This is a genomic window from Streptomyces sp. DSM 116793, from assembly GCF_057320905.1.
In genome coordinates this window covers 1,783,304-2,013,489 of sequence record NZ_CM170494.1, presented here as the reverse complement: position 1 = coordinate 2,013,489, position 230,186 = coordinate 1,783,304, and the positions used below count along the sequence as shown (strand labels likewise).

Here is a 230,186-nt window from a genome sequence, read left to right as displayed (position 1 = left end):
CGCGGCGTTTTCGACTCCCTCGGCCCAGCCTCGGCTGAGGCGTGAGACGTGCTTTGCGAAATGGATGGTGCCACACCGGACGCGTCCCTCGTCAGGAGTGGCTGGATGAGACAAGACTGGTGAGTGACCGGCGCAACGTTCGTCCGAACAGCCCACTCGCCGTGCGTGCCCGTGCCGGAGCGCCGGCATCTTCCTCTGGTCCGCCCGATCATCCACGAAAGCCCCTCAACGTCTGTCCGGGCGCTTCGGGCAGGTCATCAGAACCCTGTGAACGGTCCGTGGGTGTCGCTCGTGTACTTGACCAGGTGGCCACGCGGAACGGGGCCTCCCTGCGGATGACAAGAAATGGAATCATGAACCGTACGCGTTTTTGCGCCGTCGCTGCAGTGCTTGCTGCGGGGGCCCTCTCTCTGACCGCTTGTGGACCGGATGCCCAGCACGCTGCCTCCGCGAATGCGGGCAGCACGTCGCAGACCAGCAATCTGAGTATGCTGTCCTTTCGCACGGGAACGGCGCAGCAGAATCACGCGCCGGCCAATACAGGTGACTTCTTCAACGGCCCGCGAGACAACCCGCAGGCCAAGAAGTGGGTGGAGCTGAGCAAGGGTTCCTCGAATGGTCTCAGTCCGATCGTTCAGGACGCCCGGAAATTTACGCTCTACCGGTTCGACAGGGACTCGCCGAGCCCCTCGAAGTCGAACTGCGACGGCGACTGTGCCGTCACCTGGCCGCCGGTCCTGGTTCGCCCCGGGTCCAAGGTCTTCGTGAACGGCGTCCCGAAGAATCAGGTCGGCGTCGTGCGGCGTGATGACGGCCAGCTCCAGCTCACCATCGGTCACTGGCCGATCTACCGCTTCAGCGGGGACAAGGCTCCGGGCCAGACCAACGGTGAAGGCGTCCAGGGAACGTGGTTCGCTGTCTCTCCGACGGGCCAGAAGGTCCTGCCGCCCTCGAACGGCGGCGGGAAAGACGACGGGGGCGGCCGGCAGGGCGGCGCCACGGCCTCCCCGACGACCGGCGGCGACGTGGCACTGGGCACGGGCAGCGTGATCCTGGACAGCGGCAAGAACCTGCAGGAACCCAACGGCTCCGTGTCCGTGGGCGGTCCCGGATGCCAGAACCTCAGCAATCCCTTCCCCGCGCTGTCGGAGCAGTCGTTGGCCGACGGCCCCTTCAAACTCTGGAGCGGCAAGGACTGCACCGGCCAGTCCGTCACAGTGTCCGGCAACGTCAACGACCTCACCACGCTCGGATTCAACACGCCCGTCGCGTCGGTCCGCTTCGCCGACTGAGACCCGACGCCCGACGGCGTATCGGAGTGCGGGGGTGGCTGAGGCCCGCAGCTCAATGACGCTGAGTGAGCGGTCAGGAGGGCGACGTGGTCCTTCCCATCGGAAAGCGCGACGGCCAGGCGCCCAGCGTTGCCGGCATCCACCGCGCACTCGGCCGCGCTCCTGGCCGTTAGGACCGCCGGCCTTCCCCTCCGGGCCGAACGTCACTGGTCGCCGCAGCGGCGCGGTGCTGTCATGGGTAGGGAAGACGGCGGACGAGTCGGCTGGGCCGCGGCGGCCGGCGCTCCGCGCGTGGTCCGCCCGGGCGGTCCGACCGCGGCCGCCCGTGGCAGAGCGGAGGAGGCCGATGCCATGCTGCACCGCCGCACGGTCGGTGACGTGATGACCGAGGAGGTCGTCACCCTCCGCCCCAGCACACCGTTCCAGGAAGTCGCCGCCCTGCTGGACGCGCACGACATCGCCGCGGCCCCGGTCGTCGACGACGACGGCGCCCCGGTCGGCGTCGTGTCCGCGTCCGACGTGCTGCGGCACGAGACCGGCATGCCCGATCCGCAGGGGCAGGAGGGGGACGACGAGCGCGCCTGGACCAAGGCCCGGGCCCGGGCCGCGGGCGCGCTCATGAGCAGCCCTGTCTTCACCGCCCGCGCCGACTGGATGATCCCCCGGGCCGCGCGGGAACTCCGCAGGCGGCACGTCAAGCAGCTGCCGGTGGTCGGTGACGACGGGCTCCTCACCGGCATCGTCAGCCGCAGCGACCTGCTCGACGCCTTCATCCGCTCCGACGTCGAGATCCGCGGCGAGGTCGAGCAGGACGTCCTGGGGCGCATCCTCGGCTTGGCGGAGGGCACCGTCGCGGTCGAGGTCAGTGACGGGGACGTCACCCTTCGGGGTCAGGTCCCGGAGCCGCGTCTCGTACCGGTGGTCGTGGGCCTCTGCCAGGGCGTCGACGGTGTAGTCGCCGTGGACGCCCACCTCGCCGTCGCAGGCTAGTGCCGCGGCAGGCGACGTTTGCCCGTCAAGGAGCGGCGTCCGGTGCGTGCTCTCGGTGTGCCGGCCGGAAGTCCTCGTACTGGATGTACTTGGGCTTTCGGCCGGTGCGGCGAGAGGGCGTGCCGGGCGTCGCGACGGGGCGAACGTTGCCTGTTGCGGCACTAGGTGATCTGCCGCGGGAATCGGCCGCAGCGGCGGCAGGCCGGCCACCAGGTGCAGCCGGCAGATTCCCGGCCCGAGACCGTCGAGCCGACCTCAGCTCAGGACTGCCAGCGCCCCGACCAACCCGCACGCCCGCTCGAACACGGCGAGGATCACACCGAGTGCCGTCGCCGTGTTGCCGATCTTGTGCGCGGCCCGCGGTGCCAAGCGCGCCGCCCGGATCTTGTGCGGGATGGCAGCGTGCCGGATCACGAGCCCGTGGCGCGTCCTCGATGTGCCGGCTCATGCGACCACGTAGCTGAGGGCAGTCAGGCTCGACCTCGAGTCTGTAAGGGCGGCCAGGTCACGGCTGCGCGGGCACAAGCGCGGAACCGTGAACCGATGGGCGGCCAGCCCGGTGAGGGCCGGCCGCGACCGGGTGACGGCTGGTCTTCAGAGCCTGGTTCCCCGGTAGCCGACCGGTCCCTCACCCGGGAACTGGGCCGTGCCCTGGAAACTATTGCCGCCGTCGAAGAAGGTGATATTGCCGTTGCCCTGGTCACTGCTCCAGGTGACGGTGGTTCCCGTCGAGGGTGCGCCATCGGCTGGTACGGCCGAGCCGCGGTTGGTGATGCTGAGATTGAGGGGCTCGTCCTCCTGCCAGCCCCCACCGCCCGTGCTGATCTCTGTCTGGTACGTGGCCATTCCGTTCCCCTTCCCTGACCGTCAGCCGAGGCCGCGATCCCGTGATGACCAATCCTTGGTCGTGACGCATCCCCTACACTCGCCCTTCCATCGCCCGGCGGGCACAGTTTGTGCGATGAAACCACCCGCCAGGGCTGACCGGCGGCTGGTGAGTTGACTGTGGCCGTTACTTTGGCGATCCCAGAGTGTCGTGCGGACAATGCGCCAGGACAGCATCCTGTGGCGGGTTTCTGGAGTACCGGGGTCACGCCGCCATATCGGCGGTGACCGCGGAGCAGCGTCAACTGTGGCGGGCGCCGGTCGGCGGTATCGGCCGCGGTGAGGGCCCTCCACCACTTCCTGGCGAACGAGCGGGATCGCCTTTCTCCGGTCTGAACGGACCGGCTGGTTTCCGCCGGACGTCGGCAGCCACGTGGCGACTCTTGCGTTGGTCTTCTTGGCGGCACCCTGATGCGATCACCAAGGCGCATGGACCGTGCATGATGGGTTGTGACGGCGTGGGGGGAGGGAAGGCTTTCCGGTGGGTGACCGGTCCGCCGTGGAGCTTCGGGAACGGCAGAGTGGGGAGTCTCCCCAGGTGTTCGAGGCGTTCACTGTGTACCGCGATCTCGGCCCGGCGCGCAGTGTCACGAAGTGGCACGGGAGTTGGGTGAATCGCGCACGCTGCTGGGCCGGTGCGTGACCTGTCCCCGTCGGAGTCGCTGCGCCACATCCAGGTCGCGGCAGAGATCGAGCGGCGGGCGGCCGGCGAGACACCGGCGGCAGGGGCATCACTGTGGAACGAGTCCTGACCGACAACGGCTCCTGCTACAAGGCCCGCCTCTGGCGCGACATGCTCGCGGCAGCCGAGACCAGCCCCAAACGCACCCGTCCCTACCGACCACAGACGAACGGCAAAGTCGAACGCTTCAACCGCACCCTGCCGGACGAATGGTGCCTGTCCCGGCCCGGACCCTCGCACCGCAGGACAGCTGCGAAGGGCCGCACCCGACCGGGTACGGCCCTTCGTTCGGTTGATCAGCGGCCCACTGGGCCAGGGATCAGAACGCCCGATGCCGTTGGGTGTGCCGAGGCCGGTCGGTCCGTCCCAGCCGGTGCGGGCGTTGCACCACTGGGTGGTGGGGCAGCTGCCGTTGCTGCCGGTGGTGACGTCCCGGAGTGCGGAGGAGTGGGTGTACGGGTAGTTGTTGTCGATGGAGGCGGTGTTGCCGGCCAGTGCGTAGACGGAGCCGATGATCGGTGTGGACGCGCTGGTGCCGCCGAACACCATCCATCCGGACCTGCCCTGGTAGGCGGTGCTGTCGTAGACCGCCACCCCGGTGCTCGGGTCGGCCACCGCGGAGACGTCGGCCAGGGCCCGCCTGGCGCAGCCTGTGTCGAAGGAGGCGGCTGCGCTCAGTGCGGTGTTGCAGGCGGAGCAGCCGCTGCCCGCGCGGCTCCAGGCGGTCTCGCTCCAGCCGCGGGAGTTGGCGGCGGCCCCTGGGATGTTAAAGAATATTTTTATGTGACGAGTAGTTACAGATAGGGAAGGACGGATGGTTCGGTTATCTGCCCTTTTCGGCTGGTGCAGGGCACGGCCGGCGTGCGGTAGGCGTACGCCGTCCCCTTGCGGCAGCCCGCCCGCTGGGATCACCGAGTCGGCTCGGGAACGGGGCGAGAGGCAGCCCGCCGCGCACCGTGTGAGCCGCTTGAAGAACCCGCTCCGAGGGGTCCGTGGACTCGCTCCGACGGGTCCGTCACCCCGTCCTGACGGGTCCGTGGCACTCCGTCAGCGCAAGCGCAGGCGAAAGCGCGCCTCCCACGGGCGGATCCGGCGGCACCCGCCGCGGACTGGACCGCAGTTGCGGTGGGTGGGGTGCGAGGAACACGGGAACGTGGGACCTGAAACCCTCTCTACTGCCTCCACCAGGAGAAGCGGGAGCCCGCAGAGGTCTGCGGACTACGGCGAGCGGTCGGGTGTTCCCCCCGGGTCGTCGTGACCCTGACAAAATTCCGAAGAGGAGCATCCGGCTCCGGGCCCGTCGAGCGCAAGCCCCCGGAGGCGCCCGGATCGGCAAGACCGCAAACGGGACCCGCCACCGTCGGGCCATGGCGATGGCCAAGTGGCAACCGGCGACGCGCCCCGGTGTGTGAAGGAGCGGCCGGTGAGCGGCCGCCGACGCACTCCCGAGGGCAACTCGGAAGATGGCCGTGCCGGTACGGGTCGGACACCACCGACCGCTGCTCCGGGCAACTGACCGCTCCTGCGGGCAGCAGATACACCCGTACGGGTGGTTTGCCCTTGGGCCCGTCCCTCCCCGGCGAGTTGTCGGTGGGACGCTTGGGCGCCCTGTTCCCGAGCCCTTGAAGCGCCTTCACCGCGAGTTGCTGAAGAGCCTTCGTCGTGCGCCGTTCTGTCAAGGCTGGAGGTACGCGTCGTGCTCCGTGTGGGCCTGGCCGAGCGTCTGGGGCGGTGGGCGCAGAACGTCCGGCTGGTGACCGGCGCCGATGAGCGGCAGCGGCTGGCCGCCATGAGGCTGGACGTTCTCGCGACGCGCATGGTGCCGGGTTCCGGCGAGGCGGACCGGGAGTTGACCATGCAATGGGCTGCCTTCATCTGTCTCACCGACGACCGCTTCGACCGCCGGGACACGGGTGCCGCCCCTTTGGACGCCGACGGATTCTTCGCCCCGGTGTTGCGTGTGCTGGCGGGTGGGGCTCCGCCATCCGGCGGCACGGGCCCGGAGCGGGCCATGGCCGATCTGTGGAGTCGGACCGCGCCAGGGATGCCCGAGCACTGGCGGGAGCGGTTCATCGCCGACTACACCGACTACGCTCGCGCCACTCGCGAGGAAGGCGACAGCCGCGCCCGGCAGCGGCAGCTCCCGCTGCCGGAGTACGTGGCGTTACGGCGCCGCACGATCACCCTGCTCCCCATGGCCGACGTCGTGGAACGCACCTCAGGAGCCGCACCGCCGCACCCCTTGGACAGTGCCCCCGCTTTTCGGGAGTTACGGCGTGCCGCCGCGGACGCCGTCGGCTGGGCCAATGACCTGGCATCGGCGGGGGAGGACCGGCGGAGGGGCCACGGGAATCTGGTGACGGTGCTGGAGGACGAGCGGGGTTGTTCCTTCACCGCCGCGCAGGAGGAGGCACGGCGCATGCGGGACGCGCGCCTGCGGGAGTTCAGGGAGCTCGGGCGCCGTCTCATGCGGGGAGGCGGCGTGCCCGCGGTGCGGCGGGAATCCGTGCGGGCATATACGACCGCCTTCGGGAACCTGGTGGACGCCTCGTTGTTCTGGCTGGCCGAGACGGGACGGTTCGAGCGTCACGATGCTTCCGCCGCCGGGTCGGAGGGCCCGGTCGCAGCACCGGGCGGCCACACTGCGGACGCCGGCGCCCCATGAGATTCGTCGACCCGGGACAGCGGCTCCCGCACTGGCCACCGGGGCTGTTTCCCCCCGGGCTCGGTGCGTGCCGTGCGCGCCTGACGCGACGGCTCCTGGCGCAGGTCGGCCCCGACGGTGCCCTTCGTGATCCCTGCCGCAGCCGGGTTCTGGAGTCCGCGCTGACTCTGGCGCTGCTGGACCTGACCGGGCACGCCCGGCTCTTCGGCGCGGCGCATCACCGCCTCGTGTCCTTCCTGCGCTGCTCTCGCGGTCCCGTGAGCCCGTGGGACGAGACGTTCACCGCCCTTGTGCTGGGGGCGCAGCCGAGCACCGCCGGGCATCAGCGGATGGCCGACGAGTTCGCCGCCCGCGCCCCCGCCTTCACCGGCCGGCGCAAGCGGATCCTGCTGCACGGCATCCTCGCCATGCTCGGTGCTCCGGCCCCCGCCCGGGCCGAGGACGACCTGGCGGTGGCCCGGGTGCATCCATGGGCGGCGGTGCAGGTCACGGCCGCCAGAACCGTCCTCGCGCACAGCACCGGCCGGCGCGGCCCGGCCGGTCACGAGGACCAGGCCCTCCTGCTGTCCACGCAGCGCGGGGGAGAGGTGTGGGAGGGCAACGTACTCGTCCATCTCCTCGTCCTGCACGCGCTGGCTCGCCTCCCCGGCCATGCGGCAACCGTGCTCCAGGGCATCCGCACCGCTCTGCTGCACCAGCGCGACGACGGCGGAATCCCGTTCGTCACCGACACCGACACGTGGTCCACCGTGGTCGCGGGGCTCGCCATGCACACCTCCGGTGTACCGCCCCGCACCCTGCGGCCGCTGGCGGCGCACCTGCTGTCGCTCCAGCATCCGGACGGCGGTTGGTCGTACACCGATGGTGCGGCGCTGCCCGACACCGACTGCACCACAGTCGCCGTGGAACTCCTCCACCAGGTCGACCCCCACGCCCACCGTGCCGCGATCAGGCGGGCTCTCACCTACCTGCTCTCCGTGCGGAGCACGGACGGCGGCTTCCCCACCTATGGGGCCGGGACTCCCTCGGAGCCGTGCATGACCGCCGCCGTGATCAACGCGCTGACGACACAGGGCGGCCGCCATCAGCGCGTCGTCGACGACGCCGTTGCCTTCCTCGCCGCTCACCAGGGCGCGAACGGGGCCTTTTCCCAGGGCTGGAGCGGTAGTCGCCTGCACACGCTCTTCCGCGCCCATCTCGCCACTCGCCGCCTCACCGGCAGCGCCCGGGAGACGGCCGAGCGGATCGTCCGCCTGGTACGCGGGAGCCAGAACGACGACGGCGGCTGGGGCTGGCAGGACGGCGACGCCAGCGATGCGACCAGCACAGCCTACGGACTCATCGTGGCAACGGGACTGCCCGACCACCGGCCGGCCGTGCGGGCCGCCCGGTACCTGGCGTGCCGGCAGCGGCCGGACGGGGGCATCGAGGCGCCGCCCGACATGCTGGGGCCGCGCCCCATCCCGTACCACGTCCCCGTGCTCACCGACGCCTTCGCACTGCTCGCACTGGGGCACCTCGCCCGGCGCACCGCCCCGGAAAGCCACGGCGTCCCACGGCGACGCCACCCTCCGACACCCGTGGAAGGGACACCATGACACCGCAGGCGCACCGCAACCGCCTGACGGGGCCGGAGGTGTCCGCCCCCTCACCGGACGGCCCACCCAGCCCCGGGAAAGCCCACCCAGCCCCGGGAAAGCCCACCCAGCCCCGGGAAAGCCCACCCAGCCCCGGGAAAGCCCACCCAGCCCTGAGAAAGCAGCAGGTACCCACCTTGCGACGCCCGACCTCCATGGACCTGCTCATGCACGACATGGCCCAGACCCACCCCTCGATCGGTCAGACGTTCGGTGCGGTCCTGTACCTGCGCGGCACCCCTCCGCCTCTTGCGGAGCTCCACAGCCACGTCCGCTCCCACCTGGACCGCCTGCCCCGCCTCACGCACCACCTCCATGGACCGGGCCTGAAGGCCCGATGGCGCCACGACCCGGCACCCGACCTGCACAGCCGGGTCCGGCAGCACGCCGCCCCACCGGCGGGAGACGGCCTGGACGCCGTTGTCCGGGAGGTCCTCTCCCGCCCGCTTCCCGACCACGGTCCGCTGTGGGACATCTGGCTGATCACCGGATACGCTCCCGACCACTACGCCATCTGCCACCGTGCGCACCACAGCACCCAGGACGGCGTGGGCCTCCTCGACACCCTCCACACCCTCTTCGGGACCCCGCCCCGTACCGCCCCGTCTCCCGAGCCCCGTCCCGGCCCCCGCACCTACCTGCGTGCCACCCGCGACACCCTCGCCGCGGGCGCCGCCACCGGAACCTGGAACGATCCCGACCATCCGCTCACCGGCCACCGGCTCGGTGACTGGGTCCGGCTGCCCACCCAGCAGTTACGAGCCGCGGCCGTCGCGCGGGGCGGCGACACCAACGACGCCTTCCTGGCCGTCCTGAGCGGAGCCCTTCGCGCCTGGTGCGCCGAGTACTGGCCGCGGGGCACGGGCAAGCCGCTGCCGGCGACCACGATGGTCGACCTGCGCCGCCCCGAGGAACGCGACCAGCCGGGCAACCTGTTCACGTTCGCCCCCGCGCCACTGCCCTGCCACATACCGACCGCCGACGACCGGCTCGACCACCTCATCGCCACCATCCGGCCCACCAAGGATCCCGCCTGGCGAACCGCGATCCGTGGCCTGCTGAGGCTCACCCCGGCGCCCGTCTTCCGGGCACTCGCCACCCGGCTCACCACACCGGACCGGGCGGCCATCACCACCTCGCACGTGGCCGTCCACCGGCCGCTGGCGTACCGCGACGACCCGGTCACCCACATGCGGCCGTTCGACTGGCTGCCCCGCAACCAACCGGCCTGCGTCGTCGCGTGCAGCTACAACGGCACGACCAGCGTGTACTTCGTCACCGACGCGGCCCTGCCCGGGCTGGACCGGCTCCCGGCGCTGTTCCGCGCGGAAGCCGAACGGACCTGTCCCCGGCCCCGGGGCACGCACGACGCCGGACCCGGGCACGAGGGGAGTCCCGCCGCCCTTCCGGCCGAGCCGGAGCCAACGGCTGACGCGGGCACCCCGCCGGCGATCGACTTCGCCTTCGTCAAGGCCATCCTGGTCGACGAGGCAGCCCTCCCGCCCGGGCCCATCACCCCGGAGGCGACCCAGCATGCCGCCGGCATCGACTCCATGGCGCACACCCTGCTGTCCATGGCCCTCGAAGACCGACTCGGTCTCACCCTCCACGAACGCGAACTCGCCCAGCAGCCGACAGTCGCCGCGCTGGTCCGTCTCATCGCGCGACGCGCCGCGCCCGAACACCACTGAGCTCGTCCGGAGGATGACCGAACCCATGTCCCACGAACCCCCCGCCCCGCCCCCGTCAGCCGATCCGCCGGCCCCGCCACGGGCCGCCCGGCTCATCGGCCTGGCGGGCTGGCTGCCACCACGCCAGGTCACCAACGCCGAAGTCTGCGAGCGGCTGGACACCGATGACGAGTGGATCCGCACACGCATCGGCATCGTCACGCGCCACATCGCCGACCCCGCGAGCGCCACCAGCGACATGGCCGCCCACGCGGGCAGGCGCGCCATGGACTCGGCGGGCACCGACCACGTCGACGCCGTCATCGTGGCCACCTCGACCCCCGACCACCCCATACCCGCCACCGCACCGATCGTCGCCCACAGGCTCGGCCTGCCCCACGTGGCCGCCTTCGACGTCGGCGCCGGCTGCTCCGGCTTCCTCTACGCGACCACCGTCGCCGCCGGACTCATCCACGCGCGGACCGCGCGAACGGTCCTGGTCGTCGGCGCGGAGAAGCTGTCCGGCATCACCGACCCCACCGACCGGACCACGGCCCCCATCTTCGGAGACGGGGCGGGCGCCGTCGTGCTGGCCGCCGGGCGGGCGGACGACCTCGGCGTTCTCGGACCGGTGAGCTGGGGCAGCGACGGTGCGTACGCGGACGCACTCGCCGTCCACGACGGGGGCGCACGCCGCCCGGCCACGACCAACGCCGGCCTGGACCACTTCGTGCGCATGCGGGGCAACGAAGTCCTCCGCCAGGCGATCCGGCGCATGAGCCACACGGCGCAGGAGGCCGCCGCTGCCGCCGGGTGGCGCACCCACGAGGTGGACCGGCTCATCGTCCACCAGGCCAACGCGCGCATCGGCGCGGGCGTGGCCAACGCGCTGGCCATCCCCCCGGACCGGGTGCCCTCCAACATCGCCCGCGTCGCCAACACCTCCGCGGCCTCCATCCCCCTGCTGCTCACCGAGGCCGCGGTCAACCGACAGATCGCACCCGGCCACCGTGTCCTCATGGCCGCCTTCGGGGCCGGCTTCACCTGGGCGGCCACCACACTGCTGTGGCCCGACAGGCTCACGGCGCACATGGAGCCCTGACCTGCCACGGTGGCGTGCCGGCACGGACCCGTGCCCCACCGGCTCGAAGCGGGCGCCCGGTGATCTCTCCTCGGATTCCGTGGCGGACCATCCGCGGCCGTGATCCGCCCCGGGGCTCGGCATGCCGGAGGCTCTGACGGAGGGGGTCACCGCGCAGGGTGAGGCGGAGCGGCGCTCGCGGCGTGACCAGGCCCGCACGCCGCATGGGCCCGCGCCCGTATGCCTACCACCGGCAGGGACAGGCTGGCGGGCCCTCCACCGGGTGGTCCCGGCGGATACTGGAGGGCATGGCTGTCCACCCGGAACCCCGCACCGACCCGGCGGCCGTGTCGGGCCCCGGCCCCCGCCCGGACCCCGGCCCCGGCCGTCAGCCGCGCCTCGACCCGCGGGCGGAGCTGAGCGAGTTCCTGCGCACCCGCAGGGCCCGGCTGAAGCCCGCCGACGTGGGACTCCCGGCCCACGGCCGGCGGCGCCGCGTCCCGGGCCTGCGGCGGGAGGAGCTGGCGCAGCTCGCCGGGGTCTCCCCGGCCTACTACACACGCCTGGAGCAGGGCAACGGCCGCAATATCTCCGCCGAGGTGCTGGACGCGATCTCCCGCGCGCTCCGGCTCTCCGAGGCCGAGCACGCCCACCTGCTGCACCTGGCCAGGTCCCGGCAGCAGAAGCGGCGGCCGGCGCCACAGCGGCAGCAGGTGCGGCCCGCGCTGCTGGAGCTGCTGACGGCGCTGGAGGGCCTGCCCGCGTATGTGTGGGGCCGCCGCACCGACGTGCTGGCGTGGAACCGTACGGCCTCCGCCCTCTTCGGTGACTGGGCGGCACGTGCCCCGCGGGAGCGGAACTGGGCCAGGATCGCCTTCCTCGACCCGGACGCCCGGCGGCTCTTCGCCGACTGGGAGTCCAAGGCCTCCGACGTGGTGGGCCAGCTCAGGCTGGACGCCGGCCTGCACGCGGACGATCCCCTGCTCGCGGAGCTGATAGGCGAGCTCTCCATGAAGAGCGAGGACTTCCGGACGCTGTGGGCGGTCCACGACGTCAGGAAGAAGGCGGACGGCAGCATGCGGATGATGCACCCCCTGGTGGGAGAGGTGACGCTCCGCTACGAGACCTTCACGGTCCCCGGTGATCAGGAGCAGTCGCTGTCGACCTACCACGCCGAACCCGGTTCGGCGTCCGAGGAGGCACTGCGCCTGCTGGCGAGCTGGGGTGCGGACGCCACCCAGGGCTGGCCGGCCGCGCAGGACTGAGCCCGCCCCCGGCGTACCGCGGGGCCGACAGCCCGCCCCCGGCGAACCGCGGCGGCCGACAGCCCGCCGGGGCCGTTGTCGTGCTCCCGGTGCCCCGGCACGCCGGGACCGGCGGCGGCCACCACGCTGGTGACGAGGACCGGCCGCACGTCGCCCGCGAGCAGCCCGGATCCGCGGTCGGCGCCTCCAGGGACCCGGTGCTTGCCCAGCGCACCAGGGGACCCGGGCGCTCAGCGCACCCCGGAACCTGCTCAGGACGGCGGCGTGGGAGCGTGCGTCCCGGCGGCCGACGGGTGCAGGCTTGGGGCGGACGACCGAGACTGCGGAGATCACCATGGCCCCTTCCGCTTCGGACTGCTATCCCAGCGGTCCCACCCCCCGCACCAAGGTCAGGCGGTTCGCCCGCAACGCCCGCTACGACCGCCGGACCGTGCAGCAGATCCTCGACGAGGGCTTCGTGTGCCACCTCGCCTTCGTCAGCGACGGAGCCCCTGTCACCCTGCCCACCCTGTACGGGCGGTCCGGCGACCGGCTCTACCTGCACGGGGCGCCGGAGGCCCGGATGCACGACCTCGTGGCCCGCTCCGGCACCGGGGGCCTGCCCGTGTGCCTGACCGTCACTCTCATCGACGGTCTGGTACTGGGCCGCTCCGGCTTCCAGCACACCGTCAACTACCGTTCGGTCGCCGTGCACGGCAACCTGCACGCGGTCACCGACCCCAAGGACCGGTACGCGGCCCTGTCCTGCCTGGTCGACCACGTCATCCCGGGCCGCTGGAACGACAGCCGACCGCCGAACGACGACGAGCTGTCCTTCACCGGCGTCCTGTCCCTGGACCTCAACGAAGCGTCCGCGAAGGTGCGCCGCGGGGGTCCGAGGGACGAGAGCCCGGACGACATCGCCCTGCCGTACTGGGCCGGCGTCCTGCCCGTCAAGCAGACCTACGGCCCACCGATCCCCGCGGACGACCTCGACGACGGCATCTGCGTGCCCCGCTACATCGAGCACTACGCTCGCCCGTGACGGCGCGCCCCGGGCCCGGGGAGGACCTTCAGGACGGGGTGCTGCGAAGGCGGCGTGCGGGGTGGCCGCGCCGGTGCGTCCCGTCGCTCGGGGGTCGCTCACCGGGCGCGCCCGTGGTGCTTGCCCGGGCCCGGTTCGCCTCCCTCTGCGCGGAGGCGCGCTCGCTCATTCGGTGGGTATTCTCCGTCTCCATCTACCTATGAACGCATATGCGGCTGCTTACTTATTGTTACCGAAAGCGGGCTGCCGCTCAGTGTCCGGAAGGCGGTCGACTCTGACCGGGCGGCCACCGCTGTGCGGAAAGGGAGCGTGCCCGCGTCCACCGTGAACCCTGAACAGGGGGATCCCATGGCCGACTCGACCACCACACGCACGTCAAGCCCCCGTCCCGCGCTCCCCGGCGAGAGCCTGACGCTCACCGCCCGGGTGACCGCCGTACCACCCCAGGCCGGCACTCCGACAGGCTCGGTCACCATCACTGTCGGTGACGGCGCCCCCATGGTCGGCGTCCTCGACGGCACCGGCCGCACCCGGGTCGAGGTGCGTGGCCCGGGCCCCGGGTCGCACACGGCCACGGCCGTCTACGGCGGTGACGCCACCTTCCCCTCGTCCACCGGCACCACCCTGGTCGAGGTCGTGGAGCCGCCGGTCGTCACGGACGTCACCGTGGACGACGACACCCCCGCCCACGGCGAGCCCGTACGGATCTGTGCGACGGTCTCGGGACAGCCGCCGGGGGAGGGGCCGCCGCCGACGGGGGTGGTGCTCTTCACCGGGCCCGGCGGCCTCCACGAGAGCGTCCCGGTGGACGGGGACGGGAGGGCGCGCACGACCGTCACCGGGCTCGAACCCGGTGAGCACACCGTCACCGCTACCTACCGGGGCGGGGACGGCGAGGGGTCGTACCGCTGCGGCGGCAGCGTGACGGTGCATGTCGGCAAGGTCTCCACCTGCACCATGGTGCACGTGCGGCCCGAACCGTCCTTCTGCGGCCGGGAGGTCACCGTCCGCGCCACGGTGCAGGCCCCCGGGCAGGAGGCTCGCGTCCCCACCGGAACCGTCACCTTCAGCGGACCCGACGGGGACGAGGACGTGGACCTCGACGCGTCCGGGCAGGCGTCCCTCCGTCTCACGGCGTCGCGGACGGGAACGCTCACCGTCACCGCCACCTACACCGGTGACGACCTCTGCCTGAGGTCCATGGCCCAGGGCGACGTCCAGGTCGACCAGGCGCGCACCACCACACATGCGCGTGCGTCACGCCCGTCGCACCGGGGACGGACACTCCCACGGGCACCGTCCGGTTCAGGGGCCCCGGCTTCGACGTGACGCCGCCGCCGGGCGAGTTCCACGTCACCGTCGTCCCTTCGGGGCCCGGCGACGTCACCGCCGAGTACCACGGTGACGACCGCTTCCTTGCGTCCTCGGCGACGACCACGGCCGTCGTCGACAAGGCGCAGACCACCACCGCGGTGGGTGCCGCACCGGGTTCCTCGGTGTGCGGCCAGCCCGGTACGCGTCCTCGCCACCGTCCGGGCGGGGGAACCGGCGTCCGGCACCCCCACCGGAACCGTCACGTTCTGCGGCCCCGGCCTGGCCGCGGCGGCGACGCTGGACGCGTCGGGCCGGGCCGGCGCCACCGTTCGCACCCTGGAGTCCGGCACGATCACCGCCACCTACCTGGGCGATGACGACCACGACTGCTTCCTCGGCAGTGAGGGCGCGACGGAGGTCACCGTCGGCAGGGCCCAGACCACCACCACGGTCACGGCCGATCCCACGTCGTCGGTCCACGGGCAGCACGTGACCCTCCGGGTGCGGGTCACACCGAAGCAGCCGGGGGCGGGTACGCCCACCGGAACCGTCGTCCTCGCCGGCCGCCACGGCGGCCGGACCGTCCGCCTCGTCGACGGCGTGGCCTGTTTCACCACCCGCTGCCTCACGACGGGGACCGTCACCGTCACCTACAACGGCGACGCCTGCTTCCAGGCCTCGTCCGGGACCACGTCCGTCATCGTCTCCGAGGCCCGGACGACCACCGAGGTCACCATCACCCCCGATCCTTCCGACTACGGGCGGTCCACCCGGATCACCGCGACCGTCAAACCGGTGCCGCCCGGCTCGGCCATGCCCGCCGGGACCGTCACCTTCACCGGCCCCGGCGGACTCTGTGCCACCGCCGACCTCGTGGGCGGCCGGGCGTCCGTCACCACGAAGACGCTGGAGTCCGGCACCGTCGTCGGGCGGTACAACGGCCAGCCGGGCCGCTTCGCCACCGGCAAGGGCAGGGCCATCGCGACCGTGCATCCCGCCAGGACCTCACTGACGGCCCGTCAGGCGACTCTGTGCCCGCGTCCGGAGGGGTTCTTACTCCAGACGATGAGCGCGGTGCTCAGGGACGCGGCGACCAACCGCCCCATCGCCGGACAGAAGATCCTCTTCGAGGCCGAGCGGCTCTGCGGTGGCATGATCACGCTCGGCACCGCGGAGACCGACGCCGACGGCGTGGCCACCCTCGCTCCGCCCGCGAAGGACATCGAAGCGACGGACATCGGCCCGGCCTACACCGCCACCCACACCGGAGACACCCACTACCGGAGCTCCTCGGACACGGCGAAGCTCTGCAGGCTCCAGGTCTGCCCGCCCCCTGACTGCCTGCCCGGCCACGCCGTCAGCCCGCCGGAGCACCGTCGTCCGCGGGCTCGGCGCTCTCCGTGGGCTCGGCTCCCTCGTGACGGGCGGCGTGTGCCGGCCGCGCCGGGGGCGCGTCGCCCACCCCTGCCGCCGCCCCGCGAGGGGCCCCGTCCTGGTCGGTTCACTCCGCGCTCCGGCGGGAAGCGGGGCGGGTTCGCGTCGGCGGTTCACCGCCCCTCCACGAGGTGCCCCTCCACGAGGTGCCCCTCCCTGAGGTGCCCCTCGACGAGGGCGAGTGCGGCCGCATGGGCGTCGGCCAGTGCGAAAGCAAGCGATTCGGCGGCGGCTTTCGCGGCGTCCAGCGAGCACTGCGCGTCGGCCAGGGCGCGCACCGCGCCCCCGTCGCGGGAGCCGGCGCGCCGGAGCGCGTCCGGCCCTCCGAGGTGCGCCCAGACCCGGTCCACCGTGGCGGGCAGATACCGGGCCAGCCGCGCCAGAGCAAGGATCACGTCGGAGGTCGCATCGGAGTGCTCCCAGCCTCCGGCGCCGCCGGGTGACTCGTTGAGCCGGGCCACGATGTCGCCCGTGGCGTGAACCAGGCAGAGAAGTGCTTTGGCGTCCGTCACCCGACCATGTTCGCGTTCGCACAGGATCGCTGTACTTCTATCATTCCGAGTCCATTCAGATGGGTGACGTCGCACACCGATCCGACGGCCCGTCGGCTCCCCGGCCGCGGTCGGCGTGCGCGGGCGACGGCACGACCGGGGCGCGCGCCCGACGTGCCGGGGCCGGCGAGGTGCCGGCGGTGTGTCACTCGGTCTGGAGGCCGTCGGGACGCACCAGCCGCAGGAGCGGTGGCATGGTGCACAGGGTGATCCCGAGGACGGCCAGGGCTCCGGTGGCAGCGAACGGGACGAAGGCGGACCACTGCTGTACGGGTTTCGCGACCACGCGCAGGACGAGGACCCCGAGGGCCAGGCCGCCGCCGGTGGCCAGGACGGTGCCGAGGACGACGGGGACCGCGGTCTGCCACAGGACCGACAGGGCCAGGGTCCGCCGGCGGGTGCCGAACGCCACGAGCGTCGACAGCATGCGCCTGCGTGCGCGGAGTTGTTCGATCTGCGAGACGAGCATGCTGGCGGCGATGACGGCGAGGGTGGTCGCGCTCCCGGCCAGGATGCCCGTCTTGACACTGGTGTACTGCTTGTCCCGCGTGGTCTGCATCAGGGCGACGACACTGATCCCGGGACTGGCGCGCGCCGCGGTGTTGCGGACGTACTCGGCGGCGTCGGCGACCCTGCCGTCCGTTCGGACGGCGACCGTCGTGGTGGCGTGCGGCAGCCGCTGCGGGCTCAGGGCTCCCGGAGTGGCCAGCACGCCGGGGTGGTACTCGCCCATCGGGTCGGGGCGGGCGGTCACCTGCGGGGTGGAGGCCGGCAGCCGCCACAGCCGGTGGCCCGCCGGCCCGGTCCCGTCCGCATCCAGATCCACCATGCCGCCGGGTACGGCCGTATCGGTGACCTGCCGGTCCTCCGGATGATGTCCCGGCGCCCGGGCCACGAAGGAGTCGCCGTCCCGGCAGGCGGGCAGGGTGGCGAGCTTCCGCAGGGTGGCGCAGTCCGCCACCGTCAGGGTGGTCAGGGCGGGGATGCCGCCGGTGTCGGCCGGCTTGCGGATGTACGTCTCCGTGACGGTCAGGACGTCTGTGACACCTTTCGTGTGTTCCAGACCGGTGGTGAGCCGCTCTGTGATCGGCCGGCTGCCGAACGGCAGGGAGAGCGTCATGTCTGCCTGCCTGGTGTTCGCTCCCGCCGACGTCCTGAGGTGGCGGAAATCCTCCTGCATCCCGCCCAGGGCCATCTGGAGCGCGATGGCGCCGGCCACGGCGACGGTGACGCCCGTGAGCGGGCGTGTCGCGAAGCCGCTCTCGAGTTGCAGCCGGCGGACGGCGAGCTGCCAGGAGACCGGGCCGGCGTGCAGACGGCCGACGACGACCTCGACCAGCCAGGGCAGGAGCCCGGTGAGGCCGATCAGAATGCACACCGCTCCCAGGGCGACGGGGACGGGGCTGGCCGACCCGCCCTCGGGGCTGACGGTGTGCACGGCCAGCAGCAGTACGACTCCGACGACCGGCATCACCAGCCGCCACCCCAGGCGACGGCCCCGGGGCCTGGCCAGCCGTGTGACGCTCAACGGCTCCATCGTCACCGACCGCAGGGCGATCTGGGTGGCGAAGACGGCGGCCGCGGGAACGGCCAGGAGCGTTGCCGCGGCGAGCGCCGGGACGGGGACCACGTCGGAGGGGAAGGCGCTCACGCCCCACAGGCGCACGGCGCCCGCGTACATCCGCACCACCGAGAAGAGGGCGGCGCCCACCGCCAGCCCGCAGACGGCGGCGAACAGCGACTCCCCGGACGCGATGCGCCGGACCGCCCGGGCGTCCATGCCCAGCAGCCGCAGGGTCGCCAGCCGCCGGTCCTGGCGTTCCCCGCCGAAGCGGACGGCGGTGCCGATGAAGATGATCACCGGCACCAGCAGGACCACGCACACGAGGGTGATCAGCACGAGGAGCATCGGGTTGAGCGGCTGCCGGGCCTCGGCGTGCCCGTAGCGGTCGGAGCGTATGGCGCCGCGGTCCGTGGACAGGGACGAGCTGCCGGCGTAGTAGAGCAGTTCGCCGGGCTGCACCAACCCGGCCTCGGCCACGGTGCCCACGTCCCGGTAGCCGATTCGGCCCCGGAGGAGGGCGCCCGCGTCCGAGTGCAGGAGGTCGCGCAGGGCCGGCGAGACGACCATCTCGCCGGGGGCCGGAATCCGCCGCACTCCGGGCGGGGGCGGTGTCCTGTCCCCGTCGGGCTGGATCAGCTCCCCGGTCACGGTGTCGCCGCGGAAGACGGTGGAGGTGTCCAGGCGCAGGAAGCTGTGGTCGCTGCGGCCCACGGACGCTTCGGACGTCGCGTTGGCGGTCTGGCGCGCCTCTTCGCGGGCCGTCCGGGCGTCGAGAAGGGAGGGGACCGACGCGGCGCAGAGCATCAGAAGGACGCCGAGCCCGGCTCCGACGGCGGTGAGCAGGGTGCGTGTCCACCCTTCGCGCCCGCCTGTGCAGGCGAAGCGGGCGCCCATGAGGAGGTCGCGCACCCATATGCGCGGCCGCCGGGCGGTCCTGAGGCGGCGTCGGCTGGGCATGGGGAACCCCGGCTTTCCTGGGACGGGCGACGGCGGACGATGACGGGGCGACGACCCCGCATCCCCACTATACACACAGTTCATAGTGGGGCCTCTGTGCCGGTTTCCATCGGCCTGCCCCCGGAACGCGCGGGTGCGCGGGAGCGGGCTCTTGGGTGCACCGGGTGGTCGGCGTGCCTGCCGGACAGGCCGACGCGGACCGCCCCCGACGCTGATCGCGGCGGGGGTGGGCGAGTGGTCGGGTGGGTCCACGGCCGGGTGGTCTGGTGCCGCGTCCGGGGTGGATGCACGGGCGGAGGGGGATTGTGTGCGGGTCATCCGGGCGGCGACGGGTTGCCGCACCGCACCCGCACGGAGCGTGTGTGTGCGTGCACGGCAGGTCGTGCCGGGCGGGTCGCCGGGATGGTCACGGGGTGTATCCGTGGTGTTCACCCGGCGGCCGTGGGCGCACACCCGTGCGGGGCCGGGTGTGCGGCCGCGCGGATCGGTAGAGGAATAGCGGCAAATGGGCGTATTCTTGGATACTTCCAGATGGTTTCCGGCTTGCGGTGACGGGGCTCCTGGGTGAGCCGGGGAACCGGTGGCCGGCCGGGAGCGCACCGTGGGGCCCGGCTCCGGTGCCGCCGCGGAGGCCCGGCCGGCGCGGGGCCGGACAGGAGGGCGGTCGGACGAGCGGGGCGGCGGTCCGCGAGGACGGTGCTGACGGAGGCGGTAGTCCGGTGTTCGGGTACGAGGAGAGCGCCACGACGCAGGAGGGCGCGACCGTCCTGGACCACGAGGTGCGCGAGCTGGCGCGCGCCGTCGGTGCCCACGTGGTCGCGGGGTACCTGGACGTCCCGCAGGACCGGCTCATCCGGATGACCGTCGTGACGGGGGTGCCCACCCGGATCGCCCGGCCCTGGTCCCGGGTGGCGCGCGCGGCACCGGTTCCGGTGGCGGAGGCCGTGCGCATCCGCCGGCCGGTCTGGCTCAGTGGCCAGCATGATCTGGCGCGCCGCTTTCCGCGCACGGCACTCTCGTTCCCGTACCCCGTCGCCATGTACGTGGCACCGCTGTCCGACGGCGGCGTCTGCTGGGGAGCCGTGCTGCTGCTGTGGCCCGGCACGCGGTCGCCCGAGCTCTCCGCCGACGAGGAACGCACGGTCGGCGACGCCTGCCGCCGCGTGGCACGCGGGCTGCGGCGGGCCGCCGAGGCGGGCGAGCCGGTGCTGCCGCGGCCCGAACCGCTCGCGCTGGAGCCACCGCCGCCGGGGCGCGACGACCTCGTCACCCAGGTCGTCGACCGCCTCCCCGGGGGAGTGTGCGGACTCGACAAGGAGGGGCGCCTGACGTTCCTCGACGACGACGCGTGCGAACTCCTCGGCAGCGGTCCCGGCGCGCTGGTGCACCAGCGCCCCTGGGAGGCCCTGTCCTGGCTGAACGACCCCGCCTACGAGAACGCCTACCTGTCCGCGCTCTTCAGCCGCCTTCCCGCGGGCTTCAGCGCCCGCCGTCCCAACGGCCAGTGGCTGTCGTTCGTGCTGTACGCCGACGACCGGGGGATCACCGTCCGCATCCGGCCCGTCGATCTTCCCGCCGGCGACGGGGAGGTCGTCCAGGTCTCGCCCACCGGCGCCCCGGTCCGTGCCGGCACGCTGTTCCACCTGCTGCACCTGGCCTCGGCGCTCACCGAGGCGGTCAGCACCAAGGAGGTCACCGAGTCGCTCACCGAGCAGATGATGCCCGTTCTCGACGCCCAGGGCTTCGCGCTGCTCACCGCGGAAGAGGGCCGGATGCGCGTCGTCAGCTCCCGGGGCTTCCCCGCCCGGATGGCCGAGTTCTTCGACGGCCTCCCGCTCACCACCCACACCGAGGGTGCGCGCACCATCGAGAGCGGCACCGCCTCGTTCCACTCCGACAGCACCGAACTCCAGCGCGCCTACCCGGGCATCGAACGGTACGGGGACATGGCGGCCTTCGCCTACCTGCCGTTGACCGTCTCGGGCCGGACGATCGGCTGCTGCGTCCTGGGCTACGACCGGCGCCGCCCCTTCGCTCCCGACGAGCGCGCCGAACTCACCTCGCTGGCCGGGGTGATCGCGCAGGCGCTGGAGCGGGCGCGGCTCTACGACAGCAACGCCAGGGCGGCGCGGGGCCTCCAGGCCGGACTGCTGCCGAGCGACCTGCCGCGCCTCACGGGCCTGCGCACCGCCGCCCGCTACCGGCCGGCCACCAGCGCCCTGGACGTCGGCGGTGACTTCTACGACCTGATCCGGCTCGACGACGCCACCGCGGCCGCCGTCATCGGCGACGTCGAGGGACACAGCGTGCAGGCGGCCGCCCTGATGGGCCAGGTCCGCACCGCCGTGCACACCCACGCGCAGGTCGGCGCCCCACCCGGCGAGGTCCTCGCACGCACCAACCGCCTCGTGGGCGACCTGAACACCGAACTGTTCATCAGCTGCCTCTACGCGCAGATCGACCTGCGGCACCGGCGTGCCCTCCTCGCCATGGCGGGGCACCCGCCACCGATCCTGCGGCGGCCGGACGGCCGTACCGAGGTTCTGGACCTGCCGCCCGGCCTCCTCCTCGGCATCGAGCCGGACACGGTGTTCCGCACCACCGAGATCCCCCTGCCGCCGGGCAGCCTCCTCGCGCTCTACACCGACGGCCTCATCGAACGGCCCGGCACCGACCTGAGCGACGGCGTCGGCGCACTCGCCGACCGCATCGCCCGGGCACCGGCGGGCCCCCTGGGCGTCCTGTGCGACGGGCTCGTCCGCAGCGTGGAGCGGGCGGTGACGGACGAGAACAGCGACGACATCGCCCTCCTCCTCCTTGAGACGGGTGACCCGGTACCACCCCACCGCGTGTGACGGCGCAAAAGCCCCGGTGGCTTCCCGACTGCTTCCGCCGGTCCGCCGGCCCGCATCCTGAGCCGGGTGTCCCACCTCACGCGCCCCTCGCGGGCCGCCCGCCTTCCCGGGTGGCCGGGTGATGGCCGGCGCGCTCACCGCCGGGGTCTGCGCCACGACCGCCGCCGCACGGCCCGCACCACCCAGGAGACGAGGAGGAGCACCGGCAGGGTGACCCCCACCAGCGCCGCGGCGCCCTCGGCCGCACGGGCCAGGAACGCGCCACCCTCGTGCGCCACACCGTGGTAGTAGGCGATGATCACGACCATCAGGAGCACATATCCGCCGACCGCGGTGCCCGCCACCTGGCGGATCAGGCCCGGCCACCCCCGCCGCACGGCGGCCGGCGTGAGGCGCCGGGACGGATGCCGGGGCTCGGACGGACGCCTGTACAGGATGTACAGGCCGAGGGCGAGGTATCCCATCGTCAGCAGATAGCCGATCAGCATGATCGCGACGTTCAGCGATACCGGAAGCACGGCAGGACCGCCCCGTCCCCGCCGCGGACTATCGCACGGGGTCCCTGAGCAGGAACTGCCAGCCGCTCACGAAGGTGTGCCAGCCGAACCAGAGCCACAGCGCGAAGAGGGTCCACCGGCCCGCGGGATAGCGCATGACGCCGGCCAGCGCGTCGCTGAGGGTGGGGTAACCGTCGCCGATGCGCATCAGGCTGATGCCTTCCCAGGCGAAGACGGCGCCGAACAGGACCGCCCAGACGAGGTACCCGATCACCGGGTGCTCTGCCACCGCGACCTCCCACAAGTGTGTGCGCGTGCGCACCGCCCGGCGCCTCCCGGGCGGGCGGTCCCTCGATCATCCGCCACGGTGCGCCGAAGACCCGGAAGCGACGCGGCACCGGCGGGCGGCCGTGCGCGCTCCGGCACGGGCCGGCCGGGCCTGAATCCGCTCACCCACACGTGTGCCGCCGGCCGCGCCCGGGGTGCCGCGCCCGATACTGGGGCGGTGTTCGCTTCCCTGCGGTTGGAGTACCGGGCGCCGCTCTGCCCGGACAATCTCTTCGGGCACCTCGTGGCCACCGCCACGCCGGGGGTGGAGGAGTGGCGTGCCGGCGCCTACCGGCGGACGCTGCGGCTGCCCGGTGGGTACGGGATCGTCTCGCTGCGCCCCATGGACGGGTATGTCGGCTGCGACCTCACCCTGACCGACCGGCGCGACCTGCCCGTCGCCGTGCGGCAGTGCCGCTGGATGCTCGACCTGGACGCCGACCCGGTGACCGTCGACGGGCACCTGCGCGCCGACCCGCTGCTCGCGCCGCTCGTCGCCCGCAGTCCGGGGCGCCGGGTGCCGCGGACGAGCGATCCGGCCGAGTTCGCCGTACGGGCCGTCCTCGGGCAGCAGGTCTCCACCGCCGCCGCACGCACCCTCGCGGGCCGGCTCGCCGCCGCGCACGGCGAGCCCGTCGACGACCCGCACGGCGGGCTCACCCGGCTGTTCCCCGAGCCGGCCGCGCTGCTGAAGCTCGACCCCGACGCCCTCGCCATGCCGCGGTCGCGCCGTGCCACCCTCGTCGCCCTCGTCTCCGCGCTCGCCTTCGAGGACGTCGCCCTCACACCGGGCGGCGACCCGGCGCGGGCACGGGCGGCGCTCGCCGCGCTGCCCGGGGTGGGGCCCTGGACGGTCGAGATGATCGCCATGCGGGCGCTGGGCGACCCGGACGCCTTCCTCGCCACCGACCTCGGCATCCGGCTGGCGGCCAAGGCGCTGGGGCTGCCCGGCACGCCCGCCGCGCTGACCCGCAGGGCGCGGGCCTGGCAGCCGTGGCGCGCCTACGCCGTGCAGTACCTCTGGGCGGTCGACGACCACCCCGTCAACCGTATGCCCGACGCCCCGTCCGGGCCGACGCCCGGCTGAAATCCTCGCCGGTACGGGGATACCGGCGACCGGCACTGCGAGAATGCCCACGCTCCGTCCGGGGCGTTCGAACGGCGCAGGAAGGGAAACCATGGAAATCGTCGACGATTTCGGTTTAACCGTGGCGGCCATCGAGCCCGAGGACCTGGACCGGGAAGTCGCCCCCTGGACCCGTCTCGACCGCCCGGTCCCGGTCGTCCGTATGATGAATCCACCACCCGCGACCTGGGACGAACTCGCCCGCCGCGGATTCGTCCGGAAACCCGCCACGCTCACCTGGCTGGCCCGGCTCGGAGCCGACGAGGAATCCTTTCTCGCCGGAATTCCGCACAAGAGCCGTCAGTACGTCCACCGGGCGCGCCGCCGCATGGCGGCGCAGGGCGTCCGGGAGGTCGTGGAGGACCGGGTGACCCCCGACAGCCTCCACAGGTTCCTGGACCTGTACGAGGCGCAGGTCGGCGCGATGCGGTACGGGGTGGCGTTCGCGCGCCGCTTCACCACGGCCATCCTGGAGGGCCCGGAGAAGTACTTCGGGGTGTTCCTGCGCCGCGACGGGGAACTGGTCGGCGGCTGCCTGGCGCTGGAGAGCCCGGACGAGAGCGCGATCCGCGTCCGCTGGTCCGCCGTCACCGAGGCCGCCAGGAAGGCGGGTTACCCGCGCGCCGTGTACTGCACCGCCATGCAGGTGGCCCGCGAGAAGGGGTACGCGTGGGCGACCCTGGGCGACGACCCGAACCTCTACGGGCACCTGGCCCAGCCGGGCCTGTTCACCTTCAAGAGCCGGATGGGCTTCACGGCCGTGGCCTCCCAGGACTTCGGCGACCCCCATGCCTGGGACGAGGCCGACCTGGTGCTGTCGCTGGACGCGCTCTCGGCTCCGGCGCTCATGCTCGAGTACGCGGACGGGACCGGGCTCGCGTCCGGGGCGTCCGGGGCGTCCGGCCCGCCCGGGGCCGGAGCGGGGACCGCCGCGGCTGCCGGGACCGCCGCCGCGGGCTCTGGCGCGGTGCGGGGCCGCCCGGCCCGGCACCCCCTGCGGGCCCGGCTCGTCATCGACGCACCGGTCGACGTCCGGCAGTTCTCCGCGCCGTTCCTGTCGGGAATGGTGGTGGAGCCGGCGGCCCGGGGCTGAGCCGGGTGCCAGGGCCTGCGCGGCGCGCCGTCATCCGTGCGGCACCGGGCAGCTGCGCGCCGGCGCCCGGGCGCCGACGCGCGGGTCCGGCTGCGGGGCGATGCCCTCGGCCCGCAGCCGGGCCGCCTCGTCGAGGTGGAAGTCGGGGCTGGGGCGCCCCTCGTCGTAGTAGCGGTGGAAGACGGGGGTGAGGGCGCCGGACATCGGCGGCACGATCCACGACCAGTCGGCCGGGCAGGACCGGCCCGCAAGCTCCTCCCTGGCCAGGTGCTTGAGGAACCGCTCGGACTCCGTGTGGTGGTCGGCGATGGTCACACCGGCGCTGTCGAAGGAGTGCAGGACGGCGCGGTTGACCTCCACCAGGGCCTGGTCGCGCCAGAGCGTGCGGTCGGCCGAGGTGTCCAGGCCGAGGCGGCGGCCCACCTCCGGCAGGATGTCGTAGCGGTCGGCGTCGCAGAGATTGCGGACGCCGATCTCCGTGCCCATGTACCAGCCGTTGAAGGGCGCCGCGGAGTAGGAGATGCCGCCGATGCGCAGCCGCATGTTGGAGATGGCGGGCACGGCGTACCAGCGCAGGCCGAGCTGGGCGAACCAGCCCAGGGAGGGGTGGGCGAGCGGGACCTCCAGGATGTCCTCGCGGGGGATCTCGAAGAGGCGCGGGCCCTCCTGTCCGGCCTCGATGACGAGGGGCAGCACGTCGAATGGACCGCCGGGGGGCCGCCAGCCGAGGCGGGTGGCGAGCTCGGTGAGGCCGTAGCCGCGCGGGTCGCCGGTGTAGCCGCCCTCGAACCTGAGGTGGCCGGCGTACCGGACGAGTTGCTCGTTCCAGATCCGTACGGGCGGCCCGGACGCGCCATTTGGACCGAAGACGGTGATGACCGGGCGGATCCGGCCGCCGTTGGTGGCGGTGCGCAGGTGGGCGATGCACTCGGCGGCCACGCCGGCGGCGTCCGTCACGTGCCTGCGGTCGCGCACCTGGAGGCTCTGCCAGTAGAGCCGGCCGATGCAGCGGGCGGAATTCCGCCATGCCACGCGTGCGCCGAAGGCGAGTTCCTCGGGCGTGTGCGTGTACGAGCCGGTTTCGGCGATCCGCCGGCGCACCTCGGCGAGGCGGGGGTACAACAGATCGGAGCGGTTGATTTCCCGGTGATACAAGCGGATGAACGCCTCCGCCTCACCGGGGTCGACCGCGAATTCCCCGGGGCGCATTCCGCCTCCCCCCTGACGGGCTGTCATCGGACTTCCTCACTGCGGCCTTTCGGCCGGCCGGTACGGCGGTGCGGGACATCCTGAGCGGGTTCTGGCCCTCGATCATTGTAATTTCCCCACCCCTTGCCGGCCATGCCGTACCGCGCTCCGGATCACCTGGTCCGATTCCCGCCAGACGCGGTAGGGGATTTGCGGTAAGAATGTCGGAGTGCTGGATTTCGACACCTGCTACCGGGCCATGGCCAGCAGGGACACCCGCTTCGACGGGACCTTCTACGTGGCGGTCACGACGACGGGCGTCTACTGCCGCCCGGTGTGCGGCTCGCGCACGCCGAAGCCGGAGAACGTCCGCTTCTTCCGGATCGCCGCGGCGGCCGAGGCGGCCGGGTTCCGGGCCTGCCGGCGCTGCCGCCCCGAGTCCCACCCCTCCTCCCCGGAGTGGAACGCCAGGGGCGACCTGGTCGCCCGGGCGCTGCGGCTCATCGCCGGCGGCGCGGTGGACGAGATAGGGGTGGCGGGGGTCGCGCGGCACCTCGCGGTGAGCGAGCGCCACCTGCACCGCCAACTCGTCGCGGAGGTCGGCGTCGGACCGCTCGCCCTCGCCCTGAACCGCCGCAACCAGGTGGCACGGCTGCTGATCGAGTCCAGCTCGCTGCCCCTGCTGGACGTCGCCTTCGCCGCCGGGTACTCCAGCATCCGCCAGTTCAACGACGGCTTCCGCGCCGCCTTCGGCTGCTCGCCGCGGGAGTTGCGCCGAGCCGGGGCGGGGCGCGGCGGCGCGCGGGCCGGGGCGCCCGGCCCACGCTCCTCGACGCCGGGCGCCGGCGCGGCCCCCGGCGCGACGGCCGGGCCGCTGACGCTCCGGCTGCGCTACCGCCCTCCGCTCGCGGCGGGCGCCCTGCTCGCCTGGTTCCGGGAGCGGGCGCTGCCCGCCGTGGAGGAGGTCGGGGACCTCCGGCTGTGCCGGACCCTGCGGCTGCCGCGTGGCAGCGGCCGCGCCGAGCTCGACCTCACCGGCTGCCGGCCGGACCGCGAGACGAAGCAGCACCAGGTGACGGTGCGCCTGTGGCTCTCCGACCTGCGGGACGTGACCGCCGCGGTCCGGCGCTGCCGCGACCTCCTCGACCTCGACTCCGACCCCGCCGCCGTGGCCGAGGCGCTGGGCCCCGCCCCCTGGCTGGGCCCGCTGGTCCGGGCCAGGCCGGGCCTGCGTGTGCCGGGCTGTGCGGACGGCTTCGAGACCGCGGTCCGGCTGCTCGCCGACCAGTACCTGCCCCGCGCCGGGGCCAGGGAGCTGTGCGGCTGGCTGGCGGCCCGCTACGGTGAGCCCCTCACCGCACCCGACGGCGCCCCCGCCACCGTTTTCCCGCCCGCCGGGGCGCTGGCCGAGACCGACATCGCGGCCGACCTGGCGGCCGGCCCGACCGCCGGGGGCGCCGACGCCGCGGCGGACGGCCACCCCGGGACCGGCGCCCCTGCTGCCGCGGACCTCCACGCCGCGTGCGCCGCCGTGCGCGCCCTCGCCGGTGCCGTGGCCGACGAGAAGCTGAGCCTGGAGCGGGACGCGGACCGTGCGGCGGCCGTCGCCGCGCTGCTCGCACTGCCCGGCGTCGAGCCCTGGACCGTCCAGCGGATCGCGATGCACGTCCTGGGCGACCCCGACGCGTTCGACCCGTCCGATCCGGTGGTGCGGGCGGCGGTCCGGACCCTGCCCGGACCGTACGGGTCGCCGCCGGACCCGGCCGGGGCGTCCGGCTCGCCGTCCGGGGCGTCCGGCGCCCCGCCCGACCCGGCCGGCCTCCGCCGCGCCCTGGAGGAGCAGGCCCACCGCTGGCGCCCCTGGCGCTCCTACGCCGTCATGCACCTGAACTCCGCCGTCCGGCCGCCCGCCGACCACCACTCCCACTGAGACCCGCCACCGCCCACCCTCTCCGCTGCCCCACCGCCCGTACCCTCCGCTGCCGACCACCGCCTCCGCTGCCCCCCGACCGCCCCTCCGCCGCCGTCCCGCACATCCGGCCCCGGCACATTCCCGGCCCCCGCACCTCCCGGCCCCCGCACACCCCGGCCCCCACGTCGCGGCTCCCGCGGGGCCCACGTCCCGCGGCCCAGGACCCGCACATCCCGGGCCCGGCGTCCCCACGCCCGGGGCGCCCGGTCACCGTTTTCTCCGCTCGAAAGGCACGCGCACGATGGACACCGCGACGGCGCCGACGCCGCTCGGCCCGTTCAGCATGATCACCCTGGCGGGCGGCATCGTCGCCGCCGGCTTCACCGACGACCCCCAGACGCTGCTGGCGGAGCTGCCACCGCCCCACCGGGGCGCCTCGCCGCGGCGCAGCGGCGCCCTGGAGCCGTATGTGGCGGCGGTGCGCGCCTACTTCGACGGTGCCGTGCGGGCGCTGGACGACCTGCCCGTCGTCCAGTTCGGCAATGACTTCCGGCTGGCCGCCTGGCGCGAGATGCGCCGCGTCGCGCCGGGCACGTCCGTCAGCTACCGGGAGCTGGCCGAGCGGGCCGGCCGGCCCGGCGCGGCCCGCGCGGCGGGCGCGGCCTGCGCCTGCAACCTGGTCCCGCTGATCGTCCCCTGCCACCGGGTCCGCCGCACGGACGGCACCCTCGGCGGCTACTACTACGGCCTGGACGTCAAACGGTGGCTGCTCGCCCACGAGCGGCGCGAACTGCTGCCGGCCGCACCGGCACCCACCGCCCTCGCCAGGCCGGCCGCTGCCGGGCAGGAGGTGCGGGGGCTGTGATGGCGTATCTGCGGCTGCTGGGCTCGGGGGACTTCGGCCGGGTCTGGTTCGGCGCCTCCGTGTCGCTGCTCGGCGACGGGATGACGCTGCTGGCGCTGACCTGGCTCGTCCTGGACGACGGCGGCACCGCGCGGCTCAGCCTGCTCGGGGTGTGCCTCACCGCTCCCGTGGTGCTGGGCGGGCTCGCCGTCGGGCCCCTGCTCGACCGGTTCGACAAGCGCACCGTGCTGATCGCCGACAGCGTCTTCCGCGCGGCGTGCGTCGCGTCGGTGCCCCTCGCCGCGGCCCTGGGGGACGTGCCGACGGTGCTGCCGTTCGCCGTCGCCGTCGTCTACGGGCTGCTGAAGATGGTGCCGCTCGCCGGGTTCCCCGCGGCGATCCCGCAGTTGGTCGAGGAGTCCGAGCTGGACACGGCGAACGCCCTGGAGTCGCTGAGCTTCAGTGTCTCCACCGTGGTGGGCCCGGCGCTGGCCGGTGTGCTCGTCGGCGTGCTGGGCGCGCCCAACGTGCTGCTCATCGACGCCGTCACCTACCTGCTCTTCGCGCTCGCCGTGGCGACCGTGTGCCGCCCGCTGGCACCCCCCGGGCGGCACACCGCCGACGGCACAGGCGCGCCCGGCGCGAAGACCTCGGTACGGGTGGTGGGCCGGGACAAGGTGATCATGGCCACCACGGCCGCGTTCATGGCGTTCAACGTCGCCGACGGCATGCTGCTGCTGGTCGTCGGCCCCTGGCTGGCCAAGAACGAGCTGGGCGGGGCCACCTCGCTGGGCGCGCTGACGGCGACGCTCGCCGCCGGCGAGCTGGTGGGCGCGACACTGGCCGGCGGCCGTGCGGGCCGCGGCTCCGTGCGCCGCATCGCGTTCTGCCAGATGGGCGCGGCGCTGGGGTTCCTCGCCGTGCTGGGCGCGCCGCGGGCCGTGCTGGTCGGGACCGGCTACTTCTGCGTGGGCCTGCTGAGCGCGCCGATGACGGTGTGGGCGCAGTCCCTTCGGATGCGCCGCATCCCGCCCGAGATGCACGGCCGGGCCTTCGCCGCGCTGCGCACCCTCATGCAGGGCACCTCGCCCGTGGGCTCGGCCATCGCCGCGCCGGTGCTGGTGCACGGCGGGCTCGGCTGGACCGCCGCGGTGATGGTCACGCTGGCCGGGCTGCCGGGGCTGTGGCTGCTGCGGTACGCGGATCAGGAGGAGACGCCCCGGGCCGGGGCGGCCTTCCCCGACGAGAGCACCGACGTCGCCTGAGCCGTCGCCCGCCGTGCGGCGGGGTGCCCGAGGAAGCCGCGCACCGCGAACTCCCAGCCGTACGCGCCCGCCATGGGGAAGACCACGGCGTCCCCGACCCGCAGCCGGTCCGCGGTGATCCCCCTGGCCAGGATGTCCTCCGGGGTGCACAGCGGTCCCGCCAGCGAGACGGGGGTGTCCCGCAGCTCCGGGCGCGGGCAGGGGTACGGCCACCGCTCGAGAGGCAGCACCGCCGCGTCCACGGCCACCTCCAGCAGGGCGGGCAGCATGAAGTGGTTGATACCGCCGGCCAGCACGGCGAACCACTCGCCGGCCACCCGCTTCAGGTCCGTCACCTGGGCCGCGTACCAGCCGCACTCCGCGACCAGCCAGCGGCCCGGCTCGCACACCACCCGCACCCCGCGCGGCGGCGGGGCGGCGGCCAGCAGCTCCGCGAACCGGTCCAGGTCGAACGGGGGCCCGCCGTGCGGCGGCACGCCGAGACCGCCGCCCACGTCGACCACGCGCAGCCCGATGCCGTGCTCCCGGGCCGCCCGGGCAGCCCAGCGCAGCCGGGAGACCACGTAGGCCGCGTGCCGGTCGGCGTCCAGGTTCCCGGACACCACATGGAAGTGGTAGCCGACCGGTTCGACGCCGGGCAGCCGCCGGGCGGTGGCGACGGCCGCCGGCAGCCGGTCCTCGCCGATGCCGAACTGGGTGGCCCGGCCGTCCATCCGCAGCGCCCCGTCGAGCGGCGACGTCGCGGAGTTCACCCGCAGCACCACCGGCATCCGCCGCCCGGCGCGCCGCGCGACCGCGTTCAGCCGGTGCAGTTCCAACTCGCTCTCGACGCTGACGAACTCGGCACCCGCCCGGACCGCCGCCGCCAGCAGCCGGTCCGACTTGCCGGGGCCCGTGACGATCAGCCGGGCGACACCACCGCCCGCCGCCAGCGCGGCGTCCGCCTCGCTCGACGACGCGACGTCGAAGCCGTCCACGACGGGGGCGAGGGCGGCGAGGACCGGCGGGAAGCAGTTAGCCTTCGCCGCGTAGTACACCTCCGCCCAGCCGGGCAGCCGCGCACGCAGCACGGCCGCCCGGCGGCGCGCCGCCTCCGGCTCGTAGACATAGGCGCACACCGGCTCGTCCGAAGCGGCCGCGAGCAGCGCGCGCACCCGGTCCGCCACCGCGTCCGGCACCGCCCGCGCGGGCAGCGCCGGACGCGGGGCGCCCGCCGACCACTGCTGCGCCGGCCAGGGCACCGGCAGCGGATCGCCCACCCGGTCCCCGGGCACCTGGGCCGCCATCAGAAGTACGACTCCAGGGTGCCCCTGCGCCGGATGTCCAGGGTGGCGCAGTGGAAGGAGCCGCCGAAGACCGTGTAATGCTCGAAGGAGCACGGCACGGGCTCGAAACCCCAGCTCTCGAACGCCTTCAGCAGCGGCGTCTGCGACCGCTCCACCACCACGTGCTCCGGGTCGAGCATGAGCACGTTCACACTGCTCCACCGGCTCATCAGGCCCTGCTCCATGACCGGCGTGACCACCGGCTCCGGCGGGATGAGCACGTCCCACGACCGGAGGACCTCCGGGAGCGAGTCCGGGTCCAGGAACTCCGGGTTGACCAGCACCCTGCCCGGCGCGAGCGGCAGCAGGGAGGTGTCGATGTGCATCGCCCTCGGATAGCGGGAGACGACCTCGTGGACCCGGTACTCCGGGCCGAGGTGCCGCCTGAGCCACTCGACGCCCAGCCGGTTGGTGACATGGCTGCGCTCGATGAACAGGTCCCGGCCGCAGCGCATGATGTCCGCCGCGTCGAAGACCGGCTCGGCCTCCGTCACGAGGAACGCCATGTCCTCGGACCAGGGCGGCACCTCGTAGCCCGGCCGGTACTGGTCGTCCGTCAGCCGCGGCTTGGGTGCCGCCGTCCAGCGGGCGCCGGCCCGGAAGTACTCGGTGAGGAGCCCCCGGTACGGCCACACCTCGAAGTACCGGTTGCGGTCGGCCATCGGCACCTCGATGAACTCGTCCCCGACGACCAGCAGCAGGTCCCGGGGGTTCGCCACCGACATGCCGTTCGCCACCGACCAGCCGGGCGTGGCGAACGGCCGGGAGAAGTCCGGCGGGTCCGGGCGGCGCACGGTGACATGCGCGTCCCGCAGGATCCCGAGGAACTCGTCCAGGCCCTCCTGGGCCTTCTCCACCACGTCCGGCGGCACCGGCGCGCCCCGCGTGCCGGGCGAGGCGGTCAGCCTCTCCCAGGAGGAGGGCGGCACGGTGATCCGGTCGAGCACGTCCCACGAGGACGTCATGGCGCCGTCGACCCGGCCGACGACGACCTCCTGCAGGGGATCCCATTCGTTGAACGTCGACACCACGCCGTTCACGGGCATCGCTCCTTCCTGTGGTCCCTGTGGTCTCTGCGGTCCCTACGGTGGCTGTGGTCCCTGCGGTCCCTGTGGTCGCGGCCCGGCGTCAACGCGTCATGCAGGTCTGCTCGTCGCCCTGGTAGACGATGTCCCCGCGCAGCACCTTGCGGTAGAAGCTCCAGTACGACGGCTCGACGACCTCCACCTTCTCCTCGATCGCGCCGTGCAGCCGGGGCACGTTCACCATGGGGACGCCCTGGTGGTAGTGGTGCGCCGTGTGCAGGTTGTTGTAGTTCGTGATCCACTGCGCGAACCACGAGGCCCTGATGGTCCGGGTGTTGGAGAGCACGTCGGGGTCCGTCTGGGTGTTCAGGCCGAAGTGCTCTGGCAGCTCGATCAGGAAGTGCACGGCCTCGCTGACCAGCAGGATCGGCAGCAGCCACGCCCACACGAAGAACCAGTCCCGGCTCAGGGCGCTCACCGCGGCCGCGCCCGCCACCAGGGCCAGCAGCACCCGGTACTCGTTCTGGATGGCCCGCGTCGCCCTCACCCGGTCCACGCCGGGCAGCGGCCGCCGCAGCAGACCGCGGCCGAGGTTGCGCACGACGTCCGCGTACCGGCCCGGGTGGAAGGCCGCGGCGGCGAAGCCGTGCACGCTGTCCAGACCGCGGAAGCGGTAGTTGAAGAACTCAAGGTTCTTCTCCGTGCCCAGGAACGCATGGTGCCTGAGGTGCTCGTACTTGTAGTGGGAGTACGAGCTGAACATGTACATCCCGCAGACGAAGCCCCACAGGCGGTTGGCCCACCGGGCGCGGAAGGCGTGCTCGTGCAGGCACTCGTGCTGGAGCTCCACCAGGTAGGCGTACATCACGCCGAGCACCGGGACGCAGACGGCGATCGTCACCGGACCGCGCAGTTCCAGCAGGGCGGTGTAGCAGACGACGATGACGCCGAGGGCGAGGGCGATCTTCGCCACGAACCGGCTGGGGCGGCGTTCGAAGTAGGTCATGGGCAGTCCGCGCCGGGTGTCGGCGCCGCGCACCGGCGCGAGCAGGACGTCGTGGAAGCCGTCGAGGTTGAGTGGCTCTTCGTCCCGTGCGGGGGTGGGTGACATGGCGGGTCCTCTCGTGGTTCGGGGTGTGTGTCCTGGTCCGGGGTGTGTGTTCGGTACGTGCATGCGGGTGGGGCGGGTGTGGTCCGGGCGGTCAGAGGGCGAGCGTCCGGCCCGCGGTCAGGGAGGTGCGGACGGTGGGGGCGAGCAGGTAGCGGGCCCGCCCGATGGGGTCGCGGCCGAGCCCCGGCCGCCGGGGCCCGCAGCGCGCCGCGGCCGCGGCCAGCAGTTCCGCCGGTGCGCCGCGCAGCCGCAGCGGCCCGGTGCCGCGCCCCGTTCCGGCGCCGTCGAGGACGCGGTAGGCGGCGGTCCAGTACAGGGCGCCGTCGGGCGAACGGGCCCCTGGGGCCAGGGAGTCGACGACCAGCGCGCGCGGCGGCAGCGCCGCGCGGGGCAGCCGGCCGGCGGCGACGCCCGGCACGTCGCCGGCGGCGAACTCGCCGAAGGTGCCGTGCGGCACCAGCCACAGGGCCGGGTCGCCGAGCAGTTCGGCGGCCGCCGCGAGGTCGGCGGGTGTCCGGCCGCCGGCCGCCTCGTGCGGCAGGACGAGGGTGGCCGGTGTGGTCAGCGTGGCCGGTGTGGACAGCGTGGCCGACGGATACAGCGGATACAGCGGATACGGCGGATACGGCGGAGGCGGCGGGGACAGCGGGAACAGCGGGGACAGGTCGTGGGGCGGATAGGGGGAGGGCGCCGGGGGCGCCGTCCAGTGCGGGGGAGTGCCGCCCCGGTCCTCCAGCACCGCGGCCGTCAGGGCCAGCACGGCGGACGGGCCGAGGACGACGGGGTCGGCGGCGCGGATCTCGTCCGGGTCCGCCGCCCGCACCCAGGGCAGGACGGCGTCCGGGGCGGCCGGGTCGCCTTCCGGAGGGGCCGTGCCGTCTTCGGGTGCGGTCGCATGGCCTCCCGGAGCGGTCGCGTCGTTACCCGGGGCGGCTGCCCCGTCCTCCGGGGCCGGGGCGCCCGACAGGTGCAGGACGTGGTCGCCGTCCCGTACCAGGAGGTAGCCGCGGCTGCGCCTGAGCACCGTGCGTCCGTCGTGGACGACCTCGGTGCCGGTGCGGCCCGCCTCGACGAGCAGCCCGTCCCCGCGCAGCACCGGGCGGGCCTTCTCGGCCAGCAGGCGCCAGGCGCTGCGCGCCCGCTCGGCCGGATCCACGCCGGCACCGCCCCGGGACACCGGCCGTGCAGCCGCCGCCTCGCCGGGCGCCGGTTCCGCGTCCCCGTCGTCCGGCGGGTGGGCGGCAAGCCGCCACCGGCCCGGCTCGGCGGACTCGGCCCGCAGCGCGAGATCGGTCCTCGTCTCGCGACCGTCGGGTGACACCCGTACGGCGGTGTGGCGCCGGATCACGCGGAGCGCGGTCATGGCGCGCACCGCAGCTCGGTGAGCCGGACCGCGGGCGCGCACGTCCCGACGTCGAACAGCATCTGGCGGTCCTTTCCGCACAGGGCGTTGTCGGCGAACTCGCTGCGGTCGCCCAGCTCGACGATCCGGGTCAGGACGTCGGCGCTCTCCCGGACACGGCCGGTCACGTACTCGCCGGTGCGGCGGCCGGAGCGGATCACCTCGCCGAGCACCAGCCGGGCCTCGACGGTGCCGCCGAACCGGATGCCGTCGGCGAGCCGGTGCACGAGCAGGCCGTGCCCGGCGTGCTCCACCAGCTCGTCCAGCGGGGCCGTGCCCGGCCGGCAGACCAGGTTGGACATCCGGGGCAGCGGGCGCTGGAGCACCGACGCGGCGCGGCCGTTGGCGGTGGGCATCGCGCCGGCACGCCGGGCGCTCGCGACGCTGTGCAACTGCCGGACGAGGACGCCGTCGACGACGATCCGCTGACGGCCCAGGCAGGCGATGCCGTCGTCGTCGCGCTCGTAGTGCGCGGGGCCGCCCTCGGCGAGCGGGTCGTCGTCGAGGCAGACCAGGTCGGCGGCGACCCGGCAGCGCAGCCGGTGCCCGAGCACCGGCGTGCCGTCCGGGGCGCCCTCGGCGAAGTGGCCCGCCGCCTCGTGCAGCAGCACACCGGCCGCCTGCGGCGCGAGCACGGCGGGCGCGGCGCCGGCCGTGACCGGCCGGGCCCGGTCCACGGCCGCCAGCAGCCGGTCCGTCGCGTCGAGCGCCGTGGGGTCGGCGAGCCGGCCGGCGCCCGGGCCGCGTCCGCTGCGGCCGACCGGGACGGTGCGGCCGGCGCGGGTGCGGAGGTCCCCGGTGAGCGACCAGACCCGGCGGTGCTGGGGCACCGGCTCGCCCGTGCCCGGCCCGGCGACGATCCGGACCGCGGACGTCTGCGTGTAGTGCAGGCGGGTGCCCGGGCCGAAGCGGGTGCGCAGGGCGGCCAGGGCGGCGGCGACCTCGCCGTGGTCGTCGAGCGGGGCGGGGTCCGGCAGCGGCAGCCGCCAGGGCGCGGGCGGCGGTCCCGAGAAGAGCCGGGCCTTCGCGCCGGGCAGCTCCAGGCGGCCGCCGTGGAACTCGGTGCGGTGGCGGCGCTCCGCACCGCCGCCGGTCGTCAGCACCGCGCCGAGGGCGCGTTCGACGCGGACCACCTCGGCGGTGGGCGGGCGGACCTCTGCGGCCGGCACGTCAGCGCGCCCCCGCCCTGCTCCGGCGGGAGCGCGGCCCTTTCGGCGGCTTGCCCTCGGCGGGGGGCGGGCCGTCGAGCGCGGTGCCGTTGGCCGGGGGCGGGCCTTCGAGGGCCTTGCCCTTGACGGGTGACGGGGTGCCGAGTGCCCTGCCCTTGGCCGGGGCCGGGCCGTCGAGGGTCTTGCCCTTGGCCGGGGACCCGGTGCCGAGTGCCCCGCCCTTGACGGGCGACGGGGCGTCGAGTGCCCTGCCCTTGGCCGGGGGCGGCCCCTCCAGCGCCGTGCCGGTGCCGGAGACCGGGCCGGTCCCCGGCGGGCCGTCCGCCGGGCCCGCCGGCGCGGGGCGGGTGGCCGGGGCCTGCGGCGGCCCCTCCAGCAGGAGCCCCATGCCCGCCAGGGACCGGACCAGACCGAGGCCGCGGTCCAGCGCCCGTTCCGCGTCGCTCCTGCCCGCGGACTCCGGGAAGACCTCGGCGATGAGTTCCCGGGCGGTGCGCCGGCCGTCGGCGCGCTCCAGGAGGGTGCGTGCCGCGCGGCCCAGCTGGATGGTCTCGATCTTGTCGGCGGCGCTCTTCCGCGTCACGACGTACGCGCCGCCGTCCGCGGCCTGCCGGACGGGCTCGCCGCGCAGCAGCTCCTGGAGGTCGTACGGGAACTCCGCGCCGAGGAAGTCCCCCGGCCGCAGCGCGGACTCGGGGCCCACCGTGGACGCGGCGGGGCGCGGCCCCGGGGCCGGGAGGCTCGCGGCGTCGAGGCGCATCATCTCGTAGCGCACCAGCGCGGCGACGGGGCTGTCCTCGATGCCGAGCCGTGCGATCTCCTCCTGGGCGAAGACCAGCAGGTCACGGGGCTCGCACTGGTGGCGGTAGCGGGTGCCGGGGGAGTGCCGGCCGTTGTAGCGCTCGATCCAGGCGACCCAGCGCTCGTACCAGGCGAGCGGGGAGTCGTAGTGGGCGAGCAGCCGGGGCCACAGCGAGGCGAGCACCACCACATGGCCGGAGAGCTCCTCGGCCGCGTCGACCAGGGCCTCGTCGACGTCCGGGCTGGCGAAGCGGTAGTCGGTGCAGAAGATGTCCTTGTGCTCGGCGCGGTACTGCTGGATCTGCGCCATCCGGGACTCGGTCACCGGCGCGTCGTAGTACTCGGCCGGGCGGCTCAGGGTGTTCTCGTACTGCCTGTACATCGGCGACTGGTGGAGCGGGACCAGGGTGAAGAGCTGGCTGCGGCCCTCGCCCTCCTGGAGGAACTGGAAGAACCGGGTCAGCGTCTCGTCGAAGGTCTCGCGGGTCTCGGTGGGGTAGCCGACGATGAAGCCGGTGACGGGGCGGATGCCCGCCTCCCTGGTGGCCCTGACGATCTCCAGGCAGTGGTCGAGATCGAGGTTCTTCTTGATCCACCGCTGCATCCGCGGCGAGCCGCTCTCGATGCCGTAGTAGATCTCCTCGCAGCCCGCGGCGCCCATCTTCTTCAGCAGCTCGGCGTCGATGACGTCGGTACGGGTGCTGCACCCCCAGGTGACGCCGGTGTCACGGGCGATCAGCTCGTCGCAGAAGCGGTGCGTCCAGTTCCGGTCGCAGGTGAAGATGTCATGCGAGAAGTTGACGCTGGTCCGGCCGAACTCGCTGCGGACGTACTCCATCTGCCGGACGATGTCGTCGATGGGGCGCATCCGGAACCGCCGCTCCCAGAACGGCGCGGTGGCGCAGAAGGAGCACTTGAAGGGGCAGCCGCGGCCGACGTCCAGGTAGAGGTTGGCGTCGGTGGTCATGTCGAAGGCGTAGTAGGCGGGCCAGGGCAGCTCGGCCATGTCCTTCACCAGCGGGCGTTCCGGGTTGACCACGGCCTCGCCGCCCCGGCGGTACGTCAGGCCGCGCACGTCGCCCGGATCGCCGCCCGCGTGCAGGGTCTCCAGGAGTTCGGTGAACGTCAGCTCGCCCTCGCCGCGCACGATGAAGTCGGCCCACGGGAAGCGCTCGACGAACTCCGCGCTGATGGGGGTGACGGCGGGACCGCCGAGGCAGATCGTCGTCCCGGGGGAGCGCCGCTTGACGGCCTGCCCGATGAGCACGGTGTGGGAGAGGGAGTCCGCGTCGGTCATCAGGCCGACCAGGTCGTCGCCCGCCGCGAGCACCGCGGCGGCGATGTCGTCGTAGAGGGCGTCGGTGTTGGGGATGGTGCCGTCCACGAGGAGGCGGTTGACCTCGACGACGCCGATGTCGGCGGGGGCGCCCGCGCTGTCCGCGGCGGCCTTGAGGGAGAGCAGGCCGACGGGCACGAAGGTCTGCATGGGCATGGGGTCGCCGGGTCCGGTGTGCAGCGACATGCCGCCGTGGTTGAGGTGCAGGCTGCTGATCAGGCCGACCTTCATCATGACGCCTGCCCGGGCTCGGCTGCGGTGATGTCCGCGACGGTGACGTCTGGGACGGTGACGTCTGCGGTGGCGATGTCCGTGGCGGTGATGTCCGTGGCGGTGACGTCCGCGGCGGGGCGGCGCAGTTCGACGAGCGGCTCGGACATGATGCGCTCGCGGAACAGCTCCTCGCGGCGCAGGATGCTCTGCCGCTGGAACTCGGTGGTGCCGCAGCCGTCGTAGCGGCCGTTGAGGATGCTGGACTGGCTGGGGCAGCGGCCCGTGCAGAAGTACTTGTCCTCGTTGATGGGGCAGCCGTCGCAGGTGTCCTTGTAGTTGTCCCAGGTGATCTTGCGGATGAGCCAGTCCTCGTCGTTCCAGATGTCGGCGAACGGCGTCATCTGCACATTGCCGCCGACGAGCACCTTGTTGCCGGCGCAGGTGCTGCACGGGAACACGTCACCGGACGAGTTGACGTAGCACACACCGCGGCCGCTCATGCAGCGGCGCGTGGCGAAGACCATGGTGTAGAGGAAGTCCAGGACCTTGCCCGCGCACAGGCCGAGGGTCTGGTCCTTCCGGCGCGCCCACTCCTCCTCCTCGATCCAGAAGCGGGCGGTGTTCTCCACGTCGTGGACGGTGCTGGCGAGGTCGCGGTGCAGGGCGCCGCGGCCCATCGGGATGAAGGGCACGCTGCGCAGGCTGATGTCGTTGTCCCGGGCCCAGTCCATGATGACCGGGAGGTCGTCCACGTTCTGGTGCGTGGTGGTGGTCATGATGCTGGTGTTGAAGCCGCGGTCGCGCAGTTCGGCCAGGCGGCGGGTGACGTAGGAGAACTCGCCCTCGTTGCGGTACTTCCCCTCGCCGTGCAGGCCGTCGATGCTCATGCTGACGATGACGTCGTCCTGCGGGAGCCGCTCGATGAGGCCCTCGGTCAGCGTGGTGCCGTTCGTGGGGATCCCGACGACGAACCCGAGGTCGTGGGCGCGCTGCACGATGGCGCTGAAGTCGGGGTGGATGGTGGGCTCGCCGCCGGTGACGATGAGGGAGAAGACGCCCATGGCGGCCCACTCGTCGAGCAGTTCCATGATCCGCTCGGTGCCGATCTCGGTGCTGCGCGCCTTTCCGCCCTCGACGAAGCAGTGCGGGCAGCGGAGATTGCAGGTGCGGGTGATCTCCAGCCAGACCATGGCGGGCGCGCGGAAGTGGAATCCCGTGTCGACGGAGAGGCGGTCGATGAGGTGGTCCGAGCAGCGTTCGGGGGGTTCTCCCGCGCGCAGCAGCGGTTCCACGCCGTCGTCGTACATGGCCATCGAGCCGTCCGGGAACGCGGCCAGCCAGCCGAAGTCCTCCCGGCGGTAACGGATGAGCGGGCGGGCTTTCGCCGGGAGCCGCCGGGCGTATTCGGGCGTGCAGGCCGCGATATTCTGCAACAACGTACCCCTCCAGGAGCCGGAATCCTTCAGAAACCTGAACGTGCCGTGGTGGACATACCGCTGGTGCGCCGGCGTGACAATGGGAGCGTGAATTCGGGGGCGCGGTGAGCGGTGCGTGGAATGCGCGGGCGCGTATGTGTGGATGGAATGCACGGGGGTGGACCCGAGGTGGTCGGAATGCGCGGTGAGACCGCCCCTTCGGCCGGTGCCGGCGTGACGGTTCGTCGTGGCCGGTCGCGCACTCCGCCCGCCCCTTACGGGCACATGGCCGCCGGCGGAGTCGGGGCGACGTGCGGCAGGTGCTGGGACCCGCCCGGGACGGGCCCCAGCGGTGCCGGCGTCACCGGCCTGGGTGCTACTTCGGAGTGCCGACGGTGCTGGCCGTGGTCGCCGTGCGCTCCTCGATGACCGCGATCTCCTCGAGCGCCCGCTCCGGCGTGTCGGGAACGGCCGGCGTCTCCTGCGGGGAGATGTGCAGGTGCGCGATGCGCAGCGCGCCACGGGAGTCGCGGGTCACCACGAGGGACTCCCGCAGGTAGTGCTGCTCGTCGCCGAGAGCCACCCGCGAGTGCAGGCTGACCAGGGCAGTGTCCCCCATGATCCGGATCTCGGGGGACAGGATCTGGCTGCGCCGGGTGGTGCCCGGCGTCAGCGCGAACACCCGCTGGAACTCCTCGCGGCTGTCGATGCGGTTCGGAACCGACAGGACGAAGAACGTCGCGTCGGCCGCGAACAGCTTGAAGTAGTCGGGGCTGCTGTTCTCGTAGGTGGACTGGTACTCGGCGAGAAGCTGCTCGACAGCTTCCCGGGTGATGGCCCCCGTACCCACGGATGCCATGAGGTCAACGGTCATTCGGAGAACTCCTTGTGACTCGTTCGGCTGGGACTGCACGCGAAGGACGAGCAGCCGAAGAGCCCGAATGGACGGTCCCGGTGGTGCCTGAATGAGGAGATGGCGAGCTGAACCGGACTCAGCGTGCCCGCCGTGACTGCATGACCATTGCAGAGCCCAGGAACCTTCCCCCCAGCAGATCGCAACGGTCCGATTTGAGCTCTTGTGCCTCCGATTGAAGAGCCGGTCACATCAGCCTGTCAACGCCTCGAAAGCGTGACGATAAACCGTCCGGTCCCGGTATTCCTTACCCGGCTCCCGTGACTGGCGGAATTCGGACGGAAGAGTAGCGGAATTCAGACCGCATACGCCGTCCGAATGTCACCGGCGCGGCCCACGGCGAGCACCCGTCCCGCCGCGCCGCCGCCAGCCCCCCGGCGCGGCGCCGGAACACCCGCCCGGCCAGGCGTACCGGCCCGCAGCGCGGAGGACCACCCGTCTCCGCACGTCCGGACCGGTTCCGCGCAGGGCCCCCGGCCGGCGGAAGCTCGGGGCAGTGCTTGCCGCCGTGATTCGGACATGGGCCCGTGTTGAACGATCCCTGTGCGGCCGGCCCGCGCGGCACCGTCCCGCCCTGCGCGGTTTTCTGACACCCACCCGCCGCACGGCTGACCGACCCCCCGCCGGCCGGCCTCCGGGAGGAGGCATGCGAGGCGACGGTCAAGTGCCCGGCGGGCAGATAGATCGGATCGATCAGGGCCTGATAGATCCGATCTATCAGGCCCTGATCGCCGTCTCGATGACCAATTGCCGTCAGAAGTCTGTCTAGTTATCGGATGACTATGTACCGTGTCGGTCTCGGGAGGCAATCATGCTGAGATCTGTCAGGCACGGCGCCCGGCGCGGCACCCTGGCCCTGCTGCTCGGGGGACTGGTCGCGTCGGCGCTGTTCGGTACCGTTCCTGCGGGCGCCGTGGCCGCGGTGTCCGCCGGGGCGGCGGTCTCCGCCGGCGGCACGGCGTCCGCGCCGGGCGCACAGTGGACCGTGCGGGGGCCCGGGCAAGCGGATCCCCGCGCCCGGCTCCGGCTGGACGCGGCGGCGGGGACGCTGTCCCTTCAGGTCGACGACGGCGGCAGGACGGTGATCGAGCCCTCGCCGGTGGGCATCGTCACCGAGCGGGCCGACCTGTCGCGGGGCCTGCGCTTCGCGGGCCGCAGCGACCGCGTCGTCTCCGAGCACTACCGGGCGACGGCCGGCAAGCAGCGCTCGCGCCGGGTGCTGATGACCGAGTCGCGCTTCAGGTTCACCGGCGCCGGCGGCGCGCGCCTCGACCTGCTGGTGCGCGCCTCGCACGACGGCGTGGCCTACCGCTACGCGCTGCCGTCCGGCAGCGGCGACGTGCTCGGCGAGACGTCCGCCTTCACGCTCCCCGCGGACGCCGAGGCCTGGCTCGGCGCCTACCGGCAGGACAACGAGAACCTCTTCAAGGAGTACCCGGCGGCCGCGGCGCCCGCCGGCGAGTACATGGACCAGGCGCTGTTCAGGACCGGCGACGCCTACGCGCTGATCGCCGAGTCGGACCTGACGGGACGCTACTCGGCGGCCCGCCTGGTGCACGACGCGGGCTCGCCGACGTACCGGATCGGCCTGTGGGACCAGCGGGTCGAGGTCACCGGCGCGCTGAGCACGCCCTGGCGGGCCATGATCGTGGGCGACCTGGCGACCGTCACCGAGTCGACGTTCACGGACGACCTCGCCCCGGCGTCCCGGATCGCCGACACCTCCTGGATCAAGCCGGGCCCCGCGCTGTGGACCTGGCTCGCGGGCGGCCGCACGGCCGGGCAGAGCCTCACCGCGCAGGAGGCCTACGTCGACTACGCCGCCCAGCGCGGCTGGCCGTACGAGGTCGTGGACGCCGGCTGGTACTACCCGCTCGGCCAGTGGGAGACCACCGACCCCGACTGGCAGACGGACAGCTGGATGCCGCAGCTCGTCGACTACGCGAAGCAGCGGGGCGTCGGCATCCTCGTATGGGTGCACTTCCGCGACCTCGACACCGCCGAGGAGCGCGAGCAGTGGCTCGGCACGTTGGAGAAGTGGGGCGTCAAGGGCATGAAGATCGACTTCATGGACTCCGAGTCCCAGGAGCGGATGCGCTGGTACGACGAGATCCTGCCCGAACTGGCCGCCCACCACATGCTCGTCGAGTTCCACGGCTCCACGATCCCCAAGGGCATCCAGCGCACGTGGCCGAACGTGCTGACGATGGAGGGTGTCAACGGCGAGGAGAAGAAGACCAACACCGCCCAGCACCTGACCATCCTGCCCTTCACCCGCAACGTCATCGGCTCGATGGACTACACGCCCGGTGCCTTCCAGCGCGCCGAGCGGCCCAACGCCGGCTCCGACGCGGGCGAGCTGGGCCTGTCGGTGCTGTACGAGTCCGGCGTGCAGAACCTCGCGGGCACACCTGAGTCGTACGACCAGCGGCCCGAGGCGCGCCGTTTCCTGGAGCAGATCCCGGCCGCCTGGGACCGCACCCGGCTGCTCGCCGGCCGGCCCGGCGAGAGCGCGGTGCTCGCCCGGCAGAGCGGCGCGCGGTGGTTCATCGGCGGAGCGTACGCCGGGCCCGCCCACACCGCCGAGGTGCCGCTGCGGCTCGACCCCGGCACCTGGCTGGTGGAGACCGTCCAGGACGGGCCGGACGGCCTGGTGCGCGTCCCGCACGTGATGCGCAGCGGTCAGACGCTCTCCGTGCCGGTCGTCGCCGACGGCGGTTTCGCGGCCCTGGCCTGCCGCTGGCACCGCGGCGTCACCACCTGCGAGACGTCACCGTCCTAGGACGTCACGGGACGTCGCCCCAACGGCCGCGGTCGCCGGGACGCGCGGTCCCGGCGACCGCGGCAGGACGGCCCGCCGCCCCGCAGGGCTCGCCCCGCCCGCGGGACGGTGGGCCGTCCGCCCAGTGCGGCGGTCCCCCGGTGGGCCGTCCGCCCAGCGGGGCGCTCCGCCGGGTGGGCCGTCCGCCGGGTGGGCCGTGACCACGCCGCCGACTGCGGCCGGAGCGCGTCCGTGACTCCACCGGGGCGTCTCCGGGACGCCGGCCGGTCCCGGTTGGGACCGGCCCCGACAGCAGTGACCAGCGACGAAGGAGACCGTCAATGACGATGGACCGCCGCTCCGTGCTCACCGCAGGCGGACTGCTCGCGGTGGCGGCCGCGGTGCCCGCCGCCACCGCGGCCCAGGCAGCGGACGCCCCCGGCGCCGCCCCCACGGCACCGGCCGGCCCGCCGGCCGCCGCCGACCGGGCCTGGGACCAGGTTCCGCGTATCCTCGCCCGGGTCAGGCCGCCGGCCTTCCCCGGCCGGCGCTTCGACATCACGCACTTCGGCGCGGTCGGCGACGGGCAGACCCTGAACACCGGCGCGTTCCGCGCCGCCGTCGAGGCGTGCGCGCGCTCCGGGGGCGGCCGGGTCGTCGTCCCGGCCGGCCGGTTCCTCACCGGCGCGGTCCACCTGCTCAGCGGGGTCGAGCTGCATGTCACCGCGGACGCCACCATCGCCTTCAGCCCGGATCCGCACGACTTCCTGCCCGCCGTGCTCACCCGCTTCGAGGGCACCGAGTGCTGGAACTACTCGCCGTTCGTCTACGCCCACGGGCAGCGGGACCTGGCCGTCACCGGCCCCGGCACCCTGGACGGGCAGGCCCGCCTCGGCCCCTGGGAGAGCTGGTACCGCACCAGCGGCCTGCAGGGCCCCGACCAGCAGCTGCTGCGCCGGATGGGCGCCACGGGCGTGCCGGTGGCGGAGCGCGTGTTCGGTGACGGGCACTACCTGCGGCCGCAGCTGATCCAGTTCAACCGCTGCCGCAACGTCCTGGTCGACGGCGTGAGTCTGGTGGACCCGCCGATGTGGACGGTGCACCCGGTGCTCTGCACCAATGTGACGGTGCGGAACGTCACCGTCGACAGCACGCTCTACAACACCGACGGCTGCGACCCCGAGGCCTGCTCCGACGTACACATCACGGGCTGCCGGTTCAACACCAACGACGACTGCGTCGCCGTGAAGTCGGGGCGCGACGAGGACGGCCGGCGGATCGGGGTGCCCAGCGAGAACGTCGTCATCCAGAACTGCGCGTTCTCCGGCCGGTGGGGCGGGGTGGCCGTGGGCAGCGAGGTGTCCGGCGGCGTGCGGAACGTCTTCGCCGAGGACTGCACCGTCAACCCGCCCGACTTCCCCGGCCGCTACCCGGTCAAGTACCCCCTGTACATCAAGACCAACAAGAGGCGCGGCAGCTTCGTGGACGGCGTCCACCTGCGCCGGATCACCGGCCGGGGCGTCGAGCGGCAGGCGGTCTTCATCACGTTGGACTACAACGGCGAGGCGGGCGACCAGCCGGTGGCCGTGCGGAACGTCCACGTGGACCGGATGGAGATCGACGGCGCCCAGGCGGTCCTGCAACTGGTGGGCCTGCCCACGGACCACATCGACGGCGTGCACCTGTCCCGCTCCGCGTTCACGGGCATCAGCGGGCAGGACAGTGTCGCGTACACCGACGACCTGACGTTCTCCCAGGTCTCGGTCAACGGCAGTCCGGTGTCCTGAGCACCGCCCCGCCGGGGCACCGGACGGCGGGCGGCCGGCGGGCGGGCGGGTGGCGGGTGGCACCCATCGGCCGCCCGCCGTGTCGCCCGCCGCGCCCCGCGAGCGGTCCTCTCCCGCGCACGGACCGGTGCCGGGCCCGTCGCGCGGCACGACGGGCCCGGGTGCGTCAGGACACCGGCCTGACCCGGATCAGCCGGGTCTCCCCGGGGCGCAGGGTCGCGCTGTAGGAGTCCGTGACCGTGCCGGTGCGCTTGCCCGACCACAGGTCGGTGACGTCGCCGTCCCCGAAGAAGCCGACCTGCTGCCACGAGACGCCGACCGTCCGGGAACCCGAGGTGGCGGTGTTGAAGAGCGCCACCACGTAGTCGCCGTTCGCCTCGCGCTTGCGCCACACCTGCGCGGTGCCGTCGTTCACGATCCGCTCCGCGGCCACGCCGTCCTGGTCGACGCCGATCAGCCGGTCGTTGGTGAGCATCGCCTTGTCGGTGGGGTCCAGGTGGGTCAGGTCGGTGCCCAGCAGCAGCGGGGAGGCCGCCATCGCCCAGAGGGTGAACACCGAGCGCCGCTGGTCGGCGGTGAGGCCCACCTGGTCACCGCCCCCGACCTCCAGGGAGTCCAGGTCGTTCCAGCCGCCCGGACCCGCGTACGGCTGCCAGGACGCGGCCGAGTTGAACCGCGATGAGACGTGTGACCAGTCGGTCAGCGGGTAGCCGCTGCCGTTGGGCCCCGGGCCGCAGTAGCACTCCACGTCGCCCTGGGTGCGCCAGCTGTTCGCGAGCTGCTTCCAGGTGGTGGCGCCGGCGATGGGGAGGTTGTTGGAGAGCGCGAAGTTGATGGGCCGCCCGGTGGCGCGCAGCGCCTTGTCCCAGGCCTGCACATCGGCCACGTCGTCGCTGCCCACCCCGTCGATCTTCAGGTAGTCCACGCCCCACGACGCGAACTGCCGTGCCCAGGAGTTCACGAACTCCTGGGCGCCCGGCTTGCCGTAGTCGAGGTAGTACATGTTCTTGCAGTTGTAGTTCTTCTCGGACTTCGAGGTGTCCGCGATGTCCTGGGCGTGGTAGGGGGTGCCCTCGACGGGCGTGTTCTTGGTGACCGCGTTCTTGGCGATGCCCGGCGTCACGTAGAAGCCGAACTTGAGCCCCTTGCCGTGCACGTAGTTGGCCAGGGCCCTGATGCCCGAGGGGAACTTGGCGGTGTCCACCGCCCAGCGCCCGTAGGAGTCCACGACGAAGCCGCCTGCGTCGCACTTCTGCCAGAAGTCGTCCAGGTTGATGTACACGAAGCCGTGGGAGGCCAGGCCGCTCTTCGCCATGGCGTCGGCCTGGGCTCTGATCGCGGCCTCCGAGGGGGTGCGCCGCACGAAGCTCCAGCTGCTCCAGCCCATGGCGGGGCGGATCGAGAGGCCGTTGTCGGAGGCGGACGCGGACGGCGCGGTGCCGAGCCCGGTGAGGGCCAGGGCGAGCGAGGAGACCGCCCCGAGCAGCGCGGTTGCCTTAGTTCTGGTCATGACATCCTTGGTGGTGGGTGTACGGCGGTCGGTCCCGGTCCTAGGAGCAGTCCTGCGTGGAGCCCGTGGCGCTCACCCGGAGCGCGCCGCCGGAGTCGTTGTCGCTGTCGGCGAGGCAGTAGCCGGTCACGCCCTGGAAGACGAAGTCGGCCGGGCTGTCGTCGCCGCGTCCGGCCGTGAAGCCGTCGAAGTCCAGCGCGCTGCCGGTGTTGGCGATGACCGCCGGACGGTCGTCGTTGTCGGCGAACCGTACTGAGCTGTCCCGGAACGTGATGTGGTCGGCGTTGTGGATGTACCAGCCGAAGGCCGGCCGGGTGCCGATGCTGTTCGGGTTGTAGTCGTTCGCGTCGTTGCTGGGCACCGCGGTCGACATGGTGCCGTTGCCGCCGGGCACGGTCAGGTTGACGTGGTCGAAGGTGACGTCGCTGATGTGGTTGCCGCCGGACTCGCCCCACAGCGTCGGGCTGAACGAGGGGGTGCTGCCCTTGGCGGTGATGTTGTCGTAGGTGATGTCGTGGATGTGGCCGACACCGGGATCATCGCCACACCGTTTTCTCGTCCCGATCTTCTGCATGATGGGCGAGTGGACGTCGGTCATGGTGATGTCCCGGTAGTGGACGTCCGAGATGTCGGCGCCGTCCATGGAGACCATGCCGAGGCCGGACTTGTCCGCGCCGGTGATGTCGATGTCCTGGAAGTTGTAGTCCGTGAAGTCACCGCAGGTCTCGGAGCCGAACATCAGGGCGTTGCAGCACTCGGCGGACAGATGGGAGTCCGATACCGTCACATGGCCGTTGGGCAGCTTGGCGCCGAGGGCGTAGTCGCTCTTGAAGACCAGGGCGTCGTCGTTGGCGGCGATGTCGGCGTTGGTGATGGTGACGTGCGTGGTGCTGATGATGTTCCAGCCGTCGCGGTCGCTCGCGGTGTCGATGTGCAGGTGGTCGGAGGTCACGTCGTCGCAGCCGTTGATGAGCGCCGCGAAGTGGCCGCCGCGCCGCAGCGTGATCCCGCTGAGCGTCAGGCCGGTGCACCGGGTCAGCGAGATGATCTTGTCGGCCTGGCCGTCGTCCGGGTTGCCGGTGGCCAGGTACCCGCCGCCGTCGATGGTGCCCGATCCGGTGAAGCCGATGTTCGTCAGCTTGTCGCCGTAGAACATCGCGTCATGGAAGTGGCTGTGCCCGAAGTCCTGGTAGTCGTCGTAAGGGTTGGACTCGGGGTCGTCGTAGACGTCCGAGCTCGACCCGAGGATGGTGGCCCCGGAGTCCAGTTGCAGGGTCACATCGCTCTTCAGGTGGACGGTGTTCTTGGACTTGTACTGCCCGGACGGGAATTCCACGATCCCGCCGCCCGCGCGGTTGGCCGCCGTGATGGCGTCCTCGATCGCGGGGCTGTCGTTGGCGTGCCCGTCGGCCGTGGCCCCGTAGTCCATGACGTCGAACACGGCGGCCTGGGTGTGGGCCTCGGTGGGGGCGGCGCGGGTGGCGCCGGCGGCGGCCTGGACTCCCGTCAGCCCGAACAGGGCGGCGAGCAGGAACGCCGTCAGGGCGGCGACTCTTTTCACCCTTCGCTCTCCTTCTGCTGTCAGTGGTCACACTCTTGATGAGAGATCCGAGGTGTGCGGCGTATCCACTCCAATGGGGCGGGCTTCTGCGGCGCCTGGAGAGGCTTTCTCAATGAAAAGATCGGATCTCTCGCTGAGTTCGGAATGTAACAGGGACATGACAACTGTCAATGGGTCGCGCCGCCGGGCGCCGGGAACCGGCCACCGTCGTGGGCCGGGACGCGCACGAGGGCCCTCGCGCGGTCGCGAGGGCCCTCGGGGGAGCGGGGTTCGGATCGGACGGGCGGGGAGCGCGGCCGGCGCCCGGGCGGGCGCGGCGCCGACGCCGGATCAGCGCTGCCAGACGTACGTGCCCCGGTCCGCTGGACGAACCTGGCGTACGGCGCGAAGAAGTTGTACTCGGGCAGCGCCCAGTACGTGTCGCGGTCGGAGGGGCTCTGCCCGGGGCCGGTGGGGTGCTCGCCCAGTTCCCCGGGCCCCTTTCGGGGCGGGAGTCCACTCGTGAAGGCGCCGTCGGGCCGGGCGTCGCCGGGCTCACAGGGGAGCGCGGAGCGCGCTGCGGCCGGCCCGCCAGTGGGTGAGGAGGTGTTCGGCCAGCAGCGCCTCCAGGTGGATGGTGGCGTGGATACCGAAGGCGATGTCCGGCGCCAGGCCGGGCTCTTCGGTGAGCAGCCCGCCCACCACGTCCCGCCGCACCACCTGCTCGTGCACGGCGTCGGCCTCCACGTGCTCGGCGTAGAAGTGCTCGGCCGCGGGGCCCGCCCCCGTGCGGCGCAGGGCCGCGGCCAGCCGGGCCGAGGCGGGCGACGACGTCACCTCGACCGCCGCGAAGTGCCCGACGAGGGCACCGCGGTGGGCGCGGTGCAGCCCCAGCAACGACATCAGGTTGACGGGCGCGAGGGCCGGCGCGGGCGCGTGGTCGAGATACCGGCCGTAGGCCGAGTCCAGGTCCAGGTCGGACATGAGCGCGGCGAACAGCTCGGCGTGCACCTCCTCGGGCCGCCCCGCGCCGAACTCGTCGTACTCCACCGCCACCATGGCGGCCTTGGCCCGGCCGCGCAGCCGCGGGACGACCCAGGCGTGCGGATCGGCCTCCTTGAGGTGGTACAGCGAACGCAGCGCGGCGTACTCGCGCAGTTGCCACAGCCGCCCCTCGCGGCGCAGGAAGCGGCTCACGTCGGTGTCGGCGTCCTCCGCGGTCCCGGTCAGCAGCGTGTCCAGGGCGGCCGTGACGTCCGCGACCGGCCCCGCGGCCGCCCGCAGCTCCGACTCGAACCGCCGTTCCAGAGCCCCGCGCAGCTCCAGCAGGCGCGGGTCCCACTCCCGGTCGGGGGCGACGTCCGCGAAGCCCCGGTAGTGCAGCTCGTAGAGCACGTACAGCGCGAGGTGCAGGTCGTCACCGTACGGGTCCGCGGCGCCGGCCTCCCGGGCGCCCGGCAGAGCGGCGCTCTCCGGCGCCGTCGAGGCCAGCGAGTCCAGCACGGCGCCGGACAGCCCACCGCGGGCCCGGGGCAGGCCGGGCCCGCCGGGCGGGCCCGCGGTGCGTGACACGTATCCGGGCGCGCGCACCGGCTTCCGCGGTGCGGCCCGTGCCGAAGCGGTCATGGTCCGTCTCCTTTCGTGCCCTGGGGTTGGCCGGGCCGTGTGCCCTGGGGTTGGCCGGGCCGTGTGTCCTCGGGTTGGCCGGGCCGTGTGTCCTCGGGGCGGGCGGGGCGTCTGCCCGCGGGGCGGGCGGGCTGTTCCGGGTCGGAGGACCGATGGGTGCCGGGCGCCGGGTGCCGCGGCGGCCCGCGGTGGCTGGTGTCGCACCACGGGGGCGTCGCGGTGCGGCGGCAGGTGCAGATGGCGACGGTGAAACGGTCGGAGAAGGCCACCGTTCCGTCGTCGAGGCACACCTCCACGGGGCCCGGCACCAGGAGCGGGCCCTCGGCGTCGAGCGTGACGCGGTAGGGGGCGTCCCCCGCGCGGTCGCGGTCAGGGGTGTTCGGCACGGATGACCACCAGCTCCTCGTCCTTGTCCCGCACGGTGAGCAGGCCCCGGGCGCGCAGCCAGGGCAGCCGGGCGCGCAGCACGGGACCGAAGGGGATCCGCCTGCGGTCGCGGACCGTGCCGCGCAGCCCCGCACGCGCCAGCCGCCGCAGGGTGTCGTCGACGCCGCAGAGCCCGGACTGCACCATGAGCAGGGCGCCCTGCGGCCGCAGCACCTCGGCGGCGCCGTCGCAGACCCGGTCCAGGACGTCCCGCCCGTCGGTCCCGGCCTCCCAGGCCAGCCGCCCGCCCCGCGGGCCCGCCGCCGGGGGCGTGGGCACATACGGCGGATTGCACACCACCAGGTCGAAGGAGCTGCCCAGGACCGGTGCGAACAGGTCCCCCCGGCGTACGGCGATCCGCCGGCACCGGCCCGCGCGCAGCGCGTTCAGGCGCGCCGCGAGCACGGCGCGGCGCCCGATGTCCACGGCGGTGACCCGTGCGCCCTGCCGCGCCGCGTGCACCGCGAGCACGCCGGTGCCGGTGCCCATGTCCAGCACCTCGGCGCCCACCGGCAGCCGCTCCCGCGTCAGCGCCTCGGCCAGCAGGAACGTGTCCGCCTGCGGCGCGTAGACGCCCGGCGGCACCAGCGGCGCCCCAAGGCCGCCCGGCCTGGCCGGAGGCGGTCCGGAAGCGGGCGTCATGGCAACCTCCGCGGTTCGGCTCCCGCCCGGACGCCGCGCCGTGCCCCGGGTACGGCCCGGGAGCGCGCGGCGGCACGAACAGGAGGGGACATTGGCCACGCGTACCCCGTACGGCGCTTTCACACAGGACCGCCGCCCCCTCCCCGCGCGCGCCCCGCCGTGTACGACCCGCCCTCCGCGGATACTCGCGTCCCGATGCCCGCGGCGCCGCGCGGCCGTGACCGGCGACGGAGAGGCATGCGGGAGCGGGCGAGGGCGGATGGGGACGACGGAAGGCGGGCCGGGGCTGCCGGGAGAGCACGGAAGACGGACCGGGGACGACGGAAGAGCACGGAAGACGGACCGGGGCTGCCGGGAGAGCACGGAAGGCGGGCCGGGGACGACGGAAGAGCACGGAAGACGGACCGAGGACGACGGAAGCGAGGACGCCATGACGAGTCCGCCGCGGCTGCCCGGTGCGCCGGTGTCGCACTGGATGGAACGGGAGCTCTCGGAGCACCACCCCCCGTTGCGCACCGGCACGGAGGCCGACGTGGTCGTGCTCGGCGGCGGGATGGCCGGGCTGTGCACCGCCTGGGAGATGGTCCGCACCGGCCACTCCGTCGTGCTCGTGGAGGCCGGCCGGCTGGCGGCGGGCGTGACGGGACACACCACCGCGAAGCTCTCCGCCCTCCAGGGACTGACCTACCACCGGCTGCGCACCGACTTCGGCGCCGAGGCGGCCCGGCGGTACGCCACCTCGCAGAGCCAGGCCGTGGCGCGGGTGGGCGAGGTGAGCGCGGACCTCGGCATCGACTGCCAGTGGGAGCGCCGTGACGCCTTCACCTACGCCACCCGTCCCGAGGCCGTGGACGAGTTGCGGGCCGAGGCGGAGGCGGCGCGGGAGGCCGGGCTCGACGCGGAGTTCGTGCCGGCGACGGTGCTGCCGTTCCCCGTCAGCGGCGCGGTACGGCTGCCGGACCAGGCGCAGTTCCACCCCCGGGCGTTCCTCGACGGCCTGGCCCGCGACGTGGTCGCGCACGGTGGCCGGATCTTCGAGGACACCCGGGCCACCGGACTGCACGAGGGCTCCCCGTGCCGGGTGACCACCGCCGAGGGCGCCGAGATCACCGCCCGGGACGTCGTGGTGGCCACCCACTACCCGATCTTCGACCGCGCCCTGCTCTTCGCGCGCATGGCGCCGCACCGCGAACTCGTCGTGGCCGGCCGCATCCCCCGCGACGACGATCCGCAGGGCATGTACCTGACGCCGGAGGCCGGCACACGATCGCTGCGCACCGCCCCGTACGACGACGGGCACCGGCTGCTCGTCGCCACCGGGGAGAAGTTCGTGCCGGGCACCGGCGGGGTGGTGGAGCGGTATGCGCGGCTCGCGTCCTGGCTGCTGGAGCACTTCCCGGCCGCCGAGATCGTCCGCCGCTGGGCGGCGCAGGACAACTGGACCACGGACGGCGTGCCGTTCATCGGCCGCCTGCACCCGGCGGCCCGCCATGTGTACGTCGCCACCGGCTTCGGCGGCTGGGGGCTGAGCGGCGGGATGCTGGCCGGGCGGCTGCTGCGGTCGCTCATGGAGGGCGACAGCCTGCCCTGGGCCGGCCTCTACGACCCCCGCCGGCTGCACCTGCCGCGGGAGGGCCGCGCCCTGGTGGAGCGGCAGGCGGACACGGCCCGGCACTTCGTGGGCGACCGGCTGCCGGGCCGCGACGAGCCCACGACGGACGACATCGCCCCCGGCGAGGGCGCGGTGGTGCGCAGCGGCGCCCGGCACATGGCGGTGTACCGGGACGAGGACGGCGGCGTGCACGCCCTGTCCGCGCGCTGCACGCATCTGGGCTGCCTGGTGCGGTTCAACGACGCGGAGCGCACGTGGGAGTGCCCCTGCCACGGCTCCCGCTACGACACGGACGGCCACGTGCTCCAGGGGCCCGCGGTGCGCCCCCTGAAACCCGCCGAGCCCGCGCAGCCGGCCCCGGCGACCGGCGCCCGCCGACACCGGCACGACGGCCCACACCCGTGAACCCGCGCCCCGGAAAGGGGCGCGGGGCACGGCGCGACCAGCCGCGACGTGCCCGTCAGGTCGTCACCGTCCGAAGCCGGCGGTCTCTGCCGCTTCCGGGCCACCGGCACGGCCTCACCGTCCCAAGGGGGCAGCCTCGGTCGTGTCCGGACCACCGGCCGGTCGTGGGGCGCGTCAGCCGACCGCGACCGGCTCCCACCGCTGGCCAGAGCCAGAGCCAGAGCCAGAGCCGGGGCCAGGACCAGAGTCAGAGGCGCCGGAAACCTCCGGCCTCAGCTGAACCGCCGCACCGTCCTCCTCGCCGCCCCCGGCAACGCTCAGCAGCAGCCCCGAGCCGGCGTTGACCACCGCGAACCGCCCGTCCTCGCCCCGCGGCTCGAACCGCCACCGCTGGGCGTCCGTGCGGGTGCACTCCCAGACCTGGACCGCGGCGCCGCTCTCCCTGCTGCCGCCGGCGACATCGAGGAACTTCTCGGTGTCCGGCCGGCGGACGGTGTACGCGCCGTGAGCCGGGTCGAACGCCACCGCCCACTGCTGGCCCAGGCTGCCCTGCGGGCCGAGCCGCTGCCATACCGACACCGGTGCGCCGTTGTCCCGGCCGCCGCCGGGCACGTCGAGCACCTTTCCGGAGGCGGTGTGCACCAGGACGTAGAGCCCGTCCGGGAGCGGTTTGTTCATGGGCATGCCCTCTTCCTGTCCCGGAAGCGAGGTCGACGAGTGGGGTGCCGGCACGGCACGAAGGCTCCGGGGGCCACGGCACAGGCCAAGGCGGTACACCGCAGGCCGGGCCGCGCCGTGCGGGTGCCGCCGGCAGATCGAACTGTACGCGACATCGACGGAACCGCACCCGTCAGGGCACGCCGTACCGGACACCCGCCACAAGCCCGGCCGCTGGCCGAATCCCGCCGCGCACGGCGAGCCGCGGCACCCTCACCCGTCGTGCCAAAGGTTTGGCCAAGGCCCTCCCGGGTCACCCGAATCCGCGAGGTGGCGCCATGCCTGACAGCAACCACCACGGCACAACCGAAGAGAACAACGACGTGACAGACGAGCAACCGCCCGAGAACGGTGCGAGGAAACGGCCGGGCCTGATGCGGATCCAGCACGGCGCCCGTGCCCAGCTCGCCGAGCTCACCGGCATGACCGTCGAGTCCGTGTCGTCCTTCCAGCGTTCCGACGACGGCTGGACGCTCCAGGTGGAGGTCCTGGAGCTGGCCAGGATCCCGGACACGATGAGCCTGCTGGGCAGCTACGAGGTCCAGGTGGACGAGGACGGCGAGCTCACCGGCTACCGGCGCGTCCGCCGTTACGAGCGGGGCCGGGCCGATCCGCAGCAGCGCGGCTGACCCGCGGCGCCGAGCACGCCAAGCACCGGCTCAGAGGCGCGACACACGAAACAACAGACCGGACGGACCGGACGACCGGGACGCACCCGCGCAAGCGGGCGAGCGCACGCGCAGGCGGCAGGCAGCCGGACACACGCCGGCGCGCGAAGCACGGGCGGCCGACCGCGACGCGGAAACCACGACGGAAAGACCGTGCCGCGACAACCGCTAGGCAAGACCGCACCGCGACAACCGCAAGGCAGGACCGCACCGCGACAACCGCAAGGCAGGACCGCACCGCGACAACCGCACCACGGCAACCCCGGCACAAGGCCGCACGCGGCACCCACGGGCGAACAGCCCCACCGCAGCCGCACCACGGCGACCACAGGCCGGCAACCACAAGAAACCGGCGACCACAAGCCGGCAACCACGACGCGAACCCCAAGGAGGAGCGGTCGCATGACCACCGCGATCCCCGCACAGCAGACACGAGGCTCAGGCAGCAGCGGACTGTACGACGTCCTGGAACTGGTACTCGACCGAGGACTGGTCATCGACGCCTTCGTCCGGGTCTCCCTGGTCGGCATCGAGATCCTCAAGATCGACGCGCGCGTCGTGGTGGCCAGCGTCGACACCTACCTCCGCTTCGCCGAGGCGTGCAACCGCCTGGACCTGGAGGCAGGCCCGCACAGCAGCCCGGGCCTGCCGGACATGGTGGGCCAGGTCACCGAGTCCGGTGCGCGCGGCAAGTCGAAGGGTGTGCTCTCCGGCGCGGCAGAAACGATTTCTCAGGCGTTCCAGCAGGGCCGGGACGAGGACGACGAGGAGCCGAGGCGCAGCCGCAAGGCGTCGCCGGCGCCCCGCAAGAAGGCCGCGAGTGGCGCCAGGTCCAGGACGCCGGGCTCGGACGACGAGGAGTGAGCGGACATGAGCACGTACGTCTACGGCATCGCAGACCGCTCCCACCCCGGCCTGCCGGACGGCATCACGGGCGTCGGTGAGCCCGCCCGCCCGGTGCGCACCGTCGCCGAGAACGGCCTCACCGCGGTCGTCAGCGACGCCCCCGAGGGACTGCGGCCCAAGCGCCGGGACCTGATGGCCCACCAGCGGGTGCTGTACCGGGCGGAGGCGGACGGCCCGGTGCTGCCGATGCGGTTCGGCAGCGTCGCCCCCGACGACGCGTCGGTGCGGGGCGTGCTGGCCGAGCGCGGCGAGCACTTCCACGAACGGCTCCGGTCGCTGGCCGGGAAGGTCGAGTACAACCTGAAGGCCGTCCACCGCGAGGAAGCGGTGCTGCGCCACGTGATGACGCGGCGGCAGGACATCAGGGACCTCAGCGACGCCAACAACGCGGCCGGCGGTGGCAACTACCGGCAGCGGCTGCGACTGGGCGAGCTGGTGGTGGCCGCCGTCAAGGCGCAGGAGGCGGAGGACGCCGGGGAGCTGTACCGGGCACTGGAGCCGGTGGCCGCGTCGGTGGCCGCGGGCCCCGACTCGGCGTCCTGGGTGGCGAACGTCTCCTTCCTGGTGGACAGGGCGAAGACGGAGGACTTCACCTCCGCCGTCGACCGGCTGCGCGCCGACCGTCCGCACCTGGAGCTGCGCCTGAACGGCCCGCTGCCCCCGTACAGCTTCGTCGAGCCGGGACCCGCCAGGCCCGCGGTGCCGGGCGCCTCCCAGAGCCTGCCCGCGGAGTGACGCCATGGGACTGCTCGGCGAGGTTCTCCTGCTTCCGCTCGCGCCGGTGCGCGGCAGCGCCTGGGTGATGCGGCAGGTGCTGGCCGAGGCCGAGCGCCAGTACGGCGACCCGGCGGCCGTCGTCGCCGAGCTCGGCCGGCTGGAGGAGCGGCTGGCGGCCGGTGAGATCGACGAGGAGGAGTTCGACCGTCTGGAGGACGAGCTTCTGGACCGGCTGGAGCAGTCCCGCGGCGCCGCCGGCGCACCGTGGGGCGGCGACACCGGCGCCTGGACCCGATCGACGGCTTCACCACAGGTGGAGGCGGCCCCACGACAGGTGGAAGGCGGATGAGAACGATGAAGCGGACGACCACGGGCCTCGCTGTAGGGGCCGGATACCTGCTCGGGCGGACGAAGAAGATGAAGCTGGCGCTCGTGCTGGGGGCGATGGCGGCCGGCCGGCGGCTGCCGATGAGCCCGGCAGCACTCAAGGGCGTCGTCGCCGACCAGATGCGGAGCAATCCACAGCTCAAGGAGCTCGGCGACCAGGTCCGCGGCGAGCTGAAGGGCGTCGGGCAGGCCGCCACGGGCGCCCTGATCGAGCGGCGCATCGAGGGTCTGGCCGACCGGTTGCAGTCCCGTACCGCGGGGGTGCGGGAACGGATGGCGGGCGGCGGACCCGAGCCCGGCGGGGGTGAGGAAGAGGCGCCGGAGACCGGCGAGGGCGAGGCCGGGCCGGAGGAGGGCGAGGAGGCTCCGGAGACCGGCGAGGCCGAGGCCGAGGACACGGGCGAGGAGCCACCGGCCGAGGAGGCCCGTGAATCACGGCCGACCGGGAGGGCACCCGTCAAGAAGGCCCCTGCCAAGAGGCCGGCCGCGAAGCGGCCACCCGCCGGAAAGGCGCCCGCCAAGAAGGCGGCGAAGAAGGCCCCGGCGGGCAGGGCACCCACTGGGAAGACCCCGGACAGGCGGGCCGCGGGGCACTCACGCGGGCATGTGCCGCCCGCGAAGAAGGCGGCGCCGGCCCGCACCGCACGGCGCTCGCCCGCACGTGGTGAAGGGAGGCGGTGACCGTGGCTGACACCCGGTCCAAGACGCAGCAGGCCACATCAGGCCTCGGCTCGATCGCTGCGAGCCCGGCGGTCGACCGTCTCAAGTCGGAGGCCAGGGACTACCTGGGCGCACAGGCCGAACGCATGCTCACCGGCGTCGGGCACAAGCTCGGCAAGAGCACCGCCCGGCTGACCGACATGGCCGAGGGCAACGGCCCCGGCCTCGGCAAGCTCGCCATGGAGGGCGGCAAGAAGCTCGTCGGCGGCAAGGGCCCGCTGGGCGCCGTCACCGGTCTCGGCGGCGGCCTCAAGGACACCGTCAAGGGCGTGCTCCCGGGCGGCGGCAAGGACGGCGAGGGCGGCAAGAAGGAGCGGAAGGCCAAGGGCAAGCCGACGGTGATCCTGGAGTCCCTGGATGTGGGCGTGCCGCTGCGCACGGCGTACGACCAGTGGACGCAGTACCAGGAGTTCAGCGGCTTCGCCAAGGGCGTCCAGGACGTGAACGTCTCGGAGGACGTCGAGTCCGACTGGCAGTTCAAGATCTTCCTCTCCCACCGCTCCTACAAGGCCACGACCACCGAGCAGCGTCCGGACGAGCGGATCGCCTGGACCTCGGAGGCCAAGCAGGGCATCACCAAGGGCGTGATCACCTTCCATGAGCTGGGGCCCAACCTGACCAGGCTCCTGCTGATCATGGAGTACTACCCGGTCGGCTTCGTCGAGAAGACCGGCAACCTCTGGCGCGCCCAGGGCCGCAGGGCCCGGCTCGACTTCAAGAACTTCGCCCGGTTCATCAGCATGAACGGCGAGGCGAGCGGCGCCTGGCGCGGCGAGATCAGCGACGGCGAGGTGGTGCGCAGCCACGAGGACGCCCTCGCGGAGGAGGAGGAAGGGTCCTCCGAGGAGGGCCGGGAGTCCGAGGAGGGCCGGGAGTCCGCGGAGGGCCGGGAGTCCGCGGAGGCCGCCGAGGAGCAGCCGGCCGAGGAGTACGAGGACGAGACGGACTACGGCTACGAGCAGCAGGAGCCGGAGGACGCCGAGGCGGCCGACGACGAGGAGGAGCCGTACGAGGACGAGGAGAGCGGCGCGGGCGAGGAGGCCGACGAGTACGAGGAGGCCGGGGCGGACGAGGACGAGCGTGCCGGGTCCCGCCGTGCTCCCGCCGCACAGGGCCGGGGCCGCCGATGACCATGGCGCAGACGCTTCCCGAACCGTACGGAGCCGGTGCGGGCTCCAACCTCGCCGACATCCTGGAACGGGTGCTCGACACCGGGATCGTGATCGCGGGCGACATCCGGATCAACCTGCTCGACATCGAACTGCTCACCATCAAGCTGCGGCTGGTGGTCGCCTCCGTCGACAAGGCGAAGGAGATGGGCATCGACTGGTGGGAGCACGATCCGGCCCTGTCGTCCCGCGCCCGCGACGGTGACCGCGACCGGCACCGGGACGGGGTCGGGGACCGGGACCTGGCCGCGGAGAACGCCGAGCTGAGGGCCCGCATCGACGAACTGGAACACCACGCGGGCGCCCTCCGGTCCGCCGGTGCCGCCCCCGGGGACACGGACGGCGGCCGGGACCGGGGGGCCGTGGAGAACGCGGGCGTCGGCCCGGCCGCGCAGGCCGTGCGGGGCCGGGGCCCGGGCCGGGAGAGCGGCACGGCGGCGAAGGAGGGGAGGCGATGAGCGGCCTGTGGTACGCGTACGCCGTCTGCCGTCCGTTCGGCGCCCCGCTGGATGCCGGGCTCACCGGGGTCGCCGGGGCGCCGCCGCGTCCGGTGCAGCACGGGGACCTCGTCGCGGTGGCCTCGGAGGTGCCCGAGGACGACTTCTCCGAGGCGGGCCTGCGGACCCGTCTGGAGGACCTGGACTGGCTCGCCGCCACCGCCCGCGGCCACGACCGCGTGGTCGCCGCGCTCACCCGCGTGACCAGCCCGCTGCCGCTCAGGCTTGCCACCGTCTTCCACGGCGAGCAGGGGGTGCGCGAGATGCTCCGCACCCGGTACGACGACCTGAGGGAGCTGCTGGAGGTGCTCGAAGGACGGGTGGAGTGGGGCGTGAAGGTGTACACCGAGCCGGCGGCGGACGACGGCCCCGCGGACGGTACCGGTGCTCAGGGCGGTGGTGCGGGCCGGGCTGCGAGCGGCCGTGACTACCTGCGCAGGCGGCGCAACGAGCAGGCCGGCCGGGAGCGGTCGTGGCAGCGCGCGGAGGAGTTCGCCGCCCGCCTGCGGGGGGCCCTCGCGCCGTGTGCCGCCGCCGAGCGGCTGCACCGGCCACAGCGTGCCGAGCTGTCCGGGGCGCCGGGGCGCAACGTCCTCAACGCCGCCTATCTCGTCGACCGGGACCGCGCCGAGGAGTTCGCCGCGGCCGTGCGGCGCGCCGGGGACGGCGCGCCGGGTCTGCGGGTCGAGCTGACGGGGCCGTGGGCGGCGTACTCGTTCAGCGGCACGGACGCCGGTGCGGCGGGCGGTGCCGTGGGCGGTGGTGCCGTGGGCGGTGCGGCGGGCGGTGCCGTGGGCGGTGCGGCGGGCGGTGCCGACGGTGCCGGAGTGCCCGGACCGCGCGCGGCCCGGGTCGGGACGGAGCGGCGATGACGGAGCCGGAACCCCGGTACCGCGAGGTGGCCCTCGTCGACCTGCTCGACCGGCTGCTGGCCGGCGGCGTCGTCGTCACCGGCAATCTCACCCTGCGGATCGCCGACGTCGACCTCGTGCGGATCGACCTCAACGCACTGATCAGCGCGGTACGGGCGCAGGTCCCCGCGCCCTGGCCCGAGCAGGGGCAGCCCGAGCAGGGTGCGCCGGGTCGGGAGCCGCATGATCGGCAGGCGGTGATCTCGTGACGGAGCCCGTGCCCGGCCGGGAGCCGGCGGATCCTGTCGGGGAACCCGCGGGCTCCGGACGGGAACCCGCGGCTCGCGGCCGGAACAGGATCTCGCTCGATCCCGACACCGTGGAGCGCGACCTGGTCAAGCTGGTGCTGACCGTCGTCGAGCTGCTCCGCCAGCTGATGGAGCGGCAGGCGCTGCGCCGTGTGGACGCCGGGGACCTCACCGAGGACCAGGAGGAGCGGATCGGGCTGACGCTGATGCTGCTCGACGAGCGGATGGGGGAGCTGCGGGAGCGGTACGGTCTGCGGCCCGAGGACCTCAACCTGGATCTCGGTCCGCTCGGGCCGTTGCTGCCGCGGCGGTGAGAGGCCGGCCGGTGGCCGGCGGCGGCACGGGCTGCCTGCCGGCGCGGTGGCCGTGTGCGGGTCCGATGTGCGGGTCTGCGGGTCCGTCGTCGTTGTCCGCGCGGTTCACCGGCCTCATCATCGGGCGCGGTGCCTCCTTGGGACGTGGGTGGCGTGCCGGCCTGTTGCGGCCGGTCCGGCCCACGCGGTGGAGCGGCGTGTCAGTACGGCCCCGCGCCGCTTCCGTGGCCGTCGCCCCGGGTCCCTTCCGTGGCCGTCCTCCTGCGCCCTCCGGGGCGGCCCCCGAGGCGGGCCGGTGTGAAAGTACCGGGTCGGGGAACCCGGCCGGATCCCTGGAGACCCGTCGCCGACCCGCTCCCCGATCCGTCCTCAACCCCTCCCTCAGTCCGTCCCCCAACCCCTCCCCTGGAGCCATGAACGCACTCGACCACAGTCGCGCGCCCGTCCTGGAAGCCCTGGTCGCTTACCGCCGGTCCGGTGAGGTGTCCTTCGCGCCGCCGGGGCACAAGCAGGCCAGAGGGGCCGACCCCCGGGTGCGCGAGGTGCTGGGCGACGCGGTGTTCCAGAACGACGTGCTGGCGATCGGGGGCCTCGACGACCGGCGGGAGCGCGGCCGGGTGCTGGAGCGCGCCGAGGACCTGATGGCGGACGCCGTACACGCCGAGCACACCTTCTTCTCCACCTGCGGCAGCTCGCTGTCGGTGAAGGCCGCCATGCTGGCCGTCGCGGCCTCTGGCGAGGAACTGCTGATCGGCAGGGACGCCCACAAGTCGGTCGCCGCCGGACTCATCCTGTCCGGCATCCGGCCGGTGTGGGTGGAACCCCAGTGGGACGCCGGGCGCCGGCTCGCCCACCCGCCGTCGGCGGAGGCCTTCGAGGAGGCCTTCGCCCGGCACCCGGACGCCAAGGGCGCACTGGTCACCAGCCCCACCCCGTACGGCACCTGCGCCGACCTCACGGCCATCGCCGACATCTGCCACCGCCGCGGCCGCCCCCTGATCGTGGACGAGGCGTGGGGCGCCCACCTGCCCTTCCACCCCGACCTGCCGAGCTGGGCCATGGACGCCGGCGCCGACGTCTGCGTCACCAGCATCCACAAGATGGGCAGCGGCCTGGAGCAGGGCTCCGTCTTCCACCTGCGCGGCGACCTCATCGGCGCCGGCACGCTGAAGGCCCGTGCCGACCTGCTGGGCACCACCAGCCCCTCCGTGCTGCTCTTCGCCGGGCTCGACGGCTGGCGGCGCCAGATGGTGCAGCACGGGCACGCCCTGCTCAGCCGGGCGCTCGACCTGGCCGACACGGTACGGGCCGCCATCGAGGACATCGACGGCCTGCACGTGCACGGCAGGGCGGACTTCTGCGGCCCCGGGCTCGCCCACGACCTCGACCCGCTGCCCGTGGTGATCGACGTCGCCGACCTCGGCGTGACCGGGTACCAGGCGGCCGACTGGCTGCGTGAGCGGCACCACGTCGACGTGCACATCTCGGACCACCGCAGGATCAACACCCAGCTCACCCACGCCGACGACGAGCGGACCGGCCAGACACTGCTGTCCGCGCTGAAGGACCTGGCGCGGGCGGCCGACGGCTTCGACCCGCCGGTCCGGGTGGCGGTGCCCGAGCCCCACGAGCTCCGGCTCGACCAGAGCTGCCCGCCGCGCGAGGCGTACTTCGGCCGCACCGAGGACGTGCCGGTGGCCGAGGCGGCCGGCCGGATCGCCGCGGAGATGATCACACCGTACCCGCCGGGTATCCCCGTCGTCCTGCCCGGCGAACGCCTGACCGAACCCGTCCTGCGGTATCTGCGCACCGGCGTCAGGGCCGGCATGAACCTCCCGGACCCACAGGACCCCCGGCTGGACACCGTCCGGGTCCGGGCCGAGTGAACGGGGCTTTGACCGGAGGAGGCGGGGGTACTCGGCGCCGCATCCGTCCGCCCCGGCGGACGCGCGCCGCCCGGGCGGCCCCTTGAGGGCCGTCCGCAGTCCCGCGGCCCACCCGGAGCCGCCTCGCCGCCCCGCCCACCCCCCCGTTCCGCGGGACGCGCCCAGCTACGGAGGAGCGATGAACGACAGCAAGGACCCCAAGAAGGCCGCCTCCGGCGACGAGATCCCCGGCAAGCCGAGCCCCCTCACCCCGCCGGTCGCCGAGCCCACCACGCCCCGCGAGCCGCTGCCGCCCAAACACGACCAGAGCGGGCCCGACGTCTACAGCCCCACCGGACAGCCCACCGGCGTGGACCAGGGCCGCATCGCCCAGTCGAACGCGTACCTCACCACCGCCCAGGGCAACCGGCTGTACGACACCGACCACTCGCTCAAGGCGGGCCGGCGGGGCCCCGTGCTGCTCCAGGACCACCACCTGCGGGAGAAGATCACCCACTTCGACCACGAGCGCATCCCCGAGCGGGTGGTGCACGCCCGCGGCGCCGCGGCGCACGGCGTCTTCCGCGGCTACGGCACCGCCGAGGGGATCAGCAGGGCCGCGTTCCTCGGCACGGACGTGGAGACCCCCGTCTTCGTCCGGTTCTCCACGGTGCTCGGCTCGCGCGGCTCCGCGGACACCGTGCGGGACACCCGCGGCTTCGCCACGAAGTTCTACACCAGCGAGGGCGTCTTCGACCTGGTCGGCAACAACATCCCGGTGTTCTTCATCCAGGACGCCATCAAGTTCCCCGACGTCATCCACGCCGGCAAGCCGCACCCCGACCGGGAGATACCGCAGGCCCAGAGCGCCCACGACACCTTCTGGGACTTCGTCACCCTGCACACCGAGGCCACCCACCACACCCTCTGGAACATGTCGGACCGCGGCATCGCCCGCTCCTTCCGGATGATGGAGGGCTTCGGCGTGCACACCTTCCGGATGGTGAACGCGCGGGACGAGACCACCCTGGTGAAGTTCCACTGGAAGCCGGCGCTCGGCGTGCACTCCCTGGTGTGGGAGGAGGCGCAGATCATAGGCGGCATGGACCCCGACTTCCACCGGCGTGACCTGGCCGACGCCATCGAGGCCGGCGCCTTCCCGGAGTGGGAGCTGGGGGTGCAGACCTTCCCCGACAACGAGGAACAGGTCTTCGAGGGCATCGACCTGCTCGACCCCACCAACATCGTCCCCGAGGAGCTGGCCCCCGTGCAGCCGATCGGGCGGCTCACCCTGAACGCCAACCCGTCGAACTTCTTCGACGAGACGGAGCAGGTCGCCTTCCACCCCGGCCACCTCGTGCCCGGCATCGACATCACCGACGACCCGCTGCTCGCCGGACGGCTCTTCTCGTACATCGACACCCAGATCACCCGGCTGGGCGGCCCGAACTTCGCCCAGATCCCGATCAACCGCCCGCACGCCCCCGTCAACGACATGCTGCGGGACGGCATGCACCAGACCGCCGTGCACCGCGGGGTGGCGCCGTACCGGCCGAACTCGCTGGACGGCGGGTGCCCGTTCCTCGCGGGCCGCGACGAGGCCGCGTACATCGAGGTGCCCCTCGACCTGCCCGCCGCGAAGAAGGTACGCGAGGCGCCGGCCTCCTTCGACGACCACTTCAGCCAGCCGCGCCGGTTCTGGCTCAGCCTGACGCCGGTCGAGCGCGAGCACACCATCGCCGCGTACACCTTCGAGCTGAACAAGTGCTACGAGACGGCGATCAAGCAGCGTGCCCTCCAGGTGCTGGCCAACATCGACCCGCAGCTCTGCCAGGGCGTGGCGCGCGGCCTCGGGCTCGCCGCGCCGGACCCCGACCGGCCGCTGGCCGACGTGCAGCCCAGCCCGGCGCTCTCGCAGCTGCGCGGCGAGTGGCCGGTCGACGGGCGGGTCATCGGCATCGTCGCCGACGAGGGCTGCGACCTGGACGCGGTACGGTCGGTGCGGCGTGCGGCGCTGGACGCGAAGACGGTGCCGCTGGTGATCGCGCCGGCCGGCGGGACGCTCCAGGACGGCAGCACGGAGCCGGTCGCCGTGCAGCGCACCTTCGCCACGGCGCGGTCGGTCGAGTTCGACGCGGTGCTGCTGGCCGGGGTCACCGGGCCCGGTGCGGACGCCTACGGGCAGCGGGACGTCAAGGCCGCGGACCCGACCACGCCGGCCGGCGCGGCGAGCGATCCGCGTGTGCTGCTGCTGCTCGGTGAGGTGTACCGGCACCAGAAGGCGATCGGTGCGTTCGGCGGGGCCGAGCGGGTCCTCCGGGAGGCGGGTGTCTCCGCGGAGGCCCCCGGTGTGGTGGCCGGCGACGACCCCGGGGAGGTCTTCGACCGCCTCACCACCCTCCTCGCCACCCACCGCGCCTGGGACCGCTTCCCCGCAGGCATCTGACACGCCGCGCCCCGGCAGGGGCCGCGCCCCGGCAGGGCGCGGGACACGCGCCCGTTGGAAGCACGCGCGCCCGTTGGAAGCCGGGGCTTGCGCACGACGAGGCCGCGGCTGACTCCGGGTTCGGAGCCCCGGAGTCAGGTGGAGCGGATGTAGTGTTCCGCGGCCAGTACCGCCTCATGGGCCGTCCGCCGGCCCATGAGTATGCACAGCGTGTACGCCGTGTCCTCGAACCGCCTGCGCACCACCGGATCGGACGGCACATCGACCAGCCGCCGCTCCCAGACGTGGTAGCGGTGCAGTGTGCGGACCACCTTGGGCTTGTCGGGCAGAAGCATCACGGGCCCTCCAGACGACTGCTGAGCCCGGCGAGCCCGGACTGCACGGCCCCGATTCCTGACATGGGCCACGCGCCGCGCGCACTCGCACGCACCCCGCGGCACCCGCATCCCCCTCCAGCCATCTTCACGCCGGGACCCGCAACTTTCCTGTTGTCCCTTCAACCACCAAAAGGGGGAACGCGGGGCCGGATGGGCCAACGCACGTTTGCGTCCCGTCCGGCGCGGCTAAGGACATGCGGCATCGGCGTGCCGCGGGAGGTGGGATGACGCAGCTCGACCAGGAGGAGGTGCGCCCGGTCCCACCGCCGCGTGCCGACCTCGGCACCAGGACCGGGACCCGGCTGCTGGGCTATCTCGTCACCACCGACCACAAGGTCATCGGCAACATGTACATGGTGACCGCGTTCGGCTTCTTCCTGCTGGCCGGGGTGCTCGCCATGCTGATGCGGGCGGAGCTGGCCCGCCCCGGCATGCAGGTGGTGAGCGCGGACGGGTACAACCAGCTCTTCACCGTCCACGGCACCATCATGATGCTGCTGTTCGCCACGCCCATGTTCGCCGGCTTCGCCAACGCCGTGATGCCGCTGCAGATCGGCGCGCCCGACGTGGCGTTCCCCCGGCTGAACGCGCTCACGTACTGGCTCTTCCTGTTCGGCGCGGTGATCGTGGTCTCGGGCTTCGTGGTGCCGGGCGGCGCGGCGTCCTTCGGGTGGTTCGCCTACGCACCGCTCAACAGCGCCGTCCGCGAGCCGGGCCAGGGCGGCGACCTGTGGGCGATGGGGCTGGTGCTCGCGGGCCTGAGCACCACCCTGGGGTCCGTGAACTTCATCGCCACCATCGTGTGCCTGCGGGCGCCCGGCATGACGATGTTCCGGATGCCGATCTTCACCTGGAACATCCTCTTCACGGCCATCCTCGCCCTGCTGGCCTTCCCGGTGCTGACCGCGGCGCTGCTGGCGCTGGAGGCGGACCGCAAGTTCGGCGCGCAGATCTTCGAGGCGCCGAGCGGCGGGGCGGTGCTGTGGCAGCACCTGTTCTGGTTCTTCGGCCACCCGGAGGTCTACATCGTCGCGCTGCCGTTCTTCGGGGTGATCACGGAGATCATCCCGGTCTTCAGCCGCAAGCCGATCTTCGGCTATGTGGGCATGGTCGGCGCCACCATCGCCATCACCATGCTCTCCGCCAGCGTCTGGGCGCACCACATGTTCGCCACGGGCGCCGTCCTGCTGCCGTTCTTCTCGCTGCTGTCGTTCCTGATCGCGGTGCCGACCGGGGTGAAGTTCTTCAACTGGGTCGGCACCATGTGGCGGGGCAGCGTGTCGTTCGAGACGCCGATGCTGTGGGCGGTGGGCTTCCTCGTGACCTTCCTGCTCGGTGGCCTCAGCGGCGTCCTGATCGCCTCCCCGCCGCTGGACTTCCACGTCACCGACTCGTACTTCATCGTGGCCCACCTGCACTACGTGCTGTTCGGCACGGTGGTCTTCGCGATGTTCGGCGGCTTCTACTTCTGGTGGCCCAAGTGGACGGGGCGGATGCTCGACGAACGGCTCGGGAAGATCCACTTCTGGACGCTGTTCACCGGCTTCCAGACCACCTTCCTCGTCCAGCACTGGCTCGGCGGGGAGGGCATGCCGCGGCGCTACGCGGACTACCTCGCGGCGGACCACTTCACCGTCCTGAACACGGTCTCGTCCGTCGGCTCCTTCGTGCTCGGCCTGTCCACCCTGCCGTTCGTCTACAACGTGCTGCGCACGGCCAGGTCGCCGAAGGTGGCGGTGGACGACCCGTGGGGCTACGGCCGGTCGCTGGAGTGGGCGACGTCCTGCCCGCCGCCCCGGCACAACTTCCACGCGCTGCCGCCGATCCGCTCCGACTCGCCCGCGTTCGACCTCCGCCACCCGGAGGTCGGCGCCGTCCTGGTGACCCGTACCCCGGGGCGGCCCACGCCCGACACCGAACGGTGGCGGGGGATGTGGCACGGTGAACGGGGAGGTCTCGGCGAGTGAAGGCCGAGGCGTACCTCTTCAGCGGCGTGGCGGGCTTCTTCCTCGTCACCGGCGCCATCTACGCGGGGTGGTCCAGGGAGCCCGCCGGCATCGCGGCGCTCATCGTCTCGTTCCTGATGGCCTCGCTGGTGGCGTTCTTCTTCGCACGCACCCACCAGCGGCTGGGCAGCAGGCCGGAGGACTCCAAGGAGTCCGAGATCGCGGACCGCGCGGGCCCGATCGACTTCTTCCCGCCGCAGAGCGCCTACCCGCTGCTGACCGCCATCGGCGCGGGCCTCGCCGCGCTCGGCGTGGTCCACGGCCTGTGGCTCTTCCTGATCGGCATGGGGGTGCTGGTGGCCGGGGTGCTGGGGCTGGTCTTCCAGTACGTGCACCGCTTCGAGTGAGCCGGCGTGCGCGTGCCGCCCCGGCGGGCCGCCGTCACGGCTTCTGCTCGCCGACCGGCCCGGCCAGCGCGTCGTCCACGTGCCTGCGCTGCTCCGGCGTGGCGGGCAGCTCCACCCGGTCGCGGTAGTACCAGGTGCTCAGGGCGGCCCGCAGCCGGCGGCGGCGCGGGGCCGCAGCGCCGGGCGGGGGCAGCGGCCGGGGCAGCTCGCGCACCATGAAGCGGTACAGCAGCGCCCCGGCCGGCGGCCGGTGGTCCTCGCTGATGCCGCCGGACACGTTCTGGCGCACGTACCCGGTCTCGACGCCCTCCGACAGCACCCGCCGCTCATGGGCCTGGAGCGCCAGGCAGAGCCGCTTGGTGACGGCGAAGGCGACGACCGGCGCCACGACGACGCTGATCCGGAAGATCCAGGTCAGCGCGTTGACGGAGATCCTGAACGAGTACGCGATGACGTCGTTGCCGCCCGCCATGAGCAGGACGGCGTAGAAGACGACCCCCGCCACGCCGAAGGCGGTGCGCACCGGACGGTCCCGGGGGCGGTCGCACAGGTGGTGCTCCAGGCCGTCGCCGGTGACCCACTTCTCGAACACCGGGTAGGCGAACAGCACCGTGAAGAGCAGCCCCGGCAGCAGCACCGCGGGAATGAAGACGTTCCACATCAGGGTGTGCCCGGCGAACGTGTTCTCCCAGGGCGGCATCAGCCGCAGCGCGCCCTCCAGGAAGCCGACGTACCAGTCCGGCTGGGCCCCGGTGGCGATCTGGTCGGCGACGTAGGGGCCGTAGGCCCACACCGGGTTGATCTGGGCCACCGCGGCCAGCAGCGTGAGCACCCCGAACACCATCATGAAGAGCCCCGTGGACCTGGTCATGAACTGCGGGAACATCGGCATCCCCACCACGTTCCTGTTGGTCCTGCCGCGGGACGCCCACTGCGTGTGCTTCAGGTACACCACCAGGATCAGGTGCACGGTGATCAGCGCGACCAGCAGCGCGGGCACCAGCAGCACATGGGTGATGTACAGGCGCGGGATGATGATGTGGCCGGGGAACTCGCCGCCCCAGGCCAGGAAGCCCAGGTAGGTACCCACCACCGGGATCGAGGTGACGATCGTGTACGCGGTGCGCAGGCCGGTCCCGGAGAGCAGGTCGTCGGGGAGCGAGTAGCCGCAGAAGCCCTCCAGCAGGGCGAGCAGGAACAGCCCCACGCCGACGGTCCAGTTGCCCTCCCTGGGCCTGCGGAAGGCGCCCGTGAAGAAGATCCGCAGCATGTGGACGCCGATCGCGGCGAGGAACACCAGCGCGGCCCAGTGGTGGATCTGGCGGATCAGCAGTCCGCCGCGGATGTCGAAGGAGATGTGCAGCGTCGTCGTGTACGCCTGCGTCACGAGCTGGCCGCGGAGCGGGAGGTAGCTGCCGCGGTAGACGGTCTCGTGCATGCTCGGGTCGAAGAACAGCGTGAGGTAGATGCCGGTCAGGATCAGGACGGCGAAGCTGTAGAGGGCGAGTTCGCCGAGGAGGAAGCTCCAGTGGTCCGGGAAGGCCTTCCGCAGGAGGCCGCCGGCCTCCGCCGCGGGGAGTCTGCGGTCCAGGACCTCGAAGCCGGTGACCGCGGCGTTCCTGGCCCGGGTATGGGCCCGGGACCCGGCCTGGGTCCGGGGCCCGGCCTGGGTCCGGGTGCGGGCCTCGGTCAGGGTGCGGGTGTGGGCCCGGGGGCTCTTTCCGTGCCGCCGCACCAGCATGTGCCGTCCTCCGTCCCGTTCGCCCCTCGCCTGCTCTTGCGGCTCCGTCGCGTGGTCATGGGTAACCCCTGCGTGGTTCTGCCAACCAGGCGGTTAGGCAGAACAGCTCACAGTCCCCCACGCGCGGCCCTTCCCGGGCGGCCCGGGTGCCTCGGGATCGGGGCGCCCCTTCGGAGCGTCGCGGACCGCGGGTCCGGCGGTGGCCGGTCGCGCAGTTCCCCGCGCCCCTTGTCCGCCGCCCCTGAGGACGATCGTCGACCGCGGGTCGCGTCGTGGTCTTGCGCAGTTCCCCGCGCCCCTTGTCAAGCGGGCCCTGAGGACGGTCATCGCCTGCCCGTCATCGTCGTGGCCGGTCGCGCAGTTCCCCGCGCCCCTGGCGGGGGCTGCCGGGAGTGTTCGTTTCTTCTTGGTCTGGGTGGGCACCCGGGGCGGGAATGATCAACGGTGCATTGGGAAGGAACAGCGATCCATGAGCGAGGACAGCCGCGGCACCGGCCACACCCCTCACTCCCTGCCGCTCGCCGACTACGACGAGCTGCCCCTCCCGGCTCTGGAGAGCCGCATTCGCCCGCTCAGCTCCGCACAGGTCCAGGAGCTGCTCGACTACGAGACCCGGCACGGGCGGCGTGTGCATGCGATGGAGGTGCTCAGGGCGCGGCTCGGCCAGCTGGAGAGCGGCGGCACGCCGTCGCCGGGCGACCCGTCCGCGCCCCACCCCGAGGTCCACCACCACAGGACCGGCTCCCCGGTCACCCCCACCACGTCCCCCCAGCCCACCAGCCCACCCCCACACGGCACCCCCGACCAACCGGGCCACCCCAAGGGCAACCGCCCCTAGGCAGTTTCGTTTGGATCAGTGAGTCGTTGGTCCGTGTGTGCCGTTGACTGATGCGCAGTGGGCGCGGATCGAGCCGTTACTTCCGGATCGGAGGCCTCAGCGGGGTGGCCGGTGGCGTGATCACCGTGAGGTGCTCGACGCGATCGCTTACAGGTTCCAGACTGGAACGCAGTGGGTCCACCTGCCCGAGAGGTACGGCAACTGGCGAGGCGTCTACAACCGCCTGCGCATGTGGGCCGTCGATGGGACCTGGGAGCGGGTGTTCATCGCCCTGATGGCCCAAGCCGACGCAGACGAGGACTTGAAGTGGGCCGTCTCGGTCGACTCCACGATCGTGCGGGCTCACCAGCACGCAGCCGGGGCCCGCAAAAGGGGGCCCCGGCCGGCGAGCCGCACGACCATGCCATCGGACGGTCCCGCGGCGGGCTGACCACGAAGATCCACCTCGCCGCCGACGGCAACTGTCGACCGTTGGCCTTCGTCCTCACCGCCGGGCAGGCCGGTGACGCCCCCGCATTCATGGATGTGATGGCCCGCCTGCGCGTACCCCGGCGCCGTGGACGGCCGCGCACCAAGCCGGACGTGGTCCTGGCGGACAAGGCGTACTCCTCCCGCGCGATCCGCCATCACCTTCGTCACCGTGGCATCCGGGCAGTGATTCCCATCCCGGCGGACCAGCAACGACATCGGCTACGTCGAGGCAACCGGGGCGGCAGGCCACCGGCCTTCGACCGGCAGACATACAAGCAGCGCAACACCGTCGAGCGGTGCATCAACCGCCTCAAGCAGTGGCGGGGCATCGCCACCCGCTACGAGAAGACCGCGACCATCTACCTGGCCGGACTCCACATCGCAGGCATCTTCCTGTGGTCCGCCCGATGATCCAAACGAAACGCCCTAGCCCGTCGCGGATTGTGAGGGGACACCTGATAAGAGGGGGCACCTGATGAGGGGCGCGGGGAACTGCGCGAAAGCCCACGGCGAGACCCGCAGCCGATGACCGTCCTGAGGGGGCACCCGCCAAAGGGGCGCGGGGAACTGCGCGAAAGCCCACGGCGAGACCCGCAGCCGACGACTGTCCTGAGGGGGCACCCGCCAAAGGGGCGCGGGGAACTGCGCGAAAGCCCACGGCGAGACCCGCAGCCGACGACTGTCCTGAGGGGGCACCCGCCAAAGGGGCGCGGGGAACTGCGCGAAGAACCACGACGAAACCCGCAGTCGACGACCGTCATCAAGCGGCACCCGCCAAGGGGCGCGGGGAACTGCGCAAAAAGCCAGGCCATCGCACCGCCCCAGGGGCACCCCCTGCCGAAAGGGGCCCCCGGGGGCACTCCCGGGCGCCGCACGCCGCGCGTCTAACCCGCCAGCGGGTCGAGAACCATCGGCTGGATCTTCCCCTCCACCAACGCCCCGAGCCCCAACACCGCACACACATCCGGCCGCTCGGCAATCCGCACCGGCATCCCCGTCGCATCCCGCAACGTCTGGTCGAGACCGGGAAGCAACGCGCTGCCCCCCACCAGCATCACCCCCTGATCGGCGAGATCGGCCACCAGATCCGGCGGGCAGTCCCGCAGCACCCTCCCGATCCCGTCGAGCACCGCGACCAGCGGCGTGTGGATCGCATCGCGCACCGCCGCCGTGTCCACCTGCACCGACCGCGGCAACCCGGTGGTCACGTCCCGCCCCTGGATCTCCGCCCACTGGGGCCCCACCGCCGTCAGCCCGTTCCCGGACAGCGCAAGATGCAGCGGCCGCACCGACTGCGACGCGAGCACCAACTCGTGCCGCTGCCGCAGATGCTGCACGATCGCATGGTCGATGGCGTCGCCCCCGACCGGCACCCGCTCCGCGGTGACCACCGCACCCAGCGAGAGCACCGCGATCTGCGTGGTGGTCGCACCGCACGCGAGGATCATGGTCGCCTCCGCGCGCTCCACCGGCAGCCCGCAGCCCACCGCCGCCGCGATCAGCGTGTCCACCAGCTCGACCCGGCGGGCGCCGAGGCCCAGCAGCGTCTCCGTCGCCGCCCGCCGCGCCAGCGGATCCGCGTCGTGCGGGACGCACACGGCGGCCCGCAGCCGCGGCTTGCGGCGCAGCGCCCGCCGCACCTTGTCGCCCAGCAGCGCCCGCAGCATCCGCCGGCCCACCTCGATGTCGACCACGGTGCCGCCGGAGACCGGCCGGACCACACGGATGTAGCCGGGGGTACGCCCGGTCATCTGCTCCGCCAGCTCGCCGACCGCGATCAGCGCCCCCGTCCTGGTGTTGACCGCGGCGGCGCTCGGCTGGTCGACGACGAGCCCGGCGCCCTTCACATAGACACGGGTCCTGGTGGCCCCGAGATCGACGGCTACATGGCAGCGGCGGAGCTGCTCCAGGCCGGCACTGATGGTCATGGCGAATCCTCCCGAGAGCGCAAGACCGTGGCGGGCCAACGGACGGTGGCCCCGTCTTCGCATGGTGCGGGTAAAGGGCAAAAGTCGCACTATGGGATGAGCCGGGTGGGGCGCCCCCGCACGGGTGATCTTCGCCGCAAGGCCCCCGGACGGCCCTCGGACGGCCATCGGACGGCTCCCGGACGGTCCCCCGACGGCCCTCGGACGGCTCCCGGACGGTCCCCGAACCGCCCCTGACCGGCCCCGGACGGCCCCGGCCTCGGAAACGGCACGCGGCGGCGGCTCCCCGGGCCGGCGGGGGGCCCCGCAACCCCACCATGCCCACCATGCCCACCGCGCCCCGCGCCCCGCGCACGGCACGCGCACAGCACGCGCCGCCGCGCCCGCACCAAGGGCACCGCGCCCGCCGCCCGGCACCGCGCGACGGACCCCTCCGGGGCTCCGTTGTTAGCATCCCCTGTGACCAGCACAGCCCCGAAGGAAGAAAACGGCGGCGCCGAGCGCGACGCCGGTCCGATACCCGGCCCCCCGCCCGCCGCCGTACCCGCGGACACCACGCCCCCCGAGCCGCCCCCGGTAAGGGCCCGGCGCCGGGTCCTCGCCGACCTCACCCCGCTGCGCACCTCGCCCGACTACCGGCGGCTGTGGATGGGGGACACCGTCTCCCGGCTGGGCCAGGCGATGACGGCCCTCGCGATCTCGCTCCAGGTCTACGACATCACCCACTCCAGCTTCTCGGTCGGCCTGGTGGGCCTCTTCACCCTGGTGCCGCTCGTCGTCTTCGGGCTCTACGGCGGCGCGATCGCGGACACCGTCGACCGCCGCAAGCTCGGCCTCTACTCGTCCTGCGGCCTGTGGGCGCTGTCGTTCATCCTCGCGGCGGGCGCCCTCGCCGGCTTCCACCACGTGTGGTTCCTGTACACGATCGTGGCGCTGCAGGCCGTCTGCGCGGCGCTGAACGCTCCGGCCCGGGCGGCGATGGTGCCCCGCCTGCTGCCGGCCGGGCAACTGCCCGCCGCGAACGCCCTCGGCTCCATGACCATGACGGCGGGCACCATGTTCGGGCCCATGCTCGGCGGCGTCGTGGTCGGACTCTGGGGCTACCAGGCCGCGTACATCATCGACGCGGTGGCGTTCACCGCCTCGCTCTACGCGATGTGGCGGCTGCCCTCGATGCGGCCGGACGGCGCGGACGGCAGGCGGCGCCGGGCCTCCGTCATCGACGGGCTGCGCTTCCTGGCCACCCGGCCCAACATCCGCATGAACTTCTTCTCCGACATGTGCGCGATGGTGCTCGCCAGCCCCAAGGCCCTCTTCCCCGCGGTCGCCGTCCTCTGGTACGGCGGGGACGCCGGCACCACGGGCCTGCTGGTGGCCGCTCCCGCGGTGGGCGCGCTGGCCGGCTCGGTGTTCTCCGGCTGGCTGGGCCGGATGCGCAGGCACGGGCTGGTGATCCTGCTCTCGGTGGCCGGCTGGGGCGTGGCCGTCGCCGCCTTCGGCCTGAGCCGGAGCCTGCCGCTCGGCCTGTTCTTCCTGGCCCTCGCCGGCTGCTCGGACACCTTCTCCATGGTGCTCAGGAACACCATGATGCAGGCGGCCAGCCCGGACGAGATGCGCGGCCGGCTGCAGGGCGTCTTCGTCATCGTGGTCGCGGGCGGCCCCCGGCTCGGTGACTTCCTCGCCGGCACGGTGGGCGACCTCGCCTCGCCCACCGTGGCGATCACCGGCGGCGGCCTGCTGTGCGTCGCCGCGGTGACGGTCCTCGGCCTTACCTGGCGGGGCTTCGTCCGCTACGACGCGCGGTCGCCGGAGGCGTGAGGAGCGCCCCGAAGGGGCGCGGGTAACCGCGCGCCCGGCCGGGACGGTGCCGCGGGTTGCCACCGTCCCGGTGCGGACCGAGACCCTGGCCGCTTCGGCCTCGGCCGCGTCACAGGTGCTGTCGTCTTCCGGCCGCGGGCCGGTGGCGGTCGTTCGCGCAGTTGCCCGCGCCCCTTGGCGGGTGGCTCTTCGCGTCAGGGTGCCGCAGGAGGGCGCGGGGCCGTGCCCTGGGGTACCTGGTGGGGGCACCACTCCGGTGGTGTCGTTCCCTGCCGCGGGCCGGCGGAGCTCAGTGCGGCAGGGCCCGTTTCATGATCTTGCCCATGTCGTTGCGAGGCAGGGCATCGAGGTAGCGCACGGCGCGAGGCCGCTTGTGCGGGGCGAGGCGCCGGCTGACGTGATCGGCCAGCTCACCTTCCGCCGGCGGGGCGGCGGGGTCCTCGGGCACCACCCAGGCGACCACGCGCTCCCCGAGGTCGTCGTCCGGCTCGCCGGTCACCGCCGCCTCGCGGACCCCGGGGTGCTCCAGGAGCGCGTTCTCGATCTCGCCCGCGCCGATCTTGAAGCCGCCGCTCTTGATGAGGTCGGTGGCCTTGCGGCCCACGATCCGCACCGCGCCGTCCGGGTCGAGCACCGCCATGTCGCCGGTGCGGAACCAGCCGTCCTCGGTGAAGGCGGCGGCGGTCGCGTCGGGCCGGTTGAGGTAGCCGGTGAAGAGGTTGGGGCCGCGCACCTGGATCTCGCCGACCTCCTCGACGCCCGTGCCGCCGTCCGGTCCCGCGCCGCGGTCCGCGCCCGCACCGCCGCGCGCGCCCGGGCCGCTGTCCGTGCCCGCGGTACCGCCCGCGCCCGGGCCGCTGCCCGCGCCGGGATCACCGTTCACACTCGGACCGCCGTCCGCACTCGGACCGCCGTCCGCGCCGAGGGCGCCGTCCGATCCCGGGGCGCCCGCCCCGCCGAGCACCTCGCCCGCCTCGTCCACGAGGCGCAGTTCCACGCCCGGCAGCGGTACGCCGACGGTGCCGGGGCGGGGCTCGCCGCCCGGCAGCACGCTGGTGTTCATCAGCGTCTCCGTCATGCCGTACCGCTCGACGACCACGCGCCCCGTGGCGGCCGTGATCCGCTCGTGGTCGTGCACCGGAAGCGCCGCGGAGCCCGACACCAGCAGCCGCGCGCCGGCCAGCGCCGCCGCGAGTGCGGGGTCGCCGGGCAGTGCCTCGGCGATGCGGTGGTACATGGTGGGCACCCCGAACAGCATGGTCGCCCCGTCCGCCAGCTCCCGCGCCACGCCCTCGGTGCTGAACCTGCCGAGGTGCCGCACCGCCCCGCCGCGCCGCAGCGGCCCAAGGACGCCGAGGATCAGGCCGTGCACGTGGAACAGCGGGAGCCCGTGCACCAGCACGTCGTCCGCGGTCCACTGCCAGGCCTCGGCGAGCGCGTCCAGCGTCGCAGCGACCGCGCGGTGCGGGATGAGCACGCCCTTCGGGGGCCCGGTGGTGCCGGAGGTGTAGACGATGAACGCCGGGGCCTCGGCGTCCGGTTCGGGCAGCGGCACCGCGGGGGCGGTCGTCGCCACGGCCACGTCGACGTCCGTGCGGGGCAGGGCGGCGAGCGCGTCGGGAAGCGGTTCGCCCGGGGCGGCCAGCAGCAGCGCCGGTGCGCTGTCGGACACGATGTGGGTCAGCTCGCCGGCCCCCGACCTCGGGTTCAGCGGCACCACGGAGGCCCCGGCGAACAGCGCGCCCACGACGGCCACCGCGGTCTCCAGGGTGGGCGTGGCCCACACGGCGACGCGCTCCTTGCCGGCGATCCGGGCGGCCAGGCCGGTCGCGGTGGCGCGCAGGGCGGCGTAGCTGAGGGTCCGTGGGCCGAAGCCGAGGGCGGGGCGGTCGGCACCGGCCGCCACGGCCGGGAGGAGAGGGCTCACGCGGTGCTCCTTGTCGTCGTGCGATGTGCCGGCGTGCGGGTGCGGGCGGGCGGGGTGTGCCGGGTGCGCGGCCGGTACGCGCCCCGGCGCGCGGTGCGGGCGCCCCGCCGTGCTCCGACGTCACCGTACGGGGTACGGTCCCGGCGCAGCAGGGGGACGTGGGGAGTCCCGGTCGCCCCGGCCCCCTGCCCCCGGTCTCCGCCCGGCCCGGTCTCTGCCCCGCACTGATTCCTACGGGCTCCGGTCTCTGTGGCGCCCGGTCCTTGCTGACCTTGGTTTCTGCCGAGCCCTGGTCTCTGTGGCGTCCGGTCCTTGCCGTCCCGTTCCTGCCGACCCCGGTCCCTGCCGCGCCCGGTCCTGTCACCCCCAACCCCTGCCGCTCCCGGTCCCCGCCGCATCGCCGGCGCAGCCATGCCACCAGCCGGGCCCGCGCCAGCTGGCCGGGCGCGTAGTAGCGGTAACCGGTAAGCGGGTCGACGCGGGCGGGGCGCAGCAGCCCCAGCTCGTCGTAGAGCCGCAGGGCCCTCGGCGAGAGCCGGGCCGCCTTCGCGAAGGCGCCGATCGTCAGCACGGCTCCGGCCGTCTGGTCGCCGTGCGGTCCGCCCGGGGGCGCGTGGCCCGTGTGCCCCGTGGCCACCCGCTCCCTGTGCCCGCGTGCGCTCACCGGCTCCCCCTCCTGGTGTCCTCGCTCGTCACCGGGCCCGCGGCCCGGCACCGCCGATGCTGCGGCTTCCCCTTCGGGGAAGGTCAAGCGCGGCTTCGCGGTTCCGTCTGCGGTCTGCGGTCTGCGGTCTGCGGTCTGCGGTCTGCGGCCCCCATGCCGGAGCGGGCGGGGCGGCCGGGGCGGCCGGGTGGCAGGAGGCCGGGCCTCGGCGGTTGTTACATTGCGGGCAGTGTCGGAACCCGCTGGCAGGAGGACGCCGTGACACCCGCCCCTCGCAGGATCGCGCTGGTCACCTGCCGGCCGCAGCCGGGGATACCGCTCGACCCCGACCTCCCCGGGCTGTACCGGGCGGTGAGCGCGGCGGGGGCCGCGGCGGACGCCGTGTGCTGGGACGATCCCGCCGTCGACTGGGCCTCGTACGACCTCGCGGTGATCCGCTCCACCTGGGACTACACCCTGCACACCGAGGCGTACACGGCCTGGGCCGAGCGGTGCGCGACGCTCACCAGGCTCGCCAACCCCGCCCCGGTGATCCGCTGGAACACCGACAAGCGGTACCTGGGCGACCTGGCCGCGGCCGGCGTGCCGGTCGTGCCGACCCGGTTCCTGGCGCCGGGCGACGCCGCCGGGCTCCCGGACGACCTGGGCGGCGCGGACGGCCCCGAGTACGTCATCAAGCCGACGGCCGGCGCGGGCGCGCGGCTCGCCGCCCGGTACCGCGCCGGCGACCCGGATGCCGCCGGGGCCGCCCGCCGGCACCTCGGCCGGCTGCACGCGGCGGGGCTGACCGCGATCGTGCAGCCGTACATGCGGCGGATCGACACCACGGGCGAGCGCGCGCTGCTGTTCTTCGGCGGGCGCCTGCTGCACGCCATCCGCAAGGGCGCGGTGCTCGCGCCCGGCACCGCCTACGACGCGGCGAGGACCGCCCACCCCGACGCCCGCCCGTGGCAGCCCACCCCGGCCGAACTGGCCGTCGCCGAACGGGCCCTGGCCGCCGTCCCGGGCGCGCCCGAGCTGCTGTACGCGCGCGTGGACCTCGTCGACGGCGACGACGGTCAGCCGTGCGTGATGGAGCTGGAACTGGTCGAGCCGAACCTCTTCCTCTCCCTGCACCCCGACTCCGTCCCGTCGGTGGTGGACGGCATCCTGAAGGCGGCGGAGCACGGAGAACGGTGACCGCGGTGCCGGGGCGCGTGGCGCCAGCGCCCGGGTGCCGCCGCCCGCCGCCAGGCGTTCCCCGGCGGGCGCCGGAGGTGCTGCCTGCCGGCGCCGGGACGCAAGTGGAGCAGGGCCGGGGCGAGGCCGTCCGCCACACGGTGCGGCGGCCGCAGGGGCGCGGGACCGGACGGCGCCTCACCCGGTCTCGGTCACCCGCTGGAGCAGTCCCCAGGTGAACTCCGCGACCCAGCGCCGCCGTTGCCCGGCCGCGTTCCCGGTGCCGGCCGTTGCGTCCCCGGGCGGGGCCGCGAACGAGAGCCGCCAGCGGGTGGGTGCGGTGCCCTCCATCGGGCGGGCCGGCGGGAAGGCGCGGGCGACCTCGTCGACCGTGCAGGACCAGGGGCGCAGGTCGGCCACCGAGCGGAGCACCGGCGCCGGGGCGCCGGGGGCGCGTACCAGCCACTCGTTCCAGACGGCGCCGTTCGGGGCGAGCAGGATCTCGAAGCGGAGTGTGGGCCACAGCGGCACCGGCCACAGCAGGGCCTCGCACTCCAGGTCCCCGATCTGCCGCCGCTCGCGGAGCTCGGGGGCGCCCAGCACCGAGCTGTAGCGGCCGGCGGCGCTGCGGGCGCGGGGCGAGCGGACCATGGCCTGCCAGCGGCGGTTGGCCTCGCGCATCTCGGTCTGCGAGACGCCCAGTTCGCGGCGGGCGTCCTCGACGAGGCGCGGATGGTGGTCGGCCATCCGGCGCAGCAGCACCAGCTGGAAGTGCAACGGTGTGAAGGGTGTGCCGGCCATCCCCCCATCATCCCCCTGTCCCTCCGGGCCCACGGCCACCCGGCCCGGTCTCGCGCAGACGGCCGAGGAGGGAGCTGACGATGATGACGAGGACTAGGGCGCTCGTCGCGCCGGCCGCCGGCCGCAGCGCGAGCCACCCGGCGGTGCCGTGTGTGCCGGGCATGGCGGCCAGGCTGCCGGCCGGCACGATCAGGGGTCGGGTGCCTGCCCACGGTGCCCGGGCATTGCCCGGCGGCCGTGTGCGGCCTACGCTGGCGGGCGATTGTTCGTGATTACGATCGCCCGTTGAAATCTCGAACGTTGGTCCGGCGACCTCGCACCGCCGGATCCGTCGAACCGGGCAGGGAGGGGGCCGGCGGCCGATGGGACGCCTCGTACCCGCAGTCACCCGGGCTCTGGACATCCTGGAGCTCTTCCTCGACGGCGACGGCACCCTGTCCGCGCCGGAGATCGTCCGTAAGCTCCAGTTGCCCCGCACCACCGTGCACGAGCTGGTCACCACGCTCGTCGCACGCTCCTATCTCACGCCGCTCCCGGACACCCCGGGCCGCTACCGCCTCGGCGTCCGCCCCTACCAGCTCGGCAGCAGGTACGCCGAGCAGCTCGACCTGGCGGCCGAGGGGCAGCAGGTGGCCAGGACCGTCGCGGAGACCTGCGACGAGACCGTGCACGTCGCCATCCTGGAGGACACCGACGTGATCTACATAGCCAAGGTCGACTCGACGCACGCGGTGCGGATGGTCTCCGCCGCCGGCCGCCGGCTCCCCGCCCACTGCACCTCCGTCGGCAAGATGCTGCTGGCCTCCCTCCCGGAGCCCGAGCTCACCGCGCGCATCCCCGACGGCACCCGCCTCACCGCGATGACCCCGAACAGCATCACGGACCCGGCCGCCCTGCGTGCCGAGCTGGCCGGGATCCGCGCCCGGGGCACCGCCGTCGAGAGCCGGGAGTCCAACCCGGACGTGAGCTGTGTGGCCGCCCCGGTCCGCGACCGCTCGGGCCGGGTCGTGGCGGCCCTGTCGATCTCCGTCCCGATGAGCCGCTGGAGCGACGAGCGCCGCGCGGAGCTGGCGGGTCTCGCCGCCAAGGGCGCCGCGGACCTCTCCGAGCGCCTCGGGCACCGGGGGGTGTGACGGTCATGGGCAGCACCTTCGACGTCGCCGTGCGCACCGAGGCCGTGCTGGGCGAGGGCCCGACCTGGGACCCGGCCGCCCGCAGGCTGATCTGGGTGGACATCCTCGGCGCCCGGATCCACGGCTGGGACCCCGCGTCGGGCCACCGCACCGTCCTGGCCACCGAGCAGCACGTGGGCGCCGCCAAGCCCCGCGCGGGCGGCGGCCTGGTCGTCAACCTCCGCGACGGCGTCGGCGTCTACGACCCCGTGGGCCCCGGCGCCGAGGGCCCGCCGGGCGCCTTCCGCTGGCTGCACCACGCCCCGGTGCCGGGGCTCCGCGGCAACGACGCGGCCGTCGCACCGGACGGCGCCCTGTGGGCCGGCACCATGGACTACGACGAGGCGCCCGGCCGCGGCGGCCTCACCCGGATCGCCCCGGACGGCACGGCCACTCCCGTCCTGGACGAGGTCACCGTCAGCAACGGCACCGGCTGGAGCCCCGACGGGCGGCTGATGTACTACGTGGACACGCCCACCCGGCGCATCGACGTCTTCGATGTCGAGGGCGGCGGCGAACGGGTCCGCGGGCGGCGGGAGTTCGCCGCCGTGGAGAAGGGCGCGGGCTTCCCGGACGGCCTCACCGTGGACGCCGACGGCTGTGTGTGGGTGGCGCTGTGGGACGGCGCCGCGGTGCGCCGCTACACGCCCTCGGGGACGCTGGACCGGGTCGTGGAGCTGCCGGTGCGGCGGCCCACCGCGGCCGCGTTCGGCGGGGCCGGCCTCACCGACCTCTACATCACCACCGCCCGCACCGGGCTCGACGCCCCGCACCCGCTCTCCGGATCGCTGCTGGTGGTCCCGGATGCGGGTGCCGGCCTGGCGCAACCGCCCTTCGGCGGCTGACCGGGACCGTCCGGCTGGCCGGGACCGTCCGGCTGACCGGAGCCGCCCGCCTGACCGGGACCGTCCCGGACGGGCGGCCCCGCACCCGCCCGCAACGGACGGGCGGCCCGTACGCACGGAGACGGCCCGCACCCACCCCCTGGTGCGGGCCGCCGGCCGTGGTGGCCCGGCGTGCCGGGCCCGGTGCCGCGTCCGTGCAGGTGCCGTGCCGTACCGTGCGTCAGGCCAGCCGGATCATGTTCCAGGACAGCGGTTCAAGCACCGTACGCAGCGAACCGTCCGTGAGCACGGTCCGGTTCACCGGATGGGGTGTCACCCGATCGGGTTCATCTAGGGTGTTGCGGGCATCCGGGTCCGGGTCCGCGAGGGCGCTGTGCTCGACGACCTCGCTGAGCCCGAGGCCGTGCAGGGTGATGTCGAGCGGCAGCTCCCGGTGCTGGTCGCGGTTGACGGCGAAGACGGTGACGGCACCCGTGCCGGGGTCCCGTACCGCCGTCGCGTGCAGCAGCGGCACCTCGCCGTACTTCGCTGTCCGGTGCGCCGGCGCCGTCACCCGGACGTCGAGCACCTGGCCGCGCCCGTACCGGGAGGCCTGTGCGAACGGGTGGAACGTGGTCTGCCGCCAGGCCGGGCCGCCGGGCTCCGTCAGGATCGGCGCGATCACGTTGACGAGCTGCGCGAGGCACGCGACCCGCACCCGGTCGGCGTGCCGCAGCAGCGCGATCAGCAGCGAGCCGAAGACGACCGCGTCGGTGACGGAGTAGTTGTCCTCCAGCAGCCGCGGTGCCTCCGGCCAGTCGTCCGAGGGCTCCGCGGTGGCCGCGTGGTGCCGGCTCATGTACCAGACGTTCCACTCGTCGAAGGAGAGGTCGATCCTCCGGTCCGACTTCAGCCTGGCGCCCACGTGGTCGCAGGTGGCGACGACGCTCTCGATGAACGACTCCATGTCCGCCGCCGACGCCAGGAACGAGTCGCGGTCGCCGTCCACCTCCTCGTAGTAGGCGTGCAGGGAGACGTAGTCGACCAGCTCGTAGGCCTCCTCGAGGACGGTGGCCTCCCAGGCCGCGAACGTCGGCATCGACCGGTTGGAGCTGCCGCACGCGACGAGCCGCACGCCGGGGTCCATCTGGCGCATGGCGCGCGCCGTCTCGGCGGCCAGCCTGCCGTACTCCCGCGCGGTCTTGGCGCCGGTCTGCCAGGGCCCGTCCATCTCGTTGCCCAGGCACCACAGCCGGACCCCGTACGGGTCCTCGTCGCCGTGCGCCCTGCGCAGGTCCGACAGCTCGGTGCCGCCGGGGTGGTTGGCGTACTCCTGGAGCCGGAGGGCGTCCGCGATGCCGCGAGTGCCGAGGTTGACGGCGAGCATGGGCTCCGCCTGCGGGCCGAGGCGCCGGACGAAGGCGATGAACTCGCTCAGCCCGAACCGGTTGGTCTCGGTGGAGTGCCAGGCCAGGTCGAGACGGCGCGGCCGCTCCCCGGCGGGGCCGACCGAGTCCTCCCAGCGGTAGCCGGAGACGAAGTTGCCCCCCGGATAGCGCACGGTGGTCACGCCCAGCTCCCGGATCAGCTCCAGGACGTCCGTGCGCAGGCCCGCCTCGTCGGCCGCCGGGTGGCCCGGCTCGAAGACGCCCGAGTACACGCAGCGTCCCAGGTGCTCCACGAACGAGCCGAAGAGGCGGGGGTCGACCTCGCCGACCGTGAAGGCCGGATGGAGGGTGAAGCGGGCGCCCGGCGCCGCGCCCGGTGCGGCGTCGGTCGCAGAGCCGGGCGCGGCCGTGGTGTCGGTGTCAGGCATCGAAGAGGTACTCCGTGGTGGATCGGTAGGTCTCGCCGGGCCGCAGCACCGTGGAGGGGAACGACGGCTGGTTCGGCGAGTCGGGGAAGTGCTGTGTCTCCAGGGCGAGCCCGTCGCCCTGCCGGTACCGGCGGCCCGACGTGCCGAGCAGCGAGCCGTCGTTGTCTATGGAGTTGCCCGAGTAGAACTGCACCCCCGGCTCCGTGGTGGCGATCCGCACCGTCCGCCCCGAGCCCGGGTCGCGCAGCCGGGCGACGAGCCGGGGCTCGGCGGTGATGCCCTTGTCGAAGACCCAGTTGTGGTCGTAGCCGCGCGCCTTGCCGAGCTGGTCGTGGCCGTCGCGGATGTCGCGGCCCACCGGCTTGCCGGACCTGAAGTCGAACGGGGTGCCCCTGACCGCCGCGAGCTCCCCGGTGGGGATGAGGGTGGCGTCGACGGGGGTGTAGCGGGAGGCGTCCAGGGTCAGCTCGTGGCCGTAGATGTCCCCGCTGCCCTCGCCGGCGAGGTTGAAGTAGGTGTGGTTGGTGAGGTTGACGACGGTCGGCTTGTCGGTGGTCGCCTCGTAGTCGATGCGCCAGCTCGCGTCCGCGCCGAGGGTGTAGGTGACGCGCACGGTGAGGGTGCCGGGGTAGCCCATCTCGCCGTCCGCGCTGACGTAGCCGAGCACAAGGCCGACGCCGCGCTTGTCCGCGAACGGGGTGATGTCCCAGACCCGCTTGTCGAAGCCCTTGGTGCCGCCGTGCAGGCTGTTCTCGCCGTCGTTCTGCGGCAGCTGGTACTCGGTGCCGTCCAGGGTGAAGCGGCCCTGTGCGATGCGGTTGCCGTAGCGGCCGATGAGGGCGCCGAAGTAGGTGGTGGACGCGAGGTAGCCGTCCAGCGTGTCGAAGCCCAGCGAGACGTTGGCGTAGCGGCCTCTGCGGTCGGGCAGTTCCAGGGACTGGACGGTGCCGCCGTAGCTGAGCACCTTCATGCGGATCCCGCCGTTCTCCAGGGTCCAGCGGTCCACGGCGGTGCCGTCGGGGAGGGTGCCGAAGGGTTCCTTCGTGGGCGTTCGGCCCACACCCTCCGGCCTGCCGGCCGGGGCGGCGGCGGCCTGGGCGGTACCGCCCGCCACGGCCGTCGCGGCGACGGCTCCCGCGGCGCCTGCGGCGCCGGCCAGCACGGTGCGCCTGCTCGTGATCATGTTCAGCTCCTGCTTTCGTCGATGACCCGTTCATGCATGATCGAGACTGCCCCTTCGGGCCGGTGACGACCTGCCGGTCTCGTCGGGGCCGATCGCGCAGGTCCCCGCGCCCTGATCGGGGCGCGGCTCCGCCGTGAAGGGGCGCGGGGACCTGCGCGGCAAGCCACCACGAAACGGGCAGGTGGTCACCGGCGCGAAGGGGGCCGGACCGGGGCGGCCGGAGGCCGCGAAGGGAGCCCTAACGGCCTGCTCGGCGTTTGTTCCAGACGTCGAAGCCGACCGCGGTCAGCAGTACCAGACCCTTGATGACCTGCTGATAGTCCGTGCCGACGCCCACCAGCGACATGCCGTTGTTGAGGACGCCCAGGACCAGGCCGCCGATCACCGCGCCCAGGACCGAGCCGACGCCGCCGCTCATCGACGCGCCGCCGATGAACGCCGCCGCGATCGCCTCCAGCTCGAAGTTCAGGCCCGCGTTCGGCGTCGCCGCGTTCAGCCGGGCCGCGTACACACAGCCCGCGAGCGCCGCGAGCACGCCCATGGTGACGAAGACCAGGAACGTGACCCGCTTGTCCTTCACGCCGGAGAGCGTCGCGGCGGCCTTGTTGCCGCCGAGCGCGTAGACATGGCGGCCGACCACCGCGTTGCGCATCACATAGCCGAGGCCGATGAGCAGCGCACACATGATCAGCAGCACGACGGGGACCCCGTGGAAGCTCGCCAGCGTCAGCGTGAACGCCACCACCGCGGCCGTGATCGCGCCGCACTTCAGCGCCCACAGCCCGGCCGGCACCACCTCCAGCTCGTACCTGAGCTGCCGCCGCCGGTCCCGCCACTGCTGCACCAGCAGCCAGACCACCACGACCAGGCCGATCACCAGCGTCGGGTTGTGGTACTGCGTGTACGGGCCCATCTCCGGGATGAAGCCCTGCGCGATGTCCTGGAAACCGCCCGGGAACGGCGCGATCGACTGCCCCTGGAGGATGATCTGCGTCAGGCCGCGGAACAGCAGCATCCCGGCCAGCGTCACGATGAACGACGGGATGCCCAGGAAGGCGATGAAGTAGCCCTGCCAGGCTCCCGCCACCGCGCCGATCAGCAGCGACAGCACCAGCGCCAGGCCCCAGGGCATATCGTTCTTGATCATCAGTACGGCCGAGAACGCGCCCACGAACGCCACCAGCGACCCCACGGACAGGTCGATGTGGCCCGCGATGATCACGATCATCATGCCCATGGCAAGAATCAGGATGTAGCTGTTCTGCTGGACCAGGTTGGAGACGTTGTTCGGCAGCAGCAGCGTGCCGTCCGTCCAGATCTCGAAGAGCACGATGATGAACGCCAGCGCGATCAGCATCCCGTACTGGCGCATGTTGGTGCGCAGGCTGTGCAGCAGGGCGGTCCCCGTGGACGGGATGACCGCCTGCGGGACGGGCGGGTCGCTGGGCGGTGTGGTCGTGGTGCTCATGAGCTGCCTCGGCTTCCATCCATGGTCATCTGACGCATCAGCACTTCCTGGGTGGCCTCCGCACGGCTGACCTCGCCGGTCAGCCGGCCCGCGGCCATGGTGTAGATCCGGTCGCACATGCCCAGCAGCTCCGGCAGCTCCGAGGAGATGAAGAGCACCGCCTTGCCCTGCGCCGCCAGCCGGTCCACGACCGTGTAGATCTCGTACTTGGCGCCGACGTCGATCCCACGCGTCGGCTCGTCGAGGATCAGCACCTCGGGCCCGGCGTGGATCCACTTGCTCAGCACGACCTTCTGCTGGTTGCCGCCGGAGAGCCTGCCCACCTCCTCGAAGACGGTGGGCGTCTTGATGTTCATCGACGTCCGGTACCGCTCCGCGACCCGCCGCTCCTCGTGCTCGTTGACGATGCCGTGCCGCGCGAGCCCCGGCAGCGACGCCAGCGACACGTTGCGGTTCACCGTGTCGATGAGGTTCAGGCCGTAGCGCTTGCGGTCCTCGGTGACGTACGCGATGCCGGCCGCCACCGCCGCGGGCACCGTGCGGGTGTCCACCGGCCGCCCGTCCACCTCCACCGAGCCGGTCACGTACTGCCCGTAGGACCGGCCGAACACCGACATCGCCAGCTCGGTGCGGCCCGCGCCCATCAGCCCGGCCACGCCGACGATCTCCCCGCGCCGCACCGTCAGCGACACGTCGTCGACGACCGTGCGCTGGTGGTCCACCGGGTGCCGGACCGTCCAGCCCGTCACCCGCAGCGCCACGGTGCCGGCGTCCTCGCCCGTGTAGGGGGTGCGGTCCGGGAAGCGGTGGTCCAGGTCGCGGCCGACCATGCCCCGGATGATCCGGTCCTCCGAGACCTCCGGCTCCGCGTCCGGGGTGGTGCGCACCGGCAGCGTCTCGATGGTGCGGCCGTCGCGCAGGATGGTCACCGTGTCCGCGACCCGGCGGATCTCGTTCAGCTTGTGCGAGATGAGGATGCAGGCGATGCCCTGCTCGCGCAGCTCCAGGATGAGCCCGAGCAGTGCCCGGCTGTCCTCGTCGTTGAGCGCCGCCGTCGGCTCGTCCAGGATCAGCAGCCGTACCTTCTTCGACAGCGCCTTGGCGATCTCCACCAGCTGCTGCTTGCCGACGCCGAGGTCCGCCACCGGGGTGGCCGGCTTCTCGTGCAGCCCGACCCGGGCCAGCAGGCGTGCCGCGCTGCGGTGCGTCTCGTTCCAGTCGATGACGCCGCGGCGGGTCTGCTCGTTGCCGAGGAAGATGTTCTCCGCGATCGACAGGTACGGCACCAGCGCCAGCTCCTGGTGGATGATCACGATGCCGCGCTGCTCGCTGGCCCGGATGTCCCTGAACGCCACCGGCTCGCCGTCGAAGAGGATCTCGCCGTCATAGGTGCCGTGCGGGTGCACCCCGCTGAGCACCTTCATCAGCGTCGACTTGCCGGCGCCGTTCTCGCCGCAGATCGCGTGGATCTCGCCGGGCCGCACGGTCAGCCGGACGTCCTTGAGGGCCGTCACACCCGGGAACGTCTTGGTGATGCCGCGCATCTCCAGCAGCGGCCGCTCGCCGGGGCCCGTCCCGGAGGAGCCCGCCGCGGCGCCGTTCGGGCCGGCGCCCGCCCGGGGCCCGCTCATGACAGCTGCTTCTTCGTGTAGTAGCCCTCGTCGACCAGGAGCTGCGTGTTCGACTTGTCGATGGAGACCGGGTCGAGCAGGTACGCGGGCACGGTCCGCTTGCCGTTGTTGTAGTCGGTGGTGTTGTTGACCTTCGGCTTCTTGCCGTTGAGGACCGCGTTGCCCATCTGCACGGCCTGCGCGGCGAGCTTGCGGGTGTCCTTGAAGACGGTCTGCGTCTGCTCGCCGCGGATGATCGACTTCACGGAGGCCAGCTCCGCGTCCTGCCCGGTCACCACCGGCAGCGGGTGGTCCTTCGTGCCGTACCCCGCGCTCTTCAGCGCCGAGAGCACCCCGATCGAGATCCCGTCGTACGGGGAGAGCACCGCGTCCACGTCCTCGGTGCCGTAGTTCTTCGTCAGCAGGTCGTCCATGCGCTTCTGCGCGGTGCCGCCGTCCCAGCGGAGCGTGAAGGCCTGGCTCATCCGGGTCTGGTGGCTGCGCACCACGAGCTGGCCGGAGTCGAAGTACGGCTTCAGCACCTTCATGGCGCCGTTCCAGAAGTACTTGGTGTTGTTGTCGTCGGACGAGCCCGCGAACAGCTCGATGTTGTACGACCTCCCGCCCTTCTCGGGCTCCTTCAACCCGAGCTTGTCCAGGATGTACTGGCCCTGGAGCCGGCCGACCCGCTCGTTGTCGAACGACGCGTAGTAGTCCACGTACGGCGTGCCGAGGATCAGCCGGTCGTAGGAGATGACGCGGATGCCCTGGTCGTGCGCGCGTTTGAGCACGTCGGTGAGCGCGCGCCCGTCGATGGCGGCGATCACCAGCAGCCGGTCGCCCTTGGTGATCATGTTCTCGATCTGGGAGACCTGGTTCTCCACCTGGTCGTCGCCGTACTGGAGGTCGGTCTTGTAGCCGGCCTTCTGGAACTGCTTCGCCATGTTCTGTCCGTCGGCTATCCACCGCTCGGAGGACTTGGTGGGCATGGCGATGCCGATGGTGCTGCCCTTGGCGCTGTCCGGGTGGTAGCGGCTGCCGCCCTTGGCCTCCTGGCCGCAGGCGGTGACCGAGGCCGCGAGCAGTACCCCGAGCGCGGCGACCGCGGCGGGCCGCAGGACGCCGCGGCGCGGCCTGGGGACGTGTGACGTGCGCTGCGGCCTCGGTTCGAACACCGCGGGGCGCGGCCGCGGGGTGCGGGACGTGCGGGTGCGCATGGTCAGTTCCCTTCGGGTGGCTGGGGGAAGCGCTGGAGTTCGCCCGGCAGCCGGGCGCCGAGCGGCGACATCCCGCCGTCGGCACCGTGCCGGGCCAGCAGATCGAGGACGAGACGACCGCGGCGCACCCGCTCACGCGCGGTGTCCAGCGTGACGTCCCGCAGGTGGGCCCCGTACGGATAGATCCCGGGGGCCTTGGAGAGGCCGAACTTCAGGTAGACGGGCGCCCCGCGCCGGATCAGCTCCGCCGCGTCGTACATCCGGACGTAGCCGCCGAGGTCGTCCGGCGCCTCCACATAGAGGTCCATGGGGGCGCGGGCGGCCCGCCGGATCTCCGTGAAGTGCTGGAGGGAGAGGTCCGAGGGGATGTTCACGGAGTCGGCGCCGAGGCCTTCCCAGACCGCGAACGCCGCCGGGTTCACCGGACCGACCAGCGCGGACACCTTGAACGTGGTGTCCGCGGGCAGCGCGCCCGTCTCCCGCATCCGGTGCAGCGTCCACAGCACGCCCTCGTCGGCGACCAGCACGCACTTGACGCCGAGTGAGGTGGCGCGCAGCGCGTCCTCCACACAGCCGGCCAGCGCGTCGTGGCCGCGGGCCCTGAGGCCCCCGCCGCGGGAGTCGGTGCGGGTGGAGGCGCCGGTGTCCCAGGTGCCGCGCGGCCCGGTGAACAGGCACAGCTCGACGTTCCGTTCGGCGCAGGCGGCCACCATCTCGGAGATCTCGGCGTCGGTGAGCATCCACACGCCGCTGCCCTGGCTGATGCGGTGCACCGGCACGTCGAGCCGTTCCGCCTCCTTCAGCACCGTGGCCAGTGCCTCCGGGCCCTCCACGGAGGGGATCTCGGTGCGCCAGGTGCCGCCGTCGGGGAAGGCGCGCGGGGAGGCGTCGGCGTCCTGCAGCGGGGGCCCGGCGAGTCCGAGCGCGTCGAGCGCCGCCTCTCCCGGGCGTCGGGGTGCCGCGTGGGGCTTGTCGTTCACGGGCTGTCCTTCATGTTCGTGGGGATGGTTCGGGTGGACGGTGGGGGTCCGGTGGGGCGGGCTGGTTGAGGCTCGGGGGCCGGTCGGCGAGGCTCTGGGCGGGTTGGCGGGTGCTGAGGGCTGATCGGCGGGGTCCTGGCAGCGGGCCGGCGGGGCCTGGTGGGGGAGGGGCCCCAGGCCCGGTGAGGGGGCGGGCCCGGGAGCTTGTTCGGCGGGACGGGAGGGGGACGGCGTCTCGGTGGGCGTGTCCCCGGTGGGGCGGGGACGGCGTCGGCGGGTCGGGGCGTCCCGGTGGGGCGGCGGCGGGACCGGACGGCGGCCGGGCGGCGGAGCCCGGGCCCCGGGGGCCGGAAGCCCGGCCCCGTCAGGGCCTGAGCAGTACCTTCCCCGTCTCCGGGGCCGCCGCCTCGACCAGGTCGATCGCGCGGCCGAAGTCGCTCAGCGGCAGCTCGTGGCTGATCAGCGGCGCGGGCGTGAGGAGCCCGGCGGCGAAGGCGCGCACGGCGTGCGCCCAGGCCGCCGGCGGCGCCCCGAACACCGTCAGCACCGTGATCTGCCGCACCACCAGGTCCGTGGGGTCGAGCCCCGCGGCACCGGGGCCGGGGATCCCGGTGAGCACGAGGCGCCCGCCGCGGCGCAGCAGCCCGGCCGCCTCCCGGGCGGCGGCCGCCGACCCCGCGGTCTCCACGACGACGTCGAAGCCGCCCGGCGCGTCGGTGCCGCCGGAGGGGCCCGGTGTGCCGGAGCCGGAGGGGCCCGGTGTGCCGGAGCCGGAGGGGCCCGGTGTGCCGGAGCCGCCGAGGCCGCCCGCCGCGTCCGCGCCGTGGAAGCCGCCCGCCGCGTCCGCGCCGTGCGAGCCGCGCGGCGTGTCCGGCCCGCCGGAGCCCGGTGCGTCCGCGCCGCCCCGGACATGGAAGTCGCTCGCGCCGAGCCGGAGCGCCAGGGCCTTCCGGTGGTCGTGGACACCGACCGCGAGCAACCGCGCGGGGGAGGAGGCCGCGAGGAACTGCACCGCCAGCATCCCGAGCGTGCCGGTGCCCACCACCGCCGCCCGCTCGCCCGGCCGGACGTCCGCCTTGAGCGCGGCGGCGGCGACACACGCGGCGGGCTCCAGCAGGGCCGCCGCGGAGAGGTCGGCGTCGTCGGGCAGCGGGTGCAGGAGCCGGGCGGGCAGGGTGAGCGTGCTCGCCATGGCGCCCGGCAGGGTGAAGCCGGTCTCCTCGTACCCGGCGGTGCACAGCGTCGTCTCGCCGGTGCGGCACCGCGCGCACACCTGGCAGTTGCGGAACCCCTCGCCCACGGTCTTCCGCCCCACCAGCCCCCCGGGTACGCCCGCGCCGACCGCCTCGACGGTCCCGGACCACTCGTGCCCCGGCACCAGCGGATAGCGCACGTACCCCGCGGGCCGCCGGCCCTGTACGACCTCGCGGTCGCTGCCGCAGATCCCGCACGCGTGCACCCGCACCAGCGCCTCGCCCGGCCCGGGCGGCACCGGCTCGTGCCTCACGAGGCGGTGGGTGCCCGGCGCCTCCACCAGCACCGCCTCGCCGCCGCTCCCGGGCGCCCTGGCCGTGGTCACCGAGGAGTCCGTGCGCACCGTGGAGTCCGTGCTCACCGCGCGCCCTCGGCACCGCGCCCGGTGCCCTTGGGGTTCCGTTTCTCCCAGCCCTCCGCCCACAGGTCGAACCGTGCCTGCTGCTGGGGGAACTCGGCCGCCGCGTCGGTGTCCAGCTCCACGCCGAGCCCGGGCGCCGTGGGCAGCGTGAAGCAGCCGGTCTCGGGGTCGACGGCCGGCGCGCCCTTCACCACCTTCTTGATCTCCGCGTCCGCGAAGTCGTTGAAGTGCTCCAGGATCTTGAAGTTGGGGGTGCAGCCGGCGACGTGCAGCGAGGCGGCGGTGAGCACCGGGCCGCCGACGTTGTGCGGGGCGACCATCATGTAGTGGGTCTCCGCGGTGGCCGCCAGCTTCCTGGTCTCCAGGATGCCGCCGATGTGGCCGACGTCGGGCTGGATGATGTCCGCGGCCTGCGCCTCGAACAGCTCGCGGAACTCGATGCGGTCGTGGATCCGCTCCCCGGTCGCGACCGGCAGGTCCACCTTCTGCGCCACCTTCGCGAGGGCCTTGAGGTTCTCCGGCGGCACCGGCTCCTCCAGCCAGGCCGGGCGGAACGGCGCCATCTCATGGGCCAGCCGGACCGCGGTGGCGGGCGAGAACCGGCCGTGCATCTCCAGCATCAGCTCGGCCTCCGGCCCGATCGCGTCCCGGACCGCCTCGATCAGGGAGACCGCGTACCGGGTCTGAGCGTGGTCCAGCTCGAAGTGGCCGGTGCCGAACGGGTCGATCTTCAGCGCCCGGTAGCCGCGCTCTACCACGGCGCGCGCCGCCTTGTGGTACGCCTCCGGGGTGCGCTCCGTGGTGTACCAGCCGTTCGCGTACGCCTTCACCCGGTCGGTGACCCTGCCGCCGAGGAGTTGCCAGACCGGCACCCCGAGCGCCTTGCCCTTGATGTCCCAGCAGGCCATCTCGACGACCGCGATGCCGGACATCACGATCTCGCCGGCCCGCCCGAAGTCGCCGTACTTCATCCGGCGCACCAGGTCCTCCACCGCGAACGGGTCGGAGCCCGCGATGTGGTTCACCTCCGCCTCGCGCAGATAACCGAGCAGCGCATCGGTGTGGCCCAGCATCCGGGTCTCGCCCACCCCGGTCAGGCCCTCGTCGGTGTGCACCTGTACGTAGGTGAGGTTCCGCCAGGGCGTTCCCACCACATGTGTGCTGATTCCCGTGATGCGCACGGTAGCTCCCCAGTACTGCTCTCTGACGGCGCGTTGGCCGGCGGGCATGTTCGATATTTCGTCATTCGTTCGAAATGCTGGCGTGACAGTAGAGACGCAGTCCCCAGGGTGTCAATGGGTCGAACACCACCTGCAATGACACGGTGATGTGCGCCCGGCAGGGACATATCGCGATGTGAGGGACCTGTCACCGTGGTCCCGGGCCGCGACGCACCGGACGGCCGTCCCCCTGCACACAACTTTCACAGCCGTGGCTTTCTTCACGACACGCCCGGCCCCTAGCCTTCGACCGTCATGGACTACTGCCACCCGTGCCGCAGGCACCTCAACGGCGCCTATGCGTGCCCTGGGTGTGGGACGCCTGCCGAGGACTGCCGCGCCTACGCGGAGGCCCGCGCCGCCGAGGAGGCCGCGGAAGCCCCCTACGAGGAGGGGGAGGACGATCCGGAGACCCTCGACGAGGGCCGCCGGTCCCGCGCCGGCCGCAGGGCGGCGCACCGCCGCAAGCGCCGCAGGGTCCTCCTCGCCGGCGCTGGCCTGGTGCTCGCCCTGGGGGCGCTGAGCCTGGCCGAGGTCCATATCGAGACCCCGTTCAGGAGCGCCGACGACGCCTCGGCGCGGGACCGCTCCGACGCCACGCCCGGCACCACACCCGGCGACGGCACCTCCGGCACCTCCGGCACCTCGTCCACCGCCGCCGACCCGGTGGCCGGAGCGCCCTCCGCCACCTCGTCCGCGTCCGGGGCCGCGGCGGACGACGAGCGGGGCGGGGACGGCGGGGACGGCAAGGCCGGCCGGGCCGCCGAGGACGGGGACGGCGAGCAGAAGAAGGACGGCGGGGACGACGGCGGCCACCACCCGGCGCCCGGCGGCCCGACCTCCGCCCCCGGCACCCCCGGTGGCGGCTCCCACGACCCCTCGCCCGCCACGCCCCCGCGCCCCCCGTCCCAGCCCCAGCCGAGCCCGTCGGAGTCGTGCAGCTGGTTCATCGTCTACATCTGCGGCTAGGGACCGTCGGGCGCTGCCCGCCGGACGTCCCGGGCCCGGCGCCCAGTGCCGGACACGCTCCGGGACCGGCCGGGGGAGCGGATCCTGCCGGGCGTCGTCTGTCTCGACGTGGCTCATCTGCCGCGTGCCGTCTGGGTGTAGACGTCATTGACGATCTTCTGCGCGTCCGCCTTGTGCGCCTGCTCCGTGGCCGCCTGCATGGTGACCACGTAGACCCGCGAGCCCGCCGTGAAGGCCGTCACCATCCAGAGCTGGTACACATCGCCGACGGCGTGCCGGCGCGGCAGGGGCGTGCCCTTCCGGATGCGCTCCATGAAGAGCGTCCATCTGTCGTGCCGCCGGAGGCCCTTGTGGGGGCCCGGCATCGCGGACGCGATCCTCGTCAGCCGCTCGCCGGTGCAGTCCCCGGGACAGAGGCGCACATTGATCTCCACGCCCAGGTACGGGACCCGGGCCCCCTCGGGGGCGTTGTCGACGCACGTCCACCGGGCCCAGGCCACGCCGCCCGGAACGCATCCGATGTAGTTCGCCGTCGTGAAGTCGAACGGCAGGTCCTCGAACTCCCGCACCGCGAGCTGGGCGCGCTCCGCGTCCGTCCGGGTGGCTCCGGCCACGGACCGCTGACGGGCGTCCCCGTCGTAGGCCAGCCGGTACTCGGCCGGCAAATCGGAGCGGTGGATCGAGGCGAGCAGCCGGGTGTCCGTGAGCGGCTTGCCGTCCGGGCCCTTGGGCGCGGGCGCCAGCCGTGCGCGGTGCAGGGCGATGCGCATCAGGGCCTTGGCCACCGCCGAGGTGCGGGAGTCGTCGAAGCTGCTCCGCTCCTTGAACCAGAGCCGCAGGACGACGTTGTCGACACGCGTGTACAGGAAGGCGGTGGCGGCGGTCGCCGCCAGGCCCGATTCGTCGCCGAGCCCGGCGACCGGTCGCTGGTCCGGGGCGCGTACCTTCTCCCTGACGAACCGTCCGGCGTACCGCACGGCGCTCTCGCCGGGCCCGGCGGGCGCGGCGTCCGCGACCAGCGTCACGGTGGCGTCCGACAGCAGCGCCGACCGCTCCTCGAGGTCGCACCGCCGCCTCTCCTCGGACTTGGCGACGGGCTGCGCGAACACCGGCCGTAACGAGCCGACGGGCAGCAGCGTGCAGGCGGCGGGCACGGACCGGTACGGCCCCGCGGGGCCGGGCGCGTGCACCACGGCCGGCAGGCTCGCCAGCATGATCCCCAGGCCGGCCGCACTCGCGATCGTCCCACCGGCGTAGACGCGTGCCACGCCGCCCAGCCGCCGGGCCCGGTGCCGCCAGGCGGGGACGGCCCCCGGCTCCGCCCGGGCCGGCGCGAGCCTGTCGCGCAGCTCGATGTGCCGGAACCGGTACTGGCCGCCGGTCTGCCGCAGGACGCCGCGGTGGTGGGCGTCGCGCAGGAACGCCATCAGGCGCCAGGGCAGCCGCCCCCTCGCCGCGAGCCAGATCCGGGCCACCGCGAAGCGGCCCCATGCGGAGAGCGACAGGTGGCCCAGCAGCCAGACGGCCATCATGGCCAGGGTGCACAGCACGAGATCGGTGGCGTCCGTGACGTCCGCACCCCCGGCCAGACCCCACACCACGAGCATCACGGCCGGCGCGACCAGCGCCGCCTCGCAGGCGTCCAGGTACTTCTGCCGGGGCATCTCGACGGCGCCGAGCACGAGCGCCGCGCGGCGGTCCTGGCGCAGCATCTCCAGGGGCTCGGACGCCGCCGTGGGGTCGGCGGGCAGCCGGGCCACCCTCGCGAACCGGGTCGTCGTCAGGGCCACGCCGGCCTCCGCGAGAGACATCGCGCACCAGGCGAACGCGTGCGCGTGCCCGGCACGGAGAGGCCAGATGACGAGCAGCGCGGGGGCGCCCAGCCCGAGCCCCCACAGCAGTGTCGTCCGCCACGCCCCGCGCCGGGCCTCCCGCACCGGCCACACCAGGCGCGACGGAGGCGGGAACCGGCCCTCGGTCCGCCTGATCCGGGCCCAGTCGCCGACCAGCGCCAGCAGCGCGAGGGCCGCGTAGAGGAGCCACAGCGACCGGCCGAAACCGAGCTGCCGCACCACGAGCGTGGCGGCCGCCAGGGGCACCGCGGTGCCCACCGCGCGGACGGCGCGGGGCACCAGCTCGTCCAGCTGCCACCAGGCCAGGTCCTGCACCCGCCCCCTGCGCAGCGCGCCGGCCAGGAAGCCCAGCCAGGCCAGCGCCTTGTCCTCGGTCCAGCCGCGCGCCTGCCGTCCGCCGTCCGGGCCGGCCCGCCGGTAGACGGCCGACAGGAACCGGTCCAGCAGATGGCGCTCGATCGCCGAGCGGGAGGCGAACCTCTCCTCGTCCAGCAGGTCCCGCGGATCGGCGGGCGTGTCGCTGTACGCGGTCCGGGCCAGGCCCACCATGAGCGGGGTGCCGAGCACCTCGCGCAGCCGCCGCGCCGCGGCGTCGGCACCGGGGGAGCGCATCCGGTCCAGGACAGGGTCCCACTTGGTGACGCCCCTGCCTGATCCGTCGAGGGATCTGGCACGGGCGGTGCGCGGCAGGTAGGCGGCGACGGACGCGAACGTGAGCGGCTTCAGCTCCACCACCGTGGTGCCGGGCAGCACACCGTCGATCTCCTCGACGGCGGCGGCGTACGCGGCGGTCCTGCTGGTCAGCACCAGCCGTGCCGCCGGCCTGAGGCTCTCCCGCAGCTCGCGCAGCGCGCCGGCCTGCCGGCCCGCAGGCAGCTCGTCGAAGCCGTCCAGCACGGGCAGCAGCCGCCCCGAGCGGAGGAGTTCCAGGACGACGGCCCTGCGGTGGCCGGCCGAGGCGCCGATGGCGGGGTGCTCTTCGGCGACCCGGTCCGCGGTCCACGCCCACAGGCCGTCCCGCTGCGCGGCCCAGGAGGCGAGCGGCAGCAGGACGGGGACGGGCGCCCCGGGATCGGCCGTGCGCCGTTCGAGCAGGCCGCGGGCGAGACGGAGGGCGATGACGGACTTGCCCGCGCCGGGCCCGCCCAGCACGACCAGGCGCTGCCTCGGCAGCCCCGTGAAGAAGTCCGCCACGTCCTCGAACTCGCCCTCCGCAGCCCTCCCGTGCTCACTGGTGAGCCGGGCACGCGCGGCGGTCCAGCGGACCGGCAGCGGCAGTGGGTCGGTCGCCCGGGACGCCAGTTCCTCGCTCTCGTACCGCCTGCCGAGGGCGTGGCCGAGCCGGGCCGCGGCGCGGTCCAGCTCCTCGCCGGACAGCTCGGCGGGCCGCCGGCGGAGCGCCTCGAACCGCTCGGCCAGCGCCAGGTACAGCCCCAGAAGCACGGCGGCGACCGCGCCCAGCCGCAGCACGGCACGGTCACCCGGCGGCTGCCCCTGGGCGAGCACCGGCAGCACCACGGCGGCCGCCACGAGGGCGGCGACCAGCCCGTACACGAGCAGCGGGTGGCGGCGCCGACCGGCCTCGGGAGCCTCCGGGGGAGGGGAGATGTAGACCGTATGGGCCTGCACCACCGTGCCCTGCGTGCCCCCGCTGACCGTGTTGTGGACGGTGTCCGTCCGGCTCTCGTGCCCCACCGTACGTGCCCCCTCACGCATCGGCGATCCCCCGTGGCCCTATTGTGCCGTGGAGGTCCGGCAGACGTCAGCTCGGAAAGCGTCCGCGACGCCCGCGCTCAGGCTCCGGGGCCGACCCTCGCCGCCCGCGGGGCGTGCACGCCGTTCGACGTACCCGGCGCGATGCCCGACGCCCCCGGGCCGGGCGCGGTGCCCGACGGCGGCTCCTCTGCGGCGGACTCGCCCAGCATCCGCCGCAGCAGCCCGCGCAGCAGCATCCGCTCCTGCCGGGACAGGCCGGCCAGCGGCTCACGGGCGAAGTCGAGCGAGTCCCGCAGGCTCTGGGCGGTCCGCGCACCTTCACACGTGGGCGCGGCCAGCTTCACCCGGCGGTCCGCGGGGTCGGGGCGCCGCTCGACCAGGCCCCGCGACTCCAGGCGGTCGATGATGCCCGTCACGTTCGACGGCTCGCACTTCACGGCCCGCGCGATGCGCCGCATCGGCAGCGGCTCCGCCGCCAGCAGGCTCAGTATGCGGGCCTGCGCGCCCGTCAGCGCGTGGCGGGCCGCCGCCTGCTCGTACTCCTCGTCGCAGCGGGCCACCACACTGCCGATGAGGTCGACGACCTCCAGGGTCAGCGCGTCGGTCCGTGCGGGACGTGTCGGGCTGCTCATACCGGCAGGCTACCCAGTTACTTGAGATCATGAAATATCGCCGAGCATGGTGTTTCACGAACTGAAGCGTGTCGCCGGTGCGCCTGTGCCGCTCCGGACACCCGTTCACCATCGGAAAGCCGGTGCCGGCCGGTGAGTCCGCGCGCAGGGCCCGGGATACTCGGGGACACCCGAGGCAACCACGTCGTACAGGAGGCCGCCGACCATGTCCGGCACCACCCAGAACCCCGAGCAGCTCCCCGCCACCGGCCGTGCCTGGTACCTGGTGCGCCGCCCGAACGGCTGGCCCGTCCCCGAGGACTTCGCGCTCCGCGAGGTCCCGGTGACCGCCCCCACCGAGGGCCGGATACTCGTGCGCAACCTGCACTTCTCGGTCGACCCGTACATGCGCGGCCGGATGGACGACGTGAAGTCCTATGTGCCCCCGTACCGGCTCGACGCCCCCATGGACGGCGCCGCGGCCGGCGAGGTCATCGCCTCGGCCGCGGACGGCTTCGTCCCCGGCGACCTGGTGCTGCACGGCCGCGGCTGGCGGGAGTACGCCGATCTGGACGCCCGGGCCGCCACGAAGGCGGACACCTCGCTGGCGCCCCTCCCCGCCTACCTCGGCGTCCTCGGGATGACCGGCCTCACCGCCTACGCCGGCCTGACGGAGATCGCCTCGTTGCGGCCGGGTGACGTGGTCTTCGTCTCCGGCGCGGCCGGGGCGGTGGGCAGCGTGGCCGGGCAGATCGCCCGGCTCAAGGGCGCCTCCCGGGTGATCGGCTCGGCCGGCTCGGACGCCAAGGTCAAGCTGCTGCGCGAGGAGTACGGCTTCCACGCCGCGTTCAACTACAAGGACGGGTCCGTCGCCGAGCAGCTCAAGGAGGCGGCTCCGGGCGGCATCGACGTCTACTTCGACAACGTCGGCGGCGAGCACCTGGAGGCCGCCATCGGCCGGATGAACGTGCACGGCCGCATCACGCTCTGCGGCATGATCGCCCAGTACAACTCCACGGCCGCGACGGCCGCGCCGCGAAACCTCGCGCTCGCCGTCGGCAAGCGGCTCCGTCTCCAGGGCATGATCGTCACCGACCACGAGGCACTGCGGCCCCGTTTCGTGGCGGAGGTCTCCGGCTGGCTCCGTTCGGGCGAGCTGCGTCACCACGAGACGTTCGCCGAGGGCATCGAGAACGGCGTGGAGGCGTTTTTCGGCATGCTGCGCGGCGAGAACACGGGCAAGATGATCGTCAGCCTGGGCGGCTGAGGCCCGCCTCCGCGGCGCGCGGCACCTGACGGTGCGGGCTTTGTGGTCGTGCACCTGGCGGTGCGGGGCACCTGGCGGTGCGGGGGATCTGACGGTGCGGGGCACCTGGCGGTGCGGGCTTTGTGGTCGTGCACCCGGCGGTGTGGTGCGCCTGGCGGTGCGCCTCCGCTGTGGTGCGCCCGGCGGTGTGGTGCGCTTGGCGGTGCGCCCCTGCTGTGGTGTGCGCCTGGCGGTGCGGGCTCTGTGCGGTGTGCCTGGCGGTGCGGTGCGGGCGGTGTGGTGCGCCTGGCGGTGTGGTGCGCTTGGCGGTGCGCCCCTGCTGTGGTGTGCGCCTGGCGGTGCGGGCTCTGTGCGGTGCGCCTGGCGGTGCGGGTGTCGGGCGCGCGGGGATCGGTCGTGTCCGGCCGGTTCAGCACCGTCGGGCTGCTTTCGAAGTGGTTGCCCGCCGTCGTGGCGGAGTGCAGGGGCCGGGTTGCTTCGGCGCGGGGAAGGGGGGCGGGTCGTGGGCCGTTCCGCGTTGCGACATCTCGGCACGTTCTCCTCTGATGCCGTGCCGGCTCCCCACCGGCGACGGGGACGACGTCGTGGGCATTCCCGGTAGGGTGCCCGGCATGCGTGATCTCGGGGCGGGCTTCGGTTTCCTGGTGAAGGGGCAGCGGTGGGTTGCCGGGCACGGCAGGCAGTACGGCTTCGGCCTGCTGCCGGGGCTGATCACCCTGGTGCTCTACCTCGGGGTACTGGTCTGCCTCGCCGTCCGGGGCGACGACCTGGTCACCTGGGCCACGCCCTTCGCCGACGACTGGTCCTCGCCCTGGGCGGGCCTCTTCCGCGGCTTCCTCACCGCGGTGCTGTTCGCGCTGGCGCTGCTGCTCGCGGTGCTCACCTTCACCGCGGTGACCCTGCTGGTGGGCCAGCCCTTCTACGAGGCGCTGTCGGAACGCGTCGACCGGTCCGTCTCGCCGGACGGCACCGCGGCCGAGTCGCGGCTGCCGCTCTGGCGTGAGCTGTGGATCTCGGGCCGTGACAGTGTCCGCGTCCTGGTGCGGGCCACGCTGTGGGGGGTGCTGCTCTTCGCCCTGGGGTTCCTGCCGGTGGTGGGGCAGACCGTCGTGCCGGTGATCGGGTTCTTCGTGACGGGGTTCTTCCTCGTGGAGGAGCTGACGGCGGTGGCGCTGCAACGGCGCGGTGTCGAACTGCCCGACCGCCTCGCGCTGCTGCGCGCCCGCAAAGGCCTGGCGTGGGGCTTCGGCGCGCCGCTCGCCGCGGCGTTCACGGTGCCGCTGGTGTCGGTCTTCCTGATGCCCGGCGCGGTCGCGGGCGCCACGCTGATGGCCCGCGAGCTGCTGGGGGAGGAGACGGTGCCGGAGGGCGGGCGCGCCCGCGCGGACGCCCTCGACGCCCCGCCCGCCCCGCCGAAGGCCCCGCCTGCCGGCTGAGCTCGCAACCGAGTCCGCAACTCGCGGGGAGGCATCCCCGTAAGGGTGCACCACTCAGGGGCGCGGGGAACCGCGCGCCCAGCCACGACGAAACCGTCAGATCGCCACCGTCCTGGCGGGACGGCTTCTTCCGCTCCGCGCCCCCCGCCGGCAGGTGAACCGTGCCCGCGGGCCGGGGACGGAGGCCGCGGAGCCGGCGCATAGGGCCGGGCCCAGGGCCGGGGGCCGCCACACGCGAAGGAGGGCGCCCCTCCGCGCCCCTCAGCCGTCCACCGGAAGACTGAAGCCGAGCGCCCGGGCGGCGGTGTGCGGAGTGGGCTGCGCCCACCGTTCGGCGAGGGCCTCCTGGGTGGTGAGCGAGCGCAGCTCCGCGCGGTCGAGGTAGAGCGTGCCGTCGAGGTGGTCCGTCTCGTGCTGCACGATGCGCGCGGGCCACCCCGCGTACTCCTCGTCCACCTGCCGCCCCTGCTCGTCCTCGGCCCGCAGCCTGATCCGGGCGTGCCGGGCCACCACGGCCTGCCACCCGGGCACGCTCAGGCAGCCCTCGAAGAACGCGGCGCGCTCGGCGCCGGCCGGGCGGTACGACGGGTTCACCAGGACCCGGAACGGCAGCGGGACGCGCCCCCTGGCGTCCCGGACCTCCTCGCCGACCTCCGCCGGGTCCTCCAGGACCGCGATCCGCAGCGGAATCCCCACCTGCGGTGCGGCCAGGCCCACGCCCGGTGCGGCGTGCATGGTCGTGCGCATCGCCTCGATCAGCCGGTTCAGCAGGGGGGTGGCGAGCTGGCCCTCGTACGGGACGGCGGGACGGCGCAGTACGGGGTCGCCCGCGGCGACGATGGGGAGGGGGCCGGGGGTGCCCAGCAGTTCCTCGACGTACGCGTCGAGCGGCGGAAGCGCAGATGACATCCCGCCAGGATGCCATCCCCCGGCCCACCCCGCCCGAAGGTTCCCCTCCCACTCCACCACCACGGCACCGCGCCCGCGGCCACCGAATCGACGGCTGCGTCGGCACCCGGTTCGGCACCGGCGTCGAGGCGGTGACGGGGGAGTCGGGGCGGCTGCGGGTGACGCTCACCGACGGGACGGTGCTGCCCGCGGCCACCGTCGTCGTCGGCATCGGCGCGGTGCCCAACGACCGCTGGCTGGCCGGCTCGGGACTCCTCGTGGACGACGGCGTGGTCTGCGACGCGTACTGCCGCGCGGTGGACGTGCCCGGCGTGTTCGCGGCCGGGGACGTCGCCCGCTGGTACCACCCCGGCCACGGCACCCACCTGCGCGCAGAGCACTGGACCAACGCCGTGGAGCAGGCCGCCCGCGTGGCCCACACCATCGCCCACCCCGACGACCCCAGGCCCTACGCCCCCGTCCCCTATGTGTGGAGCGACCAGTGCGACTGGCGCATCCAGATCGCCGGCACCCCCGCGGGCGCCACCCGGCACACCCTCGTCGGGGACCTCTCCGGCCCCACGGCCCGCGCCGCCGCCCTCTACGCCGACGACACCGGCCGCCTGTGTGCCGCGGTCACCGTCAATTGGCCCCGGGCCCTGGCCGAATCCCGCCGCCTCCTCGCGACAGCCACCCCGCACACCGCAGCCGTCCACCACATCGGACAACTCGCGCCCGGAAAGGGCCGTGGGGGACTGCCCGCTCATCCCCGATGAGGCGGTCAGGCCGCCACCGTCCCCCGGGGCTGTTCCGGTCGTGTCCGGACCACCGGCCGGTGGGGCCGGTCGCGCAGCTCCCCGCGTCCCTGTCGGGGCGCGAAGCGCCGTCAAAGGGGCGCGGGGAACTGCGCGAGCGGCCACGACGAGACGGACGGGTCGCCACCGTCCCAAGGGGGGCATCGGGGCCGTGGCCGGGCCACCGGCCAGTGGAAGGGGCCCCTGCTTGCCCCACGCACCGCACCGTCCTAGCGTCAGCACCATGGACAAGATCGCATTTCTCGGACTGGGCCACATGGGCGCAGCCATGGCCCGTCAGCTCCTGGACACCGACCACCCGCTGACGGTCTGGAACCGCACCGCCGCCAAGACCGAGCCGTTCACCGCCAGGGGCGCGACGGCCGCGTCGAGCCCCGCCGACGCGGTCCGCGACGCCGACGTCGTCGTCACCATGCTCGCCGACGCGCCGGCCGTGAGCGCCGTCGCCGACGAGATCGTGCCCGTGCTGCGCCCCGGCGTGCGCTGGGCCGAGATGTCCACCATCGGCCCCGAGGCGGTGCGCGAGCTGGCCGGCCGGCTGCCCGAGGGCGTGACCCTGGTGGACGCCCCGGTGGTGGGCAGCACCGACAAGGCGGAGGCGGGTCAGCTCGGCATCCTCGCGGGCGGCGACGTGTCGTCCGTCGAGCCGGTGCTGTCCCGCTTCGGCACCCTCACCCGCACCGGCCCGCTCGGCTCGGGCGCCGCGCTGAAGCTCGTCGTGAACGCCTCGCTGCTGGGCGGTGTGGCGCTGGTCGCCGAGGCGCTGGCGCTCGGGGACGCCCTCGGCCTGCCCGAGGACACGGTCCGCCGCACGCTGGAGTCGGGCGCGCTCGGCGGCGCCGTGCCCCGCGCGTTCGCCGAGGGCCTGCACTTCGACATGGCCCTGGCCCGCAAGGACGCCGAACTGGCCACCGGAGCGGCGGAGCTCCCGCTCATGGAGGCCATCAGGCGGCACTACGCCTCGGCCGCCGAGCAGCCCGGCGCGGCCCACGAGGACATCGTCAGGATCGTCCCGCACATCCGCGACCGGAAATCCTGAGCCCCGCCCCGGGGCAGCGCCACGCGTGGTGCCGGGACGGGGGCGGAGGCCGCAGCCTCAGCCCCCGTCCCCGGGCCTGCCCAGCAGGGCCAGGAAGTCACGGAACGCCCCGGGCATGTCCACCGCCTCGGGGTCGAGCAGCCACTGGTACTGCAGCCCGTCCATCACCGCCACCAGCAGCGGCACCGCACGCTCCGGCGTCAGCCCGCCGGGCAGCTCGTCCCCGCACTCCGCGCGCAGCATCTGGGCCATGCTGGCGCGCAGCCGCGCATAGCGCTGGGTGAAGAACGCGCGCGCCGGGTGCTCCTCGGTGACGCTCTCGCCGAGCAGCGCGGAGAACGCCTGCACGATGCCGGGGCGCATGGTGTTGTACTCCACCAGCGAGGCCAGCAGGTCGAGCCGCCACTTCCCCTCCGGCACCGCGTCCCACTCGTCCCGCTTCTCCAGGACGGCGACCAGCAGCGCCTCCTTCGTCGGGAAGTAGTGCAGCAGGCCCTGCTGGGTGAGCCCGACCCGCTCGGCCACCGCGCCCAGCGTCGCCCCCCGGTAGCCCCGCTCGGCGATCACCTCGAAGGCGGCGCGCAGGATCTCCGCGCGCCGCTCGTCCCCCCTCGCCGACCTGCTCACCCTGGCCGCCATGCCGCCGACGCCTGCCCTTCGCGTACTGCCCCGTCGCTCCTGTGGCGCGCGCCCGGTGCGGTGGTCCGCCGCTCTGCCCGGGGCACGCGCCGCCCGTCGGACCGACCGTACGGCATCTTGTGATAACAGCAGGATAACGAAACCTACCGATCTACAGGTAGTGCGGGCAGGATGGGGAGGGAACGGGAAGGACCGGAGAGGGAACGGTCAGCGCCCGGACACCGAGGCCGGGCGCCCGGACGCCGGCGAGGGCGATCCGGACGGCACGTCAGCGGATGCGACCCACAGGAGGCACCTCCATGGCCCAGACCCCGGCCGACCAGGCGCGCGAGGCGGTCGTCGAAGCCGCCCTCGGCAGGCTCGACCTCGACAGCAAGGCCCGGCTGCTGGCCGGCCGGACCATGTGGTCGCTGCCCGCCCTGCCCGGGATCGGCCTCGGCTCGCTGGTGATGTCGGACGGCCCCGTCGGCGTGCGCGGGGTGCGCTGGACCGCCGCCGACCCCTCCATCGCGCTGCCCTCGCCGACCGCGCTCGCCGCCTCCTGGGACCAGGACCTGGCGCGCCGGGCCGGCCGGCTGCTCGCCCAGGAGGCGCGCCGCAAGGGCGTGCACGTGCTGCTCGCGCCCACCGTCAACCTCCACCGCTCACCACTCGGCGGCCGCCACTTCGAGGCCTACAGCGAGGACCCGTACCTCACCGGCGTGATCGGCACCGGTTATGTGCAGGGCGTGCAGTCCGGCGGCGTCGGCACCACCGTCAAGCACTTCGTCGCCAACGACGCCGAGACCGACCGCTTCACCGTGAACAACGTCGTCTCCGAGCGGGCCCTGCGCGAGCTGTACCTGGCCCCGTTCGAGGCCATCGTCAGGGACGCCCGGCCCTGGGGGCTGATGACGGCCTACAACACCGTCAACGGCACCACGATGACCGAGCACCGCCCGCTGGTGGAAGGCGTGCTCCGCGGCGAGTGGGGCTTCGACGGCGTCAACGTCTCCGACTGGACCGCGGCCCGCTCCACCGCCGGCACCATCAACGGCGGGCTCGACCTCGCCATGCCGGGACCCGACACCGTCTTCGGCGAGGCGCTCGCCGCCGCCGTGCGCGCCGGCGAGGTCGAGGAGGCGACCGTCGACGCGGCCGTGCGCCGGGTGCTCAGGCTGGCCGCCCGGGTCGGCATCCTGGCGGGCGCCGAGCCCGCCGTGCCCGAGGACGCCCTGCCGCCCGCCGTGGACGGCGAGGCCCTCGCCCGCGAGATCGCCCGCAGCGGCTTCGTCCTCGTTCGCAACGCACCCGTGCCGGCCGGACCGGAACGCGGCGCACCGGACTCTCCCGCGGGGCAGGAGGGGGCCCCGCGGGAGCCCACCGCCCGGGCGCTGCCGCTCGACCCCGCCCGGCTGCGCAGCGTCGCCCTGATCGGCGCCGCGGCACGCGACGCCCGGGTGCTCGGCGGCGGCTCCGCCACCGTCTTCCCCGACCACGTCGTCTCCCCGCTGGACGGCCTGAGGGCCGCGCTGCCCCAGGGCGCCGTCAGCTGGTCCCCGGGCGCCGACCTCAGCGAGGAACCGGCCCCCGCCGACAAGGGCTTCGAGCTGCGCGCCGTCTGCCGCGACGCCCGGGGCACCGTGCTCGGCAGCGCCCCGATGCCCACCGGGCAGCTCCAGTGGATCGGCGACGACCTCCCCGACGGCGTCACGTACGAGGCCCTGCACAGCATCGAGATCACCGGCACCTTCACACCGCGCGAGAGCGGCGAGCACCTGCTCGGCACCCGCGGCCTCGGTGCCTTCACGCTCAGGGTCGGGGGCGAGGTGGTGTACGAGGGCGCCCAGGAGCCGGGGGAGGTCTCCGACCCGTTCGAGGCGTTCTTCGGGGTGCCGCTGGAGCGCGCCCGGGTGCCCCTGACCGCGGGCGAGCCCGTCGAGGTCTCCCTGCGCAACACGCTCGACAAGAAGTACGCGCCGCCGCTGCCCGGCGTCGTCTTCTCACTGGTGCACCTGCCGCCGCGGCGGGACGCGGACGAGCTGATCGCCGAGGCCGCCGAGGCGGCCCGCGGCGCGGACGCCGCCGTGGTGGTCGTCGCGACCACGGAGCGGGTGGAGTCGGAGGGCTTCGACCGCGCCGACCTCGCCCTCCCCGGCCGCCAGGACGACCTGGTCCGCGCGGTCGCCGCGGCCAACCCGCGCACGGTCGTGGTGGTCAACGCCGGCTCGCCCGTGGAGCTGCCGTGGCGGGACGAGGTCGCCGCGGTGCTGCTGAGCTGGTTCCCCGGCCAGGAGGGCGGCGCGGCCCTCGCCGACGTACTGCTCGGCGCCGCGGAGCCGGGCGGCCGGCTGCCCACCACGTGGGGTCCGCTGCGGGACGCTCCGGTGACCCAGGTCACACCCGTGGACGGCGAGCTGCCGTACCGGGAGGGCGTCTTCATCGGCTACCGCGCCTGGCAGCGCTCCGGCCGCACCCCCGTCTACCCCTTCGGGCACGGCCTCGGCTACACGGACTGGACGTACGAGTCGATCGACGTCACGGACGGCACGGCCACCGTCCGGCTGCGCAACACCGGTGAACGGACCGGGCGCGAAGTCGTCCAGGTCTACGCCGGGCCCGTCGACCCCGGCGAAGGGGAGGCCGAGCGGCCCGCCCGGGTGCTGGCCGGCTTCGCCGCGGTGACCGCGGAGGCGGGCGAGCGCACCGAGGTGAGCGTGGCGCTGCACCCGCGTGCCTTCCAGATCTGGGACGAGCGGGCCGGCGGCTGGGCGGTGGTGCCGGGCGCGTACACCGTCGAGGCGGGCCGCTCCGTGGGCGACCTGCGCGTGGCCACGACCCTGAGGCGCTGACCGCCCTCACACCCGGCGGCCCACCGGCCGCCCCCGGAACCCGGGCCCCGGAACGGCACCTGACGGCCGCTCCGGGGCCCGCGGCTCACGGCCGCCCCCGCCCCCACGGGACATCGTTCGATATGCGGCTCCGCCACGCGGGCGCGACCAGCCCCCACCGGCCGGTGGTCACCAGACGACCGCAAGGCGCTCGGCCGGGTGGCACGCCACGGGCGCACCGTGGTTGCTCGCGCAGTTCCCCGCGCCGCTTGTCGGCCGTGGTCGAGGCCGTCACTCAGGCGCACCACGGCGCCCCCGGCGCCATCACCGGGACCGGCCGCGAAACGCCCACGGCACTCCTCGGGGGCGCGGGGAACTGCGCGCTCAGGTCCCGCCGGCCGGTGGACGGGAGACGACCGCAAGGGGCCGGGCCAGGAGCCCGGCACGGCAGCGTCGGGGGCCGTGGCTGATCTACGGCTCCGCCGCGTGGGCGCGTGCGGCCGCGACGCTGCCGCAGCGGACCCCGCCGCACCTCTACCGGACCGAGAAGCCGTACACCGTCCGGGAGCGGAAGACGGTCCCGGGCCGTAGCACGGTGCCGGGGAAGGCGGGGCGGTTGGGGGCGTCGGGGAAGTGCTGGGTCTCCAGGGCCGTGCCCGCACAGGGGCCGAAGGGCCCATGGCCGATGTGGTCGCCGGTGTAGAGCTGGAGCCCGGGCTCGGTCGTGGCCACCGTCAGCACACGCCCCGACGCGGGGTCGTACAGCTCGGCCACCGGCTCCGGACGGTCGGTGACGCCCTTGTCCAGGACGAAGTTGTGGTCGTACCCACTCCCGGTCTTGCGCGGCTCGCGGAAGTCGAAACGCGAGCCGTCGACCGGCGCCAGCTCCCCCGTGGGGATGTTCTCCGCGTCCACCGGGGTGAACCGCGACGCGGCGATCCGCAGCTCGTGACCGCTCGCGGTGCCGGAGTCGGCACCCGCCAGGTTCCAGTACGCGTGGTTGGTGAGGTTGAGTACCGTCGGCGCGTCCGTCACCCCCGTGTAGGCGATGCTGAGCGCGCCCGCCTCGTCGAGCGTGTAGGTCGCCGTGACCTCCAGCCGGCCGGGGAAGCCCTCCTCGCCGTCCGGGCTGACCCGGCTCAGGCGCACCCCGTGCGGCACTTCTGCGGCGTCCCAGACGCGCTTGTCGAAGCCGCCGGCGCCGCCGTGCAGGACGTTCCGGCCCTCGTTCGCCGGCAGCCGGTACACCCGGCCGTCGAGCGGGAAGCGGGCCCGCCCGATGCGGTTGGCGTACCGCCCCACCAGCGCGCCGAAGTACGGCGCGGGGTGCTCCAGGTAGCCGTCCAGGTCCCCGAAGCCGAGCACCACCTCCGCGCCCTGCCCCGCACGGTCCGGGACGCGCACCGACTGCACGATGCCGCCGTAGGTGAGGACGCGCACCCGCACCCCGGCCCGCTCCAGGGTCCAGCGGTGCACGGGCGTGCCGTCGGGCAGCGCCCCGAAAGGTTCCGTAGCCATGATCGAGACAGTACGCGGCTTCGCCGTGGCTCAGGAGACCGCCTCCTCGGCGGTCACCTGGCGGTAGGCGAGCTCCGCGAGCCGGCTCTGGCCGTCCCGGCTGGGGTGGAACCAGTCCCAGTGGCTCAACTGGGCCGTGGTGAAGCGGTAGTCGAAGACCGCCCCGCCGTCGTAACGGCAGCGCACGTCTTCGGCGCAGACCTCCTTCAGCACTTTGTTGTACGCCACGACCCGCTCCTGCACCTTGGCGCGCCGCTTGGTGGCCGCGGCGTCCTGCGCGTCGGCGTCCGCGAGCATCGAGGGGCAGATGCCCAGCTTCCAGATCTGCTTGCCCAGCGGGTTGGTGCGCCCCTGGGACCACAGCCGTTTCAGGTTCGGCACGCTCGCCACGTACACCTGTGTTCTGGGCAGCCTCGCCCGCAGCGCCCGCAGGGCCTTCTCGAAGTCCGCGCGGAACTCGTCGACCGGCGTCATGGCGCGCGTGGAGTTCCGGCAGGCGTCGTTCGCCCCCGCCATCACCGTCACCAGCTCGGGGTGGCGTGCCGCGGCCCGCTTCATCTGCCCGGGCACATCCGCCATACGGGCGCCGGACACGGCGTAGTTCCAGCTGTGCGCGGCGGCGCGCCGGCCCAGCAGCCGCACCGCGAGGCTGCGCACCGCCGGGTCCGAACCGGTCGCCCATGACACCCGGGGGCAGTCCGCGAGCGCCGAGCAGGCGTCGAAGCCACGCGTTATGGAGTCGCCCACGGCCGCCACCGAACCGGGACTGCGGTCCCAGACCACGGCCGGCTTCGGCGCCTGCTCGCCGGGCGCCGAGGTGCCCCGGGCGGCGGCGGAGTCGCCCGTCCCGCCGCAGGCGGTGAGCGTCACGGCGCCCAGCACGGCCGCCGCCGCGGCGACGGCGGCCGGCGAGCGGTGGCCTGATCTGCGCATTCCCGGACGCCTTTCTGTGCGGTGTCTTCCCTCACGCCCGTGCCGTCGGTCACGTCCCTCGCGTCGGCTATGCCCGTCCAGCCCGTCCAGCCCGTCCAGCCCGTCCCGTCCGTCCAGCCCGTCCAGCCCGTCCAGCCCGTCCCGTCCGTCCAGCCCGTCCCGTCCGTCCAGCCCGTCCAGTCCGCCGCGTCCGGCGCCGCCCGGACCGTGGCGATCGGCGGGCTCACGCCGCCGGCGGCCGACCGTGGCCCGTTCATCATGGCGAGGAGTCTGCCGTGGATCCGTCATCGTCCTGTCCGGGTCTCGTACGCGTCTCTTCCGGGTGTCATCCTGGGGGCCCGTCGACCTCTTTCGGGTGTCGCGGGGCCGCGGTGTGCGCTCTGTGGTCCGCTCTGCGTGGGCATGCCGTCCCTGCGAGTGAAAGGTCCGTGTTTCCGCACCGCGGGACGGACAGTACGTCACACTCCTTGCCCCGCCGCACGGTAGCCTCGGCCCCGTGATGGCCTGACCATCGCCGGGCGACGGCGACAGGGCCGCCGGCCGGGCCCGTGGCAATCCGCTGTTACGGTTCCGCTAAATTACATCACGTCACATCTGTCCCATTTGGGGAAAATTGCTCGGCAGGGGCGCGAGGCCGCCGGCGAAGGCGCGCCTCGTCCCACACTGGAGGTCCCGGTGACGACTCGTGGAGTTCTGTACGTGCACTCGGCGCCGCGCGCGCTGTGCCCGCACGTGGAATGGGCGGTCGCGGGCGTGCTCGGTACGCGCGTCAACCTCGACTGGATCAGACAGCCCGCCGCCCCCGGCACCTGGAGATCGGAGTTCTCCTGGCAGGGCCAGGCGGGTACGGCGTCCAAGCTCGCCTCCGCGCTCCGCGGTTGGCAGCTGCTGCGCTTCGAGGTGACCGCGGAGCCCTGCGCCACGGCCGAGGGCGAGCGCTACTCCGCCACGCCCGACCTGGGTATCTTCCATGCCGTCACCGGCATCCACGGTGACATCCTGATCCCCGAGGACCGGCTGCGCGCGGCGCTGGCACGCGCCCAGCGCGAGGGCGCCGACCTCCAGGCCGAGGTGGCGCGGCTGCTCGGCAAGCCCTGGGACGACGAGCTCGAGCCGTTCCGGTACGCCGGCGAGGGCGCGCCCGTCCGCTGGCTCCACCAGGTGGTGTGATCCGCCGGTCCCGTGCACGCCCGGCCACCGGGGCCGCCCCGCGGGCCGGGCGCGCACGGGACCGGCGGGCCCGGGTCGCCGGGGCCGGCCTGGCGGGACGGCCGCTCAGCTTCCCGCGCCGCCGTACACGCGCTCCACGGGCACCCGGACGACGAGCCGGCGGTCCCCGACCATGGCGCGGCGGTAGTCGTCCCAGTCCGGGTGCTCCCCGGCCAGGGCCCGGTAGTACCGGATCAGCTCCTCCACCGTGGCGTCCGAGGGGTCCTCGGCCACGGGCGTCAGCTCGGCCGTCCCCTCGGCCACCGCGTAGCGGCGGAAGTCGGGCGTGGTGACGTGGAGGCTCGCGCGGGGATCGCGGCGGAGGTTGGCCGTCTTGGCGCGGTCGGCGGTGACGGACACCCTGATCAGCCGGGTGGCCGGATCGTAGACGTAGACGACGTTGGAGAGCTGGGGACGGCCGTCCGACTTGATGGTCGTCAGCACGCCCTGCTTCGAGCGGGCGATCAGCTCTTCGAGGGCCTCGGTGGTCACGGGGTCCGCCTTCCTGTCGGGATACGGCTCCCGGCCCTGGCGGCACCGGGTGCGGCTGCGGCCGGCCGGCGCCCGTGGGCGGTCCGGCCGGCCGGTGGCGTGCGCTGCTCGGCCCCTGCCCCGCTCAGCCGGGCAGCCGGAAGGCGAGGACCACGTTGTGGCCGCCGAAGCCGAACGAATCGTTGAGCGCCGTGATGGAGCCGCCCGGCAGCTCACGCGGCGTGTCGCGGATGATGTCCGCGACACCCTCGGCCTCCGGGTCGAGCGTGACGACGTTGATGGTGGGCGGGGCGAGCCGGTTCTTCAGCGCCAGGATCGTGGCCACCGACTCCACGCCCCCGGCGCCGCCCAGCAGATGGCCCGTCATGGACTTGGTGCTGGCCACCGCGATGTGGTCGGCGTCGTCGCCGAAGACCTTGCGCAGCGCCTTCAGCTCCGCGATGTCCCCGGCGGGCGTCGAGGTGGCATGGGCGTTGACGTGCACGATCTCGGACGGCCGCACATCGGTGTTCTGCAGGAGGTTCGCCAGGGCGTGCGCGATGCCGTTGCCCTCCGGCTCGGGCTGCACGATGTCATGGCCGTCGGCGGAGATGCCCTGCCCGACCGCCTCCACGTAGATCGTGGCACCCCGCGCGCGGGCGTGCTCCTCGGACTCCAGCACGACCACGCCGGCGCCCTCGCCGAGCACGAAGCCGTTGCGGTCGACGTCGAAGGGGCGGGAGGCGCCCTGCGGGTCGTCGTTGTTCTTGGACATCGCCATCATGTTGCCGAACGCGGCGATCGGCAGCGGGTGGATGGCGGCCTCGGTGCCGCCCGCCACGACCACGTCCGCGCGGCCGGTGCGGATCATCTCGATGCCGTAACCGATGGCCTCGGCGCCCGACGCACAGGCGGACACCGGCGTGTGCACCCCGGCCCGGGCGTTCACATAGAGGCCGACGTTGGCGGAGGGGCCGTTCGGCATCAGCATCGGCACGGTGTGCGGGGATACCCGGCGTACGCCCTTCTCCCTGAGCACGTCGTACTGGTCGAGCAGGGTGGTCACACCGCCGATGCCGGAGGCGATGACCGCGCCGACCCGGTCCGGGTCGACCGAGCCGTCCTGCCCGGCCTTGGCGGTGAAACCGGCGTCCTTCCAGGCCTGCTGGGTCGCGATCAGCGCGAACTGCGCCGACCGGTCGAGCCGGCGGGCCTGCGGCCGGGGGATGACCTCGCCCGGCTCCACGGCGATCTGTGCGGCGATGCGGACCGGCATCTGAGCCGCCCAGTCCTGCTCCAGGGGGGCGACGCCGGACCGGCCGGCGACGAGGCCTTCCCAGGTGGAGGCCACGTCGCCACCCAGCGGTGTGGTTGCGCCGATACCGGTGACGACCACGGTGCGATTGGTCGAGCTCACAGGAATTCCTTCTCCACGGTTACGAGGGATTCAGCGGCGCCACCGCCGGGTGGCGGCAGGCACAAGCGTCAGGCCCGGGTCAGGACTGGTGCTTGAGGATGTAGTCGGTCGCGTCGCCGACGGTCTTGAGGTTCTTCACGTCGTCGTCCGGGATCTTGACGTCGAAGCGCTCCTCGGCGGCGACGACGACCTCGACCATGGACAACGAGTCGACATCCAGGTCATCGGTGAAGGACTTGTCCAGCTGGACGTCCTCGACCGGGATGCCGGCGATCTCGTTCACGATCTCCGCGAGACCGGCGACGATCTCTTCCTGAGTGGCGGCCATCTTGGCGCTCCTTCTGTGTATCCATAAAGGGGGTGGGGCGGCTTCCGCCCGGAGTCTGACCGGACGGATGTGCAAACGCTCCCGCGGCGAGGCGCCGCGGAAGATCCACACGGTGCCTAGGGGAGGGTAACGACCGTGGCGGCGTACGCGAGACCCGCCCCGAAGCCGATGACGAGCGCGGTGTCGCCGCTCTTCGCCTCGCCGGTCGCCAACAGCCGCTCCATGGCGAGCGGAATCGAGGCGGCCGAGGTGTTGCCGGTGGTCTCCACGTCACGGGCGACCGTGACCGACTCCGGCAGCTTCAGCGTCTTCACCATCGAGTCGATGATCCGCATGTTGGCCTGGTGCGGGATGAAGACGTCCAGTTCGGCGGCGGTGATGCCGGCGGCGTCCAGTGCCTGCTGGGCGACCTTGGCCATCTCGAACACCGCCCAGCGGAAGACCGCCTGGCCCTCCTGCGTGATCGCGGGGAACTTCTCGGGCCGGTTCGGCGATCCCTCGCGGTAGTCGGTCCACGGCACCGTCTGCTTGATGGTCTCCGACTTGTCGCCCTCGGAGCCCCAGACCGTCGGGCCGATCGCGGGCTCCTTGGAGGGACCCACCACGACGGCGCCCGCGCCGTCGCCGAACAGGAAGGCGGTCTTGCGGTCATGCATGTCCGTCAGGTCCGACAGCCGCTCCACCCCGATGACCAGGACGTACTCGGCGGAACCCTCGACGATCATGCCCTTGGCCAGGGTGAGCCCGTAGCCGAACCCCGCGCAGCCCGCCGAGATGTCGAACGCGGCCGCCTTGTCGGTGCCCAACTGGTCCGCGATCTCGGTGGCCACCGCCGGCGTCTGCTTGAAGTGCGAGACGGTGGAGACCACCACGGCGCCGATCTGCTCCGGGGTGATGCCCGCGTCCGCGATCGCCTTCCCGGACGCCTCCAGCGACATCGCGCCGACCGTCTCCTCGTCGTTCGCCCAGTGCCGGGTGGCGATGCCCGAACGGGAGCGGATCCACTCGTCGGACGAGTCGATCGTCTCCAGGATCACTTCGTTGGGCACCACCCGGGTCGGCCGGTACCCGCCCACACCCAGGATGCGCGCATACGGGGCGCCCTTGCTCGGCTTGATCTTCGACATGCTCTCGGGGCTCCTTCTCAGGCCGTGGTGTCGGTGGCCGGGTTCGTGGCCGACGAGCCGCCGGCCGGGCTCGCGGCCGACGGCCCGGCGACCGGGGAGTCGGCGGGACCCGCGGCGGGCGCGCCGTCGGGGCCGGGCGCCGGCGCGGCCATCTCACGCGCCAGCGCGCGGACCGCATCGAGGTCGGCGGGCGTCTTCAGCGCCAGCGTCCGCACGCCGCGCAGTGCCCGCTTGGCGAGACCGGTCAGCGTGCCGCCCGGGCACACCTCCACCAGCGCGGTCGCGCCCAGGTCCCGGAACGTCTCCATGCACAGGTCCCAGCGCACCGGGTTGGCGACCTGGCCCACCAGGCGCTCGACGATCTCGGCACCGCTGCCGACCGTCCGCCCGTCCTTGTTGGAGACGTACGGGATGGCGGGGTCGGCGGGCTTCAGGCCCTCGACGGCCGCCGTGAGCCGCGCCACCGCCGGCGCCATGTGCCGGGTGTGGAAGGCCCCCGCGACCTTCAGCGGCACCACACGGCGCACACCCTCCGGCTTGTCGGCCTCCAGCGCGGCGAGCTCCGCCGCGGTGCCGGCGGCCACGATCTGCCCGGCGCCGTTCACGTTCGCGGCGGTGAGCCCCAGCTTCTCCAGCGCGGGCAGCACGACCTCCGGTTCACCGCCGAGCAGGGCGGCCATCCCGGTCTCGGTGACCGCGGCCGCCTCGGCCATCGCGAGCCCCCGCTCGCGCACCAGGCGCAGCGCCTCGGTGGCATCGAGCGCGCCGCTGAACACGGCGGCGGTGATCTCGCCCACGCTGTGACCCGCGACGGCGCCGGGCGCCACCCGGCCGGACGCCCCGGCGCCGGGGGCGTCCCGCCCCAGGGCGAGGACGTCGCCGAGCGCGCCGGCCGACAGCAGGCCGGCGGCCACCAGCAGCGGCTGGGCCACCGCGGTGTCGCGGATCGCGTCCTCATCCGCCCGCGTCCCGTAGTGGACGAGGTCGAGGCCGATGGCGTCCGACCATGCGGCGAGAGAATCCGTGGCACCGGGAAGATCGAGCCAGGGAGTCAGGAAACCAGGCGTCTGAGCGCCTTGACCGGGAGCGACGAGTACGAGCACTCTCCCACTCTCTCTTGTCGATGGCGCTGCCCGCCCGTGGGGACAGGGACGAAGAACCCGAGGGGGAATTGTAGGCCCCCGACAAAACCCTAGAACTGCATGTCTGCGTCGGCCAGGCGCCCCAGGATCAGCGCGATCCGCAGTGTGAACGCGGAGCGTACATCGGAGGGCGACCAGCCGGTGACGTCAGTCACACGTCGGAGCCGGTAGCGCACGGTGTTCGGATGTACGAAGAGCATGCGGGCAGCGCCTTCCAGGCTGCTCGCCTGCTCCAGATAGACACTCAGCGTCTCCAGGAGTGCCGAGCCTGCCTCCTCCAGTGGTCTGTAGATCTCCTCCACCAACTGTTCCCGGGCGGAGGGGTCGCCCGCGATCGCGCGCTCCGGAAGGAGATCATCCGCCAACACCGGCCGCGGGGCGTCCTGCCACGCCGAGCAGGCCCTGAGCCCGGCGGCCGCCGCGCGCGCGGAGCGGGTGGCCGCCATCAGGTCGGGTACCACGGGGCCGGCGACCACGGGGCCGGGCGCGAACGGCCCGATCAGGCCCCTGGCCACGGCGAGCGGGTTGTCGCTGCCGCCCGCGATGACGACGAGCCGGTCGCCCAGCACCCCGGTCAGCACCTGGAGCTTCGCGTGCCGCCCGGCGCGCCGGATGGCCTCCACGGTCAGCTCGCTGTCGCCGGTCGGCGCCGTGCCCAGCACCACGCACACGTGTTCGGGGGAGTTCCAGCCCAGCGCGGCGGCCCGGGACACGGCGCCCTCGTCGGCCTCGCCGGACAGCACCGCGTTCACCACCAGCGACTCCAGGCGGGCGTCCCACGCGCCGCGCGCCTCGGCGGCCTGCGCGTACACCTGCGCGGTGGCGAAGGCGATCTCCCGCGCGTAGACGAGCAGCGCCTCGCGCAGCGCGGACTCGTCGCCGGGAGCGGCGACCTCGCCGATCGCGGACTCCATCACCTCGATCGTGGTGCGCACCATCTCCACGGTCTGCCGCAGGGTGATCGCCCTGGTCAGCTCGCGCGGCGCGGTCCCGAAGACGTCCGTGGAGATGGCCTGCGGGGCGTCCGGGTGCCGGAACCACTCGGTGAAGGCGGCGATGCCCGCCTGGGCGACCAGGCCGATCCAGGAGCGGTTCTCCGGCGGCATCGCCCGGTACCAGGGCAGCGTCTCGTCCATGCGCGCGATCGCCTGCGCCGCGAGGTTGCCGGACGACTTCTCGAGGCGCTTCAGCGTGGCCGCGTGCGCATGGGCCGGCTGCTCGGCCGCACGCGCGCCCGGCAGGCCGCCGGGGGGCCGCGCGTCGGGTGGGGCGGGTTCGCTCTTGCTGGCTTCGCGTTCTGGCACGGGCACAAGACTGCCTTATCGGTACAGCCCTGTCCGGTGCCGGGTCTACCGTGGACGCGTGATGGATGTGAGGCGCGCCGGCACACGGCACCGTGGCGGGGATCGCGCCACCGGAATCGAATCCCTGCACGCCTTCTCCTTCGGGCCGCACTACGACCCCGAGAACCTCCGGTTCGGCGCGGTCATCGCCTGCAACGAGGAGCGCCTTGCGCCGGGCGCGGGCTTCGACGAGCACCCGCACAGCCATACGGAGATCGTGACCTGGGTCGTCGAGGGCGAACTGACGCACCGCGACTCCGCGGGGCACGCCTGTGTGATACGCCCCGGGGACGTCCAGCACCTGAGCGCGGGGGCCGGCATCCGGCACGTGGAGCGCAACGCGGGACCCGGGCCGCTGGTCTTCGTCCAGATGTGGCTGGCCCCGCTGAAGCCCGGCGGCGAGCCCGGCTACGAGGTGGTGCGCGGCATCGCCGACGCGACCCCCTACGCGCTCCCCGCCGCGGGCGCCATGCTCCACGTCCGCCGCCTCCACCCCGGCGAACGCACCGCGGTCCCCGACGCCGCCCACGTCTACGTCCATGTGGTGCACGGCACGGTACGCGTCGACGGGACGGACCTCGGCCCCGGCGACGCGGCCCGGATCACCGCGGCGCGGCAACTGGCGGCGGAGGCGGCGGGGGAGGGGCCTGCGGAGGTGCTGATGTGGGAGATGGCGTAGGGCACGCCGACGCCCGGGCCGCACCCCGGCAGGGGCGCGGGGAACTGCGAGCTCAGGCGCCACCGGCCGGCGCGGGGGGACGAGGCCTCAAGGGGCGGCGCTCTTCAAGGGGCGCGGGGAACTGCGCGAACAAGCCCCACCGGCCGGATGCCGGGACCGAGACCGCAAGGGGCTCGGCCCGGTGGCCCGCCGCAGGCGCGTCGTGGTTGCGCGTGCCCATGCGATGGTCGCGCGTGCCCATGCGATGGTCGCGCCCACCCATGCGGCGGAGCCGCACAAGGTCGCAGCCCCGCGCCTCCTTCGGGGCGCGGCCCCACCGCCCGGCGGCAGGGACGTGTCCTAGGCCGGCCCGGCGGCACCGCCCAGTTCCCCCAGCACCGCGTCCGTGAAGGCGGGCCACACCTCCACCGCCCACGGCCCGAAGTCCCGGTCGGTCAGTACGGCGCAGCCGAGCCCCGCCTCCGGGTCGACCCAGAGAAATGTTCCGGACTGCCCGAAATGCCCGAACGTCCGGGGGGAGGACGACGCCCCGGTCCAGTGCGGCGCCTTGTGGTCCCGGATCTCGAAGCCGAGCCCCCAGTCGTTGGGGCTCTGGTGCCCGTACCCGGGCAGCACTCCCTTCGTCCCCGGGTACTGCACCGTCATCGCCTCCGCCACCGTCCGCGGATCGAGCAGCCGGGGCGCCTGCAACTCCGCGGCGAACGCGACCAGGTCGGCCACGCACGACACCCCGTCCCTGGCGGGCGATCCCTCGCCCTCCAGCGCGGTGCCCCCCATCCCGAGCGGTTCGAGCACCGCCTGGCGCAGGTACTCGGCGAACGGGATGCCGGTGGCCTTGGCCACATGGTCGCCCAGCACCTCGAAGCCCGCGTTCGAGTACAGCCGGCGGGTGCCCGGCGCGGACGTGACGCGGTGCTCGTCGAAGGCGAGTCCGCTGGTGTGCGCGAGCAGATGCCGCACCGTCGAGCCCTCCGGCCCCGCCGGCTCGTCCAGTTCGACGGCGCCCTCCTCGTAGGCGACCAGGACGGCGTAGGCGGCCAGCGGCTTGGTGACGGACGCCAGTGGGAAGCGGCGCTCGACCGGGCCGTGCGCGCCGGAGAGGGTGCCGTCCGCCCGGACGACGGCCGCGGCGGCGGCCGGGACCGGCCAGTTCTCGATCAGTGCCAGGCTCTGCATGCCCCCGAGCGTAGCGAGCGGCCGGTGCGCGGAGGGCGGCCGGGGCATCCGGCCGCCCGGCCCACGGGGGGTTCCGGCAACTCCGCCCGCGGGACCTAGTAGCTCAGCCGCATCGGCCCACCAGGGGTTCCGGCAGCTCCACCCGCGGGGCCTACTAGTAGCTCAGCCGCATCGCGGGCGCGTCATGGCGTGTGAAGCCCAGCGACGTGTACAGCGGCTCGCCCTCCACCGAGGCGTGCAGGTCTATCCGGCGCACGCCGCGCTCGCGGTACCAGCCCAGCAGCGCGGTCATACAGGCCCGCGAGTACCCCCGGCGGCGCATGCCGGGCTCGGTGGCGACGTTGAAGACGTGCCCGGACAGGCCGAGTGGGTTCCCGGGACCGGCGAGCCGGCGCTCCACCGTGCCCGCCGCGCAGGCCGCGAGCGCGGGGGCGGCGCCGGTGCGCGCGCCGTCCGGCCGGTCCACGACGAAGACCGCGAGGTCGCCGCCCGGATCCGCCAGACGGGAGCGCAGGTCGGCCACCGCGAAGGGCTGCCACTCGACGTCGTCGCTGGGCTTCAGCGCGTCGAGCATGATCTTCCGCAGCCGGACCACCTCCTCCGCGTCCCCGGGAGTGGCGCGGCGCACCGGAGCGGCGTGGCGCACCATGCCGGGGTGGTTCGTGACAGTGCTCGGGTCGTTCATGGCGGGCACGCTACCCAGCGCCGCCGCACGGCGTCCGCCCGATTTCCGCGCAGCCGTCCCCCCGATTTCCGCGCCGGTCGCGCCAGGCCAGGCCGGGACGTCCGTCCGTCCCGACCGCCCGGCCCCTTGCGGACGTCGCCCGGCCGCTCCACGGTGGTGGGGCCGGCCGCTCCCCACTGCCGGCCGGCGTGAGAGGTGCCCCCGGTTCGTCGCGCCCCTCGGGGGGCGCGTGGGCGCCCGGCGCATGCTCCCCCGGAGCGCTGAGCCCCCCCTTGCTTTGAGTGCACTCGAAGGTCATAGCGTGTGGGTCATGACGGTGATGGAGACCACGCACACACCGACCAGGCCTGCCGCCCGGCGCCCGGTGGACATCTGCGCCACCCCGGCCGACGTCCACCCGCGTCCCGACGGGCAGGACCAGTACACGATCAGCGAGGTCGTCACGCTCACCGGACTGTCGGCCCACACGCTGCGCTGGTACGAACGGATCGGGCTGATGCCGCACGTCGACCGCTCGCACACCGGCCAGCGCCGCTACACCAACGGCGACCTGGACTGGCTCAGCCTGGTCGCCAAGCTCAGGCTGACCGGGATGCCGGTCGCCGACATGGTCCGCTACGCGGAGCTGGTGCGGCAGGGCGACGGCACCTATGCCGAACGCCGGGAGCTGCTGGAGGCGACCCGGCGGGACGTGCTGGCCCGGATAGCCGAGCTCCAGGACACCCTGGCGGTACTCGACTACAAGATCGACTTTTACGCGGACGCCGGACGGGCGTTCGGAGAGGGTGTGAGCGGCGCATGACCGCGATGGCAACGGCACGGCTGGGCACCGACGGACCCGAGGTGGGCGTCCAGGGACTCGGCTGCATGGGCATGAGCTGGGCCTACGGCCCGACCGACGCCGACGAGGCGCGGGCCACCCTGGAGCGCGCCCTCGAACTCGGTGTGACGCTCTACGACACGGCCGACGCCTACGGCCTGGGGGAGAACGAGAAGTTCATCGCGCCCTTCGTGGCGGCCCACCGCGACGAGGTGGTGGTCGCCACCAAGTTCGCGATCAGCAGCGACCCGTCCGACCCGTTCAAAAGGGTGATCAGGAACGACCCCGCGTACATCCGGGCCTGCGTCGACGCCAGTCTGAAGCGCCTGGGCGTCGACGTGATCGACCTCTACTACATGCACCGCCGGGATGTGAACGTGCCGCTGGAGGACTCCGTCGGCACGATGGCCGAGCTGGTGCGGGCCGGCAAGGTCAGGCAGCTCGGCCTCAGCGAGGTGACGGGGGCCGAGCTGCGCGAGGCCCACGCGATCCACCCGATCGCCGCGGTGCAGTCGGAGTGGTCCCTGTTCAGCCGCGACATCGAGGCCGGCGTGGTGCCCGCCGCCGCGGAGCTGGGCGTGACCCTGGTGCCGTACTCGCCGCTCGGCCGAGGCTTCCTCACCGGCGCGTTCGTCAACGCCGACAAGGAGCTGGGCGAGGACGACTTCCGCCGCCAGCAGCCCCGCTTCACCGGCGACAACGCCGCGGTCAACGCCACACTGCTGGCCCCGGTGCGCACCGTCGCCGAGGCGCACGGGGCGACGCTCGGCCAGATCGCGCTGGCCTGGGTGCAGCAGCGTGCCGCGGTGCACGGGCTGCCCGTGGTCCCGATCCCCGGCACCCGCAGGCGGACCCGCGTCGAGGAGAACACCGCGGCCACCCGGATCGTGCTCACCGACGAGGAACTGTCCCTGCTGGAGCCGATCGCCGCGCAGGTCGCGGGCGACCGCTACGCCGACATGAACTTCACGTCTGCCGGTCGCGAGTAGCGCCTCTGTCGGGGCGCGAAGCGCCGACTGGGGGCCGCCCGGAACTGGGCGGTCTCCCTCCACCGGTGGCCGGGCACGGGACCGTAGGGGCTCGGCCCGGCGGCCCGCCGCAGGCGCGTGGTGGGTGCTCGCGCGGTTCCCCGCGCCCCCTGGGGTGGGCCGGGGCGCGGCCGTGAGGGGCTGGACTCTCGCGGTCCGCGGCAGGCGCGTGGTGGGTGCTCGCGCAGTTCCCCGCGCCCCTGTCGGGGTGCGAAGCCGCCGTCGAAGGGGCGCGGGGAACTGCGCGACCGGCCACAGCCCGCAGTATGCCGACGACGAGACCCGAGGGACGCAGGGAGCCGCCGCGCGCCGCCAGGCGCAGGACGCGCGCCGCCAGGCGCGGGAGCCGCCGCGCCTGGCCTCAAAGCTCCGCGAGGAGCTGTGCCTTCTTCGTGGTGAACTCCTCATCCGTGACGAGCCCCGCCTCGTGCAGCTCCCCCAGGTGCCGGATGCGGTCGGCGATGTCCGCCGGGTCACGCCGACCGGGCGCACCGGCCTGCCGTGGCAGGCCGCCCGCCGGGGCCACCGCGGGAGAGGGCGCGGACCGCAGCGCGCCCAGCACCGCCGCGGCGAACGGCAGCGACTCGTGGACCGGCCCGTACCCCAGGCCGAAGACGACCGCGGCCGGGTCCTGGTCGGCCTGCGGACGGACCGCGCCGGGCGGGTCGCGGCGCAGCAGCCGCAGATGACCCTCGAAGAGCTCGGGGGAACGCCACTCGACCCCGGCCAGGTCGGACACCAGGAAGCTCTGGTCGCCCGCCTTCCACTTCGCGGACGACGCGCCCGTCCAGAACCACCGGAACGACACGGTCTTGCCGTCGAACGCGGCCTTGCCGTCGTACGCCTTGAACTGCATCGGGGCCTCCGGCGCGGCCACCAGATAGCGCTCGGGGGCCTCTTCCCGGTCGCCGGAGATCAGGGGGCGCAGCTCGTCGGCGTAGTAGTCGGCGAGCGTCTCGCGCTCGGCGGGCAGCACCAGGCGGTAGGGGTCGCTGCTCTCCTTGAGCTGGCCCGCGGCAGCGTCCATCAACGGGTCGGCACCCGCTCTCGGCACGGCGTGCAGCACCACCGTGCCGCGCTTGCCCGGTGCCACCGTCACCGCCGCGATCGCCTCATGGGGGATGCGGCGCTCGCCGAGCGCCTGGAACAGCTTCGGCGTGCGTATCCCCCGTTCGAAGCGGATGAGCACGGAGTCCGACTCGAACTCCCAGGCGGCGTGAAATCCGGCCAGTACATCACCCATGCGACTCATCGTATGCGGCAGAGGCTTCTACGTCCCCTCCCTCGGCGCGCCTGTGTTTCTCTCCTTCTACGCGCGTCAGGCCGGCGCCGTGCCAGGCAAACCGCTCCGGCAGGTCACAACCTCATGGGCACAGCGCACCGCGCGATATGCGCCAACGCCGATCTCGGCGAAGTTCTGCAGGCTCTCGGTGCCGGGCTCGAAGTAGCCCGCATGCCCCTGCGCGCCGTCCGCCGAAAGCACCCGGGCCCCGAAGCCCGAGGAGACCGGATCGGCGCCGTGCCCGAGCCCGCCCACCTCCAGATTGGGCACGTCCCTGATCCAGTCGTCGCCGTCCCGCATGGCCCAGATCCGGGCGTGGGTGCCGAGCTGCGACGCGTGCGACGCCCGCATGCCGGGGCTGCCCGAGACGGCGATGTCGGTGACCCGCGCCGGCAGCCGACGGGCCGCGACCCCGCACACCACGGACCCGTAGCTGTGGCAGTACAGGGCCACGGACGAGCGTCCCGGCAGGGCTCTGAGCAGGGCGTTGAGCCGGACCGCGCCGCCCTCGGCGCTTCCGGCGGTGGCCGCGTCCACCCCGAGGCCGCTGGGCGCGGTGTAGTCGGCCCAGGCGATCACGGCGGTACGGGTGCGGGGACCGGTGTCCCGCTCGGCGTTGTAGAGGGCGCTGGCCATCCCGAGGGGCGCGGTCCATCTGTGGTCGGTGCGCTGGAAGGTGAGGACGTCCGTGTCGACGCCCGGCACCACGACCGACACCCGCTGGGCGGTGGAGAGGTCTCCCTTCACCTCGGCGATGCGCCCCGAGCCCGTCGGGTCGAACGCGAGCACCTGCCGGCCCGGCAGCAGCAGCGACTCGTACCGGTGCATCCGCCGTCCGGCGTCGTGCTGTCCGTCCGGGGAGAGGCGGCTGTCGTGCATACGGCGCTGCTCCACCCTGCGCGCGGCCCGGAGGGCGTTGCGGTTGGCGGTGTAGCGGAGGGTCACGGGCGCGCCGTTCATGTTGCCGACGGCGAACGGGTAGCGGGCGGCGAGCCAGTCGCGCTGGTGCTCGGTGAGCGAGGCGAAGAAGCGCGCGAGACCGGCGGGCGGCCCGGTGGGATCGGGCAGGTGGTGTCCCGCGATCCACCCCCGGCTCCAGGCGGTCCGGTCGGCGTCGACCGGCGAGGCGGCCGCCCGGTGCTGGTGCACCGCGGTCCATCCGGTGGTGGCCAGCATGATGAACACGACGGCCAGCGCGAGGAGTGCGCGCCACGCGTTGAGTTGGGGGGAGGAGTCGAAGGAAGTCACTGCGGGACACCCTAGGAGACCGGAGCGGAAAGCCGTGCAACGGGTGAGGGACTTCACGTTTTCGGTGTGGTAATTAGTCCAAAAGCGGACACAAGTGCCACGATGTGCTCACGGTGTGTAGGGCTTTCCGCCCCGCCCCGCCCGGGCGTGGGGGCCGGGGTGTCCCGTGCCCGTGCGGCCGTGTGCGCGTGCCGGTACGGTCGCGTGTCCGCGTGTCCGCGTGTCCGCGTGTCCGCGCGGCCGTAGGGGCGCGTGTCCGCGTGGCCCGGAACCGTCAGGTGCGCCAGGCGCCGGCCAGGGCCGGCCCCACGTGATCGAGGTACGACTCCAGGAGCGCGCGGATGGAACCGACGCTGGTGTCCTCGCCCGCTCCCCACAGGCGGCCGGTGACCCGCATCACCCCGCTGAACACCGCGACCGCGACACGCGGGCGCGGATCGGCGTCCACGTCGAGGCCCTCGCGGTCCGCGATCAACCGCGCGAGCTGCTCCTCCAGGTGGGTGGTGCGGCGCAGGTGGGCGGCGAGCAGGGCGGGCGTCGACTCGATCAACTGGTACGTGCGCATGTGCAGTTCCACCGGGACGGTGGCCTCGATGGCCTCGCCGAGGGTGTCCCACGAGTCCAGCACGGCGCGCCGCATCGCCTCCAGCGGCGGCTCGTGCGCGGGCCGCTCGCGCAGCGCGGCGACGAAGTGCGCGTCGACCATGTCCTGTACGGCGAACGCGGCCTCCTCCTTGCCCGCGAAGTACCGGAAGAAGGTGCGCTGTGAGACGTCGACGGCGTCGGCGATCTCGTCGACGGTCGTGTGCTCGTACCCCTGGGAGACGAAGAGTTCGAGCGCGGCGCGCAGCAGGGCCTCGCGGGTGCGTTGCTTCTTGCGTTCGCGCAGTCCTGGGTGGGGCGCCGTCACGCCATGAGCCTCTTTCATGTGGTGCTTCGTCTAGTGGAACTTACGGTTCCGGATGCCTGGCGTCCAGCCGGCCGGCCTGTCTGTGAGCTACGTGACAGTTACCGACTTGTGAATCGGTTTGTCAATTGTCAGCGTCTGACATTAGCCTCCGAACATGACTAGTCAGACCACCGTCGAGACGACGGGCCCTGCCGAGAAGGCGCCGGCCGCGTCCGTGGCGCCCCGGCCCAGGGGGCTGCGCGGCCACCCCTGGCTGACCCTGATCTCCGTCGCGATCGGCGTCATGATGGTGGCCCTGGACGGCACCATCGTGGCCATCGCCAACCCCGCGATCCAGGACGACCTCGACGCCTCGCTCGCCGACGTCCAGTGGATCACCAACGGCTACCTCCTCGCCCTCGCCGTCGCCCTCATCACGGCGGGCAAGTTGGGTGACCGCTTCGGCCACCGCCAGACCTTCCTGATAGGCGTGGCCGGGTTCGCGGCCGCATCCGGGGCCATCGGCCTGTCCGGCAGCGTCGGCCTGGTGGTCGTCTTCCGTGTGCTGCAGGGCCTGTTCGGCGCGCTGCTGATGCCCGCCGCGCTCGGCCTGCTGCGCGCCACCTTCCCGGCCGAGAAGCTCAACATGGCGATCGGCATCTGGGGCATGGTCATCGGCGCCTCGACCGCCGGCGGTCCCATCCTCGGCGGCGTGCTCGTCGAGCACGTGAGCTGGCAGTCCGTCTTCTTCATCAACGTCCCGGTGGGCGCCCTCGCCCTCGTGCTGGGCCTGGTCATCCTCAGGGACCACCGCGCGCAGAACGCCCCGCGCTCCTTCGACGTGCCCGGCATCGTGCTGCTGTCGGCCGCGATGTTCTCGCTCATCTGGGCGCTCATCAAGGCCGGTGACACCTGGGGCTGGGGCAGCGGGAAGACGCTGGGGTTCCTGGCCGCCGCCGTGGTCCTCTTCGCGCTCTTCGCCGTCTGGGAGACCCGGGTGGCCGAGCCCCTCATCCCGCTGGGCATGTTCCGCTCCATCCCGCTCTCCGCGGGCACGATCCTCATGGTGCTGATGGCCTTCGCCTTCATGGGCGGCCTGTTCTTCGTCACCTTCTACCTGCAGAACGTGCACGGCATGAGCCCGGTGGACAGCGGCACGCACCTGCTGCCGCTGACGGGCATGATGATCGTGTCGTCGCCGCTCGCCGGCTTCCTCATCACCAAGCTCGGGCCCCGGGTACCGCTGGTCGGCGGCATGGTCCTCACGGCCGTCGCCATGTTCGGCATGACCACCCTGTCCACCGGCACGGGCGCGCCCGCCATGTCCCTCTGGTTCGCCCTGCTGGGCCTCGGCCTCGCGCCGGTGATGGTGGGTGCCACCGAGGTCATCGTCGGCAACGCTCCGCTGGAGCTGTCCGGCGTCGCGGGCGGGCTGCAGCAGGCGGCGATGCAGGTCGGCGGCAGCCTGGGCACCGCCGTCCTCGGCGCCGTGATGTCGAACAAGGTCAGCGGGGACCTCGCGGGCAACTGGAAGTCCGCCGGCCTCCCCGCCGCCCCGCCCCCCGGCCTGGACAAGGCCGCCACGGTCGGCATCGTGCCCAAGCAGGTGGCCGCCGCGAAGGGCATGACCCCGGAGGTCCTGACCAGGATCACCGGCGTGATCCACGACACCTTCATCTCGGGCATGGGGCTCGCCTTCACGGTCGCCGGCGTCGTCGCCGTGGTCGCCGCCCTCGTCGCCCTGTTCACCAAGCGCGGCAGCAACGCGGAGGCGGGCATGGGCGCGGGCCACATCTGAGCGGGCCCGCCGGGGAGCCCGGGCCCGCACCGGCCCCCGGAACGGCCCGCTCCGCGCCGGGCACAGGCCGAGGATTTCGCCTATCAGGGTGGCGTGTGCCCCGATCCCCTTCCGCCGGGCACCGGTTGCCGGTCAGGGTGCCGGGAGTGAATCGGTACGGCACGGGGGAGTGCGGATGAACGAGAAAAGGAACGGGACGCGGGGGAGCGGGCGGACCGCTGCGCCCGGGGCGCCGTCGCGCAGGCGGGCCGTGGCGGCATCGCACCGGCGGGCCGTGGTGGCCGTCGCGGCCGGTGCGTCCGCGCTGGCCGCCGCGGCGCTGCCCGCGCTCGCCGGTCCGGCCACGGCCGCCGGCGGGCCGACGAGCGGTCAGTGCGCCACGGGCCAGCTCTGCTTGTGGAGGGAGCCGCAGTTCGAGGGCGCCCGGAAGGTGTACGAACTGTCCGGGGTCCCCATCGAGAGTTGCGTCCCTCTCGCCAAGGGATTCACCGCCCAGTCCCTGGCCAACCGCACCGGACGGCCCGTCACCGCCTACCAGTCCGAGGAGTGCGCGGAGACCGGGGAGTTCGAGACGTACCCGGGGGAGGGGACGTGGACTCCGCAGTCTCCTTATCTCATCCGGGCCTTCAAGGTCTGGGAGCGCTGAGACGGGGTACGCGGATGTGCAACCCCGGGCCGGGCGGAGCGCCGGCGCCGACCGCCTGCAGACGCCGGCGCCCGTCCGCCGGGGAGCGAGGAAGTGATGACGGGCGGAGCACCGCGTGCTGACACCCCCGTTCATGTGACCGGACGAGGTGACGGAGCGGGCCGGATCACGCGGCGCCCGTGATCACCAAGCCACCCCGACACCGGGGCGGCGACCACCCAGAAGCGCTGAATCCCCGCGCCCGGCCAGGGGCGCGGGGAACTGCGCGCCCAGTCCCCACGATCCGTACCCCGCGACGCTCCTGAAGGGGCACTTTCCACCCGCGCTGGACCACGGCCCCGGCGAGCAGGGACAGGGGCGGACCCCGCCAGGGGCGCGGGGAACTGCGCGCCCAGCCCCCACGATCCCGCACTCCGCCACCGCCCCCAACGGGCACCCTCTGCCGCACCGGCCCACCGGGCCGGCAGCCCGGAAAGACCAGCCGAAGGACCACAAGCGGCCCAGCCCCCCGCAGGGACAAGCGGCCCAGCCCCCCGCAGGGACAAGCGGCCCAGCCCCCCTGCAGGCACAAGCGGCCCAGCCCCCCTGCAGGCACAAGCGGCCCAGCCCCCCGCAGGGGAACCGCAGGGGAACCGCCGGGGGAACCCCGGCTACGCGTCACCCCCCGCAACCCCCGGATCCGCAGCAGCCGCATCCATCAACTGATAGCGATCAATCGCTTTCTTCAGCACGGACCGATCCACCTTCCCCTCCGCCGCCAACTCGGAGAGCACCGCCACCACGATCGACTGGGCGTCGATGTGGAAGAACCGGCGAGCCGCCCCCCGGGTGTCGGCGAAGCCGAACCCGTCCGCACCCAGCGACTGGTAGCGCCCCGGCACCCAGCGGGCGATCTGGTCGGGCACCGACCGCATCCAGTCGGACACCGCCACGAACGGCCCCTGCGCATCCCTGAGCTTCCGTGTGACATACGGCACACGCTGCTCCTCCTCCGGGTGCAGCAGATTGTGCCGCTCCACCTCGACGGCCTCCCGGCGCAGCTCGTTCCAGGACGTCGCCGACCAGACGTCCGCCCTGACGTCCCAGTCCGCGGCGAGGATCTGCTGGGCCTGAAGGGCCCACGGCATCGCCACGCCGGACGCCATGATCTGCGCCGGAACGCTGCCCGCGTCGCCCGCCCTGAGCCGGTGGATGCCCTTGAGGATGCCCTCCACGTCGACGCCCTCGGGCTCCGCGGGGTGCTGGATCGGCTCGTTGTACACGGTCAGGTAGTAGAAGACGTCCTCGCCGTGCGGGTGCTCCTCGGACCCGCCGTACATCCGCCGCAGGCCGTCCTGGACGATGTGCGCGATCTCGTAGCCGTACGCCGGGTCGTAGGCGACGCAGGCCGGGTTGGTGGAGGCCAGCAACTGCGAGTGCCCGTCGGCGTGCTGCAGCCCCTCGCCGGTCAGAGTCGTACGCCCGGCGGTCGCACCCAGGACGAAACCCCTGGCCATCTGGTCGGCCATCTGCCAGAACTGGTCGCCGGTGCGCTGGAAGCCGAACATCGAGTAGAAGACGTACACCGGGATCAGCGGCTCGCCGTGCGTGGCGTACGCCGAGCCCGCGGCGATCAGCGAGGCCGTGCAGCCCGCCTCCGAGATCCCGTCGTGCAGCATCTGGCCCGTCGGGGACTCCTTGTAGGCGAGCAGCAGCTCACGGTCCACCGACTCGTACTGCTGCCCCTGCGGGTTGTAGATCTTCGCACTCGGGAAGAAGGAGTCCATGCCGAAGGTGCGGTACTCGTCCGGCGCGATCAGGACGAAGCGCCTGCCGATCTCCTTGTCCCGCATCAGATCCTTGAGCAGCCGGACAAAGGCCATGGTGGTGGCGATGGCCTGGTGCCCCGAGCCCTTCTTCACGGTCGCGTAGGCCTTGTCGTCCGGCAGCCTGAGCGGCTTGGAGCGCACGATCCGGGTCGGCACATAGCCGCCCAGCGCCTTGCGGCGGTCGTGCATGTACTGGATCTCCTCGGAGTCGCGACCCGGGTGGTAGTACGGCGGCGGGCCCTCCTGGAGCCGCTGGTCGCTGATCGGCAGGTGCAGCCGGTCACGGAACCGCTTCAGGTCGTCGACCGTCAGCTTCTTCATCTGGTGGGTGGCGTTGCGCCCCTCGAAGTTCGGGCCGAGCGTCCAGCCCTTGACGGTCTGCGCCAGGATCACCGTCGGCTGGCCCTTGTGCGCCTTGGCCGCCGAGAACGCCGCGTAGATCTTCCGGTGGTCGTGGCCGCCGCGGCCGAGGTGGAGGATCTGGTCGTCGGTCATGTTCTCGACCATGGCGCGCAGCCGCTGGTCGTCCCCGAAGAAGTGCTCGCGGATGTAGGCGCCGGTCTCCGTCGCGTACGTCTGGAACTGGCCGTCGGGGGTGTTGTTCAGCTTGTTGACGAGGATGCCGTCGCGGTCCTGGGCCAGCAGCGGGTCCCAGGAGCGGTCCCAGACGAGCTTGATCACGTTCCAGCCGGCGCCCCGGAACTGCGACTCCAGCTCCTGGATGATCTTCCCGTTGCCGCGCACCGGGCCGTCCAGGCGCTGGAGGTTGCAGTTCACGACGAAGGTCAGGTTGTCCAGGCCCTCCCGCGCCGCGATCGACAGCTGGCCCAGCGACTCCGGCTCGTCCATCTCGCCGTCGCCGAGGAAGGCCCATACGTGGGAGTCGGAGGTGTCGGCGATGCCGCGGGCGTGCATATAGCGGTTCATCCGGGCCTGGAAGATCGCGCCGAGCGGGCCGAGGCCCATGGAGACGGTCGGGAACTCCCAGAAGTCCGGCATCAGCCGCGGGTGCGGATAGCTGGAGAGGCCGTTCGGGGCCTTCGACTTCTCCTGGCGGAAGCCGTCGAGCTGGTCCTCGGTGAGCCGGTCCAGCAGGTAGGCGCGCGCGTAGATGCCCGGCGAGGCGTGCCCCTGGAAGAAGACCTGGTCACCACCCTTGCCGTCGTCCTTCCCACGGAAGAAGTGGTTGAAGCCCACGTCGTAGAGCGACGCGGAGGACGCGAAGGTGGCGATGTGCCCGCCGACCCCGATACCGGGGCGCTGGGCGCGCGAGACCATCACGGCCGCGTTCCAGCGGGTCGCGTTGAGGATCTTGCGTTCGATCTCCTCGTTGCCGGGGAAGAACGGCTCGTCCTTGGTCGCGATCGTGTTCACGTAGTCCGAGCTGCGCATCTCGGGCACGGCGACATGCCGCTCGCGCGCCCGCTCCATCAGGCGCAGCATGAGGTAGCGGGCGCGCTCACGGCCCCGCGCGTCGACGGCGGCGTCCAGGGAGTCGAGCCACTCCTGGGTCTCCTCGGGGTCGAAGTCCGGGACCTGGCTGGGCAGACCGCCAATGATGATCGGTTTACGATCGGATCCGGAAGCCACGCTGTTCCTTCGCTTTCGAGACGCTGTTCGGTTCAGGGCATCGGCCGGGCGGGCGCCGCGTCGGTCCGGGGCGCCCGCCGGGCTGTCTGTGCTGGTACTCCGCTGGTATTCCGCGGGTGTGCGCCGCAGTCCATCGTGTACCTAGGGGGGCGGCCCGTCATCTCTACCGACGGGTAACCCATGGTTCCCGCACCCCGCCGGAGCCGTGCTGTCCGGCGCTCGTGCCGCGGGCGGGCGATCCCGCTCCGTCAAGGCCTGCCGCGGCTCCTGTCCGAAGCCTGTCGCCCGGCGCCCGGCGCGCGAGGGGCCGGCCGCCTCGCGGGCAGGGGTGGCCGTGTCCGCCTCATCGCAACGATACGCCCGCGCGCCCCGCCCCCTTCGTAAAACCGTTCGACAGATGATGTCTCCCGGAGCGGACCAGGACCGGCATATCGGGTGTATCGATGGGGCGCTTCCAGCGACTACCGTGGTGACGTGCGTGGAGATGCGATGAGGCGCCCCGGAACGTCACCGTTTCGGCGGTCTCCGCGGCCGGGTACTTGCGCGATCGGTCCCGCCCGTGTGGACTACGGCCAACGCTTCGCGTGCGCGCGTGGCTGAAATACCGGAATAGGCTTCGTACACTGTCCGAACATGATCAGGAGGCAACCCGTGAGCGCGACCGCGGACCACGCGGAGGAGCGGACGAACCCTGCCGCGAGGCTGGGTTTCCAGCCCGAGCAGGTGGTCCAGGAGATCGGCTACGACGACGACGTCGACCAGGAGCTCCGCGAGGCCATCGAGGAGCTCATCGGCAGCGAGCTCGTCGACGAGGACTACGACGACGTCGCCGATGCCGTGGTGCTGTGGTTCCGCGAGGACGACGGCGACCTGACGGACGCGCTGGTCGACGCCACCACGCTGATCGACGAGGGTTCCCCGGTCTGGCTGATGACCCCCAAGACCGGCCGCACGGGCTACGTCGAGCCGAGCGACATCAACGAGGCCGCGCAGACCGCCGGCCTCTCCCAGACGAAGACCATCGCCGCCGGCAAGGACTGGAGCGGCAGCCGTCTGGTGACGCCGAAGGCGGCGGCCAAGAAGCGGTAGCCGGGCGCGGCGCGCCGGGGCGCCCGGGAGCAGCGGGTCCACGCCGGTCCGCGCCGGTCCGCGCGGGTCCGCCCGGGTGCGGGCCACCCGGGCGCGCCGCTCCGCCCCGGCGGCATAGGGTCCGGCGGGACCGGTGCCGCGGGACGGCACCCGGACCCGGGGAACCGGCGCCGCACGGCCGTACTCCCTGCGTAGGGTGGGCTCACCCCCAACCGCTCCAGGGAAGGACACCGTGACCATGGCGATCGAGGTCGGCACCGAGGCCCCGGACTTCGCACTGAAGAGCCAGCACGGAGAGACCGTGCGGCTCTCCGACTTCCGCGGCGAGAAGAACGTGGTGCTGCTCTTCTACCCGTTCGCGTTCAGCGGCGTGTGCACCGGCGAGCTGTGCGCCCTCCGCGACGAGCTGCCGACGTTCGTCAACGACGACGTCCAGCTGCTCGCCGTCTCCGTCGACTCCTTCTTCAGCCAGCGCGTCTTCGCCGAGCAGCAGGGCCTGACCTACCCGCTGCTCTCCGACTTCTGGCCGCACGGCGCGGCCGCCCGCGCGTACGGCGTCTTCGACGAGGAGAAGGGCTGCGCCGTCCGCGGCACCTTCATCATCGACAAGGCGGGCGTGGTCCGCTGGTCGGTGGTGAACGCCCTGCCGGACGCCCGCGACCTCACCGCGTACGCCAAGGTGCTCGACACACTCTGATTTCTTCGCCGTCAAGGCCTGCGGGGGCCGGGAACCCGTCACTAGGATCCATTCGTTGATCCGATGCCAGAGCACGTACGGGGCTCCCCGCCCCTGAAACCAATGGGAGGACTCGTGGGAGTCAGCCTCAGCAAGGGCGGCAACGTATCGCTGACCAAGGAGGCACCGGGCCTGACCGCCGTCACGGTCGGGCTGGGCTGGGACGTGCGTACCACCACGGGTACGGACTTCGACCTGGACGCCAGCGCCATCCTGACGAACGCGGAGGGCAAAGTCGGCAACGACCAGAACTTCGTCTTCTTCAACAACCTCAAGAGCCCGGACGGCTCCGTGGAGCACACCGGCGACAACCTCACGGGCGAGGGCGAAGGCGACGACGAGCAGATCAAGGTGAACCTCGCCGCGGTCCCCGCAGACGTCGAGAAGATCGTCTTCCCGGTCTCGATCTACGACGCCGACAACCGCCAGCAGTCCTTCGGCCAGGTGCGCAACGCCTTCATCCGCGTGGTCAACCAGGCCAACCAGCAGGAGATCGCGCGCTACGACCTCTCCGAGGACGCCTCGACCGAGACCGCCATGGTCTTCGGCGAGCTCTACCGGCACGGCGCCGAGTGGAAGTTCCGCGCCATCGGCCAGGGCTACGCGTCGGGCCTGCGCGGCATCGCACAGGACTTCGGCGTCAACGTCTGACGGGACCGGCGCCCCGGCCGGGGCGTTTGGCGGCGAAGGCGCCCGGAAACACCAGACGTCAGTTCGTCCGTCCGGCGCCGCACCATCACGGGTGGCGCCGGACGCGCGGGGGTCGCAACCACACCAGGGGAGGACCACGATCATGGGCGTCACGCTCGCCAAGGGAGGCAATGTCTCCCTCTCCAAGGCCGCACCCAACCTCACACAAGTGATGGTCGGGCTCGGCTGGGACGCGCGCTCCACCACCGGAGCCCCCTTCGACCTGGACGCCAGCGCCCTGCTCTGCAGCGGCGGCCGGGTCCTCGGCGACGAGTGGTTCGTCTTCTACAACAACCTCAAGAGCCCCGACGGCTCGGTGGAGCACACCGGCGACAACCTCACCGGTGAGGGTGACGGCGACGACGAGTCCATCCTCGTCGACCTCTCCAGGGTCCCGGTCACCTGCGACAAGATCGTGTTCCCGGTCTCCATCCACGAGGCGGACAACCGAGGCCAGACCTTCGGCCAGGTCAGCAACGCCTTCATCCGCGTGGTCAACCAGTCCGACGGCCAGGAACTCGCCCGCTACGACCTCTCCGAGGACGCCTCATCCGAGACCGCGATGATTTTCGGCGAGGTGTACCGCTACCAGGGCGAGTGGAAATTCCGTGCGGTGGGCCAGGGGTATGCGTCCGGCTTGCGGGGCATCGCTCTAGACTTCGGGGTCAATGTTTCGTAAAGCCGGCCACGGCGCGGGGGAGACCGTCCCCCAGACTCCGTCCGGGGGGATCCTCACGATTGGGTAGCAAGTGATTCTGAAAACCTTCGGCTGGTCCTTCGGGATCACGGTGCTCGGCCTGGCTGTGGCCGTGCTCTACGGAGGCTGGACAGCCTTCGGGATCGTGGCGATCCTTTCCGTCCTGGAGATCTCGCTGTCGTTCGACAACGCGGTGGTCAACGCCGGGGTCCTGAAGAAGATGAACGCCTTCTGGCAGAAGATCTTCCTCACCATCGGGGTGCTGATCGCGGTCTTCGGGATGCGGCTGATCTTCCCCGTCGTGATCGTCGCCTTCACCGCCAAGCTCAGCCCGGTCGACGCGGTGAATCTCGCCTTCACCGACAAGAGCCGCTACCAGCAGCTGGTGACCGACGCCCATCCGGCGATCGCCGCCTTCGGCGGCATGTTCCTGCTGATGATCTTCCTCGACTTCATATTCGAGGACCGGGACATCCAGTGGCTGCGCTGGATCGAGCGGCCCCTGGCGAAGCTCGGCAAGGTCGACATGCTCGCGGTCTGCATCTCCCTCGTGGTGCTCCTGATCGCCTCGATGACCTTCGCCGTCCACGCCCACCAGCACGGCGGCGCGCACGTCGACAAGGGCGAGACCGTGATGCTCGCCGGCGTCGCAGGCCTGATCACGTACATGATCGTCGGTGGTCTCTCCGGCCACTTCGAGAACCAGCTGGAGGAAGAGGAGGAACGCGAGGCGGAGGCCGAGGAAGAGGCCAGACGGACAGGCCGCAACGGAAGCGCCGTACGGCTGGGCGGAAAGGCCGCCTTCTTCATGTTCCTCTACCTGGAGGTCCTCGACGCCTCGTTCTCCTTCGACGGCGTCATCGGCGCCTTCGCCATCACCAACGACATCGTCCTGATGGCGCTGGGCCTCGGCATCGGTGCCCTGTACGTACGGTCGCTGACCGTGTACCTGGTCCGCCAGGGCACCCTCGACGACTACGTCTACCTGGAGCACGGCGCGCACTACGCGATCGGCGCCCTGGCCGTGATCCTCCTCGTGACCATCCAGTACCAGATCAACGAGGTCATCACGGGCCTGGTCGGCGTCATCCTCATCGGCTGGTCGTTCTGGTCCTCCGTCCGACGCAACCGCGCCATCGCGGCCGACGAGGGAAAAGGTGAGACCTCGGACGACAAGGCCGAAGTGTCGTCCGGGGTCTGAACCGACCGGTTCCGGCTCCGGCGACGGACTCGGCCCGCTCCGGCGGTGTGACGGCGCCCGGAGCGAGGAACGTTCACTGCGAGGCGGCCATGAGGCGCAGGTCTCATGGCCGCCCAGTCAGGTTTCCCGCATGGATCACACAGGGCATTGGGGGCGGCATGTCCTTCTGGGACGGTCTCTGGCGCGGACGCGCGACACAGTTCGAGTCGGGCAGCGCGGCGACCAACTCCATCGAACTCACCAAGCGCCACTCGACCGTGTCGCTCACCAAACAGGGCGCGGCCACCGGCAACCTCCGCGTCAACCTCTCCTGGCGCATGCGCACCTCCGACTTCGGCGCACCCGAGCGCGGAGGCCTGCTGCGCAACCCGTCCAAGCTCTTCAAGCCGGATGTGGTGCAGGCGCACACCCAGAGCATGGTCAACGTGGACCTGGACCTGGGCTGCCTCTATGAACTCAGCGACGGCACCAAGGGAGTCGTCCAGCCCCTCGGTGACTTCTTCGGGGAACTGAACGCCCCGCCCTACATCAAGCTCAGCGGCGACGACCGGTTCGGCTCCGGCTCCGGCGAGACCATCTTCATCAACCTCGACCACCGCGAGGAGATCAAACGGCTCCTGGTCTTCGTCTACATATACGACCAGACGCCGGCCTTCGACCGCACCCATGCCGTGGTGACGCTCTACCCGAGCAGCGGCCCACGCATCGAGATCGGCCTCGACGAACGGGCGCCGCAGGCCCGCTCGTGCGCGGTCTTCTCCATCGACAACGTCAAGGGCGAGTTGACCGTCCGCCGTGAGGTGAAATTCGTGTACGGCTTCCAGGCCGAGCTGGACCGGCTCTACGGCTGGGGACTCCAGTGGGGCCGCGGATACAAGTCCAAGACCGGCCGCTGAGCCCGTCGCAGCCGGGTGCCCCCGCTGCGGCGCCCGGGACGCGCACCTGCTCCGTGCCGGGCCCCCGGCCCGGCTTGTGGCGGGGGCGCCCCGCTGCCCGGGGGCTCCGCCCTGCGCGGAGTGCCTCGTCAGCGGGGCATGAACTGCGGGCCCTGCGGCGGCAGCGTGAACTCCCCCGCACGCCCGGGCGACGGCTGCGGCGCGCCCACCGGCTGCGGATAGCCGTACGCCGGCCGGGGCCCGGGCGGCACGGCCTGCGTCGGCGCCACGGTGGGCGGCGGTCCCGGGTAGCCGTACGCGGGCGCCGCGGGCTGGGTCGCGGCGGCGGCCGGCGGATAACCGTACGCCGGCGCGGGCGCCTGGGTCGCGGCGGCCGGCGGGTAGCCGTACCCCGGCTGCGGCTGCGGCTGCGGTTGGGACGGGAACGGGGGCTGGGACTGGGACGGGGGCTGGTACGGGGACTGGGACGGGGGCTGTGGCGGTGCGACGGCCGGCTCGGGCGCGGGCGGCGCCCCCGCCCCCTGCGCCTCCTCCGGCTCGGTCGGGACGTCCGAGTCGTCCACGGAGATCCCGAAATCGGTCGCCAGCCCGATCAGGCCGTCGGTGTACCCCTCGCCCAGCGCCCGGAACTTCCACCCTTCCCCGCGCCGATACAGTTCCCCGCAGATCAGTGCCGTCTCCGAGCCGGTCTCCGGCCGCACGTCGAAGTGCGCAAGCGGCTCGCCGGCGGGGGAGGCGGCGTCGTACAGGACTATCCGCAGGGTCTGCACCCGGTCGAAGGCGACGTCGTCCGTGGACGCCACCAGCAGCACCCGGCTCACCTCGGGCGCCACACCGGTCAGGTCGGTCTGAATGGTGTCGGTCAGCCCCTCGGCATCCCGCTTCTTGCCCAGCCGCCACACCGCGCCCGAAGGGTGCCGGGGCTGGTTGTAGAAGACGAAGTCCTCGTCGGAGGCGACCCGGCCGTCCGAACCCAGCAACAATGCGGAGGCGTCGACATCCGGAACATTCCGCCCCGGCGTCCAGCGCAGCACGGCACGCACCGCCGAGGCCTCCAGCGGGACGTTCGACCCCTTCAGCATTGCCTGTGTCATACGGTCATCCTGCCTGCTCGGTTCCGGTGACGACAACGTGGGTCCGGCAGACGTCAGGACGCCGCCGGGGCCCACCGGGACGGAACCCCCGATGGACGGGGTGATACGGCAGGGTTACCTGATTTTCATGCGATGTGGGAACCCTTGACAGGTCCCCCTACGTACTATTACCGGCCACATTTACGTTGACACGCCTTGGCGATACGGGGAACAGCTATGCGTCACTTCGGGCACCTTGCCCCGGAGGTGCGAGAGCATCTCTTCCACCGGCAACCGTGCCACTTCACCGCCGACGCCCCGGCCCCCCTTCTGGCCATGGCTCTGGGCGCCACCCTCTACAGCCCCGCCACCCGCCCCCGGCTGGCCGACGACATCGTCAAGCAGACCAGGCGTGGCGTGATCTCGATGGTGCTCTGCCTGGAGGACTCCATCGACGACACCGAGGTGGACTCCGCCGAGGAGAACGTGATCCAGCAGCTCAGGGAGCTCTGGGGCGCCGGGCCGGCGGGTTCCGCCCGGGGTGCTCCGGACGCCGGCCTTCCGCTGCTGTTCATCCGGGTCCGCGTCGCCGACCAGATACCCGATCTCGTGCACCGCCTCGGCCCCGCCGTCCGGCTGCTCTCCGGATTCGTCCTGCCCAAGTTCACCGAGGAGACGGGCGTTCCCTTCCTGGAGGCGCTGGCCACCGCCGAGTCCGCAAGCGAGCGGCGGCTCTTCGCCATGCCCGTCCTGGAATCCCCCGAGCTGCTGCACCTGGAGACCCGCGCCGAGACCCTTGCGGGAATCGCGCGCACCGTCGACAAGTACCGTGACCGCGTGCTCGCCCTGCGGCTCGGCGTCACCGACTTCTGCTCCGCCTACGGGCTGCGCCGGCCACCCGACATGACCGCCTACGACGTCCAGATCGTGGCCGCGGTGATCGGCGACGTGGTCAACGTCCTGGGCCGTGCCGACGGCACCGGCTTCACCGTCACCGGGCCCGTCTGGGAGTACTTCCGGCTCCAGGAGCGCATGTTCAAGCCCCAGCTGCGCCAGAGCCCGTTCCTCGGTCGCGCCGAGCACCTGCGGACCGCCCTCATCGAGCACGACCTGGACGGTCTGCTCCGCGAGGTGGAACTCGACCGTGCCAACGGCCTGCTCGGCAAGACCTGCATCCACCCCTCGCACGTGCTGCCCGTCCACGCACTGTCCGTCGTCAGTCACGAGGAGTTCAGCGACGCCCAGGACATCCTGCGGTCCGGCCCGGAAGGCGGCGGCGTCCTGCGGTCCACATACACCAACAAGATGAACGAGGTGAAGCCGCACCGCGCCTGGGCCGAGCGCACCGTTCAGCGCGCCGAGGTCTTCGGCGTGGCCAGGGAGAACATCGGCTTCGTCGAACTGCTCGCCGCCGGTCTCGCCGGCTGAGGACAAGGACGGTGGACATCGTGGTGTGGACGGGGACGTGGGTCGCCGAACGCCTTGGGGTACGGCTGGTGGGCGTGGGCGGCGGAGCCGGATCCGGAGACGGCAGCCCCCCGGAGAGCGGGGGGCGAGGGGCGAGTGGACGGGCGGCCGGCGGGGGAGAGGGCGATGCCAACGCCACCGCCCGGCTGAGGGAGTTGCTCGGGCTCGCGGTGCGGCGCAACCCCAAACGGGCCCATCTGCTCGTCTCCCGGGTGCTGGGCAAGCACGTCCCGCAGGACCCCTCCGTGGTCTGGCGGCACGGCTACGACCTGGGCCTGCGCGTGCGTGCGCTGCTCGGCGACGACGAGTCCCGGCGGGCCGTCGTCCTCGGCTACGCGGAGACGGCGACCGGGCTCGGGCACTCCGTCGCCGACGGTGTGGCGCTCGCCCCGTACCTGCACTCGACACGCCGCCCCGTACCCGGCGTCGCCCGCGCGGCCGGGTTCGAAGAGGCGCACTCGCACGCCACGTCGCACCTGCTGCTGCCCGAGGACCCCCGCCTCCTGGCGGGCGACGGGCCCCTCGTCCTGGTCGACGACGAGTTCTCCACGGGCAACACCGTCCTCAACACCATCCGCACCCTCCACCGGCGTTTTCCCCGGCGCCGGTATGTGATCGTCGCCCTCGTCGACCTGCGCTCGCCGCGGGACCGGGACCAGCTCACCCGGTTCGCCACCGGCATCGGCGCGCGCGTGGACCTCGTCACCGCGGCCTCCGGCACCGTGCACCTCCCGGACGGCGTCCTGGAGGCGGGACGGGACCTGGTCGCCCGGTACGAGTCCACGCAGGACGCCGACTCCGTCCAGGACGCCGGCTCCGCCCAGGCCGCCGACCGGGTGGACGCGCGGTGCGGTCCGGCCGTGACCCGGGTCGATCTCGGGTGGCCCGTCGGCCTTCCGGACGGCGGCCGGCACGGCTTCACCCCGGCGCACCGGGCGGCCCTGGAGGCCGCCCTGCCGCGGATGGCGAGGCGCCTGGCCGAGGCCCTGGACGCGGCGCCGGGAGTCTCCGGGCCGGGGACGGCACGACCAGAAGGGAAACCGGACGACGACCGCGCCGTCCCGCCCCGGCCCCGCATCCTCGTCCTCGGCTTCGAGGAGCTGATGTACGCCCCGCTCAGGCTGGCCACCGCCCTCCAGGGGCACATCGACGCGGACGTCCGGTTCTCCACGACCACCCGTTCCCCGGTCCTCGCCGTCGACGACCCCGGCTACGCCATCCGCAGCCGCCTCGTCTTCCCCGCCCATGACGAACCGGAGGACGGGCCCGGCGAGCGGTACGCGTACAACGTGTCCGGTGGTGGTTTCGACGCCGTCGTGACCGTCGTGGACTCGGTCGCGGACACCCCGGCCCTGCATGCCGCCGGCGGACTGCTGGACCGGCTCACCGCCCACACCCCACGCGTTCTGCTGGCCATCGTGCCCTCCTACGCGCCCGCCGCGGCGGACCCCTCCTACGCCCCCGCCGCGGCGGACCCGCGCCCGGCCGGCGGGGCGCCCGCGTTGCCCGCGGGCGGGCCGTATGCGCCGCCCGAGCCGCTCCGCGGTCCCCGCTTCTCCTCGTACGCCCCGGACGAGGTGGGATGGCTCCTCCAGGACCTCTCGGACGTGGAGCTGGAGGCCCCGACGGAGGAGCGCGAGGAGGCCATTCAGAACGGCGGCGCCCACTACGCGGAGTCGCTGCCCGTCGAGTACCAGCCCAGTGCCGAGTACCAGCGGTTGTTCCACACGGCGCTCGCCGGGTCGGCCGCGCGCATCGCCGAGGCGGTCGGCACCGTCACCGAGACCGTGCTCGCGGAGCTGCCGCTCAGGGCCGGGGCCGGAAGGGGGCACCCGCGCCGCCCCGTGCTGGTGTCGCTGGCCCGCGCCGGCACCCCCGTCGGGATCCTGATGCGCCGCTGGGCCCGGCAGCGGCACGGCCTCGACCTGCCCCACTACGCCGTCTCCATCGTCCGCGGCCGCGGCATCGACACCAACGCGCTGCGCTGGCTCGCCGCCCACCACGACCCGTCCGAGGTGGTCTTCGTGGACGGGTGGACCGGCAAGGGGGCGATCACCCGCGAACTCGCCCGGGCGCTCGACGCGTTCGAGGCCACCGACGGGATCGCCTTCCACCCGGAGGTCGCGGTGCTCGCCGACCCCGGCTCCTGTGTGCGCACCTACGGCACGCGGGACGACTTCCTGATCCCCTCGGCCTGCCTGAACTCGACCGTCTCGGGGCTCGTCTCGCGCACCGTGCTCCGTGCCGACCTGGTGGGGCCCGGCGACTTCCACGGCGCCAAGTTCTACCGCGACCTGTCCTCGGCTGATGTGTCCGGCGACTTCCTGGACGCGGTCTCGGCACGCTTCGCCGAGGCCGGCGACGCGGTGGACGCGCACGTCGAACGGGTGCTGTCCGGCGAGCGCGCCCCCACCTGGGAGGGCTGGGCGGCCGTCGAGCGGATCAGCACGGCCTACGGAATCCATGATGTGAACCTCGTCAAACCCGGCGTCGGCGAGACGACCCGGGTACTTCTGCGCCGGGTGCCCTGGAAGGTCCTCGCCCGCCGGGGGGCCGGCGCCGACCTCCACCACATCAGGCTGCTCGCCGGGCAGCGGGGCGTCCCCGTCGAGGAGGTGGACGATCTCCCCTACAGCTGTGTCGGGCTGATCCACCCCCGTTTCACGCGCGGTGCCACCGGCGCCGACGGCCGGCGGGCGGCGGTCTCATGACCCCGGCCGCGCTGCCCGCCGAGCGCACCGTCCTGGTCGCCAGCGATCTGGACCGCACCCTCATCTACTCCGCCCCGGCTCTCGGCCTGCGCATGCCCGACGCCCAGGCGCCGCGGCTGCTCTGCGTCGAGACCTACGAGGGCAGGCCGCTCTCCTATATGACGGAGGCCGCGGCCGTGCTCCTCGAAGAGCTCAGCCGGACGGCGGTCTTCGTTCCCACCACCACCCGCAGCCGTGCGCAGTACGCCCGGATCCACCTGCCCGGGCCCGCCCCGGCGTTCGCGGTCTGCGCCAACGGCGGCCACCTGCTCGTCGACGGTGTCCCGGACCCCGCATGGCACCGGCAGGTCACCGCCCGGCTCGCCCGGGAGTCCGCGCCGCTGGCAGAGATCCGTGCGCACCTGACGGCCGGCGCCGACCGGGCCTGGGTGCTCAAGGAACGAGTCGCGGAAGACCTCTTCGCCTACCTGGTCGTCGAGCGCTCACTCCTGCCCGAGGGGTGGGTCAAGGAGCTGTCCGGCTGGGCCGAAGCCCGTGGCTGGACGGTCTCCCTGCAGGGACGCAAGGTGTACGCCGTGCCGAAGGCCCTGACGAAGAGCGCGGCCGTGCGTGAGGTCGCGCGCAGAACCGGCGCCGGTCTCGTCCTCGCCGCCGGCGACTCCCTGCTCGACGCGGACCTGCTGCTCGCCGCCGACCTGTCCTGGCGGCCCGGCCACGGCGAACTCGCGGAGGCCGGCTGGAGCGCCCCTCGGCTCACCGCCCTCGCGGAGAGCGGGGCCGAGGCGGGGGAGCAGATCCTCCGCCACCTCGTGGATGCCGCCCGCGGCACGCCCTGAGCGCCGCAGAGTGCTGCCGTAGGCGTGCCGGGACTGTCACAGTACGTGGGTCACCGTCCGTGGATGCACCGTCCGTGGATCGCTGCCCGCAGCCCGTGCACGTGCATCACCGCACGTCGAGAAGCACTCGCAACGCCAAGGAGGACACATGGCCCGAAACAACGGCACCCCGCTGACCGAAGAGCTGTACTCCTACATGCTCGGCCACAACCCACCGCTCGACCCGGTGCAGCGCATGCTCGTGGAGGTCACCCACACGGAGCTTCCCCTGGTGGCGGGCAAGCAGGTGGCCCAGGAGCAGGGACCGCTGCTCGCGTTCCTGGTGCGTCTGGTGGGAGCACGCAGAGTGGTCGAGGTGGGCACGTTCACGGGACTCTCCGCGCTCTCCATGGCGGCGGCGCTGCCGGCCGATGGCACCCTGCTGACCTGCGATATCTCAGAGGAGTGGACCCGGCACGCCCGGCAGGCCTGGGCGGAGGCGGGAGTGGCGGACCGTATCGAGCTGCGGATCGGCGACGCGCGGGAGACCCTGGAGAGCCTGCCGGACGAGCCCGTCTTCGACATGGCGTTCATCGACGCGGACAAGGTCGGCTACATCGCGTACTGGGAGGCGCTGGTCCCCCGGATGCGTCAGGGCGGGCTCCTCGTGGTGGACAACGTCTTCTTCCACGGCGGTGTCACCGACCCCGAGGCCACCGGGGACGCCGCGGCGATCAAGGACTTCAACGACCATGTGGACCGTGACCGGCGGGTGGACTCGGTGATGCTGGCGGTGGCCGACGGGATGACCCTCGCCCGTAAGAAGTAGCCGCGCGCGCAGGGCGGAGTCCCTGGCCGGTGGGAGGTGGCGTCCAGCAGGGCGGAGGTCCCCCGCCCCGCGCCGTGCGCGACGGGCGGAGGTCCCCTGCCCGTGGGACGGTGCGTCACCCGGCAGGAGAAGGCCCCGGACCCGGCAGGAGAAGTTCCCGGACCCGGCAGGAGAAGTTCCCGGACCCGGCAGGAGAAGTTCCCGGCTCAGCCGCCGCAGCAGCCTCCGCCGCAGCAGCCGCCTCCGCCGCCCCCGGCCCCGCCGCGCGTGGCGCTGGCCGTACCGCCGACGGCCACGGTCGACAGCAGCTTCACCGTGTCGTCGTGCCCGGCCGGGCAGGGGGCGGGGGCGGACGACTCGGCCATCGGGCGGTTCAGCTCGAAGGTGTCGCCGCAGCTACGGCAGCGGTACTCATAGCGAGGCATGAGCACAGGTTAACGGGCCGGGGCGGACCGGGGCAGAGCACATTGCGTAACCTGGCCGCCGGACGTGGGGTATCCGGCCGGTTTCACCGCACCGGGGGGCGCCGGCCGCGCCGGGCCCGCCGCTCTTCGCGCCGGGGTGCGCTGCCCGCGCCGCGGCTCGCTTCTCCCGCCGGGGCCCGCCGCCTCCCGCGGTGCCTTCACCGGACGACCGTGCCGGGGCCGCTGCCGAGGAGTCCCAGTTCCGACCGGGTCGGGGCGCCTTCCCAGTCGCCGGGTGAGGCGACGGCGAAGGCGCCCGTGGTGACGGCACGGTCGAGGCGTGCCGCGAGGTCCGCGCCGTCCAGGAGCGCGGAGAGGTAGCCCGCGACGAAGGCGTCGCCGGCGCCGACCGCGTCCACCGCCTGTACGGGGCGCGCGGGTCGGTGCAGTTCGCCCTGGGCGGTGTGGGCGAGGGCTCCTTCGGGGCCGAGCTTCACCACGACCTCGTCGACGCCCCTGGCGACGAGGAGCTTGGCCAGAGCCGAGGTGGTGGCCGTGGTGCCGGCCGTGCTGTCGGCAGGCTCGTCCCGCGGCGCTTCGTCCGGGGGCAGGCAGAGCGGCAGCTCGTCGTCGGAGGCGATGAGCATGTCGACATGGGGAACGCAGGCGCCGAGGAAGGCGGACGCGGCCTCGGCGCTCCACAGCCGGGCGCGGAAGTTGACGTCCAGGCAGACCAGGCTGCCGTGGGCGCGGGCCAGTTCCAGGGCACGCCGGGTCGCGGCGAGGGCGGAAGGGCTCAGGGACGGGGTGATCCCGGTCAGGTGCAGGACGCGGGGAGCGCGCGCGGCGAACGCCCGCTCGACGGTGGCCGGGTCGAGCCGGGAGCCGGCGGAGCCCGCACGGTAGTAGTGGACGCGGGTGACCTCGGGCAGCCGGGGTTCGAAGAGGATCAGGCCCGTGGGGGCGCCGGGATCGCGCTGCACGCCGGAGACGTCGACGCCTTCGGCGCGGAGGGTGCGCAGGACGAGTTCGCCCGCTTCGTCGTCGCCGACCGTGCCCACCCAGCGGACCGGGTGGCCGAGCCTGGCCAGGCCGATGGCGACGTTGGACTCGGCCCCGGCGACGGAGACCCGCATCGAGCCACCCAGCTTCAGAGGGCCGCTGCCGCGCAGGGCGACCATGGTCTCGCCGAAGGTGAGCACCTCGCCGCCGGGGGCGCCCGGGGCGGCCGGCCGCTGTGCCCGCGCCGCACTCACCCGCACACCGCCCGGAACTCCGCGGCCCGCCTGCGCAGCGCGGCCAGGTCACCGCCGTCCGCCGCATCGCCCACCAGCGGTGATCCCACACCGACCGCCGTGGCGCCCAGGGCGAGGTACTCCTCGGCCGCGGTGACGTCCACACCCCCGACGGGCACGAAGGGCACATCGGGGAACGGCCCTTGCAGGGCCTTGAGATACGAGGGGCCACCGACGGTGGACGCGGGGAAGATCTTCAGAGCGGTCGCGCGTGCGGCCCGTGCGGCGATCACCTCGGTGGGGGTCAGCACTCCCGCCAGGACGGGCAGCCCCCGGCGCAGCGACTCGTCCACACCGGGACCGAGCCCCGGGGTCACCACCAGGTTCGCGCCCGCCTCCACGGCACGGGCGGCGTCCTGGGAGGTGAGAACGGTGCCCGCGCCGAGCCAGGCCCCCGGGCCCAGTTCCGACCGTGCCCGTCGGATGACGTCCAGGGCGCCCGCGCCGCTGAGCGAGACCTCCACCAGCGTCACGCCCGACTCGGCCAGGGTCATCACCGTCCGGAACGACGCGTCCGCATCGGAGCCGCGGACGATGGTGACCAGCCGCTGCTGCCGCAGCTCAGTGGTGAAATCCATGTTCCTTCTTCTTCCCGGAGTGACGGTGTGCCGGTTTCTGGGGGAGCGCGGCCGGCGGGTGCGGGTGCGGGTGCGGGCGCGGGCGCGGGGGTGGGTACGGGCGCGGGAGCTGGTGCGGGGAGGGGAGCGCTCTGGAGGGTGAGCGCCGGGGGATGTCGGCCTGGCCGCTTCGGCGAGGTCCCGTCATGCCTACCACTCGGCGAACGACCCGTCGTCGTGCCGCCACACCGGATTCCGCCAGGCATGGCTCCGGCGGTCCGCCGCCCGGACCGCGGCCTCGTCCACGTCCACGCCGAGCCCCGGCCGGTCGGTGCGGAGCAGCGATCCGGACACGAACCGGAACGGTTCGGGGTCGGCCACGTAGTCCAGCAGCTCGGCGTCCTTGTTGTAGTGGATGCCGATCGACTGCTCCTGGATCAGGAAGTTCGGGGTGGTGAAGGCCACCTGGAGGCTGGCCGCCAGGGCCACCGGGCCCAGCGGGCAGTGGGGCGCGATCTGCGCTCCGTACACCTCAGCGAGCGCCGCGATGCGCCGGAGCTCGGAGATTCCACCGGCGTGCGAGATATCCGGTTGCACCACCGCGACCCCCGCCTGCAACGGAGCGAGGAACTCCTGCCGCGTGAAGAGGCGTTCACCGAGAGCAAGAGGGATGTTGGAGGCGTTCACCAGGTCCGACAGGGCGTGCATGTGCTCGGGGAGCACGGGCTCTTCGACGAAGAGGGGGGCGAAGTCGGTGAGCAGCGGCAGCAGGCGGCGCGCGTTGGCGGGAGAGACACGGCCGTGGAAGTCGAGGGCGAAGTCCCCGCTGTCGCCCAGCACCTCCCGGGCGGTCATGGCCCGCAGGACGCATGCGCGTACCTCGGCGCGCGTGGCGAGCGCGGTCATACGCCCACTGCCGTTCATCTTCACGGCGGTGAACCCGGCCTCGGCCTGAGCGGCGATCGCGTCACGGATCTCCGACGGCTCATCGCCGCCCACCCAGGCATAGGCGCGGATGCTGTCCCGGACGGGCCCGCCCAGCAACTGGTGCACCGGCTGTCCGTACGCCTTGCCCTTGATGTCCCACAACGCCTGATCCAGGCCGGCGACGGCGGACGACAGGACGGGGCCCCCTCGGTAGAAGCCGCCCTTGGTCATCACCTGCCAGTGATCCTCGATCCGCAGTGGATCCTGCCCGACCAAATACTCCGAGAGCGCCTGCACGGCCGCGCGCACCACCTCCGCGCGCCCCTCCACGACCGGCTCGCCCCAGCCGACGACCCCGTCGTCCGTCTCGACCCGGGCGAAAAGCCAGCGGGGCGGGGCCAGGAAGGTCTCGACACGAGTGATCTGCACTGAGGGATTCCTTCCCCAAGGATCTGGTGCCATCCGACGGCCTCGGACGGACCCCGGACCGCCTCCACTCGGACACGCACGAGACCGGGGGCGGACTACCCATCACGCTGTTCGCCCACAGGTTCGCACATGTTCTCGTTATTTAACAATTATTGATGGCGCTTTCAGGGCGTGCCAGGGGGTGCTAGGGGTGCTTTCGTGAACGAGACGCGCGAGGTGCACGAGGCGCGCGTGGTTGGCGAGGCGCACGAGGCGCGCGTGGTTGGCGAGGCGCAGGTGGTGCGCGAGGTGCAGGTGGCACACGTGCCGCGGGGGCACCCGCGGCACGTTCACGCCGGGTGCCGGGCGGAGCCTTACCGGGCGGTGCCCCGCTCCTCGCGGATCTGTGTGACCACGCGCGCCACCATCTGCCGCACCGTGTCGGTCTCCGTGAGGAAGTGCCAGTAGTCCGGGTGCACGCCCTCGAGCGCGGCCACCGCGCGGTCGAGCCGCGCCACCGAGTCGTCGAGCGGCCGCGCATGACGGGGGTCCGGGGTCTGGCGGTCCGCCATCGCCAGCCGTTGTGCGTCCCGGATGGCGAACCGCGTCCGCTCGATCTCCTGCTGCGGGTCCTTCGCCACCGCGTTCAGCCGCCGCAGCCGGTCCCCGGCGGCCGAGACCGCGTCGTCCGTGGAGTTCAGCAGCGCACGCGCGGTGGAGAGGTGCGCGATCGCGTCCGGCCAGCGCTGCGCGTCACGGGCGGCCTGGGCCTCCTTCAGCTTCTGCTCGGCCTGGCGCACACTCTCCACGGCGTGCTCCGGAACGTTCTGCAGGTCCTGCCAGCAGGCCACGGCAAAGCGCCTGCGCAGCTCGCTGAGGACCGGCTCCACCTGGCCCGCCCTGGTGGTCAGCGCCTGGGCGCGGGTACGCATCGACACCAGACGGTGATCGATCTCGGCCGCCTGCTCCGGCAGCCGCTCCGCCTGCACGCGTACGGCCTCGGCATCGCGGGCCACCCGCTCGGCCCGCTCCAGCGTCTCCGGAACGCCGTGGCGACCGGCGCCCTCATTGAGCTTGGTCAGCTCCGGGGCGAGCGCGGCAAGCCGCGCGGCCAGGTCGTCGGCCCGCAGACCGGACCCCCGGGCGGTGTCCAGCGCGTCGCTCGCCGCGCGCAGTGCCTGCCGGGCCCTCTCGACGCCCGGTGCGACCCGGGCCAGCTGGGTCTCCGCCTTGCCGAGCAGCGGCCCCAGTCCCTGGGCGAACCGGTCGAGGTCCTGCCTGGTCCGGGTCAGCTCGTCCCTGGCCCGGGTCAGCTCGGTCCTGGCGTGGGTCGCGGACGCGGCATCCAGGTCGTGGCGGTCCAGGTCATGGGCGTCGACGGCGGTGATGTACCGGTGGCTGACCTCGTCGATACGGCGCCCCAGCTCCGCGAAGTCCGAGACCACGCGCCGGGCGGCGGGCGAGTCGTCGACCGCGGTGATCGTCTCGATGGAGATCCGCAGATCGCGCTGAGCGGTGTCGAGCTCGTAGAACGCGGCAGCGGCGGCGTCCTTGGCGGCCTGGGCCTCGGCCCGCTGGCTCTCGGCCCGCCCCCCGAACCACCGTCTCGTGCCGCCGCCCGTGAAGGTCCCGGGCAGCGCGGCAGCCACGAGCAGCGGCAGGGGCAGCACCACGAGGGTCAGCAGGTCGCGGGCGGCGGTGCGGCAGCCGCCCAGCGGAGGGCTCCCCGCCGGGGAGGGCCCGGCCGCGGTCCGGAGGGCAGCTGTATCGGGGCGGGGAAGCGGCCGGTCACCGAGCGAGGGTGCGGAGTCCGTGGGCCTGCCCTCACGGGGCCGCCCGTTCCCGGGCGCGCGCCCGGCCCGGGGCCCGCCCAGGAGCCTGGCCCGGGGCCCGCCCAGGACGCGCTCAAGGCCGCGCAGGGCCGTGGTTCGGCCGCGACGGCGAGTGTGCAGTCCATCCGGCACATCCGGCGCGCACGGCTGCGTAGGTGTCGCCGTCACATCCCTCTCCCGTGCTGTCGCTCGCCCTGCCCGTGTCATTGTCCCACCGGTAGGGACGAACACACAGGGCCAGCGGTTCGTGCGTCACACGTGACGTTGCCGCCCCCGGCGTGCACGGACACTCCGCGCGGGCTGTGGACGTCACGGGGACACGGCGGACGCCGAGGCGGGACCCGCGGTCGCCGGCCGTGCCGGGCACCTGGTGTACGGCGGCGGACCCGGAGGGGCGGGAGCGGAGCCGGGACGACGCCGGTGGGGCCGGAGCCGGACAGGACGACGCCGGTGGGACCGTCCACGCTGCGGGTGATCCCGGCCGCTACCGGACCGGTTGCGGAGGTGACCCCCGGCCGAGGCGCTGTATGCGGGTTTGCGAGGCAGTGCCGCGAGCAGGGTAGGCTGTCGGATCAGTCCGGGCGCGTAGCTCAGCGGTAGAGCGCTGCCCTTACAAGGCAGATGTCGGCGGTTCGAAACCGTCCGCGCCCACCGTTCCATCAGCGGTGAAGCCCCAGCAGTGCCTGGTCAGGGCACTACTGGGGCTTTCTTCTCGCGGGCAGACGACACCCTGACTACGGTCTCACTACTGATCAGTGTGGTCGCGATACGCGAGGGCGTCTCCTAAATCTCCCCTAAGAGATGGGCCTATAACTGCAGGTCAGAGCTCAACCGGCGCGAGGCACCCTCTCTTGGAGAGAGGCGGATGTGCGCCGGGCTGCGGTGGCTTACGGCTGCAATGAGTGTGGTGTGTGTCACGTTCATGCTTCCGCGCGGGATGACGTGTGGGGCCGGGCGGGGGGTGCGTCAGGGGCTCTCGGGGCTGCCGTCAGGGCCAAGGCCAGGGCCCCGGTCAAGGTCGGGGGCAGAGTCTGCCGGCGGTTCTGCAACGCCGACGAAGTGCCGGGCCAGGGGGCGGATGTGGGCCGACCACCCCAGCGCGGTGAGGTCCTCCGTGAGCTTCCCTGGGTCGTGGAAGACCTTCACGATGCGGTACCGGCTGCCGTCATCGAGCCGGCGCAGCGCCGCGGGGGCGGGTTGATCCGACAGGACTTCCTCCTCGGCGGCCGCGGCGGGGCCGTCGTCGATGAAGACCGCTCTGCCGCCCGGCGCGAGCGCGGCGGAGACGGAGTTCCAGAAGCCGGGCAGCCGCGCAGGTGGAACATGGGAGAGCCAGAAGGCGAAGAACGCGGTGTCGTAGCGGCGGGGCGGCTGCCACTCGAAGACGTCGGCCTGAATGAACTGAACGCCGGGGGAGGCGGTGCGCGCACGAGCGTGGGCCAGTACCTCGGCTGCCGCGTCGACAGCCGTCACCGACTGCGCCCGCGAGGCGAGCAGCGGGGTCCACTGGCCCGTTCCGCAGGCCAACTCCAGCACGTCGCCGGCGATCGGGAGTTCATCGACGACGGTCAGCAGCTTCTGCAGGTCTTCGTGCTCCGCGTAGGGCCGGTCGTATTCGGCCGCTCCTGCCCTGTAGTAAGCCATCTGCTCTGCCAGGAGGGCGTCGTCATCCATGCAGGCTCCTCTGATCCGGCTTCGGTCGGAGCCGACCGCGGTCAGCTCGTCATCCTGATCGGCACGGACAGCGTCGGCCTTCACCCTCGGGCAAGGTCAAGAGTCATGAGGCCGGGGCCGGGCCGTCCTCGCCGACCGGCCTCCGCAGCCGCTCGCGCGCGAGGGCGGCGGGTGCCCCCGCCTGGCCCGCCTCGCGCGCCCTGCCTCGTGCGGCCCGCCTCGCGCGGCCTGCCGGTGGGGGAGAGGCCCAGGCCTCCGGTTCGGGTCCGGAGGCCTGGGCCGTGCTCCTTTCAGGCGAGGGAGCGTCAGATGGTGCCGTCCTGCCACCACCAGGCGCGGCCCAGGTCGGCTCGGCTGTCCACGTGCTGGTGGTCCTCGGTGTAGGTCTCCAGGCCGGAGAAGCCGCAGGTCTCGGCCTTCTGGTAGACGGTGCGGTTGGACACGCCGGGGACGTTCAGGTCGGCGGCGGTGCCGTAGAGGTGCATGCTGTCGCTGGCACCGCCGACCTCGGCGTTGTGCGCGATGCTGCGGAAGCCGGAGTTGACCGTGATGGGGACGTTGCCCAGCTTCTTCCGCAGCGCCTCCAGCTTGTACATCGCACGCCGGACGTTCTCCTTGGTGGCGGTGGCGCTCAGCTTGCCGCCGGAGAAGGTGCCGCTGACCCGGTCGGTGAACTCGCTGAAGTTGAAGTGCACCGTCGATCCGTCCGACTGTTCCAGGGCGTTGAGCTGCGTCTGCGTCGCGGGGCCCGCGCTGCCGTCGGCGGCGAGACCGTAGGCCGCCTGGAACCGGCGTACCGCGGCGGCGGTGGCGGGGCCGAAGTCTCCGTCGACGCTGACGAGGCTGTGGCTCGGGCTGTCCGCGGCCCAGCCCGCGATTCTGATCTGCAGTTCGGTCACGTCCGCGCCGGTAGCGCCCTCGTTGAGGGTGCGTGTCCAGGTGTAGGCCTGGGCGGCTCCCGACAGCAGCGTCGGGCCGAGCGCGACGCCGGCGCCGGCGGCCAGCGCGACGCGGAAGGCGGTGCGGCGGTCGAAGGAACGGGAAGAGATCATCTTCGTCCTCTCACGAGCGGGTCCGTCAGGCCCACGGGTTCGACATGGCTCACAGGTCGGTGGAGCTCGAACTGCGCCAGTGTCATGGGCATGAGGCTCCGGGCGGAAGGGCCCGTCGGGAAGAGGGTGCTGTTCGACGCCTGCCGTCTCCTCCGTCTACGCCCGCATTCCGTCCCGTCTTCTTCGCACCGGCTTTTCCGGGTGCCGCACAGGCTTTTCCGGGTGCCGCGCCGGCTCTTCCGGGTGCCGCCCTTCCGGGGGCCGCGCGGCGCACCGCCTCGGTCGCGCTTCGCGGCCTCCGCTCAGTTCTCCTCGGCGGGGGGCGGCGGGGTGTGCTTCAGGGTCATGCGGGCCTCGACGCGGTCGTCGGCGGGGAGTTCGGACCAGTAGCGGTGGCAGGTGACGAATACGGCCAGTTCGCGTTCGCGCTCGCGGAGCTTCTCCACCTGGGCCTGTTCGTCAGGCGTCCAGCCCGGAGACGCGGGGCGCTCTATCTTGCGCCAGCCGCCGTCATCGCTGAAGCCGTCCAGGGGTTCCACGGACCAGGGGAGCCGCTTCAGCAGGGCCAGAAGCTCGGCCCGTACCTGGTGCAGCTCCTCCTGACCGGCGAGGAGATCGCTCGGGAAGTCATGAGTCGCAGCCACGGCGCAATGCTACGCCTGTTCGATTTTGTGATGCGAGTTCCTTCCCGGGGTGGTCGGCGTGTCCCCGTGCGCGGGGGTGGCCGGTGCGCGCGGTCGCCGTCGAGTGGCATGCTGGCCGCGTGGAACTGCATGACCTGGTCCGGCTGCGCCGGGTCCGCGACCTGATGGACCGCGACTATGCCGCACCGCTCGACGTGCCGGCCCTGGCGCGCGCCGCGCTGATGTCGCCGGGGCACTTCTCCCGGAGTTTCCGGGCCGCGTTCGGCGAGTCGCCGTACAGCTATCTCATGACGCGCCGGATCGAGCGGGCCAAGGCGCTGTTGCGGCGGGGCGACCTGTCGGTGACGGAGGTCTGCTTCGCGGTGGGGTGCTCCTCGCTCGGGTCGTTCAGCTCCCGCTTCACCGAACTGGTGGGGGAGAGCCCGAGCGCGTACCGTGCGCGCGGCCACGCGGACGCTGCCGGCATCCCCGCCTGCGTGGCGAAGGCGCTGACGCGACCGGTCAGGGGTGCGCCGGGGACCGGACGAGCGCGGGCGGGGGCCCGACAGTAGCGTCGGGCCATGGACATCAGACTCTCCCAGTGCTTCATCGCCGTCGACGACCACGACCGGGCGCTCGCCTTCTACCGGGACGCCCTCGGCCTTGAGGTGCGCAACGACGTCGCCTTCGAGGGAATGCGCTGGGTGACCGTCGGCGCGCCGTCCCAGCCGGATGTGAGCATCGTCCTCGAACCGCCCGCGGTGAACCCGGACGCCTCGCCCGCCGACAAGCAGGCCATGGCGGAGCTGTTGGCGAAGGGCGTGCTACGTGGTGTGATCTTCCAGACCGACGACTGCGACGCCACGTTCGAACGGATCCGCGCCGCCGGTGGCGAGGTGGTGCAGGAGCCCCTCGACCAGCCCTACGGCGTCCGCGACTGTTCCTTCCGCGATCCCGCCGGCAATCTGCTGCGCTTCGCCCAGCCCGCGAAGAGGGGATGAGCGGGGCGGGCCGAGCGGGGCCGCCAGGGCAGGCGGCCCGGGGCGGCGGCCGGCGGGGCGCGGGCGGGCGGACGGGCGGCCGTGCGAGGGTGGCCGGTCACCCGGGCGGGTGAGGGACACTGTCCGTATGTGCCGAAGCATCAAGACGCTGCGTCCGCCCGCGCTGCCCGAAGAGGCCACCGAGGACGAGATCAGGGCGGCCGCACTGCAGTACGTACGCAAGGTCTCCGGCTTCCGTGCGCCGGCCGCCCACAACCGCGAGGTGTTCGACCGGGCCGTCGACGCCGTCGCCCGGGCCACGGCCGACCTCCTCGACGGCCTTGAGGTGCGCGGTCAGCGGACGGCGGGGGCCGCTCACCGGCCCGTGGGGGCCCCTTGACCGGACGCTCCGTAGCAGCCCCTTGACCGGTCCGCGGCCGCCCAGCCCCTGTTCGGCACACGTGTGCCGCTCCGGCGGGCGGGCGCCATCGCCCGGTCGGCGCCTGTTTCGCCGTCCTGCGCGCGGCCGCCGCCCCCGCAGTCCTGCCCGCGGGCGCTCCCGCCCTGCTTCGGCCCCCGGGGTGCCACTGTCCGGCCCTGCTTCGGCCCCCGGGGTGCCACTGTCCGGCCCGCGGGCGCTCCCGCCCCGCTCAGGCCCCGGGATGCCACCGTCCTGGCCCGCGGACCCGCTCCGCTTCCGCCAGGGGGAGCCACCACACCGTCCCGGCGCGCGGACGCCTCGTCCGTCCCCCGGACGCCGACACCCGGTCCGCAGGCGTCGCCGCGTGTCCCCCGCGGGTCAGCGACCGGGCCCCACGGTGGACCCCGCGCCTTCCCCCGGTACGACGGGCAGGGCGGGCACCGCGGTCCCCGCCGGTACCGTAGCCGTAGCCGTAGCCGTAGCCGTAGCCGTAGCCGTAGCCGTAGCCGTAGCCGTAGCCGTAGCCGTAGCCGCAGAGGCCGCCCGAGTCACCGCAGCCGCCGAGATCGCCCGAGCCACCGAAACCGCCGTACCCTCCCCCGTCACCCCGGCCGCCTCGCCCCCACCCCCGGGCCGCCGCATCACATACCCGGCGCCGGCGCCCGCCGCGAGCAGCGCGAGGATCGAGACCGCCGTGGCGACCCAGCTCGTGCCGAGCCACTGGCCGCCGAAGTAGCCGAGGCCGACGCTGTACCCGGCCCAGGCCACGCCCGCCAGGGCGGACCAGGGGAGGAACTCGCGCACCCTGCGGCGGGCCGCCCCCGCGCCCAGCGAGACGACCGAGCGGCCCGCGGGGGCGAACCGGGCGATCACCACGAGCACGCCGCCACCCCGGGAGAGCGCGGAGCCGAGCCGTTCCTGGGCCGCGGTCAGCCGCCGGGAACGGGCGAGCGCGCGGGTCAGGCGCTCGCCGCCCTGCCAGGCGAGCCCGTACGCGACCAGGTCGCCGAGCACCGAGGCCGTGGCGGCCGACAGGATCAGGAACAGGATGTCGGGCACATTGTGCGGCACCTGCCCCGTGGACGCCTCCGAACCGGCCGCCGCCGCGGTGGACGCGGCGATCACCAGGACGCCGCTGGGCAGCACGGGCAGGAAGACGTCGAAGAGCACGGAGACGGCCACCGCCGCATAGATCCATGGGCTGCCGGTCAGCGACCCGAGACTCTCCAGCACGCGAACTCCCCCGTACGCATGGCACGCCGCGAAGTCACGGAAAGCTGCACGGGGCGGCGCGTTGACAGCCATACAGCGTACGCGGCCATGGCGGTCACCAGGCCCATCGGGGCATGTGGTGATGGTCATGTCACCAGAACCCACACCGGAACCCCACGTTCACCCGTTTGCCGCATTCGATTCGGCGCGGGCCCCCGTGGTCGCGTCAACTACTCATACGACGCGACTGATCGCCCACGACAGAGTCGCGCCCTAGACGAGGAGCGGAACGGCGATGATGGCAGGCATGCTTGCCGGCGCCATGGCGACGGCCATACTGGCGGCCGCGGGTGGCGGGACGGCCGGTGGACCGGGCGGCGGGACGGCTGGAGGAGACTCCTTCGAACTGCGGACGGTGGCGCACTTCTCGCCACCGTCCGGGACGGTTTCGTCCCACGCCCTGACCTACGACAAGGACCTGGTGCCCCCGGGTGCCCGGATCGAGATCCAGCAGAACAGCGACAGACGGGGAACGACGGTCAGCCTGCACGTGTCCGGGGTCCGCCCGGGATACGCGTTCGGGGCGCACGTGCACACCAAGCCCTGCGCGGCCGACCCGGCGGCCTCGGGCGGCCACTACCAGCACCGAGTCGATCCGGTGCAGCCGTCGACCGACCCGGAGTACGTGAACCCGCAGAACGAGGTGTGGCTGGATTTCACCTCCGACGCACATGGTGCGGGTGAGGCGCGGGCCCACCACACCTGGGGATTCCGCAGCGGCCAGGCCCGTTCCGTCGTCCTGCATGACGAACCGGGTTCGAAAGGGGCCCGGGTCGCCTGTCTGACGGTGCCGTTCGGAGCGGTCGGCGGCGGCTGACCGGGGCACGTCCTGGTGCGGCGGTCACCGCGGCACCGGGGCGGGCCCTCGGGACGACGGCACCGTCGTGCCGGGGCGGGCGCTCGGGACGACGACGAGCACGGCGCCGGGGCATCCCGGCCCCGGTACGACCGTGATCACCTGACGGCATCCGTCGGTGGCTCCGGCGGTGCCTCCGGCGAAGGCGCCCACCCCGGACGGGTGGGCGCCTTCGCCCGCGAGCGGCCCGGGCGCCGGCGCCGGCCCCGGTCCCGGGCCGCGGCTCAGGCCGTGACCGGCTCGTGCTCGGTCGCCGGCCCGGCCTGCTCGTCGCGCCCGGCACGGTCACCCTGGCCCCCGCGCCCACCGCGTGACGCGAGCAGCCGGTCGAGCCCGAAGGCCCCGGAGCCGGTGAAGACCAGCAGGAGCATGGCCCAGCAGAACATGGCCGCGGGCTCGCCGCCGTTCTGGATCGGCAGCAGCGCATGGGGCTGGTGGACCTTGAAGTACGCGAAGGCCATCGACCCGGACGAGACGAACGCCGCGGGTCTGGTGTAGAGGCCGAACAGGACGAGGGCGCCGCCGGCGAGCTGGATCAGGGCGGCGTACCAGCCGGGCCAGGAGCCGGCGGGCTGGCTCTGCCCGCCGAAGGCGCCGAACAGCGAGCTGGCGCCGTGGCAGGCGAAGAGCAGGGCGACGACGATGCGGAACAGTCCGATCGCGTACGGGCGCGTGCTGTCGAGACGTCCGGACATGGGGTGGCGACTCCTTCGGTCTGGGGACGGCGGAACAGAGAAGGGACCGGTGCCTGACAAAGGAAGGCAGGGAAACCGATGGCGAATGGGTGAGCCATAGATTAGGTATGCCTAACTTATGCTTGCAAGTTCAACATTAGCCATATGTGGAAGACGCGCCCCGGCGTTTCCGCCGGGCCGTACGCCGACCACCGGCACCCACCGGCCGACTCCGGATGGCGACCGGAGCGGTGCGATGCGTGCACGACGGGTCATACGTGGGTGGGCCCGGGTGTGTTCAAAGGCGGATGCGCCAATCGTGGCGAACGCGCGCTTGCAGGTCCGTAGTTGGGCGAGGCGCGTGCGTGCGGGGGCCGGCGGGGCGGTCGGCCGGTGGGTGGAGGGGCGGTCGGCCAGTGGGTGGAGGGGTGGTCGGCCGGTGGGTGGAGGGGTGGGCACCACCAGCCCGTCCGGCGTTCGAGGGTGAGCCCGGAGGGCGACCCCGAATCCGGGCCGCGTGCAAGGGTGAGGCCGGCAGGCCTTGCGGGTCCGTCCGGTGCTTGAGGGCGCGCGCTGCGTTCGGCGCGCTCATGGCGGGGCCCATGCGCCGGGCGCCCGGGTGTGCGAAACGCACGAGCCGCCGGGGCCGCCGGACCCGGTTCCGCGACCGGTTCCGACGGCCCCGGCGGCGGGGCGACGGTGTGACGGGACGTTCAGCAGCCGGTGGGCGTGCGACGTCCGCGGAACGTCCGCGGAACGTCCGGCAGCGCGGTCCGCGGCACGGGGGCGGGCCCACCGTGCGGGCCCGTGTCGGCGCCGGGGGTGCGGGGGCGAGGCCGGCGGCCCCGTCCGCAGGACAACCGATTCAGCACTCGTTGTTGAGCACGGACTGCAGCGCGCTCTTCTCCGCGGAGTCGATCGTCAGCTTGTAGTAGTGCTTCACCTGGATCCACATCCGGGCGTACGTGCAGTGGTACGCGGCCCGCGGCGGCAGCCACTCGGCCGGGTCCTGGTCGCTCTTCGACTGGTTGACGTTGTCGGTGACGGCGATCAGCTGGGGGCGGGTCAGATCGTTGGCGAACGACTGCCGCTGGGCGGTGGTCCAGCCGCTGGCGCCCGAGGTCCAGGCCTCGGCGAGCGGCACGATGTGGTCGATGTCGACGTCGCTGGCCACGGTCCAGGTGGCGCCGTCGTACTCGGAGTACCAACTGCCCGAGGTGGGGTAGCAGTCGGAGCCCTGCTGGATGTTGGTGCCGTCGCGCTTCAGCACCACCTCGCGGGTGTCGCAGGTGCCGGACTGGGTGATCCAGTGCGGGAACTTGTCGCGGCTGTAGCCCGTCATGGAGCCCTCGGTCGCCACGGTCAGCTCGGAGAGGTAGGTGTGCGCGGTGGACACCGCGATCGGGGTGGGCGGGGAGGCCTGGGCGGGCGGGCCGCTCAGCAGCGCGCTGGCGGACACCGCGGCGACGAGCGCGCCGAGCGTGCTCAGGCGGCGGCGGAACACGCCGCGTCGACGCGCGTAGACATCGGACATGCGAAGCTCCCTGTGTGGGGGTCGGTGTCGGTGTGGCTCGGTCATGCTGGCGCCCCGGGGTTTCCGGAAGGCGGGCGTCAGGTAACAGAGTCGCGTCATGAGCACGTCACATCAAGACATCTGTCGCACTGATGTCTCCCCAACTGGTGTGCGAGTAGGGGGTATCGCGGTGTTTGTCGCCCCGGGGCGGTCGGTCGCCGTCCGGAGTCCGGCCGTCCGGAGTCCGGCCGTCCGGCGCCGTCCGCGGGGTGCCCCCCCGCCCGTCCGTCGAGGCGGGGCGCGGAACCCGTCACGGCCGTGCGCCGCGCGGGTCGCGTAGCATGGTCGGAGCAGAAGGGGAGTAGCTCTTCGCCGGACCGTCGACACACTGCTCAGCAGGGCTGAGCCGGCGCCCGGAGGCGGACCGTTCCAGCGGTCGGCCAGCGAGACCTTCGGCAAGCAGTGCCCCGTACACAGCCGTGTGCGGCCGAGTGCGCTGCCGTGCCGGGGTGTCGTACAGGAGCGCACACTCTCGGCGGGGCAGCCCCGACCGATTGAGGAACCTTGATCAGCATCAGCGTGATGGCGCTCGTCTTCGGCGTCATCTTCCTGGCCGAACTGCCCGACAAGACCGCGTTGGCCGGCCTTGTGCTCGGCACGCGGTACCGCGCCTCCTATGTCTTCGCCGGGGTGGCCGCCGCGTTCGCCGTGCACGTCGCGCTGGCCGTCGCGGCGGGCAGCGTGCTGACGCTGCTGCCCGGCCGTGTGGTGCACGCGGTGACCGGCGTGCTCTTCCTGGCCGGTGCCGCGATGCTGCTCCTGCAGAAGGGCGAGAAGGCCGAAGAGGAGATGCGGAGGCCGCGCGACCAGGGCTTCTGGCGGGTGGCCGGCGCCGGGTTCGGGCTCATCCTCGTCGCGGAGTTCGGCGATCTCACCCAGATCATGACAGCCAACCTCGCGGCCCGGTACGGCGATCCCGTGTCGGTCGCGATCGGAGCCGTCCTGGCGCTGTGGGCGGTCGCCGGGCTCGGCATCGTCGGCGGCAGGGCCCTGATGAAACGCGTGCCGCTGCGGTTGATCACCCGCGTGGCGGCGGGGGTGATGGCGGCGCTGGGGGTGTGGAGCGTGTACGAGGCGGTGGCGGCGTGAGGCTCCTGTGGGGCCGCGCCCCGGTCTCCCCCCGAGGCACGGGGTGGCGACATCGTGCGGCTCCGCCGCATGGGCGCGACCGGTCGCGGCGCGCCTGCGGCGGGTCACCGGGGCAAGCCCCTCGCGGTCTTGTCCTCGGCTGTCGGCTGCTGGGGGGCGCGCGGTTCCCCGCGCCCCTGTGGGGCGTTGCCCCTCGCGGTCTTGTCTTCGGCTGCCGGCCGGTGGGCGGTGGTCGCGCGGTGTCCCGCGCCCCTTGGGGGCACCGGGGTGTAGCCCAAGCGGCGTAGTCCCGTGCGGCGTAGTCCGTGTGGTGCAGTCCTGTGGTGCAGTCCTGTGGTGCAGTCCTGTGGTGCAGTCGTGTGGCGGCGCACAGCCTGTGCCCCCTGGCGAGGGCGGCCGTCGTTTTGTATCGTGAGGGAACAAAGTGGCCCGCCCGCTGCCTGACCGGCGGGCGGGTTCGCTTTGACCTTCGGGGCCCGCCCGTCCCGGAAGACCCTCGTGCAACGGAGCCCGCCGATGACGGCCACCCGCCCCACCCTGCTGACCGGACGTGCCCTCCTCCTCGACATGGACGGCACCCTCGTGAACTCGGACGCCGTCGTCGAGCGCTGCTGGCGCCGCTGGTCCGCGCGGCACGGCCTGGACGCCGAGGAGGTGCTGAAGGTCGTGCACGGCCGCCAGGGGCATGCGTCCATGGCGCTGCTGCTCCCGGACCGCCCGATGGCGGAGAACCTGGCGGACAACGCCCAGATGCTCGCGGAGGAGACCGCTGACACCGAGGGCGTCGTGCGGATACCGGGCGCCGGCGCCTTCCTAGCGTCCCTCGCCGGGCTGCCCCACGCGCTGGTGACCTCCGCGGACGAGGCGCTGGCCGCCGCCCGGATGGGGGCCACCGGGCTCGCGATGCCCGCCGTGCGGATCACCGCCGAGTCCGTCGGCGCCAGCAAGCCCGACCCGGAGGGCTTCCTCAAGGGCGCCGCCGAGCTGGGCGTCGACCCGGCCGACTGCATCGTCTTCGAGGACTCCGGCGCGGGCATCGCAGCCGCGCGTGCCGCCGGGATGCGGGTGGTGGGGGTCGGCCCGCGCGCCGGCGCGCACGCGCCCACCGCCCTGGTGCGGGACCTCACCGAGGTGCGGGTGGAGTCCGGGGACGGCGGGATCCGGCTGTACGTGGGCTGAGACGGGCGGGCCCGGGGGCGCCCGGAGCCGGAGCCGGGTCTCCCACCGTCCTGGAACCCTGTCCTACCGTCCTGGAACCCCGTCCCACCGACCTGGACCGCCGTCCCACCGCCAGGGGCCGGTCCTGCCCGGACCACGGGATCCGGGGGCGGTCGAGCCCGGCCACCGTCCCAGGCTCCGGTCGCCCGTGGACCTGGACCGCGGATCCGGCGGCCGGCGGCCGGGTGGTCCGTGGGCCTCGTACCCGGCCACACCCCGCCCTGTCCGTCCGCCACGCCCCCGGGCCACGTCCGGACTAGGGTTCCGAGGTCTCGGACTCCAGGCGCCGGCGGGTGGCCGGGCCGTAGACGCCGTGCTCGTCGCCGTCGATTCCGCGGACGTCCTGGTAGTGCCCCACCGCCTTCTCGACACCGGCGTCGTAGACGCCGTCCGGCTTGCCCAGGTACAGCAGGAGCTGGGTAAGGCGCCGTTGCAGCTCCTCGACCTCCGCGCCCTGGTCGCCGGGGCGCAGCACCGGCGGGCCCGGGTCCGCCGGGGGCGGCGACGGGTCCGCTGAGCCGGCGGGGCCAGACGGTGAGGCGGCGCCGGGGGGCGGGGGAGCGGCGGGGGCGTTCGCCTTGTCCGAGTGCGCTCGCGACCGCGGATGCGACGGGGCCGTCCCGGCCGGCGCAGGCCGTTGCCCTGACGCGGGCGGCGCGCCGCCCCAGGCGGAACCGGTGGTCGTCTCGGGAGCCGCCTCCGCGGTCTCGGGCGCGCTCGCCGTGCTGTGGGTGCCTCCCGGCAGGGCGTCGTCCTTGGACGGCTTCTCGTCGGAGAAGAGCCCGCTCGCGAGCAGCGCCGCGCACGCGACGGTCGCCGCGGCACCCACCGCGGCCGGCACGATCAGGCGACGGCGGCCGCGCGCGACGGGTTCGTCCCGGCGGGGGCCGGTCTCCGGGCCGCCGGAGCCGTCCGGGCTCTTCCGGCCGTGTGGGTCCGCCGGGCCGCTTCGACCGTCCGGGCGGCCGTCCGTGTCGCCGGTCATCCGGGCGACGCGTCCGGTGTCCGTGTCCGGGGCGACCGAGCCGGCCGCGGCAGCCGGGAGACGGGCGGTGCGCGGGCCGCCCGTGGCGCGCGGGACGGGGGAGCGGTGGGGGACTCGGCCGTTCGGGCCGCCCCGGCCGTCCGGGGAGCTCAGGGTGCCCGGGGTGCTCAGGGTGCCCGGGGCGCCGTGGGCGGGCCCGGGGTCCGCGCTGCTGCCGGCGCGCCCGGCCCCCGCGCCGTTCCGGGCGGGTGCGGTCGGCGGGGCGTCCCGGCCGGGGGCGGCCGCGTCCACCGTCCGTGCGGCGCTGAGCCCGTCGTGGGAACCGGTTGATCCGAGGGCGCCGGGACCGCCGTCCCCCAGGGCCGCGGCGCGCGGCGCGCCGATGCCGCTCCCGGGCTCGCCGGACCGCCGGGCGATCCCACCGGACGGACCCGGAGCACCCGGGCCGTCGCCGGCAGCGGGCCGGCCGGCCTTCGCGGCGCCCCCGGCGTCCGGGGTCGGAGACGTGGCAGTCGCAGACGCGGCGGGCGACCCGAAACGCCCCTCCCCGGCGGCGCCGCCCCGCTCCCCGGCCCAGGCATCGCCTGCCGTGTTCCCGGAGTCCTCGGCCTTGTCCTCGCTCGGCCCCCAGATGTCCTCGATGCTCCAGTCCAGCGGGCCGCCCGGGCCGAACAGGGGCTCGGCGTCCAGGGGGGCCGCCTCCGACTCGACCTCCGGGTCGAAGGCCGACTCCGGGGCAGCGTCGAAGGGCGAGTCGGAGGCGGCGTCGAAGGGCGGTGCGGCGGGTGACTCGGAGTGCGATCCGGAGTGCGACTCGGTGTTCCTCGGGGAGTCCCGCAGGGAGACATAGGGGCGCAGGTGCAGCGGATCGGGCCCGCCCGGGCCCGCATGGTGGCCGGCGGCGCCGGAACGGTCCTCCGCCCCTGCGGTGCCCGCCGAGCCGCCCGTCGCCGACCTCACGCACCTCCCGCCCAGGGAGTCACGGGCACCCGGGTGGCCGCCGGCCGGTCCGGCAGCCGGACCCGGGGCCCGGTCGCCGCATGCGCATGCCGATGTGCCCGTGGGCGTTCGCTCTGTACCGCAATCTGGACAACGCTGTCCGGTCACCGTGGGGGGCCCTCTCCTGAGACCAGCATCGAGAGATCGTGCGCACTGTATACGGCCCGTCCCGCGTGCCCCCAACGGCCTTCGAGGACTCAACGGCCCATAACGGGTTACTCCGGCACCGTGGCGGAGGAAAATCTGCCGCCGGGTTCGCGGGAGGTGCCCATGCCCCACAGTGCGAACGGCCCGTCCTGGCATACGGAGGGAGCACGGCGCGCGCGGGCCGACGGCTCGCACGACGCCGCGGCCACGGACGGCCCCGCATCCGGCACGGACGGTGACCGGCCCCCAACCGCGCCCCGCCCATCCATCCCGAACCGGGCCACCGGGGCCCGCCCGCCCACCGCAGGCCCCGCGGACGCCGCAGCTCCCGTAGTCCCCGCGGACGCCGCGGACGCCGCGGACGCCCCGGACGGCTCGGACGCCGCGGACCGCCCGAGTCCGGCAGACCACCCGGGGAACCCGGCCGATGCCGCGGACCCCGTAGGCCCCCCGGACCCGCCCGGCCCCTCGGACTCCGAAGACCGCTCGGACCTATCTGGTCCCCAGGACTCCGAAGACCGCTCGGTTCCGTCTGGTCCCCAGGACCCCGCAGACCCCTCGGGCCCCGCCGGCCCCGGAAACCCCGTCGGCCCCGGAAACCCGGCCGGCCCCGCCGATGGCACGGGCGTGGGTGACCGTGACCACGCGGCCGGTGAGCCCCGCCCCCGTGGCGTGCTGGTCTCCATCAGCGCGCTGCTGATGGGCCTGCTGCTCGCGGCCCTCGACCAGACCATCGTGGCGACCGCGCTGCCCACCATCGTCAGCGAGCTGGGCGGCCTGGAACACCTTTCCTGGGTGGTGACCGCGTATCTGCTCGCGTCCACCGCGGCCACCCCGCTCTGGGGCAAACTCGGCGACCAGTACGGCCGCAAACGGCTCTTCCAGACCGCGATCGTCATCTTCCTGATCGGCTCGGTCCTGTGCGGCGTGGCACAGAGCATGGCCCAACTGATCGTCTTCCGCGCCGTGCAGGGACTGGGCGGCGGAGGCCTGATCGTGCTGTCGATGGCGATCGTCGGCGACCTGGTCGCACCCCGGGAACGCGGCCGTTACCAGGGCCTCTTCGGCGCGGTCTTCGGCACGACCAGCGTGCTCGGGCCGCTGCTCGGCGGGGTCCTCACCCAGCATCTGAGCTGGCGCTGGGTCTTCTACGTGAACGTGCCCGTGGGCGTCGTCGCGCTCGTCGTCATCGCCACCACGCTGCACATCCCCGTGCACACCCGGCGGCACGCCATCGACTACGCCGGCACCGCGCTGATCGCCTCCGTCGCGACCTGTCTGGTGCTGGTCGCCTCGCTCGGCGGCACCACCTGGCCCTGGGACTCGGCCCAGATCATCGGGCTCGCCGTGCTCGGCGCCGTGCTGATCGTGGTCTTCGTGGCGGTGGAGCGCAGGGCGGCGGAGCCGGTGCTGCCGCCGAAGCTGTTCCGCATCCGCACCTTCAGCCTCGCCGCCGTGATCAGTTTCGTGGTGGGCTTCGCGATGTTCGGCGCGCTGACCTACCTGCCGACGTTCCTCCAGGTCGTCCACGGGATCTCGCCGACCCTGTCGGGCGTGCACATGCTGCCCATGGTGTTCGGGCTGATCCTGTCCTCCACCGTCTCCGGGCAGATCGTCAGCCGCACCGGGCGCTGGAAGGTGTTCCCCGTCGTCGGCACCGCCGTCACCACCTGCGGGCTGCTGCTCCTGCACCGGCTCGACGAGTTCAGCAGCACGGCCGTGCTGAGCCTCAGCTTCCTCGTGTTCGGCCTGGGCCTCGGCCTGGTCATGCAGGTGATGGTGCTGATCGTGCAGAACTCCGTCGGCTACGAGGACCTGGGCGTGGCCACCTCGGGCGCGACGTTCTTCCGGTCCATCGGGTCGTCGTTCGGCGTGGCCATCCTCGGTACCGCCTTCACGGGCCGGCTCGGTTCGCAGCTCGTCTCGGCGCTCGCCGGCCGCCCGCTGCCGCCCGGGCTGAGCATCGGCTCGCTGGAGGCGGACCCGCGCGGCATCGGACGGCTGCCCCCCGCGTTGCGACCCCCCGTGGTGCACGCCTACGCGACGGCGATCACCGATGTCTTCCTCTACGCGGCGCCGGTCGCGGGGCTCGCCTTCGTCCTGGCGTGCTTCCTGCGCGAGGACCGGCTCAGGGGGTCCGTGCGGGCGCCCGACGGGACCGAGACGGTGGCCAGCAACCCGGTCGAGCGCTCCTCGTACGACGAGGCGGCGCGGGCGCTGTCCCTGCTGGGCAGCCGGGAGGGGCGGCGGCAGATCTACGCCCGGATCACCGAGCTGGCCGGCTACGACCTGATGCCCGCCGCCGCGTGGCTGCTGCTGCGCATCCGGCGGTACGGGCCCACGGACCCGGCGGTGCTCGCCGCGCGCCGCACCGTTCCGATGCCCGTGCTCGCCGCCGCGGCGCGGCAGGTGGAGGGGCGCGGGCTGGCCATGCGCCAGGGGCTGCCGCTGGTGCTGACGCGGCACGGCCGGCAGGTCACCGAACGGCTTGAGGAGGCCCGCGAGGCGTGTCTCGCCGAGCTGCTGGGGGACTGGTGGCGCGCCGGCCGCTCGACGGACCTGGGCGAGCTGGTGCGGGAGCTGAGTGGTTCCGACCACGAGCGGCCGCGGGACGGGACGTCGCGGGAGGATCGGCGGGCCGTGTGCTGAGCGGGAGGTATGCCCTTCGGGCGGTTGTGGTTGTGGTTGTGGTTGCGGTGGCGGATGCGGTGTGGCTTCGTCGTGGTTGCTTGAGTGATTCCGCGTCCTTCCGGGCGCCTGGGGCACGACGGGTGGCCCCTATGGGGCCGGTGGTCGTCTGCGGGTTGTGCCGGGTTGGTCGCGCAGTTCCCCGCGCCCCTTTTGGCGCGCCTGCGGCGCGATCGGGGGGTCTGGGGTGCGGTGGTCGTCTGCCGGTTGTGCCGGGTTGGTCGCGCAGTTCCCCGCGCCCCTCCTGTTCGCGCGCCTGCGGTGCGATCAGCTCGCGTCTTCCGGTGCGCCTGCGGTGCGGTCAGTGAGCGGGCCCGGCTGCCGGGGCGGAGTCCGTGGGGTGGCGGGTGGTGGGGCGCAGGGTCAGGTGAACGGTGCCGGAGGCGCCGTTCACCTGGCTGGCGTCCCACTCGACGTGCTCGGCGCCGATCCGGTCGAAGAGCCGGATGCCGGAGCCGAGCAGGACGGGGACGACGTGCAGCCGCAGCTCGTCCAGCACGCCGGCCCTGATGGCCTGCTGGATGACGTTCGCGCCGCCCGCCAGGGAGACGTCCCGCAGGCCCGCCGCGTCCTTGGCGCGTGCGAGGGCGTTGAGCAGGCCGTCGGTGACGAACATGAACGTGGTGCCGCCGGCCCGCACGTCCGGCTCCCTCGGGGTGCGGGTGAGCACGAACACCGGCTTGCGGAACGGCGGCTGTGCCCCCCAGGACCTGCTGGCGGCCCGGTACATCCCGTGGCCCATCAGGACCGCGCCGGTCCGCTCGAAGGACTCCTCCAGGGCGTCGGACTCCGGGCCCGGGACGCCCCCGGACAGGCCGTGCAGCCGGCGCCAGCTCGCCAGCTCGTACAGCCACTGGTGCAGGCGCTCGCCGCCGATGCCCAGCGGGTGCTCGGGGCCCGCGTGCGGACCCGCGACGAATCCGTCGAGCGACATCGAGATGTCGGAGAACAGTCGTTCCATTGCTGCGCCTCTTCCTCGGCTGCGGACGGGCGTCCCGGCCGGCACCCGTCATCATGCCGGTGGACGGCCGCCGGGCCGGGCTCGTCGGGGAACGCGGCGGCGGTTCGCGTCGGTGCCCTGCGCGCGGTGGCGCGGTCGTCCGCCGGCGTACGGCCGCCGCTCGCCGGCCGCGCCTGTGTCCGGCCGCCCGTGTCCGTCCGGCCGGTGCCCGTGCGCGGTCGCCTGTCCTGGGCGTCCGTCCGGCCGGAGCCCGCCGGGGAACGGCGGTGGGTCCGCGACGGCCGGTGGCAGCGGTGCCGGGGCCGGTCGCCGGCCGCGCCGGGTCCGGAACAGGATGCCCGGCCGGGGTGCGGCGGTGCGCGGCGGGGTCAGCCGGAGTGCCGGGTGCGCCACTCGCGGACGACGGCCTCGACGTCGTACGGCTTCTTGCCGAGCGGCGGGCCGGGCAGCGGCTTCAGCATCGCTTCCCTGATCCGCTCGTTCACGGCGGTGATGATGCGCCGGGCGGCCGCTTCGGACGGGGCGTTGTGCGCGGCCTCCAGGGCGTCCTCCGCCTCCTTGCGCAGGGCCAGCGTGGGCGGCAGGACGGACAGGCCCTCCTGGGCCATCTTCCGCTTCACCCACCACAACTCGTCGTATGTGCTGTCCGCGCCGCCGGGCAGGGGCCGGCCCGCGCCCGTGAGGCCGGAGAACGCGCCGCGCTCCTCCGCCTCGCGGATCTGCTTGTCGACCCACGACTCGAAGCTGACGCCCGGTGGCTTGCGGTCCGTCATGCGTCCATTGTGGCAGAGGAACGCGGGCCCGGGGCCGACCGCATACGCCGGCCCCGTGGACCTCGCACCCCCGGCGCCCGGGCGCCCCGGCGGCGGCCCGGTGGCCCCCGGTACCGCGGGCGTCTCCCGCGTCCCTCCGCCCGGAGCCGGCCCCGTCCGCGCGCTCGCGGTTGGTTCGGCACCGCCGGGCGGGTTGTGCGTGGCTGAGGGCCGTGGCGGCGGGATCGGGGGGCCGCGCCCCGCCCCGTGGCGCTGTGCTCGCGGTTGGTTCGGCACCGCCGGGCCGGGCCGTGGGTGGCTGGCGCCGCTGCGGCGGGATTGAGGGGCGGTGTGGGTCCACCGCCCTCGCCCCGCGCCTTCGTGGCTGCCGGTGGTTGGTTCGGCAGCTGCGGAGCGGTGGGTGTGGCCTGTGTCACGGTCGTGGGGTGCGGGGGCTTTCGGCGCGCGCGGGGCGGCTGGGCCGACCTATCATGCGGCCGCGCGGTGCCGCGCCGACCAGCCCCCGAGGCATCCCCCGAGGCCGGCCGGGCGGGACCGGCTCACCCGGCGAACCGTAAGGAGCACACGTGCTGGAGCTCACGATGGCCTCGGTGTCGGAGGCTGAGGCAGGCGCGACGGCAGGCATGCTGATGGCCGACGCGCCGAGCGAACCCGGCGCCGTGCTGTACGTGGGCCGGGACCGGAACGTCTGCCGTCTGGCGCCGCCCGACGGCTGGCTCTTCGTCTCCCGTGTCCACCTGGAGTTCCGTTGCGGCCCCGACGGGCTCTGGACCGTCGCCTGGCTGCACGGCTCGCAGGCCGAGCCGTCGTCCGACGTCAGGGTGGTGGCGGACGGCGTCGAGCAGGCGCTGCCGTACGGGGGCTACTGGCGGATACCCGCGGGCGGCTCCGGCGAGGTGATCATCTACGACCGCCTCGGCGCACGCTCCGTGAACGTGGGCTACTTCCACGAACTGTGACCCCGGGCCGCCACGTCCCCCACACGGCCCGGGCGGGGGCGCACCTGCGCCCCTCGATCCCACCGCGGCGGCGCGGTACGGGGAACCCCGTACCGTCCCCCGGTTCCGCCGCAGCGGCGCTCGGCCACACACGGTCAGTCCGGCGGTGCCGAACCGACCGCGGGGCAGACAGGCGGGTCGGGGCGCCGGAGGAGCCCCCTCGGCCGGGCGGCCGGAGCCGACAGGAGCAGCGCCCGATTCCCGGGACCGCCCAGACACCCGGGCACCTCGGGCACCCCGCGTCGCCGGCCTATCCCGAACCGCCGGCCTGTCCCGAACCGCCGTGCCGCCGAGCCGCTACGCGGTCGCCCCGCGCCGGGCAGCCGCTCGCACCGGCTCCACCGCGGGCGGTGACCCCGGCAGCGCCCGCCCCGCGGACTCGGCCATCCGCCACACCGCCACCCCACCGACGACGGCCGCCGCCATCAGGTAGTACGCGGGCATCATCACGTTCCCGGTGATCCCGATGAGCGCCGTCACCGCCAGCGGTGTCGTACCGCCGAAGAGTGACACGGAGACGTTGAAGCCGATGGACAGCGAGCCGTAGCGGACCCGGGTGGGGAAGAGGGCCGGCAGCGCCGCGGGCATGGACGCCGTGAAGCAGACCAGCAGCAGCCCCAGAGCGCCCATGCCGAGCGCGAGCGGCAGCACCCCGCCGTGCCGGATCAGCAGCAGCGCCGGCACGGACAGGGCGAGGAACCCCGCACAGCCCGCGCCGATCACCGGCCGGCGGCCCACCCGGTCGGTGAGCGCCCCGGCGAACGGCTGGACGGCCATCATCAGCACCATCACGCCCAGCACCACCAGCAGCCCCTGCGTCTCGCCGTAGTGCAGCCGGCCGGTGAGGTAGCTCGGCATGTACGACAGCAGCAGATAGTCCGAGACGTTGTACACGAGCACGAGCGCCACGCACACCTGCAGCGCCCGCCACTGGCCGGTGACCATCTCGCGCAACCCCACCTTCGGCCGCCGCTGCGCGCCCGCCGCCTGCAGCTGGGCCGCGAAAGCGGGTGTCTCCTCCAGGCGCAGCCGCAGGTACAGGCCGACCAGCCCGATCGGCCCCGCGATCAGGAACGGCAGGCGCCAGCCCCAGCCGGTGAGGTCACCGGACGGCAGCAGCACCGTGAGCAGCGTCACCAGACCCGCGCCCGCGACATAGCCGGTCAGCGTGCCGAACTCCAGCCAGCTGCCGAGGAAGCCCCGCCTGCGGTCCGGCGCGTACTCGGCGATGAAGGTCGACGCGCCGGCGTACTCACCGCCCGTCGAGAAGCCCTGGACCAGCCGTGCCGCCAGCAGCAGCACCGGCGCGCCGGCCCCGAGCACCGCGTAGGACGGGATCAGACCGATCGCGAAGGTGCCCGCCGCCATCATGATCATGGTGATGGCCAGCACCTTCTGCCTGCCGATCCGGTCGCCGAGCGGTCCGAAGACCAGGCCGCCGAGCGGTCGGACGAGGAAGGCCGCCGCGAACGCCCCGAAGGTGGACAGCAACTGCGCGGTGGGGCTGCCGGACGGGAAGAAGACCTTGCCCAGCGTGACCGCGAGGTAGCTGTACACTCCGAAGTCGAACCACTCCATGGCGTTGCCGAGGGCCGCCGCCTTGACCGCGCGCCGGATCAGCGCGGGGTCGGTGACGGTGGCGCCGGGGCCTGGGGCGCGCGCCGGGGCGGGCACGGCCGGGAGTCGGGAGAGGACACGTGTGGCGAGCGGCAAGGCTCTGCTCACCTGCTTTCGGTCGGCGACAGGGACGACGGCGCGGACCCCGGACCCGCCCCGCGGGCGGCGGGGTCCCCGCGCCGTGGCGACGGCGGTGGGCCAAAGCGAGCGGGCTGCCCGTCCCGGACAGCCCGAGACCGACGATACGGGTGCCTCGGGGTATCGCGGGCGGTACACGCGGGGCGGCACTGCGGAGGTCGCGGGGGCCCTGTCCTGGGTGAACGGCGCGTGCGGCAGCCGCGGGGCCGGTGTGCGGCTGTGATCCATCTCGCGCGGTCCCGTCCGCAGGCGCCGGGTCACACCCCGTGGTGGCTGCTCGCCCTTACGGCGGGAGAACGGCGGCGTGCCGGCGGGGACCGGAGGAGAGCAGAGGGCGTCCCCTGGAAAACAGCGGCGGGAACGCGGCGGAAACAGAGAGGATACGTAGTCGTGCGGGGTGGGTACTCACACACACCGTGGGACTTCGTGGACATCGGGGCGCAGGGCTCGCAGGACGGGCGCGGTGAGAACCGAGTTCGACTGCCGGAAACGGGTTCGACTGTGAGAAGCGGGTCGATGGCGGACCGCGAAAACCGCGAAAACCGCGAAAACCGCGAAAACTGTGAGAGCTGCGAGACTGCGAGAACTGCGGCACGGAAGAGTCCTCGAGTTTCAACATCCGGTCAAATCCGACGCGGACACCCTCTGAAGGGGAGGTTGCCCGCGTCTCACCCACTGGCACCAGTACCGGGCTCATAGAGTCTGTACCACACCGGTGCGGTACAGGCACGAGCCGGGCACGAGGGATGAACAGGACGGGAGGGCCGACGGGGCGTGGCGAACGTGGAACGCGGCAGACCGGGACAGGTCTTGGGGCCGGGAGTCGGCAGCACCGCACAGACACGGCTCGGCGTGGTCCGGGCGGGTCTGTGGGTGGTCGCGGCGGCGTTGTTCGTACGGCAGGTGCTGGCCGTGGAGTTGCAGCCGCCCGGCGAGCGGCTCACCGACCTGGAGACCTGGATAGGGCCCGAGGGCGTGCTGCATGTGAAGGGCTCGCTGTACGACGCGGACCAGTTCACCGGCACCCCCTTCGCGGGCCTCGTCCTCAAACCGCTCACCGCCTCCGCGGAGAACGCGCTCGGCCTCGCCTGGACGTTCGGCACCCTGCTGCTGGTCGTGCTGCTGGGCACGATCGCGGCGCGGGCGCTGCCCGGGCCCGTCTCCCGCCGTACCTCGCTGCTGGCCGCCCCGGTCGCCATCTGCCTGCTGATGCTGTCCCTGCCGGTCCGCAACACCCTGTACCTGGGCCAGACCAGCATCATCCCCGTCCTGCTGGTCCTGCTCGGCTGCTTCACGGTGCGCGGGCAGCGCACCAGCGGACTGCTCGTCGGCCTCGCCGCCGCGCTCCAGCCCGCCCTGCTGCTCTTCGCGGTGCTGCTGTGGTGCACGGCGCGGCGCAGGGCCGCGCTCTCCACCGGCGCCGCCTTCGCCGCCTGCACCGCCCTGGCCTGGGCAGCGCTGCCCCGCGACTCGTTCACCTACTGGGTGCACCACCTCGCGGGTGTGGGCCTCGGGGCACGCCCGGACAGCCTCGGCAACCAGTCCCTGCACGGCGCGCTGCTGCGGTTCGGCGTCACGGGTCCGCTGGAGATCGGCCTGTTCCTGGCGCTGAGCGCCCTGGTCGTCTGCCTCGGCCTGCCGCGTGCCGTGCGGTACGCGAGGGACGGGCAGTTGCTCCTCGCGGTCGCCGTGACCGGCTGCGTCGCCATCGCCATGTCGCCGACTACCTGGCAGCACCAGCTGCTGTGGCTGCTGCTCGCCGTCGTCGGCCGGGTCGGCAGGCGCGCCGCGGACCGCTACCTGTGGCCCGTCGCCGTGGCTCTGGTGATGACGCTGCCGCCGCACATGCTGCTGCCGAACAAGGAGCTGCTGTACCCGCTGCGCGACAACGCCGTGCTGATCGCCGCGCTCGCCGCCGCCTGCGCGGTGCCGTTCCTCTCCCGCACCTCGCCCTGGTTCCAGACACCGATCCCGACCGAGTACGCGCCCCGGGCGGCCTCCCGGTGGCGGTATGTGCCGCTGCTGCCGTTCTGGCGCCGTGTCGTCACCCGCCCCAACCTCCTCCTGGAACTGCTGCTCATCCGGGTCTGCTACTCGGGGTACGACTACGTGCGCGAGGTCGCTCGGGGCGACCGTCCCGCGGCGGAGCGGCACGGCAGATGGGTGCACGCCACCGAGCACGCGCTCGGCATCGACATCGAGCACTGGGTCAACCACGCGGTCGTCGGCGTACCGTGGCTGCGCGGCTTCCTCGACTTCTACTACGAGTCGTTCCACTTCGGCGTGCCGCTCACCGTCCTCGGTGTGCTGTACGTCCGCCGCCCCGTCGACTTCCGCTGGGCCCGCACCAGCCTCGGGCTCGCCACGCTGCTCGCGCTGCTCGGCTTCTGGCTCTTCCCGCTGGCACCGCCGCGGCTGATGCCGACGCTCGGGTTCGTGGACACGGTGCACGGCGTGCAGGACTTCTCCAAGCCGGACTACGGCGTGCTGACCGCCGTGACCAACCAGTACGCCGCGATGCCCTCGCTGCACTTCGGCTGGGCGCTGTGGTGCGGGATCATCATCGCCCTGATGGCACCGAAGTGGTGGATGAAGGTGCTGGGCGCGCTGCACCCGCTGTTCACCGTCTCCTCGATCGTGTCCACCGGCAACCACTGGGTGCTGGACGCGGTGGGCGGCGCCGTGGTGGTCGGCGTCGGGTTCGGTCTGACGTACGTGCTGTCGGGGCCGCGCAGCGCGGTGGTCGAGGGCGCGGGCAGTGCGGGCAGCACGGACAGTGTGGGCAGCACGGACAGTGTGGGCACCGGCAGTCCGCCGTCGGCTCCGGTACCGGTATCGGGCCCCGGCCCGGCTCCGGCCTCGGCCTCGGCGTCGGCCTCAGCCCTGGCCTCGGCCGCGGTCCCGGCCTCGGATTCCGGCCCGGCCTCGGCTCCGGCTCCGGTCCGCCCGGCCTCCGCTTCGGCCCCGGAGAGCCTCACCACGACCGCCGAGGCGGTCCCGGACCCGGTCGCCCCCGGCGCCGCTCCGGACCCGGCCGTACGGAGCGCCGCTCCCGAGCCGGTCGCGCAGAGCGCCGCTCCCGAGCCGGTCGCGCAGAGCGCCGCTCCCGAGCCGGTCGCGCAGAGTGCCGTCCCCGTCGTGGATGTCGCGGACGTCGCGGGCTTGGCGGAAGCCGGACCCGGCACGGCGCCGCAGGCCGCCGCGGGGAGCGCCGGCCGGAGCGACGGGAGCGACAGGCGGGCCGACGGCGGCGTGGGCCGGTCGAAAGGAGGGACCACGGGGGCCGTCACACCCGCCCGGGCACCGTCGGCACCAGAATCCCGCTCATCGCGGCCGCGATGAGCAGCGGCAGCCACAGGTCGTGATGGAGCACCAGCCATCCGCCGAGCAGCGCCCCGGACAGCAGGGCGAGGACCGAGCCCAGCCGGCGCACCGGCCTGACGCTCCGGCCGCCTCCCAGCGGTGAGTCGGCCGCGAGCCCGGTGAGCGTCATCGTGAGCACGGTCGTCGTCATGTCGGCCACGCCCAGCCGGCGCACGGTCGCGTTGCGCACGCCCATCGCGAACGCGGTCACCGCGACGAGGGTGTACTCGGTGGCGGTCGCGGACCCGGGTGCCGTCGCGGCGAACGCGGCCGCGGCGCCGAGCAGCGCCGCCTCCGCGCTGAAGGCCGTCCGCAGCCAGGTGCGCCGGGCCCGCTCGGCGAAGAGCTGCCCGGCCCACCCGCCGGCCGCCGAGCCGGCCAGGAACGCCGCGAGCGAGACCAGCGCATGCGTCCCGGAGAACTCCGCCGAGCCGGCCGCGGCGAACCCGAGCACGGCCACGTTGCCCGTCATGTTGGCCGTGAAGACATGGCCGAGGCCCAGGTAGCTGACGCCGTCGATGACACCGCTGACGACGGTCAGCGCCAGCAGCAGCGGCAGCAGCCGGGGCCCTGGATCCGCCCGGTCGTGCGGCGCGGGCCCGCCCTGCCCGGGCCCCCGCGGGCCGTGCGGTTCGGGCTCCTCGTCCGGGGCGGGCTGGGGCATGACGGCACCCTCCGGGTCGGGGACTTCTCGCCCGTCATCGTGCCCCGTGCCGGCCGGCCTACCCCGTCCGAACGCGCCGTGGCCCGCGGGGCGCGGACCGGAGGCGGGTGCGTGCCGACCGCTACGGGGCGCCGGGACCGCCGCGACGGTCGCCGTCCGCCGGCTCCCGGAAGGCGACCGGGGCCTCGAAGGCCGCCCGCCGGGTGGCGCGCCGCAACGCCTTCAGGACCGCCCCGCCGAGCACCAGGGTGAGGACGACCGTGAGCACCGCGCGCCCCAGGTCCCAGCCGAGCGAGGTGGCCGCGCAGTAGGCGAGGAAACGGGCCAGGTTGCGGGGGAGCCCGGCGGCCGGGTCGAAGGCGACGCCGGACGCGAGGGCGCTCATGAACGGCCAGCCCGACAGGTTCATGATCGTCCCGTAGGCGAGGGCGGCGAGGAAGCCGTACGCCGCGAGCATCAGCAGCTCGCCGCGGCCCCGCAGCCGGTCGGGCGCCGGGAGCAGCCCCGCGCCCATCGTGAACCACCCCATCGACACCATCTGGAACGGCATCCAGGGCCCCACGCCACCCGTCAGCAGCGCGGACGCGAACATCGTCACGGACCCCAGCACGAATCCGAAACCGGGCCCCAGCACCCGGCCGCTGAGCACCATCAGGAAGAACATCGGCTCGATGCCCGCGGTGCCCGCGCCGAGCGGACGCAGCGCCGCGCCGGTCGCCGCGAGCACGCCGAGCATCGCGACCGCCTTCGCGCCGAGCCCGGTCTCCGAGACGGTCGCGGCGACCACCGCGACCAGCAGCACCAGGACCGCCGCGAACAGCCACGGGGCGTCCTGCGCATGGGCGTTGACCCGCGCCTCCGGGCCCGCCAGCAGCGGCCATCCGAACCCGGCCGCCCCGACCAGGCCCACCAGCACCAGCGCGGCCACCGAACGCGGCCCCAGCCGCACCACCCGCGGCCGCGGGGCCCCGCCCACGGGGCCGGGCCCGTCGTGCACCGGCGCGGGTCCGTCGTGCGGCGGACCGGTCTCCTCGTGCGCCGGTGCGGTGCCGTCCTGTGCCGGTGCGGTGCCGTCCTGTGCCGGACCGGTCTCGTCGTGCCCCGGTGCGGGCCCGTCCCCCGCGCGCGCCTCGTGGCGGTCCCCGGTCGCGCTCATGCGAGTGCGTCCGCGACCTGGGACACGGTCAGCCACGGCTGTGGGGCCAGCACCTTGGCGACCTGCGGGGCGAAGGAGGGGGAGGCCGTCACGACGTCGGCCGTGGGCCCGTCGGCCATCACCTCGCCGTCGGCGAGGATGACCACCCGGTCGGCGAGCTCGGCGGCGAGCTCCACGTCGTGGGTGGCCAGCACCACGGAGTGCGGTGGTGTGCCGCCGGCTGCCGCCCCGGCCCCGGGGGTCCGGCCGCCGCCGGTCAGCCGCCGCAGCATCCGGACCAGGCGGGCCTTCGCCGCGTAGTCCAGCCCCCGCGTGGGCTCGTCCAGGAGCAGCAGCGGCGGCCGGGAGGTGAGCACCACGGCCAGCGCGAGCGCGAGCCGCTGGCCCTCCGACAGGTCCCTGGGGTGGCTGCCGTCCGGGACGCCGGGCAGCAGGCCGGACAGCAGTGCCCGGCAACTGCCCTGCGCCGCACCGGCATCGCGGTCCGCGGCGGCGCACTCGGCGGCCACCGTGTCCGCGTAGAGCAGGTCGCGGGGCTCCTGGGGCACCAGGCCCGCGCGCCGGATCAGCTCGCGCGGCCCGGTGCGGTGCGGCGCGAGCCCGCTGAGCCGGACCGTGCCCGCCGCCGGCTCGACCAGTCCCACCAGCGCGGAGAGCAGGGTCGACTTGCCCGCCCCGTTGCGCCCCATCAGCGCCACGGTCTCGCCGGCCGCGACGGACAGGTCCACGCCGCGCAGTGCCTCCAGGCGGCCCCGGCGCACGACGAGTCCTTCGACGACGGCGACGTGGCGGGACGGCACGGCCGCACCGGAGGCGTCCCCGGTGTCCTCGGCGGCCCTCCCGGAGGCGGAGCCCCGGTCGGCGCGGGGGCGGCCGAACCGGGGCAGCCGGGGCGGGAAGCGGAACCCTGTCCGCCGCTCGGTACGTCCGCTGTGCCCGGCCTGCCCGGCCTGCCCGGCCTGCCCGGCCTGCCCGGCCTGCCCGGCCTGCCCGGCCTGCCCGGCCGCCTCGCCGCCTGCCCCGCCGGACCGCTGCCGAGCGCCGGCCCCGCTCGCCGCCCCGGCCCGGTCCGGCCCCGCGGCACCGCTCGTCGCCGCCCCGTCCCCCGGAGCCCCGGCGTCCCCCGGAGCCCCGGCGTCCCCCGGAGCCCCGGCGTCCCCCGGCGCGCCCAGCCGCGTGCGCAGGTCCGCCGCGCGCCGACGTGCGTCACGTACCGTCAGCGGCAGCGGGGACCAGCCGGCGAGCCGCCCGAGGCCGACGACCGGCGGGAACACCGGCGAGACCGCCATCACCTCGGCGGGGGAGCCCAGCACCGGGGCCGCGCCGGGCCCCGGCAGCAGCAGGATCCGGTCGGCGTACTGCACGACGCGTTCGAGCCGGTGCTCGGCCATCAGCACGGTGGTGCCGAGGTCGTGCACGAGGCGTTGCAGCACCGCGAGCACCTCCTCCGCGGCCGCCGGGTCGAGCGCGGACGTCGGCTCGTCCAGGACAAGCAGCGCGGGGTGCGGCGTCAGGACGGAGCCGATGGCGACCCGCTGCCGCTGCCCGCCGGAGAGCGTGGCGATGGGCCGGTCCCTCAGGGCCGCGAGGCCCAGCAGGTCGAGGATCTCCTCCACGCGCCGGCGCATCACGTCCGGCGGCAGGCCCAGCGACTCCATGCCGTACGCCAGCTCGTCCTCCACGGTGTCCGTCACGAAGTGGGCGAGCGGGTCCTGGCCGACGGTGCCGACCACGTCGGCGAGTTCGCGGGGCCTGTGGGTACGCGTGTCGCGCCCGGCCACGGTGAGGCGGCCGTACAGCGTGCCGCCCGTGAAGTGCGGCACGAGCCCGCTCACCGCGCCCAGCAGGGTCGACTTGCCGGCCCCCGAGGGGCCCACCAGCAGGACAAGTTCGCCCTCGGGCACGGTGAGGTCGACCCCGGCGAGCGCGGGCGCGCCGGCTCCGTCGTAGCGGACGGAGACGTCCTCGAAGCGGATCACGGGCTCTCCTGACGGCGGATCACGGGCGCTCCTCACGCGGGGACGGCACACCGGCGCCGCCCGGCCCCGGCCACGGCACCGGGGCGACGCCCGCCGGGAGCAGGCCGAGGAGGACGGCGGCGGCCGGCCAGAGCGGCAGCGCAGGCGCGGTCAGCGGCACCACACCGGGGCTGAGCGCGGCCGGGTCGAGCGCGGCGGCACGGATCGTCAGCGCCGCGACCGCCGCCCCGGAACCGGCGACCAGCCAGGCCCTGGCGCCCCACACGTCCGGCCGGTAGCGGGTGCGCACCGAGCGGCGGCCGCCCAGCCACAGCCCGCCGAGCGCCGCGCCGACCCCACAGAGCAGCACCGGAAGGCCGTACCCCGCGCCCGCGGCGGCCAGCAGTCCGTAGGTACCGGCGCAGATCCCCAGCAGCCCGCCGAGCGTCAGCGCGGCGGTGGCCCTGCGCACCGCCTTCGGGACCGCGGCGGTCCGTCCGTAGCCCCTGGCGTCCATCGCCGCCGCCAGCGCCACGGACCGCTCCAGCGCGCCCTCGAGCACCGGCAGCCCCACCTGGAGCAGCCCGCGGAGCCCGCTGTCGGGCCGTCCGCGCAGCCGCCGCGCGGACCGCAGCCGCTGCACGTCGGCGATCAGCTGGGGCGCGAACGTCATGGCCACGACCACCGCGACCCCCACCTCGTACAGCGCGCCCGGCAGCGACTTCAGCAGCCGCGCGGGGCCGGCGAGCGCGTTCGCGGCGCCCACGCAGACCAGCAGCGTGGCCAGCTTGAGGCCGTCGTACAGCGCGAACACCAGCCCCTCCGCGGTCACCGGCCCGCCGATCCGCACCCCCTGCGCCCAGCCCGGCAGCGGCACCTGCGGCAGCGTCACCAGCACGTGCGTGCCCGGGATCGGCGAGCCCAGGAACACGGCGAAGAACAGCCGGATCCCCAGCACCGCCAGCGCCACCTTCACGAACGCCCCGTACGAGCGGGCCCAGGGTGCCGCCGTGCGCCGGGCCGCGACCACGTATCCGGCGACGCACGCCAGCAGGCCCAACAGCAGCGGGTTCGTGGTGCGCGAGGCCGCCGTGCCGAGGCCGATGGCCCACAGCCACCAGGCGCCGGGGTGCAGGGCGTTGCCCCGGTGCGCCGCGGGCGGCCGCCATCCGGGGCGGCGCCCACGGGCCCGTGCGCCGAGGCGGTCTGCGGCGCGGGCGCCGCGGGCGCCGTGGTGGTCTGCGGCGCGGGTCCCGGGCCGCGCGCCGCGCGGCGCGGCGCGCAGGGCGGTGACCGCTCCCCGGGCCCGGGGCGTGCGCAGGGCCGGGACGGCGTGCAGCGCCCGGGACCCCCGCGGGGCCGGGATCGGGCGCAGGGCCGGGGCACGGCATGCGGAAGGGTTCATACGGGTCATGGTCGCGTCGTCGCCGGGTCAGCCACGCCGCCGGCGGGCCTGCCAGACGGCGGCCACGCCCAGCAGCGCCACGGCGACGACACCCACGACGACGCCGGCGGACGGGATGTGGTGGGCCGGTGACGAGGCCGACGGTGCCGCCGGGGAGTCCGCGGAGCCGGCCGCCAACGGATGTGCCCGCGAGCCGCCCGCCGGCACCCGTCCGGAGACCTGCTCGCCGCAGCCGGTCCCCGGGTAGCCGGCGATGGCGCACAGCAGCGCGTGGCTGTCGTACCGCAGCGGCCGTGCGACCGCCGCCAGGGCGTCCGCGCTCGTCGCGTCCGGGGCGAGCCGGGCGCAGGCGGTGCGGGGCTTCGGGGGCGTCTCGCCCGCGGGCGCGTCGGCCGCCGTTCCCGAGTCGATGACCAGCGCGACCCGCTTCGTGCCGGGCCTCGCCGGGGTCCCGTGGCAGATCGCGGCGAAGTCGTGGGTGCCGCGCGGCTGTGCGGCGTCCCGCGAGTCCTCGCTCACCGCGAACCGGAACCCCTGCACATCGCCGTCCCCGGGCCGTGCCGCCGACGGCCCCTGGGTGGCGTACACCCAGCTGCCGCCGGCCAGCTCCCAGAACGACCAGTACCGGTACCCGGCGGCCCGCGCCTGGCCCGACCCCGCGAGGACGCCCGCGGTGAGCGCGCCGAGCAGCGCGAGCACGAGGAGCAGGCGCCGACCGGTGCGGCGCACGGCGGCCGGCGGCGTCACGGTGTGCGCCTCGTGCGCGTGCTGAGCAGCAGCCCGCCCCCGATGCCCGCGACCAGGCAGGCGCCGACCAGCCACCAGGTCCCCGACGGGGAACCGCTCTTGCCGTTCCCGTTTTTGGCCCCGTGCTCTCCCCGGTCGCGGGAGTCCGCCGACGGGCCCGCGGCGGTTCCGGTGGCGCCGGCCGGTTCCGGCCCGGTGGCGTTCAGGGCGGCGACGAGGTCCGTGCCGCCGAAGTGCCGCGGGTCGGTGCCGGTGGCGTGCGCGGCGAGCACGAGCTGGGCCCAGGCGGCGGGGCCGTTCTGCTTCGCCCAGCCTGCGGCGTGCCCGGCCAGCCAGGTGGCCGCCCGGTCCGCCGTGCCGTGGCGGCCGGCCGCGGCGAGGGCCACCGCGGCGTCCGCGGTGTTGCCGTAGTCGGGTCGGTCGTCGGCGCCCGGCAGCGACGACACCAGGTACGGGGTGCGGGCGAGCAGGCCGGTCAAGTACGCGGCGCCGTTCAGGGCGGCCTGGTGCGCCGTCAGCCCGTGGCCGTCCCGGCACCCGGAGCCGTGCGCGGCCGTCCCCGACCCGTTCCCGCCGGAGCCCGAGTCGTTCCCGCCGGTGCCTGAGCCGGTCCCGGTGGCACCGGAGCCGTTCCCGCCCGTTTTGGAGCCGCTCCCCCCGGTCCCCGCGCCCGCCGGGCTCACCACGAGGCCCTTGCCCAGTGCGCCCAGCACACCGGCCGCCGTGGCGTCGGCGTTCGCCGCGAGCTTGCCCGACGTGGCGTCCCGCAGCCCGAACGCGCCGCCCTTCGCGCAGGGCAGCGCGAGCGCCGGCAACGCGTCGTACGGGGACTTGCCGCCCTCGGCGGACCGGACGGCGTCCGGCCGCTGTCCGGTGGCGGCCAGCGCGCCGGTCACGATGCCGGTGGAGTTGGCGTCGCTCGGCAGGCCCGGTGTGTAGCCCCAGCCGCCGTCGGCGTTCTGCACGGACCGCAGCCAGTGCACCGCCTTGTCCACGGTGTCCCGGTGCCCGCCGAGCGCGGCCAGGGCCTGTACGGCCGCCGCGGTGGAGTTGCTGTCCACCGGTGTCTTCGCGGTGCAGGCCCGGTCCGGCTCGCTCCGGTATGCGGCGAAGCCGCCGCCCGCGCACTGCTGCCCGGTCAGCCAGCCGACCGCACGCGCCGCGGGGCGCACCCCCGCCGTGTGCTGGGCCAGCAGCGCGTACGACTGCCGGAACACACCGTCGTACGCCGGGTCGGCGCTGCCGTACAGGCCCGGCGGCAGCGCGGGCGGGGCGGACGCGGCGCCGGACGGGCGGGCGCCGTCCGCGACGGCGGCCGGCGCCGCAGGCAGCGCGGCCATCACGGCGGCGGCCAGAACCGCCGCGCCACGGCGAACGTTCATGTCGGCGGGTGCCCCTCCCTGCGGGGAGCCGGGCGCTCGGGCGCGCGGCGGCACCCGGCGGCCCCGGCTCGGTGAACTGGACGGTGCCGGCCACCGGGGAAGCCGATGGCACGAGCCGGTCACGGCCGGGCGAGGCGATCCGGCGCACCGCCGCGGCGGCGCACGGAGCGCGGTCCTGCCCGCCCGGGGCGGGGCCGTGCGCTCGGGGAACGGTCGGCGTCGGAGGTGGACCGGCGCCCCTCACCCGGTGTGAGGACGACGCCTCACTCTACCGGCCGGGTCCTGCCGCCCAGCCGGGCGGCGCCCGCTCCCGGGCGGCGGGGGGCCGGTTCCGGGGGCACGGGGTCCGGTTCCGGGGGCACGGGGGTCCGGGGGTCCGGTTCCGGGGGCGCGGGGCCGATGCCGGGCCGGCGGGAGCCGGTCACGCCGGGTCCGCCCGTTCCGCCGGGCCACCCGGCCCCCTGGGTCCACCCCCGCCACCTCCGCCGCCCCCGACATCCCGTCCACCCGGTCCACCCGGTCCACCCGGTCCACCCGGTCCACCCCGTCCATCCCGTCCGCCCGGTCCGCCCGGTCCGCCCGGTTCCGTCGGGTGCAGCAGTCGGCAGACCGTCTCCAGGTCGGCGCGGACCTGGGCCGTCGCGGCACGGCCGGAGAGCCAGGCGATCAGGGCCGCGTGCCAGGTGTGCTCGATGACGCGGACCGCGGAGAGCTGGCCGGGCGCCGGATCCCGGTCGAGGGCCATCGCGTCCAGGATGATCGCGGTGGTCCTGCGGTAGACCTGGTCGACCTCGGCGTTCACGGAGCGGTCCGCGAAGGTGAGCGCGCGGACCATGGCGTCCGCGAGGTGCGGCTCGCGCCGGAGGGCACCGAAGGCGCGCATCAGGGTCTCCGCGACCCGCTCCGCGGGGGTCCCGCCGCCGGGCGGGCGCTTGCGGAGCGTGCGGTGCAACTGGTCGAGACGGTCCTGCATGGTCGCCACCAACAGGTGCACCTTGGACGGGAAGTAGCGGTAGAGGGTGCCCAGCGCCACCCCGGACTCCTCGGCGACCTCGCGCATCTGCACCGCGTCGAAGCCGCCGCGGCCGGCCAGCCGGGCGCTGGCGGCGAGGATGCGGCGGCGGCGGGCCGCCTGCCGCTCGGTCAGCGGCGGGAGTGCTGCCGTCGTGTGCGCGGCCGGTTGTGCCGCCGTTCCTGCCTCCGCTGTCATGTGTCCCGCTCCGTGCCGGTCCTGACGGTGGTCCGGGCTGCTCGGACCCGTGCTCCGTCAACGTATCCGCGGCTCGCGGGCCCGCGCTGCCCCCGGTTGCCCACGGGGGGCGCCCCCTCGCCCTCCGGCCGGTGGTCGGGCGGTCGGGGCCGCCCCTCTCCGCCGGTGGCGGGCTGCCGGCCCCGTCGTGGCTCGGCGCGCGGTTCCCCGCGCCCCCTTCGGGGCACCCCTGACGGGCCGTGACCGGGTTCGTGCCGTGGTGTGGATCACCGTCGGAGGGTCGGGACGGGTGAGGCTACTTGCCGGTAGATTTGGGGCGGACGATCAAGTCTGAAACTTGTTCTAGATTGTCGCCCACGCGTACTCTCGCCGTTGGAGTGCCATGAGAAGGGGGCCAGGAGTGACCGCTGAGGCCGACAGGGCGGGGCTTTCGGCGTCCGGTGGAGCCGAGGGCGTGCCCCGGCCGGGCCCCGCGGCCGACGGCGGGCGGTCGTTGCGCATCGCGCTCCTCACCTACAAGGGCAACCCCTACTGCGGCGGACAGGGCGTCTACGTGCGCCACCTGTCACGCGAACTCGCCCGCCTCGGCCACCGGGTGGAGGTCATCGGCGCCCAGCCCTACCCGGTGCTCGACGAGGTGGACGGCGCGCACGGGCCGACCCTCACCGAGCTGCCCAGCCTGGACCTGTACCGCCAGCCCGATCCGTTCCGCACCCCCGCCCGCGAGGAGTACCGGGACTGGATCGACACCCTGGAGGTCGCCACCATGAAGACCGGCGGCTTCCCCGAGCCGCTGACGTTCTCGCTGCGCGCGGGCCGCCACCTGCGCGCCCGCCGCGGCGACTTCGACGTCGTGCACGACAACCAGACGCTGGGCTACGGCCTGCTGGGCGACCTCGGTGCCCCGCTCGTCACCACCATCCACCACCCCATCACCGTCGACCGCCGCCTGGAGCTGGACGCCGCGGACAGCAGGCTGCGGCGCGCATCGGTGCGCCGCTGGTACGCGTTCACGCGGATGCAGGGCCGGGTCGCGCGGCGGCTGCCGTCCGTGCTGACCGTCTCGGGCTCATCCCGGCAGGAGATCGTGGAGCACCTGGGCGTGCGCCCGGAGCGCATCAGCGTGGTGCACATCGGTGCCGACACCGACCGTTTCTCGCCCGATCCCGCCGTGCCGCAGGTGCCCGGCCGGATCGTCACCACCTCCAGCGCGGACGTCCCGCTCAAGGGCCTGGTCCACCTCGTGGAGGCGCTCGCCGAGGTCCGCGCCGCGCACCCCGCGGCCCATCTGGTCGTGGTCGGCAAGCGCGCCGAGGACGGCCCGGTCGCCGGGGCCATCGAGCGGCTGGGCCTCACGGACGCCGTCAGCTTCGTCAAGGGCATCTCGGACGAGGAACTGGCCGGCCTGATCCGGGGCTCCCAGGTGGCCTGCGTGCCCTCCCTGTACGAGGGGTTCTCGCTGCCCGCCGCCGAGGCGATGGCGACCGGCACCCCCCTGGTGGCCACCACCGGTGGTGCCATACCGGAGGTGGCGGGACCGGACGGCGAGACGTGCCTCGCGGTGCCCCCCGGCGACGCCAAGGCGCTCGCCGCCGCGCTCAACCGCCTGCTCGCCGACGGCGACCTGCGGGCCAGGCTGGGCGCGGCGGGGCGTGCGCGGGTGCTGGCCCGGTTCACCTGGGCGCGCGCCGCGCAGGGCACCGTCGAGCGCTACCGGGAGGCCATCGACCGCGCCTCCGCCGGACGACCGGCCCGCCCCGCCCCGCGCCCCCGGGCGCAGGCCGGCCCCGCCCGGCGGCCGGCCCGCGCCCCGCAGCCGCCCGGCCCGGCACAGCACCCGGCCGCCCACCCGCCCGGCACCCGGCCCGCAGCCCCCGAGCAGGCCACCGCCGCGGCGGCGACCGCCGAGTCGCCTGCCGCGTCCGCCGTGGCGACCGCCGAGCCGGCCGCCGCGTCCGCAGGAGCGCGCCCCGCCGCCCGGCCGGCCCCCGCTCACCCCCACTCCGACCCCGGGCGCCCCGCGGCCACCGGGACCCCGACCGGGAGCAACCACTGATGCTGACCGTCGACTTCACCCGCTTCCCGCTCGCCGCGGGCGACCGCGTGCTCGACCTGGGCTGCGGCGCGGGGCGGCACGCCTTCGAGTGCTACCGGCGCGGTGGGCGCGTGGTGGCCCTCGACCGCAGTGCCGAGGAGGTCCGCGAGGTCGCCAAGTGGTTCGCGGCGATGCGGGAGGCGGGCGAGGCCCCGGCGGGCGCCACCGCCACCGCCATGCAGGGCGACGCGCTCGCGCTGCCGTTCCCCGACGAGTCCTTCGACGTGGTGATCGTCTCCGAGGTGATGGAGCACATCCCGGACGACAAGGGCGTGCTCGCGGAGATGGTGCGGGTGCTGCGGCCCGGCGGCCGGATCGCCGTCACCGTGCCCCGGTACGGGCCCGAGAAGGTCTGCTGGGCGCTCAGCGACGCCTACCACGAGGTGGAGGGCGGCCACATCCGCATCTACCGCGCCGACGAACTGCTCGGCAGGATCCGCGAGGCCGGCCTCAAGCCCTACGGCACCCACCACGCGCACGCGCTGCACTCCCCGTACTGGTGGCTGAAGTGCGCGTTCGGGGTGGACAACGACAAGGCGTTGCCGGTGCGCGCGTACCATAGGCTGCTCGTCTGGGACATCATGAAGAAGCCCCTGGCGACCCGGCTCGCCGAGCAGCTCCTCAACCCGGTCGTCGGCAAGAGCTTCGTCGCCTACGCCACCAAGCCGCACCTGCCCGGCACCGGGGCGTCCGCGGCGTGAGCCGGCCCGAGAGGACCGGGCGCCTGGCGCTCCCGGGGGTGCTCACCGGCGGGCAGGCCGCCGCCACCGTGCGGGCCATCCTCGGCATCCAGCGCCCGGACGGCGCCATACCGTGGTTCCGCGGCCACCACCTCGACCCCTGGGACCACACCGAGGCGGCCATGGCCCTGGACGCCGCGGGCGAGCACGAGGCCGCCGCCCGCGCCTACGACTGGCTCGCCCGGCACCAGAACGAGGACGGCTCCTGGTACGCCGCCTACGCCGACGGCGACGCGGCCGAGGTGACGGACCGCGGCAGGGAGACCAACTTCTGCGCCTATCCCGCCGTCGGTGTCTGGCACCACTACCTCGCCACCGGGGACGAACGCTTCCTGGACCGGATGTGGCCCATGGTGCGCGCCGCCGTCTCCTTCGTGCTGGGACTCCAGCAACCCGGCGGGCAGATCGGCTGGAAGCGGGAGCCGGACGGCACCCCCTGCACGGACGCGCTGCTCACCGGCTCCGCCTCCGTCCACCACGCCCTGCGCTGCGCCCTCGCCCTCGCCGGGCAGCGCGGCGAGCCGCAGCCCGACTGGGAGCTGGCGGTGGGCGCACTGCGGCACGCGGTCCGGTCGCACCCGGAACTGTTCCTGGACAAGGACCGCTACTCGATGGACTGGTACTACCCGGTCCTCGGCGGCGTCCTGACCGGCGCCGAGGCCAGGTCCCGCCTGGCGGCGGACTGGGACCGCTTCGTCGTGCCCGGCCTCGGCGTGCGCTGCGTGGTGCCCAACCCCTGGGTGACCGGGGGTGAGTCGGCGGAGCTGGCGCTCGCGCTGTGGGCGGCGGGCGAGCCGGAACGGGCCGTGGAGGTCCTGCGGTCCATCCAGCACCTGCGCGACCCGGCCTCCGGGCTGTACTGGACCGGCTACGTCTACGCGGACAAGGCGGTCTGGCCCGAGGAGCTGACCACCTGGACGGCCGGTGCCCTGCTGCTGGCCGTGGCCGCCCTGAGCGGCGACGAGCCGACCCGGGCGGTCTTCGGCGGCACCGACCTGCCCCGGGGGCTCGACCCGGAGTGCTGCACACAGGAGGTGTGAGGCGGGAGCGGCGCATGGGGCGTGGGAAGCGGAGTCGGCGCACGGGTCGCCGACGACGGCGGACCCGCCCGGGCATCCCTGGCGACGGCGGGGCGGCCGGGGTGCGGATCAGTGGCGGTGCAGGCGGTGGGCCACCGCGTGGCCGACGAAGAGGTAGACCACGGCCGCCAGGCCGTAGCCGGCGACGACGCGCGCCCAGGCCCTGTCGAAGGTGAACAGGTCGTGCGACCAGCCCGCGAGCCAGTTCGCCGCGTCACGGACGACCTGCACCAGGTCGTTGCCCGGGTTCGCGTCCAGCAGGTACATCAGGATCCACAGGCCGAGGATGAAGGCGAGGACGTCCGCGACGACCGCGACGACCGTGCCGGCCTGGTCCGAGCCGTTACGATATCGAGACATGTGCTTGAGAGTTGCCCGTGCCGCCCGGGCAAAACCTTGACGCCGTCCGGCGCGACGTCAAGCGGCACGGCGTCACGTGCCCCCGGCGCGCGGCGATCCGGGCAGCAGAACGGCCCCCGTTCCGGAGGGGAACGAGGGCCGACCGTGTCCGCGACGGGACGCGAGCGCCGACGGGAGCGATCCGTGGTGCGGTGGCCGAAGGCCGGGCCCCGGCTCAGCCGCGCTGGATGCCCGTGGTGTCCTGCAGCACGCCGCGGCGGCCGTCCTGCGTCTGCGCCACCAGGCCGGAGCCGCGCTGCTCGACCGCCAGGTACCAGGTACCGGGGGCGAGTTCGGCGATCGGGGTCGGCGAGCCGTCCTCCGCGTACAGCGGACGCTGCACCGGCACCGCGAACCAGAACGGCGAGAAGTCGCCGCCGGGCTGCGTGCCCTGCGCCTGCTGCTGCGGGGCGTGCCCCTGCTGCGGCATCGGCTGCGCGCCGTACGGACCCGGCTGGCCCGGACCGGGCTGGCCGCCGTACGACGGCTGCGGGGCGCCCACACCCGGGTAGCCGTACCCGCCCTGCTGCATGCCGTAGGGGGCGCTGACCGGGCGCGGCGCGCCGGTGAGCGGGGCCTGGAGGGCGGCGACGAGCGGGGTGGCGACCGCGGCGGCGGCGAGCACCAGGACGGCGATCAGGCCGAGGATCAGTCCCGCACCCGCGTCCGGGCCGTTGAGGTCGACGATGGTCCAGAACATCACCCACGCCGCCATGACGGTGAAGGAGATGCCGAGCTGACTCAGTTCGAGGCCCGCGACCTTCCGCGGCTGGGGCAGGGCGCGATTGACGACGATCAGCGCTGCGCCGATGACTCCGCCCATGTAGACACCGAGGCCGGCGCCGAGCGAGTCCCACGCGCTGGGAGCACTGCCGGGGTAGCCCGAGGGCACCGAGAAGTAGTCGAGGAACGAGGCGATGAACAGCAACACCGCTGCCGCGATCACCACGCCGTCGCCTCGCTTGAGGGAGCGGAAATTCACTTCAGGTCCTTCGTCAGTCGTCTCATCGGTCGCTGGTGGGCGTCGCTGTCGCTCGTCGCTCGCGGTGGCAGGTCACTGGGGACCGCGGTGGCCGCGGGGTGCGAAGCGCGGGGGTGGCCCCCCATCGTAGGGGCGACACTATCGTCATCCCGCGCGAGGTGTCTGCCCGGTCATGGGCTTGTGACCTCACTCGTGCAGGAAACCCGTGATTCCGTCGGCGATGCCCTGTGCGGCCTTCTGCCGCCACGCGCTGTCCGTCACGTCCGCGGCGTCCCGGGCGTCGCGCATGTTGCCGCACTCGATGAAGACCTTGGGCACCCGGGAGAGGTTGAGTCCGCCGAGGTCGTCCCGGACGTCGAGGCCGGTGCCGCCGCCGATGTAGTTGGCGGGCGCGCTGCCGGTGTCGTGCGCGAAACGGTCCGCGACCGACTTCCCGAGCTCCCGCGAGGGTCCGGCGATGGCGCGGGTGTCCGCGCGGCCCCGGTGCACCGCCGCGGGCAGGATGACGTGGAAGCCGCGGTCGCCCGCCGGGGCGCCGTCGGCGTGCACGGAGATCGCGGCGTCCGCGTGGGCGGCGTTGCCGATCCGGGCGCGCTCGTCGACGCAGGGCCCCCAGGAGCGGTCGCCGTCCTGCGTCAGCAGGACCTTGGCGCCCTGCCGCTCCAGCAGCGTCCGTATGCGGCGTGAGACGTCGAGGGTGAACCGGGCCTCCGGATATCCGGCGTTGGTGGCCGTGCCGGTGGTGTCGCACTCCTTCGCGTCCGTGCCGATGTCCACCTTGCGGTTGATCTCGGTGGGGTGCCGGTAGTTGTTCGGGTTGTGCCCGGGGTCGATCACGACGACCTTGCCCGCGAGCGGGCCGTGGGCCGCGTGCCCGGAGGCGCTTGGGGCGGGCGCCCCGCCAGGGCCCGGCGCGTTCCCGGGGGTTCCGCTGCCGCCCGCGGAGGCGCTGGGCGCGGCCTGCGTGGTCGAGGCGCCGGGACCCGCGGCGCCGCCGGTGCCCGCGCCGCCGTGTCCCGTCCCGCCCGCCGCCTGCCAGACGAGCCAGCCCACCAGGGCGGTCGGCACCAGCGCGGCCACCGTCACGGTCAGCGGCCCGCGCAGCGGGCGCCGCCGCGGACGGGGACCGTCGGGCGGCCCGTAGGGGGCGCGGCCGGAACTCATGTACGACACGCCCCGACTCTAGACCGCCGTCCGGGCGACCCGCTCGGGCACCGGTCCGGTTCTGCGCAGCACCCGCAGCGAGCGCACCGCCGCGATCTGGGTGAACTCGCCCGACTCCACCGCACGCCGGTGGATCCGGTACGGGGCCTGGCCGCCGTCCGCGGGATCCGGGAACACGTCGTGGATCACCAGCAGGCCGCCCTCCGCGACCTGCGGCGCCCAGCCCTCGTAGTCGCCCGTCGCGTGCTCGTCGGTGTGGCCGCCGTCGATGAAGACGAGCCCGAGGGGCTGCCGCCAGAGCCGGGCCACCTGCGGGGAGCGGCCGACGACCGCCACCACGTGCTCCTCCAGGCCGGCCTTGAACAGCGTCCGCCGGAAGGCGGGCAGGGTGTCCATCCGGCCCACCGCGGGATCGGGGTCGACCAGCTCCGGATCGTGGTACTCCCAGCCGGGCTGCTGCTCCTCGCTGCCGCGGTGGTGGTCGACCGTGACCGCGGTGACACCGGCGTCCCGGGCCGCCGCGGCGAGCAGCAGCGTCGAACGGCCGCAGTACGTGCCGACCTCCAGCAGCGGCAGCCCCAGCGCCGCGGCCGCACACGCCGCCGCGTACAGGGCGAGCCCCTCGTCGCGCGGCATGAACCCCTTGGCCGCCTCGAAGGCCGCGAGCACCTCGGGCGCGGGCACCTGCCCCTCGATCACCGGCGCGGGCTCGGCGGCCATGGGTTCCTCCAGCTCGGCGTGGGGCGCGGCACCGGGCGTGCGCCGGCTGCGCAGGCCCGGTGCCCATGCTGCCGTACGCCCCCGCCGCCGGGGGCGGCGGGGGCGTACGGCGCGGGGCGGCCACGGCGTGGCGGCCCCGGGCTCAGTTGTAGACCGTGGCCTGCCTGGCCGTCGCCCTGATGCCGTTGGCGCCGTTGAAGATCCGCTGGCCCCAGCCGGTCAGGGACTGGCCGTTGAAGTTGTTGACCATGTCCAGGTAGGCGACGTCACTGCTGTTGCCGCTCCACGACCAGCCCAGGTAGCCGATGCCGAGCTGCTGGGCGGTCGCCATGATGGTGTCCTCGTCGGGGTTGCCGTCGGTGTGCTGGTTGCCGAACTCGCCCACGGCGATCGGCAGGCCCGCGCGCACGAACGTGTTCAGATAGCTCGTGATCTCCGCCGCGGTGTCGTAGACCCCGTACATGTGCACGGAGAACAGGGTGTTGTGCCGGCTGTCCGCCGCCGCGACGGTCGCGGCGTTGTTCTTCATCGTGCCGTCCCAGTCCTGGCCCCAGCACGGCGCGTCGACCATCAGGGTCTGCTGGATGCCGGCGCCCCGCAGCTTCTGGATGGCGCCCTGGGTGGCGGCGGTCCAGCCCGAGGTGTTGTTGTTGCCCCAGGGCTCGTTGCCGATGTTGACGATGGTGTAGGCCTCCTGGCCCTGTAGCGCGCTCTTGATGCCGATCCAGTAGTCGGCCGCCTGGGAGAGGGTGATGGCACCGCCCTGCTCGCCGTAGCCGGTGGTGTCATGGGCTTCGAGGATGCAGACGAGCTTGTTCTGCTTGCACTGGGCGACGATGTTCGCGACGTCGCTCGCGCTGTTCTGCGTCCAGCGGGCGCCGGTGCTCAGCACGACGCGGACGCTGTTGGCGCCCAGGGCCTTGATGTCCTTGAGCGACTGGGCCGTCTTGTCGGGGTACCAGGCGTGCGCTGCGCTGACGCCCCGCAGGACGAAGGAGCTGCCGTTGCCCTCGACCAGCTTGCCGCCGCTGATGTGCAGGCCGGTCGCGGCGGGCGCGGCCGTGGCCGGCTGGGCGGGGCCGACTCCGGCCAGGGCGAGGCCGGTCAGGGCCGCGAGGGCCCCGAGGGCCGTGGAGAAGCGCCGGCGGGTGAACGTTCGCATGTGTACGACTCCAGGGATCGGGCGTCCCGGACGGGGGTGTGGGACGCGTACGGAAAGAGGGCGGCGCCACCGGTCGCGCCCGTTCGGGGCGCGTCCTGACGCCGGGCCGCGCCCGGCGGGGCCGCGGGGCCGCGGGGCCGCAGGCCCCAAGTCCCAGGCCGCAGGCCGCCGCCCGCCGACCGCCGACCGGTCGCGCGGGCAAGCGCAGCGCCCCCGCCGGGTGGGGACTCACCGAGCCCGGTCGGCGGGTGGGGCGGCGACGCCGGGACGAGTGAGCCCCGGGGTCAGGAACCTGCTCAGCGCCGGGTACCACCGCCCCGCGATCTTCACATTGCCCGCATCGTTGGGGTGCACGCCGTCGTAGGTGTCGGTGGCGGTGCTGAAGCCCGTCCACTGGTCGACGGCGACCACCGGCGACTGCGCGGTGCTGATGCCGGCGGCCCACTGCGGGATCCGCGCGTTCAGATCCCGGACCCGCTGCCCGCACTCGGGGCAGTTGGACGGTGCCATGGGCAGGATCTGCGCCACCAGCACCTTCATCGCCGGGTTCTCGGCGCGCATCTGGGTCACCAGCTTGGTGAACGCGGCGAGGACGGTGTCCGGGGACTTGTTGCTCCAGACGTCATTGGTCCCGAAATGCATGACAACGATGTCGGGATGGGTGGCGGCGAGCCATCCCGGCAACTGGTTCTGGTCCGCCGTGACGGTCGCCAGCGCGCCGCCGTGGCCTTCGTTGTCACCGTCGTACGGCACGCCGCAGCCCTGCGGGCCGAGGGTGCCGACGAAGTCGATCGAGGTGTAGCCGGCGCTCTGCAGCCGGTCCCAGAGCAGGGCGCGCCAGCAGCCGGGGGATCCGGTGATCGAGTCGCCCAGCGGCATGATGCGGACCGGGGCCGCGGCTGAGGCGGGATGCTGGGCGGCCCCGGTCCGGGCGGCGGTGCCGCCCTGTGTGGTCTGTGTGGTCTGTGCGGTGTGTGTGGTCTGTGTGGTCTGAACGGCCGGACCGGCCTCGGCCGAGGCCGCGGGTTCCGCGAGGGCCAGGGCGAAGGCCGGGGCCAGCAGGGCCGTGAGCGTTCGCCGGAGATGTCTGCCCCACATGGCCGAACCTCCTTGTGTGGACGGAGCGTTGCGCGGGCGGTGCCGCCGCGTGCGGGTGCCGGGCCGGCTCATCGGTGTGCGGATGCGCGCGGGGCGGCCGACCGGGCGGTGTGGCGGGTGGCGGCGGTTGGGGAGCGGTGTACGGGGTGGAAATGGGAGCGCTCCCATTGCCTCACATGACCTCATGTTGTCGTAAATGGGAGCGCTCCCATTGCCTCACATGACCTCATGTTGTCGTTGCCATGTCAAGAGTCGGGGTGTGATCGCGTGGGGCGGGCTCGGCGAGGGGCGGAGGTTCGGTGGAGGGCGGGCTCGGTGTGGGGCGGAGGGCGGGCTCGGTGTGCGGGCGCCGGGGCAGGGGCCGGACGTCCCGGCCCGCGGGGCAGCGTGGCTCAGGGGTGTGGTCCGAGCCTCGGATGCGATCATTCCGGTGCGGCCCTAGATTCCGGTGCGTCACCCGTGGGGTTGCCCGCTCACCGGCACCGCTGCCGTGCTCCATTCACACCATGTTCTGTTCCACCTGCACCATCGGGAGTGATCCATGGCCACCGCTGCCCTGCCCGTCCCCGTCCGGCGCGCCCTCGACGCGGCCAACAACGGCGACACCGAGGCGTTCCTCGACGTCTTCACGGAGGACGGCGCCGTGAACGACTGGGGGCGCGAGTTCCGCGGCCGCGATGCCATCCGGGGCTGGAGCGACGCGGAGTTCATCGGCAAGCAGGTCACCCTCGACGTGACCGGCACCCGGGCGGACGGCGACACCGTCACCGTCAGCGCCCAGGTCGGCGGCAGCGGATTCAACGGCCCGTCGGACTTCGCGTTCACGGTCGAGGGGGACCGGGTGAGCCTGATGCGGATCACGGGCTGAGCTTCCCGTCCCCGGCGGGGCGTCTTCGGCGGCCGGCGCGGGGCGGTCCCGGCGCGGGGCGGTCCCGGCGCGCCGGGACCGGACGGGCCCTCCGGCGGTGCGCCTGCCGTTCCCCGCGCCTCCGACGGGGCCCGCACGCATTCCGGTGTCCGGTGCGGGAGCAGGGGTACGACCACCACCTCCGCGGCTGCCGTGCCGCGAGCCGGGCGCCGTCGGCGGGTCCGCGGAACGGCGAGGGCCCCGGGCGCCGCTCGTCGAGCGGCGCCCGGGGCCCTCGGGCCGACGGGTCACGCCTCGGCGCGGGGCCGTTCGAAGGCGGGCGCGGGCGCGGGGGCGGGCTCGGTGCGCTGGGCGGGGACCAGGGCCGGGAGGGTGAGGGCGACCTCCACGGGGCGGCCGGAGACGGAGTACGTGGCCGCGGAGGCCCGGGGGGCGTGGCCGGCGGCCCGGGCGGCGAGCACATACGAACCGCCGGCGGGCACCGTGAGGGCGTAGCGTCCCTGCGCGTCCGTGAACGCGGCGCCGGCCTGCCGGCCGCGGCCGTCGATCAACGTCACCTTCGCGCGTGCCACGGGCGCACCGGAGGAGTCCAGCACCCGTCCGTGGAATCCGCCGCGGAGGGCCGCACCCGTGGCGGCAGCGGTGGCCGTCGGCTCGTGACCGGCGGCGACGGCGGCGACGGCGGCCATCGGCTGGGCGGCGACGCCGGCGGGCACCGGGTCGGCCGCGGCGACGGCCACCTGCTCCGCGGCGGGCGCCGCGCCCTCGTCCGCGGCCGTCGGCCGGTTCGGCTGCTGCGCACGCCCGGGCCGGCGCGACGGCAGGAACAGCGCGAGCACCACACCGCCGGCCACCGCGGCGGTGGCGATCATGAACGACACCCGGAAGCCGTGCATCGTCGGCACCACGAGCCCGTCGGGCGTCACGTCGGCCGTGCGGGCCAGCACCATGCCGATGACGGCGCTGGAGACGGACGTGCCGATGGAGCGCATCAGCGTGTTGAGGCCGTTGGCGGCGCCGGTCTCCGACGGGTCCACCGCGCCGATGATCAGGGCCGGCAGCGAGGAGTACGCGAGGCCGATGCCCGCGCCCACCACCATCGAGATGATGACGGTCTGCCAGGGCGCGCTCATCAGGCCGAGCCCTGCGCCGTAGCCGATGCCGATGACCACCATGCCCATCAGCAGCGAGATCTTGGGCCCGTAGACGGCGGACAGCTTGGCGTAGAGCGGGGCCGTGAGCATCATCGTCAGCCCGAGCGGGGCCACGCAGAGACCGGCCACCACCATGGACTGGCCCAGGCCGTAGCCGGTGGCCCTGGGCAGCTGGAGGAGCTGGGGGAGCACCAGCGAGATGGCGTAGAACGCGACGCCGACCATGATCGACGTGAGGTTGGTGAGCAGCACCTCGCGGCGGGCGGTGGTGCGCAGGTCCACCAGCGGGGCCGTGAACCGCAGTTCCATCAGGCCCCACAGCAGCAGGATCAGCACCGCGGCCCCGAACAGGCCGAGGGTCGTCGGCGAGCCCCAGCCCCAGTCGCTGCCCTTGGTGACCGGCAGCAGCAGGAGTATCAGGCCGATGGTCAGGCCCAGGGCACCGATCAGGTCGAACTTGCCCTCGGCGCGCACCGAGGACTCCGGCACCACGAACACCGTCAGCAGGATCGCCAGCACGCCGAGGCCGGCGGCCATGAAGAACAGCGCGTGCCAGTCCAGGTGCTGGGCGACCAGCGCGGCGCCCGGCAGCGCGAGGCCGCCGCCGACGCCGATCGAGGAGCTCATCAGCGCCATGGCGCCGGCCAGCCGCTCGCGCGGCAGCTCGTCGCGCATCAGGCCGATGCCGAGCGGGATCGCGCCCATGGCGAAGCCCTGGAGCGCACGGCCGACGATCATGACCAGGAGCTGGTCGGTGAAGCCGCAGACGAGGGAGCCGATCACCATGACGGCGAGGCTGGTGAGCAGCATGCGCCGCTTGCCGAAGAGGTCGCCGAGGCGGCCCATGATCGGGGTGGCCACGGCTCCGGCGAGGAGCGTGGAGGTCATGACCCAGGTGGCGTTGCTCGCGGAGGTGCTGAGCAGGGTCGGCAGATCCTTGATGACCGGCACGAGCAGCGTCTGCATCACGGCGACCGTGATGCCGGCGAAGGCGAGGACGGGGACGATGCCGCCGCTGCGGGCGCGGTGCTTCTCGGGGTCCTCGGGAAGCCCGGACACCGGAACGGCGGTCTCATGGGCCGCCGTTCTTGGGTGCTGGTCGGTCGTCTGGGTCATTCTGTGCGGCCTCCAGGGCGGAGTGAGAAGGGTTGCTTCGGGCGCTTCGGGCGAGCCGGCCGGTCCTGCGTGCCCGCGGGCCGGCATGGGCGGCCGGGGGCAGGGCCGTACGACAATACGTGGTACATGAACTCACCCGGAGCGGGCGGTATTCCGAGGGATATCGTACGAACACCAATCTTGACCTGTTCGTGACTCGCGCCGATTCCCCGGCCGGGTTTCGCGCTCCGGCTCCCCGCCCCCGTCCCCCCCGGGTGCACTCTTCCGCTCCCGCTCTCCTGGCCCCGGACGGGTCCTAGGCCCACCGGACCAGCTCCGGTGCTGCGAAATCCCGATGCACGAGGGGCCGGGCGCTGCGACCATGACCCCCATGCCGACAGCCGCCGAGGAACCCGCGACCACCGTCCGCCGCACCCCGGTGCCGACCTGGCTGGTCGTGCTCACCACCTGCGCGGGGCAGTTCCTCGTCGTGCTCGACGTCTCCGTGGTCAACGTGGCGCTGCCCTCGATGCGGACGGACCTCGGGCTGAGCGCGGCGGGGCTGCAGTGGGTCGTCAACGCCTACTCGATCGCCTTCGCCGGCTTCATGCTGCTCGGCGGCCGGGCCGGCGACGTCTTCGGGCGCAAACGCACCTTCGTCGTGGGCCTCGCCCTCTTCACGCTCGCCTCCCTCGCGGGCGGCGTCGCCCAGGAGGGCTGGCAGTTGCTCGCCGCCCGCGCCGTGCAGGGCCTGGGCGCCGCGGTGCTCGCCCCGGCCACGCTGACCATCCTCACCTCGGCCGTCCCGGAGGGCCCGGCACGCGCGCGTGCGATAGCCACCTGGAGCGCGGTGGGCGGCGGTGGCGGCGCCGCGGGCGGCCTGGTCGGCGGGGTGCTCACCGACGCGCTGTCCTGGCGGTGGGTGCTCCTGATCAACGTCCCGGTCGGCGCGCTGGTGCTGGCCGCGGCGGTCCGCTGGGTGACCGAGAGCAGGCGCGGCGGCATCCGCCGGCGGCTCGACCTGCCGGGCGCGGTGCTGGTCACCGCGGGCGCGGCCGTGCTCGCCTACGGCATCGTGGAGACCGAGGCGGCCGGCTGGACGGCTCCCGAGACGCTGGTCCCGCTGGTCGCGGGCCCGTTGCTGCTGGTCGTCTTCCTGCTGGTGGAGGCCCGCACCCGGGCGCCGCTGATGCCGTTGGAGCTGTTCAGGCTGCGGCCGGTCGCCGCCGCCAACGCCGCCATGTTCATCTGCGGCGCCGGCATGATGTGCATGTGGTTCCTGATGACCCTGTACGCCCAGAACGCCCTGGGGTACAGCCCCTTGGGGGCCGGGGTCGCGCTGGTGCCCAGCTCGGTGAGCATCATGGTCGGCTCCAAGGTCGCGCCCCGGCTGATGCCGGGCCTCGGCGCCAGGAACGTGGCGGTGCTCGGCGTACTGATCGCCATGGTGGGGTTCGCCTGGCAGTCGACCATGCGGGCGGACGGCGGCTATGTCACCTCGATCCTGCTGCCGGGTGTGGTGATGATGCTCGGGTCAGGCCTCGCGTCGACCCCGCTCGCCTCCCTCGCCACTTCGGGCGTCGAACCGGGGGACGCCGGCCTGGTCTCCGGCCTGATCAACACCTCCCGCACGCTCGGCGGCGCGCTCGGTCTCGCCGTGCTCTCCACGGTGGCCGCGTCCCGCACGGCCGGCGGCACCGGCCCCGCGGCCCTCACCGCGGGCTACGCCCTGGCGTTCCGCTGCGCGACCGCCATCCTGGCCGGCGCGGTCGTCGTCATGGTGCTGTGGATTCCCCGGCGGGCCCGCCGCCCGGCCCCCGCGCTCGGCGAGCCGGAGCCGGAGCAGGCGGCCCAGCGGCAGCACTGAACGGGCGGTGCGGCCGGTCGCGTGCGGTGCTCGCACGGCCCGCCGCCCGTCCGGTGCCGCGCGGCGCCGTACGGTGCGCGGCCGGCGGTGACCGGTGAGCGGGTGCCTCAGAGCCACCCCTGCTGCCGTGCCTCCCGGACCGCCTCCATGCGGTTGCGTGAGCCGGTCTTGCCGATGGCCGACGAGAGGTAGTTGCGTACCGTCGACTCCGACAGGTGCACCTTCGCGGCGATGTCCGCGACCGTCGCACCGTCCGCCGACGCGACCAGGACCTCGCGCTCGCGGGGCGTCAGAGGGTTGGGGCCCGCGCTGAGCGCCGCGGCGGCCAGTGCCGGATCGACGACGGTCTCGCCCGCGAGCACCCGCCGGATCGCGGCGGCCAGCTCCTCCACGGGGCCGTCCTTGACGAGGAAGCCCGCCGCGCCCGCGTCCATGGCCCGCCGCAGGTACCCGGGCCGCCCGAACGTCGTCAGGATCAGCACCCGGCACTCGGGGCACCGCCGGCGCAGCTCCGCCGCCGCGTCCAGGCCACTGCACCCGGGCAGTTCGATGTCCAGCAGTGCCACGTCGGGCCGGGTGCCGAGCGCCGTCGGCACGATCGCGTCCCCCGCGCTCACCTGCGCGACGACCTCCATGTCGTCCTCCAGGCCGAGCAGCAGGGCCAGCGCGCCGCGCATCATCCCCTGGTCCTCGGCGAGCAGGACCCTCGTACGTGTCTCCCCGGCGTCCCCGGACGGCTGCGCGGTCATGCGGAAGAGGGTACGGCCGGCCCCTCGTACGGTGCCGGGCTGGGCGGTCGCGGGGTGCGGCGCCGGGACGGGCGCGTGGTGGGGGACGGGTGTGTGTGGTGCGGGGGGCGGGGGGAGGGCATGCCGCGCGGGGACGGGTGTCTGGGCGTCGGGCATGCCGCGCGGGGACGGGTGTCTGGTGCCGGGCGGGTGCGGCGTGCCGGAACGGTGTGCGGTGCCGGAACGGGCGCGGCGTGCGGCCGGGCGGTCGCCGGGGCGGACGGTCGCGGCGAAGGGCGGACGGTCGCTGCGCGCGGCGTCCGCGGGGGTGACGGCTGCGGGGGTGACGGCCGCGGGGCGGCGTGGTGCTCGGGGCGCCGTCGCGTCATATATGTCCTATGCTCCCTATATCAGAAGAAATCGTTATACCAGAAGGAATCGCCCGTGCCGGTGCAGGCAGCCGGCTGCGGGCGGGCCGTGCGCGGAGGTTGCCCAGGGAGGTCGGCATGCCCGTCGCTGAGGTCCTGCACCGGGCCGGGCTGCGCCGGGTCCACCTCGAACTGGCCTCGCTGGGCTCGGTGGTGCTGTGCATCGGGTTCTGGACCCGCGCCAAGGGCTACGACCAGGACGAGCGCGGCAACGCCGAGCGCCGGGCGCTCTTCGTCGGCCTGTGGCCGCCCATGTTCTGGCTGATCGGCCAGTCCGTGGCGGAGTACGAGTAGCCGCCCGGCGGACCCGCCGTGGTGTGCGTGCGGCTCCTCGGGCCCGGGACGCCGGCGAGGGGGCGGCCGGATGCCGCGTGAACACCGTCTGTACCGCGCCGGTGCGGCGCGGGCCCTGGACGCCCTGGCCCGGCTCGACGTCACCTACACGCCCGTGCCCGGGTCCCCGCCGGCCTGGAACGCGGGCTGGAGCCTGGACGAGCTGCGCTGCACGGTGGCCCGGGAGCCGCCGGGCGCCCCCGTTCCCGGCGGCGCCTGGCAGATCGCCCGCCGCCTGGTGCGCGACTACCAGTTCGCCGATCCGCGTATCCTGCGCGCCCTGTACCGGCCCGGTGCCCCGCTGCCCGGCCGGGACATGCTGCTGGAGGGCCGCTTCCTCGGGCTCCGCTTCGACATGGGCGTCCGGGTCACGTCGGTGGTCGACGGTACCTTCGGCACCGGCACGGCGGCCCGGCGCGTCTGGGGCTGGCGGTACCGGACCCTCCGGGGCCACCTGGAGGAGGGCGAGCTCACCTGTCTGGTCGTCAAGCACCTGGCGACCGGCGAGGTCGAGTTCCGCATCACGGGCCGCTCACGCCGCGCCCCGATCCCGAACCCGCTCGTCAGGTTCGGCTTCCTGCTGTTCGGCAGGGCCACCCAGCACCGGTTCCTGCGCGCGGCGGGGCGCCGCCTCACCCGGCTGGTCGACGCCGAACTGCACGGTGCGCCGCCCGTCCCGGTGGAGACGGTGCCCGGCGACGAGAGCCTCGCCGTCGCCCCCGCCCTGCCGTTCAGCAGCCCGGCGTGGCGAGGCAGAGCGGCTCGGGGACGGCACGCGTGACGACGGTGACCCCGCCCCGGGTGCGGCCCCCGGAGAACCGGGCGACCCGCAGGCAGAAGTGCACCCACATGTTGAACTGGATCTCCTTGGCCATCCGCAGCCTGCTGTACAGCAGGTCCGCCCACCGGTCGCCGCCGCGCGCCCACGTCTCCACCTCGAAGAGCAGCGCCTCGCCGTCGCCGGCGGTGCGGAACTCGATCTGTCCGGCCTCCAGGTGCCCCTGGAGCGTCGCGAACCGCAGCGAGGTGGCGTCCCGGTGCACCACCCGCACCGGGCCGTCCCAGGGCCCCGGCATCTGTACCCGGTACTCGTCGGCGATCTCGGCGCTGCCGGGCACGCCCGCCGTCTTGTGGAAGACGGCGGCGGCCGAGGGCGCGGCGCGGTTCACGTCCACCGCCACGGCGGACATCAGCGACTCGGGCGTCATCCGGCTGCCCAGGATGCGCACCGAGAACCGCCGGTGGAACATCGGACCCGCGCCGTCGGCCAGCGGCTTGCTGCGCTCGTCCACCAGCGCCGGGGGCAGTGGCGGCGGCAGGTCGGTGCGGTCGCCCACGCACTCGGAGCGGTGCAGTGCCGTGACCCGCCAGACGTACCGCCAGGTGACCAGGGCGATGCCGGCCGGGAAGCGGAGCAGGACGCCGATCCGGCGCCCGGCCGACGGCTGCCCCGGCCGGCGCGGGCGCCGCGGCCGACGCGGCCGGAGCGGCCGGGAGGTGCGCGGTGCGCTCACGGCCTCAGGATGACACCGGCCCCCGGATCCCGCCCGGCGGCGACCCCGCCGCCGGTCGTGCTGGTCGCGTCGGTTGCGCCGTCGGTTGCGGCGGTCGCGCCGGCCCGCACCCCCCGTCACCCCTGTCACAGCCGTCATCCCTGTCACCCTCGTCACTCGTGTCAGCCGCGTCCGCCTGCTACGCCCCCGAGGCGGTCCGGGCGGCCGTGACGCCCGCGGCCGGGCCGACCTTGGGCGCCGTGTCCTCCGGCGCCGGCTCCACGGGGAGTTCGGCGGACACCAGGAACCCACCGCGCGGCCCCGGGCCCGCGGTCAGGGAGCCGCCCGCGGCGGCCAGCCGCTCGGTGAGCCCCTTCAGCCCGGTGCCGCCGACCGCCCGGCCGTCCACCACGTCCGCCGTGTCCACGGTGTCCACGGTGTCCCGCCCGGCGCCGGCCGCCCCGCCCCGGCCGTCGTCCAGGACCCGCAGACCCACCCGCTCCGCGCTGCCGGCCACGGTGATCTCGCAGCGGCCCGCACCGCTGTGCCTGACCACGTTCGTGACCGCCTCGCGGACCACCCAGCCGAGCAGCGCCTCCTGCTGGGCGGTGAGCGGCGGGCCCGACCGGCGCACCACCGCCTCGACGCCCGCCGCCGTCAGCGCGGAGCGCGCCCGGTCCAGCTCGGTGGTGAGGCTCCCCTCCCGGTAGCCGGTGACGGCCTCGCGGATCTCCGTGAGGGCCTGGCGGCCCACCGACTCGATGTCGGTGACCTGCGCGAGCGCCGCGTCGAGGTCGCGCGGTGCGAGTCGCCGCACGGCCTCCGCCTTGACCACCACCACCGAGAGCGTGTGGCCCAGCAGGTCGTGCAGGTCACGGGAGAACCGCAGCCGCTCGCGCTCCACCGCGCCGCGGGCCAGCTCCTCGCGGGTGGCCCGCAGTTCCTTGACGGTCTCGGAGAGCGCCAGGATCGCCGCGGTCACCATGCCGGAGATGAACGTTCCGTAGGCGAAGGCGACCGCGTCCCAGCCGCCGATCCTGGCGCCCGCGGTCAGGCCGGCGAGTGCGGTGGTGACGAACATCACGCGCCCCAGCGGTCGGCCCCGCAGCACCGCGCCGACGGCCAGCGCGAACAGCGGGCAGAACACCAGCCATGTGCCGCCGTAGGCCCCGGCGAGCCCGAAGGCGACCACGGCCATCGCGACCAACAGCCAGCGGGTGGACCGCGCCTCGCGCTTGGCCTGGTCGAAGGCACGGAAGACCACCGAGACGTAGAGCGAGTTGAAGATCAGCAGGCCCAGCCCGCCGATCCACGGCTCAGGGGTCTTGCCCTGGACCAGGTGGGACACCGAGCCCAGTCCCATCAGCAGCCACGGCAGCAGCGCGAACCCGTTCGGCGGGCCGATGTGCTCGGCCCGCCGCGCCCGGCGCCGCCGGCGCCGCGCCAGCCACCCGCCCTCGTCGGCCTCGTCCGTGACCGGGCAGGCGGAGGCGGTCAGGTCGTTCTCGGGGGACATGGGGCCTCCTGTGACGCCGCTGGGATCGGGCGCGTGCCCCGGGCAGGGGCAGGACGTGGTGAGCGCCGGTCGAGCCGGGTACGGCGTGGTGCCGGGCCGGGGCGGGACATGGTGCCGGGCAGGGCCCCCGGCGTCCGCCGCGCCGGTGGGGCGCTGCCGTCGGGGCGGGCCGCCCGGCCGGGCCCGGCGGTCACACCGTGCGGGCGGACTTGCGGTATGCGAACACAGCGTACGAGCCGAAGGCCAGCAGCCAGAGGGCCAGCACCGCGACCGTGCCGGCCGAGGGCGGGGTCCCGTCCGTCGCCGACACGCCGAGCGCCGCGAACCGGTTGGTCGGGGTGTACGACGACAGCGCGCGCAGCCAGCCGGGGAACAGGTCCACCGGGAACCACAGGCCGCCCACGATGGACAGGCCCAGGTTGCACGCCACGTTCACCACGCCGGTGGTCTGTGCGGTGAGCCGGTAGCCGTTGCCGATCCCGAGGAGGGTGAACGGGAACGCGCCCAGCCACAGCAGCACGGTGACCAGCACCCACTGCCAGGCCGCCAGGCGCACCCCGTTGACCAGGCCGCCCGCCAGCAGCACCGCGACGATCGCGGGCAGCACGATCACCGAGCCGGTCAGCGCCCGCCCGATCACCACGCTCCGCGGGCGCATCGGCGTGACCCGCAACTGCCGCAGCCACCCGATCGACTTGTCCTCGGCGACGCCGGTGCCGGTGCTCAGCGCGGAGCCCAGCGCTCCGTACGCCGCCATGCCCACCATCGAGGCCGTCTTGAAGGTGCCGTCGGCGCCGTCGCCGATGTTGGTGAAGAGCAGGTACATCAGGACCGGCATCCCGATGCCGAAGATCACGAAGCCGGTGTCGCGCAGCGTCCTGCGCACCTCGAGGACCAGGTAGTCGAGCATCACACCGTCTCCCTCGCCACAGCGTCCGCCGGTTGTCCGGTGGGCTGCTCCCCGGCCGTCCGGCCCGGACCCGGATCCTCCGCGTCCGCGCCGTCCCCGGCGTGGGCCCGCGTGTCACCGGACCCGGACGACGTCAGCGCCAGGAACGCGGTCTCCAGCGATGCGGCGGTGACCTCCAGGCCGCGTATCGCGCCGCGCTCGGCCAGCGCGATCACCGTGGCGTCCGAGTCCGTGGAGCGCAGGTGCGCCCGGTCCCCGCGGACCTCCACCGCGGTCACGCCCGGCAGCCCGGTCAGGCCCCGGGTGCCACGGCCCGCCAGGTCGAACGAGACGAGGTTGCCGCCCGCGGCCCGCTTCAGCTCGTCGCCGCTGCCGTCCGCGACGATCCGGCCGTGGTCGATGACCACGATCCGGTCGGCGTGCTCGTCGGCCTCCTGAAGGTAGTGCGTGGAGAAGAGCACGGTGTGGCCGCGCCGCGCGTAGGCCCGCATCGACGCCCAGAACGCCCGCCTCGCCGCCACGTCCAGCGCGGCCGTCGGCTCGTCGAGCACGATCAGCGCGGGATCGCCGACCAGCGCCACGGCGAACCGGACGCGCTGCGTCTGACCGCCCGACAGGCGGTCCACGCGGCGCCCGGCCAGCTCGGTGATGCCCGCGAGCTCCAGGGCCTCGGCGACCGGCATCGGCGCCGGGTACCGCCGGCCCACGAAGGTGACCAGCTCCCGCACGGTGACGCGGCGCACCGGCCGCCCCTCCTGCAGCATCGCCCCCACCATTCCGGACTGCACGGCACGCTCGGGCCGCTCGCCGAAGAGGCGCACGGTGCCGGCGTCCGGTTCGTTCAGGCCCAGCAGCAGCGAGATGGCGGTGGACTTGCCGGCGCCGTTGCGTCCGAGCAGTGCCACGCACTCCCCGCGTGCGATCTCCAGGTCGACGCCGTCGACGGCCCGTACGGCGCCGAAGGCCTTGACCGCCCCCGTGAAGGACACCGCCCACGCCACGCCCCCGGGGCCCGTGGCGGCGGTGCCAGATGTCATATCCATGGCCACGACCCTAGAAATCCCACACCCACGCCCACCAGAAGCGCACGTACCATTTCCCCCAGGACAAATGTCCCAACACCCCCGAGGCAAGGCCACACCCACCAGACCCACGGTGAACGGCGCGAGCAACCACGGACGGGCTGCTGGTGGGTCGATGGCGGGACTGCCCCCGGGGGGCGCCGTAGGCGCCGTTGGAAGGGGCGCGGGGAACTGCGCGAGCAACCACCCACGGGCCGCTGGTGGGTCGATGGCGGGACTGCCCCCGGGGGGCGCCGTAGGCGCCGTTGGAAGGGGCGCGGGGAACTGCGCGAGCAACCACCCACGGGCCGCTGGTGGGTCGATGGCGGGACTGCCCCCGGGGGGCGCCGTAGGCGCCGTTGGAAGGGGCGCGGGGAACTGCGCGAGCAACCACCCACCGGCCGCTGGTGGATCACGACGGGGACCGCCCCCGGACCGGGGCGCCGCAGGCGCGTGCGAAAGGGGCGCGGGGAACTGCGCGAGCAACCACCCACGGGCCGCTGGTGGGTCGATGGCGGGACTGCCCCCGGGGGGCGCCGTAGGCGCCGTTGGAAGGGGCGCGGGGAACTGCGCGAGCAACCACCCACCGGCCGCTGGTGGATCACGACGGGAACCGCCCCCGGACCGGGGCGCCGCAGGCGCGTGCGAAAGGGGCGCGGGGAACTGCGCGAAGAACCGGCCACCGGCGGTCAGCCGGTCCCCGACGGCCCCCACGGCGGGGGCGCCGAAACCCGGAGGCCCGGCACCAAACGCATGGTGCCGGGCCTCGCGCTGTGGACGGACGTCAGGCCGCGTGCGCCGCATCCGCCGATCCGGACGGTTTGCGATGACGGCCCCGAGGGGCCGTCTCCTCGTCGTGCGCGGACACCTGCCCACGATGCTTGCCCGGCCCGGTCGGCTGCTCGGCCTCGCGGGGCCAGGCCGTCGGCCGGGAAGTGGCGTCCGTACTGGCTTCGGTCATCGGAAGGTTCACCCCGTCAAACAAGATCCCTACGGTGTAGCCGGGTGAGTCTAACCGGCGGCCCTCCGACCGATGAGAGGGGCCTCCTGCAAAGGTGCGTTCTGCAAAGGCGCCTCCTGCAACGGAACGGGCCGGAAGACGCCCTGGGACACGGCACCCGCGGGTACGGCCCCGCCGGGCACGGGACCGCCCGCGAGCACGGGACCGCCCGTGGGCACCGGGACGGCCGCGGGCACCGGACCGGGCCCGCCCACCGCGGACGCGTGGCGGCCCTCCGACGACGCGGCGGCCACGGCCCGCACCCACGACGCCCCGGCCACGGCCCGAGCCCCCGTCCTCGTCCCGGCCGCCGTCCCGCGACCCGCACGGGCCGGCGGCCGGCCGGGGCCGGAGCCCTGCGGGGGCGCGGGCAGCCGGGCCAGCCCGCACGGCACGTTCCTCGTCGCGTACGGCAGGTGCAGCATGCCCTCGCGGGTCCACGCCCCACAGCCGGTCAGCCACCCCTCGGGCGCCGGGAGGTGGTGCAGGGTGCGCTCGGCAGGGCGCCACATGCCGAGCCAGGTGCCCGCGGCGCCGTCGATGCGCAGCGCCACGGCACACCGCTCCGGGGTCAGCGCCTGCCCCGGCTGGATCGCGAACGGCGTGATCGCGCAGTCCGGCAGCCGCAGGCACTCCGGGAAGCGCACCGGGAGCGTGCCGCCCAGCACGCCCCAGGCCAGCCGCTCGTGCCCCGGGGACGGCGCGTCCGAGCGGATCAGCAGCAGCCCGCTGTCGGGGTCGGCGAGCAGCAGCCGGTCGGTGCTGTCCTCGGTGATCTCCAGCAGCGGCGACACCGAGCCACCGCGGCCGAGGTCCACCGTCACCGTCTTCGTCCGCCCCTGGTGCTCCTGGTCGACGGCGAGCAGCCGGCCGGTGCGCTCCAGCCAGGCGCCGCCGGTGCAGCGGCCGGGCAGCTCGGCGACCGCCCGGGGCGACGAGAAGCCGCCCGCCACCAGCCAGACGGCGGTCGACCGGGCCCCGACGGCCAGGGCGTACGCGCGCCGCCCGCCGGGCGGCGGCGGCAGCAGCCGGACCGCCGGACAGTCCCGGTCCCCGGGGTCGTCCGGGGCGACCGGGCAGTCCATCGAGCCCAGCGGGATCTCGCGGGTGCCGGGGCTGGTGGGGTGCAGCAGGGCGAAGACGTGGCGGTGGCCGTGGGTGCGGTGGATGAGCACCCGGCCGTCGCCCATCGGCAGCACCTCGCTGCTCCGCTGCTCGGGGCGCCGGGCGGGCAGCGCCACCCGGTAGGGCTCGGGCCCGTCCAGCGTCCAGCGCTCCGGGAACCAGTACGGGCCGGCCTCCTCGCCGGCCGCGCCCCCGCCGGGCGCCCGCTCGTCCGGGGCGGTCGCGTCCCGCTCCGGTCCGCCGCGCGTGCATCCGTCCCGCGCGACCTCGATCCGCTGGAACCGGTCCCGCACGGGTCCGCCCCGTACGAGCCGCGCCGCATAGGTCCCGTCCGCGGAGAGCGTGCACTCCACGGACGGCCGGCGGAACGGTTTGTCGTCGCTCCCCGCCGAGGCCTCGATGGCACAGACAGTCATTGCTCGGTCACCTCCGGTGACAGAAGCTACGTTTTTCTGGCCCCCGCCGCCCTGGGCGCCCACCCCCCTTTCACACAGACGGGTGGCACTCGCCCCGTTCCCCCACGAACACCCCACCACCTGTGCTGCACCGGCCCATGGCCCGGGAGAAACCGCACACGGCACGCGGACGTGCGGGCCGCCCCGCAAGGGGCGCGGGGAACCGCGCGCCAAGCCCCCACCGGCGGGTGGCCGGGAAACGACCGCAGGGGGCTGGGCGAGTGGCCGGGCCGGGACCGTACGCGGCGCGCAGGCGTGCGGGCCGCCGCCACGAGGGGCGCGGGGACCTGCGCGCCAAGCCCCCACCGGCAGGTGGCCCGGGGACAGACCGGAAGGGGCTGGGCGGGCGGCCCGGCACAACGACGCCGGGGCCGCCCGCGGCAGCCCGGCCCAGCCCCGCCCCACCCCGCCCCCACGACCGGCCAGGTAGCCTGTGACCCGTGCCCCGTCTGTCTGAAGTCCTCACCGCACTCGACACGCTGTGGCCCACAGAGCACGCGGAGAAGTGGGACGCGGTCGGCACGGTCTGCGGCGACCCCGACGCACCCGTCTCCCGGGTCCTGTTCGCCGTCGACCCCGTCCAGGAGATCGCCGACGAGGCGGTACACCTCGGCGCCGACCTTCTCGTCACGCACCACCCGCTGTACCTGCGCGGCACGAGCACCGTCTACGCGGGCACCTTCAAGGGCCGCGTGGTGCACACCCTGATCAAGAACGACATCGCCCTGCACGTCGCCCACACCAACGCCGACCGCGCCGACCCGGGTGTCTCCGACGCCCTCGCCGGCGCCCTCGGCCTGCGGATCACCGGACCGCTGGTGCCCGACCCCACCGACCCGGGCGCCCGCCGGGGCCTCGGCCGGATCTGCGCGGTCGAGCCCGCGCTCACCGTGCGCGAGTTCGCCGCGCTGGCCGCGGCCAGACTGCCCGCCACCGCCCAGGGCATCCGCGTCTCCGGCGACCCGGACGCCCCGGTGCGCACGGTCGCGGTCAGCGGCGGCTCGGGTGACGGCCTCTTCGACGAGGTACGGGCCGCGGGCGTGGACGCCTTCCTCACCGCCGACCTGCGCCACCACCCGGTGTCCGAGGCCCGCGAGCAGGGCCCGCCCGCGCTGCTCGACGCCGCCCACTGGGCCACCGAGTGGCCCTGGTGCCAGGTGGCCGCCGCCCAGCTCGACACGGTCTCCGAGCAGCGCGGCTGGGGCCTGCGCACGCACGTCTCATCCACCGTCACGGACCCCTGGACCGCGCACGCCGCCCAGGCGCTCGCCCTGCCCGAGGAGTCCGTCCCTGTCCCCGGCGCGGCCGTCGCCGCCGCCGCTTCCGACGATGCATCTGGAGCCCCCAACTGAAAGCCGAGCCCGCCGACCAGATCCGACTCCTCGACGTCCAGGCACTCGACACGCGCCTCCAGCAGCTGGCGCACCGGAGGAAGTCGCTGCCCGAGCTCGCCGAGCTGGAGACGCTGCAGAAGGACCTCGCGCAGGTGCGCGACCTGCTGATCGCGGCGCAGACCGAGGAGAGCGACTGCGCCCGCGAGCAGACCAAGGCCGAGCAGGACGTCGACCAGGTGCGCCAGCGCGCCGCCCGCGACCAGCAGCGGATGGACTCCGGCGCCGTCACCTCCCCGAAGGACCTGGAGAACCTCCAGCACGAGATCGCGTCGCTCGCCAGGCGGCAGAGCGACCTGGAGGACGTCGTCCTGGACGTCATGGAGCGCCGTGAGTCCGCGCAGGCGCGGGTCGCGGAGCTGACCGAGCGCAGCGCCTCGGTGCAGGCGAGGATCGACGACGCCGCCGCCCGCCGCGACACCGCGCAGGAGCAGCTGGACACCGAGGCCGCGTCCGTCACCAAGGAGCGCGAGGTGGTCGCGGGGTCCGTCCCCACCGACCTGCTGGCGCTCTACGAGAAGCTGCGCGAGCAGCAGGGCGGCATCGGCGCGGCCAAGCTGTACCAGCGGCGCTGCGAGGGCTGCCGCCTGGAGCTGAACATCACCGAGCTGAACGAGGTCCGCGACGCCGCCCCTGACACGGTGCTGCGCTGCGAGAACTGCCGCCGCATCCTGGTCCGTACCGCCGAGTCCGGCCTCTGAGCGGCCCGGAGGTCTGATATGCGAGAGCTCATCGTCGAGGCCGACGGCGGCTCCCGGGGCAACCCGGGGCCCGCCGGGTACGGCGCCGTGGTCGCCGACGCCGTCACCGGGGACCTGCTGGCCGAGACCGCCGAGTACATCGGGGTGGCCACCAACAACGTCGCCGAGTACAAGGGCCTGCTGGCCGGGCTGCGGGCCGCGCACGCCATCGACCCCGCGGCGCGGGTGCACGTCCGGATGGACTCCAAGCTGGTCGTCGAGCAGATGTCCGGCCGTTGGAAGATCAAGCACCCCGACATGAAGCCGCTCGCGGCGCGGGCCGCCGCGGTGTTCCCGCCCGGACAGGTCACCTACGAGTGGGTGCCGCGGGAGCGGAACAAGCGCGCGGACCGGCTGGCCAACGAGGCGATGGACGCGGGCAAGCAGGGCAGGCCCTGGGCACCCAGGGCGGCGGCCCCGGCGCCGCCGGCGGCACCCGCGGCCCCGCCCGGCGACGCGGCGGCCGGCGCCGCCCGGGCCCGCGCCGCCATCTCGTCGTCCCGCTCCGCGACCCGCCGCGCGGAGCGCCCTACTGACGGTGCCTCGGCCCCCGGTGGCGGCACGCCCGGCACGCCGCCCGCCGCCGGGTTCGGCGGCGCGGCCGGTTCGGACCCGACCGCCGCGGCGGCCGAGACCGGCGGAGCGGACGCGAGGGCCGCCGACGAGCGTGCGGCGCGCAGCGTCGCGGAGCGTGGCCGGGAGACCGCGGGCCCCGCGGCGACGCCGTCCGTGGGGTGGGCGCCCGCGGACCTCGGCGCACCGGCCACCTTCGTCCTGCTGCGGCACGGCGAGACCCACCTGACGCCTCAGAAGCGCTTCTCCGGCAGCACCGGCACCGACCCCGCCCTGTCCCCGGCGGGCCGGGCGCAGGCCGAGCGTGCCGCCGAGGCGCTGGGGGCCCGCGGCACCGTCCAGGCCATCGTCAGCTCGCCCATGAGGCGGTGCCGCGAGACCGCCGCCGCCATCGCCGCCCGGCTCGACCTCCCGGTCACCGTCGAGGACGGCCTGCGCGAGACGGACTTCGCGGACTGGGAGGGCCTGACCTTCGCCGAGGTCCGCGAGCGGTACCCCGCCGACCTGGACGCCTGGCTGGCCTCGCCGGCCGCGGCCCCGACCGGCGGCGGCGAGAGCTTCGAGGACGTCGCCCACCGCGTGGCCGCGGCCCGGGACAAGCTGCTCGCCGCGTACGCGGGCCGCACGGTGCTGCTGGTCAGCCATGTGACCCCGGTCAAGACCCTGGTACGGCTCGCCCTGGGCGCCCCGTCCGAGGCCGTGTTCCGCATGGAACTCTCCGCGGCCTCCCTGACCGCTATCGCCTACTACGCGGACGGGAACAGCAGCCTGCGCCTGTTCAACGACACCTCGCACCTCCGCTAGGACCCGACGGGACGCCCGCCAGTGCCTGACCGCGCGTCCGCCAGGACCCGACCGGACGCCCGCCAGTACCTGACCGGGCGTCCGCCGGGGCCTGACGGGACGTCCGCCAGGCCTGACAGGTCTCAGTCGCCGGCGCCCAGCCCGTCCCCGTCATCCCCCACCGGCCCCGAACTGGCCCTGACGGTCAGCTCCGGGGCCAGCAGGGTGATCTCGTCCACGGGCTCGCCGGCCAGCTTGGCCACCACCAGCTCGACCGCCCGCCGGCCCATCTCCTGGGCGGGGATGGCGACCGAGGTGAGCCGGACCGACGCCTGCACCGCCACCTGCTCGGGGCAGACGGCCACCACCGACACGTCCTCGGGCACCGCACGGCCCCGCTGCCGCAGCAGGGTCAGCAGCGGCTCGACCGCGTACTCGTTCTGGACGATGAACCCGCTGGTGCCGGGCCGTTCGTCGAAGATCCGGGCCAGCGTGGCGGCCATGGCCGCGTACCCGGCCTCGCACGGCCGGTGCAGCACCCGCACGCCCAGCTCGCCGGCGCGGGCCCGGACCCCGTCCAGGGTCCGCACGGCGAAGCCGGTGTGCCGCTCGTACACCGCCGGCGCCTCGCCGATCACCGCGAGCTCCCGGTGGCCCAGGGCGGCCAGGTGGGTCACGCAGAGCGCGCCGGTCGCATGGAAGTCGAGGTCCACGCACGTCAGCCGTTCCGTGTCGGAGGGCAGCCCGATGAGCACCGCGGGCCGGCCGCTCTCCCGCAGCGAGGGCAGCCGCTCGTCCTGGAGTTCCACGTCCATCAGGACCATCGCGTCCGCCAGCGAGCTGCCCGTGATCCGCCGCACCGCCTCCGGGCCCTCCTCGCCGGTGAGGAAGAGCACGTCGTAGCCGTGCGCGCGGGCGGTGGTGGCGACCGCGATGGCGATCTCCATCATGACCGGCACATAGACGTCGGTACGGAGCGGCACCATCAGGGCGATGATGTTCGAACGGCTGCTGGCCAGCGCGCGCGCTCCCGCGTTCGGGTGATATCCGAGCTGCCGGATGCTGTGCTCCACCCTCGCGCGCGTGGCCGCCGAGATGGACCGTTTGCCACTGAGGACATAGCTCACCGTGCTCGCCGAGACCCCGGCATGCTGAGCGACCTCGGCGAGAGTGACCATGTGCGTCTCCAGTGCGGGCGGGGCGGTGGGACACCCGCAACGTACCCGGCGGGGCGGTGGCCGCCCCGACCGGGCTCGGACCTGGTGGCGGCGCCCCTGGTGCCTCGCGTCGGCCCGGCCCGGGGAGGCGCGACGGGGGCGACCCCGCTGTGCCGGTCGCGACGTGGCGGTTCCGTGGTGGTCGCGCGCGCCGTCCTCGGCGCCTGTGCGGGGCGCGGCCCCGGTGGGCGGGGCCCCGCCGGCGCGCGGCCCTGTGGAGTGCGCCTTGACCGTCATCCTGTCGTATTGCATGAACTGCAACGGTCTTTGCGGTGCCTGCGGGGTCGGGGGCAGGATGAGGCCATGACTTCTCTGCCGCCCTCCGTGCTCGATCTCGCCCCCGTCATCCCGGTCGTCGTCGTGGACCGCGTCGACGACGCCGTGCCGATGGCGCGGGCGCTGGTCGAGGGCGGTCTCACGGCGATCGAGGTGACGCTGCGCACGCCGGTCGCACTCCGGGCGATCAGGACCATCGCCGAGGAGGTGCCGGAGGCGGTGGTCGGCGCGGGCACAGTGGTCTCTCCCCGGCACGCGGACGAGGCGGTGGCGGCCGGGGCGCGCTTCCTGGTCAGCCCGGGCGTCACACCGGCGCTGCTGGACGCGATGGAGGCGTCGGGAGCGCCGTTCCTGCCGGGGGTCTCGACCGCCTCCGAGGTGATGGCGCTGCTGGACCGCGAGGTGCGGGACATGAAGTTCTTCCCGGCGGAGGCCGCGGGCGGCGCGCCCTTCCTGAAGTCCCTCGGCGGACCGCTGCCGTCGGCCCGGTTCTGCCCGACCGGCGGCATCACGCACGCGTCGGCGCCCGAGTACCTGGCGCTGCCGAACGTCCGCTGCGTGGGCGGTTCCTGGATGCTGCCCAAGGACGCGGTGGCCGCCGGGGACTGGCCGCGGGTCACCTCCCTCGCCAGGGACGCGGCGGCGCTCACCGCGGCCGGCACCGGCTGAGGCACGCCCGCCCGGGCCGGGGAGCCCGGAGCCGGGGCGCGGGCGGGACCGTTCCCCGCCGGTGCCGGCGGCGCCCGTCAGCGCGACGACACGCTGAACCGGTTCGTGGTGAAGGCGAGGCCGCCGGGCGACGAGGTGATCTCGTAGCCGAACTGCACGTCACCGATCGTCTCGCCGCGCCACCAGCCCTGCTGCTCGATCCACTTCAGGATCGGCAGGATGTCCACCGTGCCGGACGTGGAGTCCGAGGTGCGCAGGAATGAGAAGACCTGGTTGGAGCCGTTGTCGCCCTTGTAGACCGCCCACTGGCTGCCGCCCAGCGAGACCGTCGCCTGCTGGCTGCCGATCGGGCCCACGGCGCCGTTGTAGTTGACCCAGAGCATTATCTCGTAGTCGTAGTCGGTGTCCCAGATGTCGTACGAGGTGTTGTACGAGCCGCCGGACGGCACCGTGACGTTGTAGCTGCTGGTGAGCGAGGCGAGCGAGGACAGCGGCTTGTTGACGACCTTCTTGGCGTTCGGGTACGACTTCACCCCGCCGGTCGCCGGGTGGTCCGCCGTCACGCCCCAGGTGCTGGACGAGTCGGCCCAGATGGTCTGGGTGCCCGCGCCGGAGCCCCAGATGTTGTTGTAGAGGGTATAGCCGTCCGGGGTGGTCCAGGTGCCCCACTGGTCGGACGAGGTCCACGCGTGTGCCGCGGCGAGCGCGGGGGCGGCGTGGCCGGGGGCGGCCTGGACGGGGGTGACGGAGAGGCCGAGTAAGGCGGCCCCCGTGACGGCGGCGGCGAGCAGGAGCCCGCCCGGTGTGCGACGTGCCATGGTTGTCCCTTTCCATGGTGTGGGGGATGACGCGGGGAATCGATGCGCTTCGACGGGAAGGACGGGAAGGCGTGCGCCCGAGAGTCGGCTCTGTGGCCCCCTGATCGCGGTGGCGGTGCGGGAAGGGCGAGACAGCCGAGGTGACGGGCGTCCTCAACGGGCCTCAGGGAGCCGTTCGACGCGGGCGTTCGATCGAAGCGCTTCGACGACCGGCGACGAGGGTAGAGGACGGCGCGTGCGCGCACAAGGGAGCGGCGGGGGCCGGGAGTTGGGAACGGGCCCGGGGTCGGGGAGTCGGGAACGGGCCCCGGGAACGGGCCGCGGGTCGGGGCCGCCGTGCCCGGGTCAGTGGAGGTCCGTCACCACCACGTCCAGCGCCCACGGCCGGCCCGCCCCGCCGGTCGTGGCCACCTCCACGGTGAAGCCGAGGTCCCGCAGCGTCTCGACGAGGCCGGCCGGGGTCCCGGGCGCCGCGCCCGAGGCGAGCAGGCTCCGCACCAGACGCCCCTTGGTGGCCTTGTTGAAGTGGCTGACCACGGAGCGCCGTTCCACCCCGTCGACCATCTCGGACTGCAGCACCCGCACCGTCGCCGTGCGCTCCGCGACCTGCCCCTTCGGCCGCCAGGCCGCCGCGTACGCGGACGACCGCAGGTCGAGCACCAGGCCGCTGCCCGCGGCCTCGGGCAGCACCTCGGCCATCACCGGCCGCCAGTGGGCCCCGAGCGCACCGAGCCCCGGGAGCTTGACGTTCATGGCGCACCGGTAGGGCGGGATGCGGTCGGTCACCCGGACCGCGCCCCACAGCCCCGAGAACACCAGCAGCGAGCGCGCCGCCCGCCGCTTCGCCGCCGCGTCGAGCGACGCCAGGTCCAGCGCGTCGTAGAGGACGCCCGTGTACAGGGCGCCCGCGGGCCGCGTGCCCGCGGTCCGCAGCTCGGCGTTCTTGGCCACCTCGGCGCGCTGCCCCTCGCTCAGCCCGAGCACCTCCCGGGCCTTCTCCTCGTCCCCTGAGCAGAGCTCCACCAGCGCGTCCAGCACCTCACCGCGCGCGGCCCCCAGCCCCGGCAAGGACAGCCCCGCCACGTCCACGGGTGCCCCCCGCCCCGCGGAGGCCTTCCCTTCGGACGGCGGCAACAGCACGAGCACGATCGGGTCTCCTCGGTCGTTTCGGGGGCGGGTACGGGGCATGGCCCGGCACCAGATTACGGGGTGGTTCGTGGCGGGCGGATCCGTGCCGCCACGCGACGGATACGCAGGCCTTGCTCGCCGGTCCTGTGCCACGATCGAGGGAAGACCCCTCGATCCGGTGGACGGTTGATCAACGATGCCCGAGTCTGGCGAGCGACCAGGGAAGGAGCGCGACATGACGGCCATGCCGCACGAACCGCTCACGAAGGCGGAGGTCCTGCTGGACGGCTTCCTGGCGCTGGACACGCCAGAGGGCTTCCGGGCCGAGCTGATCGAGGGGGAGATCGTCGTGACACCGCCGCCGGACGGGGAGCGCGAGGAATACATCGGCCTGATCGTGGACGAGGTGGCCAGGCAGTCCCGGACCCGGATGCTGTCCGCCGGACATAAAGGGCTGGAGCTACCGAGCGCGAGCGGCTACCCCAGTGTGCACCTCATCCCGGACATCATCTTTGCCCCCCGCCATGAGCGGCCGTATCGCAATCACGAGTCGTGGATGCCACCCGACGGGCTCGCCATGGTCGTCGAAGTCACCTCCACGAAGCCGCGACGCGATCGGGAGGACAAGCGCCGCTGCTATGCCCGCGGCGCCATTCCGCTCTACCTCCTCGTGGACCGCGAGGCGACTTCTGTGACGCTGTTCAGCGAGCCCGAGGGGGCTGATTACCTCCAGCATTGCACCGTTCCGTTCGGCAAGGCGCTGGCCCTCCCCGAGCCCTTCGGCTTCCATCTGGAGACCGCCGACTTCCTCTGAACGGCCGGCCCGCGCCGACGTGGCCCTACGCGCGTCCTCCCCCCGCCGCCCCGGGCATGGCGGACCCCCGTCCAGGCGTTGCACCCTGGCGGCGGATGCGGCGAGCGGTGAGGTGAGCACGTGGGACGGGCGGGGGAGACGGCGCGGCGGGGCGGGCGGGAGCACGCCGTGTGGAGCAGGGCCGACCTCGGCGGAGACCAGGTGCTCGACCTGCTGACCGCGCGCTTCGACCGGCACCGCTACGCACCGCACAGCCACGCCGAGTTCACCGTCGGGGTCTGCGTCGGCGGCTTCGAGATCATCGACTACCGCGGTGGGAAACTGCACGTCGGGCCCGGCTCGATCGTGGTCCTCGGCCCCGGCGAGGCGCACACCGGACGCCCGGGGGCCGGCACCGGGTACGCGTACCGGGCCATGTACCCGGCGCTCCCGCTGCTCGCCGAGGGCACCCGGGGGCTCCCGCACTTCCGCGAGCCCGTCATCGACGATCCCGAGCTGGCGGCGGCACTGCGCGCGGCCCACACGGAGCTGAGTGACGGTCCCGGGGCGAGCCGCCCCGGTCGCGCCGGACCACCCGGACCCGCCGGGCTATCCGGACCCGCCGAACGCCCCGCACCCGCTGAGCCGGCCGAACGCCCCGGACCCGCCGAGCCGGCCGAACGCCCCGGGCCCGCCGGACGTGCCGAACCGGTGGTACCCGCCCCGCCCGCCGCCCGCCCCGAGCCGCTGGAGGCCGCGTGCCGGCTGCCGTGGCTGCTGACGGTCCTCGCCCGGCGGCACGGCACCGCGCGCCCCGCGAGCGACACGGTGCCCGGCGCCGGCCGGATCGCCCTCGCCGTCCGGGACCGGCTCGCCGACGAGTTCCTGGCGCCGCCCTCGCTCGCCGAGTTGGCCGCCTGCCTCGGCCTCTCCCGGTACCAGGTGCTGCGCGCCTTCCGGGACACCATGGGCATGCCGCCGTACGCATGGCTGGCCCAGTACCGCGTGGCACGCGCCCGGACGCTCCTCGACGCCGGGCACCGGCCCGCGGAGGCCGCCGGCCTCGCCGGCTTCGCCGACCAGGCCCACCTCACCCGCTGGTTCCGCCGCGTCCTCGGCATCACACCGGCGGCCTACCGCGCGACGGTCCTGCCGACGGCACCCGGCACCCACCGCTGACCCCCCACCGACCGCTCCCCTCGCCACTGCCGCCCCCTTGCCGCCGTCACCAACCCATCGGCCGTCCCCACCCCCTCCCGCCGCCGACCCTTCCCGCCGCCGGACCGGCGTCCACCGCCCGGCCGATGCCCATGGCCCGAGCGGCGCCCCCGCCCGAGCCGCTCCCACCCCGGGCGGGGCGGATTGTCATCCGGTCCGGCGGCCGGCTATGTTTGACAGCACTGTCAAACATAGCTGCGCAGAGTGACCGGAGGCAGGCATGGCGTACTCGAACTCGGCCGAGATCGTGGAGGCGTTCTGGAGGGACGTGTGGAACGCACACGACCCGGACAGGGTCGACGACTTCGTGGTGGAGGACTTCGTGATCACCAACGCCGGTGAGCGCATCGAGGGCCGGGAGAACTTCAAGGCCTGGATCAGAGCGTTCCTGAAGCAGGTCGACGACTTCCACCTGGAGGTGCTGGAGACCTTCCAGAACCACGACGGGAGCAGGGTCGCCTCGCGGTGGCGCATACACGGCAGGAACAACGGCATCCTGGGCACCGAGCCGGACCAGCGGCCGATCTCCTTCACAGGGACGGCGGTCTGGGCGGTGAGCGAGGACGGGAAGCTGCTGCACAATTGGGTGGAGCGCGCCTCCCATGAACTGTTCCGGCGCCTGAGCCGGCCCTCGCCCACGGCGGGCTGACGTCGGCCGCGCAGGCACGGAGCGCACGGAGCGCACGGGACGCGCGCGTGGGTGAGGTCGCCCCGGGCAGCACAGGGGCCAGGGGGCCGGTGGAGGGAGTCAGGTGGCCGGCGTACGCCGATTCGACGAGCGCGACGTGCTCAGCCGTGCTCTCCAGGTCTTCGGGACCCACGGGTACCGCGCGACGTCCATGCTGGACCTCGCCGCGGGCACCGGTGTCCAGCGCGGCTCCCTGTACCACGCCTACGGCGGCAAGGAGCAGATGTTCCTGCGGGTCTTCCGCGAGTACGCGGAGGAGTTCCTCGCAGCGGCCGCGCGGGCGCTGCGGCAGCCCGGCAGACGCGCGGCGCTGCTGGCCTTCTTCGACCACTGCGTCCGGACGTTCACCGCCGGCACGCCGTCGCGCGGCTGCCTCTCCACCAGGACGGTGGTCGACACCAGTGTGGAGGTCCCGGAGGTCGAGGCCGCGGTGCGCACCTTCCTGGACGACCTGGAGAAGGTCGTGCACGACGGCCTGGCCGCGCTCGGCGACGGCGACCTCACCGTCGACCTGCCGGCCGCGTCCCGCCTCGTGGTCACCACCACCCGCGGCCTCGCCGTGATGGAACGCGCCCACTACGAGCCCGACCAGCTCCGCGACATCGCCGCCACCCTCGTCACCGCACTGACCGGCGGGGCCACGGGGGAGTGACGGCCGCGGCCGCCGAAGCCCCGTGGCCCGGCACACCCCGGCACACGAAGAACGCGCCTACGACCCCGCGACGGGGCCGTAGGCGCGGGAGGTGCGGGGTGTCAGGACATCGCGACGGAGAAGACGTGGAGCACGCCGCCGTCGGTGGTGTCCGGCAGGGCCACGCTGGCGAGCCGGGCGCCGGCCTTGAGGGGGATGGGCACGGTCTGGAAGATCTCCGTGCCCACCGGGTCCCTGCCGCCGCCGGACGCGTCGCGGTACTCGGTGTGCAGGGCCACCGTGTTGCCGAACGACGGCTGCTGGGTGCCGCCGCCGAGCGTCCAGTCGCTGAACCCGAGCGTCGCCTGCTGCGTGGTGCCGTCGGTGTAGGTCAGCGTGATGGTGCCGCTCGCCCGGCCTTCCGCCGCGCTGCCGAGGAAGCTCAGCTCCGTGGCGCCGGCGGAGTCGGCCTGGACGTCCAGCACCTGTCCGCCCCCCACCACCTCGATGTTGTCCGGGTCGCCCAGGCGCACGTCGGGCCACGCGAAGTCGAACCCGCCGGACGACACCGTGCCGCCGGGCTTCGCACCGGCCGCCGCGAGCGCCGCCGCCGAGTAGCTCCAGCCCTCGCCGTCGAAGTTGGCGCGGGGGTCGGTGTCGTCGGCCGAGATGCCGGTGCTGTTGAGGTTCCACAGCATGCTGTTCTCCGGCGCGAGCGTCACCGCGAGGGACGTCTTCGGCAGTGCGGTCGAGCCCGACGTCAGGGACAGCGGCACGGTGAAGAAGCCGGGCTCCGTCCCGGCGGGCGCGGAGACCGACAGCGCCGCCGTCGCGGAGCCGCCCGCGGGCACCGCGATGTCACCCTCGGAGGGCGTCACCGTGATCCCTTCCGGCGGGTCGGCCGTCCAGTGGACGGTGGCCGCGGAGTCCTGAAGCGACTGCACCTTGACGGTGGCGTGCACCGCGGCGCCGCCCGGCTCGGCCTTGACCGTGCCCGGAGTCGTCCCCGTGAAGAACGGCACGCCGCCCTGCTGGAACGACGGTGGCGCGTCGTCCTTCGCGCTGCCCCAGGAGGTGTTCGGCTTGCTGCCGAGCGTGAAGTCGAGCGTGCCGCCGTGCGTGACGAACGACGCGGGCACCCAGGGCTTCTGGGACGGCCTGCCGTTCATCCGCAGTGACTGGATGTACGTGTTGTCCGCCGACGCCTCGGGCGCGTCGACGGTGATGGTCCTGCCGTGCCCGGTGTGCACCACCGCGTGCGGGAACAGCGGCGCGGAGAGCACCATGTCGGCGCGGCTCGGGATCTGCGGGTACATGCCGAGGGCCGAGAACACGTACCACGACGACATGGTTCCGGCGTCGTCGTTGCCGGGGATGCCGCCGGGTGTGTCGGTCCAGAGCTGGTCCATCTCGGCGCGGACCGTCTCCTGCGTCCGGTACGGCTTGCCGAGGTAGTCGTAGAGGTACGGGGCGTTGATGTCGGGCTCGTTGGTGGGGTCGTAGCGGGTGTCGTCCTTCGCCGAGAAGTCGAAGCTGCCGTCCGGGGTGCGGAAGAACGCGTCGAGACGCCCGGCCGCCGCGTCGTCGCCGCCCATGGCGCGGGCGAGCCCCGCCACGTCGGAGTAGACCATCCAGGTGTAACGGGCGCTGGTGCCCTCGACGAAGCCGCTGCCGGTGCCCGGCGTGAAGGTGCCGGCCCAGCTGCCGTCCGCGTTGCGGTCCCGGATGTAGCCGCCGTGCTCGGTCGCGTTCGGGTCGAAGACGTTCATCCAGTTGTTGGAGCGCTCCAGGAACGCCCCCGCCGTCTTCGTCCGGCCGCGCTGGGCGGCGAGTTCGGAGATGCCGAAGTCGGCCGCCGCGTCCTCCAGCGTCTCGGCCGCGCCGCCCCAGCAGTGGCAGCCGTCCGCGGGGACGTAGCCGAGCTTCAGGTACTGGTCGAGGGCCGGGCGCTGGCCGACGCACTCCACGTTGCAGCCCGCGCTGTCCGAGTCGTTGGCGGTGGGCACGGTGGCGGCCTTCACCAGCGAGTCGAGGGCGCCGTCCACGTCGAAGTCATGGCCGCCGAAGGCGTAGATACCGGCGAGCGCCGCGTCCGAGGGGTCGCCGGACATCACGCTCGTCTTGCCGTTCTCCAGCAGCCAGCGGTCCCACTCCCCACCGCGCTGCCGGGCATAGTTGTACAGCGACTGCGCGTAGTCGCTGCCCGTCCTGGGCGACAGCAGGGTCATCAGCTGGACCTGGGCACGGTACTGGTCCCAGCCGGAGAAGGTGCCGTACTGCGCCTGCTGGCCGCGGCCGATCCGGTGCGGTTTCCGGTCCGCGCCGAGATAGCGGCCGTCGACGTCGCTGGTGAGCGTGGGCTCCAGCATGGAGTGGTAGAGCGCGGTGTAGAACGTCGTGCGCGTCTCGTCGCTGCCGCCGCTCACCTGGATCTTGCCGAGCTGCCCGCGCCAGGCCCGCTCGGCCTGGGCCCGGGTGGCGGAGAAACTCTGCCGGGGCGGGTTCTCCGCCCTCAGGTTCGCCTCGGCGTTCGCCTCGCTGACGTAGGAGATCGCGACCTTCGCCTGCACGGTGCTGGTCCCGCCGGGGAACGTCACGTACGCGCCGGAGCCCTTGCCCGCCACCGGGTTTCCTGACGAGCTGTACCCGGTGCCGCCGGACGCCGACGCGGAGCCGGGGGCGAGGGTGCCGTCCTGCCAGGTGCCGAAGGCGGCGAACGGCGTGTCGAAGTGGGCCGTGAAGTAGAGGGTGTAGAGGTCGTGGCGGTTGTTCGGACTCTGCGGGCCGCAGAAGTTGCCCGCGGTCACGGAGCCGGTCACCGTGTGGGCCGCCGCGTCCACGTGGACGGTGGCGTCCGTGGACCCGCTCTCCGAGTTCGACGTCCTGAAGAGCATGCTGGCCGGCTTGTCCGCGGGGAAGCCGAACCGGCCGGTTCCGGTGCGCGGTGTGGCCGTCAGCTCGGCCGTCGCCCCGCTGGCCAGAGAGACCTTGTAGTAGCCGGCCGCGGCGGTCTCGTCGGCGTGCGAGAAGTCGGAGGCGTAGGTCTTGTCGGCGGTGTCCGCGGTGGGCGAGGAGTCGACCGTGCCGACGTACGGCATGATCGGGATGTCCCCGTTGGCGCCCGAACAGCCCACACCGTTGAGGTGGGTGAGGCTGAAGCCGCGGATCCTCGTGGCGTCGTACTGGTAACCGCCCGGGGCCGGCGTCGCCGCCTGGTTGCCCCGGGAGTTCTGCGGGCTCCAGGCGAGCATGCCGTACGGCTGGACGGCGCCGGGGTAGGTGTTGCCGGCGTTCGACGAACCGATGAGCGGATTGACGTACCTGACGGGGTCCTTGACGGCTGCCGGGCTGCCCGGCGCGGCCGACGCCGAGGCCGGCGCGGCCCCCGCGAGTGCGGCCCCGAGCGCCGTGACGGCCGCCACGGCGACCCCGGCGAGGGCTCTGCGCCGGGCGCGGGGCCGGTGCATGTGTGGGTTTGGCACGGTTCCTGCCTTCACATGACTTAGACAACGTTGTCAGCAAGTGATCAGGATCGTCCTCTGGGGGGTGGTGGGGTGTCAAGGTCCCGTCGCCGTGGAGGCATCGGGGTGTGGGGCTCCGGCGTGAACGCGCGTCCGGGGTGTGCGCGGCTTCGGCGGGAGGGGCGCCGGGGGGTTCCGGGCGGGTGCGTCCGCCCGGTGGGCGACCCAGTCGCACCGCGCCACGGGGGGCCCACCGCGGCACGCCCGATGGACGGGTCTGTGGCCCTGATCAGGGCGAGGGAGGGGCGATCGGGGCCACAACGAAGAGGAACGGCAGACGAGTCGGGCTGTACGCCGGGTTCTGTGGCCCCGCGGCCTCGCGGTCGTCGGGGCGACGGCCATCCATCTAGGGCCGGTGTTGCCACCGGCCTCAAGCGGTCTACCCGCGGACTCGGGCGGGCCGCCCTCGATCGTCCGCGCAGGAGCACCGGGGTGCTCCCTCTTGACCTTGCTCCAGGTGGGGTTTACCTAGCCGCCTGGGTCACCCCAGGCGCTGGTGGTCTCTTACACCACCGTTTCACCCTTACCGGGGACCGAGGCCCCCGGCGGTCTGTTTTCTGTGGCACTGTCCCGCGGGTCACCCCGGGTGGCCGTTAGCCACCACCCTGCCCTGTGGAGCCCGGACGTTCCTCGGGGAGCCGCCCCGTGAGGGGAGACTCCACGCGGCCGTCCGCCCGGCTCGTCTGCCGTGTCGTCCATGGTACCCGCCGTGCCCGGCCCGCCCCGCCGGCCCGCGGTGTCCGGACGCCCGCGGATGCCGTGCCCGGGGGCGGGCCGGCGGTGCGGGCCGAGGCGGTCGCCAGGAAGGAGCCCAGGAGGATGAGCGCGAAGGCCGCGAGGACGCCCGGAGTGAGCGGTTCACTAAGGAGGGTGACACCCGCCGCGACGGCCACGGCCGGGTTGACGTAGGTGAAGACCACCGCGCGGGTCGGCCCCGTCTCCCGTATCAGCTCGAGGAAGGCCACGAAGGCGAGCGCGGTGCAGAACACGCCCAGGCCCGCGAGCGAGGCCCACACCTCGGCTCGCGGCGCGGTGGACGGGCGGTCCACGAGTGCGGCCGGTGCGTACACGACGGCCGCCAGCGTCAGGCAGGGCGCGATCAGCTGGAGCGTCGGCACCGGCTTCAGATGGCGGGCGACGATCAGCGGGGCGATGGCGTAGCCGACGGCCGTGATCAGCACCTCGGCGAGGGAGCGGGCGTCGGCGCCGGTGAGGTGGGGCGCGGTCAGCACGGCGACGCCGGCCAGCCCGAGGCCGAGACCGGTGCGGCGGCGGGCGTCGAGGCGCTCGTGCTCGCCGAAGAGGCGGGCCAGGACGACGCCCAGGATCGGCACGGCGGCGATCAGCAGCCCGGCCGTGGAGCTGGAGAGCCGGCGTTCCGCGTCCGTCAGCGTCCACCAGGGGACGATGATCTCGGCACAGGCGAAGGCGGTCATGGGACGCCAGTGAGCGCGGACCACCCGGGGCAGGGCGCCCCGGCGGAGGGCGAACGGCAGCAGGAGCGCGGCGCCCAGGGCGCAGCGCGTGAAGACGACGGTCGAGGGGGAGATGTCCCCGACCGCCACTTTGATCATCAGGTAGGGGATTCCCCAGAGGACGCTCATCAGGGCGAAGAGGAACCAGCCGCGTGCAGTCATGGGAGCAGCTTGCGTGGGGGCGCGGGGGGTGTCTTGAACGGGGTTGCGCGGGCCGCGGCCGCGCGGCGAGCAGCTGGTCGCCGGGTGGTGTGGGGCGGGGTGCCCTTTGTGGGACGGGGGTGCCGCTACGGGAGGGGGTGCGCTGCCGGACGGGGGGTGCCCCTGCGGGAGGGGGGCGCCTCCGGGGCCGCGGTGATCCCGCGGTTCCGCGGGGGCGGTCGGGCACTTCCGCCGGCCGGCTTCGGGTCCGCGGCGGGGTTCGGCCGGATGCCGGCGTCCGGGGTTCTCCGCGGCGGGGGTGAAGGGGGCCGTCAGGGCAGGTGTAGTTCGCGTTGTGACCAGCGGTGGCGGAGCCAGCGGTCGTGGGTGGCGAGGACGATGGCGCCGGGGCCGGGGGTCAGGGCCTCCTCCAGTTCGTCGCAGAGGCGGGGGGAGAGGTGGTTGGTGTGGTGGGCTCGTCGAGCAGCAGGGCCGCCGGCCGCCGCACCAACAGCGCGGCCAGGGCGAGCCTGCCCCGCTGCCCGCCGGACAGCGAGGCGAGCGTCCGCCTGTGCGGGACGCCGCCGAGGCCGAGCCCGGCGAGGACGATCTCCGCCCGCCGGTCGGCGTCCCAGGCCTCCCGCGCCTGCGCGCGTTCCAGTCGTTCGCCGTAGGCGTCGAGCAGGGCTGGGTGGTCCGGCGAGTCCTGCGGGGTCCCGGCCAGCGCCAGCGAGAGCCGCTCCAGCTCCCCGAGGTCCTCGCGGGCCTCGCGCAGCGCGTCGTCGAGCACGTCCGCGAGCGTCGACGCGGGGTCGTGGGGCATCTCCTGGTGCGGGAAGCCCAGGTCGGCAGGGCGTGTCACGGTGCCGGAGTCCGGCTCGTCGACGCCCGCGAGCAGCCGGAGCAGGGTCGACTTGCCGGCGCCGTTCTCACCGACGAGGCCGATCCGGTGGCCGGGCGCGGCGGTGAGCGAGACGCCGTCGAGCACCCGGCGGGTGCCGAGGGTGCGGACGAGATCACGGGCGAGCAGAGCGGATTCCCGCCCCGGGGCGGCTTCGTGCGCCCGGGGGGGCAGGGGACGTACGGGTGACGTGGGACGTGCGGGGGCCGTGAGACATGGGGGAGACCTCGGGAGTCGGGCGGGCGCGGCCCCACGTACGCCGGTGCTCCGCCGGGAGGACGGGACGCGGCACCGGTGCGGCTGCACTCCGCCGGAAGGCGGATCAGGGGACGACGACATGGCCACGGCGGCGGCGCTCCTCGGCGCCCGCCGGTGGCCGATCACCTTCCGGGATCACCCGGAGATGTCGTCGTCACCCGCCATGTCGGCTCTCCTTCGTCCTGTGGTCGTCCCGCGCACGCCCACACTGGTGGTCCCGCGCACGCCCACACTGGTGGTCCCGCGCACGCACGCACCGGTCGCCCGGCTCGCCCAGGCACCGGTCGCCCGGCTCGCACGCCCACGGCCGTCCCATTCGTGCGCCCACGGCTGTTCGCGTGCTCACGCCGCCGTCCGTGTCCTCGCACGACCGTCCGCGTGCTCACACCGCCGTCCGCGTACGTACCGCGGCCGCCCGCGGGCGGCACACGTCGTCCCGCGCACTCGCCACGGGCCGGGGCAAGCCGAGCCGAGCCGGGCCGGGCGCGGGCGGGGTCTCAGGTGCGGGGGCGGTTCAGCAGGTCGTTCGCGTACGGCAGGGCGAGGGTCCTGCTCTTGATGGCGGCCGTCGCACGGTCCCCGAGGATGGCGCTGCCACGCCCCAGGATGGGGAAGAGGGTGGCTCCGGCCTCCGGGCCGAAGGGCACGGAGAACGCCCGCAGCGGGGCGGGCCTGTAGGCGCGGTACTCGCCGGCGTGCCGGCCGCCGCGGTCGAGGTAGGTGCGGATGTTGTGGGCCGCCGCCGAGCCCTGGGCCATGGCGGTGGGGGAGAGCTTGGCCTCGGACACGTCGTTGACGTCGCCCACGGCGAAGACGTCCTGCCGGCCGAGGACCCTCAGGTGGTCGTCCACCTTCACCCGGCCGTCGGCGTCCAGCCAGTCGCCGCGCCCGGCCAGGCGCAGCCACAGGGTGTTGGGGGTGGTGCCGGTGGTCCAGAAGACGACCTCGGCGTCGAACGGCGTCCCGTTCTGGTCCCGGAGGCTGCTGGAACCGCCGCCGGTGTAGGCGATCACGGTCCGCAGGTGGACCCGGACATCGTGCTTCTCGAGCCAGGAGAGCGCCCGGCGGCCGAGTCTGCGGCTCTGGGTTCTGGAGAGCAGGAAGGGGCCGGAGTGCGCGAGGGTCACCCGCGCCTCGGGCCGGACCCGGCGCAGCTCCGCGGCGAGCTCCACGCCGGAGGGGCCGCCGCCCACGATGAGGACGGTGCGGGCGCGGGCGGCGCGGAACTGGTGGGCGTGGAAGGCCTCCGCGGCCTGTGCCACCGTGGTCCCCGTGAACCGCGCGGGCTCCTGGTAGTCGGCACCGGTGGCGATGACCAGGACGTCGTAGGGGACCTGGTGCCCGCTCTGCAGCACCACGAGACGCTCGGCGGTCCGGATGCCCACGGCCTTGTTCAGCACCGTCCTGCCGTGCTGGAGCAGTGAGTTGTAGGGGATGAACGGCGCGGTCGTCCAGGACTCGTCGACGCTCGCCCGCAGGGAGGCGATCCGGTGGAAGAAGACCTCCTTGCCGTCGATCAGTGTGACGTCCGCGAAGTCGTCCAGTTCCCGGGCCACCTTGACCCCTGCGTATCCGCCGCCTATGACGACGACCCGGCGCTTGGCCGTGTCCATATTCCGATCCTCCATTGACGCTGCGCGCATGCCGCTCGGCCTGTGCACCGTGGACTTGCCACGTGCATCATCAATGGACGGCGCGGTTTTCTTCCCGGTTTCCGGTGCTCCGCGTGTCGTTGTACAAAGCCTTCACTCGGCTACCAAGTCTTCACGGAGCTGACCGAAATCCGTTCCTTGACGAGGGACCGGGGACGGAGATCACACGGTCGGCCGGACCTCAGGACGGATACGGGACCACGCCGAACGGGGAGAGACCGCTCGCGAGGGCCGCCCAGACGGTGTTCCCGCGCGTGAATGCGGAGGGCTCGACTCCCCACTCCTTGGCGATGTGCTCCACGAGCAGCAGGCCGCGTCCGTTTTCCTCGTCGAAGTCGGGACGGCACGGCAGCACGCTGCACGGCGTGCTGCCGTGGTCGTGCACCTCCAGGTGGACGAGGCGGTCCGTGGTGAGCCCGACACAGCACAGTATCCGGGCGCTTGGGGTGTGGCAGACCGCGTTGGTGACCAGCTCGGAGACGATCAGTATCGCGTCGTCGAGCACCCTCTCGGGCAGTCGCCACGCGCGCAGCTTGTCGCCGATCGTACGGCGGGCCTCACGGACTCCGGCCTGGACGGCCGGGAGTTCGAGCCAGTGGACCCGGTCCGTGCGGTCACCGCCCAGGAGCTGGGGGCAGGGGAGGGAGGTGAGAGGGGGCACGGTTGTCGCCTTCCGCCGGGGGACGGGTGGTGCGAGGGGGAGTGGGGGCCGAGCCATGGGAGCGGTGTCGGGGGCCGCGGCGGGGCTCGGGTGGCGCAGGAGCGGGCGGCCGACCTCGGTCGTGGGTGCGCGCCATGTTCCGCTTGCGGCAGGGCAGTTGCCGTTGACATGGCTCTCGAAGAGATCGGTCACATTGCCACTATGCTTGCTGCCGCAATCAACCTGCAAGCTCCCTCCTGATAATTTCAGCAAGCCCGTATCGGTCTGGTGTCATCAGCAAGTACCTGACAGACTCGAACGGGTGACAGCCACTCAGGAGTGACGGCTGTTGCCGAAGCCTGCACACGTGCCCGGGCACCCGTGCGTCCAGGGTGGCCGCACCCCGTCCCGGGCCTGCTCGGACCCACGCATACGCACGGGCGGTGCCGCCCGCCGCGTCCCGATGTCCCCGCTCACCCCGGCCAAGGAGAGCGAGGCCTTCTCGACCCGCATGCGCAAGGAGTACTCATGACGATCGACAAAGGCGGCATCTACAACGGCATGCCGGCCATGGACCTCGGCGAGCACGACTGGGAGTGCCCCTGGAGCGGCCCCACGGGCGGTCAGTGCGTGGAGACGAAGCGGCTCCCCGACGGCCGGGTGGCGATCCGGCAGTCGACCGACCCCGCCGGCCCCGCGCTGATCTACACGGTGGAGGAGATGACCGCGTTCGTCACCGGGGTCAAGAACGGGCTCGCCGATCACCTGACGGCCGGCTGACCCGCGCACCCACCGGGCGCGCCGCGGGCCTGCCGCGTCCTGCCGTGCCTGGCATGGCAGAGCATGGCACCCGCACGTCACGGCAGAGCACGGAGAGGGGACACCGATGGCCGACTCGCCGGCCGTGGGGGACATCGACACCGGCAGGCCGCACTCGGCCCGGATGTACGACTACTACCTGGGGGGCAGGAGCCACTTCGACGTCGACAGGGCGGCCGCGGAGGGGGTCGCCCAGGCCTGGACCGGGGTCTTCGTCTGCGTCCGGCACAACCGGGCGTTCATGCACCGGGCCACCCGCGTCCTCGCGCGTGAGCACGGGATCCGGCAGTGGCTCGACCTCGGCTCGGGCATCCCGACCGAGCCCAACCTCCACCAGGTCGCCCAGGGGGTCACCCCCGAGGCCAGGGTCGTCTACGCCGACCACGACCCCCTCGTGCTCAGCTACGCCGAGACCCTGCTGCGGGGCGCGCCCGAGGGCCGCACCGCCTACCTCCACGCGGACGTGTCCGACCCCGGCGCGCTCCTGAACGCCCCGGAGCTCTCCCGGGTGCTCGACCTCGCACAGCCCGTCGCACTCTCCCTGAACGCCCTGCTGCACTTCCTCCCCGACGACCGGGACCCGTACGGGATCGTCGGGCAACTGATGGACGCCCTGCCGTCGGGCAGCGCCCTGGCACTGACCCATGGCACCCCCGACTTCGACCCCGAGACCCTGGCGGAGGTCGAGCAGATCTACGTCACCGGCGGTACGCCCGTGCGGTTCCGCACCAGGAACGAGGTCCGGCGCTTCTTCGACGGCCTCGACCTGCTGGAGCCCGGCGTCGTGGTGTGCCATCGCTGGCGCCGTCCCCGTGGCACCGGGCGCCGGGCCGGCCGAGGAGCCCGCCGACGCGGAGATCAGCCTCTGGTCGGGCGTGGCCGTCAAGCCATGAACCCGGGGGCCGCGCGGTACCCGGCTCGCACCGGCCGGGTACCGCGCGGCACACGCCGTGTCAGCCGGAGCGGCGCCTCATCCGGCGGAGTAGCGGATCATCCGGCGGAGTAGCGGATCATCCAGTCGTTCTCCGGATTGCGGCCGAACTCCGGGTCGTGCGGCGCCTCCGCCGGGGTCTCCTCGACCATGTCGGACGGCTCGACACGGCGGGGCAGCTTTCCGAAACGCGCCGCCCTGATCGCGGCCGCCTCGTCGCGCGGCTCGGGGCCCCCGGGACGGGCCTGACGTTCATTGCGCGCTTCCATGGCTGCTCCCGCGGGTTCGGCGGTGATCCGATGCAGAAAAGCGTACTGCGGGGGTCTGCGCGGGATCAGGGTGCATTCCTTACGAATGTCTGACGCGGTTCCGTGCCTCGGCACGTGCCGGTGACGTGCGGCGGTGACGCCGGTGCGGCTCGTCGCCGCCGCGCCGGGGACCCTGTGCGGGCGGCACGGTGGTGCCCCGGCGGGAGGCCTGTGTGGGGCGGCACCAGGGCGCGCCCCACACGGCGCCGGAGCACCCGGCGCTACAGCGTGCGCTCCAGGCGGTCCGCCATGAGCTTGGTGAAGCGCGCCGGATCGGGTAGCTCACCCCCCTCGGCGAGCAGCGCCAGCGCGTACAGCAACTCGGCCGTCTCGCCCAGGGCGGGATCCTCGGCGCGCTCGGCGTGGGCCGTGCGCAGGCCGGTGACCAGGGCGTGCCCGGGGTTGAGCTCCAGGATGCGCTTGACGTGGGGCACGTCCTGGCCCATGGCCCGGTACATGCTCTGCAGCGCGGGCGTCACATCGTGGGTGTCGGAGACGATGCAGGCAGGGGAGACCGTGAGCCGGGAGGAGAGGCGGACCTCCTTCACCTCCTCGGACAGCTGCTTGGTCATCCACGACAGCAGCTCCGCGTACTCCTCGCGCTGCTTCTCGCGCTCCGCCTTGGCGTCGCCCTCCTCGTCCTCCGCACCGAGGTCGGCCTCGCCCTTGGCGATGGACCGCAACTGCTTGCCGTCGAACTCGGGCACGGCATCCACCCAGACCTCGTCCACCGGGTCCGTCAGCAGCAGGACCTCCAGGCCCCGGTCCCGGAAGGCCTCCATGTGCGGTGAGTTCTCGATGGCCGCGCGGGACTCGCCCGTCATGAAGTAGATGTGCTGCTGGCCCTCTTTCATACGGGAGACGTACTCCTGGAGGGTGGTCGGCTGCTCGGCGTCATGGGTCGTGGCGAACGAGGAGACCGCGAGGATCGCGTCCTTGTTCTCGAAGTCGCTGAGGAGCCCCTCCTTGAGGACCCGGCCGAACTCCCGCCAGAACGTCGCGTACTGCTCCGGGCGCGCGGACATCATGTCCTTGACGGTGGACAGCACCTTCTTCGCCAGCCGCCGGCGCATCAGCTCGATCTGGCGGTCCTGCTGGAGGATCTCCCGGGAGACGTTCAACGAGAGGTCCGCCGCGTCCACGACGCCCTTCACGAAGCGCAGGTACTCGGGCATCAGCGCCTCGCAGTCGTCCATGATGAAGACGCGCTTCACATAGAGCTGCACACCGCGCTTGTGGCCCCGTGTGAAGAGGTCACCCGGCGCCCGGGAGGGCAGGAAGAGCAGGGCCTGGTACTCGAAGGTGCCCTCCGCCTGCATGCGGATGGTCTCAAGCGGGTCGTTCCAGTCGTGGCTGATGTGCTTGTACAGCTCGTGGTACTCGTCGTCGCTCACCTCGTCACGGGAGCGGGCCCACAGGGCCTTCATGGAGTTGATCGTCTCGGGCTCCGGCGGCGCGCTCTCGCCGCCCTCCGTGCCCTCCTCGCCCTCCTTGGGCCCGGCGGGCTCCGCGGCCATCCTGATGGGCCAGGTGATGAAGTCCGAGTAGCGCTTGACGATCTCCCTGATCTTCCAGGGCGAGGTGTAGTCGAAGAGCTGGTCCTCGGCGTCCACCGGCTTGAGCGCGAGGGTGACGGACGTGCCCTGCGGGAGGTCGTCGACCCGCTCGATCGTGTAGGTGCCCTCGCCGCTGGACGACCAGCGCGTGCCGCTGCTCTCGCCGGCGCGGCGGGTCAGCAGGGTGACCTCGTCGGCCACCATGAAGCTGGCGTAGAAGCCGACACCGAACTGACCGATCAGGCCCTCCGCGGACGCGGCGTCCTTGGCCTCCCGCAGCTCCTTCAGGAAGGCGGCCGTGCCGGAGTTCGCGATGGTCCCGATGAGCTTGACCACCTCGTCGTACGACATGCCGATGCCGTTGTCCCGCACCGTCAGGGTGCGGGCCTCCTTGTCGGCCTCGATGGCGATGTGGAGGTCGGACACATCGGCGCCCGGCGTCTCGTCGCGGAGTGCTTCGAGGCGCAGCTTGTCCAGCGCGTCGGAGGCGTTGGAGATGAGCTCACGCAGGAAGACGTCCTTGTTCGAGTAGATCGAATGGATCATCATCTGCAGGAGCTGGCGCGCCTCTACTTGGAACTCGAACGTCTCCGGCGGCATAACCTCGATTCCTCTCGTGTCGCCCGCTGGCGGATGGCGCCCGCTGGCGGATGGCGGTCGTGGGCACTGTAGATCAACGGTCCGGCCCATAGGTCCGGTTCCCGTCCCCGCGTGCCATGTCCACCGCGCGCCCGCCATGTCTACCGCGCGCCCGCCACGTCCACCGCGCGCCCGCCACGCACGCCGTCCGCCCGCCACGCCCGCCGCCCGCCACGCACGCCGTCCCCGCGTCAGGCGCGCCGTCCGCGCCCCGAGCCGCCCCCAACCTGGTGTGAATGCGGGTGGAGAAAGTGTGAACGCCGCTCTATCCGGCGGGGTGGTCGGACTGTTAGCTTCACATGGGAGCGCTCCCAAGCCCCGCCTCCACTCTGCTGGGGCCGGGGGTGCCGTCCCGTGGGGCGTGCGCCAGAGCCCCTGTTCGCCCGCACCGACGCCGTGCCGCTGGGCGAGGGTGCGGTTGCTGCATCGATCCTTCTCCGGTCCGACCGGCCGGGCGAGAAAGGACACCACCATGCACTGGAAGAGACGTTGGCAGGCGCTGGCCCTGGGGTCGGCGTTATTCGTCGGCGCGGCGCTCACCGTGGCGTCGGGGCCGGCGAGCGCGGCGGAGCACGCCGCCGCGGCCCGCGTGGACAACCCGTACGCCGGCGCGAAGGCGTACGTGAATCCGGAGTGGTCGACCCACGCCGCCGCGGAGCCCGGCGGGAGCGCGGTCTCCAAGGAGCCGACCTACGTCTGGCTGGACCGCATCGCCGCGATCGAGGGCGTGAACGGCGGCATGGGCCTGCGCGACCACCTGGACGCCGCCCGGAGCCAGGGCGCCGACCTGGTGCAGCTCGTCGTCTACGACCTGCCGGGCCGGGACTGCGCCGCCCTCGCCTCCAACGGCGAGCTGGGCCCCGACGACCTGACCGCCTACGAGCACGACTACATCGACCCGATCGCCGACATCCTCTCCGACCCCGCGTACGCCAACCTGCGGATCGTGACGGTGATCGAGCCCGACTCGCTGCCGAACCTGGTCACCAACGCGAGCGGCCAGGCGGGCGCCACGGCCGCCTGCGCTCAGATGCTGCAGAACGGCAACTACGTCAACGGCGTCGGCTACGCGCTGGCCACCCTCGGCGACATCCCCAACGTCTACAACTACATCGACGCCGGGCACCACGGCTGGATCGGCTGGGACACCAACCTCGTGCCGTTCGCCCAGATGGCCCACAAGGCGGCCACCACCTCCGGCGCGACCCCGGCCGACGTCGCCGGGTTCGCCGTCAACACCGCCAACTACAGCGCCCTGAAGGAGCCGTACTTCACCGTGACCGACACGGTGGCGGGCGCGAGCGTGCGGCAGTCGAAGTGGGTGGACTGGAACCAGTACGTCGACGAGCAGTCGTTCGCGCAGGGCCTGCGCTCCGCCGCGGTGTCCGCGGGCTTCGACCCCGGCATCGGCATGCTGATCGACACCTCGCGCAACGGCTGGGGAGGCACCGCCCGCCCCGCCGGGCCCGGACCGTCCAGCAACGTCGACTCCTATGTGGACGGCGGCCGCATCGACCGCCGCACCCACCCCGGCAACTGGTGCAACCAGTCCGGTGCGGGCCTGGGGGAGCGGCCGACCGTGGCGCCGGCGGCGGGCATCGACGCCTATGTGTGGATCAAGCCGCCGGGTGAGTCCGACGGCGCGAGCGAGGCCATCGACAACGACGAGGGCAAGGGCTTCGACCAGATGTGCGACCCGACGTACGGGGGCAACGCACGCAACGGCAACAGCTCGACCGGTGCCCTCCCCGACTCGCCGCTGGCAGGGCACTGGTTCTCGGCGCAGTTCCGGCAACTCCTCGCCAACGCCTATCCGCCGGTGAACGGCGGCGGTGGCGGCGGTGGCACGGACACCCAGGCGCCCACCGCGCCGACCGGGCTGCGGGTCACCGGCACCACCGCCGCCAGCGCTTCGCTGTCGTGGACGGCGGCGAGCGACAACGTCGGCGTCGCGGGCTACCTCGTGTACCGGGGCGGCACCCAGGTGGGCACGTCCACCACGACCACGTTCACCGACACCGGCCTCACGGCGGCCACCGCCTACACGTACACCGTCAGGGCGCGGGACGCGGCCGGCAACACCTCCCCGGCCTCCGGCTCCGCCACCGCCACCACGGCCTCCCCGGGCGGCGGGGGCGGCGGCAGCGGCGCCTGCACGGCCGTCTACCACGTCGACAACGACTGGGGCGGCGGCTTCACCGCGACCGTCACCCTCACCAACACCTCCACCGCCTCGCTGCCGGCCTGGCAGGTGGCGTGGAGCTGGGCGGGCAGCCAGAAGGTCACCAACTCCTGGAACGCCACCGTCACGCAGTCCGGCCAGTCCGTGACCGCGCAGAACGCCGCCCACAACGGCAGCCTCGCGCCCGGCGCCAGCGCCTCGTTCGGCTTCCAGGGCAGCTACTCGGGAGGCAACACGGCTCCCATCCCCACCTGCACCGTCCGCTGACGAGCGCGCCGGGCCGGGCCCGCGCCGCCGGAGGCGGCCGGTGGCGGGCCCGGCGCGACCTCGCCCTCGCCCGGCCGCGGCCGTGATCCCCACCCGGCCGCGGCCGGTTCCGCCCCACCAGCGTCACCCGGCTTCCGAGGCCCGGCCCCGCTCCCCTGGTCCGGCCCCGCCCCGCGGCCCGGCCTCCCCTCGCCGGACGCCGCACGGTCGCGTTCCCCGCGGACGGTCCCGTCCCTCCGAGGACGGCCCGGCGCCCGAGGAACGGGCCCCTGCCGCACAGGTCCTGCCATCCGTCCGCCGCGGCGGGCAACCGCAGGCGGAAGGGCCGGGCCCTTGGCCCCGGTTCCCCCGTTCCCCCGTTCCGCCACGACGGCGAGCCGCCACGCCCAACGGGACCGGCGGTGCCGAACCCGGCGAACGCCCCTGGAGACACCCCGGATGAAGGCACCCGGGGTGCCGGGCCCGACGCCCCCTCACAGGTGTGCCGCGCACGGCAGGCGCCCGCCGGGGCAGGCGAGAGAGCCCCCACCGGGTCACGGGGGCACCGGGGCACGCCCCCTGGGGCGACGGGGCACGGGGGCCGCCCCCGCCGGGGCGATGGGGCGTCAGCCCAGGGGCACCAGACGCACCGGGCCCAGCAGACCCGACGGCGCCGGATCCCACCGATCCGGTGCCGCCCCGCTGCGCCAGCTCATGTAGAAGTCGGTGTGCAGCTCGCCCCGGCGGGCCAGGTCCCGGACGCGGTTGGCCGCCAGGTTGGTGACCTCCACCTCCAGCACGTTCTCCCCGTCCCGCAGCGCCCCGCCCACCGGAAGCCGGAACGGCAGCGCCCATGCCGTGCCGAGGTCGTGGCCGTTCAGCCGGACCCGGGCGCTCTCGCGCACGTCGCCGAGGTCCAGTGCCCACTGGGTTCCGCGCCCGGCCGCCCCCGGCCCGGTGAAGGCCAGGGTGTAGCGGGCGGTGCCGGAGAACGCCGCCTCCGCGTCGCCCAGCTCCGTCCACGACACCAGCTCCGTCAGCCGCCGGGTGGGTGGCAACGCGGGGCCGCCGTCGCGGAAGGCCAGCGTCCACGTACCGGACAGCGCCTGCCCGTCCCCGTCCGGGACCACCGGCCGGTACACCGGTCCGCGCAGCCGCTCCCGTTCGAAGGTCCGCAGGATCAGCGACTGCCCGGGGTCCAGCCGCA

177 protein-coding genes, 1 tRNA gene, 1 other RNA gene and 13 pseudogenes (1 of these 192 cut by a window edge) are annotated in these 230,186 nt (G+C 73.7%); 91 read left to right on the top strand and 101 right to left on the bottom strand.

Annotated features, from left to right (window positions below):
* The first annotated feature begins 353 nt into the window (after positions 1-353).
* Together ACSMXW_RS08405 and ACSMXW_RS08400 are read left to right on the top strand one after the other, a co-directional pair.
* A complete protein-coding gene (locus tag ACSMXW_RS08405; RefSeq protein ID WP_485804843.1) occupies positions 354-1,292 on the top strand; it encodes a hypothetical protein in 939 nt (312 codons plus the stop codon).
* A 351-nt stretch (positions 1,293-1,643) separates the two neighbouring features.
* Positions 1,644-2,282: a CBS domain-containing protein gene (locus ACSMXW_RS08400; RefSeq protein ID WP_485804842.1), complete on the top strand. Its 639-nt coding sequence runs from the start codon at positions 1,644-1,646 to the stop codon at positions 2,280-2,282.
* Between the two features lie 255 nt (positions 2,283-2,537).
* Here the strand turns inward: ACSMXW_RS08400 and ACSMXW_RS08395 are convergent, their stop codons facing one another.
* On the bottom strand, positions 2,538-2,696 hold the full coding sequence (locus tag ACSMXW_RS08395) for a hypothetical protein (RefSeq protein ID WP_485804841.1): 159 nt from the start codon (positions 2,694-2,696) through the stop codon (positions 2,538-2,540).
* 180 nt (positions 2,697-2,876) lie between these two features.
* Positions 2,877-3,128 (bottom strand): hypothetical protein, encoded by a 252-nt coding sequence (locus ACSMXW_RS08390; RefSeq protein WP_485804840.1) that lies wholly within the window; start codon positions 3,126-3,128, stop codon positions 2,877-2,879.
* A gap of 766 nt (positions 3,129-3,894) precedes the next feature.
* Here ACSMXW_RS08390 and ACSMXW_RS08385 point away from each other — a divergent pair.
* The 9 genes and pseudogenes from ACSMXW_RS08385 to ACSMXW_RS08345 form a co-directional block, all read left to right on the top strand.
* Positions 3,895-4,077 (top strand): annotated as a pseudogene (locus tag ACSMXW_RS08385) (integrase core domain-containing protein); the annotation flags it as partial.
* Between the two features lie 1,468 nt (positions 4,078-5,545).
* On the top strand, positions 5,546-6,514 hold the full coding sequence (locus tag ACSMXW_RS08380; protein WP_485804839.1) for a terpene synthase family protein: 969 nt from the start codon (positions 5,546-5,548) through the stop codon (positions 6,512-6,514).
* On the top strand, positions 6,511-8,112 hold the full coding sequence (locus ACSMXW_RS08375; protein ID WP_485804838.1) for a prenyltransferase/squalene oxidase repeat-containing protein: 1,602 nt from the start codon (positions 6,511-6,513) through the stop codon (positions 8,110-8,112). The genes ACSMXW_RS08380 and ACSMXW_RS08375 overlap by 4 nt, the downstream gene beginning before the upstream one ends.
* Before the next feature lie 176 nt (positions 8,113-8,288).
* Positions 8,289-9,842 (top strand): wax ester/triacylglycerol synthase domain-containing protein, encoded by a 1,554-nt coding sequence (locus tag ACSMXW_RS08370; protein WP_485804837.1) that lies wholly within the window; start codon positions 8,289-8,291, stop codon positions 9,840-9,842.
* A gap of 25 nt (positions 9,843-9,867) precedes the next feature.
* Entirely contained in the window at positions 9,868-10,923 is a 1,056-nt protein-coding gene (locus tag ACSMXW_RS08365) for a beta-ketoacyl-ACP synthase III (RefSeq protein ID WP_485804836.1), read from the top strand.
* A 287-nt stretch (positions 10,924-11,210) separates the two neighbouring features.
* Entirely contained in the window at positions 11,211-12,167 is a 957-nt protein-coding gene (locus ACSMXW_RS08360) for an MmyB family transcriptional regulator (protein ID WP_485804835.1), read from the top strand.
* Positions 12,168-12,501: 334 nt separating this feature from the next.
* Positions 12,502-13,191, top strand: a complete 690-nt coding sequence (locus ACSMXW_RS08355; protein ID WP_485804834.1) for a pyridoxamine 5'-phosphate oxidase family protein — start codon at positions 12,502-12,504, stop codon at positions 13,189-13,191.
* A gap of 348 nt (positions 13,192-13,539) precedes the next feature.
* Positions 13,540-14,520, top strand: coding sequence for an Ig-like domain-containing protein (locus ACSMXW_RS08350; protein ID WP_485804833.1), 981 nt, complete (start codon positions 13,540-13,542; stop codon positions 14,518-14,520).
* A 147-nt stretch (positions 14,521-14,667) separates the two neighbouring features.
* A complete protein-coding gene (locus ACSMXW_RS08345; protein WP_485804832.1) occupies positions 14,668-16,419 on the top strand; it encodes an Ig-like domain-containing protein in 1,752 nt (583 codons plus the stop codon).
* A gap of 216 nt (positions 16,420-16,635) precedes the next feature.
* Here the strand turns inward: ACSMXW_RS08345 and ACSMXW_RS08340 are convergent, their stop codons facing one another.
* On the bottom strand, positions 16,636-19,011 hold the full coding sequence (locus ACSMXW_RS08340) for an FtsX-like permease family protein (protein WP_485804831.1): 2,376 nt from the start codon (positions 19,009-19,011) through the stop codon (positions 16,636-16,638).
* A 719-nt stretch (positions 19,012-19,730) separates the two neighbouring features.
* Between ACSMXW_RS08340 and ACSMXW_RS08335 the strand changes: the two genes are divergently transcribed.
* On the top strand, positions 19,731-21,866 hold the full coding sequence (locus ACSMXW_RS08335) for a SpoIIE family protein phosphatase (RefSeq protein ID WP_485804830.1): 2,136 nt from the start codon (positions 19,731-19,733) through the stop codon (positions 21,864-21,866).
* A 134-nt stretch (positions 21,867-22,000) separates the two neighbouring features.
* Here ACSMXW_RS08335 and ACSMXW_RS08330 read toward each other — a convergent pair whose 3' ends face one another.
* Positions 22,001-22,354 carry a DUF6256 family protein gene (locus ACSMXW_RS08330; RefSeq protein ID WP_485804829.1) on the bottom strand — a complete coding sequence of 118 codons (354 nt, stop codon included), beginning with the start codon at positions 22,352-22,354 and terminating at the stop codon, positions 22,001-22,003.
* Positions 22,355-22,412: 58 nt separating this feature from the next.
* On the bottom strand, positions 22,413-22,652 hold the full coding sequence (locus ACSMXW_RS08325) for a DUF6186 family protein (RefSeq protein WP_485804828.1): 240 nt from the start codon (positions 22,650-22,652) through the stop codon (positions 22,413-22,415).
* Between the two features lie 222 nt (positions 22,653-22,874).
* Between ACSMXW_RS08325 and ACSMXW_RS08320 the strand changes: the two are divergent.
* Positions 22,875-23,777 (top strand): annotated as a pseudogene (locus ACSMXW_RS08320) (DNA-3-methyladenine glycosylase family protein); the annotation flags it as partial.
* Positions 23,778-23,868: 91 nt separating this feature from the next.
* A complete protein-coding gene (locus tag ACSMXW_RS08315; RefSeq protein WP_485804827.1) occupies positions 23,869-24,909 on the top strand; it encodes a GNAT family N-acetyltransferase in 1,041 nt (346 codons plus the stop codon).
* Between the two features lie 30 nt (positions 24,910-24,939).
* On the opposite strand, the gene ACSMXW_RS08310 is transcribed toward ACSMXW_RS08315, so the two are convergent.
* The gene (locus ACSMXW_RS08310; RefSeq protein WP_485804826.1) at positions 24,940-26,118 is read right to left on the bottom strand and encodes a nitric oxide synthase oxygenase; all 1,179 of its coding nucleotides are present in this window, start codon (positions 26,116-26,118) and stop codon (positions 24,940-24,942) included.
* 208 nt (positions 26,119-26,326) lie between these two features.
* On the opposite strand from ACSMXW_RS08310, the gene ACSMXW_RS08305 reads away from it, so the two are divergent.
* From ACSMXW_RS08305 to ACSMXW_RS08295, 3 genes are all read left to right on the top strand, one after another.
* Entirely contained in the window at positions 26,327-28,027 is a 1,701-nt protein-coding gene (locus ACSMXW_RS08305; RefSeq protein WP_485804825.1) for a DNA-3-methyladenine glycosylase 2 family protein, read from the top strand.
* Positions 28,028-28,310: 283 nt separating this feature from the next.
* A complete protein-coding gene (locus ACSMXW_RS08300) occupies positions 28,311-28,874 on the top strand; it encodes a methylated-DNA--[protein]-cysteine S-methyltransferase (protein WP_485804824.1) in 564 nt (187 codons plus the stop codon).
* Positions 28,874-30,118, top strand: a complete 1,245-nt coding sequence (locus ACSMXW_RS08295; RefSeq protein WP_485804823.1) for an MFS transporter — start codon at positions 28,874-28,876, stop codon at positions 30,116-30,118. The genes ACSMXW_RS08300 and ACSMXW_RS08295 overlap by 1 nt, the downstream gene beginning before the upstream one ends.
* Here ACSMXW_RS08295 and ACSMXW_RS08290 read toward each other — a convergent pair.
* From ACSMXW_RS08290 to ACSMXW_RS08255, 8 genes are all read right to left on the bottom strand, one after another.
* A complete protein-coding gene (locus tag ACSMXW_RS08290) occupies positions 30,058-31,404 on the bottom strand; it encodes an alanine racemase (protein ID WP_485804822.1) in 1,347 nt (448 codons plus the stop codon). The genes ACSMXW_RS08295 and ACSMXW_RS08290 overlap by 61 nt on opposite strands.
* Positions 31,404-32,489, bottom strand: a complete 1,086-nt coding sequence (locus ACSMXW_RS08285; protein ID WP_485804821.1) for an amidinotransferase — start codon at positions 32,487-32,489, stop codon at positions 31,404-31,406. The genes ACSMXW_RS08290 and ACSMXW_RS08285 overlap by 1 nt, the downstream gene beginning before the upstream one ends.
* Positions 32,490-32,571: 82 nt before the next feature.
* Positions 32,572-33,579 carry a fatty acid desaturase family protein gene (locus tag ACSMXW_RS08280; RefSeq protein ID WP_485804820.1) on the bottom strand — a complete coding sequence of 336 codons (1,008 nt, stop codon included), beginning with the start codon at positions 33,577-33,579 and terminating at the stop codon, positions 32,572-32,574.
* A 91-nt stretch (positions 33,580-33,670) separates the two neighbouring features.
* Positions 33,671-34,942, bottom strand: coding sequence for a hypothetical protein (locus tag ACSMXW_RS08275; RefSeq protein WP_485804819.1), 1,272 nt, complete (start codon positions 34,940-34,942; stop codon positions 33,671-33,673).
* The gene (locus ACSMXW_RS08270) at positions 34,939-36,150 is read right to left on the bottom strand and encodes a metallopeptidase TldD-related protein (RefSeq protein WP_485804818.1); all 1,212 of its coding nucleotides are present in this window, start codon (positions 36,148-36,150) and stop codon (positions 34,939-34,941) included. The genes ACSMXW_RS08275 and ACSMXW_RS08270 overlap by 4 nt, the downstream gene beginning before the upstream one ends.
* A gap of 1 nt (position 36,151) precedes the next feature.
* Complete coding sequence (locus ACSMXW_RS08265; protein WP_485804817.1) at positions 36,152-38,521, bottom strand: B12-binding domain-containing radical SAM protein; 2,370 nt, start codon at positions 38,519-38,521, stop codon at positions 36,152-36,154.
* Positions 38,518-39,936 carry a radical SAM protein gene (locus tag ACSMXW_RS08260; protein ID WP_485804816.1) on the bottom strand — a complete coding sequence of 473 codons (1,419 nt, stop codon included), beginning with the start codon at positions 39,934-39,936 and terminating at the stop codon, positions 38,518-38,520. The genes ACSMXW_RS08265 and ACSMXW_RS08260 overlap by 4 nt, the downstream gene beginning before the upstream one ends.
* A 355-nt stretch (positions 39,937-40,291) precedes the next feature.
* Positions 40,292-40,789: a nuclear transport factor 2 family protein gene (locus ACSMXW_RS08255; protein ID WP_485804815.1), complete on the bottom strand. Its 498-nt coding sequence runs from the start codon at positions 40,787-40,789 to the stop codon at positions 40,292-40,294.
* An 850-nt stretch (positions 40,790-41,639) separates the two neighbouring features.
* On the opposite strand from ACSMXW_RS08255, the gene ACSMXW_RS08250 reads away from it, so the two are divergent.
* Both ACSMXW_RS08250 and ACSMXW_RS08245 read left to right on the top strand, forming a co-directional pair.
* A complete protein-coding gene (locus tag ACSMXW_RS08250) occupies positions 41,640-43,610 on the top strand; it encodes a glycoside hydrolase family 97 protein (RefSeq protein ID WP_485804814.1) in 1,971 nt (656 codons plus the stop codon).
* 320 nt (positions 43,611-43,930) lie between these two features.
* Entirely contained in the window at positions 43,931-45,376 is a 1,446-nt protein-coding gene (locus ACSMXW_RS08245) for a glycoside hydrolase family 28 protein (protein WP_485804813.1), read from the top strand.
* 166 nt (positions 45,377-45,542) lie between these two features.
* On the opposite strand, the gene ACSMXW_RS08240 is transcribed toward ACSMXW_RS08245, so the two are convergent.
* The 5 genes from ACSMXW_RS08240 to ACSMXW_RS08220 form a co-directional block, all read right to left on the bottom strand.
* The gene (locus ACSMXW_RS08240; RefSeq protein WP_485804812.1) at positions 45,543-46,886 is read right to left on the bottom strand and encodes a glycoside hydrolase family 27 protein; all 1,344 of its coding nucleotides are present in this window, start codon (positions 46,884-46,886) and stop codon (positions 45,543-45,545) included.
* 40 nt (positions 46,887-46,926) lie between these two features.
* Complete coding sequence (locus ACSMXW_RS08235; protein WP_485804811.1) at positions 46,927-48,447, bottom strand: glycoside hydrolase family 28 protein; 1,521 nt, start codon at positions 48,445-48,447, stop codon at positions 46,927-46,929.
* Between the two features lie 534 nt (positions 48,448-48,981).
* Entirely contained in the window at positions 48,982-50,052 is a 1,071-nt protein-coding gene (locus ACSMXW_RS08230) for an iron-containing redox enzyme family protein (RefSeq protein WP_485804810.1), read from the bottom strand.
* Positions 50,049-50,438: a CDGSH iron-sulfur domain-containing protein gene (locus tag ACSMXW_RS08225; RefSeq protein ID WP_485804809.1), complete on the bottom strand. Its 390-nt coding sequence runs from the start codon at positions 50,436-50,438 to the stop codon at positions 50,049-50,051. The genes ACSMXW_RS08230 and ACSMXW_RS08225 overlap by 4 nt, the downstream gene beginning before the upstream one ends.
* On the bottom strand, positions 50,422-51,120 hold the full coding sequence (locus tag ACSMXW_RS08220; protein ID WP_485804808.1) for a HemK2/MTQ2 family protein methyltransferase: 699 nt from the start codon (positions 51,118-51,120) through the stop codon (positions 50,422-50,424). Before ACSMXW_RS08220 ends, ACSMXW_RS08225 begins: the two co-directional genes overlap by 17 nt.
* A 430-nt stretch (positions 51,121-51,550) precedes the next feature.
* Between ACSMXW_RS08220 and ACSMXW_RS08215 the strand changes: the two genes are divergently transcribed.
* Entirely contained in the window at positions 51,551-53,137 is a 1,587-nt protein-coding gene (locus ACSMXW_RS08215; protein ID WP_485804807.1) for an FAD-dependent oxidoreductase, read from the top strand.
* 174 nt (positions 53,138-53,311) lie between these two features.
* Here ACSMXW_RS08215 and ACSMXW_RS08210 read toward each other — a convergent pair whose 3' ends face one another.
* Entirely contained in the window at positions 53,312-53,821 is a 510-nt protein-coding gene (locus tag ACSMXW_RS08210) for an RICIN domain-containing protein (RefSeq protein WP_485804806.1), read from the bottom strand.
* Positions 53,822-54,132: 311 nt separating this feature from the next.
* Between ACSMXW_RS08210 and ACSMXW_RS08205 the strand changes: the two genes are divergently transcribed.
* From ACSMXW_RS08205 to ACSMXW_RS08150, 12 genes and pseudogenes are all read left to right on the top strand, one after another.
* On the top strand, positions 54,133-54,483 hold the full coding sequence (locus ACSMXW_RS08205; protein ID WP_485804805.1) for a gas vesicle protein GvpO: 351 nt from the start codon (positions 54,133-54,135) through the stop codon (positions 54,481-54,483).
* Positions 54,484-54,924: 441 nt separating this feature from the next.
* The gene (locus ACSMXW_RS08200; protein ID WP_485804804.1) at positions 54,925-55,386 is read left to right on the top strand and encodes a gas vesicle structural protein GvpA; all 462 of its coding nucleotides are present in this window, start codon (positions 54,925-54,927) and stop codon (positions 55,384-55,386) included.
* 6 nt (positions 55,387-55,392) lie between these two features.
* Positions 55,393-56,163, top strand: coding sequence for a GvpL/GvpF family gas vesicle protein (locus ACSMXW_RS08195; RefSeq protein WP_485804803.1), 771 nt, complete (start codon positions 55,393-55,395; stop codon positions 56,161-56,163).
* 4 nt (positions 56,164-56,167) lie between these two features.
* The gene (locus ACSMXW_RS08190; protein WP_485804802.1) at positions 56,168-56,494 is read left to right on the top strand and encodes a gas vesicle protein GvpG; all 327 of its coding nucleotides are present in this window, start codon (positions 56,168-56,170) and stop codon (positions 56,492-56,494) included.
* Entirely contained in the window at positions 56,491-57,213 is a 723-nt protein-coding gene (locus ACSMXW_RS08185) for a DNA primase (RefSeq protein WP_485804801.1), read from the top strand. Before ACSMXW_RS08190 ends, ACSMXW_RS08185 begins: the two co-directional genes overlap by 4 nt.
* 2 nt (positions 57,214-57,215) lie before the next feature.
* Positions 57,216-58,382, top strand: coding sequence for an SRPBCC family protein (locus ACSMXW_RS08180; protein ID WP_485804800.1), 1,167 nt, complete (start codon positions 57,216-57,218; stop codon positions 58,380-58,382).
* A pseudogene (gvpJ, locus tag ACSMXW_RS08175) lies at positions 58,379-58,711 on the top strand (gas vesicle protein GvpJ); the annotation flags it as partial. The gene ACSMXW_RS08180 and the pseudogene gvpJ, both read left to right, overlap by 4 nt.
* Positions 58,712-58,875: 164 nt before the next feature.
* Positions 58,876-59,790, top strand: a complete 915-nt coding sequence (locus tag ACSMXW_RS08170; RefSeq protein ID WP_485804799.1) for a GvpL/GvpF family gas vesicle protein — start codon at positions 58,876-58,878, stop codon at positions 59,788-59,790.
* Positions 59,787-60,038, top strand: coding sequence for a gas vesicle protein (locus ACSMXW_RS08165; protein ID WP_485804798.1), 252 nt, complete (start codon positions 59,787-59,789; stop codon positions 60,036-60,038). The genes ACSMXW_RS08170 and ACSMXW_RS08165 overlap by 4 nt, the downstream gene beginning before the upstream one ends.
* Before the next feature lie 89 nt (positions 60,039-60,127).
* Positions 60,128-60,391 (top strand): gas vesicle protein K, encoded by a 264-nt coding sequence (locus tag ACSMXW_RS08160; RefSeq protein WP_485807893.1) that lies wholly within the window; start codon positions 60,128-60,130, stop codon positions 60,389-60,391.
* Between the two features lie 413 nt (positions 60,392-60,804).
* Positions 60,805-62,277: an aminotransferase class I/II-fold pyridoxal phosphate-dependent enzyme gene (locus ACSMXW_RS08155; RefSeq protein WP_485804797.1), complete on the top strand. Its 1,473-nt coding sequence runs from the start codon at positions 60,805-60,807 to the stop codon at positions 62,275-62,277.
* Between the two features lie 178 nt (positions 62,278-62,455).
* Positions 62,456-64,702, top strand: a complete 2,247-nt coding sequence (locus tag ACSMXW_RS08150) for a catalase (RefSeq protein WP_485804796.1) — start codon at positions 62,456-62,458, stop codon at positions 64,700-64,702.
* 134 nt (positions 64,703-64,836) lie between these two features.
* Here the strand turns inward: ACSMXW_RS08150 and ACSMXW_RS08145 are convergent, their stop codons facing one another.
* Entirely contained in the window at positions 64,837-65,037 is a 201-nt protein-coding gene (locus ACSMXW_RS08145) for a DUF5133 domain-containing protein (RefSeq protein WP_485807892.1), read from the bottom strand.
* 266 nt (positions 65,038-65,303) lie between these two features.
* On the opposite strand from ACSMXW_RS08145, the gene ctaD reads away from it, so the two are divergent.
* Complete coding sequence (gene ctaD, locus ACSMXW_RS08140) at positions 65,304-67,046, top strand: aa3-type cytochrome oxidase subunit I (protein WP_485804795.1); 1,743 nt, start codon at positions 65,304-65,306, stop codon at positions 67,044-67,046.
* Entirely contained in the window at positions 67,043-67,432 is a 390-nt protein-coding gene (locus tag ACSMXW_RS08135) for a cytochrome c oxidase subunit 4 (protein ID WP_485804794.1), read from the top strand. The genes ctaD and ACSMXW_RS08135 overlap by 4 nt, the downstream gene beginning before the upstream one ends.
* A gap of 34 nt (positions 67,433-67,466) precedes the next feature.
* Here the strand turns inward: ACSMXW_RS08135 and qcrB are convergent, their stop codons facing one another.
* Positions 67,467-69,173 (bottom strand): cytochrome bc1 complex cytochrome b subunit, encoded by a 1,707-nt coding sequence (qcrB, locus tag ACSMXW_RS08130; protein WP_485804793.1) that lies wholly within the window; start codon positions 69,171-69,173, stop codon positions 67,467-67,469.
* 469 nt (positions 69,174-69,642) lie between these two features.
* Between qcrB and ACSMXW_RS08125 the strand changes: the two genes are divergently transcribed.
* Positions 69,643-70,011: a DUF8129 domain-containing protein gene (locus ACSMXW_RS08125; protein ID WP_485804792.1), complete on the top strand. Its 369-nt coding sequence runs from the start codon at positions 69,643-69,645 to the stop codon at positions 70,009-70,011.
* 37 nt (positions 70,012-70,048) lie between these two features.
* A pseudogene (locus ACSMXW_RS08120) lies at positions 70,049-70,893 on the top strand (IS5 family transposase).
* Between the two features lie 473 nt (positions 70,894-71,366).
* Here ACSMXW_RS08120 and ACSMXW_RS08115 read toward each other — a convergent pair.
* Positions 71,367-72,410 (bottom strand): rod shape-determining protein, encoded by a 1,044-nt coding sequence (locus ACSMXW_RS08115; protein ID WP_485804791.1) that lies wholly within the window; start codon positions 72,408-72,410, stop codon positions 71,367-71,369.
* Positions 72,411-72,869: 459 nt separating this feature from the next.
* On the opposite strand from ACSMXW_RS08115, the gene ACSMXW_RS08110 reads away from it, so the two are divergent.
* Entirely contained in the window at positions 72,870-74,228 is a 1,359-nt protein-coding gene (locus ACSMXW_RS08110; protein WP_485804790.1) for an MFS transporter, read from the top strand.
* 289 nt (positions 74,229-74,517) lie between these two features.
* Here ACSMXW_RS08110 and ACSMXW_RS08105 read toward each other — a convergent pair whose 3' ends face one another.
* Positions 74,518-76,155 (bottom strand): acyl-CoA synthetase, encoded by a 1,638-nt coding sequence (locus ACSMXW_RS08105; protein WP_485804789.1) that lies wholly within the window; start codon positions 76,153-76,155, stop codon positions 74,518-74,520.
* A 415-nt stretch (positions 76,156-76,570) separates the two neighbouring features.
* Positions 76,571-76,726, bottom strand: a pseudogene (locus ACSMXW_RS08100) (MerR family DNA-binding transcriptional regulator); the annotation flags it as partial.
* Positions 76,727-77,077: 351 nt separating this feature from the next.
* Between ACSMXW_RS08100 and ACSMXW_RS08095 the strand changes: the two are divergent.
* The gene (locus ACSMXW_RS08095; protein WP_485804788.1) at positions 77,078-77,998 is read left to right on the top strand and encodes an ATP-grasp domain-containing protein; all 921 of its coding nucleotides are present in this window, start codon (positions 77,078-77,080) and stop codon (positions 77,996-77,998) included.
* Positions 77,999-78,175: 177 nt separating this feature from the next.
* Here the strand turns inward: ACSMXW_RS08095 and ACSMXW_RS08090 are convergent, their stop codons facing one another.
* Entirely contained in the window at positions 78,176-78,778 is a 603-nt protein-coding gene (locus tag ACSMXW_RS08090; protein ID WP_485804787.1) for a hypothetical protein, read from the bottom strand.
* Between the two features lie 7 nt (positions 78,779-78,785).
* Positions 78,786-78,941: a hypothetical protein gene (locus ACSMXW_RS08085; protein ID WP_485804786.1), complete on the bottom strand. Its 156-nt coding sequence runs from the start codon at positions 78,939-78,941 to the stop codon at positions 78,786-78,788.
* A gap of 199 nt (positions 78,942-79,140) precedes the next feature.
* Here ACSMXW_RS08085 and ACSMXW_RS08080 point away from each other — a divergent pair, with 199 nt between their 5' ends.
* The gene (locus tag ACSMXW_RS08080) at positions 79,141-79,911 is read left to right on the top strand and encodes an IclR family transcriptional regulator (RefSeq protein ID WP_485804785.1); all 771 of its coding nucleotides are present in this window, start codon (positions 79,141-79,143) and stop codon (positions 79,909-79,911) included.
* Between the two features lie 5 nt (positions 79,912-79,916).
* Positions 79,917-80,795, top strand: coding sequence for an SMP-30/gluconolactonase/LRE family protein (locus ACSMXW_RS08075; RefSeq protein WP_485804784.1), 879 nt, complete (start codon positions 79,917-79,919; stop codon positions 80,793-80,795).
* 220 nt (positions 80,796-81,015) lie between these two features.
* On the opposite strand, the gene arfA is transcribed toward ACSMXW_RS08075, so the two are convergent.
* From arfA to ACSMXW_RS08035, 8 genes are all read right to left on the bottom strand, one after another.
* On the bottom strand, positions 81,016-82,590 hold the full coding sequence (gene arfA, locus ACSMXW_RS08070; RefSeq protein ID WP_485804783.1) for an arabinosylfuranosidase ArfA: 1,575 nt from the start codon (positions 82,588-82,590) through the stop codon (positions 81,016-81,018).
* Entirely contained in the window at positions 82,583-83,773 is a 1,191-nt protein-coding gene (locus ACSMXW_RS08065; protein ID WP_485804782.1) for an aldose epimerase family protein, read from the bottom strand. Before ACSMXW_RS08065 ends, arfA begins: the two co-directional genes overlap by 8 nt.
* Before the next feature lie 238 nt (positions 83,774-84,011).
* On the bottom strand, positions 84,012-85,241 hold the full coding sequence (gene mmsB, locus ACSMXW_RS08060) for a multiple monosaccharide ABC transporter permease (RefSeq protein ID WP_485804781.1): 1,230 nt from the start codon (positions 85,239-85,241) through the stop codon (positions 84,012-84,014).
* Positions 85,238-86,872, bottom strand: coding sequence for a multiple monosaccharide ABC transporter ATP-binding protein (mmsA, locus tag ACSMXW_RS08055; protein WP_485804780.1), 1,635 nt, complete (start codon positions 86,870-86,872; stop codon positions 85,238-85,240). Before mmsA ends, mmsB begins: the two co-directional genes overlap by 4 nt.
* A complete protein-coding gene (gene chvE / locus ACSMXW_RS08050) occupies positions 86,869-88,068 on the bottom strand; it encodes a multiple monosaccharide ABC transporter substrate-binding protein (protein WP_485804779.1) in 1,200 nt (399 codons plus the stop codon). Before chvE ends, mmsA begins: the two co-directional genes overlap by 4 nt.
* Positions 88,069-88,070: 2 nt before the next feature.
* A complete protein-coding gene (locus ACSMXW_RS08045; protein WP_485804778.1) occupies positions 88,071-89,048 on the bottom strand; it encodes a hypothetical protein in 978 nt (325 codons plus the stop codon).
* Positions 89,049-89,412: 364 nt separating this feature from the next.
* On the bottom strand, positions 89,413-90,627 hold the full coding sequence (locus ACSMXW_RS08040; protein WP_485807891.1) for a zinc-dependent alcohol dehydrogenase: 1,215 nt from the start codon (positions 90,625-90,627) through the stop codon (positions 89,413-89,415).
* 32 nt (positions 90,628-90,659) lie between these two features.
* Entirely contained in the window at positions 90,660-91,844 is a 1,185-nt protein-coding gene (locus tag ACSMXW_RS08035) for a mandelate racemase/muconate lactonizing enzyme family protein (protein WP_485804777.1), read from the bottom strand.
* Positions 91,845-92,138: 294 nt separating this feature from the next.
* Here ACSMXW_RS08035 and ACSMXW_RS08030 point away from each other — a divergent pair, with 294 nt between their 5' ends.
* A complete protein-coding gene (locus tag ACSMXW_RS08030) occupies positions 92,139-92,852 on the top strand; it encodes an SCO2400 family protein (RefSeq protein WP_485804776.1) in 714 nt (237 codons plus the stop codon).
* Between the two features lie 113 nt (positions 92,853-92,965).
* Here ACSMXW_RS08030 and ACSMXW_RS08025 read toward each other — a convergent pair whose 3' ends face one another.
* Positions 92,966-96,421, bottom strand: coding sequence for an NACHT domain-containing protein (locus tag ACSMXW_RS08025; RefSeq protein ID WP_485804775.1), 3,456 nt, complete (start codon positions 96,419-96,421; stop codon positions 92,966-92,968).
* 191 nt (positions 96,422-96,612) lie between these two features.
* Positions 96,613-97,053 (bottom strand): annotated as a pseudogene (locus ACSMXW_RS08020) (MarR family winged helix-turn-helix transcriptional regulator); the annotation flags it as partial.
* Positions 97,054-97,258: 205 nt separating this feature from the next.
* Between ACSMXW_RS08020 and ACSMXW_RS08015 the strand changes: the two are divergent.
* Both ACSMXW_RS08015 and ACSMXW_RS08010 read left to right on the top strand, forming a co-directional pair.
* The gene (locus tag ACSMXW_RS08015) at positions 97,259-98,299 is read left to right on the top strand and encodes an NADP-dependent oxidoreductase (protein ID WP_485804774.1); all 1,041 of its coding nucleotides are present in this window, start codon (positions 97,259-97,261) and stop codon (positions 98,297-98,299) included.
* Between the two features lie 611 nt (positions 98,300-98,910).
* Positions 98,911-99,735 carry an EI24 domain-containing protein gene (locus ACSMXW_RS08010; protein ID WP_485804773.1) on the top strand — a complete coding sequence of 275 codons (825 nt, stop codon included), beginning with the start codon at positions 98,911-98,913 and terminating at the stop codon, positions 99,733-99,735.
* Between the two features lie 261 nt (positions 99,736-99,996).
* On the opposite strand, the gene ACSMXW_RS08005 is transcribed toward ACSMXW_RS08010, so the two are convergent.
* Entirely contained in the window at positions 99,997-100,644 is a 648-nt protein-coding gene (locus ACSMXW_RS08005) for a peptide deformylase (RefSeq protein WP_485804772.1), read from the bottom strand.
* Here ACSMXW_RS08005 and ACSMXW_RS08000 point away from each other — a divergent pair.
* Together ACSMXW_RS08000 and ACSMXW_RS07995 are read left to right on the top strand one after the other, a co-directional pair.
* Complete coding sequence (locus ACSMXW_RS08000) at positions 100,638-101,399, top strand: FAD-dependent oxidoreductase (RefSeq protein WP_485804771.1); 762 nt, start codon at positions 100,638-100,640, stop codon at positions 101,397-101,399. The genes ACSMXW_RS08005 and ACSMXW_RS08000 overlap by 7 nt on opposite strands.
* Positions 101,400-101,661: 262 nt before the next feature.
* Positions 101,662-102,477 carry an NAD(P)-dependent oxidoreductase gene (locus tag ACSMXW_RS07995; protein ID WP_485804770.1) on the top strand — a complete coding sequence of 272 codons (816 nt, stop codon included), beginning with the start codon at positions 101,662-101,664 and terminating at the stop codon, positions 102,475-102,477.
* Between the two features lie 57 nt (positions 102,478-102,534).
* Here the strand turns inward: ACSMXW_RS07995 and ACSMXW_RS07990 are convergent, their stop codons facing one another.
* Positions 102,535-103,116, bottom strand: a complete 582-nt coding sequence (locus ACSMXW_RS07990; protein WP_485804769.1) for a TetR/AcrR family transcriptional regulator — start codon at positions 103,114-103,116, stop codon at positions 102,535-102,537.
* Between the two features lie 299 nt (positions 103,117-103,415).
* On the opposite strand from ACSMXW_RS07990, the gene ACSMXW_RS07985 reads away from it, so the two are divergent.
* Entirely contained in the window at positions 103,416-105,947 is a 2,532-nt protein-coding gene (locus ACSMXW_RS07985; RefSeq protein ID WP_485804768.1) for a beta-glucosidase, read from the top strand.
* A gap of 513 nt (positions 105,948-106,460) precedes the next feature.
* On the opposite strand, the gene ACSMXW_RS07980 is transcribed toward ACSMXW_RS07985, so the two are convergent.
* On the bottom strand, positions 106,461-107,444 hold the full coding sequence (locus ACSMXW_RS07980) for an aldose epimerase family protein (RefSeq protein ID WP_485804767.1): 984 nt from the start codon (positions 107,442-107,444) through the stop codon (positions 106,461-106,463).
* A gap of 30 nt (positions 107,445-107,474) precedes the next feature.
* The gene (locus tag ACSMXW_RS07975; protein WP_485804766.1) at positions 107,475-108,377 is read right to left on the bottom strand and encodes an SGNH/GDSL hydrolase family protein; all 903 of its coding nucleotides are present in this window, start codon (positions 108,375-108,377) and stop codon (positions 107,475-107,477) included.
* Positions 108,378-109,052: 675 nt separating this feature from the next.
* Here ACSMXW_RS07975 and ACSMXW_RS07970 point away from each other — a divergent pair.
* Positions 109,053-109,547, top strand: a complete 495-nt coding sequence (locus tag ACSMXW_RS07970) for a DUF3145 domain-containing protein (RefSeq protein WP_485804765.1) — start codon at positions 109,053-109,055, stop codon at positions 109,545-109,547.
* Between the two features lie 105 nt (positions 109,548-109,652).
* Here the strand turns inward: ACSMXW_RS07970 and ACSMXW_RS07965 are convergent, their stop codons facing one another.
* The 6 genes and pseudogenes from ACSMXW_RS07965 to ACSMXW_RS07940 form a co-directional block, all read right to left on the bottom strand.
* Positions 109,653-110,078: a PPOX class F420-dependent oxidoreductase gene (locus ACSMXW_RS07965; RefSeq protein WP_485804764.1), complete on the bottom strand. Its 426-nt coding sequence runs from the start codon at positions 110,076-110,078 to the stop codon at positions 109,653-109,655.
* A gap of 124 nt (positions 110,079-110,202) precedes the next feature.
* The gene (locus ACSMXW_RS07960) at positions 110,203-111,474 is read right to left on the bottom strand and encodes a beta-ketoacyl-[acyl-carrier-protein] synthase family protein (RefSeq protein WP_485804763.1); all 1,272 of its coding nucleotides are present in this window, start codon (positions 111,472-111,474) and stop codon (positions 110,203-110,205) included.
* 79 nt (positions 111,475-111,553) lie between these two features.
* Positions 111,554-111,802 (bottom strand): acyl carrier protein, encoded by a 249-nt coding sequence (locus ACSMXW_RS07955; RefSeq protein ID WP_212910420.1) that lies wholly within the window; start codon positions 111,800-111,802, stop codon positions 111,554-111,556.
* 116 nt (positions 111,803-111,918) lie between these two features.
* A complete protein-coding gene (locus tag ACSMXW_RS07950) occupies positions 111,919-112,929 on the bottom strand; it encodes a beta-ketoacyl-ACP synthase 3 (protein ID WP_485804762.1) in 1,011 nt (336 codons plus the stop codon).
* A 134-nt stretch (positions 112,930-113,063) separates the two neighbouring features.
* Positions 113,064-114,032: pseudogene (locus ACSMXW_RS07945) on the bottom strand (ACP S-malonyltransferase); the annotation flags it as partial.
* A gap of 89 nt (positions 114,033-114,121) precedes the next feature.
* Positions 114,122-115,375: a PucR family transcriptional regulator gene (locus tag ACSMXW_RS07940; protein WP_485804761.1), complete on the bottom strand. Its 1,254-nt coding sequence runs from the start codon at positions 115,373-115,375 to the stop codon at positions 114,122-114,124.
* A 61-nt stretch (positions 115,376-115,436) separates the two neighbouring features.
* Between ACSMXW_RS07940 and ACSMXW_RS07935 the strand changes: the two genes are divergently transcribed.
* Positions 115,437-116,093, top strand: a complete 657-nt coding sequence (locus tag ACSMXW_RS07935) for a pirin family protein (RefSeq protein WP_485807889.1) — start codon at positions 115,437-115,439, stop codon at positions 116,091-116,093.
* A gap of 339 nt (positions 116,094-116,432) precedes the next feature.
* Here ACSMXW_RS07935 and ACSMXW_RS07930 read toward each other — a convergent pair whose 3' ends face one another.
* Both ACSMXW_RS07930 and ACSMXW_RS07925 read right to left on the bottom strand, forming a co-directional pair.
* A complete protein-coding gene (locus ACSMXW_RS07930; RefSeq protein WP_485804760.1) occupies positions 116,433-117,269 on the bottom strand; it encodes a serine hydrolase domain-containing protein in 837 nt (278 codons plus the stop codon).
* Positions 117,270-117,423: 154 nt separating this feature from the next.
* On the bottom strand, positions 117,424-117,954 hold the full coding sequence (locus ACSMXW_RS07925; RefSeq protein ID WP_485804759.1) for a GNAT family N-acetyltransferase: 531 nt from the start codon (positions 117,952-117,954) through the stop codon (positions 117,424-117,426).
* A 310-nt stretch (positions 117,955-118,264) separates the two neighbouring features.
* Between ACSMXW_RS07925 and ACSMXW_RS07920 the strand changes: the two genes are divergently transcribed.
* Together ACSMXW_RS07920 and ACSMXW_RS07915 are read left to right on the top strand one after the other, a co-directional pair.
* Complete coding sequence (locus ACSMXW_RS07920) at positions 118,265-118,756, top strand: MerR family transcriptional regulator (protein WP_485804758.1); 492 nt, start codon at positions 118,265-118,267, stop codon at positions 118,754-118,756.
* Positions 118,753-119,763, top strand: coding sequence for an aldo/keto reductase (locus tag ACSMXW_RS07915; RefSeq protein WP_485804757.1), 1,011 nt, complete (start codon positions 118,753-118,755; stop codon positions 119,761-119,763). Before ACSMXW_RS07920 ends, ACSMXW_RS07915 begins: the two co-directional genes overlap by 4 nt.
* Positions 119,764-120,163: 400 nt before the next feature.
* Here the strand turns inward: ACSMXW_RS07915 and ACSMXW_RS07910 are convergent, their stop codons facing one another.
* The 3 genes from ACSMXW_RS07910 to ACSMXW_RS07900 form a co-directional block, all read right to left on the bottom strand.
* Positions 120,164-121,054 carry a DUF4429 domain-containing protein gene (locus ACSMXW_RS07910; RefSeq protein ID WP_485804756.1) on the bottom strand — a complete coding sequence of 297 codons (891 nt, stop codon included), beginning with the start codon at positions 121,052-121,054 and terminating at the stop codon, positions 120,164-120,166.
* Positions 121,055-121,120: 66 nt separating this feature from the next.
* Positions 121,121-122,332 carry an alpha/beta hydrolase gene (locus tag ACSMXW_RS07905; protein ID WP_485804755.1) on the bottom strand — a complete coding sequence of 404 codons (1,212 nt, stop codon included), beginning with the start codon at positions 122,330-122,332 and terminating at the stop codon, positions 121,121-121,123.
* Between the two features lie 274 nt (positions 122,333-122,606).
* Positions 122,607-123,260 (bottom strand): TetR/AcrR family transcriptional regulator, encoded by a 654-nt coding sequence (locus ACSMXW_RS07900; protein WP_485804754.1) that lies wholly within the window; start codon positions 123,258-123,260, stop codon positions 122,607-122,609.
* A 136-nt stretch (positions 123,261-123,396) separates the two neighbouring features.
* On the opposite strand from ACSMXW_RS07900, the gene ACSMXW_RS07895 reads away from it, so the two are divergent.
* Positions 123,397-125,019, top strand: a complete 1,623-nt coding sequence (locus tag ACSMXW_RS07895; protein WP_485804753.1) for an MFS transporter — start codon at positions 123,397-123,399, stop codon at positions 125,017-125,019.
* 250 nt (positions 125,020-125,269) lie between these two features.
* The gene (locus tag ACSMXW_RS07890) at positions 125,270-125,665 is read left to right on the top strand and encodes a peptidase inhibitor family I36 protein (RefSeq protein ID WP_485804752.1); all 396 of its coding nucleotides are present in this window, start codon (positions 125,270-125,272) and stop codon (positions 125,663-125,665) included.
* A 650-nt stretch (positions 125,666-126,315) separates the two neighbouring features.
* Here the strand turns inward: ACSMXW_RS07890 and aceE are convergent.
* On the bottom strand, positions 126,316-129,063 hold the full coding sequence (gene aceE / locus ACSMXW_RS07885) for a pyruvate dehydrogenase (acetyl-transferring), homodimeric type (protein ID WP_485804751.1): 2,748 nt from the start codon (positions 129,061-129,063) through the stop codon (positions 126,316-126,318).
* A gap of 651 nt (positions 129,064-129,714) precedes the next feature.
* Here aceE and ACSMXW_RS07880 point away from each other — a divergent pair.
* The 6 genes from ACSMXW_RS07880 (at position 129,715) to ACSMXW_RS07855 (ending at position 134,372) form a co-directional block, all read left to right on the top strand.
* Entirely contained in the window at positions 129,715-130,152 is a 438-nt protein-coding gene (locus ACSMXW_RS07880) for a DUF3052 domain-containing protein (RefSeq protein ID WP_485804750.1), read from the top strand.
* A 238-nt stretch (positions 130,153-130,390) separates the two neighbouring features.
* Positions 130,391-130,849, top strand: coding sequence for a peroxiredoxin (locus ACSMXW_RS07875; protein WP_485804749.1), 459 nt, complete (start codon positions 130,391-130,393; stop codon positions 130,847-130,849).
* Between the two features lie 114 nt (positions 130,850-130,963).
* Positions 130,964-131,539: a TerD family protein gene (locus tag ACSMXW_RS07870; protein ID WP_485804748.1), complete on the top strand. Its 576-nt coding sequence runs from the start codon at positions 130,964-130,966 to the stop codon at positions 131,537-131,539.
* Between the two features lie 142 nt (positions 131,540-131,681).
* Positions 131,682-132,257: a TerD family protein gene (locus ACSMXW_RS07865; RefSeq protein WP_485804747.1), complete on the top strand. Its 576-nt coding sequence runs from the start codon at positions 131,682-131,684 to the stop codon at positions 132,255-132,257.
* A gap of 70 nt (positions 132,258-132,327) precedes the next feature.
* The gene (locus ACSMXW_RS07860; RefSeq protein WP_485804746.1) at positions 132,328-133,476 is read left to right on the top strand and encodes a DUF475 domain-containing protein; all 1,149 of its coding nucleotides are present in this window, start codon (positions 132,328-132,330) and stop codon (positions 133,474-133,476) included.
* Positions 133,477-133,634: 158 nt separating this feature from the next.
* Positions 133,635-134,372 (top strand): TerD family protein, encoded by a 738-nt coding sequence (locus tag ACSMXW_RS07855; RefSeq protein ID WP_485804745.1) that lies wholly within the window; start codon positions 133,635-133,637, stop codon positions 134,370-134,372.
* A gap of 128 nt (positions 134,373-134,500) precedes the next feature.
* Here the strand turns inward: ACSMXW_RS07855 and ACSMXW_RS07850 are convergent, their stop codons facing one another.
* Positions 134,501-135,466 carry a TerD family protein gene (locus tag ACSMXW_RS07850; protein ID WP_485804744.1) on the bottom strand — a complete coding sequence of 322 codons (966 nt, stop codon included), beginning with the start codon at positions 135,464-135,466 and terminating at the stop codon, positions 134,501-134,503.
* A 216-nt stretch (positions 135,467-135,682) separates the two neighbouring features.
* On the opposite strand from ACSMXW_RS07850, the gene ACSMXW_RS07845 reads away from it, so the two are divergent.
* The 4 genes from ACSMXW_RS07845 (at position 135,683) to ACSMXW_RS07830 (ending at position 141,267) form a co-directional block, all read left to right on the top strand.
* A complete protein-coding gene (locus ACSMXW_RS07845) occupies positions 135,683-136,873 on the top strand; it encodes an HpcH/HpaI aldolase/citrate lyase family protein (protein WP_485804743.1) in 1,191 nt (396 codons plus the stop codon).
* Positions 136,874-137,058: 185 nt separating this feature from the next.
* The gene (locus ACSMXW_RS07840) at positions 137,059-139,623 is read left to right on the top strand and encodes a phosphoribosyltransferase (protein ID WP_485807888.1); all 2,565 of its coding nucleotides are present in this window, start codon (positions 137,059-137,061) and stop codon (positions 139,621-139,623) included.
* Positions 139,620-140,459: an HAD family hydrolase gene (locus tag ACSMXW_RS07835; RefSeq protein ID WP_485804742.1), complete on the top strand. Its 840-nt coding sequence runs from the start codon at positions 139,620-139,622 to the stop codon at positions 140,457-140,459. Before ACSMXW_RS07840 ends, ACSMXW_RS07835 begins: the two co-directional genes overlap by 4 nt.
* Positions 140,460-140,607: 148 nt before the next feature.
* On the top strand, positions 140,608-141,267 hold the full coding sequence (locus ACSMXW_RS07830) for an O-methyltransferase (RefSeq protein WP_485804741.1): 660 nt from the start codon (positions 140,608-140,610) through the stop codon (positions 141,265-141,267).
* A 206-nt stretch (positions 141,268-141,473) separates the two neighbouring features.
* Here ACSMXW_RS07830 and ACSMXW_RS07825 read toward each other — a convergent pair whose 3' ends face one another.
* The 5 genes from ACSMXW_RS07825 to ACSMXW_RS07805 form a co-directional block, all read right to left on the bottom strand.
* Positions 141,474-141,692, bottom strand: a complete 219-nt coding sequence (locus tag ACSMXW_RS07825) for an FmdB family zinc ribbon protein (RefSeq protein ID WP_485804740.1) — start codon at positions 141,690-141,692, stop codon at positions 141,474-141,476.
* A 197-nt stretch (positions 141,693-141,889) separates the two neighbouring features.
* Positions 141,890-142,927: a sugar kinase gene (locus tag ACSMXW_RS07820; protein ID WP_485804739.1), complete on the bottom strand. Its 1,038-nt coding sequence runs from the start codon at positions 142,925-142,927 to the stop codon at positions 141,890-141,892.
* Positions 142,924-143,544 (bottom strand): bifunctional 4-hydroxy-2-oxoglutarate aldolase/2-dehydro-3-deoxy-phosphogluconate aldolase, encoded by a 621-nt coding sequence (locus tag ACSMXW_RS07815; RefSeq protein WP_485804738.1) that lies wholly within the window; start codon positions 143,542-143,544, stop codon positions 142,924-142,926. The genes ACSMXW_RS07820 and ACSMXW_RS07815 overlap by 4 nt, the downstream gene beginning before the upstream one ends.
* A 189-nt stretch (positions 143,545-143,733) precedes the next feature.
* Positions 143,734-144,879, bottom strand: a complete 1,146-nt coding sequence (gene dgoD, locus ACSMXW_RS07810) for a galactonate dehydratase (RefSeq protein WP_485804737.1) — start codon at positions 144,877-144,879, stop codon at positions 143,734-143,736.
* A gap of 353 nt (positions 144,880-145,232) precedes the next feature.
* Entirely contained in the window at positions 145,233-146,573 is a 1,341-nt protein-coding gene (locus ACSMXW_RS07805; protein ID WP_485807886.1) for a hypothetical protein, read from the bottom strand.
* A gap of 696 nt (positions 146,574-147,269) precedes the next feature.
* Here ACSMXW_RS07805 and ACSMXW_RS07800 point away from each other — a divergent pair.
* Positions 147,270-147,341: transfer RNA gene (locus ACSMXW_RS07800), tRNA-Val, on the top strand.
* Positions 147,342-147,656: 315 nt separating this feature from the next.
* Here ACSMXW_RS07800 and ACSMXW_RS07795 read toward each other — a convergent pair.
* From ACSMXW_RS07795 to ACSMXW_RS07785, 3 genes are all read right to left on the bottom strand, one after another.
* The gene (locus ACSMXW_RS07795; protein ID WP_485804736.1) at positions 147,657-148,364 is read right to left on the bottom strand and encodes a class I SAM-dependent methyltransferase; all 708 of its coding nucleotides are present in this window, start codon (positions 148,362-148,364) and stop codon (positions 147,657-147,659) included.
* A 305-nt stretch (positions 148,365-148,669) separates the two neighbouring features.
* Positions 148,670-149,416 carry a D-Ala-D-Ala carboxypeptidase family metallohydrolase gene (locus ACSMXW_RS07790; RefSeq protein WP_485804735.1) on the bottom strand — a complete coding sequence of 249 codons (747 nt, stop codon included), beginning with the start codon at positions 149,414-149,416 and terminating at the stop codon, positions 148,670-148,672.
* Between the two features lie 302 nt (positions 149,417-149,718).
* A complete protein-coding gene (locus tag ACSMXW_RS07785; RefSeq protein ID WP_485804734.1) occupies positions 149,719-150,060 on the bottom strand; it encodes a hypothetical protein in 342 nt (113 codons plus the stop codon).
* A gap of 164 nt (positions 150,061-150,224) precedes the next feature.
* Here ACSMXW_RS07785 and ACSMXW_RS07780 point away from each other — a divergent pair, with 164 nt between their 5' ends.
* The 3 genes from ACSMXW_RS07780 (at position 150,225) to ACSMXW_RS07770 (ending at position 151,419) form a co-directional block, all read left to right on the top strand.
* Complete coding sequence (locus tag ACSMXW_RS07780) at positions 150,225-150,611, top strand: helix-turn-helix transcriptional regulator (protein WP_485807884.1); 387 nt, start codon at positions 150,225-150,227, stop codon at positions 150,609-150,611.
* Positions 150,612-150,620: 9 nt separating this feature from the next.
* Positions 150,621-151,040 carry a VOC family protein gene (locus tag ACSMXW_RS07775; protein WP_485804733.1) on the top strand — a complete coding sequence of 140 codons (420 nt, stop codon included), beginning with the start codon at positions 150,621-150,623 and terminating at the stop codon, positions 151,038-151,040.
* A gap of 127 nt (positions 151,041-151,167) precedes the next feature.
* The gene (locus ACSMXW_RS07770; protein WP_485804732.1) at positions 151,168-151,419 is read left to right on the top strand and encodes a DUF2277 domain-containing protein; all 252 of its coding nucleotides are present in this window, start codon (positions 151,168-151,170) and stop codon (positions 151,417-151,419) included.
* A 399-nt stretch (positions 151,420-151,818) separates the two neighbouring features.
* Here the strand turns inward: ACSMXW_RS07770 and ACSMXW_RS07765 are convergent, their stop codons facing one another.
* Positions 151,819-152,673 (bottom strand): DedA family protein, encoded by an 855-nt coding sequence (locus ACSMXW_RS07765; protein WP_485804731.1) that lies wholly within the window; start codon positions 152,671-152,673, stop codon positions 151,819-151,821.
* A gap of 274 nt (positions 152,674-152,947) precedes the next feature.
* On the opposite strand from ACSMXW_RS07765, the gene ACSMXW_RS07760 reads away from it, so the two are divergent.
* The gene (locus ACSMXW_RS07760) at positions 152,948-153,529 is read left to right on the top strand and encodes a superoxide dismutase family protein (protein WP_485804730.1); all 582 of its coding nucleotides are present in this window, start codon (positions 152,948-152,950) and stop codon (positions 153,527-153,529) included.
* 263 nt (positions 153,530-153,792) lie between these two features.
* On the opposite strand, the gene ACSMXW_RS07755 is transcribed toward ACSMXW_RS07760, so the two are convergent.
* On the bottom strand, positions 153,793-154,263 hold the full coding sequence (locus ACSMXW_RS07755) for a DoxX family protein (RefSeq protein WP_485804729.1): 471 nt from the start codon (positions 154,261-154,263) through the stop codon (positions 153,793-153,795).
* A gap of 844 nt (positions 154,264-155,107) precedes the next feature.
* Complete coding sequence (locus tag ACSMXW_RS07750) at positions 155,108-155,776, bottom strand: HNH endonuclease family protein (protein WP_485804728.1); 669 nt, start codon at positions 155,774-155,776, stop codon at positions 155,108-155,110.
* Positions 155,777-156,319: 543 nt separating this feature from the next.
* On the opposite strand from ACSMXW_RS07750, the gene ACSMXW_RS07745 reads away from it, so the two are divergent.
* Entirely contained in the window at positions 156,320-156,904 is a 585-nt protein-coding gene (locus ACSMXW_RS07745) for a TMEM165/GDT1 family protein (protein ID WP_485804727.1), read from the top strand.
* 516 nt (positions 156,905-157,420) lie between these two features.
* Positions 157,421-158,083: an HAD-IA family hydrolase gene (locus ACSMXW_RS07740; RefSeq protein ID WP_485804726.1), complete on the top strand. Its 663-nt coding sequence runs from the start codon at positions 157,421-157,423 to the stop codon at positions 158,081-158,083.
* A gap of 295 nt (positions 158,084-158,378) precedes the next feature.
* Here the strand turns inward: ACSMXW_RS07740 and ACSMXW_RS07735 are convergent, their stop codons facing one another.
* Positions 158,379-159,398: a peptidoglycan-binding domain-containing protein gene (locus ACSMXW_RS07735; RefSeq protein ID WP_485804725.1), complete on the bottom strand. Its 1,020-nt coding sequence runs from the start codon at positions 159,396-159,398 to the stop codon at positions 158,379-158,381.
* Between the two features lie 214 nt (positions 159,399-159,612).
* Between ACSMXW_RS07735 and ACSMXW_RS07730 the strand changes: the two genes are divergently transcribed.
* Together ACSMXW_RS07730 and ACSMXW_RS07725 are read left to right on the top strand one after the other, a co-directional pair.
* A complete protein-coding gene (locus ACSMXW_RS07730) occupies positions 159,613-159,957 on the top strand; it encodes a hypothetical protein (protein ID WP_485804724.1) in 345 nt (114 codons plus the stop codon).
* A 923-nt stretch (positions 159,958-160,880) separates the two neighbouring features.
* Positions 160,881-162,902, top strand: coding sequence for a DHA2 family efflux MFS transporter permease subunit (locus ACSMXW_RS07725; protein ID WP_485804723.1), 2,022 nt, complete (start codon positions 160,881-160,883; stop codon positions 162,900-162,902).
* A gap of 340 nt (positions 162,903-163,242) precedes the next feature.
* Here the strand turns inward: ACSMXW_RS07725 and ACSMXW_RS07720 are convergent, their stop codons facing one another.
* Together ACSMXW_RS07720 and ACSMXW_RS07715 are read right to left on the bottom strand one after the other, a co-directional pair.
* Positions 163,243-163,902, bottom strand: a complete 660-nt coding sequence (locus ACSMXW_RS07720; RefSeq protein ID WP_485804722.1) for a dihydrofolate reductase family protein — start codon at positions 163,900-163,902, stop codon at positions 163,243-163,245.
* Positions 163,903-164,270: 368 nt separating this feature from the next.
* Entirely contained in the window at positions 164,271-164,675 is a 405-nt protein-coding gene (locus ACSMXW_RS07715) for a DnaJ family domain-containing protein (protein WP_485804721.1), read from the bottom strand.
* Positions 164,676-165,241: 566 nt separating this feature from the next.
* Here ACSMXW_RS07715 and ACSMXW_RS07710 point away from each other — a divergent pair.
* Positions 165,242-165,634: a hypothetical protein gene (locus ACSMXW_RS07710; protein WP_485804720.1), complete on the top strand. Its 393-nt coding sequence runs from the start codon at positions 165,242-165,244 to the stop codon at positions 165,632-165,634.
* Positions 165,635-165,970: 336 nt separating this feature from the next.
* On the opposite strand, the gene ACSMXW_RS07705 is transcribed toward ACSMXW_RS07710, so the two are convergent.
* Complete coding sequence (locus ACSMXW_RS07705) at positions 165,971-167,347, bottom strand: MFS transporter (protein ID WP_485807883.1); 1,377 nt, start codon at positions 167,345-167,347, stop codon at positions 165,971-165,973.
* An 855-nt stretch (positions 167,348-168,202) separates the two neighbouring features.
* On the opposite strand from ACSMXW_RS07705, the pseudogene ACSMXW_RS07700 reads away from it, so the two are divergent.
* Positions 168,203-170,170: pseudogene (locus ACSMXW_RS07700) on the top strand (bifunctional glycosyltransferase 87/phosphatase PAP2 family protein); the annotation flags it as partial.
* Positions 170,171-170,714: 544 nt separating this feature from the next.
* Here ACSMXW_RS07700 and ACSMXW_RS07695 read toward each other — a convergent pair.
* The 7 genes and pseudogenes from ACSMXW_RS07695 to ACSMXW_RS07665 all read right to left on the bottom strand — a co-directional run.
* Positions 170,715-171,455: a YoaK family protein gene (locus tag ACSMXW_RS07695; protein WP_485804719.1), complete on the bottom strand. Its 741-nt coding sequence runs from the start codon at positions 171,453-171,455 to the stop codon at positions 170,715-170,717.
* Between the two features lie 121 nt (positions 171,456-171,576).
* Positions 171,577-172,611: an ECF transporter S component gene (locus ACSMXW_RS07690; RefSeq protein ID WP_485804718.1), complete on the bottom strand. Its 1,035-nt coding sequence runs from the start codon at positions 172,609-172,611 to the stop codon at positions 171,577-171,579.
* The gene (locus ACSMXW_RS07685) at positions 172,608-174,590 is read right to left on the bottom strand and encodes an ABC transporter ATP-binding protein (protein WP_485804717.1); all 1,983 of its coding nucleotides are present in this window, start codon (positions 174,588-174,590) and stop codon (positions 172,608-172,610) included. Before ACSMXW_RS07685 ends, ACSMXW_RS07690 begins: the two co-directional genes overlap by 4 nt.
* A 19-nt stretch (positions 174,591-174,609) precedes the next feature.
* A complete protein-coding gene (locus ACSMXW_RS07680) occupies positions 174,610-175,974 on the bottom strand; it encodes an energy-coupling factor transporter transmembrane component T (RefSeq protein WP_485804716.1) in 1,365 nt (454 codons plus the stop codon).
* 27 nt (positions 175,975-176,001) lie between these two features.
* Positions 176,002-176,721, bottom strand: a complete 720-nt coding sequence (locus ACSMXW_RS07675) for an SCO2322 family protein (protein WP_485804715.1) — start codon at positions 176,719-176,721, stop codon at positions 176,002-176,004.
* On the bottom strand, positions 176,718-178,103 hold the full coding sequence (locus ACSMXW_RS07670; RefSeq protein WP_485804714.1) for an SCO2321 family membrane protein: 1,386 nt from the start codon (positions 178,101-178,103) through the stop codon (positions 176,718-176,720). Before ACSMXW_RS07670 ends, ACSMXW_RS07675 begins: the two co-directional genes overlap by 4 nt.
* A gap of 568 nt (positions 178,104-178,671) precedes the next feature.
* Positions 178,672-179,313: pseudogene (locus ACSMXW_RS07665) on the bottom strand (TetR family transcriptional regulator); the annotation flags it as partial.
* Between the two features lie 400 nt (positions 179,314-179,713).
* Here ACSMXW_RS07665 and ACSMXW_RS07660 point away from each other — a divergent pair.
* From ACSMXW_RS07660 to ACSMXW_RS07650, 3 genes are read left to right on the top strand one after another with little or no spacing between them, the layout of a single operon-like run.
* Positions 179,714-181,369 (top strand): glycosyltransferase family 4 protein, encoded by a 1,656-nt coding sequence (locus ACSMXW_RS07660; RefSeq protein ID WP_485804713.1) that lies wholly within the window; start codon positions 179,714-179,716, stop codon positions 181,367-181,369.
* The gene (locus ACSMXW_RS07655; RefSeq protein ID WP_485804712.1) at positions 181,369-182,109 is read left to right on the top strand and encodes a class I SAM-dependent methyltransferase; all 741 of its coding nucleotides are present in this window, start codon (positions 181,369-181,371) and stop codon (positions 182,107-182,109) included. The genes ACSMXW_RS07660 and ACSMXW_RS07655 overlap by 1 nt, the downstream gene beginning before the upstream one ends.
* A complete protein-coding gene (locus ACSMXW_RS07650; RefSeq protein ID WP_485804711.1) occupies positions 182,106-183,188 on the top strand; it encodes a prenyltransferase/squalene oxidase repeat-containing protein in 1,083 nt (360 codons plus the stop codon). Before ACSMXW_RS07655 ends, ACSMXW_RS07650 begins: the two co-directional genes overlap by 4 nt.
* A gap of 108 nt (positions 183,189-183,296) precedes the next feature.
* On the opposite strand, the gene ACSMXW_RS07645 is transcribed toward ACSMXW_RS07650, so the two are convergent.
* From ACSMXW_RS07645 to ACSMXW_RS07620, 6 genes and pseudogenes are all read right to left on the bottom strand, one after another.
* Complete coding sequence (locus ACSMXW_RS07645) at positions 183,297-183,587, bottom strand: hypothetical protein (RefSeq protein WP_485804710.1); 291 nt, start codon at positions 183,585-183,587, stop codon at positions 183,297-183,299.
* 214 nt (positions 183,588-183,801) lie between these two features.
* Complete coding sequence (locus ACSMXW_RS07640; RefSeq protein WP_485804709.1) at positions 183,802-184,608, bottom strand: hypothetical protein; 807 nt, start codon at positions 184,606-184,608, stop codon at positions 183,802-183,804.
* A 186-nt stretch (positions 184,609-184,794) separates the two neighbouring features.
* Positions 184,795-185,772 (bottom strand): N-acetylmuramoyl-L-alanine amidase, encoded by a 978-nt coding sequence (locus tag ACSMXW_RS07635; protein ID WP_485807882.1) that lies wholly within the window; start codon positions 185,770-185,772, stop codon positions 184,795-184,797.
* Positions 185,773-185,790: 18 nt separating this feature from the next.
* Positions 185,791-186,492: a class I SAM-dependent methyltransferase gene (locus ACSMXW_RS07630; protein WP_485804708.1), complete on the bottom strand. Its 702-nt coding sequence runs from the start codon at positions 186,490-186,492 to the stop codon at positions 185,791-185,793.
* 142 nt (positions 186,493-186,634) lie between these two features.
* The gene (locus ACSMXW_RS07625) at positions 186,635-187,654 is read right to left on the bottom strand and encodes a glycoside hydrolase family 5 protein (protein ID WP_485804707.1); all 1,020 of its coding nucleotides are present in this window, start codon (positions 187,652-187,654) and stop codon (positions 186,635-186,637) included.
* A gap of 240 nt (positions 187,655-187,894) precedes the next feature.
* A pseudogene (locus ACSMXW_RS07620) lies at positions 187,895-188,533 on the bottom strand (SGNH/GDSL hydrolase family protein); the annotation flags it as partial.
* A gap of 760 nt (positions 188,534-189,293) precedes the next feature.
* On the opposite strand from ACSMXW_RS07620, the gene ACSMXW_RS07615 reads away from it, so the two are divergent.
* A complete protein-coding gene (locus ACSMXW_RS07615; protein ID WP_485804706.1) occupies positions 189,294-189,620 on the top strand; it encodes a nuclear transport factor 2 family protein in 327 nt (108 codons plus the stop codon).
* Positions 189,621-189,907: 287 nt separating this feature from the next.
* Here the strand turns inward: ACSMXW_RS07615 and ACSMXW_RS07610 are convergent, their stop codons facing one another.
* Positions 189,908-191,890, bottom strand: a complete 1,983-nt coding sequence (locus tag ACSMXW_RS07610; protein ID WP_485804705.1) for an MFS transporter — start codon at positions 191,888-191,890, stop codon at positions 189,908-189,910.
* Between the two features lie 361 nt (positions 191,891-192,251).
* Between ACSMXW_RS07610 and ACSMXW_RS07605 the strand changes: the two genes are divergently transcribed.
* Positions 192,252-193,736 (top strand): MFS transporter, encoded by a 1,485-nt coding sequence (locus ACSMXW_RS07605; protein WP_485804704.1) that lies wholly within the window; start codon positions 192,252-192,254, stop codon positions 193,734-193,736.
* Between the two features lie 107 nt (positions 193,737-193,843).
* On the opposite strand, the gene ACSMXW_RS07600 is transcribed toward ACSMXW_RS07605, so the two are convergent.
* Positions 193,844-194,485, bottom strand: a complete 642-nt coding sequence (locus ACSMXW_RS07600; protein WP_485804703.1) for a response regulator — start codon at positions 194,483-194,485, stop codon at positions 193,844-193,846.
* A 485-nt stretch (positions 194,486-194,970) separates the two neighbouring features.
* Between ACSMXW_RS07600 and ACSMXW_RS07595 the strand changes: the two genes are divergently transcribed.
* Both ACSMXW_RS07595 and ACSMXW_RS07590 read left to right on the top strand, forming a co-directional pair.
* Entirely contained in the window at positions 194,971-195,186 is a 216-nt protein-coding gene (locus tag ACSMXW_RS07595; RefSeq protein ID WP_485804702.1) for a hypothetical protein, read from the top strand.
* Between the two features lie 70 nt (positions 195,187-195,256).
* Entirely contained in the window at positions 195,257-196,006 is a 750-nt protein-coding gene (locus ACSMXW_RS07590) for a DUF1990 family protein (RefSeq protein WP_485804701.1), read from the top strand.
* On the opposite strand, the gene ACSMXW_RS07585 is transcribed toward ACSMXW_RS07590, so the two are convergent.
* From ACSMXW_RS07585 to ACSMXW_RS07565, 5 genes are all read right to left on the bottom strand, one after another.
* On the bottom strand, positions 195,957-196,739 hold the full coding sequence (locus ACSMXW_RS07585) for a DUF1990 family protein (RefSeq protein WP_485804700.1): 783 nt from the start codon (positions 196,737-196,739) through the stop codon (positions 195,957-195,959). The genes ACSMXW_RS07590 and ACSMXW_RS07585 overlap by 50 nt on opposite strands.
* Before the next feature lie 178 nt (positions 196,740-196,917).
* Complete coding sequence (locus tag ACSMXW_RS07580) at positions 196,918-198,234, bottom strand: sensor histidine kinase (protein WP_485804699.1); 1,317 nt, start codon at positions 198,232-198,234, stop codon at positions 196,918-196,920.
* Between the two features lie 190 nt (positions 198,235-198,424).
* Positions 198,425-199,144 carry an ABC transporter permease gene (locus ACSMXW_RS07575; RefSeq protein WP_485804698.1) on the bottom strand — a complete coding sequence of 240 codons (720 nt, stop codon included), beginning with the start codon at positions 199,142-199,144 and terminating at the stop codon, positions 198,425-198,427.
* The gene (locus ACSMXW_RS07570) at positions 199,144-200,187 is read right to left on the bottom strand and encodes an ABC transporter ATP-binding protein (protein ID WP_485804697.1); all 1,044 of its coding nucleotides are present in this window, start codon (positions 200,185-200,187) and stop codon (positions 199,144-199,146) included. Before ACSMXW_RS07570 ends, ACSMXW_RS07575 begins: the two co-directional genes overlap by 1 nt.
* A gap of 1,029 nt (positions 200,188-201,216) precedes the next feature.
* Positions 201,217-202,746 carry a hypothetical protein gene (locus ACSMXW_RS07565; protein ID WP_485804696.1) on the bottom strand — a complete coding sequence of 510 codons (1,530 nt, stop codon included), beginning with the start codon at positions 202,744-202,746 and terminating at the stop codon, positions 201,217-201,219.
* 479 nt (positions 202,747-203,225) lie between these two features.
* Between ACSMXW_RS07565 and ACSMXW_RS07560 the strand changes: the two genes are divergently transcribed.
* From ACSMXW_RS07560 to ACSMXW_RS07550, 3 genes are read left to right on the top strand one after another with little or no spacing between them, the layout of a single operon-like run.
* Positions 203,226-204,137, top strand: a complete 912-nt coding sequence (locus ACSMXW_RS07560) for a Nif3-like dinuclear metal center hexameric protein (RefSeq protein ID WP_485804695.1) — start codon at positions 203,226-203,228, stop codon at positions 204,135-204,137.
* On the top strand, positions 204,134-204,877 hold the full coding sequence (locus ACSMXW_RS07555) for a zinc ribbon domain-containing protein (RefSeq protein ID WP_485807880.1): 744 nt from the start codon (positions 204,134-204,136) through the stop codon (positions 204,875-204,877). Before ACSMXW_RS07560 ends, ACSMXW_RS07555 begins: the two co-directional genes overlap by 4 nt.
* An 18-nt stretch (positions 204,878-204,895) precedes the next feature.
* Positions 204,896-206,293: a bifunctional RNase H/acid phosphatase gene (locus ACSMXW_RS07550; protein WP_485804694.1), complete on the top strand. Its 1,398-nt coding sequence runs from the start codon at positions 204,896-204,898 to the stop codon at positions 206,291-206,293.
* A gap of 122 nt (positions 206,294-206,415) precedes the next feature.
* Here the strand turns inward: ACSMXW_RS07550 and ACSMXW_RS07545 are convergent, their stop codons facing one another.
* A complete protein-coding gene (locus tag ACSMXW_RS07545) occupies positions 206,416-207,450 on the bottom strand; it encodes a LacI family DNA-binding transcriptional regulator (protein ID WP_485804693.1) in 1,035 nt (344 codons plus the stop codon).
* Positions 207,451-207,792: 342 nt separating this feature from the next.
* On the opposite strand from ACSMXW_RS07545, the gene eda reads away from it, so the two are divergent.
* Positions 207,793-208,434, top strand: coding sequence for a bifunctional 4-hydroxy-2-oxoglutarate aldolase/2-dehydro-3-deoxy-phosphogluconate aldolase (eda, locus tag ACSMXW_RS07540; protein ID WP_485804692.1), 642 nt, complete (start codon positions 207,793-207,795; stop codon positions 208,432-208,434).
* Positions 208,435-208,511: 77 nt separating this feature from the next.
* On the opposite strand, the gene ACSMXW_RS07535 is transcribed toward eda, so the two are convergent.
* Both ACSMXW_RS07535 and yaaA read right to left on the bottom strand, forming a co-directional pair.
* Positions 208,512-209,252 carry a GH12 family glycosyl hydrolase domain-containing protein gene (locus tag ACSMXW_RS07535; RefSeq protein WP_485804691.1) on the bottom strand — a complete coding sequence of 247 codons (741 nt, stop codon included), beginning with the start codon at positions 209,250-209,252 and terminating at the stop codon, positions 208,512-208,514.
* Positions 209,253-209,597: 345 nt separating this feature from the next.
* The gene (gene yaaA, locus ACSMXW_RS07530; RefSeq protein ID WP_485804690.1) at positions 209,598-210,398 is read right to left on the bottom strand and encodes a peroxide stress protein YaaA; all 801 of its coding nucleotides are present in this window, start codon (positions 210,396-210,398) and stop codon (positions 209,598-209,600) included.
* A gap of 226 nt (positions 210,399-210,624) precedes the next feature.
* Here yaaA and ACSMXW_RS07525 point away from each other — a divergent pair, with 226 nt between their 5' ends.
* From ACSMXW_RS07525 to ACSMXW_RS07510, 4 genes are all read left to right on the top strand, one after another.
* Positions 210,625-211,194, top strand: a complete 570-nt coding sequence (locus ACSMXW_RS07525) for a Uma2 family endonuclease (protein ID WP_485807878.1) — start codon at positions 210,625-210,627, stop codon at positions 211,192-211,194.
* A gap of 201 nt (positions 211,195-211,395) precedes the next feature.
* Positions 211,396-212,352, top strand: coding sequence for an AraC family transcriptional regulator (locus tag ACSMXW_RS07520; RefSeq protein WP_485807877.1), 957 nt, complete (start codon positions 211,396-211,398; stop codon positions 212,350-212,352).
* A 259-nt stretch (positions 212,353-212,611) separates the two neighbouring features.
* Positions 212,612-213,040: an ester cyclase gene (locus tag ACSMXW_RS07515; protein ID WP_485804689.1), complete on the top strand. Its 429-nt coding sequence runs from the start codon at positions 212,612-212,614 to the stop codon at positions 213,038-213,040.
* 103 nt (positions 213,041-213,143) lie between these two features.
* The gene (locus ACSMXW_RS07510; protein ID WP_485804688.1) at positions 213,144-213,731 is read left to right on the top strand and encodes a TetR/AcrR family transcriptional regulator; all 588 of its coding nucleotides are present in this window, start codon (positions 213,144-213,146) and stop codon (positions 213,729-213,731) included.
* Positions 213,732-213,832: 101 nt separating this feature from the next.
* Here the strand turns inward: ACSMXW_RS07510 and ACSMXW_RS07505 are convergent, their stop codons facing one another.
* From ACSMXW_RS07505 to ACSMXW_RS07480, 6 genes and pseudogenes are all read right to left on the bottom strand, one after another.
* A complete protein-coding gene (locus ACSMXW_RS07505) occupies positions 213,833-217,177 on the bottom strand; it encodes a GH92 family glycosyl hydrolase (protein ID WP_485807875.1) in 3,345 nt (1,114 codons plus the stop codon).
* Positions 217,178-217,505: 328 nt separating this feature from the next.
* An RNA gene (gene rnpB / locus ACSMXW_RS07500) (RNase P RNA component class A) lies at positions 217,506-217,913 on the bottom strand.
* A gap of 175 nt (positions 217,914-218,088) precedes the next feature.
* Positions 218,089-218,805: pseudogene (locus ACSMXW_RS07495) on the bottom strand (DMT family transporter); the annotation flags it as partial.
* Positions 218,806-219,224: 419 nt separating this feature from the next.
* A pseudogene (locus ACSMXW_RS07490) lies at positions 219,225-219,922 on the bottom strand (ATP-binding cassette domain-containing protein); the annotation flags it as partial.
* 581 nt (positions 219,923-220,503) lie between these two features.
* Positions 220,504-221,619 carry an NAD(P)/FAD-dependent oxidoreductase gene (locus ACSMXW_RS07485; protein WP_485804687.1) on the bottom strand — a complete coding sequence of 372 codons (1,116 nt, stop codon included), beginning with the start codon at positions 221,617-221,619 and terminating at the stop codon, positions 220,504-220,506.
* Positions 221,620-221,839: 220 nt separating this feature from the next.
* A complete protein-coding gene (locus tag ACSMXW_RS07480; protein WP_485804686.1) occupies positions 221,840-222,319 on the bottom strand; it encodes an ATP-binding protein in 480 nt (159 codons plus the stop codon).
* Between the two features lie 507 nt (positions 222,320-222,826).
* Here ACSMXW_RS07480 and ACSMXW_RS07475 point away from each other — a divergent pair.
* Together ACSMXW_RS07475 and ACSMXW_RS07470 are read left to right on the top strand one after the other, a co-directional pair.
* Complete coding sequence (locus ACSMXW_RS07475; protein WP_485804685.1) at positions 222,827-223,078, top strand: DUF397 domain-containing protein; 252 nt, start codon at positions 222,827-222,829, stop codon at positions 223,076-223,078.
* Positions 223,079-223,184: 106 nt separating this feature from the next.
* A pseudogene (locus ACSMXW_RS07470) lies at positions 223,185-224,010 on the top strand (SAM-dependent methyltransferase).
* A 97-nt stretch (positions 224,011-224,107) separates the two neighbouring features.
* Here ACSMXW_RS07470 and ACSMXW_RS07465 read toward each other — a convergent pair.
* Together ACSMXW_RS07465 and htpG are read right to left on the bottom strand one after the other, a co-directional pair.
* A complete protein-coding gene (locus ACSMXW_RS07465; protein WP_485804684.1) occupies positions 224,108-224,317 on the bottom strand; it encodes a hypothetical protein in 210 nt (69 codons plus the stop codon).
* 260 nt (positions 224,318-224,577) lie between these two features.
* Entirely contained in the window at positions 224,578-226,512 is a 1,935-nt protein-coding gene (htpG, locus tag ACSMXW_RS07460) for a molecular chaperone HtpG (protein WP_485804683.1), read from the bottom strand.
* Between the two features lie 511 nt (positions 226,513-227,023).
* Between htpG and ACSMXW_RS07455 the strand changes: the two genes are divergently transcribed.
* Positions 227,024-229,000 (top strand): glycoside hydrolase family 6 protein, encoded by a 1,977-nt coding sequence (locus ACSMXW_RS07455; protein ID WP_485804682.1) that lies wholly within the window; start codon positions 227,024-227,026, stop codon positions 228,998-229,000.
* Positions 229,001-229,605: 605 nt separating this feature from the next.
* On the opposite strand, the gene ACSMXW_RS07450 is transcribed toward ACSMXW_RS07455, so the two are convergent.
* A protein-coding gene (locus ACSMXW_RS07450) for a glycosyl hydrolase (RefSeq protein ID WP_485804681.1) crosses the window boundary here: on the bottom strand, positions 229,606-230,186 show its 3' portion. The gene runs 2,326 nt beyond the window's last position; only the last 581 of its 2,907 coding nucleotides appear in the window; the start codon falls outside the window, past its right edge; it ends in the stop codon at positions 229,606-229,608.

Excerpts from the sequence above, each read along its gene's own strand:
- ACSMXW_RS08355 (WP_485804834.1), top strand. The coding sequence starts at position 12,502 with ATGGCCCCTTCCGCTTCGGACTGCTATCCCAGCGGTCCCACCCCCCGC.
- ACSMXW_RS08280 (WP_485804820.1), bottom strand. The coding sequence starts at position 33,579 with ATGTCACCCACCCCCGCACGGGACGAAGAGCCACTCAACCTCGACGGC.
- ACSMXW_RS08150 (WP_485804796.1), top strand. The coding sequence starts at position 62,456 with ATGAACGACAGCAAGGACCCCAAGAAGGCCGCCTCCGGCGACGAGATC.
- ACSMXW_RS07760 (WP_485804730.1), top strand. The coding sequence starts at position 152,948 with ATGATGGCAGGCATGCTTGCCGGCGCCATGGCGACGGCCATACTGGCG.
- ACSMXW_RS07475 (WP_485804685.1), top strand. The coding sequence starts at position 222,827 with ATGACGATCGACAAAGGCGGCATCTACAACGGCATGCCGGCCATGGAC.
- ACSMXW_RS07515 (WP_485804689.1), top strand. The coding sequence starts at position 212,612 with ATGGCGTACTCGAACTCGGCCGAGATCGTGGAGGCGTTCTGGAGGGAC.
- ACSMXW_RS07720 (WP_485804722.1), bottom strand. The coding sequence starts at position 163,902 with ATGGAACGACTGTTCTCCGACATCTCGATGTCGCTCGACGGATTCGTC.
- ACSMXW_RS08310 (WP_485804826.1), bottom strand. The coding sequence starts at position 26,118 with ATGCGCCCCGGGGAATTCGCGGTCGACCCCGGTGAGGCGGAGGCGTTC.
- ACSMXW_RS07795 (WP_485804736.1), bottom strand. The coding sequence starts at position 148,364 with ATGGATGACGACGCCCTCCTGGCAGAGCAGATGGCTTACTACAGGGCA.
- ACSMXW_RS08115 (WP_485804791.1), bottom strand. The coding sequence starts at position 72,410 with ATGACCATCAGTGCCGGCCTGGAGCAGCTCCGCCGCTGCCATGTAGCC.
- ACSMXW_RS07680 (WP_485804716.1), bottom strand. The coding sequence starts at position 175,974 with ATGAACCCTTCCGCATGCCGTGCCCCGGCCCTGCGCCCGATCCCGGCC.
- ACSMXW_RS07790 (WP_485804735.1), bottom strand. The coding sequence starts at position 149,416 with ATGATCTCTTCCCGTTCCTTCGACCGCCGCACCGCCTTCCGCGTCGCG.
- ACSMXW_RS08405 (WP_485804843.1), top strand. The coding sequence starts at position 354 with ATGAACCGTACGCGTTTTTGCGCCGTCGCTGCAGTGCTTGCTGCGGGG.
- htpG (WP_485804683.1), bottom strand. The coding sequence starts at position 226,512 with ATGCCGCCGGAGACGTTCGAGTTCCAAGTAGAGGCGCGCCAGCTCCTG.
- ACSMXW_RS07600 (WP_485804703.1), bottom strand. The coding sequence starts at position 194,485 with ATGACCGCGCAGCCGTCCGGGGACGCCGGGGAGACACGTACGAGGGTC.
- ACSMXW_RS08165 (WP_485804798.1), top strand. The coding sequence starts at position 59,787 with ATGACGGAGCCGGAACCCCGGTACCGCGAGGTGGCCCTCGTCGACCTG.
- ACSMXW_RS07985 (WP_485804768.1), top strand. The coding sequence starts at position 103,416 with ATGGCCCAGACCCCGGCCGACCAGGCGCGCGAGGCGGTCGTCGAAGCC.
- ACSMXW_RS07920 (WP_485804758.1), top strand. The coding sequence starts at position 118,265 with ATGACGGTGATGGAGACCACGCACACACCGACCAGGCCTGCCGCCCGG.
- ACSMXW_RS07925 (WP_485804759.1), bottom strand. The coding sequence starts at position 117,954 with ATGAACGACCCGAGCACTGTCACGAACCACCCCGGCATGGTGCGCCAC.
- ACSMXW_RS07535 (WP_485804691.1), bottom strand. The coding sequence starts at position 209,252 with ATGGCACGTCGCACACCGGGCGGGCTCCTGCTCGCCGCCGCCGTCACG.
- ACSMXW_RS08220 (WP_485804808.1), bottom strand. The coding sequence starts at position 51,120 with ATGACGCCCGCTTCCGGACCGCCTCCGGCCAGGCCGGGCGGCCTTGGG.
- ACSMXW_RS08255 (WP_485804815.1), bottom strand. The coding sequence starts at position 40,789 with ATGACCGTTGACCTCATGGCATCCGTGGGTACGGGGGCCATCACCCGG.
- ACSMXW_RS07830 (WP_485804741.1), top strand. The coding sequence starts at position 140,608 with ATGGCCCGAAACAACGGCACCCCGCTGACCGAAGAGCTGTACTCCTAC.
- ACSMXW_RS07975 (WP_485804766.1), bottom strand. The coding sequence starts at position 108,377 with ATGCGCAGATCAGGCCACCGCTCGCCGGCCGCCGTCGCCGCGGCGGCG.
- ACSMXW_RS08025 (WP_485804775.1), bottom strand. The coding sequence starts at position 96,421 with ATGCGTGAGGGGGCACGTACGGTGGGGCACGAGAGCCGGACGGACACC.
- ACSMXW_RS08075 (WP_485804784.1), top strand. The coding sequence starts at position 79,917 with ATGGGCAGCACCTTCGACGTCGCCGTGCGCACCGAGGCCGTGCTGGGC.
- ctaD (WP_485804795.1), top strand. The coding sequence starts at position 65,304 with ATGACGCAGCTCGACCAGGAGGAGGTGCGCCCGGTCCCACCGCCGCGT.
- ACSMXW_RS08210 (WP_485804806.1), bottom strand. The coding sequence starts at position 53,821 with ATGCCCATGAACAAACCGCTCCCGGACGGGCTCTACGTCCTGGTGCAC.
- ACSMXW_RS08245 (WP_485804813.1), top strand. The coding sequence starts at position 43,931 with ATGACGATGGACCGCCGCTCCGTGCTCACCGCAGGCGGACTGCTCGCG.
- ACSMXW_RS08340 (WP_485804831.1), bottom strand. The coding sequence starts at position 19,011 with ATGCCCAGCCGACGCCGCCTCAGGACCGCCCGGCGGCCGCGCATATGG.
- qcrB (WP_485804793.1), bottom strand. The coding sequence starts at position 69,173 with ATGCTGGTGCGGCGGCACGGAAAGAGCCCCCGGGCCCACACCCGCACC.
- ACSMXW_RS07690 (WP_485804718.1), bottom strand. The coding sequence starts at position 172,611 with ATGAGCGCGACCGGGGACCGCCACGAGGCGCGCGCGGGGGACGGGCCC.
- ACSMXW_RS08215 (WP_485804807.1), top strand. The coding sequence starts at position 51,551 with ATGACGAGTCCGCCGCGGCTGCCCGGTGCGCCGGTGTCGCACTGGATG.
- ACSMXW_RS08195 (WP_485804803.1), top strand. The coding sequence starts at position 55,393 with ATGAGCACGTACGTCTACGGCATCGCAGACCGCTCCCACCCCGGCCTG.
- ACSMXW_RS07900 (WP_485804754.1), bottom strand. The coding sequence starts at position 123,260 with ATGAAAGAGGCTCATGGCGTGACGGCGCCCCACCCAGGACTGCGCGAA.
- ACSMXW_RS08005 (WP_485804772.1), bottom strand. The coding sequence starts at position 100,644 with ATGTCATCTGCGCTTCCGCCGCTCGACGCGTACGTCGAGGAACTGCTG.
- ACSMXW_RS07930 (WP_485804760.1), bottom strand. The coding sequence starts at position 117,269 with ATGCAGAGCCTGGCACTGATCGAGAACTGGCCGGTCCCGGCCGCCGCC.
- ACSMXW_RS07610 (WP_485804705.1), bottom strand. The coding sequence starts at position 191,890 with ATGACCCAGACGACCGACCAGCACCCAAGAACGGCGGCCCATGAGACC.
- ACSMXW_RS08015 (WP_485804774.1), top strand. The coding sequence starts at position 97,259 with ATGTCCGGCACCACCCAGAACCCCGAGCAGCTCCCCGCCACCGGCCGT.
- ACSMXW_RS07545 (WP_485804693.1), bottom strand. The coding sequence starts at position 207,450 with ATGGTCACTCTCGCCGAGGTCGCTCAGCATGCCGGGGTCTCGGCGAGC.
- ACSMXW_RS08085 (WP_485804786.1), bottom strand. The coding sequence starts at position 78,941 with ATGCCCGGCACACACGGCACCGCCGGGTGGCTCGCGCTGCGGCCGGCG.
- ACSMXW_RS08065 (WP_485804782.1), bottom strand. The coding sequence starts at position 83,773 with ATGATCACGAGCAGGCGCACCGTGCTGGCCGGCGCCGCAGGCGCCGCG.
- ACSMXW_RS08300 (WP_485804824.1), top strand. The coding sequence starts at position 28,311 with ATGGACACCGCGACGGCGCCGACGCCGCTCGGCCCGTTCAGCATGATC.
- ACSMXW_RS07635 (WP_485807882.1), bottom strand. The coding sequence starts at position 185,772 with ATGAGTTCCGGCCGCGCCCCCTACGGGCCGCCCGACGGTCCCCGTCCG.
- ACSMXW_RS07485 (WP_485804687.1), bottom strand. The coding sequence starts at position 221,619 with ATGGACACGGCCAAGCGCCGGGTCGTCGTCATAGGCGGCGGATACGCA.
- ACSMXW_RS08010 (WP_485804773.1), top strand. The coding sequence starts at position 98,911 with ATGCGTGATCTCGGGGCGGGCTTCGGTTTCCTGGTGAAGGGGCAGCGG.
- ACSMXW_RS08365 (WP_485804836.1), top strand. The coding sequence starts at position 9,868 with ATGTCCCACGAACCCCCCGCCCCGCCCCCGTCAGCCGATCCGCCGGCC.
- ACSMXW_RS07770 (WP_485804732.1), top strand. The coding sequence starts at position 151,168 with ATGTGCCGAAGCATCAAGACGCTGCGTCCGCCCGCGCTGCCCGAAGAG.
- chvE (WP_485804779.1), bottom strand. The coding sequence starts at position 88,068 with ATGCGCACCCGCACGTCCCGCACCCCGCGGCCGCGCCCCGCGGTGTTC.
- ACSMXW_RS07855 (WP_485804745.1), top strand. The coding sequence starts at position 133,635 with ATGTCCTTCTGGGACGGTCTCTGGCGCGGACGCGCGACACAGTTCGAG.
- ACSMXW_RS07695 (WP_485804719.1), bottom strand. The coding sequence starts at position 171,455 with ATGCCCCAGCCCGCCCCGGACGAGGAGCCCGAACCGCACGGCCCGCGG.
- ACSMXW_RS08205 (WP_485804805.1), top strand. The coding sequence starts at position 54,133 with ATGCCTGACAGCAACCACCACGGCACAACCGAAGAGAACAACGACGTG.
- arfA (WP_485804783.1), bottom strand. The coding sequence starts at position 82,590 with ATGCCTGACACCGACACCACGGCCGCGCCCGGCTCTGCGACCGACGCC.
- ACSMXW_RS08155 (WP_485804797.1), top strand. The coding sequence starts at position 60,805 with ATGAACGCACTCGACCACAGTCGCGCGCCCGTCCTGGAAGCCCTGGTC.
- ACSMXW_RS08230 (WP_485804810.1), bottom strand. The coding sequence starts at position 50,052 with ATGACCGCTTCGGCACGGGCCGCACCGCGGAAGCCGGTGCGCGCGCCC.
- ACSMXW_RS08000 (WP_485804771.1), top strand. The coding sequence starts at position 100,638 with ATGACATCCCGCCAGGATGCCATCCCCCGGCCCACCCCGCCCGAAGGT.
- ACSMXW_RS07580 (WP_485804699.1), bottom strand. The coding sequence starts at position 198,234 with ATGTCCCCCGAGAACGACCTGACCGCCTCCGCCTGCCCGGTCACGGAC.
- ACSMXW_RS07525 (WP_485807878.1), top strand. The coding sequence starts at position 210,625 with ATGCCGCACGAACCGCTCACGAAGGCGGAGGTCCTGCTGGACGGCTTC.
- ACSMXW_RS08200 (WP_485804804.1), top strand. The coding sequence starts at position 54,925 with ATGACCACCGCGATCCCCGCACAGCAGACACGAGGCTCAGGCAGCAGC.
- ACSMXW_RS07995 (WP_485804770.1), top strand. The coding sequence starts at position 101,662 with ATGGACAAGATCGCATTTCTCGGACTGGGCCACATGGGCGCAGCCATG.
- ACSMXW_RS07565 (WP_485804696.1), bottom strand. The coding sequence starts at position 202,746 with ATGACTGTCTGTGCCATCGAGGCCTCGGCGGGGAGCGACGACAAACCG.
- ACSMXW_RS08185 (WP_485804801.1), top strand. The coding sequence starts at position 56,491 with ATGAGAACGATGAAGCGGACGACCACGGGCCTCGCTGTAGGGGCCGGA.
- ACSMXW_RS07630 (WP_485804708.1), bottom strand. The coding sequence starts at position 186,492 with ATGGCCGCCGAGCCCGCGCCGGTGATCGAGGGGCAGGTGCCCGCGCCC.
- ACSMXW_RS07615 (WP_485804706.1), top strand. The coding sequence starts at position 189,294 with ATGGCCACCGCTGCCCTGCCCGTCCCCGTCCGGCGCGCCCTCGACGCG.
- ACSMXW_RS07740 (WP_485804726.1), top strand. The coding sequence starts at position 157,421 with ATGACGGCCACCCGCCCCACCCTGCTGACCGGACGTGCCCTCCTCCTC.
- ACSMXW_RS07895 (WP_485804753.1), top strand. The coding sequence starts at position 123,397 with ATGACTAGTCAGACCACCGTCGAGACGACGGGCCCTGCCGAGAAGGCG.
- ACSMXW_RS07755 (WP_485804729.1), bottom strand. The coding sequence starts at position 154,263 with ATGTCCGGACGTCTCGACAGCACGCGCCCGTACGCGATCGGACTGTTC.
- ACSMXW_RS07550 (WP_485804694.1), top strand. The coding sequence starts at position 204,896 with ATGCGAGAGCTCATCGTCGAGGCCGACGGCGGCTCCCGGGGCAACCCG.
- ACSMXW_RS08170 (WP_485804799.1), top strand. The coding sequence starts at position 58,876 with ATGAGCGGCCTGTGGTACGCGTACGCCGTCTGCCGTCCGTTCGGCGCC.
- ACSMXW_RS07980 (WP_485804767.1), bottom strand. The coding sequence starts at position 107,444 with ATGGCTACGGAACCTTTCGGGGCGCTGCCCGACGGCACGCCCGTGCAC.
- ACSMXW_RS08190 (WP_485804802.1), top strand. The coding sequence starts at position 56,168 with ATGGGACTGCTCGGCGAGGTTCTCCTGCTTCCGCTCGCGCCGGTGCGC.
- ACSMXW_RS08375 (WP_485804838.1), top strand. The coding sequence starts at position 6,511 with ATGAGATTCGTCGACCCGGGACAGCGGCTCCCGCACTGGCCACCGGGG.
- ACSMXW_RS07605 (WP_485804704.1), top strand. The coding sequence starts at position 192,252 with ATGACCCCCATGCCGACAGCCGCCGAGGAACCCGCGACCACCGTCCGC.
- ACSMXW_RS07645 (WP_485804710.1), bottom strand. The coding sequence starts at position 183,587 with ATGTCTCGATATCGTAACGGCTCGGACCAGGCCGGCACGGTCGTCGCG.
- ACSMXW_RS08290 (WP_485804822.1), bottom strand. The coding sequence starts at position 31,404 with ATGGCGGCCCAGGTGCCCGGGGACCGGGTGGGCGATCCGCTGCCGGTG.
- ACSMXW_RS07875 (WP_485804749.1), top strand. The coding sequence starts at position 130,391 with ATGGCGATCGAGGTCGGCACCGAGGCCCCGGACTTCGCACTGAAGAGC.
- ACSMXW_RS07950 (WP_485804762.1), bottom strand. The coding sequence starts at position 112,929 with ATGTCGAAGATCAAGCCGAGCAAGGGCGCCCCGTATGCGCGCATCCTG.
- ACSMXW_RS07595 (WP_485804702.1), top strand. The coding sequence starts at position 194,971 with ATGCCCGTCGCTGAGGTCCTGCACCGGGCCGGGCTGCGCCGGGTCCAC.
- ACSMXW_RS07835 (WP_485804742.1), top strand. The coding sequence starts at position 139,620 with ATGACCCCGGCCGCGCTGCCCGCCGAGCGCACCGTCCTGGTCGCCAGC.
- ACSMXW_RS07935 (WP_485807889.1), top strand. The coding sequence starts at position 115,437 with ATGGATGTGAGGCGCGCCGGCACACGGCACCGTGGCGGGGATCGCGCC.
- ACSMXW_RS07750 (WP_485804728.1), bottom strand. The coding sequence starts at position 155,776 with ATGTCCGATGTCTACGCGCGTCGACGCGGCGTGTTCCGCCGCCGCCTG.
- ACSMXW_RS08295 (WP_485804823.1), top strand. The coding sequence starts at position 28,874 with ATGGCGTATCTGCGGCTGCTGGGCTCGGGGGACTTCGGCCGGGTCTGG.
- ACSMXW_RS07825 (WP_485804740.1), bottom strand. The coding sequence starts at position 141,692 with ATGCCTCGCTATGAGTACCGCTGCCGTAGCTGCGGCGACACCTTCGAG.
- ACSMXW_RS07910 (WP_485804756.1), bottom strand. The coding sequence starts at position 121,054 with ATGAGTCGCATGGGTGATGTACTGGCCGGATTTCACGCCGCCTGGGAG.
- ACSMXW_RS08330 (WP_485804829.1), bottom strand. The coding sequence starts at position 22,354 with ATGCTGATCGGCTATCTGCTGACGATGGGATACCTCGCCCTCGGCCTG.
- ACSMXW_RS07915 (WP_485804757.1), top strand. The coding sequence starts at position 118,753 with ATGACCGCGATGGCAACGGCACGGCTGGGCACCGACGGACCCGAGGTG.
- ACSMXW_RS07455 (WP_485804682.1), top strand. The coding sequence starts at position 227,024 with ATGCACTGGAAGAGACGTTGGCAGGCGCTGGCCCTGGGGTCGGCGTTA.
- ACSMXW_RS07465 (WP_485804684.1), bottom strand. The coding sequence starts at position 224,317 with ATGGAAGCGCGCAATGAACGTCAGGCCCGTCCCGGGGGCCCCGAGCCG.
- ACSMXW_RS07990 (WP_485804769.1), bottom strand. The coding sequence starts at position 103,116 with ATGGCGGCCAGGGTGAGCAGGTCGGCGAGGGGGGACGAGCGGCGCGCG.
- ACSMXW_RS07575 (WP_485804698.1), bottom strand. The coding sequence starts at position 199,144 with ATGCTCGACTACCTGGTCCTCGAGGTGCGCAGGACGCTGCGCGACACC.
- ACSMXW_RS08360 (WP_485804835.1), top strand. The coding sequence starts at position 11,211 with ATGGCTGTCCACCCGGAACCCCGCACCGACCCGGCGGCCGTGTCGGGC.
- mmsA (WP_485804780.1), bottom strand. The coding sequence starts at position 86,872 with ATGAGCGGGCCCCGGGCGGGCGCCGGCCCGAACGGCGCCGCGGCGGGC.
- ACSMXW_RS08080 (WP_485804785.1), top strand. The coding sequence starts at position 79,141 with ATGGGACGCCTCGTACCCGCAGTCACCCGGGCTCTGGACATCCTGGAG.
- ACSMXW_RS08090 (WP_485804787.1), bottom strand. The coding sequence starts at position 78,778 with ATGGCCGGCACACCCTTCACACCGTTGCACTTCCAGCTGGTGCTGCTG.
- ACSMXW_RS07775 (WP_485804733.1), top strand. The coding sequence starts at position 150,621 with ATGGACATCAGACTCTCCCAGTGCTTCATCGCCGTCGACGACCACGAC.
- ACSMXW_RS07590 (WP_485804701.1), top strand. The coding sequence starts at position 195,257 with ATGCCGCGTGAACACCGTCTGTACCGCGCCGGTGCGGCGCGGGCCCTG.
- ACSMXW_RS07570 (WP_485804697.1), bottom strand. The coding sequence starts at position 200,187 with ATGGATATGACATCTGGCACCGCCGCCACGGGCCCCGGGGGCGTGGCG.
- ACSMXW_RS08285 (WP_485804821.1), bottom strand. The coding sequence starts at position 32,489 with ATGCCCGTGAACGGCGTGGTGTCGACGTTCAACGAATGGGATCCCCTG.
- ACSMXW_RS08390 (WP_485804840.1), bottom strand. The coding sequence starts at position 3,128 with ATGGCCACGTACCAGACAGAGATCAGCACGGGCGGTGGGGGCTGGCAG.
- ACSMXW_RS07955 (WP_212910420.1), bottom strand. The coding sequence starts at position 111,802 with ATGGCCGCCACTCAGGAAGAGATCGTCGCCGGTCTCGCGGAGATCGTG.
- ACSMXW_RS08275 (WP_485804819.1), bottom strand. The coding sequence starts at position 34,942 with ATGACCGCGCTCCGCGTGATCCGGCGCCACACCGCCGTACGGGTGTCA.
- ACSMXW_RS08125 (WP_485804792.1), top strand. The coding sequence starts at position 69,643 with ATGAGCGAGGACAGCCGCGGCACCGGCCACACCCCTCACTCCCTGCCG.
- ACSMXW_RS08030 (WP_485804776.1), top strand. The coding sequence starts at position 92,139 with ATGGACTACTGCCACCCGTGCCGCAGGCACCTCAACGGCGCCTATGCG.
- ACSMXW_RS07670 (WP_485804714.1), bottom strand. The coding sequence starts at position 178,103 with ATGAACGTTCGCCGTGGCGCGGCGGTTCTGGCCGCCGCCGTGATGGCC.
- ACSMXW_RS08400 (WP_485804842.1), top strand. The coding sequence starts at position 1,644 with ATGCTGCACCGCCGCACGGTCGGTGACGTGATGACCGAGGAGGTCGTC.
- ACSMXW_RS07845 (WP_485804743.1), top strand. The coding sequence starts at position 135,683 with ATGCGTCACTTCGGGCACCTTGCCCCGGAGGTGCGAGAGCATCTCTTC.
- ACSMXW_RS08315 (WP_485804827.1), top strand. The coding sequence starts at position 23,869 with ATGGAAATCGTCGACGATTTCGGTTTAACCGTGGCGGCCATCGAGCCC.
- ACSMXW_RS07850 (WP_485804744.1), bottom strand. The coding sequence starts at position 135,466 with ATGACACAGGCAATGCTGAAGGGGTCGAACGTCCCGCTGGAGGCCTCG.
- eda (WP_485804692.1), top strand. The coding sequence starts at position 207,793 with ATGACTTCTCTGCCGCCCTCCGTGCTCGATCTCGCCCCCGTCATCCCG.
- ACSMXW_RS07865 (WP_485804747.1), top strand. The coding sequence starts at position 131,682 with ATGGGCGTCACGCTCGCCAAGGGAGGCAATGTCTCCCTCTCCAAGGCC.
- ACSMXW_RS07780 (WP_485807884.1), top strand. The coding sequence starts at position 150,225 with ATGGACCGCGACTATGCCGCACCGCTCGACGTGCCGGCCCTGGCGCGC.
- ACSMXW_RS07715 (WP_485804721.1), bottom strand. The coding sequence starts at position 164,675 with ATGACGGACCGCAAGCCACCGGGCGTCAGCTTCGAGTCGTGGGTCGAC.
- ACSMXW_RS08265 (WP_485804817.1), bottom strand. The coding sequence starts at position 38,521 with ATGATGAAGGTCGGCCTGATCAGCAGCCTGCACCTCAACCACGGCGGC.
- ACSMXW_RS08240 (WP_485804812.1), bottom strand. The coding sequence starts at position 46,886 with ATGACCAGAACTAAGGCAACCGCGCTGCTCGGGGCGGTCTCCTCGCTC.
- ACSMXW_RS08250 (WP_485804814.1), top strand. The coding sequence starts at position 41,640 with ATGCTGAGATCTGTCAGGCACGGCGCCCGGCGCGGCACCCTGGCCCTG.
- ACSMXW_RS08350 (WP_485804833.1), top strand. The coding sequence starts at position 13,540 with ATGGCCGACTCGACCACCACACGCACGTCAAGCCCCCGTCCCGCGCTC.
- ACSMXW_RS07505 (WP_485807875.1), bottom strand. The coding sequence starts at position 217,177 with ATGCACCGGCCCCGCGCCCGGCGCAGAGCCCTCGCCGGGGTCGCCGTG.
- ACSMXW_RS08145 (WP_485807892.1), bottom strand. The coding sequence starts at position 65,037 with ATGCTTCTGCCCGACAAGCCCAAGGTGGTCCGCACACTGCACCGCTAC.
- ACSMXW_RS07815 (WP_485804738.1), bottom strand. The coding sequence starts at position 143,544 with ATGGATTTCACCACTGAGCTGCGGCAGCAGCGGCTGGTCACCATCGTC.
- ACSMXW_RS07655 (WP_485804712.1), top strand. The coding sequence starts at position 181,369 with ATGCTGACCGTCGACTTCACCCGCTTCCCGCTCGCCGCGGGCGACCGC.
- ACSMXW_RS07625 (WP_485804707.1), bottom strand. The coding sequence starts at position 187,654 with ATGCGAACGTTCACCCGCCGGCGCTTCTCCACGGCCCTCGGGGCCCTC.
- mmsB (WP_485804781.1), bottom strand. The coding sequence starts at position 85,241 with ATGAGCACCACGACCACACCGCCCAGCGACCCGCCCGTCCCGCAGGCG.